Below are 225,387 nucleotides of genomic sequence, written 5' to 3'. Positions count from 1 at the left end.
TGATCTGGTCGTTTGGCGCAGGTCTCGTTTTATACGGGGCGCTCAGGCTGATATTCAGAAAGAGAATCAGCGCTCTTATAAGCCCGCTCGTCAAAAATGTGAATCTGGACTTGGTCGATGAAGTCGGCTACCGCGCTGTTTCCATCGGTTTTCCGGTATTCACACTCGGCGCGCTTGTGTTTGCGATGATTTGGGCGCAGCTTGCATGGACGCGTTTTTGGGGCTGGGACCCGAAGGAAGTATGGGCGCTGATCACCTTTTTATTTTACGCAGCGTATTTGCACTTGCGGCTGTCAAGAGGCTGGCATGGCGAAAAGTCCGCGTGGCTTGCCGTCATCGGCTTCGCCATTATTATGTTTAACTTAATTTTTGTGAATCTCGTGCTTGCCGGACTTCATTCGTACGCATAGATGCAAAAAGCCGATACAGTTCTCAAGCTGCCGCACAGTTTGTTAAAATGAAAGTAACAGAAGGAAAGCAGGGGGAAAACGATGGATCAAACAAATGAAACTAAAATATTAGTAGTAGATGATGAAGCCAGAATTCGACGCCTTTTAAGAATGTACCTTGAACGGGAAAACTATGTGATTGAAGAAGCGGAAAACGGAGACGAGGCCATTAAAATGGGGCTGGCATCAGATTATGATCTGGTGCTCTTGGATTTAATGATGCCGGGAACGGACGGAATAGAAGTATGCCGGCAGCTCAGAGAAAAAAAAGCGACCCCGATTATCATGCTGACGGCAAAAGGGGAAGAAGCCAACCGCGTCCAAGGGTTTGAAGCGGGTACGGACGATTATATCGTCAAGCCTTTCAGCCCGAGAGAAGTGGTGCTTCGGGTAAAGGCGCTTTTAAGAAGGGCTTCCCAAACATCTTATCTGACAGCCAATACCCCGACAAAAAATGTGCTCGTCTTCTCGCATCTATCCATTGATCATGATGCTCACAGGGTGACTGCGGACGGCACGGAGGTGAGCCTGACGCCGAAGGAATATGAACTGCTGTACTTCCTGGCGAAAACACCGGACAAAGTGTACGACAGGGAAAAGCTTTTAAAAGAAGTGTGGCAGTATGAATTTTTCGGAGACCTCAGAACGGTGGATACTCATGTCAAACGGCTCCGTGAAAAATTAAATAAAGTGTCCCCGGGAGCGGCGAAAAAAATCGTCACCGTCTGGGGAGTCGGATACAAATTTGAGGTAGGCGCTGAATGAAGTTTTGGAAAAGCGTAGTAGGAAAGCTTTGGTTTACCATTCTTTCACTCGTGTTAATTGTTTTATTTATTTTAACGGTGCTGCTTCTGGAATTTATAGAAAATTACCACGTTGAAGAAGCGGAAAAAGATTTAACGCAGCTTGCCGATAAAATCGCGGTCATAATAGAAAATCATGAAGACCAGCCGCTTGCCAGATCCATCACGTGGGAACTGGCGGACAATTTAACGAGCATCGCGATCATTCAGGATGATAAGCATGTCTGGTATTCGCCCAATGACGATAATCATTTATCCTCTATTACATTAGAGCAGATTAAACATGACCGGGATCTGCACAAGGCGCTGACAGACCGCAATAAAGTAAGCAAACGCGCGGTCCCCAAAAATGCCGGTTCGGATAACGAACGGCTGATCGTCGGAGTGCCCTATGAAAAAGACGGCAAAAAAGGCATGGTCTTTTTATCCCAATCGCTGCTTGCCGTCAAAGATACGACGAAACATACGACACGCTATATTTTTCTTGCGGCGGGCATTGCCATCGTCTTGACAACGTTTTTCGCATTCTTTTTATCCAGCAGGGTGACATATCCCCTTCGGAAAATGCGGGAAGGCGCCCAAGACTTGGCGAAAGGAAAGTTTGATACAAAAATTCCGATTCTGACCCAAGATGAAATCGGGGAACTGGCCATTGCCTTTAATCAGATGGGACGGCAGCTCAATTTCCATATTAACGCGCTGAATCAGGAAAAAGAACAGCTGTCCAATATTTTAAGCAGTATGGCAGACGGGGTCATCACCATTAATATCGACGGCACCATTTTGGTGACCAACCCGCCGGCCGAACGTTTTCTGCAGGCATGGTATTATGAGCAGAACATGAACATTAAAGAAGGAGACAACCTTCCCCCTGAAGCAAAAGAGCTGTTTCAAAATGCAGTGAACACGGAAAAAGAGCAAATGATTGAAATGACGCTTCAAGGAAGGTCATGGGTTTTATTGATGTCGCCTCTTTATGCGGAATCACACGTCCGCGGCGCCGTGGCCGTGCTCCGTGATATGACCGAAGAGCGCAGGCTGGATAAATTGCGTGAAGACTTCATTGCCAATGTCAGTCATGAGCTCAGAACCCCGATTTCTATGCTGCAGGGATACAGTGAAGCGATAGTGGACGACATTGCAAGCACCGAAGAGGAGAAAAAAGAAATCGCGCAGATCATTTATGATGAATCTCTTCGCATGGGCCGGCTCGTCAATGATTTACTGGATTTGGCCAGAATGGAATCCGGACATACGGGTCTGCGCTATGAAACGGTAAACCTGCATGAATTTCTGGAGAAGATCTCCCGCAAATTTTCCGGTGTAGCGAAGGAAAAAGGCGTTTCGCTCACAGAGGACATCTCGGTGTCTCAGCCGGAGTGTGTCTTTGACGAAGACAAAATGGAACAGGTGTTTACCAACCTTATAGATAATGCGCTGCGCCATACGGAGTCAGGCGGAAACGTTCATATCGCGGCTCATACCGTAAAAGACGGACTGAAAATCGATATCAAAGATTCCGGCTCGGGAATACCGGAAGAGGATCTGCCTTTTATTTTTGAACGTTTTTATAAAGCGGACAAAGCAAGAACAAGAGGCAGGGCGGGGACCGGACTCGGACTCGCCATCGTAAAAAATATCGTGGAAGCCCACGGCGGCTCAATTGCGGTTCACAGCAGCATCGACAAAGGGACGACGTTTACATTTTATATTCCGACAAAAGCGCAGGATGACGTCTGAAATTGACGAACAATCTTGTTCCATACGAAACACCCGCAGAACATGCGGGTGTTTTTTGTTTTTTTCTCCTTTAAAAATTTAAGAATATGTTAATATAAATTCCCTTCCAAATTCCAGTTTCTCGTAATATAGTTGTAATGTAACTTTTCAACGCATTTTTACGACAAAAAAGTGAACGGAGGGGTTTCCCATGGAAGAAACCTTTCAGATATTATACGATGCATACCATCAAGATTTATATCAATTTTTATTTTATATGGTAAAAGATAAGTCGCAGGCTGAAGATTTGACGCAGGAAGTGTATATCCGCGTCTTGAATTCCTATCATACATTTGAAGGAAGAAGCAGTGAAAAAACATGGCTGTTGTCCATCGCACGCCATGTGGCGATTGACTGGTTCCGCAAGCAGCAGACGATCAGACAGCGTATTATGGGTACGTTTGATTGGGATACACAAGATGTCAGAGATCAGCATTTGCTTCCGGACGAACTCGCCGTACAGCATGAAAATGTCCGGGAAATTTATACCGCGCTTGATCATTGCACCATTGATCAAAGAGCTGTTATTATCTTGAGATTTATTCAGGGATATTCCATTCAGGAAACAGCCGCCGCTCTCCGCTTCTCGGAAAGCAAAGTCAAAACGACCCAACACAGAGGGCTCAAAATACTTCGGAAACAGATGGAGCTTTTGAGGGAGGAGCTAATGGATGATGAAGTCATATTGGAACGAAGAAAGAGTAGAGGAGTTGTTAAGACAACTTCCGGCGGTTAGAGATCATCGTTCACCCGAGGCCATTTACCGGAATATTGAAACGGGTAAACCGTACAGGAAAAAACCGGCCCGAAGCTGGATCGGCCCCGCCGCAGCCGGCATCTGCGCATTGTGCATCGCTCTGATTATTTCTCCTCACCTGATGACAAACAAATCTGCCGGTGATCTTACAGCTGACAGCGGTCAAGCTGAAAAAGCCAGTCAGTCAGCTGCTGTCAAGCCGGATCAGAAGACGTTTGTCGTTTCTAACGAAAACAAAAACAATTACATTACTTTGGCGTTTGCCGATTCAGATACATCCGCCGTCATTCCGGTCAGTTTTGAAAAAAAGAAGCCTGACGAATCGGTTTCAGAGGCATTATCTGATGCAGAAAACTTAGAAGTGCCCGAATCTTTCCTCTCTGTGCCGAACCTTTTGGACGGTGTGCAGGTAACGGCGGATAAGAAGGATTTGCTTGTGCAGGTAAACGGACGTCTTTCTATCGAATCAGCTGCCGATTCTGATTTATTGAAAAAGATGCTGAAAGAGACTTTGACATGGAGTCCTTACGAGCGGATTAAATTGAAAAAGGTTCAAAACGGAGACGGACAGGATTTTTATAAATCTTACGGCATTTCCGCTGAGATGTCCGTACATAAACAGACAAACCGGGCGTATTTTTCTTACAGCGACAGTCTGGGACAAGAGTATCTCATCCCGTCTGAACAAACCTATTATTCAGTATATCAGGCTATTGACGGGATGAAGACAACAGACGGAGGCGCACAGACCGCGAGCATTATAGAAGCAGATGCGATTGCATCGGTATCGGAAAGGGAAGACGGCGAGCAGCTGCGGATCCAATTGTCCGAAAAACATAAAGTTGAAGATTCGCTGGAAGGCATTTTAATGATCGAAGGGCTTTTGTTAACCGCGAAGGAATTCGGTTATTCTGAGGTGCTGTTCACACATGCGCACGCAAAGAAAATCGGTAATTATGATGTGACAAAACCGATTGCTGTGCCTGCCGCGCCTAATCCGCTTCCGACCCATTAAACGTAAAAAAACCCAAAACATATGAATGTTTTGGGTTTTCTGTTGGTTACGGAAGGTCAATCAGTTTAACGGAAACAATATCCTGAACCGAAGTCAGCTCATTGACGACTTTATCATCTAAATGTTTATCAAAAGAAAGCATCATAATGGCTTCTCCGCCTTTTTCTTTACGGCCCACCTGCATGGTAGCGATATTGATATCGTTATCGCCGAGGATGCGTCCGACGCGTCCGATTACACCAGTCGTATCCTGGTGCTGGATATAAACGAGGTGGCCGGCAGGATTTAAGTCAATATTAAAGCCGTTCAGTTCAACGATTCGTTCACCGAAGTGAGGGATATACGTAGCCGTTAACGTAAATGTGCTCCGGTCTCCGGTTACTTTTACGCTGATGCAGTTATCATATCCTGATTCATTGGAGGAAATCTTCTCGCTGAAGCTGATACCGCGTTCTTTTGCTACACCGCCGGCGTTTACTTCATTAACCGTTGAGTCTACACGCGGTTTTAAGAAACCGGACAGCAGGCTTTTTGTAATAAATGATGTTTCAAGTTTGGCGATGGTGCCTTCATATTGAATCGCAACATCTTTGACGGGTTCCTTCATACATTGTGACACGAGACTTCCGATTTTATCGGCAATTTGGTGATAAGGCTGGATTTTTTTGAATTCATCTTTTGTCATCGCAGGCAGGTTGATCGCTGACATGACAGGCAGACCTTTTGCAAACTGCAGCACTTCTTCAGAAACCTGTGCCGCGACATTCAGCTGTGCTTCTTTCGTTGAAGCGCCTAAGTGAGGTGTGGCGATCACCAGCGGATGGTCGGGAAGCTTTGATTCAACTGGCGGTTCCACTTCAAACACGTCAAGGGCAGCGCCTGCGACATGGCCGCTTTCCAGCGCTTCCAAAAGCGCCGCTTCATCAATAATGCCGCCTCTTGCGCAGTTGATAAGACGGACGCCTTTTTTCGTTTTGGCAATGGTTTCTCTGTTAAGCAATCCTTTTGTTTCCTTTGTTAAAGGCGTGTGGACGGTAATGATATCCGCGCTTTCAAGCACTTCTTCGAATGTCCGGCTGTTTACGCCGATTTTGCCGGCTCTCTCTTCGGTTAAGAAAGGATCGAATACATGAACCGTCATACCGAACGCTCTGGCGCGCTGGGCAATCTCGCTTCCGATCCGGCCCAGACCGACAATGCCTAAAGTCTTTCCGTAGAGCTCCGCCCCGACAAAAGCCGTCCGGTTCCATTCTCTTGATTTTACTGAGATATTGGCTTGCGGGATGTGTCTCATTAATGAAGAAATCATCGCGAATGTATGCTCTGCCGTTGAAATGGTGTTTCCATTCGGCGCGTTTATCACGATAACTCCATGTTTTGTGGCCTCATCAATGTCGATGTTGTCTACGCCGACACCGGCTCTGCCGACGATTTTTAAAGAAGTCATCTTTTTAAACAATTCTTCGGTTACTTTTGTGGCACTGCGGACTAACAGGGCATCAAAGGTATGTAATTCATCTTCTGCATCCGCGACGTTTTTTTGAACAATTTCTATAAAGTCTGATTCCATCAGCGGCTTTAAGCCGTCATTGCTCATCTTATCTGAGACCAAAACTCGAAACATTGTTAGATTTCCTCCTAGTTTAGCTGACTAAATATCTGATAATTTATCATATTCTCAATAGAGTGTCAATGTGTATTGACGCAGTAAAGGAGAAAAGGAAACCGCTGAATCAGCTGAAATTGGGCTTCCCCAATATTTTATTTAAATTTGAGCAGTTCTCTATACAATTACAATTTGATCATATATAATGTGAATAAATTCATAAGATCAATCTTCGGGGCAGGGTGAAATTCCCTACCGGCGGTGATGAGCGTCACGCTCTAAGCCCGCGAGCTGCTTCGGCGGCAGGATCCGGTGAGATTCCGGAGCCGACAGTATAGTCTGGATGGGAGAAGATGGAGGTTCAGCAGACGTTTTGATGCTTATATCAAACGTTTCTTTGCCAAGCCTTAGTAAGCTCCCGCTTTTTAACAAAAGCGGTTTTTTTATTGGGGCGCAAAAGAACCTTTCCTCTTTTCGAGAGATTTGATCGAAAAGGAGAGAGCATTGTGAAAGTAAAAAAATTAGTTGTCATCAGTATGCTTAGCAGTATTGCGTTTGTGCTTATGCTGTTAAATTTCCCGTTTCCGGGGCTGCCGGATTACTTGAAAATTGATTTCAGTGACGTTCCTGCAATTATCGCCATTTTGGTTTACGGGCCTGCGGCGGGGATTGCGGTTGAAGCGATTAAAAATATTCTGCAGTATATCATTCAAGGAAGCATGGCCGGCGTGCCTGTCGGGCAGGCAGCCAATTTTATCGCGGGGACGCTGTTTATTCTGCCGACGGCGTTTATGTTTAAAAAGCTCAATTCTGCAAAAGGGCTTGCAGTGAGCCTGCTGGCCGGAACCGCGGCGATGACCGTGCTGATGAGTATTTTGAACTATATTCTTATCCTGCCCGCGTATACTTGGTTTTTACATTCACCGGCATTGTCAAACAGCCAGTTGAAAACGGCGGTTGTCGCAGGAATTCTGCCGTTTAACATTGTAAAAGGCATTATCATCACCATCGTCTTTACGTTCATCTTTACGAAGCTGAAACCTTGGATTGAACAAAAACGCAGCATCCAAACACAATAAAGGCTTAAAGCGTCCGCTCTGTGAAGAACAGCCGGACGCTTTTTTTGTTTGTGCTGATCTGCAAAAAAATAAGACTCCGGCCGATAACAGCCGGAGTCTTATTCAGGACGAAAAAGCTCCTCTCACGGGGAGGGCTTTTTTATTCGTATTTCAGCGGGTCGCCTTCGAACGGTTCATCCGCAACTTTGATTGAATCAGTAGGGCATCCTTCAAATGCGTCAATCATATCTTCTTCCAGAACTTCTGGAACTTCGACGACACCTTTATTTTCGTCAAGCGTAACGAACGCAATGCCTTCATCATCATAATCATAAATGTCTGGTGCCGCAGCTCCGCAGGCGCCGCATGCAATACACGTATCTTTATCTACAATTGTGTACTTTGCCATGAATAAAACCTCCCAGATTGTTCGTGTTGGAACAAATGGTTTACCTTATATATTTTTAAATATAACACCTATTCCTCTTACTTATTGTAATGATGTTAGTGTCAAATTTCAACAGAAAAATGATTGAGAATGCTTATCACATAAGGGATTCTCTTTAGCACTTCCCCCTAAAAGATGACTTTAAACGTCAAATTTATATGAAAATCTGTTAAAATAAAAAGAACCAAAAAACGAAACTTGTCACAAAAGAAATGTAGGTGTGTTTAGATTGGCGATAAACTACTTTGATACCGTGGTTCTCGACTGTCTGGACAAAATAGACGGCGAACGGACTCCGAGTGCTGTGTTTCATTTATTAAAAGGAAAAAAGTCGTCTCAAACCATTCAGGATGCCGGCTTATTTCAGATCGCTAAATATTTCGGCATGGCTTCACAGTGTGAACGCGGCGATATTGCGGCTTCTATGCATAGACTCACCGAGAACTCATACATCACAGCCGGAAAAGAAGAGGGAACGCGGAAAGTGACTGCGCGCGGCGTTCAAAGGCTTGAACGGGCGTTTGCTGAGCGGCCTTGGCCGAAGCACTGCCACGGCGCAAATTATCAAACGCCTGCCGTCATCCTGTGGAGGCGGCTTTCCCTGCTCATTCAAGTCCTGTCAAACAAAGAGCATCAATGCAGTCAATATATCCCGGTTACCAACGATGTGCAGACGCTGAGATGGGTCAAATGGTTCATGCGGAAAAACAGAGATGCTAAAGAGCTTTCCGTACAAATGCACGACGCGCTGTTTCAGCTTCTGCAAGGCGTAAGTGAACGGCAGGCGCTTATTTTTGTCTATTCTTTAACTTCATTCAACAGAATCGGCAAAACGAATAAGCAGCTCGCTCTCCAGCTGAACGAAGATGAATGGTATGTGTCCGTCCAGTTTTGGGGAGCGGTACATTATGTTATTCAATCGCTTCCGCAATGTGCATATCCCGCTCTGCGCGAGCTGTTGTCCGATCTGCAGGCGGAAAGCGCGCTGACACAGTCTGCCAGAAAAACCTTTGAGCTGTTGGAAAAAGGGTTTCCGATTGAACGGATCGCCGCGGTCAGAAATTTAAAAACCGCCACAATCGAAGATCATATCGTAGAAATATCATTGCATCAGCCTGCATTTTTTATAGAACAGTATCTTTCTGAAGAGGAACAGCGTATGATAACGGCATTTGCAAAACAGCATCAAACAAATAAAATTAAACGGATTCGCGAAGGAATGCAGATGCGCTTCAGCTATTTCCAGATCAGGCTGGCGCTGGCAAAGACGGTGAATCAGCATGACTGAGCTGCATAAAGCTTTATCCAGATATTTTGGTTTGCATTCCTTTAAAAAAGGGCAGGAAGAGATTATGACTAGCGTGCTCCAAAAAAAGGATACGATCGCCATGCTTCCGACCGGCGGGGGGAAATCATTATGCTATCAGCTCCCGGGTTACATGATGGACGGGCTGGTGCTGATTATTTCACCGCTTCTTTCATTAATGGAAGATCAGGTGCAGCAGCTGAAAGCAAAAGGAGAAAAGCGGGTTGCGGCATTAAACAGCATGCTGAATTCCGCAGAGCGGCATTTTATTCTCAGCAACATCAGCCGGTATAAATTTCTCTATATGTCTCCTGAAGCCCTTTCTTCACCTTATGTACTGAACCGTTTGAAAAACGTTCCGGTCAGTTTATTTGTTATTGATGAGGCTCATTGCATATCGGAATGGGGACATGATTTCAGGCCTGATTATTCGAAGCTCGGGCCTTTCAGACAGGCACTCGGAAAGCCGCCTGTATTGGCGCTGACTGCAACAGCGACAAAAGAAACGCTCAGAGACGTGACGGATGTGCTCGGACTTGAGCATGCGGTGCGTCATCTTTATTCAGTCAACCGGCCGAATATTCTCCTGGCGGCAGAACATTTGGCTGATAATGCCGAAAAAATAAACAGGCTCACGGAGCTTGCCGAAAAGCTTGAAGGCCCCGGTATCATATATTGTCCGACCAGAAAATGGGCGGAAGAGCTTGCGGCTGAGCTGAATGAAAAAACGGGAAAGCGGACGGATTATTATCACGGCGGAATGGATACAGGGGACAGAATCTTGATCCAGCAGCAATTTATCCATAACCAGCTTGATTGCATCTGCTGTACCAATGCGTTCGGCATGGGTGTGGATAAGTCAGATATCCGCTTTGTCATTCACTTTTATCCTCCCCAAACGGCTGAGGCCTTTATGCAGGAAATCGGCAGAGCGGGACGCGACGGCAGCCCGAGTGTCAGTATTTTGCTGAGGGCGCCCGGCGATACCGAGCTTCAGCAGCAGATTATTCAGACAGAAAGCCTGTCTGATTATGATCTGGAAGGCATTTTGGCCGTCATACGGGATGCCGGTACGGATGATGAGCGAAAGCTTCGGGACGTTCTGATCAATAAAGGCGTCCAGGAAACACAGGCGCGAACGGCCGTCCATCTGTATCTGCAAGGAAAAACCACAAAAGAGCAGCTGCAGGAAGAACTGACATACCGCGTGGAAAAGAAGCTGCGTAAAATGAACCGTTTTTCGGCGTTATTAGAGCGGAAAGAATGTATAAGAAAAGCGCTGCTGTCTTATTTTGATGAATCGTATGAGCCTGAAGGCCAAACCGGACAATGCTGCAGCAGCTGCGGACTTGATCTGGCTCCGTACGAGCAAAAAGGAGAACGGAAAAACATGGAACGGTTTGAAGATTGGAAGCTGGAATTAGGCCGGATTTTCGGTTCAGAGTCTGCGGGTGAGTTCAGCTGAGACGGCAAAGCGAATTGATCCAGCAGCTCTCAGACCGGGAGATTGTGATACAGCTGTATGCCACCCAATTGCTCATATTGGCGGTTTCAGCTGTTATCGGCTTTTTCTTTTTCACCGACATTCACGATTTTTTAAAGCTGTGGCATATACGTGACGATAATATCATATGGTACGGTGTAACTCTTGCCGTCCTTGTCATTTTTGCCGATCTGGCGGTGATGAAATGGTGTCCTTCGCATTTATATGATGACGGCGGCATTAATGTATTGCTTTTTAAGAACAGGCCGGTTCTGCACATTTTGTTTTTGACGCTTCTCATTTCGTTCAGCGAAGAGATTTTGTTCAGAGGCGTTCTGCAGACACATATCGGCTTATGGGCCGCCAGCTTCATTTTTACCGTGCTTCATTTCAGATACTTGGCGAAGTGGCTTCTGTTTATGATGGTTGCGGGCATCAGTCTTTTGCTGGGGCTTATCTATGAATGGACCGGCAATTTATTCGTTCCGGTTACAGCGCATTTTATTATTGATGCGGTATTTGCCTGTCAGATCCGTTTTCAATATGTTAGGAGGGGTTTGCATGACGGAAATGTCAAGAGTTGAAAGAAGAAAAGCTCAGCTGCGTGCCGAGCAGCAGGTTGCCGCGGCCGCGGATGAACAAATTGAATATCTTGAAGACAGCCTCCCGACAAGACAATCTGTAAAAGAGGAGCGTAAAAAAAAGGAAGAGCAGGTGAAGGAAAAAACCAAAACAAAAACGCCGCTGTTCACTTTTCTGACCGTCCTGTTCATTATCGTAACAATCGGTGTCTTTTTCGGTCTTCTTTATATGACGAACAGCAGCAGATTTGACCCGAAGGACTATGAAGATGTCTTCATAGACCACAGTGAAAGCGCGCCAGCCGTTATTCCGAAAGGCGCTCAGAAAGAAACGTCAGAAACCGCTCTTTTAGAACAACCGAAAAAAAAGTCTGACGACAAAGATAAGAAAGAAGCGGCTGCATCTGAAAAAACAAAAGAAAAACCAAGTGAAAAAACACCTGAAAAAACGGAAACGTCCTCAGAAAAACAAGTAAAGCCGACAGACACCGAATACGCGGAGACAAAACAGCAGTCTCCGCCGGCTGTCCGTGAAAAAGCGGCTCCGGCTGCCGCGAGTGATCAAGCCGGGACTGTCCCGAAAAAAATGCGGACCGTACAGCATACTGTACAGCCGAAAGAAACGCTTTACCGCATTTCAATGAAATATTATAAAAGCCGGGCGGGCGAAGAAAAAATCCGCAGCTACAACGGATTAAACGGAAACGACGTGTACACCGGCCAGGTTCTGAACATTCCGCTGTCTGATTAAAATAAATGCATGTTTTCACCGCGTTTTTCATATAGTGTAACAATGAAAACGGACAAGGTGTGAAGCGCATGGATTCTTTATGGAAGCAATTAGACCGATTTGCTGACGGACCGACGAAACAAATGCTTCAGGCGCTGGTGAAACGGAAATTAAAATACGAAAATTATGCCGCACAGTGCCGAAGATGGCAGTGGGCGTCCCTCGTTTGTTTTTCCCTGATGTGCATACTGCTGATGTTTAAAAGCTTTAACGCCCCCCAAGCCTCTCCGCAGCTGATCCTGCAGGAAATATTAGGCCATACGGTTTATTTGTGCTGGATTATGGCTTCCGCTTTTGCGTATTGCACTTCTTATTATTTTAAAAAAAAGGAAGAAAAAGCTGAGGGTGAATTTCATAAACTGAGATGTGAAATTATCCAAAAAAGCACGGATTTATGGCCCCAGCCTGAAAAATGGAGGGCGAGAGAATCTGTTTTTCACTTGATGAAACATCGGTATGATATCAATCTTTATTTTGAAAGCAAATAAAATGAGGCGTTTTCCGGAAAGGATAGAAACGTCTTTTTTTGTTTGTCCGTCTAATGTAAGACAATGACAGAATGGAGAGTGCGTTTATGAAGCTAACAGCGGGAATTCTCGGCTCATTGGCGGGAGCGGCTGCGGTTATGGCGGCCGTCATGTACAAAACGGCAAACGGCAGCCATCTGAAAACACATACATTTACGCTTGATAAAATGAAAGGGATGAAGCCGCTCACCATCTTCTTTATATCTGACGTGCACCGCCGTTTAATTGATGAAAAGCTTCTCCGCGAAGCGGCAGTTTATAAGCCGGATGCCGTTTTGCTCGGCGGTGATTTGGCGGAGGGCGGAGTTCCTTACGCCAGAATTGAAGAAAACATCAAACGTCTGACGGCTCTCGCGCCTGTCATTTATGTGTGGGGAAATAATGATTACGAGGTCAGCCAGCAAAAATTGCTCTCACTTTTACGGGGATACAAAGTGATTCCGCTGAGAAATGAATCGGTTCAGTTTGCTTATAAAGGGGAAAACGTTACGATCTGCGGGGTGGATGATATCAGGATGATGATGGATGATTACGAAGCTGCAATCAGATATACGGATGCTGATAAAGTAAACCTCCTGCTTTGCCATAATCCTGACATCCATGAGCAGATGAGGGAGTCTGACGGGATTGACGCTGTGTTCAGCGGCCATACGCATGGCGGCCAAATCCGTTTCGGCCGGTTCGGACCGTACGAATTGGGCGGGACGGGAACGGTAAAAAAAGCGCATTACCTGATCAGCAACGGCTACGGGACGACAAAAGTTCCGCTGAGGCTCGGGGCGAAGCCGGAGACGCATATGATTACGCTGTGCGGACCGGATGAGCCGTTTTCCTGAAACAAATCCGGCCGCGGTGATAAAAAACGGCATTCTGCTTGTCTTCCCGCTGTACACGGTGTAAACTGATAACAAATTAAGAACCTATGACTCATTTATTCATATACTGTGTTATATGATTTGTGTGCAAGAAGAGGCAGGAGGGAACATTATGCGGCTTGAGCGTCTGAACTATAATAAGATTAAAATCTTTTTAACCCTCGACGATCTGACTGATCGGGGACTGACAAAAGAAGACCTCTGGAAGGACTCGTTTAAAGTCCACCAGTTATTTAAAGATATGATGAATGAAGCAAATACAGAGCTCGGCTTTGAAGCGAATGGTCCGATCGCGGTGGAAGTATATTCTCTTCAGGCACAAGGTATGGTTGTGATTGTAACGAAAAATCATGACGCGGACGCAGAAGATGACGAATATGACGATGATTATATCGAGATGCAGGTCAAACTTGACGAAAGCCCGGATATTATTTATCAGTTCCATTCGTTTGAAGATATCATTCAGCTTGCCGGAAGCCTTCACCGAATCGGGATTACCGGCGGCACCGTCTACCACTATGAGAACCAATACTATGTAAGCCTTGAAGACCTCGGCTCCCGTTCCGCCGAAGGCGTCATCGCGGTGCTGGCTGAATACGGACACCCGGCGACAATTACGATTTACAGGCTCCATGAGTACGGAAAACTCATCATGGACGGCAATGCTGTGGAAACCATCCAGAAACATTTTTCATAAAAAAGATTTGAAACGGCAGCTGTTTTCAGCGGCCGTCTTTTTTTAAGCGAAATAATGGAAAAATCATTGTCTTTCTTCTATGCACGGAGATATTGAAGGTGTATACTAGTCACTGAAAGGGAGCATGAGAGAAACAGAAGATTTTAGGAGGTTAACTCAAATGGCAGCCGATCGATTCACCGGTCATAATGAAGAAGACAAACATGATGTATTAAAATCAACCCAAACCGTAATACATAAAGCTCTGGAAAAATTGGGGTATCCAGAAGAAGTGTATGAACTGCTGAAAGAGCCGCTCAGATTATTAACGGTTAAAATTCCTGTTCGGATGGATGACGGGTCTGTGAAAATATTTACAGGCTATCGTGCGCAGCACAATGATTCCGTAGGTCCGACAAAAGGCGGCATTCGTTTTCACCCGAATGTAACTGAAAAAGAGGTGAAAGCACTTTCCATCTGGATGAGTTTAAAATGCGGAATTATTGATCTTCCTTATGGCGGTGGTAAAGGCGGAATTGTTTGTGATCCGAGAAATATGTCATTCAGAGAGCTTGAAAGGCTGAGCAGGGGATATGTAAGAGCAATCAGTCAGATTGTCGGACCGACTAAAGACGTCCCGGCACCTGACGTATTTACAAACTCACAGATTATGGCTTGGATGATGGATGAATATTCAAGAATTGATGAATTTAACTCACCCGGCTTTATTACAGGAAAACCGCTTGTACTCGGCGGATCCCACGGCAGGGAATCAGCGACGGCAAAAGGCGTCACCATCTGCATAAAAGAAGCGGCTAAGAAAAAAGGTCTCGATATTCAGAACGCGCGTGTCGTCGTACAAGGTTTCGGAAATGCGGGCAGCTATCTGGCCAAGTTTATGCATGACGCCGGCGCGAAAGTTGTCGGAATTTCTGACGCGTACGGAGGCCTTTACGATCCGGACGGTCTTGATATTGATTATCTGCTTGACCGCAGAGACAGTTTCGGAACGGTGACGAAGCTTTTCAATGACACCATTACGAATCAGGAGCTGCTTGAGCTGGACTGTGATATACTTGTCCCGGCGGCGATCGAAAACCAAATTACAGAAGAAAACGCTGACCGCATCAAAGCGAAAATCGTGGTAGAAGCGGCAAACGGACCGACGACACTGGAAGGAACGAAAATCCTGACAGACAAAGGAACGCTGCTGGTTCCCGATGTTCTGGCGAGCGCCGGCGGTGTAACGGTTTCTTATTTCGAATGGGTTCAAAACAACCAGGGCTTCTACTGGAGTGAAGAAGAAGTCGAGGAAAAACTGGAAAATATGATGATAAAATCGTTTAATAATATTTATGAAATGTCCCAAAACCGCCGGATTGACATGAGGCTTGCGGCTTACATGGTCGGCGTGCGGAAAATGGCTGAGGCTTCGCGTTTCAGAGGCTGGATATAAACCAATCGTTTGCATAAACAAAAAAAATCTCCTATGATAATATAGGAGATTTTTTATATGAGTGGAAACTTATGATGGAAATGCCAATCGCAGGAGTTGAAGGACATGACAGAAGAAAAAGCAATTATAATAGGCGGAGGTCCTTGCGGATTATCGGCGGCTATACATCTGAAGCAAATTGGCGTGAACGCGCTTGTGATCGAAAAAGGGAATGTCGTAAACAGCATTTATAACTATCCGACCCACCAAACTTTTTTCAGTTCAAGTGAAAAATTGGAGATCGGCGATGTCGCCTTTATTACGGAAAACAGAAAACCGGTCCGAATACAGGCTCTCTCTTACTACAGAGAGGTTGTCAGAAGAAAAGAGCTGCGCGTAAACGCCTTTGAAACGGTGGAACGCGTAACGAAACAGGAAGACGGCCGTTTTCTTGTAGAAACGTCAAAAGACCGCTACCTCACTCCGTTTTGTATCATTGCGACAGGATATTATGATCATCCGAATTATATGAACATACCGGGTGAAGGGCTTCCTAAGGTATTTCATTACTTTAAAGAAGGCCATCCTTATTTTGATAAAGATGTTGCTGTGATCGGCGGGAAAAACTCAAGTGTGGACGCGGCTTTGGAACTCGTGAAGTCCGGTGCGCGCGTCACGGTGCTCTACAGAGGACATGAGTATTCCCCGAGCATCAAGCCGTGGATTCTGCCTGAGTTTGAGGCCCTTGTCAGAAACGGCACAATCCGGATGGAATTCGGCGCTTGTCTTGAAGAAGTGACGGAAGATGAAATCATTTTCCGCTCCGGCCGAAATGAGACGGTCCGGCTGAAAAACGATTTCGTATTTGCCATGACGGGGTACCATCCCGATCACGGTTTCCTCGAAAAAATCGGGGTGCAGATTGATGCTGAATCAGGCCGGCCGTTTTTCCGGGAAGAAACGATGGAAACAAATGTTGACGGTGTTTTTATCGCCGGAGTCATTGCGGCTGGAAATAACGCCAATGAAATTTTTATCGAGAACGGCCGTTTTCACGGCGGCTTGATCGCAAACGAAATATCAAAACGGCTGGGTGCAGAGAGCATATGATCATTCATATGCTCTTTTTTAAAAAATTGAAAGATGTAAAAATATGAACAACATGGTACCATAGATATAGGAATATAAAGGAAAGAGGTTGCCTGATGTTTGCAATCATCTCTGCAGGAATTGCTCCCGGCATTGCGCTGTTAAGCTATTTTTATTTAAAAGATCAGTATGACAATGAACCTGTACATATGGTGCTGAGGTCTTTTTTTCTCGGGGTTGTCCTTGTGTTTCCGACCATGTTTATCCAATATGTTCTTGAAAAAGAGCATGTGGGGGGAGGAAGCTTTTTCGTTTCGTTTTTGTCTTCGGGATTTTTGGAAGAATCGGTGAAATGGTTCGTTCTGATGATCAGTGTGTACCCGCATGCTCATTTTGATGAGCATTATGACGGAATCGTTTACGGGGCCAGTGTGTCTTTAGGCTTTGCCACACTTGAAAATATTCTGTATTTATTCGGCCACGGCGTTGAGCATGCTTTTATAAGAGCGCTTCTGCCGGTCTCCTGCCATGCGCTGATCGGAGTGATTATGGGATTTTATCTCGGAAAAGCCCGCTTTTCGCAGAAAAAAGCCCGTGTCAAATGGCTTGTGATTTCGCTGGCCGTGCCTTCATGTCTGCACGGTTCTTACGATTTTATTCTTACCGCCCTCAATCATTGGGTATATTATATGCTGCCGTTTATGCTGTTTTTATGGTGGTTCGGGCTGCGAAAGGCAAAAAAAGCACGCTCCGTCAATATGATCCAAGTGTGAAGAAACCGCGCATCGCGTGCGGTTTCTTTTTTTATGCCTTGATGAGGGATAAGAAGGAAACGGTGTATAAAAATATCCGCGTGACAGACAATACGGATACACTTTAAATTTTGCAGTAGGAGGCTTGAAGAGATGAAGTGCAAAGGAGCCTTTATGGCATGTCTCATTCTATTTTCTTTCGCCGCCGCTTTCTTCGATCATCATGAAACGGTTCATGCGTTTTCAAATCAAGTGATTCAAAGAGGCGCGACGGGTGATGATGTTATAGAATTGCAGGCCCGTCTTCAATATAACGGATTTTATAACGGGAAAATCGATGGTGTTTACGGCTGGACCACATACTGGGCCGTGAGAAATTTTCAGGAGAAATTCGGCATGAAGCCGGTTGACGGCCTAGTCGGGGCGAAAACCAAACAGGTGCTGATTTCAAAATCAAAATATTACCGTGAATATGTAATGGAGCAGATCCAAAAAGGGAATACGTTCACTCATTATGGCAACGTCCCATTGGAAAACCAAACAAAACCGAGAGCCGGAGCGCAGAAGCCGGCGGGAACGAATAAGCCTGCTCAAAAGCCGCAAAACAATACAGGCGGTCAGTCAAATCAAAAGCAAAATACGACAGCGGCCAATATGCCTGGCGGTTTCTCAAACAACGACATCAATCTTCTGGCGCAGGCTGTGTACGGGGAAGCGCGCGGTGAGCCGTTTGAAGGACAGGTTGCCATTGCCGCGGTTATTTTAAACCGTATTAAAAGCCCGTTATTTCCGAATACGGTGGCCGGCGTCATTTTCGAACCGCTCGCGTTTACCGCCGTTGCCGACGGCCAAATATACATGCAGCCGAATGAAAGAGCAAAAGAAGCGGTTCTTGATGCGATTAACGGATGGGACCCTTCTGAAAACGCGCTTTATTATTTCAATCCTGATACGGCGACAAGCAAATGGATTTGGGGACGTCCGCAGATTAAAAGAATCGGAAAGCACATTTTCTGTGAGTAAAAGTACGCAAAATGAGGTGTTAACATGATTAGAGGAATCATTATCGCTGTTCTCGGTGTCGCGATCGCCGCAACCGGATACTGGGGATATAAAGAGCATCAGGAAAAAGATGCGGTCCTTCTGCACGCGGAAAATAATTATCAGAGGGCTTTTCATGAACTGACGTACCATGTTGATCAGCTTCACGACAAAATCGGGACGACGCTTGCGATGAACAGTAAAAAATCTCTGTCTCCGGCGCTCATTGATGTATGGAGAATTACATCTGAAGCGCATAACAATGTGAGCCAGCTGCCCCTGACTCTCATGCCTTTTAATAAGACGGAGGAGTTTTTATCCAATATAGGAGATTTCAGCTATAAAACATCCGTCCGGGATTTAGACCAAAAACCGCTTGATAAGAAAGAATATACAACACTGAACAGCCTGTACAAACAGGCGGAGAACATTCAAAACCAGCTTCGCAGCGTTCAGCATCTCGTCATGAGCAAAAATTTACGGTGGATGGATGTTGAAATGGCGCTCGCCTCTGACAAAAAACAAAGCGATAATACGATCGTCGACAGCTTTAAAACAGTCGAAAAAAATGTAGGCGCTTTTTCTGAAGGCAGCATCAGCCCCACATTTACGGGAGCAAATACAGAACGAAAAGGTTTTACGCATCTGAAAGGAAAACAAATTACGGAAAAAGAAGCGGTAAAAATCGCACAACGGTTTGCGCCTGATCATAATTATTCCATTAAAGTGGTCAAAAGCGGCCGGAAGACGAATCGGGATGTATACAGTATCCGCATGAATGACGCGGATCACAAATCTTTTATCTATATGGATATTACCCAAAAAGGGGGACATCCTGTCTATTTGATTCAAAAACGGGCCGTGAAGAAACAAAAGATCAGCCTCAATGAAGCATCTAACCGGGCTGTCGCGTTTTTAAAGAAAAACGGATATGAAACAAAAGGCCTCGAAATTGATGAAAGCGCGCAATATAATAACATCGGCGTCTTTTCTTTTATTCCCGTGGAGAAAAACGTCCGCATTTATCCGGAAGCCATCCGAATGAAAGTGGCGCTGGATGATGGTGAAGTCGTCGGTTTTTCCGCGCGTGATTACCTGGCGGCGCACCGCACGAGAACGATTCCGGCTCCCGCTTTGTCAGCTGATGAAGCGAAAGCGAAGCTGAATAAAAATGTTGAAGTGCGGGAGACCCGGCAGGCGCTGATCACGAATGAACTCGGTCAGGAAGTGCTTTGCTACGAAATGCTCGGGACGATCGGGAAAGACACGTATCAAATGTTCATTAATGCGGATGACGGAAAAGAGGAAAAAATAGAAAAATTAAAAAGTGCAGAGCCTATATATAAAGACCTATAAAAATAAAGGAGGAAAGGACTAAAAGTCTTTTCCTTTTTTTCATTACATGCTTTAATAAAAGCATAAATAATGAAAGAGTGAAGGCCATGATAGCTGTCGGAGATTATATTTGGATTGAATACATAGAGAACAATGAGCCCAAAAAAGCGAGGAGTAAAGCAGTAAGCGTTGAAAACGGCGAACTCCACATCTCATATCCCGTCGATCTGGATTCGGGACGGACGGTCTTTTTGCATAAAGGATTGGAAATAACAGCGGAATTTATGGGGAATGGCCAAGTACCGTATCAATTTAAAAGCATAATTAAAGGAAAGAAAAAAGAACCCATCCCGATGATCGGATTGGACATCCCCCCTCAGGAGGAAATGAAGCGGATTCAAAGACGCCGATACGTCCGTGCAGACGCAGTATTGGATGTATCCGTCAAAATGGAAGCGAAAAAAACCGCTTTTCAAACGGTTTCCTCTAATATCAGCGCCGGCGGAATCGCTGTTGTGATGCCTGAGCATATTTCCGCGGAACCAGGTGAAAAGCTGTATGTCTCATTTTCTCTTCCCGGCAAGGAAAATGAGGCGGATATAACGGCCGAGGCTCTTACCCAGCGGATTTTTTATGATGAAAAGGCGGATAAACAAAAAATGACGCTTGAATTTACAGAAATCGGCCCCGCAGCGCAGCAGCTTTTACTCCAATATTGTATGCGCGCGCAGCTGCAGCAGAGAAGAAACAGTCTGTCGGAATAAACAGCAGCGCACTTTTCCATACTAATCCTAATGGAGGTGCGCGTGTATGAAAACGTTTGAACGTCTGCTGGTCAAATTGGTCTGCATTCAGCTTATAATTTTGGGCGCGGTGCAGTTTTTGCTTCATTATCAGCCTATTGAACCTTATATTTCGAAAGCTGTGAAATATGAGGGAGTTGATAAAATGGAGAAAAAAGAATGGATTGAAACGGTAAAGCGGTAAATCAGCTCAATTTTTTCGCCCCTTTTCCGGCAGTTCATGATACAATCCATAGAGGAGTAAAGAGCAAGGAGAGAGATTATGGACAAGAAATTATCAATTGCGATCGACGGGCCGGCCGCTGCCGGAAAAAGCACCGTTGCTAAAATAGTAGCTGAGAAAAAATCATATGTGTACATTGATACAGGGGCGATGTATCGTGCCATTACATATACGGCGCTCAAGCAGAATGCCGATTTAACCGATGAAGCCGCGCTTACAGAGCTTTTGAAGCGTACGGAAATTGAGCTTGTATCCGCTCCGGAAGGACAAATCGTTCTCGTAAACGGAGAAGATGTGACAGAAGAAATCCGAAAAGACGAAGTCAGCAACCAAGTATCCATCGCCGCCAAGCATAAAGGCGTCAGAGAAGAAATGGTCAAAAGACAGCAGCAGCTCGGACAAAAAGGCGGTGTCGTCATGGACGGCCGTGATATCGGTACTCACGTGCTGCCTGATGCCGAAGTGAAAATTTTTCTGCTCGCGTCCGTAGAGGAAAGAGCGAAGCGCCGATATGAAGAGAATAAGAAAAAAGGCTATGACGTGAATTACGAGACGCTCATTGAAGAAATTGCCAGACGCGACAAACTCGATTCAGAGAGGGAAGTTTCCCCGCTGCGCAAAGCGGAAGACGCGATTGAAATCGATACGACGTCACTCAGCATTGCCGAAGTCGCAGGAAAAATTCTGGAGATCGTCGAACAGAAATCACGTTAACTTCGGGCGGAGCGCTTTTTAATTTTTTTCAAAAGACAAGATGTTATTGCTTGACAAACCAGTCCTTTTATTAGAAGTTAATACTAATAAAACTTTTTATTGATCATTCAAAATCTTTTTTGGATGATTCTTTAATACATATTCGGCTGAAAAGCGGACATTCACATGTTCAGCTTTCAAACCGTATTAATTAAGCTGTGTAGGTTTGGACCAAGGAGGTTATTCAAATGACAGAGGAAATGAATCAAATTGATGTTCAAGTGCCAGAGGTTGGAGATGTAGTAAAAGGGATTGTGACAAAGGTAGAGGACAAGCATGTAGATGTCGAAATTGTCAATGTCAAACAGTCCGGAATCATTCCAATCAGTGAATTATCAAGTCTTCATGTAGAGAAAGCATCGGATGTCGTAAAAGTTGACGACGAGCTTGACCTGAAAGTAACAAAAGTGGAAGACGATGCTTTGATTTTATCTAAACGTGCCGTTGATGCTGACCGCGCTTGGGAAGACCTTGAAAAAAAATTCGACACAAAAGAAGTGTTTGAAGCTGAAGTGAAAGATGTGGTGAAAGGCGGTCTCGTCGTTGATATCGGCGTTCGCGGCTTCATTCCCGCATCACTTGTCGAAGCTCATTTCGTCGAGGATTTCACTGACTATAAAGGGAAAACCCTCTCTCTTATCGTCGTTGAACTCGACCGTGATAAAAACCGGGTGATTCTGTCACACCGGGCTGTAGTGGAAAAAGAACAGACAGCCAAAAAGCATGATTTTCTCCAAACGCTTGAAGTTGGAAGCGTGCTTGAAGGAAAAGTGCAGCGTCTGACTGATTTCGGCGCATTTGTCGACATCGGCGGAATTGACGGGCTTGTTCATATTTCGCAGCTGTCTCATTCACACGTCGAAAAACCGTCTGACGTGGTGGAAGAAGGTCAGGACGTAAAAGTGAAAGTGCTGTCCGTAGACCGCGATAACGAGCGTATTTCTTTATCTATTAAAGAAACGCTGCCGGGACCTTGGAGCCAGATCGGCGAAAAGGTAAAACAGGGAGATGTGCTTGAAGGAAAAGTGCAGCGCCTTGTAAGCTTCGGCGCCTTCGTTGAAATTCTTCCGGGCGTGGAAGGACTTGTGCACATTTCGCAAATTTCCAATAAACATATCGGAACCCCGCATGAAGTGCTTGAAGAAGGACAGACTGTTAAAGTGAAAGTGCTGGACGTGAACGAAAGCGAAGAGCGCATTTCCTTAAGCATGCGTGAGCTTGAAGAAGCGCCGAAAGCCGATCAGGAGGACTTCCGTCAATACCAGGCGAAAGAAGAGCCGAGCACCGGCTTCCAGCTTGGCGATTTAATCGGAGACAAGCTTAATAAATTAAAATAAATTGGTGATAAAACGTGACACGAGCAGAACGAAAAAGAGAACATATAAATCATGCGCTGTCTACCGGCCAAAACCGGGAAACGGGGCTTGATGATATTACGTTTGTTCATGTCAGCCTACCGAACCTAGCATTGGAAAAAGTGGATATATCAACGAAAATCGGCGGACTCACAAGCAGTTCGCCGATTTTTATCAATGCGATGACAGGCGGCGGCGGACAGCTTACATACGAAATTAACAGATCGCTGGCAAGAGCCGCGCGCAAAGCCGGCATGCCGCTGGCTGTCGGTTCGCAAATGTCGGCTTTAAAAGATCCCTCCGAACGGTATTCTTACGAGATCGTCAGAAAAGAGAATCCGGACGGGCTGATATTTGCCAATTTAGGCAGCGAGGCGGATGCCGAGCAGGCAAAAAGAGCAATTGATATGATTCAAGCGGATGCCCTCCAGATTCATTTAAATGTGATTCAGGAGATCGTCATGCCGGAGGGAGACAGAAGCTTTACCGGCGCTCTCGGCCGTATTGAGCGGATTGCGGCGGAAGCGGGAGTTCCCGTTTTTGTCAAAGAAGTCGGCTTCGGAATGAGCAGGGAGTCGGCACGGCAGTTATTTGATGCCGGTGCGGCAGCAGTTGATGCCGGCGGATACGGCGGTACAAATTTCTCTAAGATTGAAAATATGCGCAGAGAGAAGGCGCTTCAATTTTTTAATACGTGGGGAATTTCCACTGCCGCAAGCTTAGCGGAAATCCACTCGCTCTCCGCTGATCAATCAATTATCGCATCCGGCGGGCTGCAAAGTGCCTTGGATGTCGCCAAATCGATTGCCCTCGGCGCTTCTGGCGCGGGAATGGCCGGCACCTTCCTGAAAGCTCTCACCTCCAAAGGAGAAGAGGGGCTGTTTGACGAGATGACGGCGCTTTTACAAGAGCTGAAAATGATTATGACCGCCCTCGGGTGCCAATCGGTTGCCCAATTGCAAAAGGCGCCTTTGGTCATAAAAGGTGACACACATCACTGGCTTTCGGAACGGGGGATTGACACATCCCGTTTCAGCAGACGTTAAAAGGCATGCGAACCCGCATGCCTTTCTCTGTTTTTTACGATTTTCTTTTTCGGAATTCACCGTTTTGTTCAAGGCTCGTCGCTCCTTTATGGTGAATTGAATCATCGCGATCAGATTCCACCCGGCGGGAGGCTTTCAGTTTTTTCTCCTGTCTGTCTTTTCCCATTTTTATCCGCTCCTTTCAGGCATAATTGGTTTAAAAAATGCGTTCCCGCTCCATACTGGTCAGAGGAGGAGCGATTATGGAACCGTTTTATTATTACTGGTCAATGTGGTTTTTATGGATACTTGCGACTTTTATTTTTGCCAAAACAAAAAGCCGTTTTTACGTATCAGTCTTTATTTTGACTAATATGATGGCAAGCATACATCAGATAACGGCTTATTTTACGCTGAACGCGGCATATGTCATGTTTTTTGCTGCGGCATTTGTTTATGCGGGAAGCCTCGGCATGCATAAACGGCTCCGTCATATTGTGATTCATCTGACGGCGGCTGCGGCGTACGGCTTTATTTTTCTTTTTGCATTATATGACCCTGTTTGGTTTATCATAAAACCTGAATGGGCAGCGGTTATACTGCTTACCGTTATTACGCTTTCTGTTGAGGGGCGGTTCCCTGAGAGGCTTTGTCTTTTTGTTCTCGGCATGTGCCAGGGGGAGTTATTGTATGCTGCGGTCATCCGCAACATTGCGGGGGCAGCAGCCGTCGGTGATTATAAATGGCTATCAGGCTGTTCGGCGGGAGTGATTCTTCTCGTCGGGCTGACTACATATGAACAGCTTGCGGCGCGCATCAGCCAAAAAAGCAAAAAGCAGGGCAAAGGAGCGACAAAAATGTCTTGAAAACAGACGGAGACTGTTACATGAATGCGAAACATTTTGAAGAATACATTGTGATCTCAGTGAAAACTGATATAATAAATGAGTTAAGCCCTTCTGTTTGAAGGGTTCTTTTCATAGCGAAGATGATTATTAATAACCGGTTGAACAATTTTTTGTGAAAATGTAAGCGGCTGGATTGAAAGGAAGGGTACTATGGGTAAACCTGTCGTAGCCATTGTCGGAAGACCGAATGTGGGAAAATCCACAATCTTTAACCGGATTGCGGGTGAAAGAATTTCAATAGTAGAAGATACCCCCGGAGTGACGCGGGACCGGATATACAGTTCGGCGGAATGGCTGAATTATGATTTTAACCTGATTGATACGGGCGGAATTGATATCGGAGACGAGCCGTTTCTGACACAGATCCGCCAGCAGGCTGAAATCGCCATGGACGAGGCTGATGTGATCATCTTTATGGTGAACGGCCGCGAAGGTGTGACGTCTGCGGATGAAGAAGTGGCAAAAATACTGTACCGGACGAAAAAACCGGTCGTATTAGCCGTTAATAAATTAGATAATACCGAAATGAGAGCGAACATCTATGACTTTTATGCGCTCGGCTTTGGAGAACCGTATCCGATTTCGGGGACACACGGTTTAGGATTGGGAGATTTGCTCGATGCTTGTGCCGAGCATTTTAAAAACATTCCGGAGACGAAGTACAGTGATGATGTCGTTCAATTCTGCCTGATCGGCCGCCCGAATGTCGGAAAATCATCCCTTGTCAATGCGATGCTCGGCGAAGAGCGGGTTATCGTGAGCAACGTAGCCGGAACGACTAGAGATGCTGTGGATACGGCGTTCACTTACAATCAGCAGGAATTTGTAATCGTTGACACGGCGGGAATGAGAAAAAAGGGTAAAGTATATGAAACAACAGAAAAATACAGTGTGCTGCGGGCGTTAAAAGCCATTGACCGCTCAGACGTCGTCGGCGTTGTGCTGAATGCAGAAGAAGGCATCCTTGAGCAGGACAAGCGGATCGCCGGATATGCCCATGAAGCCGGGAAAGCCGTCGTCATTATCGTAAACAAATGGGATGCCGTTGATAAGGACGAGCGCACGATGAAAGAATTTGAACAGAATATTCGGGAGCATTTCCAATTTCTCGATTATGCGCCGATGCTGTTTATGTCGGCACTGACGACAAAGCGGATTCATACACTCATGCCTGCGATTATTAAAGCGAGTGAAAATCACTCTCTCCGCGTGCAGACAAATGTCTTAAATGATGTCATCATGGATGCGGTCGCCATGAATCCGACTCCGACGCACAACGGCTCCCGTCTGAAAATTTATTATGCGACTCAAGTCGCTGTTAAGCCGCCGAGCTTCGTTGTTTTTGTCAACGATCCGGAACTGATGCATTTTTCTTATGAACGCTTTTTAGAAAACCGAATCCGGGACGCTTTCGGATTTGAAGGTACGCCAATTAAAATATTTGCAAGAGCAAGAAAATAAAAAGGTGTGATACAGAGATGAAAAAAGTGGCAATGCTTGGAGCGGGAAGCTGGGGCACTGCACTTTCTTTAGTGCTGGCTGATAACGGACATCAAGTCATGATGTGGGGACACCGTGCCGAATTGATCGATCAAATCAACGAACTGCATGAAAACAAAGATTACCTGCCGGGTGTGGAGCTATCAAGTTCTATCATCGGGACAGCCGATTTAAGCGAGGCTTTAAAAGGAGCTGACTTCATCATTGTGGCAGTACCGACAAAAGCCATTCGGGAAGTGCTGAAAAAGGCTCTGCCGTACATCCCGAAACAATCGATTTTTGTTCATGTCAGCAAGGGAATTGAGCCGGATTCGCTTCTCCGCATTTCAGAATTAATGGAGGAGGAGCTGCCTGAGGAGTACAGAAAAGACATCGTCGTGCTTTCAGGGCCGAGCCACGCTGAGGAAGTCGGATTAAGACACCCGACGACTGTTACATCATCTTCAAAAAATATCAAGGCTGCAGAAGCGGTTCAGGATTTATTCATGAACCAGCATTTCCGCGTCTATACAAATCCCGATATGATCGGTGTTGAAATAGGGGGAGCGTTAAAAAATATCATCGCTCTTGCAGCGGGGATTACAGACGGATTGGGATACGGAGATAATGCAAAAGCGGCCTTAATCACCCGAGGTCTTGCTGAAATCGCCAGACTCGGCACAAAGATGGGCGGAAATCCGCTCACCTTTTCCGGCCTGACCGGCGTAGGCGATTTAATCGTGACGTGTACAAGCGTTCATTCCCGAAACTGGCGCGCCGGCAACCTGCTCGGCAAAGGATATAAGCTGGAAGCTGTCCTGGATAAGATGGGGATGGTTGTTGAAGGCGTGCGGACGACGAAAGCTGCGTATCAGCTGTCTCAAAAATATCAGGTGAAAATGCCGATCACAGAAGCGCTTCACCAAGTATTATTTAATGGGCAGAAGGTAGAAACTGCCGTAGAATCCTTAATGGCCAGAGTGAAAACCCATGAGATGGAAGACTTGGTCAACACATTCGAAAACCGGGTGAAGTGACAATAACATGCCGTCAGCATATTCTGAAGTGACGAAAGTACAAAACGCAGAACTCTCCGGCTGAAATCGCTTAAAACATTTGCTGATTTAGGCAGAAGAGGATGCAGACGTACGCATCTACGCATACTATAGCATCGAAGTCCAAGAGAGTGTATCTCAGACGTACAGGTGAATATAGTCAACTTGACTGAAGCAAAGTCCCCCTCTTTGCTTCAGTTTTTTTGTTTTTTCAATAGATGGAAAACCTGTTGATCTTTTCAACATTTGTATATTAAAATGAAATATAACGCTTACAATGATGGGACGGGGGGCACGAACTTGAGTGTGGCATTGATGAAAATGTGGTTTGCGCTTGGTGCTATGGGATTAATGTTTGTTGCGGTCGCCTCTATTTATGTCAGCAGGTACAAAGTGAAAAACAAACTGATAAAAGCAGCGGTTTCTTCACTCGCTTATGCCTGCATGGTCATCTCGGGATTGATCGTGTTAATGGTCGTTTTCAGCGGGCCTGTCAATGAATAAAGCCAAAAGGGGGCGCGGAATGCATAAGTTAAAAATGGCCGTCATAACGGCAATGGCGGTGCTTCTGCTGTCGGGCTGTCTGTACCCTGAAGCAAAAAAAACTGAAAATAAAGTATCTTACAAACATCAGCTTCAGCAGGTGCAAGCGGCAGTGGATGAATTTAAAAAGGCGAACGGCGGACTTCTGCCGATTCAGACAAAAGATATGAAAACACCGCTCTATCAAAAATATCCGATAGATTTTAAGCGGCTCGCGCCCAGATACATCGAGGAGCCGCCGGCCTCAGCTTATGAAAGCGGAGGAATGTACCAATACGTGCTTGTCGATGTGGAAAATAAGCCTACCGTCAAGCTGGTCGATCTCCAAATGGCGGAAGCAATCCGCGACATGAAGCTGCGTGTCAAAATGTATCAGGAAAAGCATACATATCCTCCCTATGAGGACGCTGTTTCAAAAGGCCTGTTCACTTTAAATAAAAAAAAGCTCGGCATGAAAGACTCTCCTTCAGTCAAAAGTCCGGTTTCAGGCACGTCTCTGCCGCTTTTAATCGGCGCTGACGGAGAAATCTATGCCGACTATCGCGTCGATCTCGCCCGCTGCCTGAAGAAAAACAAAAAGAAAATCAAACCGGGCGCGGAAATTCAGGATATTTTATGGAAAGAGACTCCTTTCGTCCCGGCCTTTTCAGTCACTTACACCGTAAATGAAAAACAGGAACCCGTTTTTTTAGAAAGTCAAACGAAACAGGAATGAACCTTTTTCCCGCGCATACAAATAGGGAGAAAGGTTTTTTTGATTTTGATAGAAAAGACTGCCTGAAAATTTTCTAAAGATGTCATATTGAAATAGGACAACGTCATACACATATAGTGTCCTGTATTTGATTGGAGAATGGTGAATGAAAAATGATAAGGATAGGAAGTCCGGGAGGGGATCACTTGGAAAAGGTCGATATTTTCAAGGATATCGCTGAACGAACAGGAGGCGATATATACTTAGGAGTCGTTGGCGCTGTCCGTACAGGGAAATCTACATTCATTAAAAAATTTATGGAGCTTGTGGTGCTCCCGAATATCAGCAATGAGGCCGACCGAGCGCGGGCGCAGGATGAGCTTCCGCAAAGCGCAGCAGGAAAAACGATAATGACCACAGAACCAAAATTTGTCCCGAATCAAGCCATGTCCGTTCATGTCGCGGAAGGACTTGATGTCAACATCCGTCTTGTGGATTGTGTGGGATATACGGTTCCCGGGGCGAAGGGATATGAGGATGAAAACGGTCCGAGAATGATCAATACACCTTGGTATGAAGAACCGATTCCCTTTCATGAGGCTGCGGAAATCGGTACGAGAAAAGTCATCCAGGAACACTCCACAATCGGGGTCGTCATTACGACAGACGGCTCAATCGGCGATATTGCGCGGGGCGATTACGTGGAAGCGGAAGAAAGAGTCATCGACGAGCTGAAGGAAGTCGGCAAACCGTTTATTATGGTCATCAACTCGGTAAAACCGTACCACCCGGAAACAGAAGCGCTCAGAGCTGAATTAAGCGCGAAATATGATATTCCCGTCCTCGCCATGAGTGTTGAAAGCATGCGGGAAACAGATGTGTTAAGCGTCCTCAGAGAAGCGCTTTACGAGTTCCCTGTGCTGGAAGTCAATGTCAACCTTCCGAGCTGGGTCATGGTGCTGAAAGAAAATCATTGGCTCAGAGAGAGCTACCAGGAATCAGTGAAAGAAACCGTAAAAGATATTAAACGCCTGCGCGATGTCGACCGGGTTGTCGGCCACTTCAGTGAATTTGAGTTTATTGAAAGCGCCGGATTGGCCGGAATCGAACTTGGCCAGGGTGTCGCAGAAATTGATTTGTATGCGCCGGATCATTTATATGACCAGATTTTAAAAGAAGTGGTCGGCGTTGAAATCCGCGGGAAAGACCACCTGCTTGAATTAATGCAGGACTTCGCCCACGCGAAAAAAGAATATGATCAGGTATCAGATGCGCTGAAAATGGTGAAACAGACCGGCTACGGCATTGCCGCCCCGGCCTTAACCGATATGAGCCTTGATGAACCGGAAATCATCAGGCAGGGATCAAGGTTCGGAGTAAGGCTGAAAGCGGTCGCTCCGTCCATTCATATGATCAAAGTGGATGTGGAAAGTGAATTCGCACCGATCATCGGGACAGAAAAACAAAGTGAAGAGCTTGTCCGCTACTTAATGCAGGACTTTGAAGATGATCCGCTTTCTATCTGGAATTCCGATATTTTCGGCAGATCATTGAGCTCTATCGTAAGAGAAGGAATCTCCGCAAAACTGTCACTCATGCCGGAAAATGCGAGATACAAACTGAAAGAAACGCTGGAGAGAATTATTAACGAAGGCTCAGGCGGCCTGATCGCCATTATTTTGTAAGCTGAAGGACCTCTTCCTGAAACGGGGGGTCTTTTTTTATTCTTTTTAGATACTGGAAATCAATCAAGGATTAGGAGGAAAAAAGCAAAAAAAGGAATATTTGTTCGGTAAAACACGTGAAAACCTTGACGAGCAAGGGATTGAGGCTTTAAAATGCTTGATATGGCTTTTTATATGTGTTACTCTACATACAGAAAATCTTCACTTTGTTGGACAAACATTCCTCAAAGTGTCTGTTTTCTTATGAAAAGCCGTTTACTTGTCTGTTCTTCCCTGCTTTGATTTTTTATCAGACAGGTTTAGAATCAGGCTGAACTGTGAAGAAATGATAATAAACTGCTGATTTGATACCCTTTTGGGAGGAGGTGAAAGGCATGAACAAGACAGAACTAATCAATGCGGTTGCTGAAGCAAGCGAATTGTCTAAAAAAGACGCTACAAAAGCAGTTGATTCTGTTTTTGATACGATTTTAGATGCACTTAAAAACGGTGATAAAATCCAACTGATCGGTTTCGGTAACTTTGAGGTGCGCGAGCGTTCTGCACGTAAAGGACGTAACCCGCAAACGGGTGAAGAAATCGAAATCCCTGCAAGCAAGGTACCTGCTTTCAAACCAGGTAAAGCTCTTAAAGACGCTGTTGCAGGAAAATAATTGTGAATATAGATCGTGTATGCATCTGATACATACACTTTGTTTCTTCACAGAAAAGCCCCTTGATAAAGGGGCTTTTCATATTTAAGCAGCCCCGGTCACCGGGCAGGACTTTCGTTTTGCTTTTGGCGCGGCAAATGTGCTAGAATCGAAATTAAATGTATTCAATGGTGGAGGACACAGACAATGAAAGAAGTTAATAAAGAACAGATTGAACAGGCGGTTCGCCAGATTTTAGAGGCGATTGGAGAAGATCCGGACCGGGAAGGGCTTTTAGATACGCCGAAACGCGTGGCAAAAATGTACGCGGAAGTATTCTCGGGATTAAATGAAGACCCGAAAGAACACTTTAAAACCGTTTTCGGAGAAGAGCATGAGGAGCTTGTTCTTGTAAAAGATATCGCGTTTCATTCCATGTGTGAACATCACCTTGTTCCTTTTTACGGAAAAGCGCATATTGCCTACATTCCGCGCGGCGGCAAAGTGACGGGCCTGAGTAAATTGGCGCGGGCGGTGGAAGCCGTCTCAAAACGCCCGCAGCTGCAGGAGCGCATTACTTCAACGATTGCAGAAAGCATCGTAGAGACCTTAGATCCCCACGGCGTCATGGTTGTCGTCGAAGCTGAGCATATGTGCATGACGATGAGGGGCGTAAGAAAGCCTGGCGCAAAAACAGTGACTTCCGCTGTAAGAGGTATTTTTAAAGATGACGCAGCGGCGCGTTCCGAAGTGTTAGAACATATTAAACGTGCGGATTAATAATGATAGAGGGTGCAGATATGAATTCAAAGCATTCAAGTGATTTTGTCGTCATTAAAGCGGTCGAGGACGGCGTGAACGTCATCGGTTTAACGAGAGGAACGGATACGAAATTTCACCATTCCGAAAAACTGGACAAAGGCGAAGTGATTATCGCTCAGTTTACTGAGCATACCTCTGCCATCAAAGTGAGAGGCAACGCCCTCATCCAGACCGCTTACGGAGAAATGAACAGCGAAAAAAAATAAGCCGGCTGTTTCCCGCTTTTGCCAATTGCCCGCAAACGGCGGGAGAATACAGCCAATTTCTTTTTTTTATGCTATAATGATACCTGCGTATAATAATGACGAGTAAATCTCATACATATTAGAATAAATGTGAATTTGGGGACAAGGGTGATATTTTTGCAAGACATCTACGGAACTTTAGCGAATCTAAATACGAAATTAAAACAAAAGCTGTCTCATCCTTATTTAGCGAAACATATTTCCGCGCCTAAAATCGATGAGGATAAGCTTCTTCTTTTTCACGCTTTGTTTGAAGAGGCGGACATTAAGAACAACGACAGAGAAAATTACATAGTAACTGCGATGCTTGTCCAAAGCGCCCTTGATACCCACGATGAAGTGACAACAGCCAGAGCGTTAAAGCGAGACGAAAATAAAAACCGGCAGCTCACCGTGCTTGCCGGCGACTATTTCAGCGGACTGTATTATTCGCTTTTATCTGAAATGAAGGATATCTATATGATTCGGACGCTCGCTACGGCAATTAAAGAAATCAATGAGCATAAAATCCGTCTGTACGATCGGTCTGTCAATGACTTGAATCAATTGATCGAAAGCATGGCGATTGTGGAAGCGGCCCTGTTTCACAGAGTGTCAGACCACTTTAATCTTCCGCGCTGGAAAGAGCTGGCGAGTGATTTTTTTGTATATAAGCGGCTGATGAACGGCAATGCTATATTTCTCGATGTCATCGGCAATATTGTAAAGTCAGGGAAATCAAAGGCTGACATAATGGAAGATAGCTTCCGAAAGGCAAAGCAAAGCATTGAAACGCTGCTGCCGCTCAATTCACCAATCCAAAACCTCATGCTGAACCGGCTCAAAGCGATCAGCCAGGACAAAACATATCATCAGAAAGTGGAAGAAGGGTAATCAACATGCAGGAGTCAAAAGAACAGCGCGTACACGGCGTGTTTGAAAAAATCTATAAAAATTATGACCAAATGAACTCTGTTATCAGTTTTCAGCAGCATAAAAAATGGCGCGATAAAACGATGCAGATCATGAATGTAAAAGAAGGCGCAAAAGCGCTTGATGTCTGCTGCGGAACGGCTGACTGGACGATTGCCCTCGCAGAAGCAGCCGGAAAAAGCGGCGAAATCAAAGGACTGGATTTCAGCAAAAATATGCTGAGCATCGGCGAGAAAAAAGTGAAAGAGGGCGGTTACAGCCAAATTGAGCTTTTGCACGGAAATGCGATGGAGCTTCCCTTCGCTGATGATTCTTTTGATTTTGTCACCATCGGCTTCGGGCTGCGGAACGTTCCCGACTATCTGACCGTGCTGAAAGAAATGCGGCGGGTCGTCAAACCGGGCGGGCAGGTCGTATGTCTGGAAACATCCCAGCCGGAAATGTTCGGATTCAGACAGGCATATTTTCTATATTTTAAATACATCATGCCTTTCTTCGGAAAAATGTTTGCGAAGAGCTATAAAGAATATTCTTGGCTTCAAGAATCGGCAAGAGAATTTCCCGGTATGAAAGAGCTTGCGCGTCTGTTTGAAGAAGCGGGCCTGACGAATGTCAAATACCATTCGTTTACCGGCGGAGTGGCCGCTACGCATATCGGTTGGAAATGATGAATATACAGATGTTTGGGTGAATGATATGAAATTTAAAATGGCCTATTCTTTTTTAAATGACGATATTGATGTGATCGAAAGGGAACTTGAGCAAACGGTGCGGTCAGACTATCCCTTGCTGAGTGAAGCCGGGCTCCATCTGCTCCAGGCGGGAGGCAAGCGGATCCGCCCTGTTTTCGTATTGCTTTCCGGCATGTTCGGCGACTATGACATTAATAAAATAAAATATGTTGCGGTGACGCTGGAAATGATTCATATGGCGTCCCTCGTGCATGACGACGTCATTGATGACGCCGAGCTGCGGAGGGGAAAACCGACCATCAAAGCCAAGTGGGACAACCGTATCGCCATGTATACCGGTGATTATATGCTTGCGGGCTCACTTGAGATGATGACGAGATTGGATGAGCCGAAAGCCCACCGGATCCTGTCCAAAACCATCGTAGAAGTATGCCTCGGAGAAATTGAACAGATCAGAGATAAATACAATATGGAACAAAACCTCAGAACCTATTTGCGCCGCATCAAACGGAAAACGGCTCTTCTCATTGCCGTCAGCTGCCAGCTCGGCGCCATCGCTTCGGGAGCTGATGAGAAGATTCACAAAGCATTATATTGGTTCGGCTATTACGTGGGCATGTCCTACCAGATTATTGACGACATTCTTGATTTCACTTCAACGGAAGAGGAACTGGGAAAGCCGGTCGGAGGGGATCTGCTGCAAGGAAATGTCACTCTGCCCGTTTTGTACGCGCTCCGTCAGCCTGAATTGAAAAATCAGCTGAAATTAATTAACAGTGAAACAACACAGGAGCAGCTCGCCCCCATTATTGAAAATATTAAACGCACAGACGCAATTGAAAAATCAATGGCCGTCAGTGACAGGTACTTAAAAAAAGCGTTTGAAAAACTGAATACACTGCCGAGAGGACGGGCGCGCTCATCATTGGCCGCCATCGCCAAATATATCGGCAAACGGAAATTTTAAATTCCTTTTACGAACAAGATGTGAACATTCTCCGCCCTGGATTGATTAATTGTCAGAAAGATGTTACGATTTCGGTGTGCAACTTGAAAGCCTATACATAATGATGGGGTGGAGAATCTTATGGAAAAAACTTTTATCATGGTAAAACCGGACGGCGTACAGCGCCAGCTGATCGGAGAGATTTTATCCAGATTTGAGCGTAAGGGCTTACAATTGGCAGGAGCCAAGCTAATGCAAGTTTCAGAACAGATGGCTGAAAACCATTATGCTGAACATAAAGGGAAGCCGTTTTTCGGCGAGCTTGTGGAATTCATTACATCAGGACCCGTATTTGCAATGGTATGGGAAGGGGAAAATGTAGTAGAGATCACAAGACAGCTGATCGGAAAAACGAACCCGAAAGATGCACTGCCGGGCACGATCCGCGGTGACTACGGCATGTTTGTCGGCAAAAATATCATTCACGGTTCAGACTCCTTAGAAAGCGCCGAGCGGGAAATTGACATTTTCTTCAAACAGGAAGAGCTTGTACCGTATCAAAAATTAATGGCCGACTGGGTGTACTAAGCCGTCAGCCTTTCTTTTTCTCTTGTTATGAAAAGGTTTACATATTTTAAAAAAGACAGAGGCTGCGCTGCCCTGTCTTTTCATTTCTCACAAATCAGCCTGCGGGCTGATTTTTTTATTGAAATCGTACAAATTAGAAAGAAAACAGGCTATACTAGGACAAAAGACAGCGAGATTGGGAGAGAAGCAATGGAGCCTTACGAAATTTTTATCACCAAGTGGAAACAAATAACCGGCGTTGATTTATCTTTATACAAAGAAGCACAGATGAAAAGACGGCTGACGTCCCTTTATGAAAAAAAGGGATTCAAAGATTTTCAGGAATTTGCCGCCGCTTTGGAGAAAGACAAGCTTTTATTAAATGAAACATTGGACAGGATGACGATCAATGTTTCTGAATTTTACCGAAATTATAAACGGTGGGAAGTTCTTGAAACCTCAATTCTTCCGTTAATAAAGCATAACAAACCGTTAAAAATATGGAGTGCGGCCTGTTCAACGGGGGAGGAACCCTATACTTTGGCTATGATTCTCAGTCAGCAGGCGGGTTTGGCCGGATTTGATATATTGGCGACAGATATTGATGAAAAGGCGCTTGGCAAAGCCAAGCGGGGCATCTATCAGGAACGCTCGCTGCAAGAGGTGCCGGCTTCCGTGAAAAGCCGTTATTTCACCAAGCAGGCTGACAACAGTTATCAAGTAAAACAAGAGATTCAAAAAAACATCCGGTTTAAGCGGCACAACCTGCTCGCCGACAGCTATGAACAGGATTTTGATCTGATCGTCTGCCGCAACGTCTTTATTTATTTTACTGAAAAAGCAAAAGAAGAGCTGTATGTAAAAATGGCGGGCAGCCTGAAAAAGAACGGAATTCTGTTTGTCGGAAGCACAGAGCAGATTTTCAGCCCGGAAAAATTCGGCCTTGAGAGCACTGATACATTTTTTTATCAAAAAAGATAGAAGACATTTAATGAAAACTTGTGGTATAGTTTTACTTAAAAGCGTTAATGCGATGAAGGGAGAAGAAAGAAATGAGATACTTAACAGCCGGAGAATCACACGGCCCGCAGCTGACGACAATTATAGAAGGTGTGCCTGCGGGGCTTTATATAACTGAAGAAGACATTAATTTTGAGCTTGCCAGACGTCAAAAAGGGCACGGCCGCGGACGCCGCATGCAGATTGAAACGGACAGAGCGAAGATCACAAGCGGCGTGCGGCATGCCCGGACACTCGGTTCACCCATCGCGCTCGTTGTAGAGAATAAAGATTGGACTCACTGGACAAAAATCATGGGCGCAGCACCGATTACAGAAGAAGAAGAAAGTGAAATGAAACGTCAGATTTCAAGACCGAGACCGGGACACGCAGATTTGAACGGGGCTATTAAGTATAATCACCGCGATATGAGAAATGTGTTAGAACGATCTTCCGCGCGTGAGACAACGGTTCGCGTGGCTGCCGGAGCCGTCGCTAAAAAGATTTTAGCGGAGCTTGGCATTAAAGTCGCCGGACACGTCCTGCAAATCGGCAGCGTAAAAGCAGAGAAAACCGATTACACATCCATTGAGGATCTCAAACGGGTAACGGAAGAATCACCGGTGAGATGCTACGATGAAGAAGCAGGCCGTCAAATGATGGCAGCCATTGATGAAGCGAAGGCAAACGGCGACTCGATCGGCGGAATCGTTGAAGTGATCGTCGAAGGTATGCCTGTCGGTGTCGGAAGTTATGTCCACTATGACCGTAAGCTGGACAGCAAGCTCGCTGCAGCCGTTCTGTCGATTAACGCGTTTAAAGGCGTAGAGTTCGGCATCGGTTTTGAAGCGGCCGGCAAAAACGGCAGTGAAGTTCATGATGAAATCGTATGGGATGAAGAGAAAGGCTATACACGCGCCACAAACAGGCTCGGAGGATTAGAAGGCGGTATGACGACGGGAATGCCGATTGTCGTCCGCGGCGTCATGAAACCGATCCCTACTTTGTATAAGCCGCTGAAAAGCGTCGACATTGAAACGAAAGAACCGTTTACAGCGAGCATTGAACGTTCAGACAGCTGCGCGGTTCCGGCAGCAAGCGTAGTGGCTGAAGCTGCAGTGGCCTGGGAAATCGCAAATGCCGTCGTAGAACAATTCGGGCTTGACCAGATCGACCGCATTAAAGAAAATGTTGAAAACATGAAAAAACTATCGAGGGAATTCTGATGAAAGAGCTTGAGGTTCGGACAGCTTCCTCCGCATATCCCGTGTATATCGGTGAAGGCATAAGGAAACAGGCCGCTGCTCTTTTGTCTTCACTGAACAGGCCGCTGACAAAGATCCTTCTCGTCATCGATGCTGAAGTTGACCGGCTTTACGGCGATGAGATGTTCCGGCTTTTAAACGAAACATGGCCCGTGAAAAAAGTAATCGTTCCAAGCGGAGAAGAAGCGAAGTCTCTAAAAGAGTATGAACGGATTCAAACGGAAGCGATCGCTTTCCATATGGACCGCTCTTCATGTATGATCGCCTTCGGAGGCGGCGTGACGGGTGATTTGGCCGGCTTTTGCGCAGCGACTTTTATGCGCGGAATTGATTTCATCCAAATGCCGACGACACTGCTTGCCCATGACAGCGCGGTCGGCGGCAAGGTGGCCGTCAACCATAAACTCGGAAAGAACTTAATCGGCGCGTTTTATCAGCCGAAAGCGGTGATTTACGATACGGAGCTTCTGAAAACCCTGCCGGAACAAGAGCTGAGATCGGGCATGGCTGAAGTGATCAAACACGCGTTTATCGCCGATCATGCTTTTTTAGAAAAACTTCTCACGTTTGACACGTTGCAAGGACTGACAAGCGCTGAGCTGAATGAAATGATTTATAAAGGAATTTCAATCAAATCGGCCGTCGTGCGTGAGGACGAAAAGGAAGAGGGCATAAGAGCTTTTCTGAATTTCGGCCATACGCTCGGCCATGCCGTTGAGGCGGAATACGGCTACGGCCGGATTACTCATGGAGATGCGGTCGCCCTCGGCATGCAGTTTGCCCTTTACGTGAGTGAACAGGTTGCGGGTTGCAAGATGAACAGGAAAGAACTCACACAATGGCTGATTGGGCTCGGCTACCCGGGAAGTATCAGACAAGATATTGAAACGCCGGTTCTCTCCGCCCGGATGATGAATGATAAAAAAACGCGCGGAGGCATGACACAGTTCATCGTGTTAAAGGAATTAGGCGAAGCGCGGGACTGCATGCTTTCAAAAGATGAGCTCGAAAATTTGCTGAACAAATGGCGAATGGAGGAAACAGCATGATGATACGCGGTATTCGCGGAGCAACAACGGTGGAACAAGACACCGAACAAGAAATTTTAGAAAAAACACAGCAGCTGCTTGAAAAAATCATTGAACAAAATGGATGCAAACCGGAAGACGTTGTACAGATCCTGTTATCCGCCACGCCTGATATCCATTCCGTATTTCCGGCAAAAGCGGTCCGCCGCCTTTCCGGGTGGCAGTACGTCCCGGTGACGTGCATGCAGGAAATGGATGTCACCGGCGCTCTGCAAAAGTGTATCCGTGTCCTGATGACGGTTCAGACGGATACGCCTCAGGATGAAATCAAGCATGTCTATCTAGAAAAAGCCGTTGTGTTAAGGCCGGATTTATCATTGACAAAAAATACTGACATGTAATACGATAAACAAAGCTTAGAAATACACAAGAGTGTGTATAGAGCTGGTAAGTAAGATATTGAACAGTTGAGTTTAGAATAGGGTAGCAGAGAATGAGTTTAGCTGAGCTGAGATAAACACGTTTTTATTCTGCCCAAAAGAAGCCTTTCTTTTGGGTTTATTTCTTATACGCAAGACTCCTCTCACTCTTCATCTCATTCTCCTTACCGTAAGGAGGAGAATCATGAATTTACAATCGGATGTTTCTTTATTTTTAAAGGACAGTCTGACACACCGCACCATTCCAATCGCAGAGACTTTTACGGTCGACACGATCACACCCATTCAGATGGTTGAAAAACTGGACAGAAACATTACGTATCTTTTAGAAAGCAAGGATGAGTCGTCAAGCTGGTCGAGATACTCTTTTATCGGCCTCGATCCTTTTATCACGATTAAAGAGAGTCATCACACATTCACTGCCGCTGATCCAAACGGGCATACGCTGTTTGAAGCCGGAGAATTAAAAGCCGTGCTTGATTGGATGAATGAAAGCTTCCGCATTAAAACACCCGAGCTTGATATCCCGTTTTCGGGAGGGGCCGTCGGTTATCTGAGCTATGACATGATCCCTTTGATTGAGCCTTCCGTGCCGAGCCACGCGAAAGAAACAGATTTCGAAAAATGCATGCTGTTTGTCTGCCGGAAAATCATCGCGTACGACCACGAAACGAAACAAGTGCATTTCATTCAATATGCGGCGCTTAACGGCCGGGAGACGGAGGAAGAAAAGCGGGCCGTTTTTAAAGAAAATTGCGCGGAGCTTCGTAAGCTTATCGGTATTTTGACAGAACCGAAAGATATGAAAGAGCCGTTTTTTTCTAAAGAAACATTTGAAACGCCAAGTTTTGCCGATGTGACATCCAATTATACGAAAGAAGAGTTTATGGCCGGCGTCGATAAACTGAAAGAATATATAAAAGCCGGAGACATTTTTCAAGGGGTGCTTTCGCAAAAGTTTGACATTCCGGTATCCAGACATTCATTTGAGCTGTACAGGGTGCTCCGCATCGTCAATCCTTCACCTTATATGTACTATATCAAACTGCCTGACAGAGACATTGTCGGAAGTTCGCCTGAACGTCTGATCCGCGTGGATGACAGACACCTGGAAATTCATCCGATTGCCGGAACGAGAAGAAGGGGCGCCGGAAAAGAAGAGGACGATCGCCTCAAAAAAGAGCTGATGAATGACGAAAAAGAGAAAGCTGAACATTATATGCTCGTCGATCTTGCGCGCAATGACATCGGCAGAGTTGCGGAGTACGGTTCCGTAGCCGTTCCGGAATTCACAAAGGTCGTTTCTTTTTCACATGTGATGCACATCATCTCTGTTGTAACCGGCCGTTTAAAACAGGGCGTCCATCCGGTTGATGCGCTGATGTCGGCATTCCCGGCAGGAACACTCTCGGGCGCTCCGAAAATCCGCGCGATGCAGCTTTTAAATGAATTAGAACCGACTTCCAGAGAAACCTACGGCGGATGTATCGCTTATATCGGATTTGACGGGTCAATTGATTCGTGTATCACCATCCGCACCATGAGTGTCAAAAACGGTACGGCGTCGGTGCAGGCGGGCGCGGGAATAGTCGCTGATTCCGTCCCGGAAGCCGAATATGAAGAGAGCTGTAACAAAGCGGGGGCGCTTTTAAAAACGATTCAAATCGCAGAAGACATCTTTTCTGGCGGGGAGGAGAAGACGGATGAACAAATTTCTGCAATCGTGCGTTAATGGCCGCACGCTGAAAACCGGAGAAGCCGAAAAGCTGATGGAGATGATGATGAACGGGGCCATGTCGCAGTCTGAGATCGGGGGGATTTTATCGGTATTAGCCCACCGGGGTGAAACGGCGGAGGAGCTTGCCGGATTTGTAAAAGTGATGCGGGCGCGGGCACAGACATCAGGTGGCTTGGCGGATGTCGTTGATACGTGCGGAACAGGCGGAGACGGGATTTCTACGTTTAACATATCCACGGCAGCGGCGATTACAGCTTCTGCCGCCGGAGCTAAAGTTGCCAAGCACGGAAATCGCTCCGTTTCGTCTAAAAGCGGCAGCGCGGATGTGCTGGAAAAGCTGGGGGTTTCCATTCAAGCCACTCCAGAAAGCGTCAAACGCAGCATTGAAATGAAACAAATGGGGTTTTTGTTTGCGCCGCTGTTTCATTCGTCAATGAAGCACGTCGCCGCCGCAAGAAAAGAGCTTGGCTTCCGAACCGTATTTAATCTGCTGGGCCCGCTCAGCAACCCGCTGCAGGTGAAGCGGCAGGTGATCGGCGTCTATTCATTTGATAAAGCGCGCCTGATGGCAAGCGCTTTGGAACAATTTGATGTCAGACACGTCATGCTTGTGTCGGCGCGTGACGGATTAGATGAACTGTCCATCACAGCACCGACCGATATCATTGAGCTGAAAAACGGTGAACGTCTGGAATATTCCGTTTCACCTGAACAATTCGGTTTTGCAGAAGGTTCATTGAAGGATATTCAAGTGAGTTCATCGGAAGAAAGCGCGCTTCTCATTCAGAATATTTTTGCAAATAGAGCTCCGTCATCCGCTCTGCATATTACCGCCTTAAATGCGGGTGCGGCCATTTATACGGCAGGTCTTGCAAACGATCTGAAAGAAGGAACGAAAACAGCCTTAGAAGCGATTCAAAACGGAGATGCCAAAAGGCAGCTCGAACGTCTGAAACAGAAAGAGGAAGAAATGTATGCTTGATCAAATCATTCTGCAGAAAAAAGAAGAAATCAAATCCATCGTGCTGCCGGAAACCTGTCAAATTGAACGGAGATCCTTTAAAGAAGCGCTCCTGAACCCGAACCGTTTTATCGGGCTGATTGCCGAAGTGAAAAAAGCTTCGCCGTCTAAAGGATTGATTAAAGAGCATTTTGTTCCGGAAACGATTGCGGCGGATTATGAAGCGGCTAAAGCCGACGCCCTTTCGGTTCTCACGGATACCCGTTTTTTTCAGGGGAGAAATCAATTTCTGACAGATGTTAAACAAACCGTGTCTCTTCCCGTGCTGAGAAAAGATTTTATTATTGATTCCCTTCAGGTGGAGGAATCGTTCAGGATCGGCGCCGATGCCATTTTGCTGATCGGGGAAGCGCTGGAACCTTCAAAGCTTCATGAGCTTTATCTGGAAGCCCGCGGGAAGGGCATGGACGTTCTCGTTGAAGTCCATGATGAAACTGTGCTTGAACGGATTTTACAAGTGTTTCAGCCGGACATTCTCGGCATAAACAACCGGGACTTAAAAACGTTCCGTACTTCTGTTTCGCAAACGGAAAAAATAGCGCAGCTTGTGCCGGACGGCTGCCTGCTGGTCAGCGAAAGCGGCATCGGTTCTTTGGCTGACCTGCAATTCGTCAACAAGCACGGGGCGCAGGCTGTATTGGTCGGAGAATCCTTAATGAGAGAGGATTCGCAGCAAAAGGCGATCCGCGGACTGTTCGGAGAGTGACGATATGAAAAAGCCTGAGTTAAAGTACTGCGGAATACGATCGAAGCGTGATTATGAACTTGCGGCAGCTTCAGAAGCGGATTATCTGGGATTTATTTTTGCCGCAAGCAAACGGAGAGTAACGCCGGATGAGGTCCGGAAATGGAAAGAGCAGGTCCGGACAGACAAGAAACATGTCGGAGTATTTGTAAATGAAACGATAGAAAACATCGCGCAAATCGCATCTGATCTGGCACTTGACGTCATCCAGCTTCACGGTGATGAATCGCCTGAGGATGCCCTTCGCCTCCGTCCGCTTGTGCGCTCGGAAATATGGAAAGCGCTCCATCACGGGGAAGGGACGCTCCGTCAGATGGCTCAATTTACACCTGCTGTCGACGGCTATGTCATTGATTCTTCAGTGACAGGAATGAGAGGCGGGACGGGAATCGCGTTTTCATGGGCCCGTGTCCCCTTGTACCGAAAGCAGGCTCAAAATGCAAGCAAGCGCTGTTTTATTGCGGGCGGTGTTAATCCTGAAACGATTACCGGCTTACTGAGATCACGTCCGTGCGGTATAGATCTTGCCAGCGGAATTGAAAAAAACGGACACAAGGATCAAACACTGATCCGGCTTTTAGAAGAAAGGATGAACCACTATGTATCCATATCCAAATGAAATCGGAAGATACGGCGAATTCGGCGGCAAATTTGTCCCTGAAACATTGATGCGGCCCCTTGAGGAAATCGAAACGGCTTTCACAGAATTAAAAAATGATCCTGTTTTTCATGCCGAATATAAAAAACTATTGTTTGATTACTCCGGAAGACCGACTGCATTAACGTTCGCAGACAGGGTGTCAGAGTATTTGGGAGGGGCGAAAATCTATCTGAAAAGAGAAGATTTAAACCATACCGGCTCTCATAAAATTAACAACGCGTTAGGCCAGATTCTGCTTGCTAAAAAGATGGGCAAAACGAAAATCATCGCCGAAACCGGTGCGGGACAGCACGGTGTGGCTGCCGCGACAGCCGCCGCAAAATTCGGTTTTAAATGTACGGTTTTTATGGGTGAAGAAGACGTTGCGCGCCAGTCGCTGAACGTATTCCGGATGAAACTGCTCGGCGCGGAAGTGGTGCCGGTCACAAGCGGCAACGGCACGCTGAAAGATGCGACGAATGAGGCAATCAGGTATTGGGTCCAGCATTGTGAAGATCATTTCTATCTTATCGGTTCTGTAGTGGGTCCGCACCCATATCCGTATATCGTTCGCGAATTTCAGAAAATCATCGGCGAGGAAGCGAAAGAACAGCTCCGCCGGGTTGAAGGAACGCTCCCGGACAAGGTTGTTGCATGTGTCGGCGGCGGAAGCAATGCGATGGGCATATTTCAGGCCTTTTTAGACGAAGACATTGAGCTGATCGGCGCCGAGGCGGCCGGAAAAGGGATTGATACGCCGCTGCATGCGGCAACGATCGCAAAAGGGACGCTCGGGGTGATTCACGGATCAATGACCTATTTAATACAAGATGAATACGGGCAGATTATCGAACCGTATTCCATTTCAGCAGGCCTTGATTACCCGGGGATCGGCCCTGAGCACGCCTATCTGCACAAAAGCGGCCGTGTAACGTACGAAAGCGTGACAGACGATGAAGCGATTGCCGCGTTACGTCTGCTTTCTGAAACAGAAGGTATTCTTCCGGCTATTGAATCTGCCCACGCCCTGGCAAAAGCGTTTGAAATGGCAAAGGACATGGATAAAGACAAAATCATTCTCGTCAGTTTGTCGGGAAGAGGAGATAAAGATGTTCATACGCTGATGAATGTTTTGGAAAACGGGGTGGAGACACATGTTTAATCTGCGAGATTCTGAAAAATTGTTTATCCCTTTTATCACAGCGGGCGATCCGCTTCCTGACATTTCTGTTGAACTGGCAATATCATTACAGAATGCAGGCGCTTCTGCCCTTGAAATCGGCGTTCCTTACACAGATCCGCTTGCGGACGGACCCGTCATACAACGGGCTTCAAAACGGGCTCTGGAAAACGGAATGAATATCGTAAAAGCCATTGAACTTGGCGGCAAAATGAAAAAAAACGGCGTTCATATTCCAATTATCCTCTTTACGTATTATAATCCTGTGTTACAATTAGAAAAAGAATACTTTTTCGCTTTACTGCGGGAAAACGACATAGACGGCCTGCTTGTACCCGACCTTCCATTAGAGGAAAGCGCCCTTTTGCAAATGACATGCAAAAAGGAGAACATCGCTTATATCTCGCTGGTTGCGCCGACAAGTGAAGACCGTTTGAAAATAATTACTGAACAGGCCTGCGGCTTTGTGTATTGTGTATCCTCTTTAGGAGTGACGGGCGTACGCAGCGAATTCGATCCGTCTGTATACTCTTTCATTCGTAAGGTGAAAGAATTCAGCTCTGTTCCGGTGGCGGTCGGTTTTGGCATTTCAAACCGCAAACAGGTTGACGGGATGAATGAAATATCTGACGGTGTCGTTGTCGGCAGCGCGCTTGTCAAAAAAGTTGAAGAGCTTAAAACAAAGCTTGTGAATCCCGGCACAAGAGCTGATGCGCTTCTTGAATTTGAAGAATACGCGAAGACGTTCGGACGACTGTACAGTGTAAAATGAGGTGACTGGATTTGCAGATTAAAGAACAGCTGCGGCAGCTGAAACCGTATCAGCCGGGCAAACCAATAGAAGAAGTGAAAATGGAATACGGGCTTGAAAAAGTAGTAAAACTCGCTTCTAACGAAAATCCGTTCGGCTGTTCACAGGCCGCAAAAGATGCGCTGCATCAGGAGATTGAGCAGCTTGCGCTGTATCCCGACGGTTACAGTGCCGCTTTGAGAACGCGGCTCAGTGAGCATCTGCAGGTCAGTGAATCTTCGATCATTTTCGGCAACGGCTCTGATGAGCTAGTGCAGATTATCTGCCGTTCTTTATTAAATGATCAGGCAAACACGATTACCGCCGCCCCGACTTTCCCGCAATACAGACACAATGCGGTGATTGAAGGCGCTGAGGTGCGCGAGGTGCCGCTCCGCAGTGACGGCGCTCATGATTTGGACCGGATGCTGGAAGCAATTGACGGCGAGACGAAAGTCATATGGGTATGCAACCCCAATAATCCGACGGGGACATATACTTCTGAGCAAGAGTTAATTGCCTTTTTAAACAGAGTTCCCGAGCATATACTCGTTGTACTTGATGAAGCGTACTACGAGTATGTTACGGCGGACGATTACCCTGAAAGCATTCCGCTTTTAAAGCAATATCCGAATGTCATGATCCTCCGCACCTTCTCTAAAGCGTACGGACTTGCTGCGCTGCGCGTCGGATACGGCATTGCGGACGAAGCGCTGATCCGCCAGATTGAACCGGCGAGAGAGCCGTTCAATACGAGCAGAATCGGTCAGGCTTCGGCACTGGCAGCGCTTGACGACCACACATTTATTCAGGAATGCGTCGAGAAAAATAAAGCGGGCCTTAAGCAGTATTATGATTTTGCGGAAACTCACGGATTAACTTGTTATCCTTCACAAACCAACTTTGTGCTCATTGATTTTAACCGTCCGGCGGATGAACTGTTCCAAGCCCTGTTGGAAAAAGGATATATCGTCCGTTCAGGACAGGCGCTCGGATTTCCGACAGCGTTAAGGATTACGGTCGGTACGAAAGAGCAGAATGAGGAAATTCTCACAATCTTAGCTGAAATATTATAAGAGGTGATCAAGCATCACCTCTTTGCTCTATTAAAATAGTTGAAAAAGGAAATGAGTGAAATGAAGGATACTATATTGCTTGCGGGGATCGGGCTGATCGGCGGATCGATCGCATTGGCCATCAAAAAGGAGCATCCGCATAAACGGATTATCGGTGTGGATATTTCGGAAGAACAGCTCACTGCCGCGCTGAAGCTCGGAATTATTGACGAGCGGGCCGGCTCATTGACGGAAGGGGCGCAGCAAGCGTCTGTTGTCATTATCGCCACGCCTGTCGCCCAAACGCTGAAAATGCTCGATATGCTGGCCGCATCAGACATCACCCATGAACTCCTGATTACGGATGTGGGCAGCACGAAACAGAAAGTCGTCAGCTACGCCGACAAAGTGCTTCCGGCTCATTATCAATTTGTCGGCGGCCATCCGATGGCGGGGTCTCATAAATCCGGGGCCGCTGCCGCCAAAGAATTTTTATTCGAAAATGCGTTTTACATTTTAACACCCGGAAAATCAACTTCTAAAGAGTCAGTAACGCATCTGAAGGAGCTTTTGAAAGCGGCAAACGCCCACTTTGTGGAGATGACTCCCGAGGAGCATGACGGCGTAACGAGCGTCATCAGCCATTTCCCTCATATCGTTGCTGCAAGCCTCGTCCATCAGGCTCATCATTCTGAAGAAAATTATCCGTTTTTGAAGCGTTTCGCAGCCGGCGGTTTTCGGGACATCACCAGAATCGCCTCAAGCAGTCCGGCGATGTGGAGAGACATACTTCTTCATAACAAAGATAAACTGCTTGACCGCTTCAAAGAATGGAAACGGGAGATTGACACGATCGAATCTTATGTAGAAAATGAAGATGCGGACAGCCTGTTCGGATATTTTAAAAAAGCGAAAGATTATCGCGACGGCCTGCCGCTCCGTCAAAAAGGAGCGATCCCGTCCTTTTATGACCTTTATGTCGATGTTCCCGATCATCCGGGGGTCATTTCGGAAATTACGGCGATACTGGCAGAAGAAAAAATCAGTATCACCAACATCCGCATTATCGAAACAAGAGAAGATATTAACGGAATTCTCAGAATCAGTTTCCAGACTGATGATGACCGGAAGCGCGCGGAAACCTGCATTCAATCCCGCGCCAAATATGACACATTTTACGCTGACTGAGGTGGAAAACATTGAAAAGAGAAAAAGTGACGTCTTTAAACGGTGAAATTCATATTCCGGGGGATAAATCCATCTCCCACCGTTCTGTTATGTTCGGAGCGCTTGCGGAAGGAACGACAACGGTAAAAAACTTTTTGCCCGGAGCCGATTGTCTGAGCACCATTGCCTGCTTCAGAAAAATGGGTGTCTCCATTGAACAAAACGGAAGTGATGTAACGATATACGGAAAGGGCATTGACGCACTTTGTGAGCCTGACAGCCTTCTTGATGTCGGAAATTCCGGCACGACCATCCGCCTGATGCTCGGCATTTTAGCCGGACGCCCATTTCACAGTACGGTAGCGGGTGACGAAAGTATTGCAAAGCGCCCGATGAAGAGGGTGACGGAGCCTTTAAAACAGATGGGAGCCGCGATTGACGGAAGAGCGGACGGAGGGTTTACGCCTTTATCCGTAAGAGGCGGACAATTGAAAGGCATAGATTACGTCTCCCCTGTTGCAAGCGCGCAGATCAAATCTGCCGTGCTGCTTGCCGGATTGCAGGCTGAAGGGACGACGACCGTCACTGAGCCTCATAAATCAAGAGACCATACGGAACGGATGCTGAACGCTTTTGGCGCCGAGCTTGCGGAAACGGAGACGAGCGCTTCCGTAACGGGCGGTCAGAAGCTTCGGGGAGCCGATATTTTCGTGCCCGGCGATATTTCTTCAGCGGCCTTTTTCCTCGCGGCAGGCGCTGTCGTTCCCGGAAGCCGGATTGTGCTGAAAAACGTCGGCCTGAACCCGACACGCACGGGAATGATTGATGTCTTAAAGCAAATGGGGGCTTCACTTGAAGTGATTCCTTCAGAAGCGGACAGTGCGGAGCCTTACGGAGACCTGGTTATTGAAACCTCAGCTCTGAAAGCGGCAGAAATCGGCGGAGAAATCATTCCCCGTTTAATTGACGAGATCCCGATTATCGCCCTTTTGGCAACGCAGGCTGAAGGCACAACTGTCATTAAAGACGCTGCGGAGCTGAAGGTGAAGGAAACGAACCGGATTGACACCGTCGTATCAGAGCTCCGGAAAATCGGCGCAGACATTGAACCGACTGAAGACGGCATGAAAATACACGGCAAAAAAACGCTTGCGGGCGGAGCCGATGTGTCAAGCCACGGCGACCACCGCATCGGCATGATGCTCGGTATCGCTTCATGCCTGACAGAAGAGCCGATCGACATCCGTGATACAGAGGCGATCCATGTCTCATATCCGACATTCTTTGAGCATTTAGATCAATTAGCCAAAAAAGCCTGAAGACGATTCTTCGGGCTTTTTTCTTCATGTGTCATAAAATCTTGGGCTTTGACATAGCTTGTCTTAAACAGAAAACTAAAAGAAAGGGGGAATGCGTTTTCGTTACAGAAACAGCCGGAACAAATTGCGCTGTTTGCGTATAAAGATGCCGTCCCCTTTTTTGCCGTTTTCCTCTTAACCATTTTCTGATAAACTATAATGCCGGGTGAAGCATCTTATTTGCGGGCAGGCCCTGTCTGAATTATGATAAGAATAACCCGAATAAAAACCCTTTTCATTTGGTTGATGAGGTATAGGAAAAGAAAGGACCGGTCTGATTTGAATACATTGATTCAAGAAGCCATAAAATTAGTTGAAGCAGGTGAAACCGAAAAGGGACTCAAAGCGCTTTCAAAAGCTGAAACAGAGCTTCATGACGAAGACAAAGCCATTGCAGCCCAGCTCTACTATGAATGGGGAAACGCCGAAAAAGCGTTAGCGCTGATCAGTGATCTGCATGACCTCTATCCGGGTGAGTCTGAGCTGACGAATTTTTACGCCGAATTGTTAATAGATATTGATGAAGAAGAAAAAGCTCTTGAGGTGCTGGAGACGATTTCTCCGGAAGACCCGTCTTACGCGGAAAGCCTCCTTTTAATGGCTGATCTGTATCAGATGCAGGGCTTATTTGAAGTAAGTGAGCAAAAGCTGTTACAGGCGAAAGCGATGTTACAAGATGAACCTGTTATTGATTTCGCTCTGGGGGAATTATACTTCACTCAGGGATCATATGCAAAAGCCGTTCCTTACTATGAAGAGACGGCAAAAGAACGGCACGAAATCGGCGGCGTAAACGTTCATCAGAGGCTGGCTGAGTCATTGAGCGCGGCGGGTGAATTTGAGGAAGCGATTTCATGGTATGAAAAAGCGGCGGCAGAACATACAGAACCGAATACGATTTTCGGGTACGGGTTCACAGCCTATCAGGCGGGAATGGTCAAAACAGCCATCAAGCAGCTGTCTGATTTAAAAGGGCTTGATCCTTCCTATTCATCGCTTTATATGCCGCTTGCAAAAAGCTACGAGGCAGAAGGCATGTATGAAGATGCATTAAAAACCGCTAAAGAAGGTATTACTTACGATGAATACAATAAAGAGCTTTTTCTCTATGCGGCGAAAATGGCGTTAAAGCTCGGCAGCGAAGAGGAAGGCAAAAAGCTTCTTCAGGAAGCGCTGGCGCTCGATCCGGGTTACGTGGAAGCGCTCCATACGCTTTTAGCCGTCTATCATAAAGAAGAAAGCTTTGAAGAGATTATTGATCTGATTCAGGAAGTCCGCGGCTACGGAGAAGAAGATCCGAAATACAATTGGTATTTGGCGGGGGCCTATACAGGCCTGGAGCAATACGCTGAAGCGAAAAAAAGCTTCGAAGCTGCGTATCTCCATTATCAGGATGATCGGGATTTCTTATATGAATACGCTCACTTCTTATTGGAAGAGGGTCTCCAGAAAGAAGCGCTGCCGCTTTTAAAACAAGTGCTTTCAATGGATGGAACAAACGAAGAGCTTGAAGAAACAATCTTACGGATAGAGGATGAATTTTTAAGATAAGCAGGATTTTGGACCATGCTTGCTGAATGTATAAGTGATGTCAGATTATACGATCGATAGAGGAGGGAATTACATGCAGACCCCTGTTTCTGTCAATGAAAAAAAGGATTTTATCCGTTGGTTTTTAAATCATTATCAGCTTAAACGCCGGGAGTGCGTCTGGATTTTAAATTATTTAATGAGTCATGATTCATTAATGGAAAAAGTCCATTTTGTAGAACAAGCCGAATTTTGCCCGAGAGGCATTATCATGTCTACTCATTGCGTTGATGAGGTGCCGTTTAGGTTTTACAAAGAAAATGTCATGACTACGGACGCGGAAAAATCTTTTCACGACATCCGGTTAAATAAACAGCAGGATTTATTTATCCAGCTGAATTTCCGTTCGGCCTACAGCTCACCGGAATATGCCGCTGTTCTTGAATCAAATCCGCATCTGCCGAAAGACCTGTTTGAAAATAAACAGGATCAGGGGATGGCTGAAAAAATATTAGAACATGCCATTTCCACTTTCCAGCGGGAAAAGCTGCTTAAAGATATCGACGAGGCGCTGGACCGCCACGACAAAGAAACATTTGAAAAGCTTTCCCGCCAATTGAATCAGCTCACATAAATGACAGCCTTGCAGAATATGCAAGGCTTGTTGCGTAAAGAGGAGGAACGAGACATGAGATGGAGGGCCGCTGATGCCGATGCCTATTTACAATCTGCGGATTACATTGATACCGCTGTCATTCCGTTAATTTCCATAACGTCTTCAGGAGGCTTAAAAGAGGCCGTTGAACAGGGGGAAAGCACCCAATTGCTTTCTGAAGAGCTTGAGCGCCAATTGAAGGGACGGGTATATTTATTCCCCTCTTATACATATGTTGATATAGACCAATCACAAATCGCCCTGCTTCAAAAACTCAAAGAAGAGGTGATGACCAACTTCAGGCACGCCTTGTTCCTGACGGCAGACGAAAAATGGAAGGATTCTGAAATAGGGTCTGATGTCATATACATACCTGCCGTTCCGTTTGAACATATGAAAGACTCTTTAAAGAGAAAAATTGCGGATGACAAGTGCGGAGAAATTTTGAACGTTTTGTTACAGAAGTGGAACAATTCTTAAAAACTCCAGGCATCCTGCAAAACACCCGTTTTGCCTCTGTTGACCTTGCTGAAAGATTCATATATTATGAGGGTGTCAAATCTCAGGATTATTTTCTATTTTAGTTAATTTTTGGTCAATCTTTAGGGGGGGAAGAGATGGGCGGAAAACAAGATATATCAAGAAGACAATTTTTAAACTATGCGCTCACCGGCGTGGGGGGATTTATGGCCGCCAGTGCGCTTATGCCTATGGTTCGTTTTGCGCTGGATCCGGTATTAAAACCGACGGGAGATCAAAAAATGGTGCAGGTTGTCAGTGTGGATGAGCTGACGAAGGAGCCGAAGCGGTTTGACTTTAAAATTCATCAAGTCGACGCCTGGTACGAATCGGAAGAATCCAGGTCAGCCTGGGTTTACAAGCATGGGGATGAAATTATAGCGCTTTCTCCGATCTGCAAGCATTTGGGCTGCACCGTAAACTGGAACAATGATCCTAAAAATCCGAACAAATTCTTTTGTCCCTGCCATTACGGGCTGTATGAAAAAGACGGCACGAACGTTCCGGGCACGCCGCCGCTCGCGCCTCTTGACCGTTATGAGCAAAAAGTAAAGGACGGCTTTTTGTATCTTGGAAAAGCAAAGCCTAGGGGGGAAGGGTGACATGCTGAATAAAATTTATGACTGGGTGGATGAACGTCTCGATATTACGCCGATGTGGCGGGATATCGCCGACCATGAAGTGCCGGAACATGTAAATCCCGCTCACCATTTCTCGGCTTTTGTCTATTGTTTCGGCGGTTTGACGTTTTTTGTAACCGTTATCCAAGTGCTCTCCGGGATGTTTTTAACGATGTATTATGTGCCGGATATAAAAAACGCGTGGGAATCTGTGTATTATTTGCAGAATGAAGTCGCTTTCGGGCAGATTGTAAGGGGTATGCACCATTGGGGCGCAAGTTTAGTCATCGTGATGATGTTTTTACATACGCTGCGGGTTTTCTTTCAGGGAGCTTATAAAAAGCCTCGGGAATTGAACTGGATCGTCGGTGTTCTGATCTTTTTTGTGATGCTCGGTCTCGGATTTACAGGGTATCTGCTTCCGTGGGATATGAAGGCGCTGTTTGCGACAAAGGTAGGTCTTCAGATTGCCGAGGCGACGCCATTGATCGGAGCGCAGGTGAAAACTCTTCTTGCCGGCCACCACGATATTGTCGGCGCTCAAACGCTGACGAGATTTTTTGCGATTCACGTATTTTTTCTCCCTGCCGCTTTGTTTGCGCTCATGGGCGCCCACTTTGTTATGATCCGCAAGCAGGGAATTTCAGGACCGCTTTAATACAAATCTGATATAAAAGGGAGGGGATGACATGCACCGGGGGAAAGGAATGAAGTTTGTAGGAGATTCAAGGATACCGGCTGAAAAAAAACCGAATATACCGAAAGACTATTCAGAGTATCCTGGAAAGACAGAGGCGTTTTGGCCGAACTTTCTGCTGAAAGAATGGATGGTCGGGGCCGTTTTCCTCGTCGGGTTTCTCGTTTTAACGATTGTGCACGAGCCGCCTTTGGAACGGGTGGCGGATCCTACGGATACAGGGTATATTCCGCTGCCGGATTGGTATTTTCTATTTTTATACCAGCTTTTAAAATATGAATATGCCGCAGGGAGCTACACCGTTATCGGAGCGATGATTATACCGGGGCTTGCCTTCGGGTCGCTGCTTTTGGCTCCGTTTCTCGACAGGGGGTCTGAAAGAAGGCCGTGGAAGCGTCCGGTTGCTGTCGGGATGATGCTTTTGGCGCTTTGCGCTACGGTCTTTTTAACGTGGCAGTCAGTCGCGACACATGACTGGGCAAAGGCGGAGGAGCAAGGGAAAATTAAAAAAGAAGCCGCCATTGATACTGAATCAGACGGTTATAAGGTATTTAAAGAACAAGGCTGTATTTCCTGTCACGGGGATAATCTTCAAGGGGGAGGCGCCGGTCCGTCCCTGGTCGATAACGGGCTGAGCCCGGAAGAAATTAAAAAAATCGCCGTCAAAGGGAAAGGGCAGATGCCAGCCGGTATTTTTAAAGGGAATGACAAACAGCTTGATCAGCTGGCGAAGTTCATTTCTGAAACGACAGCGAAATAACGTATTGTGAAGTAGACAACAGCAGGATATACTTTATGAAAAGAGCTGACCGGATGTCAGCTTTTTTTGCATGATACATACTTTTTACGGACTGAGAGTTGATGGTATGAGGTGGATTTCTTATCTTTTAGGGTTGCGCGGCATGCTTCTGCTTGTTCTTGCCGTTAATTTTATCGGTACGGTGTACGGCTATTATTGGTATGTGCCGCAGCTTGCGGACACGCCGTTCCGATTTCTGATATTTGTGCCTGACAGCCCGACGGCGACGTTTTTCTTCCTGTTTGTGCTTCTGGCATTTCTCATGAGAAGAAACGCGCCGCTGTTTGAAGCGCTGGCTCTTGTAACCCTTGTAAAATACGGGCTGTGGGCGGTCGGAATGAATGTCTTTGTGCTGGTCAAAATGGGGCAGATGCCTTGGGAAGGGTACATGCTGATTGCTTCACATTTTGCCATGGCCGTTCAAGGCGTTTTATACAGCCCGTATTTTCGGTTCCGGTTATGGCATCTTGCCGTTGCCGCTGTTTGGACGCTTCATAATGACGTCATTGATTATCTTTTCGGCATGATGCCCCGCTACTCAATGCTCAATGACTATATGCAAGAGATCGGCTATGCTACATTCTGGCTGAGCATATTTTCACTCGGCCTTGCATACTATTTGGTGATTTCTAAAAGACGGATAAAGCTTGACTTACACTGATAGAATCTTGGTCTAACCTTGTCCCGCTCCTCATATTCTGTAAAGAGAAGGAGTGGGAGGGACCTCTATGAAACGAAAGCTGACGATCTGTCTTTTACTTGCTCTTATGTGTTTCATCACAACTGCCAAAGCTGAAGATGAGGGCGGTCTCAAGGAACTGAACGACCTTTCGGATACCGTTTTCCAAATGACGCGGCATTCGCAGTATGATGAGGCTCTGCAAGTGCTTGGCTACTTTAAGAAAAAAATGACACACGTAAACTCACTGAGCGGCGCCGAAGTCAGGCAGGTGACTCTGGGTTTCAATGATTTAGTGCGCGTCCTGAAACAGGCAGACGCCTCAGATACCGAAAAAATCCGGGCAGCCGCCCAGTTCAGGTTGGTAATGGATGCGATGGAAGACCACTCCGATCCGCTGTGGGGTTCGCTTGAACGACCGATTATGGCGACATTCAGCGCCTTAAAAGAAGATGTCAGCGGAAACGGAAGTGGAAATTTCAATGAAAAGTGGAATGAATTTATATCATTATATGATTTAATTTATCCCAGCCTGACAATGGATGTGTCGGCCGGCCAGCTTGATACGGTGGCGAAACATATCGAGGTGATTGAGCAGGAAGGGTTTCAGCAGATGACAAAAGGAACAAAGCTTGAGCGTCTGACGCTCCTGCAGCAGGATTTAAAGCGGGTTTTTGACAAGGTGGAGCGGGATGACGCTGACCCTTCGCTGCTCTGGGTCATTCTGACAACAGGCGGTATCATTATTACTGCGCTGACATATGTCGGCTACCGAAAATACAGAGCGGAAAAAAAGAAAGAGAAAAAGCGTGAGTATCCTAAGTCTAAATAAACACAAATTGCTGTAAAGGAGCTAAGTCAGTGAAAAAACTCATCCAGCAATTGGCTTCAAAACACCTCCCGCAGCCGATCAGAGGCAGAAAAGGGGCGACTGACGAAGGACCGCGAAACCTCGCGCGTGACTTCCAGAATCCTGACATGCTCGTTCCGCCTTCAACGGATGCAGGAACGGTTCAAAACTTGAAATTCTCATTTTCTGATACGCATATGAGGCTTGAAGACGGCGGATGGTCCAGAGAGGTGACGGTCAGGGAACTGCCGGTATCCAAAAACATCGCGGCGGTGAACATGAGGCTGAAACCGGGAGCTGTGCGGGAGCTTCATTGGCATAAAGAAGCCGAATGGGGATATGTGATTAACGGAGGAGTACGTTTAACTGCGGTCGATCAAAATGGGCGGAATTTTATTGATAACGTAAGTGAAGGGGACCTGTGGTATTTTCCTTCCGGCATTCCTCATTCCATTCAAGGATTAGAGCAGGGAAGTGAGTTTTTGCTCGTCTTTGATGACGGCTCTTTTTCAGAAAACAGCACCTTTTCAGTAACGGACTGGTTTGCCCACACCCCGCGCAGCGTGCTGGAGGCGAACTTCGGTGTTCCGGGTTATGAGCTGGCTTACATTCACAAGAAAGAGCGTTATATGTTCCAGTTGGAACCGCCGCCCCCAATTGAGCGGGCAGCAGTCTCTTCCCCGGAAGGCCCCGTTTTAGAGCCGTTCAGCTACAAGCTTTCCCGGCAGGAGCCTCTTGTTACCAGCGGGGGAAGAGTAAAGATTGTCGATTCAAAAACGTTTAAGGTGTCAAAAACGATTGCTGCAGCTCTTGTGGAGGTCGAACCCGGAGGCATGAGAGAATTGCATTGGCACCCGAATACGGACGAGTGGCAGTATTACCTTTCAGGAGAAGCGAAAATGACGGTGTTTGCGGCGGAGGGAAGAGCGCGGACATTTAACTATCAAGCGGGTGACGTAGGATATGTTCCTGTTGCAATGGGACATTATGTTCAGAATACCGGTGACACCGTGCTTCGCTTTCTGGAAATCTTCAAAAGCGACCGTTTCGAAGACGTCTCCTTAAACCAATGGCTGGCACTGACGCCGCAGCGCTTCGTCGAGCAGACGCTCAATGTCAGTCCGGCATTCGCCCGCCGATTGAAAAAGAAAAAATCACCGGTTGTCAAATGGAAACACGAACAGTAAAGGCGGCTTTTGCCGCCTTTTTATTATCGTCTGATCGGATTTTTATTTTCATCAAGCGTAAATCCTTCGCCGAGCACATCATGGACGTCGCTTACTGCAACAAAGGCATGCGGGTCAACGGAAGTGATGACGCTTTTCAAAAGCACAATTTCGTTTTTCGGAACGACGCAGTAAAGAACGTCCCTGTCTTCTTTTGTATATGATCCCTGTCCTTTTAAAACGGTGACGCCGCGCTCCATCTCTTCAATGATTTTTTGCTGGATCAAATCGTTTTTCGAAGAAATAATCGTTGCCCCTTTTGCAGCATAGCCGCCTTCCTGTATAAAATCAATCAACCTCGCAGCGACAAAAACGGCTACAAGCGTGTACATCGCTTCCTTGTAAGAAAGATACGTAAACAAAGAAAGCAGAATGACACAGGCGTCAAAGGCAAACATCGTCCGGCCCATCGGGATTCCGAAAAATTTGTTGATCAGCCTGGCGATGATATCGACCCCGCCCGTCGTGCCGCCGTATTTAAAAATAATGCCGAGACCCGCGCCGATAAATACACCGGCGAACAAGGCGGCCAGCGCTAAATCATGCGACAGCGGCATATGAATTTCGTAGCGCTGAAAAACACTCAGAAAAACGGAAAGAGAGACGGTGCCGATCAGGGTATAGACAAACATCGTCCGGCCGAGCATACGCCAGCCGATGAAAAAGATAGGAATGTTTAATACCAGGTTGGAAATAGAAGGGCTGATGTGGAATAACGCATATAAAAGCAGCGTAATGCCGGTAAATCCGCCTTCCGCCAAATTGTTCTGCATATTAAAGTGAACCAGTCCGAATGAAAAAACAGCGGCGCCGATTAAAATAAAGCAAATGTTTTTGATTCTGATTTCTCCAAGCATTGCATCAAACCCCTTTTCCTTCCATAAGATTGCGTAAATATTATAGTGGATACAAAAGAAAACAGCAAACTGCCGTTTTTAACATTTGTCAAATGTACTTGAATTAGCTAACATGGAAGAGATGACAGGAGGTATTCGCACAGTGAGTGACAAAACGATGAAAGACTTACAAGCTGAGGTCGATGAATATATCGGCCAATTCAAAGAAGGCTATTTCAGCCCGCTTGCCATGATGGCCCGTCTCACGGAAGAACTGGGCGAACTTGCAAGAGAAGTCAACCATTATTATGGGGAAAAGCCGAAGAAAACGACGGAAAATGAGAAAAGCATGGAAGAGGAAATGGGCGATGTGCTGTTCGTTCTGATCTGCCTCGCCAACTCCCTTGATATTTCATTGGAGGAAGCTCATAACCGCGTCATGCATAAATTTAATACACGTGATAAAGACCGCTGGACTAGAAAAGAAGAAGGAAAGTAGGAGAAACCATGTCAAATGAAACCATTAAAGTCGTCATTGCCGGACCGAGAGGCAGAATGGGCCAGGAGGCCGTAAAACTTGCCGTCCGCACGCCTCATTTTGAGCTTGTCGGCGCCATTGACCATACATACGATCAGCAAACATTACGGGAAGTGATGTCAGCTGATTCAGACGCTCTTATTTATACGGATATCCGCGCATGTTTCCAAGAAACAAAACCGGATGTGCTGATCGATTTGACAACGCCTGAAATCGGCAAAAAACATACGAAAGCCGCTCTTGAACACGGCGTCCGCCCCGTTGTGGGAACGACCGGATTTTCTGAAGCGGATTTAGAGGAGCTTCAAGCCTTGACTGAAGAAAAAGGAATCGGCGCCATCATCGCTCCGAATTTTGCATTGGGCGCGGTGCTGATGATGAAGTTCTCACAAATGGCCGCCAACTATTTTGAAGATGTAGAAATCATTGAGCTTCATCATGATCAAAAGCTGGATGCCCCGAGCGGAACGGCGCTGAAAACAGCGGAAATGATTTCAAGCGTCCGTACAGAAAAGCAGCAGGGCCATCCTGATGAAAAAGAAATTCTGCCGGGCGCCCGCGGTGCTGAATTAAACGGCATCCGCCTTCACAGCGTGCGTCTGCCGGGCCTTATCGCCCACCAGGAAGTCATGTTCGGCATGGACGGCCAAACGCTGAAACTGCGCCATGACTCCTATAACCGGGCTTCCTTTATGTCAGGAGTGAAGCTGTCAGTGGAGCAAGTGATGAAAATCGACCAGCTTGTATACGGACTCGAAAATATTATCGACTGAATCGGCAAGGGGGAGAACATCAAATGAAAATTGCTTTGATTGCTCACGATAAAAAAAAGCAGGATATGGTTCAGTTTACGACCGCATATAAAGATATATTGAGCCATCATGAGTTATACGCGACGGGTACGACAGGCTTAAAAATCCAGGAAGCGACCGGATTGTCCGTTGAACGTTTTCAATCCGGCCCGCTCGGCGGAGATCAGCAAATCGGCGCATTGATTGCGGCAAATGCCCTCGATCTCGTCATTTTTCTGCGCGATCCGTTAACTGCGCAGCCTCACGAACCGGATGTCTCCGCGCTGATCCGGCTGTGTGACGTATACGCGATCCCGCTCGCCACAAATATGGGAACAGCGGAAATCCTCGTCCGGACGCTGGATGGCGGGGCATTTGATTTCCGCAATCTTGTGCGCGGAGGAGAGCCGAATGTCTGAACACGTTGATATCCTGGCGTTCGGCGCCCATAGTGATGATGTCGAGATCGGTATGGGCGGCACGATCGCAAAATTTACGGCTCAAGGAAAAACCGCGGTGATATGCGATTTGACCGAGGCCGAACTATCATCTAACGGAACGGTAGGGATAAGAAAAGAAGAAGCGGCAGAGGCGGCACGAATTCTCGGCGTAAAAGAGAGAATCCAGCTTACGCTTCCCGACCGCGGGCTTTTGAAAAGTGAGGACGGCATCCGCCGGATTGTCAGTGTCATCAGAGCCTGCCGGCCGAAAACCGTTTTCATGCCTTATCCGAAAGACCGCCATCCTGACCACGGCAATGCGGCGGCTTTGGTCGAAGAGGCGGTGTTCTCGGCGGGAATTCATAAATACAGAGATCATCAGGAACTGCCGGCTCATAAGGCTCAGCGCGTATACTATTATATGATCAACGGGTTTCACCGTCCGGACTTTGTAATCGACATAACGGAAACCATCGATCTGAAAAAAGAAAGCCTGCACGCCTATCAAAGCCAGTTTATTCCTACGGCGCAGTCAGTGAACACACCGCTGACCAACGGTTATATCGAAATGGTGGAAGCGCGGGAAAGACTGTATGGCAAAGAAGCCGGGACGGGGTATGCTGAAGGCTTCTTTTCAAAACAGCTTCCCGTTTTGAATGATGATGTTTTTGGGGGCGGACAATGAGACCATTAAAAATAGGGATTACATGCTACCCGAGTGTCGGAGGCTCGGGTATTATTGCGACGGAACTCGGCAAGCTGCTTGCGGAAAAAGGGCACCAGGTTCATTTCATCACATCAAGCATCCCGTTCAGATTAAATACATATCATCCGAATATTCATTTTCATGAGGTGGAAGTCAACCAATACGCGGTATTTAAACACCCGCCTTATGACCTTACGCTGGCGAGCAAAATCGCCGAGGTGGCCGCGAGGGAAAATCTTGATATCATTCACGCGCATTATGCGCTGCCGCATGCGGTATGCGCTTATCTAGCCAAACAGATGCTCAAGCGTGACATCGGGATCGTGACGACGCTTCACGGTACGGACATCACCGTTTTAGGATATGATCCGTCATTAAAAGATTTAATCCGTTTTGCCATCGAAGCGTCCGACAGAGTGACGGCGGTATCAACCGCGCTTGCCGGAGAAACATATGACTTAATCAAGCCGGATAAAAAAATTGAGACCATCTACAACTTTATTGATGAACGTGTTTATCTTAAGAAAAATACAGAGAGTATAAAAGAGAAACATGGTATTTTGCCGGATGAAAAGGTCGTCATCCATGTTTCGAACTTCAGAAAAGTAAAACGTGTTAAAGATGTCATCCGCGTTTTCCGTAATATCGCAGCCAACACAAAGGCGAAGCTCCTGCTTGTCGGTGACGGGCCGGAAAAGTGCGTCGCTTGGCAGCTTGTCGAAAAATACGGACTGCAGGATCAAGTGCTGCTCCTCGGAAATCAGGACAGGGTGGAAGAGCTGTATTCCATCAGCGATCTTAAGCTTCTTCTGTCTGAAAAAGAAAGTTTCGGACTCGTCCTCCTTGAGGCGATGGCCTGCGGCGTGCCGTGCATCGGAACAAATATCGGCGGCATCCCGGAAGTGATTAAAGATCAAGTAAGCGGTTTTCTGGTGGAAGTCGGCGATATTCAGGCGGCATCTGAAAAAGCGCTTGCCGTTTTAGAAGATAAACAGCTCAGCAAACGATTGACTGATCATGCGCTGAAAATGGTGGAGACCTCCTTTTCTTCGCAAAGAATCGTCAGTCAGTATGAACGGATTTATGACGAATTGGCAGGACCGGAGTGATCTTATGGAACAGGAATTTGTCAAAGCCCTCCCCATCCTTCATCATCTGATGAAGGCGGGCCATCAGGCGTACTTTGTCGGGGGAGCCGTCAGAGACAGCTATATGAAACGAAAAATAGGTGATGTGGACATCGCAACCAGCGCTTCGCCGAATGAGGTGGAGCGCCTCTTTAAGCGGACTGTCGATGTAGGAAAAGAGCACGGCACCGTCATCGTCCTGTGGGAAGATGAAACCTATGAAGTCACCACTTTTCGTGCCGAATCGGAATATAAGGACTACCGGCGCCCTGAAGCTGTGCGGTTCATTACTTCTTTATCAGAAGACTTAAAGCGGAGAGACTTAACGATTAACGCGATGGCGATGTCTGCCGAAGGAGAGCTGCTTGATTATTTCGGAGGCGCACATGATATCGGACAAAAGCTGATCCGTACGGTGGGTAACCCTGAAGACCGTTTTCGGGAAGACGCTCTGCGGATGATGAGAGCCGTCCGCTTTATGAGTCAGCTCGGCTTTCTGTTAGAAAAAGAAACAAGAGAGGCCGTCATAAAAGACAGGGAGCTTTTGGCACATGTATCAGTAGAACGAAAGACCGTCGAGTTTGAAAAGCTGATGCAGGGCGCTTTCTCACAAGAAGCGATTCAAACGATGGTGCAGACAGGTCTGATACAAGAGCTGCCCGGCCTTTCCGGTTATGAGCAGCAAATGCTTGAAGCAAGCGGCTTTCCGTTTTCTTCTTTAGATGCACGCGAAGAACGCTGGGCAGCGCTGTTATTGTTTCTCGGTCTTTGTCCGAAAAGCGCCGAGGCGTTTTTAAAACAATGGAAACTGCCGGGAAAGGTCATAAAAAAAGCGGTGCAGATCATAAGCGTTTATCCGGCGCAGCTGGAAGCAGAAGCGATGTACCGGGCGGGAGAGGCGCTGTTTTCAGCCGTTAAAATCGGGATGCTGAAACAGCATAAGACGATTGATGAACAAAAGCTGAAAGAGGTTCAGAGCCTGTATGAGCAGCTGCCGATCAAAAGCCTTCGAGACCTCGACATTTCAGGCGCTGATCTGATGGAGCTCAGAAACCGCCGCGCGGGTAAATGGGTGGCCGAAGAACTTCGCCGGATTGAAGAAGCGGTATTGGCAGGGAAGCTTCCTAACCGAAAACATGACATAAAGGAGTGGCTCGCATCATGGGATCAACATTAAGAACCCGATTAATTGATTTATTTTCTGAGGCGGGTGACGGCTTTATCTCCGGGCAGAAAATAAGTGACGCGCTCGGCTGCTCGAGAACCGCCGTTTGGAAACATATAGAGGAGCTCCGCAAAGAGGGCTATGAGGTTGAGGCGGTCAGACGAAAAGGGTACAGGCTCATTAAAAAACCGGGGAAACTCAGTGAATCCGAAATCCGTTTCGGGCTGAAAACAGAGGTTTTGGGCAAACAGCTTCATTACCGGGACGTCCTGCCGTCCACCCAAAAAACCGCTCATGAACTTGCCAATGACGGCGCGCCGGAAGGGACCCTCGTAGTCGCCGATAAACAAACGGCAGGCAGAGGGAGAATGGCCAGAGTATGGCATTCACAGGAGGGAAACGGGATTTGGATGAGCCTCATTCTGAGACCCGACGTTCCTTTGCAAAAAACGCCGCAGCTCACCCTGTTATCCGCCGTTGCGGTCGTACAGGCCATCGAGGCTTTTACAGGCGTACAGCCCGCCATTAAATGGCCGAATGATTTAATGATTCACGGCAAAAAAGCCGTCGGGATTTTAACTGAGCTGCAGGCGGAAGAGGACCGTGTCCGTTCGGTTATTCTCGGGATCGGCATCAACGTGAACCAGCAGGAAACCGATTTTCCCGGCGAGCTTCAGGACATTGCGACGAGCCTGAGCATGGAAGCCGGTGAAAAAATTGACAGAGCGGGTCTGATACAAGAGATTCTGCTGACTTTTGAAAAACGCTATCAGGATTACTTGAACCACGGCTTTACACCGATCAAGCTGCTATGGGAAAGCTATGCGGTCGGACTGGGGAACGAGCTCAGAGCGAGAACGCTGCAAGGAACGTTTTACGGGAAATCGCTCGGCATTGATAATGAGGGAGTTCTTCTTTTGGAAACGAGAGACGGTATAAAGAAGATCTATTCTGCCGATATTGAGCTCAATTAATCTTAGTTGGTACAAGCCTCGTGAATTTGGTATACTTCCTATGGGCAGTATCATAATGAACTGCACCTGATCAGCAGAACAGAGATTACGAAAAGTCTGCCTTGATCCAAAAAAGGACTGGGACAGAGGGATGACATTCGCCGAACGTTAAACAAGTGGGAATCCTTCTTATTTTACAGAAGGCTTTTTTGCTTGCGAAGAATTGGCGGCTCATCTCCTCACCGTTTAGAGGAGGAGAAACAGAATGAAAACAAAACTGGATTTCATGAAAATGAAGGAAAACGGAGAGCCGATCGTGATGCTGACCGCTTACGATTATCCGCAGGCAAAGCTTGCGGAACAGGCGGGAGTCGACATGATTTTAGTCGGGGATTCGCTCGGAATGGTCGTGCTCGGACTCGATTCAACCGTCGGCGTAACGGTCAGGGACATGATTCACCATACAAAAGCGGTAAAACGCGGTGCGAAAAATACGTTTATCGTAACTGACATGCCGTTTATGTCTTACCACCTTTCAAAAGAGGATACATTGAAAAACGCCGCGGCCATTATTCAGGAAAGCGGCGCGGACGCGTTAAAGCTGGAAGGCGGAGACGGCGTTTTCGAATCCATCCGCGCGCTGACTCTCGGCGGAATTCCCGTCGTCAGCCATTTAGGCCTCACACCGCAGTCTGTCGGCGTATTAGGCGGATATAAAGTGCAGGGAAAAGATGAGCAAAGCGCGAAAAAGCTCATTGAAGACAGTATCAAATGCGAGCAGGCGGGAGCGATGATGCTCGTGCTTGAATGTGTGCCTGCTGAACTGACTGCTAAAATAATAGAAGAAGTATCCATTCCCGTCATCGGAATCGGAGCCGGTTCAAAAGCGGACGGCCAAGTCCTTGTCTATCATGACGTCGTCGGCCACGGCGTGGACAGAACACCGAAGTTCGTGAAGCAATACGCCAACATCGACGGCACGATTGAGTCGGCCCTCAGCGATTATGTCCGTGATGTGAAAGAACGGGTTTTCCCGGAAGAAAAGCATTCCTTTCAGATAAACCAAACTGTGCTGCAAGGCTTATTATACGGAGGAAAGTAAGCGATGAAACAACTGACAGAAACTCAACAGCTGAAAGAATTAATTGCACAATACCGCTCAGAAGGCCGGACGATCGGATTCGTCCCGACAATGGGTTTTCTTCATGAAGGACACCTGACCCTGGTTGAAAAAGCAAACAAAGAAAACGATATTGTCGTGATGAGCATCTTTGTCAATCCGACTCAATTCGGACCGGGCGAGGATTACGAAGCATATCCGCGAGATTTAAAGCGCGATGCCCGGCTTGCAGAACAGGCGGGAGCAGATGTTTTGTTTACGCCGTCTCCGAGTGACATGTATAAGGGCGAGCAAAATGTTGCCGTGCAAGTGAAAAGGAGAACTGACGTGTTGTGCGGCGCCTCCCGCGTCGGCCATTTTGACGGAGTGGCCACTGTGCTGACGAAGTTTTTCAATCTCGTTAAACCGACCCGCGCCTACTTCGGCCTGAAAGATGCCCAGCAGGCAGCGGTTGTGGACGGATTGATTGAGGATTTCTTTATGGATATCGAATTGGTTGCAGTGGACACGGTCAGAGAAGAAGACGGACTTGCCAAAAGCTCTCGCAACGTCTATCTGACTGAGCAGGAACGCAAAGAAGCGCCGATGATCTATAAAGCATTGCAGCAAGGTGCCGAACTGGTCAGAGACGGTGAAAGAAATCCGGAAACCGTTATAAAAACCGTCACCGATATCATCGAAAACACAAGCGGCGTCATTAATTATGCCGAACTGTACGCTTATCCGGAGCTGACTCCGCTTAAAACATTAAACGGCAAGGTCATTCTGGCCTGCGCCGTCCAATTTTCTAAAGCCAGACTGATTGATAATATCATTATTGATATTGATGAATGGGAGAGATCATAATATGTACCGCACTATGATGGCCGGAAAACTGCACCGCGCTACCGTGACGGAAGCCAATTTAAACTATGTCGGCAGCATCACGATTGATGAAGATCTTTTAGATGCCGTCGGAATGCTCGCTAATGAAAAAGTTCAGATTGTGAATAATAACAACGGAGCGAGACTTGAAACGTATATTATTCCCGGTAAGCGGGGGAGCGGCGTCATCTGTTTAAACGGAGCTGCCGCCCGTCTCGTCCAAGAAGGAGATAAAGTCATTATTATTTCTTATCAAATGATGTCTGATCAGGAAGCAAAAAGCCATCAGCCGAAGGTGGCCGTTCTGGATGATCAGAATAAAATCGAGCAGATGCTGGGCCAGGAGCCGGCACACACGATTTTGTAAAAGAGCCCCCTTCATGGGGGTTTTCTTTTAAGATTTAGGGGCAAAAGCTGTTTTTCCGCTCCATTTCTCAACAAAACGTGTTACACTTTTCTCGTATGCAAGAATTGAGGTGTCCATTTTAATGAACAAACAACGGTTCGTTGTCATAGATGTCGAAACAACAGGAAATTCGCCGAAAAAGGGCGATAAAATCATTCAAATCGCAGCGGTTGTCATTGAAAATGGACAAATAACTGAGCGGTTTTCAAAATATATCAATCCGAATCAGGCCATCCCGCCGTTTATTGAACAGCTGACCGGAATTTCGTCCGGAATGGTTGAAAATGAACTGCCGTTTGAAGCGGTCGCAGAGGAGATTTTTCATCTGCTTGACGGCGCGTATTTTGTTGCCCACAATATTCATTTCGACCTCGGATTTGTCCGGCATGAACTGAGCGAAGCGGGCTATGAGCTGCCGGATTGTGAAGTGCTTGATACGGTTGAGCTTTCGCGTATTGTTTTCCCGGGGTTTGAAGGATATAAGCTCGGTGAGTTGTGCGCAGAGCTGAATATTGTTCATGACCGCCCTCACCGCGCAGACAGCGATGCGGAGGTTACGGGCCTGGTCTTTTTAGACATTTTACATAAACTGAAACATCTGCCTTTACCGACGTTAAAGCAGCTTAGAAGGCTTTCACAGCATTTTATCAGCGATTTGACGCTGCTTTTGGATTCTTTTATACATGAAAGCAGGCCGGCGGAAGAAAAGAGCTGCATTCCATACGCCTCTTTTTCAATTAAAGAGCCCGATCACATTCCGGTTTCCCGTCCGGTGAATGCAGCCATTGACCTTGAAAAGTGGAACGAAGAAAAAGAACAGATCTTGTCCGGCATCATCCCCCGCTATGAAAAGCGGAAAGGACAGCTTACGATGATGGATGAAGTGCTTGGCGCCTTCCGCAATCGGGAGCATGCGCTGATTGAAGCGGCGCCCGGCATCGGAAAAACGATCGGTTATCTCGTTCCGGCTGTTTTATTTGCCAAAGCGGAACAAACTCCCGTCATTATCAGCACGTACTCTACTCTTTTGCAGCAGCAGATCATGTCTAAAGATCTTCCGCTTTTGGAGCGTATGTTTCCTTGGCCGGTCAAAGCCGCTATTTTAAAAGGGAAATCACATTATCTGTGCCTGCCGAAGTTTGAACATATTCTGCATGAGGAAGATGACAACTATGATGCGGTTTTGACGAAAGCGCAGCTTCTCGTCTGGCTGACAGAGACTGAAACGGGCGACGCCGCTGAGCTGAATCTTCCATCAGGCGGCAGATTGCTGTGGGAGCGCATGGCTTACGATGAGAATTCTTTTATGAAAAAAGGGAAGGACTCGGCTGCCGGGTTTTATGAACGGGCTAAAGAAAAAGCGCAGGCCGCAGATCTGATTATCACAAACCATGCTTTGCTGTTTTCAGATCAAAGCAGTGAAACGAAAAAACTGCCTGCAAGCGGAACGGTCATCATTGATGAAGCGCATCATTTCGAACGCGCCGCCAGCGAGCACCTGGGGAAGAGAGCTTCATACATCGGACTGCACACAAAGCTCAGCCGAATCGGGACCTTAAAGGAACACGGACTGTTAAAGCGGATGAGAAAACTGTTTTATACGTATGAACTGCCGGCGGAAAGTTTTTTTGACGCCGATGAGTGGATGAAGCATATTCAATCGGAAAGCGACGCATTTTTCAGTTCAGTGCATTCTTTTGTCAAACGAAGAAAACCTAAAGACGATCTGAACCGTCTCGTCTATAGTCTCAATCATAAAAGCCAGGATAAAGGATTTCACATGATAACGGACGGAGCGGAGCGGCTTTGTGCGATGCTGGATCAGCTGCTTGACATGTTTTCCGTACAGGAGAAACTGTTACACCAAAAGCTTGATCAGATGAAAAGCGGAGCGGCTTTTTTAGCGGGCGAATATGTAAAGTGTATCAGGGGGCTGAAAGAATATCGCGATACGTTCAGCAGGCTGCTGTTTGAAAATGATGAGAAAGAAGCCGTTTGGGTTGAAATTGATGCGAAGGGCGCAAAAAATGCCGTCAGCATCTATGCGCAGCCTTTGGAGCCCGGTGAAATGCTGGCAGACCAGTTTTTCGCCCGCAAAAAAAGCGTTGTGCTCACATCAGCGACCTTAATGGTGGAGCAGTCTTTTCAATTTATGATTGAAAGGCTCGGACTTGCGGATTTTTATCCGCGCACCAAAAGCATCCCGTCTCCTTTTTCTTACGATGATCAGATGAACGTCATCATTCCGAAAGAGATGAAATCCGTTAAATATGACGGGGAGCGGGAAGTCATTGAGCATATTGCCAAGTATGCAGAAATCATGTCAAAGGGAAAACAGCCGAAGATCCTTGTCCTGTTTACCTCTCATGATATGCTGAAAAAAGTGTATCAGGAACTGAAACTCAGTATGGAGATCTCAGGCATTCAGCTTCTCGCCCAAGGTATTTCAGGCGGGAGTCCCGGTAAATTAATGAAAACCTTTAAAACGGCAAGCCGGGCGATTTTGCTCGGGACGAATCATTTCTGGGAAGGCGTTGATTTTCCGGGGGATGAATTGTCAACCGTCATGATCGCAAGACTTCCTTTCAGGGCGCCTGATAATCCGCTTCACGCCGCAAAATGCGAATTTGCCAAGAAGCAGGGGAAAAATCCGTTTCAGACGATTTCCCTGCCTGAGGCCGTGTTAACGTTCAGACAGGGGATCGGGCGCCTGCTCCGTACGGCGGGAGACAAGGGAACGATCGTTCTTTTAGATCAGCGTGTAAAGACGGCGGGATACGGACGGCTGTTTCTTGAAGCGCTCCCGACTTCATCCCTTTTGGAGCTGACGGATGCCGAACTCGGGGCTTATGTCAGCCAAACGGAATAAAAGCCGCATAAACGCGGCTTTCGTGGTGTGGGATGAGGAATTGTTTTTATAGTAAAAGCGGGTTCATGCCGCCTTGTGATTTTATTATGCCGCGGGCGCATCCCGTTATGACTAACAAAATTTGTTCGACCGATGGAGGGTATAAAAATGGAAAGCAAAATTGAAATTCTGTCAACGATTAATGTGGAGCATTCAGATGATTTATATAAAATCGTCGATACATTAAACCGGACTTTGAAACGGGACAACCTGATGTTCGGCCTTGCGCTCGACGAAGAAAATCAAAATGAAGCGGTCTTCACCATTTATCGCACATAGGTGAAAAAGATGAGAAAAAAAGCATTAATATTTACAGCCGTATTTGGTATTATTTTTTTAGCAGTTCTTTTATTTTCGGCCAGCATTTTTAAATCTGCAATGGCTCAAAAAGAAGAAGGCCACGAAACAGCTGCCGCAGCCGCTAAAGAAAAAACGAATCTGACAGACGCTGAGAAAGTGGAGACCTTTGTCGGCAAACAGAAATATTATGTTGTTACCGGAACGGATAAACATGGAAAAGATATGTATGTATGGGTTCCGGCCGACAAAAAAGCAAAAATTCTCTCAAAAAAAGCCAGTGACGGCATTTCAAGCGGCAAGGCTGCCAAGATCGTTCGGGACGAAGGGCTTGTTTCCAAGCTGAATGGCGTTCACCCGGCGAGAGAAAACAATGTTCCGTTATGGGAAGTGACCTATATCAACAAAAGCGGGCAGTATAGCTTTAGCTATGTGGACTTTACAAGCGGCAAGATTCTCAAAAACATCACACCGTGAGACGTATTAGGGGGAGTTCAAGTTGAAATTGGCAAAAAGAGTATCCGCATTAACACCGTCTGCAACACTTGCAATTACCGCAAAAGCGAAAGAGCTGAAAGCGGAAGGCCATGATGTCATCGGCCTCGGAGCAGGAGAACCGGATTTTAATACGCCTCAGCACATTATAGATGCCGCGGTGCGTTCCATGAATGAAGGCTATACGAAATATACGCCTTCAGGCGGTCTGCCGGCCTTGAAAGACAGTATCGCAAAAAAATTCAAAAACGATCAGGGGATTGAATATAAGCCGTCAGAAATCATTGTCTGCACTGGAGCGAAACACGCTCTGTATACATTATTTCAGGTCATTCTCGATGAAGGGGACGAAGTGATTATACCGACTCCTTACTGGGTCAGCTATCCTGAGCAGGTGAAACTGGCAGGGGGGCGTCCCGTCTATGCAGAAGGGCTGGAATCCAATCAGTTTAAAATTTCACCGGAGCAGCTGAAGCAGGCTATCACTGAGAAAACAAAAGCCCTCATTATCAATTCACCGAGCAACCCGACAGGTGTTATGTATACGAAGGAAGAGCTTGCGGAACTCGGAAAAGTGTGTCTGGAGCATGGCATTCTGATCGTTTCTGACGAGATTTATGAGAAGCTTACATACGGAGGAAAAAAACACGTCTCAATCGCACAGCTTTCAGATGAATTGAAAGAGCAGACGATCATCATTAACGGCGTTTCGAAATCTCACAGCATGACGGGCTGGAGGATCGGCTATGCGGCGGGTTCGGAGACGATTATTAAAGCGATGACGAGCCTTGCAAGCCACAGCACCTCAAATCCGACGTCCATCGCTCAATACGGCGCCATTGCGGCCTATAACGGGCCGGCTGAGCCGCTGGAAGAGATGAGACAGGCATTTGAGCACAGACTGAATACCATTTACGCTCAGATCAGTGAGATTCCCGGATTCACCTGTGTCAAACCTGAAGGAGCGTTTTACTTGTTCCCTAACGCCAAAGCGGCCGCAGAAAACTGCGGATTCAAAGATGTCGATGAATACGTCAAGGCGCTTCTGGAAGAAGAAAAAGTCGCCATCGTGCCGGGCTCGGGTTTCGGTTCACCGGACAACGTCCGCTTATCTTACGCAACGTCACTCGATCTTTTAGAAGAAGCGGTCAAGAGAATCCGCCGCTTTACGGAAAAACACAGCTGATTCTGAAAAAGCGGCTTTTAAAGCCGCTTTTCACTTACATTGACCCCGTTAGAGTAGAACGGGTATAATAAAGTGATGAAAAAAGAGATTCAGGCAGATTCCTGAATGTCTTTCTTGTTCTGGAGGGAAAGAGTTTGAAAACAACAATCAACCAAGTGTATAAACACACAGGCGAGGAAGTAACGATTGGAGCTTGGGTCGCTAATAAACGCTCAAGCGGTAAAATCGCATTTTTACAGCTGAGAGACGGTACCGGCTTCATTCAGGGAGTTGTCGTCAAAGCTGAAGTAGAAGAAGACATCTTCCAAATCGCGAAATCAGTGACGCAGGAAACGTCACTTTATGTAAAAGGAATTGTGAAAGAGGACGAGCGTTCACCGCTTGGCTATGAGCTTGCTGTTACATCCATTGAAGTCATTCACGAAGCGACTGATTATCCGATTACGCCTAAAGAGCACGGTACGGAATTCTTAATGGATCACAGACATTTATGGCTCCGTTCGAAACGCCAGCACGCGATTATGAAAATCCGTAACGAAATCATCCGTGCGACTTATGAATTTTTCAACAAAGAAGGCTTCGTGAAAGTTGATCCGCCGATTTTGACGGGAAGCGCTCCCGAAGGCACGACTGAGCTGTTCGCGACGAAATATTTTGATGAAGACGCCTTCTTGTCTCAAAGCGGCCAGCTGTATATGGAAGCAGCTGCAATGGCGCTCGGAAAAGTATTCTCTTTCGGACCGACGTTCAGAGCGGAAAAATCGAAAACGAAACGCCATCTCATCGAATTCTGGATGATTGAGCCTGAAATGGCATTTGTTGAATTTGAAGAAAACCTTGAAGTTCAGGAGAATTATGTTGCATACATCGTACAAAGTGTGCTGGAACATTGTAAGATCGAGCTGAACACATTAGGAAGAGACACATCGAAGCTTGAACAAATCAAAGCGCCATTCCCGCGCATTACGTACGATAAAGCGATTGAATTCCTGAAAGAAAAAGGCTTTGACGATATTGAGTGGGGAGATGACTTCGGTGCGCCGCATGAAACAGCGATCGCAGAAAGCTATGACAAACCGGTGTTTATCACCCATTACCCGACGTCATTAAAACCGTTCTATATGCAGCCTGCCAAAGATCGTGACGATGTCGTGTTATGTGCCGACTTAATCGCTCCGGAAGGCTACGGGGAAATCATCGGCGGTTCAGAACGTGTTCATGATATGGATTTATTGGAAGAAAGATTAAAAGAACACGGTCTGGATTCAGATGCTTACAAATGGTATGCTGAACTCAGACAATACGGTTCTGTTCCGCACTCCGGCTTCGGCCTCGGACTTGAGCGGACAGTGGCTTGGATCAGCGGAGCGCCTCACGTGCGTGAAACGATTCCGTTCCCGAGACTTCTGAACCGTCTGTATCCGTAATAGTTATGAAAAACGAAGTCTCCTGCAAGGGAGACTTTTTCTAAGTAAAGGGGAAAGCTCCCGGAGATAACCTTTTACAGTAAGAGGTGTAAGGATGAAAAAACAGCAATTTATAGATATGCAGGAACTCGGCATTTCAAGCATTCCCAACCTGCTGCTGACACATTACCGGCAGCTCGGGCTGAATGAAACCGAATTGATCCTGCTTTTGAAGATTAAAATGCATTTGGAAAAGGGCTCTTATTTTCCGACGCCGTTTGAACTTCAATCAGGCATGTCCATCTCTGCTGAAGAATGTACAAGCTGCCTGAGAATGTTTATTCAAAAAGGTTTTCTGTTTATTGAAGAATGTGAAGACCATAACGGCATAAAGTTCGAAAAATATTCTCTGCAGCCGTTATGGGCGAAGCTGTATGATTACATGCAGCATTCTCAAAATGAAACGCAGGAAAGAACGTCAGAAAGAGAACAAAAAAGCCTGTATACCATCTTTGAAGAAGAGTTCGGAAGACCGCTGTCGCCGCTTGAATGCGAGACGCTGGCCATATGGCAGGATCAGGATCAGCATGATGCGATTCTGATTAAACACGCCTTAAAAGAAGCCGTTTTATCGGGGAAACTCAGTTTTCGCTATATTGACCGGATTTTATTTGAATGGAAAAAGAATGGCTTCAAAACGGTTGAGCAGGCGAAGGCGCACAGCCAAAAATTCCGGCGTGTTCAAACGAAACAGAATGATCCGCAAAAAGAGTATACGAGGCAGGTGCCTTTTTACAATTGGCTGGAACAATAACATGAGAAGGGGAGAAACGTGTTAAATTTAAAGCAGATTGAATATTGTCTTGAAAAAATCGGCGATATGTTTCCGCACGCAGAATGTGAACTTGTCCATTCAAATCCTTTCGAATTGGTTGTGGCAGTCGCATTATCCGCGCAATGTACGGACGCTCTCGTCAACAGAGTGACAAAAACGCTATTTCAAAAATATAAACGGCCCGAAGATTATCTTGCCGTATCGCTGGAAGAACTCCAGCAGGATATTAAATCAATCGGTCTGTACCGTAATAAAGCCAAAAATATTCAAAAGCTGAGCAAAATGATCATCGAAGAGTACGGCGGAGAAGTGCCGAAAGACCGGGATGAGCTTGTGAAGCTGCCGGGTGTCGGACGGAAAACGGCAAATGTGGTCGTGTCTGTTGCTTTCGGCGTACCTGCGATCGCAGTAGACACTCATGTGGAGCGGGTCTCTAAACGGCTCGGCATCTGCCGCTGGAAGGACTCTGTTTTGGAAGTAGAGAAAACATTAATGAAAAAAGTGCCGAAAGAGGATTGGTCTGTTACGCATCACAGATTAATATTTTTCGGCCGGTATCACTGTAAAGCGCAATCTCCCCGCTGTGCGGAATGTCCTTTGCTTCCGCTATGCAGAGAAGGGCAGAAGCGTGACAAAAAAGGGCTGGTGAAACGGTGACGGCGATTGACATTCTGGCAGGCTATGAAACATACCTGCGCAGCCTTACGGACTTGGAAAGCCTCGAGATCAAAGCGGCGCTGCGCCGCCATCCGCTGTATATGGATTTCAGCGGTCAGCCAACAGTGCAGCCATGGAGGGAAAGGGGCGAATATGTCCCGTTTCTTTTTCAGATTTGGAATGAAACGAAAGAAACGCTGCTTCCCGTTTTTCAAACAAGAAAATCGAGATGTGATCAAAATGACATGCTGAAGGGAATAGCCTGTCTGATTGCCGCTTTTCATTGGACGGCAGGGGAGCGGGTCACATCACTCGACTGGACTGTGCTTGAAACAAAGCATTTTCCCGCGGAACCGATCAATTGGGCGGAGCGAATGGCGTTTATTTTAACAAAACCGACTCAATTTCACTCGTTTATTCAGCTGGATGAATTGATGACGGAGATGAAGAAACAATATCATAAATATGAAGCCATGAACAAATGTTAAAAACCTCCTTTTCCCATAAGGAGGTTTTTTTGTACGAAAAAATCCTTCACCTGTTTGGGGTGAAGGATTTCGTCCGCTAATGAGCGGGATTTGACTGGATGGTTGACGAATTGGACTGCCCGTTGATAGTTGAAGATGAGTCTTGGTTTTTATCCGTTTGACCGCTGTCAGGTTTATTTGAGCCGTCTGAACCGGAATCGGAATCATTATCAGAGCCGTTATCTTGCTGTCCGTTGTTATCGGTCCCGTTGCCGGGCTGATTCTGATTGTTGTTATCTGTTTGATCCTTATCGGATTGATCCTGATTTTTATCCGGGTCATCAGTTGGTGTTTGATCCGATCCGTCAGACGTATCTGTCTGATTGTCATCTGTGTTTGAATCATCAGTTTGCGTCTTGTCCTTATCTTTATCTTCATCAGTCTTCTGTTCATCGTCAGTCGCTTTATCTTTATCCGCATCGTCTTCTTCATCTTTCGGGACTTTGAAAGATGCTGATGCCGTATCGCTTTTTCCGTCATCGTTTTCCGCTGTCACCTGGAAGCTGTATGTGGAGCCTGGCGTGACATTTGAGACGACGGCTTCTTTTGCCGAACTGTTTTGAATGTCACTGTAGCTTCCGCCGTCAACGGATTGTTTGACATTGAATGTTGCATCACCGTCATAATCCCAGCTTAAGGTTAATGATTTTTTATCTTTGTCGTATTTCACTTGCAATCCTGTCGGTTTATCGGCTTTTTCTTTCGTGTACGTTTTAGAAACGGCAGTTGGCTGCGTTCCTTTCACGAAGTACTCCGTCACTTTTTTATCATCCGGCGTATTCGGTCCGGCTAAAGCGGCAGGATTCGAGCCTTTCTCAACTGTTTCTTTTACAACGCTGTCAGGCTGCTTGAAGCTTCCTTTACCGTCATCAACGTATGAGATCAGCTTTTGGAAAATCCGTTTTGCGACTTGCTGGTCTGCAGAAGACAGTGATTTCTTGCCTGCTTTGTTGCCAGACTCAACTCCGGTCCAAACCGCCGCTGTATATTGAGGGGTGTATCCGACAAACCATGAGTCTGGGACTCCGCCTGGAGCAATGTTATATTTTTGAATGTCCTCTTTAGTAAAGTTGGTCGTACCCGTTTTACCGGCGACTTCCACGTTCGCCACCTGAGCCAGTTTACCTGTTCCTGATTCGACAGCTGATTTGAGCATATCTGTAATCATAAACGCTGTGTAGTCGCTCATAGCACTTTTCGGTTTCGGTGTTAAATCAAGCTTAGTGCCGTCATTAAATTCAATCGATGTGACCGCGTGCGGTTCGTTGTACGTTCCGTTATTTCCGAACGCACTGTAGGCGCCTGCCATGGTCATAGTAGATACACCGCGGTTACCCTCACCAAATCCCCCGATAGAGTAGGGTTCATATACTTGATCTTTGTTTAATCCCAATCCTAAGTCGTTTGCGAAGTCGACGGCATGATCTTTTCCTGCTGCTTGGTATGCTTTTAAAGCAGGAATATTACGTGAGTCTGCGAGGGCCTCTCGCATTGATATCTGGCCTCTGTATTTATTGTCCCAATCATGAATCGGTGTGCCGTCAGAGTACGTATAAGCTGAGTCGTCAATCTGTTCATACGTCGACCATTTTTTATTTTCAATGACCGGTCCGTAATCAAGAATCGGTTTTATCGTCGAACCGGGCTGGGTTTTACCTTGTGTTGCATAATTGAATCCCCCGGTAGTTCTGTTCCGTCCTGCCCCGATGGCGCGGATTTCTCCGTTTGTCGTATCAAGGAGCGTGACGCCGCCCTGCATGCCTTCCGAAAAGCCGGCTGTGTCACCGTTCATCAATTGATCAAGATAATCTTGTGCTTTCGTATCAAGAGTCGTATAAATTTTCAGTCCGTCAGTTGAAATATCGACGTCTTTCTTTTCTTTTGTCTCAATTTCTTTCATAACTTCTTCGACAAAAGCGCTGTATTTATTTGTGTCCTTTTTATCGTATTCCTTTTGGCTGACGACGCCTTCATCTTTCATGGACACTTTCTTCGCTTTTTGGTATTCAGAGTTTGAAATGAATCCTTGTTTTTCCATTAAGCTGAGAACGATGTTTCGTCGTTTTTCGGAAGCCTTCGGGTTTTTAACCGGGTTATATCCGGTCGGGCTTTGCGGCATTCCGGCAAGCGTCGCAGCCTGTTCGACCGTAAGTTTGCTTAAGTCTTTTACGCCGAAGAATTCTTCAGCCGCTTTTCCGACGCCGTAGGCGCGCGGTGAGAAATAAATTCTGTTTAAATACATTTCTAAGATTTCATCTTTAGAATAATGGCGCTCCAGCTGCAGGGAAAGCCACACTTCCTGTGCTTTCCGTTTAATCGTTTTCTGATGGGTCAAAAGCGAGTTTTTCACAACCTGCTGGGTGATTGTGCTTCCTCCCTCTGAACCGAACCCATCCGTAAAGTTGGCGACCAAAGCGCCTCCGATACGAATCGGGTCTATACCGTGGTGCTTATAAAAACGGGCGTCTTCAGTTGCGATAAATGCTTCTTTCACAACATCGGGTATATCCTTAATCGGGACGTAGGTTCGTTTTTCACCGCCCACTTCCGCGATTTCTTTTCCGTTTTTATCGTAAATCGTTGAAGAGTAAGGCGTTTTCAGCTTGGCTTCGTCCAAAGACGGCGCGCCGGAAACCAAAACGGCAAATGCCGCCGCTCCGCCGACTATGCCAAGGACAAACAGAATAACCAAGGACAGCACAATCTTTTTGAATAAACCGCCTTTACGCTGTTTCTTGCCTTTTTTCGGTGAAGAGGGCTTAGTGCTTTTCGTCTGCCTTGCCTTACGGCGTTCTTCACGGCTCGTAAATTGATCTGACATAACATCTCAACCTTTCGTTTATCAACCTTTCGCTCAGTCTACTGTTCCTGCGAAAAATAAAGCTGTTCAATAATACTAATATAATCAATTCTCGGTGAGTATCCAAGGGAAATCGGAAAGGAAGCATCTTCTAATTCGTCTTTGCGAATTGATTTTCTGCCGTTCTTCTCCTTTCTCTCCCAAAAGACAAACAGCTTGTCGGCTTCGAGGAAATAAACCTTTCCGAAAGCGGATATAATAACAAAACAAATGCCGTCTTGCCTGACCACCTGCTTCATATGCTCAATCTGATGATCATGAAAATTCTGCAGGGGAAATGCCGTTTTGTTTTTTGTTTCTTTTGCCTCGAAATCGATGTAGCGTCCTTTATAAATGCCGTTGTAGTCAGTTGTTGAAGACTGTTTAAAATAAGCTTCCTTAATGACTGCGGCGCTTCTTTTCGGATAGTGGACGTTTACAATCTGGACGGGTGTCGGCTTTTTGTGAATGACAGCAATTTGGTTAGCCAGATAATACTTATTCGTTTCATTCAGGTCGTCTTCGAGGGTCATGCCGCGATTACTGTAGGAATGAGACCGTTTCTGGCTGTTTTGGGATGAAACCGTTTTGTTCGGCTGAAAAGTTTTTCCATTCGGGTACCGAATCACTTTTTCCATCCTCCTTATCAAACTAATAGTGACGGAAGTGAATGAACGTGCATAAACGACAGACCGTAACCGCCATTCTTCGCCTGATCGAAAAAGAGACGAAAATAAAAAATGCCGATAATATTTCCCGGACGAATGCCTATAAAGCATATTATGACCGCCATCCTGAGATCAAGTGGCCGCTTTTGGCATCCTTTGTGTCCCGCAATGCGGGCTGGTCGATGACTGATTTAAGAGGCGTCCTTTATCAGGAGGGCCTTGACAGCAGTCAGAAAAACTGGTTTTTCCTTTCGTATGAAAGGGCGAATTGGCTGATTTTTTCTGATGCCTATCCTCAGCTTCTGGTCTACCAGTGGTCAAAACAAATCGGCGAACCTCTTTTCCGTCATCTTCCTTATTTCCGCGTCTCGGCTTTTATGCAGGAAGAATGGTTCCGCTTTTGGCGTGACGGAGATACGGAACGGCTCATGTATGCTCTTATTATAAATGAACAAAACACTATCCAAGCACCTATTATACAAAATCCTTCGTTTAAAAAGAATGTTTTTGGCACGATTCCTTTTTATTTAAGTGATTGGTTTCACTTTAATACGGTGATATTCCCTTCATTTGACGGACATTTATACGGAATTTCCGTCAAACGGTTTTCAAAAACCGAAGAGAGAATTACGCTCGGAAAACAGCTGGCCCGCCTTCTGTTCAGCCCTGATCTTCACGCTTCTTTTTACCGTTTTCTTGATACCGTTCCTCATACCGGTTCACGCTTTGATATGGAGAAAATGATCGGCATCAAAAAAAGAACATCACCGATGCTTAGGACAACCTATCCCATTGTTGCCCACCCATTAGACGGCGAAAGGGCGGATTGGTTTCAAAAAAGGTTAAGAAAAGGGGCTTTCTTACAGGAGAAAATGCCGAAACAGCTTGAACTGACGGACTGGTACTTCCAGAAAAGACGGGAGCTCCATGCGATCTTCGCGGTTAAAGAGTGGCTGAAGAAATGAAAAAGCCCGAAACCGTTCGCTGGGGTTTCGGGCTGCTGATGTGTTACGTGGAAGGGCGGTTTGGGCCGCCTAATTTTTTATCAAGCGTATCAGTCGTTTTTGCTTCGGTTTTTTGCTGTTTACCTGCATTTTTCGGTCTCGTTTTCATACGGCACCTCCTCAACTGTATCGTTTGCATTAACGTGCCGGTTCATACAAAGTTTGCGGCACTTTTTTGTCGAAAGGCACGCCTTTTAGGATAATCTCTGTTTGTTTGCCGAACTGCTTCTAGTTTTGTCATGTGCAGAGGAGAGCGGTATGAAAACGAGAATTATATTTGAAAGAGACGCAAGTGATAAAAGGGAGGAACATGAATGTCTGTTTACACGAGCAAGGCTGATATTCTCCGTCTGCTTTCTGATATCGAAATCCGGATTTCTGCTGCTGAAAAAACGCTTACCCAAGCAGTCAGATCCTGTCAGGCGGAAGCTGAAGAAATCAGACAGGAGAAACTTTCCCGTCTTGAGGAAGAGGCGCGGGAGCTTCATGTTTGTATTGATGACCTGTTTTTGACTGACCGGCGTAAAAAGGATTTGCCGCGAGTCTGCCGGATAAGCTGATTTTGTGCAAAAACTTTGGTACCATATGTACTGAGGTGAGTCCGTTTGCAGACACAGTCGTTATTGGAGCTGACAGAACAAATGATAGAGGCAGTTCTGGAAGCCGAAAAAAGGTATCAGGATGGAAAAGAGTCAGGCCGTTCATATGATTTTTTTGAGACGATTAAACCCGATGTTGAAAAAAGAGACCGGCTTTGCGCGCTTTGGACAGAAGCAGCGCTTGCGTTTATTCAGGAAAACCGTCCGAAATACGTTCATCATGCACAAATTCAGGCCGTTACAGAAAATTTCGGGGAGCTGATGCTCCAATCATATGTTCATCATATTCATAAAAAAAGATACAGGGATTTAACTGAATCTGTTTTATATACGCTTCGTATATTAAGGGATGAGATTGAAAAAGAAGGCAGCTGAAAACGGCTGCCTTCTTTTATATAAAGGGGTCGGGTATGTTATTCATACGCCGGGTTTTCTGCTCCACTTGCTTCGAGAACCTTCATACTGTTTCGAAATTCGGTTGCGGTGAGATGGCCTTGAATATAGAGGAATTTTGCAAAGTCCATCAGTTTATCTGCACAATCTGTTTCATATTTTTTCACTTCAGCAAAACGCTTTCTTAAGTATGATACGTTCATAATGGTGCATCCCCTCTCATGTATGTTGAGATTATGTTAACATAACGATTCGACTTTTTTCTGTTTTTAAAAAATTAAGACTTTCGACAGCATTTGACAAAGATCAGAATCACCGAAAGCACATAACCAAGGCGGAATTCATACATATATAGCAGAAACTTAGTGAGAGACAAGGGGGAATGTCATATGCAATGGAGAGCGCAGCCATATCAAAATATGTACCAGCAGCCGGCGGGATATTTCTACCCGCAGCAGATACAGCCATTACAGCCGCCGTATCCGCAGCAGATACAGCCATTGCAGCAGCCGCCATATCATCAGCAAGGGCAGTACCCGCAGCAATTTTATCCGAATCAGGAATACGGTCATATACAGCAGCCGTTTGCTCCTGCTCCTCCTCAGGCAGGCATGCCCGGGGGCCAGCCGGGGTTTGTGAATCCTTACCCCGTTCCCAGACCGAATCAGCAGCAGTCTTCCCAATTCTCAGGCATACTCTCCCAGTTTAAAAAAACGAACGGACAGTTTGACTTCAATAAAATGATGGATACAACGGGGCAGATGGTAAGCGCCGTAAATCAGGTCGGATCGCTGGTGAAAGGCTTCACCAGTATCTTCAAATAAAAAGCATGAATGATATCCATCATTCATGCTTATTTTTTAGGGAAAAAGAGGGTAAGCGTCTGTTCATTCCAGGATGTTTCCATATCTTCTTCACTTACCTTATACGGGAGGACAACGGTTCTTGTCATGCTTGAAGACACATGGGATGATTGAGCCTGTTTATGATCGTAGCGGATTGTAACGTGAAGGTAGCACCCTTTCGTTTCCACCAGCATATCCCCGTCACGGAACGTCTCGGGAACGCCGATATCAACCGCGAGCCCCGTCGGCTCTTCTCTGACGTCAATCGTCACTTGCGCTTCAGTAAAAGCCGAATTGACAAGGTGCTGAAAACCCTGCATCAATTCTGCGAAGGGACCTGAGTGAAAAAATTGGTCCATCGCATGGCTGATGATGTCCTCATTACTTTGCGGATCAAGTTTATCGTTTTGGGATTGATCCATATGACCACCGCCTTTTTACAAACAGACTATGCGATGCTATGCCGTATGGTTAAGAATTGAAGGAAAAAAGAAAGTATGGTTAAATAGTGGAGAATAAACTGGTAACGGATTCACATTTAGGAAGGGGAGCACAACACATTGCTGAAAAAATTATTCGGATTGGGAGACAGCCGGAAAAAGCCGGCCGAGGAAGTGATTTTTTCTCCGGCTGACGGAGCGGTGATGGATTTGGCTTCAGTGCCGGATCCTGTATTTTCACAAAAAATGATGGGGGACGGGATCGCCGTCGAGCCTGCAAACGGAGAAATTGTTTCACCGGTTGAGGGAGAAGTGATTCAGCTGTTCCATACAAAACACGCTGTCGGCATCCGCACCCTTTCCGGAGCGGAACTTTTGATACATGTCGGTTTGGATACCGTCAATATGAACGGCGAAGGCTTTGAAGCGCATGTAAAAGAAGGAGACAAAGTGAAAACAGGCGATCTGCTTTTAACGTGCCGGCTGGATTTAATAAAAGAAAAAGCAAGCAGCACCGTCATCCCTATGGTGATTATGAATGGCGATGCCGCAGAACCTTTGCAATTTGCAGGCGCAAATGAAGCGAAAAAAGGACAAACAGAGCTTTTTACGATAAAAATGAAGTAGGCAGGGGCTGATTCCCTGCTTTTTTTCTTGTGCAGGATTTTCATCTAGCCAGGCAAACAAATATTCGGTAAACTGTACCTCATAAAGAGGTGTGAACGATGAAGAAAAAATCACTGAGCGAACTGATTCAGGAATTAAAAAATCATGAAAATATTGTACATTGGCACGAAGAGGAACCGCGGGAGGCGAAAACCATGCCGATGCCGGAGCAAGTAGATCCGAACATTCGGGCGGCTCTCGAAAAGAGGGGGATCGAGCGGCTTTTTACACATCAATACTCCGCTTTTCAGACGGTTCAAAACGGAGAAAGCATTGTGGCCGTCACACCGACGGCCTCCGGAAAAACACTGTGCTATAATCTTCCGGTTCTTCAGTCTATCGCGGAAGATGCCACAAGCCGCGCACTTTATTTATTTCCGACAAAGGCGCTCGCGCAGGATCAAAAAAGCGAGCTGAATGAAATCATAGACGAGACGGGCATGGATATTAAAAGCTTCACCTATGACGGAGATACGTCTCCGGCTATCAGGCAGAAAGTCAGAAAGGCCGGGCATATTGTGATCACAAATCCCGATATGCTTCATTCAGCCATTCTTCCCCATCATACAAAATGGGTGAGTCTGTTTGAAAACCTGAAATATATCGTCATTGATGAATTACATACGTACCGCGGTGTATTCGGCAGCCATGTGGCGAACGTCATCCGCCGTTTAATGAGAATCTGCGCTTTTTACGGAAGCAAGCCGTCATTTATCTGTACATCCGCCACAATCGCCAATCCGAGGGAGTTGGCGGAGCAGCTGACGGGAAAATCTGTGCGCCTGATTGACGACAACGGTGCCCCGGCAGGAAGAAAGCACTTTGCTTTTTACAATCCTCCGATTGTAAATAAACCGCTGCATATTCGAAAAAGCGCCACCGTGGAAGTGAACGAACTTGCCAAAACTTTTTTAAAAAATAAGATCCAGACGATTGTTTTTGCCAGAAGCCGTGTCCGGGTCGAAATTATTTTAAGCCACATTCAGGAGATCGTAAAAAAAGAAATCGGCGCGAAGTCTGTCAGAGGCTATCGCGGCGGATATCTACCGAAAGAAAGAAGAGAAATAGAGCGGGGGTTAAGAGACGGCAGCATTCTCGGTGTTGTCAGCACAAACGCGCTGGAGCTCGGCGTTGATATCGGCCAGCTTCAGGTCTGCGTGATGACGGGGTACCCGGGCAGTGTCGCGAGCGCATGGCAGCAGGCGGGCCGGGCCGGACGGCGGCAGGGAGAGGCGCTTATCGTGATGGTGGCGAACTCTGATCCGATTGACCAATATATTGTCCGCCATCCTGATTATTTCTTTAAACGCTCGCCTGAATCTGCAAGGATTAATGCCGATAATCTCATTATATTGGTCGACCACCTGAAATGCGCCGCATATGAGCTGCCTTTCAGAGCCGATGAAACATTCGGAGAAAATGATGCGAGGGACATTCTCGAGTATTTAGAGGAAGAAGGGGTGCTTCACGAAAACCGCGAACGCTATCACTGGGCGAGCGAATCTTTTCCCGCCTCCAATATCAGTCTCCGTTCGGCGTCACAGGAAAACGTGGTCATCGTTGACCGGTCAGAGACGGCTGATGTAAAAATCATCGGAGAAATGGACCGCTTCAGCGCGATGACGCTTCTTCATGATGAAGCGATTTATCTTCATGAAGGGGTGCAGTATCAGGTTGAAAAGCTTGATTGGGACCATAAAAAAGCGTACGTGCGAAAGGTCGATGTCGAATATTATACAGATGCCAATTTAGCGGTGCAGCTGAAAGTGCTGGACATTGACAGAACGGACAGCAGAAAGAAAACGGCCTTACATTTCGGCGACGTCACCGTGAACGCACTTCCGACAATATTTAAAAAAATTAAAATGACGACATTTGAAAATATAGGATCAGGACCGATTCATCTTCCTGAAGAAGAACTGCATACCAGTGCAGCCTGGCTTGAATTAAAAGAAACGGATTCGGAAATCGGCGAAAAAACGCTTGAACAGCTGCTTTTAGGCATTGCCCACGTCCTGCAGCATATCGTGCCTGTATACGTCATGTGCGATCGAAATGACGTGCATGTCGTGCCGCAAATCAAAGCCGCACATACGGGACTTCCGACAATCTTTCTGTATGATCATTATCCGGGCGGAATCGGACTTGCCGATGAAGTATATAAACGATTTGATGAAATCAATGAAGGGGCTGAGCGCCTGATCCGACAATGTCCATGTCAAGACGGGTGTCCTTCCTGCATCGGCTCCGAAATAGAAGGAATAGATGCAAAGAAAGCGATACTCCGGCTCTTGAATTACGTGTAAAAGAAAAGGGGGACGAAAGATGTCCTTGAAAAATAAATTAAAGCGGATGAAAAACCACTTGAATGTGCCGGAAGCTGAAAAAAAGCCGGCAGCTTCACAACTTTCGGTCCCGGATATTCAAGTCCCGTTTAGAGAAGAATGGGAGGCACTCGGAGTGAAGCCTTTCTTTTTTGAGGATGAATACTGTCTTATCCGCGAAACCGTCTATCCGCTTTCGCACCGCCACGGACGGTACAGCTTCAGTGAACTTGATGACGTCATGGCATTATGGAATAAAGGCGGTTTGACACATACTTTATCAGCAGAAGGATACGAAAAAAGCCAGCTGTTCTTCTTTGATACTGAAACGACCGGCCTCGGCGGCGGGGCAGGCAATATGATCTTTTTGCTCGGCCATGCAAGAGTGTATGAAGACCGTGTCGCGGTTAAACAGCATCTGCTCCCTAAACCGGGAAACGAGACGGCTCTTTACAAAAGCTTTTTAAGTGAGGTTGACATTACGTCCCTTGTTACGTATAACGGAAAAGCCTTTGACTGGCCGCAGGTAAAAACCAGGCATACATTGCTGCGGGACAGGCTTCCGAAACTTCCTGACTTCGGGCACTTTGATCTTCTGCACGGGGCGAGACGGCTTTGGAAACATAAATTAGAGCGTGTATCGCTTTCTGCGGTTGAAAATGAAGAGCTTGCTTATAAAAGGGACGAAGACACCCCTGGTTATTTGGCGCCGATGCTGTATTTTCAATTTTTAAAGGCGGAGGACCCGGCTCTTTTAAAGGGAGTGCTCTCGCATAATGAACAAGATGTGCTTTCCCTTATCGCTCTTTACATCCATATGTCAAAAAAGATTTTTGCATCTTCTGATCAGACGTCAGAACGTCAGGAAGCATACGCCATGGCGAAATGGTTTATCGCTCATAAAGAAACCGATCGCGCCGTTTTGCAGCTGGAAGCGCTGCAAGGCAAAGACTTTGAAGATTCGGATCGGGCCCTTTTTGACTTAGCGATGCTTTATAAAAAACAAAACCGCAGGCAAGACGCCGTGCCCCTTTGGGAGAAACTGACGGACTCTGATCTTCACACATGCAGACACCAATCAGCGGTTGAGCTGGCGATCTATTTTGAGCATTACGCAAAAGATTACAAAAAAGCTCTGCAGGCCGCGCAGCAGGCGGCAGAAGACGGGGAAATATCGGAAAAAGAAGCCGAGAAGCTCCATGTGAGAATTGCCCGGCTCAAGAGGAAATATTCCTCTTGAAATATTGCCCGGGAAAGCGCAAAAGCCGAGCTGTTTCGCCAAAAATATTTTTTTCTGAATCCGCATCGATTTTGTTGTAGAATGGTGCCGCATCTTGTAAAATAGCGTTAGTTATTTATAGGGGAGAGTTGGTATGTATAAAGGTGTTTTTTACTTGTTCTTTGTCGTGGTTTTTTTGATTGCGTTTGTATTTTCGAATTTTAAAGACAGTTTGCTGACACACTTTTAAATTGGGTGATTGAATTAGAACATGCACCCTCTTTTCTTCATAACCTAACAGTGTAATAAAAGTTAATGGAGAGGGGATTTAGCATGTTTCATCATCATTGTTGCAGACCAAACGTGATGCCGCCGATTGTCCATCCGACTCATTGCTGTGAACACCATTGCTTTTCTAACACGGTTGTGCCGCATATTCATCCGCAACATACAACTAACGTAAATCACCACAACTTTGAGCACGTTCATTACTATCCGCACACTTTTTCAAATGTTGACCCGACAACTCACCAGCATTTTCAGTGCGGAAGCCCTTGCTGCGATCATTAGTATTGAACGCTTAAGCAAGATCGGTTAGGATATCAGCAAATCAAAATGGGGCCCGATGGGGAGCCCCATTTTTTAAGCAGGTGATCAATTGAAAGTATTAGCCGTAACGGGGTACAAGCCGTTTGAGCTCGGGATTTTTAAACAGGATGACCGGGCGCTTGTTTATATAAAAAAGGCGATAGAAACCAGACTCAGAAGCTTTATTGACGAAGGCTTGGAATGGATTCTCATATCCGGACAGCTGGGGACTGAGCTTTGGGCGGCAGAAACGGCGTACGATCTCAGAGAAGAGTATCCGGAATTAAAGGTTGCCGTTATCACGCCTTTCTACGGCCAGGAGGAAAAGTGGAAGGAGCCGAATAAAGAAATGTATGAAGCGGTGCTTGCTCAGGCAGATTATGAGGAGAGCCTGACGCATCGGCCGTACGAAAGTCCGCTCCAATTCCGGCAGAAAAACGCGTTCTTTATTGAAAAGTCAGATGCGCTTTTGCTTTTATATGATCCGGAGGTGGAAGGATCGCCGAAATATATGCTGCAGCAGGCAGAAAAACGCCGTGAAACAGACGGATATCCGATTTATTCGATTACGATGGATGATCTCCGTGCCGCCGTTGAGGAAGAAGATTTCTTTACATAACACGTCAGAGAATATTTGACAACGGGACGTGTTTCTGAATAAAATATAACATGATGATTCACGATATGAGGTGAAAAAGATGCTTGCTGATAAAGTAAAGCTTTCTGCGAAAGACATTTTGGAAAAAGAATTTAAAACAGGCGTTAGAGGTTACAGACAAGAAGACGTTGACAAATTTTTAGATATGATTATTAAGGATTATGAAACCTTTCATCAAGAAATTGAAGAACTGCAGCAGGAAAATCTGCAGCTGAAAAAACAGCTTGAAGAAGCTAGCAAAAAACAGCCGGTGCAGTCCAATACGACCAACTTTGATATTCTGAAAAGGCTGTCCAACCTTGAGAAACATGTATTCGGCAGCAAACTTTATGACGAATAAGGCAGATGCACTTGTCAAATGAGACAAGTTGCTTTATAATGAACAAGTGTTCTTAACGTTCGGGTAATCGCTGCAGGTCTTTGAATCTGTAGAGGAAAGTCCATGCTCGCACGGTGCTGAGATGCCCGTAGTGTTCGTGCCTAGCGAAGAAATAAGCTAGGGCAGCCTTGATAGGCTGACGGCAGGAAAAAAGCCTACGTCTCCGGATATGGCTGAGTATCCTTGAAAGTGCCACAGTGACGAAGTCTCATCAGAAATGTTGAGAGTGGAACGCGGTAAACCCCTCGAGCGAGAAACCCAAATTTTGGTAGGGGAACCTTCTTGAAGGAACTGAACAGATAGAAGGACAGAATACTTTCTGTAGATAGATGATTGCCGCCTGAGTACGAGGTGATGAGCCGATTGCAGTACGACGGAACAAAACATGGCTTACAGAACGTTAAACATTATTGATATGACAAATTAGAGCTCTCCTTTAAAGGGGAGCTTTTATCTTGAATGAAACGAAAGCTTAAAAGAGACAGGGTGATACGATGAAGAAGTACACACTAATAGCGACGGCACCGATGGGAATTGAAGCGATCGTCGCCAAAGAAGTGCGTGATTTAGGTTATGAATGCAAAGTAGACAACGGAAAAGTCATTTTTGAAGGAGATGCGCTTGCGATCTGCCGCGCTAACTTATGGCTGCGGACGGCTGACCGCATCAAAGTACAGGTCGCCGAGTTTCAGGCAAAAACGTTTGATGAGCTGTTTGAAAAAACAAAAGCGATTGACTGGCGCGCGTACATTCCGGAAAACGCAAAGTTCCCCGTTATCGGAAAGTCCGTGAAATCAGTGCTTGCCAGTGTGCCTGACTGCCAGCGGATCGTCAAAAAGGCGATAGCGGAAAAGCTGAAACTTCAATCAGGAAAACAAAATGAATGGATTGAAGAAACGGGACCCGAGTATAAGGTGGAGATTTCCCTTTTAAAAGATAAAGCCGTACTTACACTGGATTCATCAGGAACAGGCCTTCACAAACGGGGATACAGGGTTGATCAGGGCGGAGCTCCGATTAAAGAGACGCTCGCTGCCGCGTTAATTCTGTTAACCAACTGGACGCCTGACCGTCCGTTCGTCGATCCGTTCTGCGGTTCCGGCACGATCGCCATCGAAGCCGCTTTAATCGGGCAAAACATTGCTCCGGGTTTTAACCGTGATTTTGCTTCAGAAGACTGGGAATGGATCGGAAAAGAACTGTGGGACAAGGCACGCCTTGAAGTGGAAGAAAAGGCGAACTATGATCAGCCGCTGCAGATCTTTGCCAGTGACGTGGATCACCGGATGGTAAACATCGCCAAAGAAAACGCAGAAGAAGCGGGACTTGGGGACCTGATCGAATGCAAGCAGATGCGAGTGCAGGATTTTACGACGAAACTCGAATTCGGTGTTATCGTCGGAAACCCTCCGTACGGCGAACGGCTCGGCGAAAAAAGGGAAGTAGAGCAGATGTATAAAGAAATGGGCCGGGCATTTGAATCTCTTGATACATGGTCTGTCTACATGTTAACGTCAAATGAACAATTTGAAGAGGTCTACGGAAGAAAAGCAACAAAAAAACGGAAGCTCTTTAACGGTTTTATCAAAACGGATTATTATCAGTACTGGGCTAAAGTGCGGCCGCAGCGGAAAAAGCCGCAACAAAGAGAAGACGCCTGAAACAGCGTCTTCTCCGGCATCTTTACGTTTTATTCTGCCATTACCAGCGGTGCGCTTTTGCGTTGCTCCGTAAAATAATGTTGGTCTGGGACATTTCGGTGTGGCCGTTCACCTGCGATTTAGAGCGTTTCGGCCGCGTCCAATTGTGATGAAACAATTCAGAATGCTGATCTAATCGATCTTTATAACTCATGTAACCATCACTCCCGGATAGAATAATTTTGTGAAGATGGATATTCGATCGAATATCTGTTGTAGTTTGTGCAGGTCAGGTGCGGATCATTCAGGATGGCATGTATAGAAAGTGAAGCATCGGCATAGAATGATGATTATTTCTATTTGAGAGGTGATCTTATTTTATGCTGAACAGCGAGCACTTCAGTAAAATACAAAAGGCGTTAGACGCAACTGCTTTCCGGCTGGAGGAAGCCGGAGCGGAGTTCGGTCCTTCCGCCATGACACACGCACAGGAAGAACTTGAAAATGCGGTAAAACATACACATTCAACAGACCATCCGTTCCTATGTACACATATCATTAACCGGAAATGATAATGACAAAAACTTGGCGAGGCCAAGTTTTTTTGTTGTATTGAAAAGGGTTAAATGATATTATAGATGGTCTGAATGCCGAATAGTTAGGGGTTGGAGTTGGGTGACAACATCACGTTTGCCTTTTGCTTTAACAAAAGAAAAGAATTTTTACGAAGAATTGAACAATTGGATTGGTGACGTGTTTTACGATATCCTTCCCGAGAAAGGCTTTGACCTTCGGGATGAGCAGGTATTTATGGCGTTTCAGCTTGAACGGGCTTTTAAAGAGAAAAAGGTCATGTTCGCTGAGGCAGGAGTCGGTACGGGAAAAACGCTGGTGTATCTGCTGTTTGCCATCAGCTATGCAAGATATACGGGTAAACCGGCCATTATCGCATGCGCCGATGAAACGTTAATAGAACAGCTTGTCAAAAAAGAAGGCGACATTTCCAAGCTGACAGAACATTTGGATCTGCAGATTGATACACGGCTGTCCAAATCCCATGAGCAGTATCTGTGTCTGAAAAAGCTGGAGAAAACGATGCAGCGTTCTGATGATGAAAAGTGGCTGGATCTTTATGAGTCGCTGCCTTCATTCGTACACGAATCACAAGCGATGCAGCGCTTTTATCCGTACGGCGACCGCAAACAGTACGCTGATTTGACAAATGAAGAGTGGGAAGGCGTCAGCTATGATTCCTTCCAAGATTGTTTAACATGTGATATGAGACATAGATGCGGTTTAACACTTTCAAGAGATCATTACAGAAAATCAACGGATCTGATTGTTTGCTCCCATGATTTCTACATGGAGCATGTATGGACGGAAGAATCACGCAAAAGGGAAGGGCAGCTGCCGCTTTTGCCGGATCACAGCGCCGTCGTGTTTGATGAAGGACATCTGCTGGAATTCGCCGCGCAAAAAGCGTTAACGTATCGTGTGAAGCAGTCGACGCTTGAGCTGTTTTTAGAGCGTCTGCTTCAAAATGACATCAGAGAGGAATTCGCCGAACTGATTGAAGATGCCCTTGCCGCAAACGATGAGTTTTTCTATGTGCTGTCAGAGGAATCGAAGGAAATCGCCGGCTCTCACCGATTGGACATCCAAAACGACCAGCGTGTTAAGCGTGCGGCTGACGAACTGTGCCGTCTGCTCGATAAAATCGGCGAGGCGCTCGTATTTGAATCGGAAATGTATACGATTGATAAGTACGAGCTGTCAGTCGTAGAAGAATACGTCGAACAAATGGCATATTCGCTGTCGCTGTATCAAAAGGATGCCATCAGCTGGCTTGAAACGCGGGATACAGACTCAACGTTTGTCGTTATGCCGAGAACTGTAGCCGAAGTTTTGGGAGAAAAGGTCTTTTCTAAAAAGATACCTTATATCTTCTCATCGGCCACTCTTTCTGAGGGCGGTTCATTTGATTATATCGCTGACAGTCTCGGAATCCGTGATCCTTTATCATTTACCGTTGAATCTCCGTACGATTACGAGGAGCAAATGTCTGTTGCGCTTCACGGTGACATGACGTCTGAGCAGAAAACAGCCGAAACGATTGAAACCATTAAGGAGAATGAAGGACGCACCCTCGTTCTTTTCCCTTCCTTTGAAGACATGAAGGAATTTAAAGAACAGGCTGCCGCGTGGGAGCTGCCGTATCCGATTTACTACGAAGGTGACGAAGAGATCAGCAGTCTGGTCGAAAAATTCCAGCGGGATGAAGAATCCGTGCTTTGTTCCGTCCACTTATGGGAAGGTCTTGACATTCCCGGTGACTCGCTCCGGAATGTGACCATTTGGGCATTGCCGTATCCGCCTCATGATCCTGTGTTTACCGCAAAGCGGAACGGAGCGAAAAAAGATCCGTTTGAGGAAGTTGATCTGCCGTACATGCTTTTGAGAGTCCGGCAGGGAATCGGCCGCCTCATCCGTTCTAATCAGGACAGCGGAACCATATCCATTTATGCGGGCGGAGAAAGTGAACGGGTCCTGACCGAAGTCAAAAAGGTCTTGCCTGTTACACCGAAAATCGTATAAAAACAAGAGCTGCAGGAATCTTATCCTGCGGCTTTTTTTAATCCGGGAAGTTGACTTTATGACGGCGTTCCATTAGCCTGTAATTGATAGTGAAAAGGGAGGGGAACGGATATGGATGTACATACATATGAAAAAGAGTTTTTTGATCTGTTAAAAAGAGTATCCCACTATGAAGAAGCTATTGCGCTCATGCATTGGGACTTAAGAACGGGAGCCCCGAAAAAAGGCTCTGATGACCGGGCGGAAAGCATCGGACAGCTGTCGGCTGACGTTTTTCAAATCCAGACATCCGACCGGATGAAAGAGCTGATCGACATCCTTCTCGCGCATGCAGAAGAGCTCTCTGAAGATACAGTGAAAGCGGCGGAACTTGCGAAAAAAGATTATGATCATAATAAAAAAATTCCTGAAGATGAGTATAAAGAATATGTCATTTTAACATCGAAAGCTGAAACGGCTTGGGAGGATGCAAAGGCGGCCTCTGATTTCTCTATGTTTGCTCCGTACCTAGAGAAGCTGATTGATTTTAATAAGCGGTTTATTTCTTACTGGGGCTATGAAGATCATCCATACAACGCATTGCTCGATATTTTCGAACCGGGTGTTACGGTAAAGGTGCTGGATCAGCTGTTTTCTGAATTGAAGGAAGCGATCATTCCGCTTATCAAAAAAGTGACGGAATCCGGCAATAAACCGGACACTTCCTTTATAACGAAAACGTTTCCGAAAGAACAACAAAGAGACCTCTCCTTGTATTTCTTAAAAGAGTTCGGGTATGATTTTGACGGAGGCCGCCTGGACGAGACGGTCCATCCGTTTGCGACGACAATCAACCGCGGCGATGTGCGGGTGACGACCAGATATGACGAAAACGATTTCCGCACGGCGATTTTCGGAACGATTCATGAATGCGGGCATGCGATCTACGAGCAGAATATTGACGAAGCGCTGAGCGGAACGAACTTATCTGACGGTGCATCCATGGGAATTCATGAATCCCAATCGTTATTTTATGAAAACTTTATCGCCAGAAATCAACATTTCTGGACCGCCTATTATGAAAAAATGGTTGAGGCTTCGCCTGATCAATTTCAAGATGTGAAAAGAGAGGACTTTGTACGCGCCGTAAATGAGGCGAAACCGACCTTTATCCGAATTGAAGCCGATGAGCTGACATATCCGCTTCATATTATTATCCGTTATGAAATTGAAAAAGCGATTTTCAGCAATGAAGTGACAGTGGAAGAACTGCCTGCATTGTGGAATCAAAAATATCATGATTATTTAGGCATTACGCCGCCATCTGACGCAAAAGGCATTTTGCAGGACGTACATTGGGCGGGCGGCGATTTCGGCTATTTCCCTTCCTATGCGCTCGGATATATGTATGCGGCACAGCTGAAGCATACCATGCTTGAGGATCTGCCTGAATTTGATCAATTAATAGAACGGGGCGACTTTGAGCCGATCAAACAATGGCTGACAGAAAAGGTTCATCAGCACGGAAGACGCAAAATGCCGCTTGACATCATAAAAGATGCAACGGGAGAAGAGCTGAACGTTCAATATCTCATTGAGTATCTCGTCGGCAAATATTCAAATTTATATTTATAAACGAAACGCCCGGTATACACCGGGTGTTTTTCTAAAAATTCTAAAAAGACGAATAATCGAAAACTAATTCTTTGTAAAAGTTCGGAAATATTCAAATTTCACTATGCAAAAGAAGTGTATCTTGTTATAATTTGATTAATATCATACGAACACTCATATAATCGCGTGGATATGGCACGCAAGTTTCTACCGGTCACCGTAAATGTCCGACTATGAGTGAGCAATGGAACGGCTTTATTCGGCCGTTACGTGTAGATCATTCGGCATTGCTTGCTCTTTTTTTGGAGAGCGGGCAATGCTTTTTTTATTTTTTATAAGCGGGGGTAATCATTGTGGAAGCATTAAAACGAAAAATAGCAGAAGACGGAATCGTTCTTTCTGATCAAGTGCTGAAAGTGGATTCTTTTTTAAACCATCAAATTGATCCGGTTCTCATGCAGCAGATCGGCCGGGAATTTGCGCGGCGTTTTGAAAAAGACGAGATAACCAAAATCGTCACAATTGAATCTTCGGGCATTGCCCCTGCGGTAATGGCCGGCCTTGAACTCGGCGTTCCCGTCATCTTTGCGAGAAAAAGGAAGTCTCTCACGTTAACGGATGATCTGCTGACGGCGTCCGTCTATTCTTTCACGAAAAAAACAGAAAGTCAGATTGCAATCTCCGGAAATCATCTCTCGAAAGAAGACCGCGTGTTAATCATTGACGACTTTTTAGCGAACGGACAGGCGGCAGAGGGGCTTTTGTCCATCGTAAAACAAGCAGGCGCAGCGGTTTGCGGGATCGGAATCGTCATTGAAAAGTCATTTCAGCCGGGAAGAGACGAGCTGGTAAAAAAAGGATTCCGGGTCGAATCACTGGCGAGAATTCAATCGCTTGAAGACGGAAAAGTGACATTTGTACAGGAGGTCCGTTCATGAAAAACGGCTATGCCAAAACACTTTCCCTCGGTATCCAGCATGTGCTTGCCATGTATGCCGGCGCCGTCGTCGTTCCTTTAATTGTAGGAGCGGCACTGGGACTGAACGCAGAACAGCTGACATATCTCGTATCAATTGACATTTTTATGTGCGGGGCGGCTACGCTGCTTCAAGTATGGAGGAATAAATGTTTCGGCATCGGCTTGCCTGTTGTGCTCGGCTGTACGTTCACCGCGGTAGCGCCGATTATTTCCATCGGTAAGGAGTACGGGATTCCAGCCATTTACGGAAGCATTTTGGCATCGGGTCTGCTTGTCATTCTGCTGTCGTTTTTCTTCGGCAAGCTCGTATCCTTTTTCCCGCCTGTCGTAACCGGATCTGTCGTGACGATTATCGGGATGACCTTAATGCCGGTCGCGATGAATCATATTGCCGGCGGGGAAGGCAGCAAGGATTTCGGTGATCCGGCTAACCTTGCCCTCGGATTTACGGTGCTCGTCATTATCGTGCTGCTTTATCGGTTTACAAAAGGATTTTTGAAATCCATTTCGATTTTAATCGGCATTGTCATCGGGACGGCCATCGCATATTTTATGGGAAAAGTGCAATTTGACAATGTGGCGAATGCTGACGCCATTCAAATGATTAAACCGTTTTACTTCGGGACGCCGACATTTCATGCGGCACCGATTATTACGATGTCCATCGTTGCCATTGTCAGCCTTGTTGAATCAACCGGCGTCTATTTCGCTCTCGGTGACCTGACAAACCGGCGCCTGTCTGAACGTGATTTAGCAAAAGGCTACCGCGCGGAAGGCCTGGCGGTATTCATCAGCGGCATTTTCAATGCTTTTCCGTATACGGCCTATTCCCAAAACGTCGGCCTCGTGCAGCTGACGGGGATTAAGAAAAACGCGGTCATCGGTGTCACGGGCGCACTTTTAATGCTCTTCGGCCTTTTTCCGAAAATCGCAGCCTTCACGACCATCATCCCGTCTTCAGTACTGGGAGGCGCGATGGTGGCCATGTTCGGCATGGTCATTTCCTACGGCATTAAAATGCTCAGTCAAATTGACTTTAAAAAGCAGGAAAACCTTCTGATCGTCGCGTGTTCGGTCGGATTGGGACTCGGTGTAACCGTCGTTCCCGATATGTTTAAGCACCTGCCGTCTTACTTAAATTTGCTGACCACAAACGGAATCGTCGCCGGAAGCTTTACCGCCGTCCTTTTGAATATTGTTTATAATATGATTCCTAAAACGAAAAAAACCCTTGATGTAACAAGGGTTCAAGAGGGTTAGTCATCCGTTTTTCTTAAAAAAATAACATTTTAATAACATTTCTTTATGAAATCCCGAGATCGAGGATGCTTCCGAAAGTTTGCTGAACTTTTTGCGAGGCATCCTCTTTCATTTTATTTGTAACGTGGGTATAGATTTTCATTGTTGTTTTCACATCATCGTGGCCGACTCTTTTCATTACGGTCGCAATATCGACACCTGCTTCAGCTAACATACTGATATGTGAGTGTCTGAATATATGAGGAGTCGCATGTTTTTTTATGGATGTTTTTTTTAGAATTCTTTCCATCCGATATATGATGCTTTTTGGCAGGTAAGGGTACCCGTTTGCTCTTGCGAAAATAAAGTTTTCATTATGGTACTCAGATAATTTTGTTTGTGATTGCAAATGCATCTTTTTCACTTTCGTTTTATATGCTTTCAGCATGGCTATAATTTGATCGTCTATAGCAATTGTTCGAATTGATCCAGGTGTTTTGGGCGGAGTTAATTCATACTCTCTCATGTTATTACTTTCTGAATAAATGGTTTTAGTTATCCGGAGTTCTTTTGTTTCGAAATTGATGTCAGACCATTTGAGGGCACATAACTCCCCGGATCGCATACCTGAAAAAGCAAGTAAATAAAATCGTTCCAGATCCATGTGTAGACCGTGATTTTTAACTGCTAAAAGAAATTCCTCGATCTCCGATTTTTCGAGGTATTTTTCAGCTATGTTGTTATTTTCAATTTCTTCAACGGTTATTCTTTTTTTAGGCACTATAGCATCTGCAATAGGATTGCTTTTAAGAAACTTTACTTTAACAGCATACTTAAATATCATGCCTGCTGTCGTATGTACTCCATTCATAGTGCTTCGTGAATACCCTTGTTCTGATAGTTTGTTAAGTATTTTTTGATACTGTCTCAAGGTTATTTTATTGATGATGGATTTGGCAATGTAGGCATTTAATATTTTTATCTCTTCTCGTCTGATTCGGACAGTGTTCTTTTTCTTCCCTGTTAACATATACTCTTCCAACCATTCGGCTGCGACTTGATCAAAAGTTATCTTTTTCACTCTTGATTCATCGATGCCATCTTCATTTAAAGCTGCAATTGCATCACGGACTCTTTGCTCGGCTTCTTTTTTTGTTTTGCCTCGCCGCGGAATTTGCTTTCGTTTGCCGGTGACTGGGTCACGAGGGCCTTCTCCAACTGCTAACCATTTTTTACCCTTGATTAATTCTTTGGTATACATTCTTTCACCTCTTAGATTAAGTATAGGAGTTGTTTTAAATACAAATGAAATTAATGAGTAGGGGGAGGAGAGTTAATGTATTCTGGAAAAGAACTTATGTTCTGGTGTTTTGTTTAAAGAAAAGCCCTAAAAGGGCTAATCAAAATTTAAAAACAGGACTTTTCTCAACGACTCGATTTTTACTGATGAGATTCCGTTCAAGTCCGGATCAGTTTCAGATGAGAATAAGATTGAAAACCCTTGAACCATAAGGGATTAGGAACATGGTGAAATTATCCTTTCGGATCGGGTTCATTTGTATTCCGGTTCAAGTTCCGATCTTATTAGTAAACAGAAATAACTTAATAAACAATAAAGAATAATTACTTTTCCTCTTTTTTGTTTTTGAAATTCTCTGCAATCATTTTTTCAATTCCATCAAGTCGCCTTAGAGCATCTGCAAGATATTTATCTTTTTCATCCTCCGTCATCAGTTCCTGTCCTTCGACATTATCAAAACGAACATCATTCTGCTTACGGAGTTCTTTAGCTTTATCTTGGTAGTACTCTTGACCTCTCAGCAAGTAATCTATGGAGACACAAAAAAAATCAGATATTTTAATAAGTGTTTCGTGATCTGGCTCTCTTTTTCCCTGCTCATATGAAGCATAGGTTGTTCTTGCAATTCCTAATTTATCCGCAACTTCTTGCTGTTTTAATCTTTTATCAACTCTAAGGTCTTTAAGTCGATTAGAAAAATTCAAATTTATCGCCTCCCACGTTTTGTGGAACTAACAATATTATAACTCCACAATAAGCGTAGTATATGCTATTACTCAAAATGAGTAATATTTTTAAAAAAAGTATTTACAGGACTCGTAATGAGTAGTATATTTAAAACAACGACACGTTATGAGTATTGGGGGTGTGAGAAATAGCTTCTAAAGTAAATCAAAGAAATTGGTTAAAGCATATACGTTTATCAAAGGGCCTGACACAGAAAGAAGTTGCAAATAAAGCTAATATTGCTCGAACAACGTACGCGTCTATAGAACAAGGTGAAAGAAATGCACGAGTTCCGACAGCAAAAGCTATCGCTAATGTTCTGGATTTTAAATGGACTCTTTTTTTTGATGATTCAGTACGCGTTTTGAGTAGTGATCAAAAATCAAACACAGCATAGGAGGTACCAAGTATGTTTACCATGCAATACGACGATAACTTCATTGATCAAATTGCAGCAAAAATTGCTGATAGGGCAACAGATATGTTGGTTGAGCGGCTAGGGGCGTTGAATGAGCTACCTCACATCTTAACCAGAGAAGAAGCGATGAAAGTACTCAGATGCGGTCAAACAAAAATGTCTGAACTCATGTCGCGACCTGATTTCCCGGTAAATGATGAGTTCGGCAAGAAAATTCCAACCCAGCTGCTATTTAAATGGATTGAAAGAAATACCCGTTGGGTGGAGGAAAATACCCAGTATTTCCGTAAGGGGGCAACCGCATGAATCAACTTGTTTTTATTGAAGGCGATCAAGTTGTAACCGATAGCCTGACTGTTGCTGAGGTATTCGGAAAGCGTCATGATCATGTTTTACGTGATATTAAAAACCTTGATTCTAGTAAAGAATTTAATCTCCACAATTTTGGGGAGGTTGAATATAAGGACAATAGGAATCGCACTTATAAAAAATATCTCATCAAGCGTGACGGTCTTACATTCTTAGTTTTTGGTTACACAGGTGCAAAGGCAGCGCTGTTTAAAGAAAAGTATATTTCGGAGTTTAACCGAATGGAAAATGAGCTTCAGAAACTAAAGCAGCCGTCTTATATGATTGATGATCCAGTCAGCCGAGCAAAGCGATGGATCACCGAACAGGAAGAACGACAACAGCTTGAACAAACATTGAGGATTCAGGAGCCGTTGGTCAGTTTTGCTGAATCGTGTATGGCGTCTGAAAAATCCCTGCTTGTCAGAGAGGTTGCAAAACTTGCATCAAAACAAGGCATTGTTATTGGTGAGAGGCAGTTGTTTCAGAAATTACGAGATTGGAAGATGATCTTTTCCAACAAAAATGAACCTTATCAAGTATATGTGAACCGCGGTTACTTTGAAGTAGCACAGGGAGTTCGAGAAGTAAGCGGAAAGTCAAAAACGTGGCTCACAATGAAGATTACACCAAAGGGACAAGCCTACATCATTAACAAGTTGAAAAAGCAACAGGCGAGTTAGTGTTTCCATTACTTAAATTTTATCAGTAAAAAACTGAATATATCAGGAGGCAAACATATGGAGAACAACCCATACAATTTGCGAAATTTACCGCAGATTATGCGTGGTGTCCGAAAATCGGCGGGCCTTGCACAGTATCAAATCGGTAATTTAATTGGGGGAAAGGATCAACGATATGTTTCTGATGTGGAAAATGGCTTTAGCAAACTCACTCCTGAACTATGCATTAAGTGGTTTGAAGTATGTGAAGCCTATGAACATATTGATCTCGTGCATTATCTTTTCCGTCTGCACCCAACAGCGGCTGCACCCATTGATCCTGCATTAAATGAAAGTGCAAGTGCCGCGGTAATCAATATGGTCCATCAGTTGGAAGAGGCCTTGGAAGCAACAAAACATCTAGCCCGTTGGCTGGCAAGTGACAGGCCGGGTAGGAGGGCAGGTGAACTGCCAATGGGTGATATTAAACAGATTTTCGATCTTATCCCGGCAAACAAGACACTCATTTATTCACTAGCCCGCGGACACGGTTTAAAGATACAAGAACTAGCTGATAGGTGGACAAGAAAAGCACTAGTTGATCAAGTAGCAATGGCAAAACATGAGGAGAGGCAGGCAATTACGATATGAACAACAATCAATTTCTTAAATCAGATTTAGAAGCTGCTAAACGGAAAGTGGATTCAGCAGAAGAATTGGCGATTATGCTAAGTGAGGCCCTGCGTGATGGTGATTACGAGGAAGCCATTAGCTTAGCCGGAAGCATAAAAGTTTTGACGGAGGATATTAACCGGTTAGCAAACAAAGGCCGTTTGTACGATGTAGCTATGAAAATGCAGCAGCGAGGTATTAATTTAACTGTAATAAGCAGGTGCTCGCAATGAACATTGAAAATCCAATGGTTTTGAACAACTGGCACGATAAAACGTCAGAACCTGAAATAAAAAAGGATTTTTTTGGGGACATCATAATGCCAACAGATGATTATGTAATCGACAGCGGCGAGGTAATTTTGAGGGATAATCTTGAACGGTACTTAAAGGAGCAGCTTGGTTTTGAATTTCAAACATCGCAATAAAAAAGCCCACTCGGCAAAGTGGACTTCGTAAGGCGTTTTGATTATTGATTGGAACCTAATTATATCAAAACGCCTCATAGAAAACAATGGAGGTTTTATAAATGGCAAAATCAATTACAGTGTCATTCAGCGACCGGGCGGACGACCAGGAACGTTTAAGTCAGGTTGGCGGTTCAATTACATTTGATAAGTATGGCCGTCCTGTTTTCAGTTTTCCGTCAATGGACGCATACCGAGAATGGCAGAGGCGCGGCACAAAAGCTTATTTGAGAGAGGTGGCAGCAAAATGAATGGATTGTCTCAGGTAGATTACTCAGATTATATGCCGGCACCTCAACAGGCAACCAACGTGACTACCGAAGCTATGGTCAGTCGTCAAGCTCAAGAGGTACAGGCTGCTATGGTCATTGCTAAGAAATTCCCGCGGGATGTATACGCGGCGTTCGATCGGATTAAGAAAGCATGTGAACGGAGGCTTTTGGCCGAGAACGCGGTGTATGAATATCCGCGAGGCGGCTCAAAAGTATCTGGTCCTTCTATACGTCTTGCTGAAGCGTTGGCGCAGAACTGGGGAAATATTGATTACGGGATTATGGAACTGGAACAGAAGGCAGGAGAATCGTCTGTCATGGCTTATGCCTGGGACCTCGAAACGAATACCCGTCAAACCAAGATTTTCACGGTTAAGCATGAACGGAAAGCGCGCGGTGCTATTACAAAGCTTGATGATCCAAGGGATATTTATGAAATGGTTGCCAATCAAGGCGCGCGGCGGTTGCGTGCCTGCATACTTGGAGTAATTCCAGGCGATATCGTAGATGCTGCGGTTGATATGTGTCAGCAAACATTAATCAGCGGCCATAAAGAACCTTTGGAGGATCGTCTCAGAAACGCTTTATCTCTTTTCAAAAAAGAGTTTGGCGTTACAAAAGAAATGATCCAGGAATACATCGGCAATTCGATCGATGCTTTCACTGAACAAGATTTCTTGAAAATTGGACGCATTTACACGTCCCTTCGTGATGGGATGGCAAAGAAAGAGGATTACTTCAATATCAAGGCCACAGGCGCGACTAAGTCAAAGGCTGAAGAAGAATTTAAAAAGCAAAAAGAGCAAGTTGGGAAGGCAGATGAAAAAAAGAAAAAGGCTGGTGATCCTGCTGATGAGGACGATTCCGGCGCTAAACAAGGAGAATTACTATTCTAACGAGATTGATAGATATTACATGTCAAATTCTCAATATAAGAGCTTTCTGCAATGCGAGGCGGCAACAATGGCCAAGATTAACGGTGAATGGGTGCCGCCGGGTTCAGAGGCTCTCCTCTTCGGTCAATATGTTCATGCCTGGCTTGAAGGGAAACAGGTATTTGATGAATTCAAGAGAAACACGCCATCACTTTTTACACAAAAAGGCCAGCTGTACAAGCAATATCAGTTAGCTGATCTGATGATTGAGGCGATTCAACAGGACGAACTCTGTATGTTCGTTCTGCAAGGAGCAAAGGAAGTTATCGTAACGGCTGAACTTTTCGGTGTTCCGTGGAAAGGCAAGCTGGACGTATACAACCCGGCCGGCAGCCGTTTTGCAGATCTGAAAACAACCCGTTCACTTCGAGAAAAGGTGTGGAATCCGGAAATAGGCTATTGCTCGTTTGTTGAAGCATACGGATACATCGGACAGATGGCGCTTTACGCAGAAATGGAAAAGCGTATGACTGGGCGTAACGAGTGGCTTGAGCCTCTTATCGTGGGGGTGTCTAAAGAGGATCCGCCGGATAAAGCAGTCATCAATATCGATAAGGGTCGAATGGAAGTAGAGCTTGAAGAGATTGAGCAGCGTATGGGTCGTATCCTGCAAGTGAAACACGGCGGCGAAAAGCCGGAGCGGTGTGAGAGATGCAAATATTGCCGTGCAACAAATCAGTTAAACAGTATCATTCATTTCTCGGAGCTGATCAGCTGATGGAAAAGGATTTAATTAAGGTTCCGATTCCGCATTGTTATTACTGGCTGGTTAAGACAGTAAGGCGTGAAATGAGGAAGGGCTTATATACACGGTATGTAACGGACTATCTGAAGACAAATGAACCGTCTTTAGAATTAACAGATATTGATTTTAAGGCTCTAACAGCAGTGTGTAAAAGGAAGTAGGTGAGCGATATGGATACGCAAGGATTAGGCTATGTCATTTTACCCCGCCTGCCATTTAAAGATTCACGGGATGAGACAATATACGATCATTTATTCAAACGGGCAGAGTATAGAGCGGATCAGGATTTAGAGCCCGGTCAGACAATCATTAAGCTTGTGGAATTAGCAAAGCGTTTTAATTGGTCATCCGATCAGATCAAATACTCGTTAGACAGAATGGTCAAGCAGGAGTATTTAAAACTGGACAGGCTGCCGCAAAAACGCGGCTTTATTGTTACAGTTTTGAATTACGCGGATTACATACAGCTTGGCAATTACAACAAGAAGAAGGATCTTGTCCAAGCGTCGGAAGAAAGAAAGGAAGTTGATGAAAAAGTGAAAAATGTCTTTGAATTATTCGAGAACAAAGTCGCCCGTACTATCGGACCAATTGAAGCTCAGCGAATTGGCTATATGGTTGAAGATTACGGCGAGGAGAAGGTCATGGAGGCTATGAAACAGGCTTTCAGGAACAAGGGCAACAAGGTTGGTTTAAATTACATTGAAGCAGTTCTATCAAATCCGTTTACGCAGAAGAGAAAGGAGAAAAAACAGCATGATAGCTCACAAAACACAAAGTACGGACATGGCAATGGCGGGCATTCTCAAAAAACTACGGGACAGGTCAGCCCAATTTTCAGCGGAACAGGCCGCCTCAGAAGAAAAGGTTGAATATGATTGTCCTGACTGCAAGGACAAAGGAATCATTGTTTATCGGATTCACCAAGATACTGAACGACAGCTGAGAAAAGAACAAAAAACAATGGAGAGTCTTAACGCTGATCAAATGGTGAGGGAAGAGGATTACCTAGCAGGAAAAGTGTGCTTGCCGGATAAGGCCCGGGAATGGAAAACCACATTTTCAAAGCAATGCGAGTGTGTAAAACGAAAAAAGATCGCGCGGCTTATGAAGGCCAGCGGCATTACGGAGGAATTTGAAATGCTCTTATTCGGTAATTTTATTACAGACGGCAAGCCTGCCATGATTAAAGACGCATATGAGTGCGCTATGGAATACTTTAAGGATTTTCAAAAAGTTAAAGGAGAACGTTCGAACAGCATCGCCCTCCTTGGGCAGCCTGGCAGCGGAAAAACGCACCTATTAACGGCAATCATGAACAACCTTATTAAGAAAAAATCTGTTTACTGCATGTATTTCCCTTACGTTGAAGGGATGGGGAATTTAAGAGATAACTTTGATCAACTAGAGTCCAAGCTTGATGCAATGAGAAAAGCGGACGTTCTATTCATCGACGATTTATTTAAACCAGTAAAGGGAGAACCGCGGGCCACAGATTGGCAGGTTGAGCAGATCCAGTCGGTCGTTAATTATCGCTACCTGAATCACAAACCCCTGCTGGTTTCATCAGAATTAGATACAGCAGCATTATTAGATATAGACGAAGCGCTCGGATCTCGGATACATCAGATGTGCCGTAATTATACGGTAACCATCAAGGGAGACCGAATGCAATTAAATCATAGGTTAGGAGAATGGGAATGAGCTTAAAAACGAACGTTCAAGGATCCGGAGGGATTTATATGTTCGGCCCCGCTGAACAGACAGGCGGACAGGATCTCACACCGGCGATTAGGGTCCTGGAGGAGAAAATAAGGCAAATGGAGCTGGTGAGAAGTGCTTAAAGCAGTTGCTGCGCTGCCAGTCATATTACTGACTGCACCTTACAAGGAAAAGCAGATCGAGCATTGGGAACAGATTGACGGGAGGTAAAAGGCTGTTGAGTTCTATTCAGTTTATTGTTTACGGAGAGCCGATCGCACAAGGACGGCCGCGAGGATCCATTCAAAACGGAAAGGTTAGAATGTACGATCCTGTAAAGTCAAAAAATTTTAAGCAGTATGTGGCACTGGTTGCGTCTCAGCATCGACCGAAGCAGGTTATTACTGGTCCTGTCGCAATGGAAGTCAGAGTTTTCAGACCGATGCCGAAAACTGTATCCGGATCCAAGAGAAAAAAGGAGAACGCTGAAAAAGGCCTTTTACGCCCTGTAACAAAGCCGGACGTCGATAACTATGTAAAAGGTGTCAAAGACGCTTTAAACCATTTGATATACAAGGATGATAGTCAGGTAGTCGATTTGAAAGTCAGCAAGTTTTACAGCGAAGAGCCGCGGGTGGAAGTCATTATAACGGAGATTGTGTCATGACACGCCGCTTTTTCTATGGACCCTAAATCAAATTATCAGGAGGTCAACAACATGCAAGAAAACAACAATAATCCTTACGTGCCAGGACCGGTGAAGGAATGGAAGATGACGCCGGAAGAACTAGCAGCATATGTCGAAAAACATCCAATCATATACCGAGAGGAACTAAAGCCGTCCCCAGCATTCACAATGAGCGGCTGGGAGAACCCCTACTAAGGGCATAAAAAAACACCGAAGCTTATGCCTCAGTGCTTATGATTCGAATTGGTACTTCTATCATAGCACAGGAGGAGTCTAGGTGTACAACCCCAAAGAAATTAAAAATCATGAAGGAAGTATTCAGCAAAGTATGGAGCCTGGGAAAATCCGTATCATCGTTTTAGATGGTACTGAAGGAACAGCGCATGTATTGGATGTCCCAGAGCACGGAAAGACCATCATCCAAACCTCAAAAGGCAGCTTTGCGCGAGTCGATCACGAAATAGGATTCAAGGTGAAATAAAACGAATGTAATTATTCAGCAAAGGGGTTTTTGAATTGATGCCATTACAAGTCAAATTACAACGTGTCGTCAAAGCAACGAAAGATGAAGCGATGACCGTCGAACAGGCAGCAGAATATTTGAAAGTTCCCAAACAATATATACCGGTCCTTGTAGCGCGTTCAGATGATTTAAAGATGATTGGTGATGAAACAATTATTGCAAAACGGGATAAAACTAATATTTGGCTGGTCGGGGCATGCGTGGGGCTTTTCTTCTTCGCTGTCTCTGTCCTGCCGGGAATGTTGGGATGAGGGGGAATACCATTGCCTGGACTGCGATTATAAAAACTTGATTTAAAAATCCGCGCAAAGCCTGCTGTCCGCACTGTGGTTGCGGCGTGACGCTAAAGTGAATAGAAGAGCATATTAGAATGCTCTTCTATTCGAAAATTAATAGACAAATACGTGTAACTGACCATATACTGAGCCGTTTTTGTAAATAGTTAAATATGCATTGGCACCAGCTTTTTTGCCCCGGACAAGTCCATTGGTATCTACTGTGAAAACAGCACTATTATCTGAATGATAAGCGAATCCTGATCCTAAATATTTTGCATCTAACTGTCTAGAACCCCCAGCTGGTACTTCAAAAGTTGCGTAATAGGATTTAATTGGACCAGGAGATATAGTTGTTTGTGCTTCATTTTTTTGAGGAGTTATCTCCTTAGCTGAAGCCATACCACTAATGGAAAAAGCTAATACAGGAATCGATAGTGCAGTCACAGCAGTCTTTTTGAAATTCATTTTAAACACTCCCTTTTGTTTTTTAATGCAATTGTATTATCACACTTAATACAAAAATATCCAAGGGATTTTCTGTTAATATTTTGTGAACTTAGTTTAAATATATAGTTCTGCCCATGCGCATAGACCCTCGACATGAAAGGGAACTTTGCTTTAATAGAGGCAATTATTTCTTTCACCGCGGAGTCGTTTTTTCAAGATGTGGGATAAGTATATAGGAAAGAGGGAGACAAATGATGTTAGTTATAATTCTAGTTGTAGCTCTATATTTAGTATCCATACCATTTGCGTGGTTAATGACAAAGTTAGGGCATCAAATAGTTCTTAAAAACATATCACCTAAGTTAACCGATGTGGTGTTGGTTTTTCTGCCATTTGCAAATATCACTGTAGGTCTGTTTTATGCAGGTGAAATTTTAAAATCTAAATCTAAAAGGAAAATAAATCCCAGAAAATTCTTTAAAATATAGAAGTAATATATGGTGTCTAGTATAATAATACCTAAAAAGGGGTTTGTTATGAGCTGGGCACAATTTTTTACTATAGCTTTAACTGCAATTTTATCTGCACTCTTCGCAAATTTCGCAACATATCTAAAAGAGAAGAAAATACGCAATGAAAATGCATCAGTAAAATACAAGGAAGAGGCATTAAGCAAAATTTATACACCTATATATAAAATAGTTACAAGAGAATTGTATACGCCAAAAGGATATGACGGTTTAAATCATGAACAAATTACTCAGATAAAAGGTTTTGTTGATAACTTCCCTGAATATTGCACAGAAGAATTAATACTTTTAGTAAATGATCTTTTTGATGATTCAACAAAATTAGATGGCATGGCTAAAATGGGATATTCTGAACCATCAAAAGTGGATGGGAATAACAGACTTTATAATTATGCAACAGAAAAATTTAATTCGATTAGAAAAGAATTAGGAATGATAACTAAATAAATGGTCCAAGACGGAAAGCCTGCGGACACTGATCATTGTACAGAGAAATCTGTGCATTGGTTAGTGTCCGTTTTTTGTTTGCAGAGGGATTACATGAAGCAGGAAGAGAAAGCCCGCTATGAAAGCGAGGAGCAATCTGAACGGCTTCCGGCGGCAGATAATTGCCCAAAAGACCAAACGAGACAGGACGGCGCATTTAAACGAGAATAAAGGGAGGACTCAGAATGCAGGATTTAATCATTGAATATAAAAGAGCATTAAGAGAAACAAGAAAAATGTATCAGCACTATAAAGATACAGCTGAAGTCAATCTGACGGCTGAACAGATCAACGACAAAAAGATTATCAGTAGCATGATCAGTGACATCCAGTACACTCTTGAATGGCTGCAGAACGGAAGACAGCCCGGCGCACGCCGAGGTGCTGATAGAAGAGACACCTACCAAAGAACGATTCTTGCTGATCCGCGTATAATTGATGCGTTGCCGGAAGAGTATGCAATCGTTCAGGAAGCTGAATGGGAGGTAAGCGATTGGGATAAAGAAAGAATCACTGACGCCCTTTCCGTGCTCACAGAAAGAGAAAAAGACATATTCATGATGCATGCTGTGCAAAACATGTCATTCGAAGAGATAGCGCAGTTATTGGGGATTAAAAAAGGAACTGTGCAGAAGAACATTGAACGTTCCCGTCTGAAAATGAAAAATAGAGCAGATCACAGCCTATTCTGTTTAGCGTGAATAGGCTCTTTTTTTATTGGAGAAATAAAGAAAAAATCCCATCAAATAAATTGACGCAAGTAAAGTATTAGGGTATAATTAAAGTATAGAAAGGAGGGAAAGAAAGTGGCTGAAATCGCATTGGTACTGGGGATTATCCTCACAACTCTCACAGTTGTTGAAAAAGTCCTCATCATCAGGGAAAAGCTTAAAACAAAAAAGCCCAAAATCAAAAAACGCCGTCGACCAAGAAAGCGCAGATGATTTTGAGCCGAGGGAGAAGGTAGCGCTTCTCCCTTGCTCCTAGTATAACAAAAATAAAAAATAAAGACATTATTTGAAAGCCAGCCACTTTCAAAAAAAATGAAAAGTGTACAGTCTACTACCGATATTGTTGTTCTCCTTGCCCTGGCGTATATGTTGTTCTTCCGTCAGGATGTGGCAGCGGGGCCATTAAAAACGGCTCTCGACATTAGTCTGATCATTTTATTTGTTGTTTCAATCATTGAAAAAGCATTTTCCCTTTACTTGAAATATCTCGAGAAAAAAGGATGATTCAAAAATGTACAAGCCTAAAGAGCGTGATGAAATTAAGAAATTCTTGAATGAAGAGATACTCAATACAAGTGAAGCTCTTGAGATATTGGGGTTCACCCGTCAGTATCTGAACCAGTTAGTAAAGGCCGGCGAATTGGAGCCAGTGAAAGAAATGCCTCGGGACAGGCTTTTTCTCAAAGAGGATATTTTGGATTTTCAAAAGAATAGACGGAAATGAGCATCCGAAAAATAGGGTGCTTTTTTTATGCAACAATATTTATTGGAAAAAAATCAATATTTTTCATATAATTATATTGACGATGGTAAATATAAGTGTTATAATTAAAGTATCGAAAGGAGGTGTTAACGAGCATGGAAATCGTTGAATTCATCCTTAGGGATACAGCTTGGTTAGTCGGAATTCTCGTTGGGATTACGACACTGATCAAGAACATCAAAGACCTAAAGGGTGATAAAAACAAAAAACGACGTTCTCCCGCCAAGAAGAAACGTCGCAAATAACCCATGAGGGGAATTACTTCCCCTCCTTGTATTATAACATCTTAATGGGTCTTAAACAAAACCATTAAAATTCCATGCTCGGAGATAATGAAAAAAATATTAGACTCAACAACACTGTTATTTTTCGTCTTATTCTGCTTACAATTCGCTCGAATGGATTATAACAACCTTACTGTACTGGACATAATATCAATAGTGCTGGCAGTTATCTGGCTTACGCTGACAATTATAAACGTAGTTATGAAATGGAGGAATTCAAAGGATGGATAAGTTTGTATTTAGTGATGTCGAAGAATTGAGAGAGTTCCTTGATAAAGAAGTCATAACCACCTCAGAAGCGGTCGAAATCATCGGATGCAGTCGACAAAACCTTAAACAGCTAGTTGATCATGGAACGCTGAAGCCAATCAAAACAACGAATAGAGATCGTCTTTTCTTAAGAAAAGATATTGCGGCTTATAAAAAGAAACGTTAATTCCATCTATAATAAAATGATGTTTTTCGTCTTACAGTTGCCACCTATTTATGAAGAAAACTTATTATAGACTTTACCTTGCTTCCTAATAATTATAAAATTACAACATCCATTGTTTTATTAACACCTGTTTTAGATTAAAATGATATTGCTCAGAAAATTTTTTTGACTCTCTGTGAGGTGAGTAATATGGACTTGAAAAAATGGTTCGCAAACAACAAATGGATATATTTGACCGTATTATATATAATCGCAATGATCTTCCAATTCTCAATTAATAAATGGCGTTTTATTATAACTCCTGCTGGGATTGGTCTTATTATAGCTCTTTTAACTACTATATTAACCAATTCAAAGGCAGTTAAAAAATTTCTGCGCAAGATCAAATACTTTATTGGTTTCTCTATGTTTAAGTGGGAAGCACAAGCAGACTTTACAATAAAACGTGATAACATTAATTCTACATTAGAAGCAGAAGAAGAGAAAATCTTAAAAATCCTGCTATTATCACTTAAAAATAACAAAGAAAACCATAATAAAAAAGATGTGCGTATATCTTATAGTAAGCATAGAAATATGATATTAACCATTAAGGACTATGTCGTCGACATGGAATTTTCTCTAACAGACTTAGCTGGTATTGATGATGACGGTGATGAAGTAATAGCACTAAAAATAAAGACAATTGCCTCCTTGCGTTATAAGGACAGCAATAAAGCTATTGAAGGTATACTGTTAGAGTTTTATTATCAACTCTGTAAAAAATATGAACCATCGTATGAAAAGTACACATTTACGATAGAGCCAGAAAAAGCAGGTAAAGATTACATGAAAAAGATTTTTATTAACGAATACGATCCTGATGAAATCACGGCTTTTGAAATTAGAAACAATAATACACGCTATAATGAATTTGTCACACAAAAAAGTATAAATTTTGTAACAAAAAGGAGAGATGAACTAAAGAATTTGGTAAAAAGTGCGATATTAAGATTGTCTTAACCAAAAATGGAGGGTTGCAATCTTGGCACAGTCTATCAAAATGCACAAATTACAAACGACACCGGAAAGTTATCCTGTGGAGTCAGAAGAAGTAAACACAGGTATTAGTGCTGTATCATTTAAAACGAAGGTTGAACACATTGGACAAAGTGAATATGATGGTAATTTAAAAAAATTAAAAATCACTCATGAGGTTGGGGGAGTTTTTCAAGGGAAGGGCATTCTTGAGGATGGTTCTATCCATGATATTATAGCTACTGCCTCATCTGAAGAGTTTCCTTGTTTTGTTAAAGAAGAAAGGTACTTATATACTTCAGGTACCAGAAGAGAAGTTTCATCACAAGCATTAAGGAGACTAAGAAGATTTAGGAAACATGATAATCAACTTATTGCTGAAAACATAAAACTAAACTTGTTAGACTTTAAAAGCTACCTAGAGGATTCAGAGGAAGGCAATATAAAGGGTGGCTGGTTTAGAGGCATGGCGGTTAGAAATGTTGAGGTGGCATACCTAGGCGGTGGAGCTGTTACTGAGAGTGATGATTGGGATCGTTATGAAACGAGTGGTGGAGAAATCTCGGCTCTTCGAATAGACCTGCCTTTAGGAGATTTAGAAGATGAGCCTACCAAGGTCTTATTAACTCGTGACGGTAACTGTGTCGTATATAAAAATGTGGGTGAGTTTGGATTGTTAAATATTGCAATGCCTCTCTTTAATGCAGTTGAACAATTTATTGAATAAGAAATCAATAAACTTAAGCATCCTTCGGGGTGCTTTTTATATTCCCTGTAAACTGATCCCGGTAAATCTCAAGGAGACAATTGGCGGCTAACGGCTTGAGTACGGTGTCGGTTTAGAGGGAATGTAAGGAGGTTGCATGCATGGGATTCATAACACAGTATGGAGAGTACAAAGAAAAAGAGACGCAGACATGGAAGGGCGTAGATATGGTGGGACGGAATGAAGGGGTATTGAGGGAATCAATGTATATGAACTTCAATTCTTTTTGGCATTCACACCGAAACAAAGGAATAAGGATGTAAGTTCATGCCGCCCAAGCCCCTAAAGGAATGTGCCGCCCGTGGTTGCCGTGCCCTTACTCGGGATAGGTACTGTGAAGAACACAAGACACAACAACAAGAAGAAACAAAACATTACAACAAACATTCAAGAAACAAAACAATAACAAGTTTTTATAAATCAACTGAATGGAAACGAACAAGACAACTTGCTTTGATACGAGACAATTATCTCTGTCAGCATTGTTTGAAAGCACACTGCTTCACTCCGGCTGACATGGTGCATCATATAGTGGAAGTAAAGCAAGATTGGTCGAAACGATTGGATATAAAGAACCTTGAAAGCTTGTGTAATGCCTGTCATAACAAGGCTCACGGCAGTAAGGGCAAGTGACCCTCCCCCCCTAACAAATCTCTGAAAGGGAAACGAACGGAGAACGGCGATCCCCCTTCTGTAAACAAACACCGCTTTTCAAAGTTCCGGAAACAGCAGAAAGCCCCCTCGGCAAATCAACCGAGAGGGCTTGGTACGACTGGTTTTGTGTTTGATTCCATCGTATCACGATTGGTGAAAAAAACAAGAAAAAAACGTACTTTTTTGAAACGAAATGAGGTGAAAACATGCCGAGACCTGCTAAATCTGCAACACTTCAATTAATTCAAGGCAATCCTAACAAAAAGAATACGGATGAGCTGGCTGCCCGTGCTGAGCACGAAAAAAAGATAAAAATGCGCTCCGACAACATTAAAGCGCCGCCTTGGTTAAATAAAGTGGCGAAAAAAGAATTTAAAAGGGTTGCTGCTTTGTTATCTGAGGTGGAAATTATTACTGAAGCAGATATCAGCATGTTGGCCGCCTATTGTAATGCATACTCTCAGTATATTTCCATTTCAGAAATCATTGAAAAAGATGGGATCATGGTGCATACCGAGGGACAGGATGAGGATGGAAATCCTATTCAGTTGATTGGTGAAGAGCATCCGTTATTGAAGCGGCAAAAGAATTACTATGATCAAATGAAATCAGCTGCGAATGATTTCGGCCTTACGCCATCTGCACGGGCAAAACTCGCTATTACCCGCACACAGGAGGAACGAGAAAAGACGGCTGCGGAAAAGGAGTTTGGTAATGTATGAAGACAATAAAACAATTTCTTATTGATTACTCACGCGACGTTATATCGGGTGAGATTGTCGCATGTGAAAAACACGTATGGGCTTGTCAGCGCTTTTTGAATGATATCAGCCGGGAAGGTACCAGAGAGTTTCCGTACGTCTTTGATGATGAGAAAGCGCGTCGATTTCTTTACTGGATGACACAATTCAAGCATACGAAAGGGCCGTTGCAAGGTGAAAATATTGTGCCGGAGCCTATTCAAATATTTATTTTCGGCAATGTGTACGGTTGGGTGCATAAGGATAACGGCTATCGACGATTTAAAAAAGTGTATTGGCAGGTTGGCCGTAAAAACACAAAAACACAAAGCCTGGCATGTGTTGGATCCTATGAGGCAATGGCTAACGACGAATACATGTCCGAGGTTTACATAGGTGCAACAAAAACGGAACAGGCGAAAATCTGTTGGAACGAAATTAAAGCACAGATTATGCAAAGTGACCTTTTGAATAAGCCGGAGAAGAAATACCGAATTGCTTACGGTAAGATTGAACATCCCAAAACACAGTCAAAAATAGAGGCGCTTTCGAAAGATGCAGGTAAAACGGGGGACGGGTTCAACCCGCAATGCGGCATCATCGATGAATATCACGCCCATAAAACTTCAGAGATTTACGATGTACTCGCTTCTGGTATGGCTGCTCGTGCTCAACCGTTAATGATGATTATTACGACAGCAGGGTTTGAGCTAAATAATCCCGCCTATCGTGTGGAATACGATTACGTTTCACGTATACTGGATCCCAATAAAGTTGAGCAAAATGAAAAGTATTTTGTGATGATTAATGAATTAGATAAAGACGATGACATTAAAGATGAGCGCAATTGGATAAAAGCAAACCCTATTGTGGCAGCTAACGAACACGGGCTGAATTATTTGCGTGGAGAATTGGAAGTAGCGCTTGCTGTGCCGGAGAAGATGAGAAATTTCATGACAAAGAATATGAACATTTGGGTTAATATGCGCGAGAATGGTTATATGGATATGCAAGCTTGGGCGGATTGCGGTTCGGATGAATTTCCTGAGCTGAAGAACCGAGAATGTTATGTCGGCATTGACTTGTCAAAAACGATTGATTTAACCGCCGCATCTTTCATCTTCCCGTTAGATGACGGCAGCTTTGCTGTCGATAGTCATGGATTTATGCCGGAGGATACATTCCATGAGCGGATGAACACGGATAAGGTCCCTTATGATGTATGGGAGAAAAAGAACTGGTTAACAACAACAGATGGTGCTGTCGTCGATTACGATTATATCAGAGCGTATATTAAGAAAATGGAGAAGGAACATGGCTGGCGCATCAAGGAAATTGGATACGATCCATATAACGCTACTCAGTTCGCTCAGCAAATGGAGGCAGACGGATATGTAATGGTTGAAATCCGCCAAGGGGTGGCAACTCTCTCAGAGCCGACCAAAGACTTCAGAGCAAAGGTCAAGTCCAAAAAAATCATACACCCGAAAAATGAACTTCTAACTTGGGCAATGGGGAACGCTGTAACAAAAGTTGATGCTCAAGAGAACATCATGCTGGATAAATCAAAATCAACCCAACGGATTGACCCGGCCGCCGCGCTTGTGAATGCGTATGTACGGGCTTCTCAAATCAATAATGAGGTTGATTTAAACGCATATATCAAGTCAGCTTCATTTTCTTTCTAAAGGTGGTGTAGAAGTGAAGAAAATACTGACAGCCATGATGCTTTTTTTAAATGATTTTCTTTTTATCATAGGTGCTGCTTTTATATTGGCAGCTGCATATCGTTTGCACACAGACATCGGTCTTGTTTTGACAGGTGTCTTTTTTATATTTTATGCACTGCTGCTCAGTAAGAAAAGGAGGTGATTAATTGTTTTTGGAAGGGCTGTTTTCTAAGAGATCAAATGATGAAGAGCCTTGGGGCCTCGCAAATCCTCCTGATTGGATTATAGATATGTTCGGCGGCTCAAAAACAGCTAGCGGTGAACGTGTCAGTGAATCAACGGCACTCATCCATCCAGATGTTTTTTCGTGCGTTAATGTTCTGTCTGATGACATTGCAAAGCTTGCCGTCCATACATTCAAAAAAAAGCAAGGAAATATTATAAGCAGTATGGATCATCCTGTTGCCCAATTGCTTTATCTAAAGCCGAATCAATACATGACGGCTTTTACTTGGAAAAAGCTCATGATGACTCATGCTTGTACGTGGGGGAATGCCTATTCTTATATAAAAACAGATCGGAATGGCTTTATTACAGCTCTATTGCCATTAAACCCAGCCAATACGCAAGCCTATGTAAACCCAAAGACAGGTATGCTGTGGTATGAAACGGTCATTAATTCAAAAAGTGTTGAATTGTATGCAGATGAGATCCTGCATTTCAAGGGTATGACAGAAGACGGGATCAACGGTAAGAGTCCTATCGGAGTTATAAGGGAGCATATTGGCGCGCAATCGGCTGCCACAAAATTTAATGCGAAATTATATAAAAATGATGCGACACCACGGGGAATCTTAAAAGTTCCGACTTTAATAGACGAAGATGCAAAACAGCGGGCGAGAGATGAATGGGAAAAGGTAAATGCCGGGCGGAACATTGCAATTATAGATGCCGGTCTTTCTTATGAATCAATATCTATGCCATTGCAAGAAGCTCAGTTTGTGGAGTCTATGAAATTTAATAAGGCACAAATCGCATCTATTTTTAAAGTTCCATTGCATAAAATCAATGAGCTGGACCGGGCAACATTCAATAATATTGAACACCAATCGATTGAATACGTAAAAAACACGCTGCAGCCGTGGCTGGTTTCTTTTGAACAGGAAATTATTACGAAACTCTTTACTGATGAAGAGATTAAAGATGGGTTCTATATCAAATTCAATGTAAACAGCGAGCTGCGCGGTGATGCGAAATCTAGGGCGGAGTATTATGAAATTATGGAACGGATCAGTGCATTAAATATAAACGAAATTCGTGCTTTTGAAGAGAAAAACGCAATTGAACACGGTGATAGGCACCTTGTATCGCTTAACTATACATTCCTTGATTCATTGGAGGAGTATCAAATGAACAAATCAGGTTCCGTTAAGGGAGGTGAGGACATACATGAGCAAGGAAGTTCGCCACCTAACAACGAAGATTGAGTTGCGTTCTGCTGGTGAAGGAGAAGAGAAAAGAGATTTTATTGAGGGTTACGCCTTAAAATTCGAAAAATGGTCTGAGCGTTTAGGTGGATGGTTTAAAGAAATCATCAGCCGGGATGCATTAGCTTCCACGGACCTTTCAAACGTAGTAGCGCTTTTTAATCACCGCCAGGATTATCCGTTAGCGAGAAACACCGTTTCTGGCGATGCTGGGCGGCTTGAATTAGAGACAGATGATATTGGTCTGAAATTCCGTTTTACCCCCACAGATACGACGTATGCTAAAGATTTAATGGAGAATATCAGAAGCGGAGTCATTAATCAGTGTTCCTTCGCCTTTTCACTGAATTATAACAAGAATGAGCCGGATGAATGGCGCCATAATGATGAAGAAGATGTATATGAACGTCGAATCAATAACATCGAGCGTATTTTTGACATTTCACTTGTTACAACGCCTGCTTATAACGATACAGAGGCTGTGATCGGTGAACGCAGTTTAGAAAAAGTTGAACAGATTAAAGAAATGCGCGATGCGCCAATAGAAAAACTAAAAATGGAATTGGAACTTTTAGACCTAACGTTATAGGTCTATTTTTTATGTTCAAATCTAAGGAGGATACCCGAATGCCAGTAGCAATGACAAAAAAGGAACGTGAATTAAGACAAAAATTCACACAAAAGAAACAAGAGGCTTCAAATCTTTTGGAGGATGGAAAGCCTGAAGAAGCTCGCAGCATGCTTGAAGAAGCAAAAGAGCTGCAGAGTCAAATTGAATTAATGACAGAGGGCCGCAGTTTAGAACTTCCGGAGATTGGCGAGGAACGAAACTTTGCTGCAGAAATCAAAAGTGAACCGAAGAAAGAGACGGAAGATCGTAATATCTTAACAGCGACGAAAGAATACCGGGAAGCGTGGTTGAAGGTGCTAACCGGCCGCAGCCATGATCTTGAAACAGAAGAACGAAACATGATGGAACGCGTTTTGAAAGAAAACCGTTCATTATCTGCAGGCAGTGATAAAGACGGCGGCTATACAGTGCCGGATGATATTTCAAAAGAAATTTTGAAATCTATCCAGGAACTAAACTCTGTTCGTAATCTGATCCGTGTTGTTCCGAAAACTGCGCCATCCGGAAATTATACGGTTCGTAAAGGCGTTGCCGGAAAACTTTATAACACAGCGGAGAAAGAACAGATTAAAGAACTAAAGAATATGGAATTTGATCAAATTTGGTATAACGTCAAGAAATTCGCCGGAATCATGCCTGTTTCCAGTGAGTTGTTAAATGATTCATTTGTAAATTTTGTTCAAGAGATCGTGGACTGGCTGTCTGAATCAGCCGTTGTAACAGAGAATGATGAAATCTTTTATGGAGACGGCGGAGAGAAAAACGTTGAAGGTATCATTAGCAGCGGCAAATTCAAGTCTATTAAAGCACCGTCACTCATTACGATTAAGTTTTTAAGAAAAGTGAAAAACCAAATTAAGCGCGGTTATCGACGTAACGCTGTTTGGGTGATGAATACTGAAGCGTTTGAAACCCTAGCAAATATCGAAGACAAAAACGGCCGCGGCATTTTAGCGGAGGATCCAAGAAATGAGGATAATTTCTTGCTATTTGGGCGTCCGGTTGAAATCTATGATGAAGTCCTGACGGATGATAAAACACAGAAAACACACATTCTTTTCGGCGACTTTAAACGCGGCTATTTCATGTTTGATCGTCAAAAATTTGAAATCAAATCTACAGATGTTGGCGGAGATGCCTTTCTTACAGATCAGACATATTTCCGCGGTATTGAGCGGTTCGACGGAAAAGTAGTGGATCCAGAAGCTGCAATCATTGTAACTGATCTTGTTGTTGGTGAGGATGCAAAAGTGGAAACACCTGAACAATCTGCTGATCTTGGAAACTAATACTGAAAGGATTGATTAAAAGATGGCAAAACTAAACAACATTCTAAACGAAAGTAACGGTGTGCTAACGTCAGCAAGAGACAACGGGGAAGGAGCGCCTATTACGGATATTTCTGTTGCTGACAATAGCGAAGAAAACCCACTCTTTGTAAAGGGGCTTAAAGGGGATCCGGGTGAACAAGGACCGCAGGGGGAACCTGGTCCTGCTGGTCCGAAAGGTGAAACAGGCGAGCAAGGTCCTAAAGGCGAAAAAGGTGATCCAGCAGTTATTGATGAGGGCAGCATTGTACATGAAATGCTGGCCGAAAAATCAGTTCGCAGCAAAAATGTTGGGACTGGTAGTATCATGTTGGAGCACCTGAACAGTGAAGTAAAGGCTGTACTTGATGGAATGCAAAAACAAATTGATGAACTGAAATCCACCACTCCTGCAGAATGAAAGGCAGGTGATGCCAGATGACAGAAGCTGAAAAAATAGAATTAGAAAAAGCGAAAAAATTCCTCCGGGTTGATGGTGACCTGGAGGACGATTTAATTCTCGCGTTCATTGCCTCCGCAAAAGAATACATCACTTCGGCAACGGGCCTTGCTTTTCCCAATCAATCAGCCCGGGCCGCCATGTGCGTAAATGCTTTTGTGGCACATTGGTATGAGAACAGGGAAATAGCCGGCACAACATCTAATTTAGACGGTGTGCTGACCTCGTTAATCAATCAGCTGAAATATACATTGCCAGGGAGGGCGTCAGATGCTGAATGATATGCGTTACCGCATTCAATTTCAAAAAAAGAAGCCCGGCGGCCGTCTGCCTGTGGAAGGTAATGATAGCTGGGAAACAGTTATTGAATGCTGGGCAAAGGCGGAGGGCTTAAAGGGCCGGGAATATTATGCTGCAGCGGCCATACAAAAAGAAAAAACAGTTCAATTTACAATCCGGCACCGGGAAGATATCAATGAACATATGCGAATCGTCTTTCAGGGCGATTTATATGAAATTGAGGCTATCTTGCCGAATTATTCGCGGCGGCATTTCATTACGATTAAAGCGAATGTGGTGAGCCGATGAACTTTGAATTGGAATTGAAAGGGTTTAGAGAGCTTGAATCTACTTTCGCTGATCTGGCCCGTAAGGATGAAAAGATTCATAAAGCAGCAGTGAAAGCCGGAGGGGCTGTTTTGGCTGCGGAAATTAATGAGGAAGCTCCACGCTCTGCCATTGGCGGAAGTCATCCGCACATTGACGATGATATTATAGTCGGCAGCCGTATCAGGCGGGACGAAGACGGAGAGATATACGCAGTTGTAGGTCCTACAAAAGATACAAAATTCCGTGTTCACTTGCCGGAATTCGGCACGCTCCATCAGGCTGCCAATCCATTTATTCACCGGAGTATGGTAAAGGCGAATGGCAAGATGCTTGATGCAATGGAAAAAGTCATAAAGGCAGGCTTTAAACTGTGAATTTAGTAGAAAGATCTTCACAACTAAAAAATAAAGTATTTGAAGCGCTGGAAAAAGATCCGGCGCTTTTGATGCTGACTGGCCCTGAAAACATCTATGAACTAGCTGTGCCAGAAGGTTTGGAAAGCCAACCTCCTTACATTGTGGTTCAAGAATTAGAGTACAGAACGACTGAATGGGCAGACGGGCATCCAATTAAAGATAGCACTTTGTATCAAATTGATGTGTATCACAACCAGTCTTGTGATCCAATTATGGCGGCTATATTGGATGTTATGGGGAAACTGGATTTTCAAACGACAGTTCTTATCAATGAATTTTTACAATCAGAGCGCCTCATTCGAAAAGGTTATCGGTTTGAGGCAAACATTTTATTATAATCGGAGGTTTTAAGATGCCTGAATACAGCTCAATGGTGGGATTAGAAGGCGTTCAATACGCACCATTAAAAAAAGAAAACGGCTTGTGGGTTGCCAGCAAGATTGTCGACTATCCACATGCAATAAATGCAAAGATGGCAACTGATTCATCTACAGAAAAGCAATATGCTGATAACAAGGTAGTTGACCTTGCTGTTTCAACTGGTTCAACGAAATTAGACTTAGAGATGAGAGATGTTCCGCCAGAACACCTTGTCAATTTGTTTGGGATAGAGGAAACCACAGACGGACTGTATTTATTTAAAAAGAATGTTACTCCGCCTTGGATTGCTATGACTTTCTTTGGTGTGAAAGCTAATGGAAAAAGACGATATGTCGGCTTAGTCCAAGGTCGGTTTACGCTGCCTGATGACGACTGGAATACAAAAAAAGAAAAAGTGGACTTTCAAACTTCTAAGTTGTCAGCTGAATTTCTTGAAAGAGACCAAGATGATGTATATAAAGTGATCGCGGATGAAGATGCTCCTAATTTCGATTTAGATAAGTTTTATGAAAAAGTGTATGGCAGTGCCTATACATCATCCACTGCCGATCAAAAAACAAGTACAGATCTAGGTGCTTAACTTAGGGATTAGGGAAGCTTAAGAGCTTCCCTTTGTATTCGTATGAAAAGGAGGAGTCAACATGGCTCAAAAACATATTTCTATTAAACTATGGTTCGAAGATGAAAAGAAATTCAAAACTTTTATTGCACCCCGGACCAATACAAAAACACTTCTTGAAGCATTACGATTAAATGCAGAAGCGGAAAAAACAGCGGATAATTTGGAGAAAAGCATCAAAATCCTCGAAAAACAGCTGCAATTTATTGTTGGGATATTCCGCAATCAATTTACTTATGATCAATTATTTGAGGGGCTGGAATCTTTTGAAGTTGCGAAAGAAGTGAGCCGCATTCTCTCGGAAGTTGCCGGCTATAAAGAAATTGAGGCTGCTGATCAGGATTTTTTGCCGGAACAGACGGAGAAGAATACACCTACGAGCGCGGAATTGAGCAAATAAATGAAATTTACGCTACTCTCCTGCAACAAGGGTGGAGTATGAACGCAATTGACGAGATGGACATATATCACTATTTAGAGATATTGACCGAAACCAATAAACCAGAAGAAGTGAAATTTGAAGATGTCTTCTTTTAGACGGGCTTATAGCCTGTCTTTTTTGTTGAATCTTTGCCAGGAAAGCGGGGTGGATACATATGGCTCAACCTATAGGAAATATGGTCGTTAAGGTCGGCCTTGATGATACAGGATTTAACCGAGGAATTGAGGGCTTAAAAAGGCAGATGCGCCTGGCAAATTCAGAAATGAAGGCAGCCGGAAGCATTTATAAAAATGTCGGCAACCAATCAAAGCTCTTGCAATCACAGATGGAGGGCTTAAGCAATAAGTATAAGATTCAAGGCAGATTAGTCCAAGAACACCGTCAACGGTATGAAGAACTGGTCAGACAGAAAGGAAAAGACAACCGGGAGACACAGATTCAGGCGCGGCGTTTGAATGATGCTATTGCGGTTCATGAGAATCTCGGCAAAGAGCTGAATAAAGTCGGCAAAGAGTTTCAGACCATGTCAGACAGCAGCAGTCGAGCCGCAGGCGTTTTTTCTGTTTTTAAAAAGGATTCAAAGGATGTATCAGAAGAACTGAATGCTGTTTATAAATCCGCAACAGCCACGGGAAAGGCGTTAGCGGGAATTGGTGCCGCCGGAGCGCTTGGGATCGGTGCAACCGTTAAGGCCGCAGCAAGCTTCGAGAAAGATATGAGCCGTGTCGCCGCATTGGCGAATGCAACGGACGATCAATTGGCATCATTAACAGAAACAGCTAGACATCTCGGCGCTGTTACGCAATATACGGATGGGCAAGTAGCCGAAGGCATGCAGTATTTAGCGATGGCCGGCTATAAGACGAACCAAATTATCGGTGCTATGCCCGGCTTGCTTGCGACGGCTGCCGCCGGCCAAACCGACCTTGGCGTTACGGCTGATATCGTTTCTGACATCTTAACTGAATTTCATATTAAGGCAGAGGACACAAACCGTGTTGCTGATGCAATGACGTATACGTTCACGAACTCTAATGCCACTTTGCAAGAGATTGGCCAAACGATGAAATACGCGGCTCCGGCTGCTAAAACAGCAGGTGTCAGCATGGAAGAGTTGGCTGCAGCAACCGGTATTATGGCAAACAGCGGAATTAAAGCAGACATGGCCGGAACAGCCCTTCGAGCAACGCTGACACGTTTGGCGGCTCCGCCTAAGCCGGCGGCTTCCGCAATTGAGGAATTAGGTCTGAAAGTGACGGACTCTACTGGCAAGATGCGCCCGCTGGCCGACATCATGGGACAGATCACAGAAAAGACAAAAAATTATACTGAAACAGAACAAATCCGAATCGCCAAGCAGCTTGCCGGACAGAATGCTCTATCAGGTTTTATCACACTCATGCATGCAGGGAAAGATAAACTGCAAGAATTTACAGCGGAAATAGAAAACAGCGGCGGCATTGCTGAAAAAGTGGCTGACACGCAGATGGACAACCTAGCCGGATCTGTAGAATATCTGAAATCTGCAGCAAATAACGCGGTCATCACCATAGGAAATCAGTTTATACCAATTATCAGGGCTACTACTGACGGACTGACATCATTAGTGACATGGTTTGATTCTTTACCACACTCTGTGGCGAGCACCATCGCTATTACAGGTGGAGCAGTTACGGTATTTTCTCTTTTGGGCGGGGCTTTTCTGTTGGTACTTGGAGCTTTACCGAGGATCGCCGCAGGCTGGAATATGCTCCGCACGGCTGGAGGATATTTAACCGGTAACGTCAATCGGGCATCTGCAAGTCTCGGCGTTTATACGACTGAAGCTGTTGCGGCAGGTGCTGCATCCCGAACAGCGGCAGCTGGTATTGCGACAACCTCCACTGCGGCAACGGTAGCAGCCACCCGAATGGAAAGGCTCAACCAAACAAACGCCGTGGCAGCGACGCGAGTGGGCCGGCTGGAGCAATCGACAAATAGAAGCTCGAAAGCGATGCGCGGACTTGGCGGCGCTTCCCGTGTGGCCGGTACTGGTCTAACTCTTTTCGGCGGTCCAATCGGAACAATTGCCGGACTCGTTCTTACTTTTGCTCCTGAGCTGTTAAAGTTCGGCGCCGGAATTATCAAAACCGGATTAAATGCCGTAAAAGGGGCCGGCGGATTTATGAAGCTTGCAAAAAGCGGTTTCGGCCTGTTTAACATACTTAAAAAAGGCACTGCTGTTGTCGGTCTTTTACGTGGCGGACTTGGATTGTTAGGCGGACCAGTCGGCGCGTTAATTACGGGTGTGACTCTTTTAGCTGATGCCGGATTTAAGTATTACGACAATTTAAAGAAACGAGTGCTCCCGGCAACAATTGATTTTGGAGACGGTGTATCAAAATCCACAGCAAAAGCCGTCAACGCCTATGAAGACATGAACATTGAGGTTACAGCCAAGCTGAACACCCTGAAAGCGACCAATGCTACCATCACGACTGATATTGCAGATGACATGTCAAAGCGCTTTAAAGACATGGGAGATTCTTTGAAAAACGGATACAAAACCAGCGCGACCAATGCAACTAAAGTGCTGAAAGAATTTTATGCTTCTAATAACGGAATGTCTGATAAAGAAGAAAATAAAATCATTGGCAAAATTGATGCTTATAACGAGAAAAAACAAAAGAAGATCCAAAAGTATGTTGATCGAGTAGATGAAATTTATAAGACTGCCGCCCGCGAAAATCGAAAAACCACGGAAAAAGAGAATAAAGAAATAGCAAAAATCCAAATTGCAATGCTCTCTGAAATGGAGACTGCGCTCTCACGAAGCAAGGCTGAGCAGATAAAGATATCTAAAAAGTTAAAAGAAGAGACGTCTAATCTTTCTGCTAAACAAGCGGCTGCTGTTATAAAAGACAGTAACAAGGCAAAAGAGAAAACAATTAAAGCAGCTAAGAAACAACGTGATGCCGTTATTGATGCCGCGGATGAGCAACGTTATGTAAAAGGGTCAATTTCTCAAGAAGAACACGATAAAACCGTTGAAAACGCAAGGAGTCAGGCTAAAAAGACAATTAAAGAAGCAAAAGAAACTCATAAAGGTGTCGTAGAAGAGGCAAAAAAACAAGCTGCTGGGCATATTAGCGAAGTTAATACAGAAACTGGAGAGGTACTCGGTGTATGGGACCTATTTAAAGTAGACTTGGCTGAGAGAGTTAATGCTGTTACTGGCTGGATCAATAATATTTTAGAATTTATGCACATGGATACTATCCCAGAGTGGAAGCCTGCTGGATACGATAACCGTCAGCCTTCCTCTATGCAAATCGCACCGGGGGTAGCCTATGCCAAGGGAACAGACTTCCACCCAGGCGGCCGGGCATTAGTCGGCGAAGAAGGATGGGAGCTTGCTCACACGCCCGGCATCGGCACTTACATTGTCGGAATGGGCGGCCCGCAAGTGTGGGATCTTCCGCGCGGCACGTCTGTTCTTCCGCACGCTCAGTCGAAAGAAGCAGCTGCCACAGGACTTCCCGGTTATGCAAATGGGGTCGGAAACTTCTTCAAGAATGCGTTTGAGGGGTCGAAAAAGCTGGTGAAAGGCGCTGTCTCTGTCGGCAAGAATGTCATTGGCAAAACGAAGGACGTCGCTTCTGACGTTATGGATATGATTATCAAAGGGCCGCAAAAGATAATCAGCAGCATTTTCAAAGGAATGATCCCGTTTAAAACAGGAACCGGAATAGACGGGTTAGGGACTGGTATTCTCAAAACGCTAAAAAGCGGTGCCCTTCAATTCTTAAAAGGGGTCTTGCCGGATGTGGGATTTTTTACGGCAGATGCCTATAAAGGAACAACTGGATCTGCCCAGGTCCAAAAATGGGTATCGGAAGCGGTCGGCATTGCTGGTGTCCCGTTTTCATGGGTTCCCGGCTTAATCACGATTGCCATGAAAGAGTCAGGAGGAAATCCGAATGCCATTAACCTTACAGATTCCAATGCAAGAGCAGGAAACCCGTCAAGGGGGTTAATGCAGACCATTCCGAGTACGTTTTCCTCTAACGCATTTCCGGGTCATAACAACATACTTAATCCGGTGGACAACATTCTGGCGGCCATTAATTACATCAAAGGGCGATATGGAGATATATCAAATCATCCCGGCTTGAAATCAATGGCGCGCGGCGGCCCGTATGTGGGATATGCAAAGGGCGGTACTTCTCCGGGGCGCGGCGGCTCCAAGCTCGCCGTCCTCAACGAACGAGGGTACGATGAAACTACCATTACGAAAGATCCAGCATACCGCGAAAGGAATATCGGATTGTGGGCGCGGGTTGGGCGTGAGCTTGGCGTACTGCCTTCACTGCAAGAAGGGATGATCTCAAAGGCTTTGCTATTACTCCAAAAAGCATCCGCAGCACAGCCTGAAAATGATAGAAGCGTCAATATCGATATGACTCGGGTCGTGGAGAATCAAGAAAGGCAAATCAGCATGATGGGGCAGCAGATTGACGCTCTCCAGCAGAACATTCAGCTACTGCAACAGCTGGTCTTAAAAGATAACAACACTTATATTGACGGGGCCCGAGTAGACCAAACGAGCGCTGACCGATATAGAAGAAAACAATATAGAAATGGGGGTAAGCCTGCTTGGTAAAACTATTTTTGGATTTTGATAACGGATTGGGGGAGCAGAGCCTTGACAGCTTGCTCCCTCAATTTGAAGTATTGAGTTTTTTGGCGGAAGCGCCGGCTATCAATCGGGAAACAATTACGATCCCGCGGCGTCATGGTGTTATCTCAGCACAGCATCCACGTGATGTGACCTATTCATCAAGAAAAGTCACTGTAGAAGTATATATGAATTCAAAAATTCACAACAATTTCTATATACTTAGACATCAGCTCTATGCTTTATTGGTGAAGCCATTTGCCTATTATATTTCTACTGACTTATGGCCGAATCGTCGTTTCCTTGTTATGTGTGATGGAAACTTCAGCATTGCCAAAGAAAAGGAGAAAACACATGCTGTTTTTTCGGTCGAGTTTACCAATATTACCGGGATGGCAGAATCTAAACATTCAACCAAAACAGCGCAGACTCAGTCAGGAGAGAACTGGAACATTGGTATGAACCTGCAATCAGATGACAACCTGGCCTATTATTTTAAGAATCAGAAACGTTTCTCTGTCTTTAATTCCGGAGATGTCCAAATCAATCCACTAGATCACGCGTATAACGTCCTATTGAACGCCGAAGGGAAGAATGTAACGCTAATCAATCATACCAATGGCGAGAAATTAACGATTGAACAGGAGTTGGAGAAGTCACAGCAGGTATCATTTTTAAAGCAGTACGCGCTGCTCAATAATAAACCAATAAAAACATCTGGACGTCTGCCGAATCTCGAAATTGGATGGAATGAGTTTGAAATTCAAAATGCCGATGATTTTGTCATAGAATTTGATACACGGTTTTACTACTTGTAAGGCAGGCGGTATATATGGCGAATACAGATTTTATTAAAGAGATTGCCGGCGACGCCCAGCAAATATATAAAAAGCACCGTATTCTCGCATCACTGATCATTGCGCAAGGATGCTTAGAAAGCGCTTGGGGCACAAGTGAATTGGCGACAAAAGGGCATAATCTTTTCGGTATGAAGGGCGAATACAACGGCCAATATGTCATTATGCAGACATGGGAAGTTATCAACGGAGAAAATGTACAAGTTCCGGCTAAATTCAGGAAATACCCTTCATGGAAAGAATCTATACAAGACCTGGCGAACCTGTACTTAAATGGCCTTAGCTGGGACAAAAACCATTATAAAGCTGTCGTCGGGGAAACAGACTATCAGAAAGCAACTGCGGCTCTCGTCAAATCCGGGTATGCTACCGACCCAAATTACGCAACAAAATTGAACAGCCTCATTTTCACCTATAAATTAACGAAATATGATACAACCGAGGGAGTACCAGACGAACCGAGTAATCCGAGTACACCAGATCCTGAGCCAGACATACCAAGTAAAGAATATGATGGTAAAGACATTACGCTGAATCAAAAATTGCCGAAAGACGTTTATTTCCCTCAACTGCATGTTTCCAGTCAAGACGGAAATCAAGTGGTCGAAGTCATTGGTGCCGATCCGGATCTGCTAGATGACACCACCGGAAAAAAAGATATTGAGTTTACGATCACTCGAACTGCTGATAATGGCATTGAATATGATTTGCTTATAAATGACAATATCCTTTATCTGGACGAAAAAAAATTCAACCATCAAAAATACTTTATTACGATGGTTGAGGTTGATCAGGAAAAAACACTCAGCAAGAAAGTTTCTGCAAGCCATGTTTTCGTCGCCGTTTTGAATAACCATTATGTAGAAGAGACGATCAGCGGTACACTGACTGTACGAAAAATGCTTGATTTCACATTGAAGGGAACGAAATTCTCTTATATTTTCAAAGACAAGGAAAGTGAATTTAAAAGTGTAGAGCAGGAGAATTTTGGTGACAAGTTCGCGAATGAGCTGATAAGCGAAATTGTGGAAGACTACGGCTTAGAGCTTGATGTGGATAATTACAAGATTTACGTTTATAAAAAGATGGGAAAGCGTATCAATCACACTCTCGACTCTCGTTACAATATGCCCGGCATTAAAATTAAAACATCGACAGACGGCTGCTCTACCCGAGCACGGGGATACGGAGCAATAAAGGAAAACAGCAGCACCGACAGCAAAAAAACGGAGTACGTCTTTGAGCCGGTCCTTTACAAGCACCCTGACGAAAATAAGTTCCTGCTTGATGGCATGCCGCGGTGGGCTGAGCCACTGCGCGACGAGCGTTATAAAAAAGAGTCCAGCATGATGGAGGCGCTTAAAAAATACGTGAATCCTTACCCGAAAATGGAAATCGAGGTGGATTATGAATACATCTATGAGCCGAAGCTTCTTGAAATACAAGATGATTTTTGGAAAGGAGACACTCTTCATGTGTTGGCTGATACAGTTTATGGCGTAACCTATGAAGACGATGTCCGGCTGCTTTCCATTCAATATAAGCCCTTAAATCCATATGCAAAACCAACATTGAACTTTGCTAATTTCCGTAAAGATATTCAGGATATCCGGATGGAGCAAGAAAAGCGATTAAAAGATCAAAAGCGTTATGTACAAAAACTGAGAATGATGATTTAGAAGCGCTCTTTGTAAGAGTGTTTTTTATTTTGTCTTGAAAGGAGAGTGACACATTGGGATTCAAGTTAATCAAGGATTATGACACCACTAGAAACGCAAGGTATATTGCTGAACAAAGAGCAGATGCTGAGACCGTTGAAAATGGATTGAATAGTCTTGAAAACGAGATAAACAGCCATAAAAAGAGCAATAAAGCCCACTCGTCGGAGCAAATTGACCATGGCGGCTTTTCTTTACGCTCATATATCGATGGTCTATATAACCGGATACGCAACCTGATTTTAAATGCTGATGGAACAAATGTAAAAGAAGTTGTGGATGCGCGGGTTGATGCTGAAGGAAATATAACTCCATTGCTCAAGGAGCGGCTGGATAAAGAGTATAACAAGCTTCTCCAAAAGATTAAACGAACCGTCAATGTAGATGACTTCGGTGCTGATCCAACCGGAGAAACCGATAGTTCAGAAGCGTTTAAAAGGGCAATTGGTACTGGTAAGGTTCGCCTCATGCTATCAGCCGGCACATATGTTGTTAAAGGAGTCAAACTTCCATCTTGGACATATATGATTGGTCAAGGTATGGGTGTCACTACACTTAAGCTCCATGAAGATACACCGGCCAGCGAGTGGGTTGTTACAAATGCTGATCATACGTTAGGCAACCGGAATATTGTTGTTGAAGGTATGTCTCTTGATTGGAATCCGGAACGTCAAGGCGGTGTAGGAGCGACTGGCGGGATACATTCAAGCTGCTTGACATTTGCGCAAGTCAAGTTCGGTATCATCCGTGAAGTTGAGGGTATTAATCCGGGGTTGCATTGCTTCGATATAACTGCACCGACATACGATATAACTGCTAAAAATTATACCGCAACTGGCAGTAAGTATATTTGGATTGACCGCTGTGTTGGCTCTGGTTATGGTGACGATGGCATTACCACACACTACAGCGAATACGTTTTCATTACACATAATGTTATGACAAATCCTACCGGGAAGGCACATCGTAAAGGCGGGGCCAATTCAAACGGTATTGAAGTAGATGATGGTTCTAAGCATATCTGGGTGATTGATAACTATACTGAAGGTAACGTCCGCGGGGTAGAAGTTAAGGCCCATGCAGAATGGCCGGCACCTTGTAACGTCCATATTCGAGGTCATGAATCCTTTCGGGACGTCCGATCATTTGATTTGCGACACATTGGGCATCATTTAGCGACGGATCCGTGGAGTGAGACTGCACGTGATGTGACGTTAGTAGACTGCACGTCAAGAGAACCAAGGTTCAATTCGCTTTATGAAGGACTAGCTCCAAAGGCGCTAGTTGTTTCGGCATATCAGAGAGTGAAAATCATTGGTTTTACAGCGATTGGGGATCCGACATACGACTACAAAGGAGATTCAGTTATTGCATTTCAATATAAAAGTCGAAAGATAAACGTTACCAATCTTCAAGTAACTGGATTTAAAACTGCTGAATATGACATTCGGATTGTTGGCGGCGATCAACGAACAGATGATGTCTTCATTTCCGATTTTGTAAGCCATGAATCAGCACCTAACGGGATCGGAATAGGAGGCGGCGTATACAATGTAAATTTAGTTAATGGTTTACTGCACGGCTCGAATGGTATAGCTGGCATTACATCGCCGAATACTCAAACGAACATCCTTGCAGTAAGGGCTTATGGCTATAGAAACGCGGCAGTATTAGGTGACCAAAAGCACTCTGTCGTTCCTAATAACGTTAAAGGCGGTTTCCGCGCAGCAACATCTTCCGGGCATCCACTTACGAATTACAGTGCTATCATTGCAAATACCGGATCAACAATTGCAAAGGGTGAACGAAATCTGATTGCTGGTAACGCAGGTGGAGCATCTACAGAAGGATCACGAAATGGTGTAATGTTTTCGTACGATTCGCATACGACCGGAGACGGAGCTTCTTCGGGTGTTATGTTTTCAAAGGCTACAAAGAATAGTAAATCTTATTCCCTTGCGATGGGGCACGGTGATGGCAGCGCATCAGAAGCGAATAAAAAGATTGAACTTAATGCTAAAAATGGGACTGTTCGAGCTACAGGCGCTATTGAAAGTGTGTCTAATTTAAAGGACTTAGCGGAGTATTTTGAATCTGCCGACGGCTCAAAGATTGAGGCATCTTATCTTGTTGCGTTAGAAGGCGATAAGATTCGTAAAGCTCATGTAGGGGACAATATTCTTGGCGTTGTTTCAAAGACAGCCGGCGTTGTGCTCGGTGGAGCATCGTTTTATTGGAATGATCGTTATCTCCGCGATGAATTTGGCGGACTGGTTTATCGTGAGGTGAATGATGGAAATGAAATTCTTAAGATACCTGTTGAAAATCCGAATTATAAGCCTGAAGCCGAATACAAACCAAGAGAGGAAAGGGACGAGTGGCATGTAATCGGTTTGATCGGTCAAGTCTTCGTTAGGATCGACGAAACGGTAACAGTCGGCGATAGTGTTTCTGCCATCCATGGTGTTGCGACAAAGGCGGAAAGCGCCGGATACGGAACTGTTATGAAAATCAAAATTCCGTTCGATGTGAAAAAAGGTTACGGGGTAGCGCAGATGCTAGTTACGCCGCAGCATTAAGGGAGGAATCAAAGATGTATAAAACGGGGAGCGTGTCATTCGATATTAATGCCGGACGGTCAAACGGTCGAACCACTAACATACAATTTATGACGCAAGATACGGGCAGCGCCAAGCTGTCCTTTTCTTTTGTGAAGGATGGCGTACCGTTGCCTTTGTCAGCATTGGATGCAAAAATCGTTCTGCTATATGCTGACGGATCATTTTATAAAAAGAGTCTTACACTTATAGATAAAGTCAATGGTACAGCTGAATACATTTTGTCTGATGAGGAACTGAAGCATTACGGAACTGTTAAGGCTGAAATCAAACTATATTATACAAACGGACAATCCCTGGTAACTTCATTTTTCACCTTTTCTATCGCTAAAACGTTAGAAGATCAGAACATCATTCCGACAGCTGACTACTACATTGACGACTTTGAAACGCTGAGAGACGGGGTAAACCAAACCGTTAAAGAAATCAGTCAAACCGTTGGGGAATTACGGGAGAAATTTGCCGATCTCGAAGCTGTTGAAACGAAAAAGGGCTCGCAAGAAAAGGCTGACGCTGTTCAGGCGAATCTTGATAAGCACTCAAAGGATAAAAGTAACCCACATGGAGTAACAAAAGCGCAGATAGGGCTATCTGCCGTAACAAATGACGTACAAGCAAAGAAAGAGGATTTTGACAAACACACCTCTGACACTTCAAACCCGCACAAGGTTACTGCGGCACAAGTTGGACTTGATAAAGTCGATAATATCAAACAGGCTGATTACTATGCTTTTCGACAACACGATAACAACGGAGAAAGACATACATCAAAATTTGAAAAGGATAAATGGAATGCAGGACAGCTCTTTAAATTAACGGAAGATAATGGGCTAGCGAAGTATCTAAGCGGTGCTGATTTCAATACGGTAACGGATACAGGCTTATACTATATGAGCAGTGTCACGACAGCATTAAATGCGCCCGTGAATAATAACGGGTATCTATTCGTCCACAACTACGGAACGTATGCATATCAGGAATATACGTCCTATAGCAGCAGCGACTCAACGTCGTCAGGCCGCCGAAAGTTTATGCGTAATAAAATCTCAGGCTCGGATTCTTGGACGTCATGGCGTGAGTTTGAGTCAGTGGAAGGGGCGCAGTCAAAAGTCGATGTTCATGCCGATAAAACGGATATTCACGTAACAAAAACTGAAAAAGACAAGTGGAATGGCGGCCAGATGACGAAGTTGACAAAGGATGACGGAAAACGAACACAATTAGTAAATGAGACAGACGTTCTAGCGTTAAGTTCAGGTTATTATTATGCGAATGGCACATCAGTCAAAAACAATCCTGTTGTAAATGATAGTTCTTGGTTCAACTATGATGTTATCGAAGGCGATTCCGGAAGAAAGTCCATCATAGCTTGGCGTAGCCATGATAACACTTTGTGGCATACCACGGTTCATACTAACGGTGTTTTTAAAGGATGGAAACGGCTCATTACAAATAATGATTTTGAAAATCCTGTGTGGCAAAATATTACGCTGAAAAACGGTGCTACCGTGGGGACACGCACGCCAATATATGCAAAATCGGGTTCTTTGTTGTTATTACGAGGTCACGTAAGGGTAGATGCAGAAATTATTTTTGGGTCAATACCAGTTGAGTACACGCCGATAGGAGGGGCTGTCGTTTCGGTTGCTCTAAGCGGAACAGGGGGAACGGCAAATTTGATTGTATACGATGATGGTGACTTAAAGATTAAATATCCAACGCCACTTGATTCAAATAGATTAGATGGTTTTTATATAGATGTATCTGTGCCGCTACAAACAGGAGGAACTGCAACATGATTCAAGCATACAAGTATGGAGAAGATTTTATTTTTATCGGACCTTCTATTATTAGCGAAGTAGATGAGCAAGGAAATTATATTATTCCTGAAAATTGCACGCTAATTCAACCACCTTCATTTTTTAAGCCGAAATTCGATCCTAGCAAGCAAGTATGGGTAGAAGCGGCAACACGAGAAGAAAAGGATGCCATATTAGAGCAGGCAAAAAGTGTACGAGAACCAACAGCTGTTGATATTCTCAAACAACAAAATGCCGCCATCATGGAGCAGCTGGCAGAAGCTCAAAGCGCAGCCGAGGAACAGTCAAAAATATTGGCTGACTTGCTTCTTATGTTAGCAGAGGGAGGAAAAGCATAGTGGATTGGTTTTCAAATATAAAGACTATTTATGGCTGGGGCCGAAACTATTATACGAATGCTAATGTCGCCCGTTTTGTTGAATTGAACAGAATTACTGAAGAGCAATATAAACAAATCACTGGTTTAACCTATCCCGCTACAGAACAGCCAATCAGTGTGGATGTGGGCGGGACAGGGAGCTAATAAACACCCGCAGAGGTGTTTTTATTTTGCCTCAAGGGAGGTGATCAACAAATGGAGGGAATACAAGTGTGGATGAACTTTGAAAGCTTACAGATCGCAAGAACATATCTTTTCGGGGAGGTGAAATACCTTGACTTACTTCTCATCCTCAGTATTCTGGATGTCGTGACAGGAATTATTAAAGCATGGAAGCTCAAGAAGCTTCGCAGCCGTAACGCATGGTTCGGGTACGTCCGTAAGATGCTCAGCTTTTTAGTTGTAATTGTGGCTAATGTTATTGATACAATCACAAATTTGAACGGTGTTCTGACTTTCGGGACCGTTCTTTTTTATATCGCAAACGAAGGACTGTCCATTACGGAGAATTTGGCGCAGATCGGCGTTAAAATCCCGGCCGTCATCACTGACCGGCTACACGTAATTGAAAGCGACAACGATCAGACAAAAGAAAAAGACGATCAGGCGGCTGGTTAATCCGGCTGCTTTTTTGTATTCAAAAACAGAATAGGAGAGATTTTTATGTCAGCATACAGAAACCAATATATTGATATTAACAAATGGACGCGGCCGGGAATCAAAAACAACGGCGTGAAGAAACTGGTGGTGCATTACACGGCAAACCCCGGCGCGCCTGCTGCCAATCATTATAGATACTTTGGTCAAACGCTCCCCGTACAGAACAGAAATCTGTCTGAGAAAAAACAGACGTTTGCATCGGCACATATCTTTGTCGATCGTACAGAGGCTATTTGCATCATTCCGTTGAATGAGGTGGCCTATCATGCGAATGACGTTCAGCAATTCGTTAACGGGCAGCCTTACCGGGGTGTCGCGGCGTTGAAACCGAATGCAAATTTCTTATCTATCGGCGTGGAGCTTTGCATTGAAAAGAACGGCACTTTCCATCCGGATACCATCGCTCGTGCAGAACAAGTTTGTGCCGAGCTGTGCAAAATGTATAAACTCGATCCAATCAATGACATTGTTCGACATTACGATATCACACATAAAATCTGCCCGGCGCCGTGGGTAAGCAACTCTCAAGGGTTTGCCGATTTTAAGACCCGTGTTAAAAAGCGAATGGCCGGCGTGGTTGTAACGGTGCCAGTTGTATCAAATCCAGATGTTACCCATACAGATAAAGGAAGATTCATCAAAAACACGGTGGTTTCAAGTGATGGCCTTGTTTTACGTACACAACGGAGCGCTTCTTCTTCCATGGTGCTTAACCTGCCGAATGGCACGGTTGTAAAATATCAGCTTGGATCAACTGTCAACGGATGGGGATATGTTGAATACACCAATTCAAAAGGCCAGACATTCCACGGATATGTGAATGTCTCCTATATTAAGAGTGATAATGAGCTGAAAAGCGGCGGCAAAAAGAAGGTAAAAGCCTCAAAGCCTAAAACCACTCAAAAATCAAAATTCAGCTTGCCTGCGGGTAATTTTAAAGTCACAAACCCGTTAACCCGAGGGGAGTCTGTAAAACAGATCCAGACTGCGTTAGCGGCTCTTCATTATTATCCAGATAAAAACGCAAAAAACTTTGGTATTGATGGTGCGTATGGACCGAAGACGGCGAATGCAGTGAAAAGATTTCAGGTGATGAATAGTTTAACTCCTGACGGAATTTATGGGCCGAAAACCAGAGTTAAGATTGAATCATTATTAAAATAACTAAAGCCCTCTTTATACAAGGAGGGTTTTCCTGTAATTATTCTCTTTTTATATGACTATTTCATTAAAATTTCATTTATAGTAATATAATCTAGTGAAAAAATATGAAAAGGGGATAAAATATGTCTCTCGTTAGTCCGGTTTTTTTATTTAATTCCTTAAATACAAAAAGAGGCGGTATGACCAAAGCAACAATACATAGAGCGAATACACTCGTTTCAGAGTATAAAGAAACTCAATTTCTAACCATTCTTTTTCAAAAGAATCATAGAAGTATCATTCAAAATCTTTATAATACCAATGAACTGGATGAAAGAGTGAAGGTTTATAATTTATTCAATGATCTAGATCCTTTTAAGAACAGTAAAGAAGATCATCGTATAAAAGGGAATCCGAATAAAGAAGAAGAAGGCTTCATCGTTTTTAAAGCAAACAATGCTTTTCGTTACTTCAAAGATGGTCTGTATGTAAAGTACAAAAAGTTCGATAACAATGGACGGCTTGCATATATTGATTACATGAATGAAGCTAGACACAGGCTTCGCAGAGAAGAATATAACGAGGATGGTTATTTAGTACGTGAACGCCAAATGGATTTGTTCAGCAACAAACCAAAGTTAGATCGTTATTTCGGAAAGGATGGGAAATGTTATCTCACAACATGGTTAAAGCCTAAAGATGAAGAGATATTCCGCTGCAATCTTTTCTATCCCGAGCCTTTAGAATTTAAGAACCTAGAAGACCTGGCGGCATATTGGATAGCTAATCGAACAAAAGAGATTGAATCACCAATCATCATGTCTGACAACCCTAAAAATTTCAGTTTATTATTGGATAAAAGATTATCTGATGTGAGAAAAGTTGTTGTGTTGCACACTAATCATTACGATTTAAATGAGAAGGGTGAATTTGAATTAAGTCAACAATATAATGCTTTATTCAAGAACCCTGATAAATTTGATCAGATTGTGTTTTTGACTGAGGAACAAAAAAATGACTTTTCAAACGAGTTTGGAGAGCGATTGAATTATCGCGTTATTCCACATGGAATAAGTAAACCTGACACTGAGAAGGATAATTCTAAGGTTAATCCGCACCTAGCGGTAACTTTGTCCCGCTATCATAAAGAAAAGGGTCTAGAGGAAGCTATAAAGGCATTCAAAAAAGTAGTTGATGTTATTCCAGATGCGAAATACGAAATTTATGGCACGGGTGAGCATGAAACATACTTTCAAGAACTAATTGAAAAATTAAACTTAACGAAAAATATTGAATTAAAAGGATTTACAGACAACAAAATTGAGGTTTATCAAAAAGCAGCTTGTTCAATCCTCACTTCAAAATCTGAAGGATTTGGACTAACCATTCTTGAAAGCTTAGCCGCAGGTACACCGGTAACATCATATGATATTAAATACGGCCCTAAAGATATGATACAGAACGAGAAAAATGGTTATCTAGTTAAAACCCAAAATGAATTGGCAGACAGGGTAATAAAAATCATGTCTGAAGAAAAGACAAGAAAACGTTTGTCTAAGAGCACGAAGTCTATATTTAAAGGGTTTGGCCAGAAAGTTTACCAGAAAGCATGGTTTGCCTTGTTGAATGAATAAAAAAACAGCTCCTTCTATCAGATGAAGGGGCTGTTTGTTGTATGAGACTCTTTAAGGTTGATCATTGAAAACACATATCTTTAGTTTATTTTATTGCAAAGGTGGTTGGTATGCTTGATCGGCAATAATGAAGTGACTTCCAGATCTTACGTATGAATTTTTTGCGAGGACGGCATTGTCATTTAAGTAGGGAATTTTCCAAAATATGATCAGTTGGTCAACACTTTTTATTTTGTCGCCTATTCGAGCAGCTAGATCTTCGCTATACGTCTGCGTTATTTTTTTTGCTCTTTCGGGAGTATTTTTCAGATTGAATGACAAATGAACTAATGCGATGTATTGCTTTTCTTTATTTTTACTCATATCTTGATTCAATTCAATTTTATCGATAGAGACGTTTTTTAAATTGTTTTCAACTAAATCATTGATTTGATCTTCTTCTGTTTCATTTTCTATAACAGTAGTCGTATCCTCATCTTCATTCTGTTCATCTTCTCGCTTACTAATTAAGCCTGTTTCAGATATAAAATTTAATTCATCATCGTCAAATTCCAGAGTAACTGTTGATCCACTTTCTAACCCATCTTTCCCTGAATAAACGTATTCTTTAGAACCTGCATATAAATTGCTTTCTGATCTAGCTTTCCCGCCAACTATTTTCTTAACTTCCTCATAAGTCATGCCTTCTTTAATTTTATGAAATGTTTGTGGAGTTATAGCTGCTTCATGTTCATCTCCAAATTTAAAAATGAATCTGTTTGCAAGAGACATTAGAAGCAGGATTGACAAACATCCAATCGTAAGTTGAATTCCAAATTTTCTAGTAGACTTTAAAACAAGCAGACACAACCCCATGAATATTCCAACTATCATTAGGGCTGCAAATAGTGAATAAAATAAAGACATAACTTCCTCCTAGATTTAAACGATGATTCCATTTTAAAGGAATAGAGGGTGTTTATCCATAGTTTATTTAAGCGAAGAAATAACGAATTGAAAAAAATGAAACAGAGGGAATTATTTCATAAAATCTATAGACAATTGTTTATGGATTGTGTATAATAAATATATAAGGAGGTGAGGAAATGCTAGACAACATGATAAAAATCCTTCAAATTATCTTCTACGTTGTATCTATCGGATGGATTGCCCAACAATCAAACGATAACGAGAAGAAAAATAAGAAGGATTAAATAGTTAGGGAAGCGAGTTAGCGGCTCGCTTCTCAATATTATTATAATCAGTCTAGCATAAAAAATGAAGAAAAATCAAAAATTCATCTTTTCGTTAATCCTTTTGAGTGTTGCAGCAATTGGTGTGCGTTCGTTTTGGACAAACTCATTTATGACGTCTGTAATGGCTATTGTAGTGGCATTAACAGTGTATGCTATCCTAAAAGACATTATAAGGAGAAGATAACATGGAATATCATTTAAACAACCGTCAGGAGGTCGAGGACTTCATTCGACGTGAAGTCCTCACCACCAAAGAAGCAGCAGAGTTGCTGGGAGTGAACCGTCAGCGAATAAGCCAGCTTATAAGCAGTGGCAAGCTCAATCCGATTAAAAAGCTGAGCGGCATCAGTTTGTTTCTTCGGACTGATTTAGAGGAGAAGAAAAAAGAACTGGAAGCTGGTCGGAAGAAGTACCGCCCGTATGACGAATAAGAAACAAATATTTCTAAATTTCAGCAAATAAGGTATACTTATTTTGGGAGGGGGGAAATTTTGGAATACCTTATTTACTGTGACGAGTCTACTAAAAGAGGAAAGCTTTGCAGTAATTTTTACGGCGGGGCTTTAGTTAAATCAATACACTTAGAAGATGTTACTAATAGATTGAATAAATATAAAAGCGAAGCAAATATAACTGGTGAAGTAAAATGGACCAAAGTTACTGCTCCATACTTAGAAAAATATATTGGTTTAATGGATATCTTTTTTGATTTATTACAAGAAAACAAGTTGAAAATGAGAGTTATGTTTCAACAGAATTTAGTAAGTGACGATATAACTAGACACTTTACTAAAGAAGAACATGAAGAGTCTTATTTTAAGCTTTACTATCAATTTATAAAACACGCTTTTGGTTTGAAATATTCTAATTTAACTAATGAAAAAATCAATTTACGTTTATATTTTGATCAATTCCCGGATAAGAAAACAAAAGTTGATAAATTTAAAAACTTTATATATGACTTAAGATTATCTGACGATTTTATAAATGCAAATCTCTCGATACGGTATGATGATATTGTTGAAGTTTCTTCGCACGATCATGTTATATTGCAATGTGCTGATATAGTGACAGGAGCAATGTTTTTTAGGTTAAATAAACTTCATTTAGAAAAAAATGAAGAAACAGGTAAACGTGGGAAAAGAACAATTGCTAAAGAGAAGCTTTATAAGCATATTCATAAACGAATATGTGAAATCAGATCAAATTTTAACGTGGGTGTTAGTACAAGTAATGACGGTGATATAATAAATAAATGGAATTATCCATACTCCCACTGGAAGTTTACTCCTTCACAAGTTGTGAAAAAAACCTTGCATTCTTAGTCTGACTTATGTATAATTGGGTTACAAATTACAAATATTGTGTATTAGCCCTGTCGATCCGAAGGCTTGCGTCCCTACGTGAGCTACTGACGTAGGTGAGATGGGGCTTTTCTTTCTACATTGTACTCTGAGCTCAGCGTCACCCCTGAGCGTAGATAAGGAGCCGAGTTCAACTCTCGGGATTACTATTAGGTTGATTGTCTGGACAGTTATTATAGGGTTAGGATTGATCAATTTGAGTATTACACAGGGGGCGATAGATATGAATAATCTGGGTATTATAACAGTATTCGCAAGCAGTATTCAAGCTTACCTAATAAGTAATATAGCGGGCACTCCTTTGAGCTGAGAGTATGATTAGTGAATTCTCCCATCTGGGAGTTTTTTTATTTCTATAAAGTCCTTACCTGCCTAAGATTACTTCACTTTGATGCAATTACACCTTTATTTAGACTTTAACAGTGTACGAATGCCGCCGTCATTCCCTGTTTTTCTTCAAAGCATATCACGTTATAAATTAATCGTATAATTTCCGTTCGAAATTGCCATTTGGTTTATATATCATTTGAAAATTATAAGGATGTACATTCGAGTGTGGAAAGAATATTATTAAAAAAATAACACAAAAATAACAAAAATCACATTCAAGGATGAAAATGCGTGAAATCGTTTCTGCTTAAGAAGTGCTCAAAAGCGTGAATCTAAAGGGAAATAACACATTATGAAAGTGTGCGGTAAGTGAACAACTTATTTATAATATGATTCCTAAAACGAAAAAAACCCTTGATGTGACAAGGGTTCAAGAGGGTTAGTTAACCGTTTTCTTTAAAATAACACCTTATTTTATCCAGATCGAGGATGCTTCCGAAAGTTTGCTGAACTTTTTGTGAGGCATTCTCTTTTTTTATTAGTTTCATTGTTTGAAAAGAAATAAATTGAGTGATGCGGCATCCGCCTTATTTCGCCGAAAAACCGTCTCGAACTATATGTACGTGAACATATGACTGAATGTAAGAAAAAAAGAAAAATGGGGAATCATATCGTAAACAATATCATTGCTCGCACTGTGATGACACGAAACTTGGTTGAGACATGGAATGAAATGCCCGATGCCGAAGTGCAACTGCAGAATGGGCGCTGAGGGGGAGTGTCTTGTGCACCGATCCTTACAAAAGAGAGTAAAAGAAGGGAAAGCCCCTTCTTCTAATTAATCCATCCTTCAAAAGTTGCGCGATAGAACCCTTCGATTATTTCTACTTTCTTAAGGTAATAAGTAACACCATTTTTAACAGTTGTATTTGGGATATCCCATCTATGAAGGTAATCCATTGTAAAAGAATCTTTGGTCGCTTGTGTCGAAATTTTTGTTTGAGTTAAGTCGCTATTTGTATTGCCAGGGCTGGATGCAAAAGCAGGGGAAGCGGAAACGAGTAAAGCGAGAGACAAGGCAGAACCAGTTAAAACTTTTTTCAATTTCATTTTAAACACTCCTTTGTTTTTAATACAATTGTATTATTAAATAAAATACAATAATAACCAAGAGGTTTTTTGTTAATATTTTGTGAGCGCAGCGTGAATTTTGTTAGGGGAGTGGATGGCAAAAGGGGCAATCCTTTCATCCGCTGTTGCGGCTTATTTCAGGATACTGATATGTATATAGAGAAAAAGAGTTGATTATTGCTGGCCTCTGGTGAGCTGCAGCCTTTGAGTGAGTGTTTGCTTTAGCTATTCCAGCGCTGTTCCAACGGGAAAGGTGAAACAATTGTACAAAAGTAAAAACTTTATTTAAAATGTTATAAATACTAATTTTCAATATAGGAGGTTATCTGGTGGCAGAAAAGAAAAAAGCTTTAATCATTGTGGATGTACAAAAAGCTTTCGATGATAAAAAATGGGGAGAACGAAATAACGTAAAAGCGGAAGAAAACATTAGTAAAATACTGAAATTATGGAGAGAAAAAGGATGGACAGTCATATACATACAACATATTTCTGATAAACCTGGTTCTTTATTTTATCCAAAAAATGAGGGGGTTGCTATAAAGGAAATCGTTAAACCTATGGATAAAGAGGTCATTATAACCAAGAAAGTAAACAGCAGCTTTATCGGGACTAATCTAGAAGAGATTTTAAAATCAAATGATATAACAACTGTCGTAATAACTGGTTTGACTACGCCCCATTGTGTTTCAACAACTACAAGAATGAGCGGTAATTTAGGGTTTGATACCTACCTCATTTCAGATGCAACAGCAGCCTTCGGAATGAAAGACCAAAATGATACATATTATGATGCCGAGACTATTCACAATATATCTCTGGCTACATTGCATGACGAATTTGCCACAATATTAACGACTGATCAATTAATCAATGATTTTATAAAAACAAACTGATTAACATTATGGCTAAGGCCGACGGTGGGTATAGGCGGCTGAAAAGCATATTCAGGCGCATACAAGGACCTCGTCTGAAAAAAGGCATCTGCTTCAGATGCTTTTTTGTTTCTTATAAAACGGGCTGGTAAAAAATGATCGGCGCGGTTAACGGTCTGATTCGGCTTCGGTTTTGAATAACAAAAGGTTTTACTAATCAGCGAATTATTCAAGATTTTTTGGCTTGTGCTGAGTCTGGTGTCTTTTGATTTCCTCGAATAGATTGGCTTGATCATCTTTTTGTGGCTGAGGCTCTTTGTTAAGACATTTTGGGTCGATCACATTTTTAAGATCTTTGATGGTTAAAGGCTTACAGTCATCTTTTAATTCGTAGGCTAATTGTCCATTAGCTTCTAAAGTGGCATAATTAATTGAAATGCCAAGAAGCCTTAAACGCATTTCGAGTTGATCTGCTGTCAGTCTCAGCTTCTTTAAGTTTTGTATATTAGTTGGCCGTCTTCTATATCGAATTTAGATTTTCCGGTTAAAAAAAATCAATCCAGTTTACTTTTACTTGAAACCATTCCATCAAAATTAAAGCACTAAAAGGATAGACGCAGCGATTAATGTTTTCAATAAACTGGTTTCTAAAATGGGATGAACGATAATCGTACCGATTGAAATCATCACCATTGTCTGTGCGATGGTCATTTGTGCATTGGATTTTCTCCCTGAAATTCTCAGTAAAATCATTCCGAATGCAATTATAATTAATTCTTCCCAAGCAAATCTCATGTTATCACCCTGGATTGTGTTTTATCAAAAATGAAAGAGCAAGTAAGAGGTTTCTTAACGTTAGCTGGGGAACTCAGGCGTCGATAAAACGTTCTGGATTGATAGAGTTGAGACTCGGCTTTTGGATAGACACGCGGGAGAGAATTTTAGTTTATGTGTTTTTGCGTCTAAAAGCAGAAACATTACAACTAATAATGATCATCGGATGTAATAAAATTACGCACCTAGGTGCTATATGCTGGATCAATTATAAAATGGAGTGAAACTAAAAAAAGGGGCAAAGCCCCCTTATATTAGCAGCTTTTTAGTTGTTACTTGAGACAATCATTCCGCCGTCATGAAAAATCAGCTTTTGTAGACGGCTGTCCAAGTGCCATCAGCACCATGGAAGGTTATGTTGTCTAAATAATAGGTGATTCCATTCCGGTAAATTGAAGTAGGATAATCAGGGCCATAACCATTAAGTATGAACGTCGCCAAAGCAGATACTTCCTTCGTTTTGCTTTCTGCAGAAGGTGTATCAGCAGGACCTGCGGCAAAAGCAGGGGCGGCAGAACAGAGTAAAGCGAGAGATAGGGCTGAGCCGGCTAAAGCTTTTTTCATTTTCATTGCAAACACTCCTTTTCTTTTTTTAATACAATTGTATTATTACATATTATGTTAAACATGTACATGCCTATCTTTGTTAATTTTTTGTGAACAAACAGATAATCTATTTAAACGCAGAGATGTAATAAGTATGATGATGAAGCAATTATCATCTATAAAAATAAGATCAGGAAGCAGATGATTTTCTCGAAAATCATCTGCTCTTGCGAAATGAGGAGTTACATGACATTTACGGAACGGGCGGTAGCCATTATCAAACAGATTCCTGAAGGAAAAGTGATGACGTATGGTCAAATTGCCGGTCTTGCGGGAAGTCCGCGGGGAGCGAGGCAGGTTGTGAGGATTCTTCACTCCATGAGTAAAAAGCATCGTCTTCCTTGGCACAGGGTCATCAATGCAAAGGGTGAAATCGGATTAAGAGATGAAGAGATGTTTTCTGTACAGAAGCTGTCTCTTGAAGCTGAGGGCGTAGCGGTCACGTCAGACGGACGGATCGATCTCAATTTATACGTCCATGATCCGAATATGTAAAAAACCTGCCGTATATATCGGCAGGTTTTTCAGTTATATGCTGCAAGCCGGCCAGAAAGGTTTTGCCGGATATAAGGCCATTCCTCCCGAAGGATGGAGTAGTAGGCGGTATCTCTGAGGCCGCCGTCGACAGCCGGAATATGCGCGCGGCGGATCCCTTCAAATTGGGCACCGATCCGCAAAATCGCAGTTCGTGAGCGCTGGTTGCGAACATCGGTTTTCAGCGTCACCCTGACAGCTTGCCACGCGTCAAACGCATGGGTCAGCAACAGAAGTTTACATTCCGTATTGACACCGGTCCGCTGTACGGCAGAGGCATACCATGTGCTGCCGATCTCACACACTTCCGGGGCTGCGTCCGCCGGCCGCGTAAACACTTCCGCATCCATAAACCGCGTGCTTCCGACGATTCGCTCTGTTTCAAGACTCCATACTGCAAATGGCAATGCAAGTCCTTTTTCATAATCGGAAAGCGCACGTTCAATATAACGCTTTGTTTCTTCGATTCCGTCAGGAACATGGGTGTAAGCGTAAGTCGCCCTATTTTCTGAAGCATCTTCACAAAGTGCCTGAGTGTGATCAATCGTCATCGGCTCTAACTGAACGAGTGACCCTTTAAGAATGACGGGCTTCAGCATTCTTATCACAACCTTTTTTTATGAATGGATCAAGTATAGTCGAACGGTTTATCATTCAAAAGGGCCAATTTTAAATTAAAATGGCATGTCAGTGAAATCCTCGATTCAATCTTATGCATACATTCAGGAAAAAAGCGGAAACCTTTATGTGAAGAGGTGATGGGCATGGCATATGTGTTATCGGTCGGAACGAGCATTCCGGAATATCATGTCTCGCAAGAAACGGCGGCGGATTTTGCGAGAGGGATGTTTGCCGATTCATTTAAGGATATTGACCGGCTGTTAAAAGCCTTTCAAAACGGCGAAATTGAATCAAGGCAGTTTGTCCGGCCGATTGAATGGTATAAAACGGCGCGGGGTTTTTCAGAAAAGAACCGGCTGTATACGGAAGAAACCGTTAAGCACAGTGCGGATGCGGCGCTTGATTGTTTAACAAACCCGGATTGTTTAACAAATCCCTTTCCTTATGAAAAAGTGGATGCGATCTTTTTTATTTCCAGCACCGGGCTTTCGACACCCAGCATTGAAGCGAAAGTGATGAATCAGCTGCCGTTTTCTGCGAAAACAAAACGGATACCGATCTGGGGCTTAGGATGCGCGGGCGGAGCGGCCGGCCTGTCCAGGGCGTACGAATACTGCCGCGCATATCCTGAAGCATACGTGCTTGTCATCGCGGCTGAACTCTGCAGCTTAACGTTTCAGCCGAACGACAAGTCAAAAAGCAACTTAATCGGAACTTCCCTGTTTGCGGACGGCATTGCCGCAGTACTAGTCGGAGGAGAAAAGGCGAACCGAAACGGCGTCAAACAGCCGCTTCTTCCGCGGATATTCGCCACTCAATCGGTGATGATGCCGGATGCGGAAGATGTGATGGGCTGGGAATTCACCGACAGCGGTTTTCAAGTCATTTTTTCAAGAGATATTCCCACCCTGGTTTCACAGTGGCTGAAGGACAATGTTGATGAATTTTTAATAGAATATGGTGTCGGTCCTCACGACATTAAAACCTTTCTTGCCCATCCAGGCGGGAAAAAGATCATTGACGCCTATTTAACGAGTCTTTCAATGGACATCGGTCAGCTGGAGGCATCTCGGAAGGTGCTGCAAAAACATGGGAACATGTCTTCCGCAACTATTTTTCATGTGATAAAAGAACAGTTGCTCCGCGGCCGGCAGAAAGAAAACGAAAAAGGGCTGATCGGCGCTCTCGGGCCGGGATTTTCGTCTGAGCTTTTGCTGTTCAGCTGGGAAAAGGGGGCTTCTTAATGTTTTGGCTGTTTATCATGCTGCTTGCGGCCCAGCGGATTGCGGAGATGATCGTGGCCCGGCGCAATGAGCAGAAGGTGAAAAAGCAAGGCGCAGTCGAATACGGAGAAGGACATTATCCCTTTCTCGTCCTGATGCACGTGCTCTTTTTTGTCTCTCTTACAGCTGAGGTGGCGGCGTTTCAAAAAACGCTTTCTCCAAGGTGGGCCGCCATTATATGTATTATTTTATTTGTACAGGGGATCAGGTATTGGGCTCTATTATCATTAGGGCGGTATTGGAATACGAAAATTCTTGTCGTGCCGGATGCGGAGCTTGTCAGAAAGGGGCCGTACAGGTGGATGAAGCACCCGAACTACGCGGTCGTCATCTTAGAATTTATTTTTCTGCCGCTGTTATACGGAGCGTATTGGACACTGTTTCTCTTTTCGATTCTCAATGCCTGCATGCTCACTGTGAGGATTCGCGCCGAAGAGAAAGCGCTAGAAGAAAACACCGCAAAATAGAGATTGAAAATCATTCTCACTCATGATAAGATGTAAATATGAAAATGATTCTCATTCAAGGTGGTGCCGAAAATGACAATGTTATTTTTATTTGCAGCCGTTTGTACATACAGTGTTTTGATTGGTTTCGTATTGAAAAAAGTTTCGAATAAATCGATGTCTTCTTAAACATCTGCGGTTTTTAATGCCGCGGGTGTTTTTTCTTTATCAGCTGCCGATATCGGCGGCTTTTTTACGTTTCCTGAAGAAAAGTGGGCCATTCTTGTGTAAAATGGGGGAGAGGTTTTTTTCAGAGCTTTCTAAAAATGAAAACGTCATTTGATGCGACAGACACAAAGGGGTAAAGACACATGACAGAAGAAGAACGCCATAACAGGGAGATTTTCAGCAGAACGGGTGCCTTATACGTACAATTTTTGGATCACCAGGATGAAAAACGGGCCGATCAGCTCGCGGCCATTATGAAAAAAGCGGCTGATGAAGAGGTTTATATCGCGTTTACCGGGCATTATTCGGCCGGAAAGTCCTCTTTATTAAACACATTGCTCGGTGAAGACATACTGCCGACAAGCCCGATTCCCACAAGCGCCAACCTCGTTGTCATCCGGCACGGTGAAGATAAAGTCGTGCTTCATACGACGGACGGGGCTTATGCAGAAATTAAAGGAAGTTACGATAAAAAACAAGTGCAGCAATTCTGTAAAGACGGTGAGCAAATTGAAACGGTGGAAGTCTATGCCGGCTTTAAGGAGTCAGAGCCTTATGCGGCCTACATTGACACACCGGGAATTGATTCGACGGACGAAGCGCATTTTTTATCTGCCGCTTCGGTTCTCCATCAGGCTGACGCTTTATTTTACGTCGTTCATTATAATCACGTTCATTCAGAAGAAAATATGCTGTTTCTCAGCTCCATCAAAGACCGTATTCCGAATTTGTTTCTGATCGTCAACCAAATTGACAGGCATGATGAAACTGAAACGAAGTTTGAAGAGTACCGCAGGCAGGTGGAAGATATGCTTGAAGGCGCGGGAATACCGAAAGAATCGCTTTTCTTTACGTCTGTCACTGAGCCTGACCATCCTTTAAACGGCATGGAACAGCTGAAAAAACATCTGCAGAAGCTGAAACAGCAGGCAAAAACAAATTTATGGTCCTTAACGGAGAGAAAAGTCGCACACTTAGTCAAAGAGCATACAGAGATGCTCGTAAAAGATGATAAAAACGGAAGCGGAGAGCAGTTTGACAAACAAGAAGCACTTGTCCGTTCTGTTGAAGATGAGCTTAATAAAGCCGTTCAACAGGCTGAAACAGCAGAGAAAGACATCAGAAAAGACGTGCAGAACATATTGCAAAACGCTAATTTGACACCCTTTGAGATGAGGGAGCTTGCATCTGCTTATATTGAATCACAGCAGCCCTCATTTAAAACCGGATTATTCTTTTCAAAAGCGAAAACGGCTCAGGAGAAAGAGAGAAGGCATGCTGAATTCTTTGCCGATATTAAAAAAAGAACGGAAGGGGAAGCGGATTGGCACATTATCGACACATTTACGAAAGCGGCCAAGCGGTATGAAGCGGATTCGGACGAACTGATCAAGAAAATCCAGGCGTACCGCACACCGCTTTCTGATGATATCACCGCTCAGGCCCTTAAGCAGGGGGCGGCCTTTTCATCTGAATACGTATTAACTTATACGAAAGACCTCGCTGAGATGATCAGAAGGGAAGCCAAAAGACAGACAGCGGAACTCATTGAGGAGCTGACCGCTTATGTTCAGGCAAAAAACGGACCGCTCATTGAGAACTTGAAAAACCGGCTCGAAAAAGAAAAGAAGATAAGGGATGAGCTCGCGCAATCGGCAAAAGAAGAACGCAATGCCTTGGAAAAAGCAGCCCGGGTCCGCGCTTTGTGGGAAGAAGAATTGACCTGTGATACGGGAAGCGGCGACTGGTATACGCGAAAAAAACGCCTTGCAAAAGCGCCCGTCCAAAAAGAGAAACCAAAAGAGACTGTACAGTATGAAGTAAACAAGCCAGAAAAAAATGCGATGAAGGAACTTCCTATAAAAGAGCAGACTGATCGTTTCTATGAGCTTGCCGGGATTCTTGAATCCTCGAGCATATTAGGAAAACAGGCAGAAGCCTTTCGAAGCAGGATTGAGCGGCTTGAAAATCGCCAGTTTACCTTGGCGTTATTCGGCGGATTCAGTTCCGGTAAATCATCATTTGCAAATGCGCTTGTCGGTGAATACGTGCTTCCGTCATCACCGACGCCCACAACGGCTACGATCAACAAAATAACGAAACCGCAAGCCGGCAAACCGCATAAATCTGCGGAGATCGTTTTTAAGACGGAGGAGGATCTGGACGCTGAAATGCTTCAGCTGACTGAGCTGAAAGACGCTGATGTAAAGGGGCGTTCACTGAAAGAGAGATGGAATTATGCCATTAAAAAGGGGAAAGTTCCGGATGAACTTATCCCGGTGATTCAGACGATGCTGCAGGCGTTTGATACGTACGAAGAACAGATCCGTCAAAGGCTGACACTGACGGTGCCGGTTGAAGATTTAAAACCGTATGCAGCCGAAGAAAAAACGGCCTGCTGCGTAAAAGAAGTCACCGTGTATTATGATTCGCCTCTCACGCAAAAAGGCATCACAATTGTTGATACGCCGGGAGCAAGCAGTATAAACAAGCGCCATACGGAACTTGCCTTTCAATATATAAAAGATGCTGACGCGTTCTTTTATATGACGTACTATCAGCATTCTTTTTCAAAAGGAGACAGGTCTTTTCTGAAGAAACTCGGCCTCGTCAAAGAATCATTCGGCATGGATAAAATGTTTTTTGTCATTAACGCCGCCGATCTGGCCAAAACCGAAAGCGAGCTGGAAACCGTCAAAGACTATGTCCGCTCAGAACTCTCAAAAGAGGGAATTAACCGGCCGAAATTATATCATGTCTCAAGTAAAGAAGAGCTTGCGGGTAAAAAAGCAGCTTTTTATAACAGGTTCTCTGATGTAAGAACCGGACTTGAGCACTTTATTGAGGAAGATGTAATGAGGGCCAGCTGCGCCCAGCTGAAAACAGAGGCGGACAAATTGTGCGATATGGTGGAACAGCTTCACGAATCTCTTCACCAGTCGGCAGAAGAAAAAGAGAAAAAGAAACAGCGTCTGGAGTCTTCCTATGAAAAAGCTCTCGCTGACATTTCAAAGCGCCGTACGTCTGAGGTCATCATTCGAAAAGTGATGAAAGATACGGAAGAACAGCTCTATCACATTAAACATCGCCTGACGTTTTATGCGAATGATATGCTGAAAACCGCCTTCCATCCGGGCCTTCAAAACGGCGATTGGAAACAAAATATAGCAGCGGCGCTGAATGAAGCGCTCAAAGAATTCCGTTTTGAATATATTCAAGAGCTGAAAACGCTCGATATCCGGATGACCGGTTTTATTGAGCGCCATATGACTGAGGAATGGATGGAAAACTGTCAGAAGAAGCTTATGGAAGACGGAGATTTCTCCATTTATGTGAGCGCCGAAAACGAATTTGCCGTTCAGCTGAAAGAAGTCGCTCCGGTCATTGACGTCTCGGCATTCACACATCACATAAAAGAAGTTAAATCGCCGAAGCAGTTTTTTGAACAGAACGGAAAAGCAGCGTTTGTAGAAGGGCTCAGGCTCAGCCTGCAAAAAGTGACGGAAAAGTGGCTTGAGCAGGAGAAAGAAAGCCTTTCAGAGCGATATACTGAGCAGGTGCGCCGTCTGCAAAAAGACATGGCGGATAAAAGCCTGTCCCAGATCCGCGAGCAGCGGGACACTTATTTACAAGGTCTTGCGGAAAATACAAGTGCAAGGGAAATTGAACACCTTTACGAAGCCGAAAAAGCATGGAAAAAGAAAGATGAAATGCTGAAAATTTAAAAATCCGGTTGGCGGGCAGATAACAGTCGTGGTAGACTAAAATGAAAAAAGCGAGATGAAACCTTTTATGTCAGAAGTCCATAAAGCAATTTCAGCACATTCCGCAAAACAGCATCAGCACGTCAAAACATTTGTACAGCTTGACTACCAGCGTGAACAGGCCATTGAAGAAGCCATTGTAAAATGCAGACAGAATGAACCGTTCACGACAGATGCCATCAATGGCATTACCGCAAAAATGAACCAGCTGGCGAAAAAGGGCATCGTGCCGCAAAGACGATTCGTAAGTGAAGAGATGGTGAAAGAATTCGTCAGCAGACAGTAATGGATGAACCTGCCGCGTGTGTCATCAGCGCTTGCTGTACATACTATCCGTATCTTCTCTAAGGGGGGATATGACAATGGGCAGAACAAAACTGGGAAACAGAAATGCTCAGCAGAATAACAATGCCAAAAAGAAAAACGGTTTCGGACAGAAATTTGATTCTTATGCCGGCCGTGAAGCTGAAAAGCTGATGGCAAGCAATAAAAGACACGGTGAGTAACGTGACGGCAGCATCTTCCAAATGGGGGGATGCTGTTTTTTTACCGCCTTCTTTGGTAAAATAGGAACATTGAATAAAAAAAGGAGTTTCGATATATGAATAACAAATTACTGCTCGTGGACGGCATGGCGCTTTTGTTCCGCTCGTTTTTCGCGACGGCCGTTCATCGCAATTTTATGATAAATGAAAACGGAATCCCGACAAACGGCGTCAACGGTTTTTTAAAGCATCTCATTACGGCGGTTGATACGTTTCAGCCCACACATGTCGTCTGCTGCTGGGATATGGGAAGCAAAACGTACCGCAATGATTTGTTTCAAGATTATAAGGCCAACAGAAGCGAACCGCCGCTTGAGCTGATTCCGCAATTTGATTTAGCGAAAGAAGCAGCGCGAGAGCTCGGTTTTTTAAACATCGGCATAAAAGGCTATGAGGCGGATGACTGTATCGGTACGCTTTCTGCCCTATTTTCCGGAGAAGCGGAAATTACGATTGTAACGGGTGATAAAGATCTGCTTCAATTGCTGAATCATCAAGTTCAAGTAGCGCTGCTGCAAAAGGGTATCGGCAATTATAAGGTATATACAGATGAGATATTCAGAGAAGAAACGGGGGTTCCGCCAAAAGCGCTGATTGACATTAAGGCGCTGATGGGAGACACGAGCGATAACTATCCCGGCGTTAAAGGGATCGGGGAAAAAACGGCGTACAAGCTGATCCGTGAATACGAAAACATAGAACGGTTATTAGAAAGCCTCGCTCTCTTGCCGAAGGGCCAGCAAACGAAAATTCAGCAAAGCTTGAAAGAATTGGAGCTGTCAAGGCAGCTTGCTGAAATACATTGCGAGGTGCCGTTAGTCTGTACGCTTGAAGAAGCGATTTTTTCATTGAAGATGGAAGAAGCATCCTTAATGCTCAGACGCCATCAGATAAAAGGAATTGAAAGAATGCTCGAAAAGCTGAACGCCAGAGAGATCAGCTGATCCCTCTAGCGTTTTGTATTGCTTTTTTTTGCGTTGTTTTCAAGGGCTGATTTCGGGTCTTTATGCGCATTTCCTTCCATATTTCCCTGAGGATTCACGCCCCCGGTCAGCCGGCCTTTATTTTCTTTTCTCATAGCTGTTCACCTCATTTGTAGGATGAACAGTGAAACGCAATTTCATTCCGGTTATTTATTCAGCCGGACCGCTTTTTTTGCGAGCTGATCGGCTGTTTGGTTTTGTCTGCCGGGAATCCACTTAATGAAAAACAATGGAAATCCGGCCTTTAAGCGGATGATTTCATCCACAAACGGCTGGAAAGCCTTGTTTTTAACCGCTTCAAGTTCCGCGGCCCGCTCCACGATATCTGAATCCGTCCGGAATGACACGGACTCAAATCCGCGGGCGGCACACAGCTTCATTCCTTCAATTAAAGCGAGAAATTCAGCTTCCTGATTTGAATGGTCGCCGATCGGAATTGAGAAAGATTCTGTTTTCCCGTCATGTTTAATAAAAATACCGATACCGGAGGGGCCCGGGTTTCCGGCGCTTGCACCGTCCACGTAAATTTCAGCAGGCATCATCCGTCACTCTCCCTTCGGTGTCATTCGTTTTGCCGCATACGCATAAGGGACAGAAATGAGTGATACCGCAAATTTAATCAGGTAAGTCGAAATAAAGATGCTGAACCATACGCCCGCGGAATAAACGCCGATAAAGGCCACGGCAGTGAAGATAAATGTATCCAGCAGCTGGCTGAGCGCCGTGCTTCCGCTGTTTCTGAGCCAGAGAAGCCTGTCTGAAGGAAAGATTCTCCGAATGGCTGAATATACATAAACATCTATCGTTTGGCTGAAAATAAAAGCCAAGAGGCTTCCGAGTGCAACACGCGGCAGAAAACCGAAAATCGTCTCAAGGGCAGGCTGCGCGATATCTGACGCAGCCGGTTTATATAAAAGAGCCCCCTGCATGGCGCATGTCAAAGCGAGCAAAGTGGAAAAGCCGAGCCAGACGGCTTTGCGCGCTTCCCGGGGACCGTATTTTTCGTTCAGCACATCCGTTGCAAAGAAAACGGTGCCGTACATGATATTTCCCAGTGTCGCCGTAAGCCCGAACAGCTCAACTGTTTTGACAACCTGCAAGTTGGCGCACACCGTGGCAAAACCGATCCATACGAATAGGCCCGTTTTGCCAAATCCTTTATAAAACAGAAGAACAATGATAAAATGAATGACCGCAAATAAGATCCATAACACATCGTTAAACAAAACCTGCTGACTTCCTTTCAATTTAAGAATGGTTTGATTATAGCACACGCCCGTCAACTAATGAATGGTAAGGTGATTTCAATGAATCTTAAGCCGTATATCGAAATAGAAGCAAAAGGAACAGGCCCTGTCGCGTTTTTTTCCGAAGATTGGCTGACCGTTCCGAAAGCGCGCATGCTTGCAAGAGAAGTCAGCCGCTTTCCTTATATAAAAGACATTTATTTTGAGGATGAAAAAGGCGCGAGCTGGACGCTTAAAGAATTAGAAAAGCTTACTGAAGAACTTGCGTACGAACCTGACGACATTACAGTGTATTTCGACGGCGGCTTTGACAAAACAAGCGGACGCGCCGGACTCGGAATTGTCGTGTATTATTCTCTCGGCGGCAAGCGGCATCGCATACGGAAAAACAAAAGCTTAACGCTTCAGACGAACAATGAGGCGGAATATGCCGCTTTGTACGAAGCGCTTAAGGAAGTGCAGGAACTTGGCGCAAGCAGAAATTCAATCACGATAAGAGGGGATTCCCTCGTCGTTTTGCATCAGCTTGACGGCAGCTGGCCGTGTTATGATGAAACGCAAAACGAATGGCTGGATAAAATTGAAGCGCTGCTCGAATCCTTAAAGCTGACACCGACATATGAAGCCGTAAACCGAAAGGAAAATCAAGAAGCGGATGACCTTGCCAGAAAAATTCTCTCGGACCGGCAGATTGAAAGCCGCATAACATTAGAAGGTAACGGAGATGACTGATATTGGATAAAAAAAGCATTTATAAAGAATTGACAGAGCTTCAGGATGAATATTGCAAAGACTGTTTCGTAAAAAAGCATTTCCGCAAAGAGTTTGGAAAAACGCACGCTCATTCTTTCTGCATCAACCAATGCACGGTGGGGGAGAAGCTGAAAGCCTACGGCAAGGTGCTGACAAATCAATAAAAAATAAAACCGCAGCTTCTGCGGTTTTATTTTTCGAATTCATCAAGCTGATGCTGGCAATCGTCGAGAAGCATTCGCTGCTTTTGCAGAAAATCCTGGTCGAGAGCTTGCAGTTCACTGGATTGTGACATCGTTCTGGCATCCTGAATCGCCTGGTAAGCAGATTCCACCAAAGTTGAATTTTGGCCCCGGGTAGCCGCTCCCGTTGTTTTCTGGGCCGTTTCCACCGCTAATTCAAGCTGGCGTTTATCCGTCAGTCCGTTTGGAAAAAATTCAGAGTCCATTAAAAAACACCTCCGCAAATAGTTTGGAGATTTTTTTTAGAAATATGTACGGAAAATAGAAAAAAATATAGAAAATAAGCCGATATAACTATTGAACCTGATTAATTAGGGCTTATTTACTATTATTCAGGGTATCTTGGGAGAGAAGGGAAAAACCAGCCGTGAATGATAATGATTTAAAAACAATCCTTCAGCAGACATTTAAAGAAATATACGGTGATTTGGGAAGTTTAGCGGAAATGGCGAAAAAAGGAATGCCGTCAATGGAGAAGCAAATTGAAGAAATCGAGCAGCGCTGTAAGCAGAATCTTGTCGCAATTGAGATTCAGACGGCAATCAAATAGGAGAGGCATACGCCTCTCCTCTATTTGTCATCTGATCAACATGTATTGAGTTTAGAGTTTTACAACATTAGAAGCTTGAGGTCCACGATTACCTTCGACAATTTCAAAAGAAACTTCTTGTCCTTCTTCTAATGATTTGTATCCTTCTCCTTCGATAGCAGTGAAGTGAACAAATACGTCGTCTCCGCCTTCAACTTCGATGAAGCCGAATCCTTTTTCGTTATTGAACCATTTTACTTTACCGTTTTGCATATTGCTTAATTCCTCCTAGTACTGTAGCACCTTCGTGCTAAAAAAAATTTTGTCATCATCCAACCGTACGTATGTAAACGTTGTTAAATGATGGTTCAACTATACACCATATGGGAGCGGGCGTCAAGCGGCCGCTCCCTATTTTTTATCTTTATTTTTCCAGTAACAAAGCTTAACCGGAAAAAAACAAAAAGCACACGAATCGTTCGTGTGCTTTTCTTTTACGATAATGCCATATCCGCCTTCCCGGCCATCATTTCAGATTCTTTTATAATGTCCTGCAAAATGACTTCAGAAGAGTTGGGGAGGTGAAGGCTTTTAATATTGCTCTTCATCCGGTTCAGCTTCTCCTCATCCGCAAGAAGGGAGGTGACAGACTCTAAAATTTCTTCGTGGCGGTTGACCACGACAGCCGCACCGCGATCTTCAAAGAAAATGGCGTTTTCCTTTTCCTGTCCGGGAACCGGTTTGTACAAAATAACGGGTACGCCGATCGCCGTCGCTTCCGTCAGTGTGATGCCGCCTGGTTTTGTGATCATGCAGTCCGTAATACGGAACAGCTCGTCAATTCTTTCTACATAACCCAGCACTTTCAGCCGGTCGGCATTGTCACCTTCCAAGCTGCTGAGGGATTCTTTCAGCGAGCTGTTTTTGCCGCATACCACCACAACCTGCACCTGATCGTCATGAACGAGATTTTCGCACAGTTCTTTTACGTTTTTCAGCACACCATGCGCTCCCGCCATAATAAGAAGAACTTTTTTGTCGGGAGAGAGATTGTATTTTTTATAAATCGGCTCTTTCGGCATCGATTCCTCGAATTGAGGCCTGATGGGAATGCCTGTGATCTTTACGTTGTTCGGGTGAGTGCCGATTTCAATCAGTTTTTCCTTTACGTAATCTGTGGCGACATAATATTTATCAACATTTTCATGAACCCAGATTTTGTGAAGGCAGAAATCGGTCATAACGTTGAACGTCGGGATCACTTTTCCGGTTCTCCGTCTGTATTCCGGTACGACAATCATCGGAAATGTATTGATAATAATGTCCGGCTTATGCTCTTCGACGAGCTGGCCTAAACGTTTATTTCCCATTTTAAAATAAATATTGAATTTGCGTTTATTATAGATTTTGTCAACTCCGTAATAAAACAAACGATAAAACTGTTTCCCGATTGAGAAGCTTTTTAAATAAAGGTATTGAGTAACCTCTGAAACAATCGGATTTGACTCTTGATACAAATTGGAAACCGTCACATCTAAGCCGAGACGCAGACATTGTTCGTAGAGCGTTTTGGCCACTTGAACATGCCCGTTTCCGTAATTTGCAGTCAAAATTAATACTTTTTTATTGGTATTCAAGTAAATTCACCTCAATGTAATCAACAACAAGCAAGCTTCATGCATCGTAAGGAGTTATTGTCTATAGATAAACATAACACAAGTGCATCATTTTATAATAAGCGCGGCAACATATTTAAACTAAATTTAATTGATATGTTCCATTATTTTAAAGTTTTGTTATACGCATACTGAATCAAAAGTATTTTATCATATTTTTGTCACCGTATCACTTAAAACAAAAATTAATCCCATTCATACGGAGTTTCCTGATATACGTAATAATTCAGCCAATTCATAAACAATAACGTTGCATGAGCTTTCCAGCGGTTAACAGGTTCTTTCCCGCCGGGCGCAAAATAGTGCTTAGGAGCTTCTACGTTTGAAAGATTTCTCTCTATGTCTCTCTTATACTCCTGAAGCAGCGTATCGGTATCATATTCCGGATGACCCGTTAAGAAAATCTGTTTTTCGTCTTTTGAAACGATTAAACAGACCCCCGCTTCCTCTGAAACGCTGAGCACATCCAGATCCGAAGCCGATTGCAGCTGCTCCGTATTAATATCTGTATGCCGTGAGTGTGGCACATAGTATAGCTCGTCAAATCCTCTTACCAATCTCTCATGTTTTTTAAGAACGGTATGCTCAAACACACCGAAGATTTTTTTCGGCAGCTCCACTTTCTCAATGCCGTAATGATAGTATAAACCGGCTTGAGCGCCCCAGCAGATATGGAGTGTTGAAGTGACGTTCTTTTTGCTCCATTCCATGATTTCCTTCAATTCTTCCCAGTAAGAAACATCTTCAAACGGCAGGTGCTCAATCGGAGCCCCGGTAATAATCATTCCGTCAAACCGTTTGTGGCGGATGCTGGAAAAATCCGTATAAAATTCATCCAGATGCTGCCTTGCCGTATTTTTTGGAGTATGTGTGCTCGGAATTAAGAACGTAAAGTGAACTTGTAAAGGTGAATTCCCAAGCATCCTGAGGAGCTGGGTTTCCGTTTGGATTTTTTTCGGCATCAGATTTAAAATCACGATCTTCTGCGGCCGGATATCCTGATGAAAAGCCCGGCTTTCATCCATTACAAAGATGTGTTCACTTTCAAGCACCTGCTTAGCGGGCAGGTGATTTGGTATATTAATAGGCAACATGCCACCTCCGTTATTCCCCGTTAATTTTCTTCATTATAGAAATTTTTAAGCCATTTTTCAATCCATCCCGGCGTAATAAACCGTATTTAACGCATAATGACAGGGATAAAAGCGGCAAATGGGTATAAATTCGGAGCGGCTCTTTTATTATGACGGGTAAAGAGCCGTTTGGTTCCTCGAAAAAAACGTTTTCCGTTAAGTGGAAGGAAAAAGCGGTTACCGTTTGTTTTGCAGTGTAAAACAGGTAAAATAAATGAAGAATGTAAAAAGGAGGGCCGCAGATGACAATTTACGATATAAACGTACGGACCATAACAGGCGAAGACATGACGCTATCGGCTTACAGAGGCAAGGTGATCATCATTGTGAATACAGCAAGCAAATGCGGGTTCACATCCCAGCTCAAGCAGCTTCAGGAGCTCTATGATACATATCGGGAGGAAGGTCTTGAAATATTGGGATTTCCCTGCAACCAATTCATGAACCAAGAACCTGGAAATGAAGCGGAAATTCAAGAGTTCTGTGTGAAAAACTACGGAGTCACATTCCCGATGTTTGCGAAAGTTGATGTCAATGGGGCAGACGCTCATCCTCTCTTCAAATATCTGACGGAACAGGCGAAGGGGATGCTCGGCACAAAAGCGGTCAAATGGAATTTCACTAAGTTTATCGTGGACCGAAACGGTGAAGTCAACGGGCGTTTTTCACCGAACGTCAACCCAAAAGAGCTTGAAGATACGGTGCAGAGGCTTTTGGCCCGATAAGAGGTGATACGGTGAACGAAAAAGAGCAGCTGGAAAGCGTCAGGAATTGGGTCAGAGAAAAGCTTATCAATGAACGTACGGGCCATGACTGGCTTCATATTTCCCGGGTCGCAACACTTTCTGTTTATATGGCAAAAGAAGAAGGCGCCGACTTATTTATCACTGAGACGGCCGCGCTGGTTCATGATCTGATTGACGCCAAGCTCGAAAAAAGCGAAAGGCTGACGGCAGGCGAAGTGACAGAACGGCTGGCTGCTTTCAACATTGCGGCTGGCTCCATTGAGGAGATCGCGGATATCATCACGAGAATGTCATTCAGACACAGGGAACTGCTGATAAAGCGGCCGCTTTCATTGGAGGGGAAAGTTGTTCAGGATGCAGACATGCTTGATGCGATCGGCGCAGCGGGCATCGGCAGGGCTTTTATGTTTGCCGGCGCGAAGGGTCACCCGATGTACGGAACTCAAACAAGTGTACTGGCCCATATAGAGGATAAATTAATCAAGCTTAAAGGCTTAATGAATACAAAAGCGGGGGCCGGTTTAGCAGAGGAGCGGCATCAATTTCTTTTGCAGTTCGCCGCCCGTATCCAAAAAGAGGCCGGCATCGGCAAAAGCTAAGCGGCGCAATAGAACGCTTGTGCCGACTATGTTAGAATAAGTGTCAGATTGCGCATAGGAGGACCAATATGAAGATTAAATCAATAGAACCGACGCCGAGTCCGAACACGATGAAAGTGATTTTGACTGAAGAGCTTCCGGCGGGGAAAAGCAACAATTACAAGCCCGATCAGGCAGATGATGCTCCGGCCGTCGTACGTGATATTTTAAACATTGAAGGAGTAAAGGGTGTTTATCACGTTGCCGATTTCCTGGCTGTGGAGAGAAACGCCCGTTTTGACTGGAAGGACATTCTGCCTCAGGTCCGTTCCGCTTTCGGAATGGAACATACGGAGCAGTCTGAGAGCCGTTCTGAACAGGAATCGTTCGGTGAAGTGAAGGTTTTCGTACAAATGTTCAGCGGAATCCCGATGCAGGTCAAATTGACGGACGGCGAACGTGAAGAGCGCTTCGGCCTTCCGGAACGTTTCCAAGAAGCCATCTTAAAGCTGCGTTCCGAAGCTTCAAATGTTGTATTTGAGCGGGCTTGGAAAGAACAAGGCGTGCGCTTCGGGGATTTTACCGAAATCGGACACGATGTCACAGAAGAGCTTCAGGCCGCCTACAGTGATGAGCGGCTCAAACGCCTGACAGAAGCAGCCGTACAGCAAAAGGGTGAGGCCAAACCGGCAGTGCAGCGGAAAGCTTATAAAGTGACTTTGGAAATGCTCGATGATGAAGACTGGAAACAGCGCTATGCCCATCTTGAGCAAATGGATCCGGATGAAGACGATTTACCAGTATTGGAAAAGGCGCTGCATGATCCGAAGACTTCGATCAGAAGACAAGCCGTCGTTTATTTGGGAATGATCGAAAAGCCGTCTGTGCTTCCGCTGTTATACAAAGCGCTTGAAGACAAAACGGTGACGGTCAGAAGGACGGCGGGTGACTGTCTGTCGGATCTCGGCGATGCGAGCGCCATCCCGGCTATGATGAAATCGCTCAGTGACTCAAGCAAGCTCGTGCGCTGGCGCGCGGCCATGTTTTTATATGAAGTCGGCGATGAAAGCGCGCTGGAAGATTTAAAAGCGGCGGAAGACGATCCGGAATTCGAAGTCAGCCTGCAAGTCAAAATGGCGATTGAACGGATTGAGCACGGAGAAGAGGCGAAAGGTTCAGTCTGGAAACAGATGACTGAAAGCAGAAAAAAAGAACAGTTATAACAAAAAGGTGCGCCATGCACCTTTTTTATTTGAATTCACTTTTTATAAAAATTATTTAGAATATTGTTGAAAAATGATTCAAAACTCTATATAGTAAGTACAATATTAATTGTTGGAGGGTTTTTATCGAAATACAGAAAGAATAGAAAAGCGAGACAGGGCAAAGACGCTGTAAACAGGTAATTTGCAGAACGCGCCCTAGAATAAACTGAAAATTTTAAAAATATCGCACAGTCTAAAAACAGTAGGGGGATCACCATGGCAGAATTACGCAGCAACATGATCACACAGGGAATTGACAGAGCGCCGCACCGCAGCCTTCTTCGCGCTGCCGGCGTAAAAGAAGAAGACTTCGGCAAGCCGTTTATCGCGGTCTGTAATTCATACATCGATATCGTTCCCGGGCATGTTCACCTGCAGGAATTTGGAAAAATCGTAAAAGAAGCAATCAGGGAAGCGGGCGGTGTGCCTTTTGAATTTAACACGATCGGAGTAGATGACGGAATCGCGATGGGGCATATCGGCATGAGATATTCACTGCCGAGCCGTGAAATCATTGCCGATTCAGTTGAAACGGTCGTCTCGGCGCACTGGTTTGACGGAATGGTCTGCATTCCGAACTGCGACAAAATTACGCCGGGAATGCTGATGGCGGCTATGCGGATTAATATTCCGACCATTTTTGTCAGCGGGGGGCCGATGGCAGCCGGCCGCACAAGCGACGGCCGCAAAATTTCGCTTTCTTCAGTATTTGAAGGCGTCGGCGCATATCAAGCCGGGAAAATCGGTGAAAGCGACCTGCAGGAGCTGGAACAGTTCGGCTGCCCGACGTGCGGATCTTGTTCAGGCATGTTTACGGCAAACTCCATGAACTGTCTGTCTGAAGCGCTCGGTCTGGCGCTTCCGGGAAACGGAACAATTCTGGCAACTTCACCGGAGAGAAGAGAGTTTGTGAGAAAATCAGCGGCCCAATTGATGGAGACCATTAAAAAAGACATTAAGCCGCGCGATATTGTCACCGAAAAAGCGATTGACAACGCCTTTGCGTTAGACATGGCTCTCGGCGGCTCAACCAACACAGTGCTACATACGCTTGCGCTTGCCAATGAAGCTGGGGTCGAGTACTCTTTAGAACGCATTAACGAAGTGGCTGAACGGGTGCCTCACTTATCGAAATTGGCGCCGGCCTCGGACGTCTTCATTGAAGATCTGCACGAAGCGGGCGGAGTCTCGGCGGCCCTTAATGAATTGGCGAAAAAAGAAGGGGCGCTTCATCTTGACGCGCTGACTGTAACAGGCCGCACACTCGGAGAAACAATTGCGGGTCATGAAGTAAAGGATTATGACGTGATTCATCCGCTTGACAATCCGTTTACCGAAAAAGGCGGTTTGGCGGTCCTGTTTGGGAATCTGGCTCCGGACGGCGCCATTATCAAAACAGGCGGCGTACAGGACGGGATTACAAGACATGAAGGCCCCGCTGTCGTCTTTGATTCCCAGGATGCCGCGCTTGAAGGCATTATAAACCGCAAAGTAAAAGAAGGAGATGTTGTCATTATCCGTTATGAAGGGCCAAAGGGCGGACCGGGCATGCCGGAGATGCTTGCTCCGACGTCTCAGATTGTCGGAATGGGGCTTGGCCCGAAAGTGGCGCTTATTACAGACGGCCGTTTTTCAGGAGCGTCCCGGGGTCTTTCAATCGGGCACGTATCACCTGAAGCGGCTGAAGGCGGCCCGCTCGCATTCGTAGAAAACGGCGACCATGTCATCGTTGACATAGAAAAACGGATTTTGGACGTACAAGTGCCTGAAGAAGAATGGGAAAAACGCAAGGCCGAATGGAAAGGCTTCGAGCCGAAAGTAAAAACAGGATATCTGGCCCGGTATTCCAAACTCGTAACAAGCGCCAATACAGGCGGAATCATGAAAATATAAAACAGAGGCCTGAACAATTGAATTCCGGCCCCCTCTATAGTATCCTTGACTTCATATAAGGATTTTAGAGGGGGCTTTTTTATGTCAATGGCTTATGAAGAATATATGCGCCAGCTGGTCGTGCCGATGCGCCGTGAGCTGACGGATGCGGGTTTTCAGGAATTAACGACTGCTGAAGAAGTAGAAAGCTTTATGGAACAGGCAGAGGGCACGACATTGGTCGTTGTCAACTCCGTGTGCGGCTGTGCAGCCGGTCTCGCCCGTCCGGCTGCGACTCAGGCTGTTTTACAGCATGAAAAAGCGCCTGATCATACGGTTACCGTATTTGCCGGTCAAGATAAAGACGCAACTGCAAAAATGCGTGAATATTTTACGGGGCAGGAACCTTCCTCGCCATCAATGGCGCTGTTAAAAGGGAAAGAGGTCGTTCATTTTATTCCCCGCCACGAAATCGAAGGGCATGACATGGAGGAAATTATGAAAAATCTGACGGATGCCTTCGATGCGCACTGCTGAAATGCCCAAATTCCGGGCATTTTCTTTTTGGAGAAAAAGATGATCACAACGAGTTACAGACCAAGCGAATACACGATACACACAGCGCAGTCACTCAGTGTCAGGCTGGGTGACACTTACTGCAGCCGCAATAAACAGCCCATTGAAAAAATGCTGGAACGAGCCGCTAGCGATCTTTTAGTCATCGGAAAGGAACGGTTCGAACTTTACACGAAGCAAGGGGAGAAGTTCTTTTTTCACCCGAATACAGCGATGTTCCGCGCAAAGCGGTTTTTGAGAGGGGAAGCCGAGCCGTTGTTAAAAGCAGCCGGATTACGCGAGGGGGATTCCTTTTTAGATTGTACGCTCGGCCTGGCATCCGATGCGATTTTGGCAAGCCTGGCAGTCGGAAAAAGCGGACAAGTCATCGGCCTGGAGAAAAACAAGCTTGTCTCATTGCTTGTAGAAACAGGACTTCAAACGTGGGAAACCGGAATGGAGCAGCTCCAAACCGCCATGAAACGCATTCAGGTTAAACATGCCGGCTGCGCCGATTATTTGCGGGAGCTTCCTGATTCATCGGTAGATGTCATTTATTTTGACCCGATGTTTCACGAACCTGTTGAAACGTCAGACGGCATTGCACCGCTCCGCGCGCTGGCAGAAGAGGGTTTTAACGAAGAGTGCATCACGCAAGCCGTCCGGGCGGCGAAAAAATGCGTAGTGCTTAAAGACCATTGGAAAAGCCCGCGGTTTGAACGATACGGCTTCAAGGTGCTGAAAAGAAAGACGGCGCTTTTCCACTTCGGTGTCATCCATGTAAGCTCATGATATCATGGGCTTCTTTTTCGTTAATCAGTGATTTCCATAACGACAAAATAAAGCAGCGTGAGAAGTGATACAGTCGCAAATAAAGCGTTAATCATCTCATCCCCTCCTTTTTCTCCTTCTTATTGTAAGCGGTTTATCCGCTCGGTCACAGTTACCAATTTCCCATATTGCATGATAATACGGTGCCGGACATGACGCCGCGCTTTAATCTATGCTAAAATAAAGGAAAAGAGGACAATAAAACAGAGGGGAACAATCTATCATGAAATTGTGGATGAAAAAGACCCTTGTGGTTCTGTTTACCATTGTAACGTTCGGACTCGTGTCTCCTCCGGCTGCTTTGATGACAGACAAGCCTTCAGGACAGTCGAGCAGTCTTGAGCAGAATGATTACACCGCTTTTTATGATGAACATGCCCTGACGGGAGAAGCGAAGGCAGGGCGGGAGCCTGAATTACTGTTTCAATCGTATCAGCAGCAGCTTCTCGGTGATGCTGAAAATCAATCATTTTTAAAATTCGGCAGCAAAATCTCTCCGGTCATTGAAGATGATTACAGAAGTGAAATTCTGCCGAAAATCGAAGATGTCATCACAGGACATTTAGCCAAGTTTCAAGATGATGAAGCGTATCAGGATGTGGTTATTTCCAGTAAACCGTCGGCCGGAAAAACTGAAAAAATTTTTCATGTGTATAACAGGCTGACAGGTGAAGATCTTTTAAGGTTCCACGTCCGCCGGGATCATCCTCCGCAAGACGGCTACTGGTTTAATTTTCATTACCATACCGCTGAAGACGGATTTCAATCACATCATGAGCTCGGCAGCATTTACTGGGACCGCAATACGCCGCCTGACTGGATGAGCGTGTAATAGCGAGAAGAAATAAAAAAATCATTTCTGAGAAATTTTGCAGAAATGATTTTTTATTGTGTTACACTACTAAAAGACTACTTTAAAAGGATGAAAAAAATGAAACAATATAAAGATTTGTGCCGTCATGTGTTAGAAAACGGAGAAAAAAAAGGAGACCGTACGGGAACGGGTACGATCAGCACGTTCGGCTACCAAATGCGGTTTAACCTTCAGGAAGGTTTCCCGATGCTTACGACGAAAAAGCTCCATTTTAAATCCATCGCGCATGAGCTGCTTTGGTTCTTAAAAGGAGATACAAATGTCCGCTACCTTCAGGAAAACGGAGTCCGCATCTGGAACGAATGGGCGGATGAAAACGGAGAACTCGGACCGGTTTACGGCTCTCAATGGCGTTCGTGGCGCGGAGCAGACGGCGAGACCATTGATCAAATCTCCCGGCTGATTCATGACATCAAGACAAACCCGAATTCCAGACGTTTAATCGTCAGCGCCTGGAATGTCGGCGAAATTGATCATATGGCGCTTCCGCCCTGCCACTGCCTGTTTCAGTTTTATGTCGCGGACGGAAAACTGTCGTGTCAGCTTTATCAGCGCTCAGCGGATGTCTTTCTCGGCGTGCCGTTTAATATTGCGTCTTATGCGCTTTTAACAATGATGATCGCGCATGTGACGGGACTTGAACCGGGTGAGTTTGTTCATACATTCGGAGACGTCCACATTTACCAAAACCATGTGGAGCAGGTGAATTTGCAGCTGACAAGGGATGTCCGACCGCTGCCGAAACTGCGGTTTGCGCGAAATGTTGATTCTATTTTTGATTTTACGTTTGAAGACTTTATCATTGAGGATTATGACCCGCATCCGCACATAAAAGGAGCTGTCAGCGTATGATTTCGTTTATTTTTGCGATGGATGAAAACCGGCTGATCGGAAAAGATAACGATCTGCCTTGGCACCTTCCCGATGATCTCGCATATTTCAAAAAAGTGACGACGGGTCATACCATTGTAATGGGGCGGAAAACGTTTGAATCAATCGGACGCCCGCTTCCGAACCGGCGGAACATCGTTGTAACCTCACGGGACGAATCTTCATTCCCGGGCTGTATTACCGCCGACTCGGCTGAGGAAGTGCTCAAGCTGATCCCGGCGGATGAAGAATGCTTTGTAATCGGCGGCGCCCAGCTGTACAGTGCGCTCTTTCCCTATGCGGACAGACTCTACATGACAAAAATTCACCATATCTTTGAAGGAGACCGTTTTTTTCCGGAATTTAATGAAGCTGAATGGGAATTGACCTCCCGCAAACAGGGAGTAAAAGATGAAAAAAACCCTTACGATTATGAGTACCTTGTATACGAGAAAAAGAATTAAGCAGGGGGACAAGAATTGATTCGTTACGGCTGCCTTGTGATGTACGTTGTATTTATGTTCATGAAAAATATTCAGGAATATATCAATCAAAAAGAGCTTGACCCGCGGCTCTCTTTTCAAAAACAGATGAGGCTGGTGTATGAGCGGCCGAAAGCCTTTATGAGAGGCTGCATTGACGTGTCGGGATCGGCAATCGGCATTCATCATGATCAGCCGATACCGGACGGCCCCGTATTGTATGTGCACCCCAGATTGCGCCCGGCTGATCTTCTGCTGCTTGCGGGACATCTTGAAGAGCCGGCTGGTTTTATCGCTGGCGAGAAAGCTTTCCGGATGCCGTTTCTCGGAAATTGGCTGCGTCTGATGGGTGTCATTTGTGGCGGAGACAGCCGGGATGCAGTGCTTCAGGAGGCGGAAGTCCGGCTGCAAAAAGGGCAAAGTCTGATTCTGTCCGAAGACGGCAAAATCAATCCGGAGGAACTGGCCCTTCGTTTCGATCTCCCGATTGTGCCCGTCAGCACTTCGGGAACAGACCGGCTGCTGCGGGGCAGGTTATTGAAACGGCTGAAACCGGCTGACATTGAATTACATATAAAGCCCGCTTATTATCCGGCCGGTCAGAAACGGCTCCGTGCATAAAAAAAGCACAGTCTCTATACGAGAGGCTGTGCTTTTTTATTTCAGATAAAGGGAACTTTGACGCAATAAAACAAAATACAGAAAAACATCGAGGCGCTGCCGCCTAAAACAAAACTGTGCCAAATGGCGTGATGATACGGAACTTTTCTCCAAATATAAAATATTGTGCCGGCGGAATACAATAAGCCGCCGAAAAGAAGAAGGCCGAAACCGGGACCTGACAGCGAAGCGTACAGCGGTTTAATGGCGATGATGATCAGCCAGCCCATCATTAAATAGACAAGCGTTGAAAAAATGATAAACCGCTTCACAAAAAAGATTTTAAACACGATGCCTCCGATGGCAAGCGACCAAACAATAATTAAAAGGGTCAGACCGAGCGCCCCTTTAAGGGGTCCTAATAAAAATGGCGTATATGTTCCGGCTATTAATACGTATATCGCGGAATGATCCACAATTTCAAGAATGTCTTTCGTTTTTTTATGCTGGATGCTGTGCAAAAGAGTCGAGCTGAGATACAGCAGGAGCATTGAAGCGCCGAATATGGAAAAGCTGACGATGTCTGTCGGCGAGCCGTATTTCACCGCAAAGATAATGAGAAAAATAAGCGCCGGAATCGACAGCAATACACCGATTCCGTGTGTGACGGCATTTGCGATTTCTTCTTTTATTGTAAACAATCAAATGTCCTCCTTTTTAAAGGATTTGTTTTTGCAGTGACTGCAAAAAGGTCAACCCTTCTAATGTGATTTTTGTTCCTGCGCGTCCCCGGCCTTTTGTCACATAGTTCATCTTTTCTAAGTAATCAAGCCTGTTTCTGACTTGCTGGGGCGTTAATGTCATTGTGCTGTTTTCGCTTAATTCGGATATGCTCCGTCTGCTGGCGGGTTCGCCTTTTGTATTTAAGTCTTTAATTGCTTCCAAAATAAACAAAAACTCTTCTTTCTCCATCAATGTCAGCCGTTTTTCTTTTTTCTTAGCGGTTTTCGCTTTCTGGCTGTTTTTGATATACGGCGGGACATGCTCGGGATAAATCGTGCTGCCGGATGCTGCCGCGGCCATATAGTGCGCCGCATTTTCAAGTTCTCTGATGTTGCCGTTAAAGGTGTGCCGCTCAAACAGCGGATAAACGGACGGATCGATATGAACATGCTGCCCCGAGGCTGTCAGCATATGCTGCAGAAGAAGCGGTATATCGCTTTTTCGTTCAGATAAAGCAGGGAGCGGAAGGCATAACACGTGAAGCCTGTAAAATAAATCTATGCTGAACGTGTTTTCCGCGCCGGTATCGCCAAGATTCGCCGTGCTGCTTGCAATGATGCGGGCGGAAAGCCCGGCGTCCAGCTCGGAAAGAAGGCGGGCCTGTACCGAGAGCGGCATGTCTCCGATTTCATATAAGAATAATGTTCCGCGGCGGGCCCTGTTTAATGCGCCTTCAGCGCCGAACAGTTCATATTCGAGCCGCTCTTCGCTTTGACTGCAGTGAACGGTAATAAATAGTTCGCTGTTTCTGCGGGATTTATGATGGATCGCTCTGGCCATTTGTTTTTTTCCGGTTCCGACTTCACCCGTTATGAAGACCGGCAAATCAGATAAGGCAAATTGCGAGGCCAATCGTTTCGCTTCTGAAAAGGTGTGATGTTCGCCGGCTAGCTGATAAAAAGGATCAGTTTGTTCAATTACACTCATAAATTGGCTCCTTTTGGTTCTAATTGGTTTAAGTATAACACGTTTATGCGATCGAAAATATCTTTTTCTCTTGTATCGGTTCATTTATTTTTATTTACAAAATTAAAATAATTATCTTATTGTTTGAATATTCATGTTATAATGGCATATTAAATAGGGATTTAAATAAGAAAGGACTCTGTAAATGAAACCGTTGCTTAAAGAAGACTCTCTCATCCAGGTAAAAGACATTTTAAAAGCGCACCAAAACGTAAAGGACGTTGTGATACATACGCCTTTGCAGAGGAATGACAGACTTTCTGAGAGGTATGGCTGCAATATCTATTTGAAAAGAGAAGACCTGCAGGTGGTCAGATCATTTAAGCTCAGAGGGGCTTATAATAAAATGAGGCAGCTCTCAAAAGAGCAGACTGAAAACGGAATTGTATGCGCAAGTGCGGGAAACCATGCGCAGGGGGTTGCGTTTTCATGCAAACACCTCGGCATTCACGGCAAGATTTTTATGCCGTCAACCACACCGAGACAGAAAGTATCCCAAGTGGAACTGTTCGGAAAAGAATTTGTTGAAATCATATTGACGGGTGACACTTTCGATGATGCGTATAAGAGTTCTGCGGAATGCTGTGAAAAAGAAAACCGCACGTTTATTCATCCGTTTGACGATCCCGATGTCATGGCCGGACAGGGAACGGCTGCCATCGAAATTTTAAATGACATTGACGTCGAACCGCATTTTCTTTTTGCAAGCGTAGGGGGAGGAGGACTCCTGTCCGGGCTCGGCACGTACATGAAAAACATCTCGCCGGATACAAAAATCATAGCGGTAGAGCCGAAGGGCGCAGCCTCCTATTTTGAATCGAAAAAAGCCGGACAAGTGGTTGAACTTGAGAAAATTGATAAATTTGTCGATGGGGCGGCCGTAAAAAAAATCGGCGCTGAAACCTTTCAAACGCTCGAAACCGTCGTCGATGACGTTTTGCTTGTCCCGGAAGGAAAAGTGTGCAGTACGATTCTTGAATTATATAATCAATGCGCCATCGTGGCTGAACCGGCGGGTGCATTGTCCGTGTCAGCACTTGATCTGTACAAAGAAGAGATTAAAGGGAAAAACGTCATCTGCATGGTCAGCGGAGGGAACAATGACATCGGCAGAATGCAGGAGATGAAGGAGCGCTCCATGATTTACGAGGGGCTGCAGCATTATTTTATCGTTAATTTCCCGCAAAGGGCGGGAGCGCTTCGCGAATACCTTGATGAGGTGCTCGGTCCTGATGATGACATCACCCGGTTTGAATACACGAAAAAAAATAACAAAAGCAGCGGCCCCGCATTGGTCGGCATTGAGCTTAAGCATCGGGAAGATTACGGCGCGCTCATTGCCCGGATGAATCAAAAAGGATTTCATTACGTAGAGGTGAATAAAGATCAGGATCTGTTCCACCTGTTAATCTGACTTTTTTTAGAACGGCCGCGCAAAATGACAGACACGCTTTCTCAGATTGTATATAATAAAAAGAAAACAATCGAAAAAGAAGGATTGATATCTTGTTACTCAAAAGCCTAGAGTTCAAACGACAGGACGGGATTCAGGTAAAAGTGACAGAAATACCGGTTATCACGGAAGGTGAACAATATTTTTTTCAAATTCATCAGCACCTTGAGCTTTATTTGAGAGAAGTTTTTGCTTCACAAAGTGTGGGAACAGTGTATTCATTCCGACAATATGTCAAGCGCCGTATGAAGTGGAAAGATTATGAGGCCGTTTTCAGCCAAGAGATTTTAAAACATAACGCATAACGGTGCACATTCCTTAGCGCCTTCCTTTTGATAAGGGAGGGTGCGGGAATTTTTTTATGATGAATGCTGTAAGCGTTTTATCTATGGGGGGAATGGAAATGAAAAAAATGAAAAGCTTCGCTGCCGTCTTTTGTTTGCTGCTCTTGTGCGCCTGCGGGGGGAAAACGATAAAAGACCCGCTGAACTATCAGATTGAGCCGTTTTCATATCAGAATCAAGACGGGAAAACAGTGTCACTGAAAAGCCTGAAGGGGCATGTCTGGATTGCCGATTTTATGTTTACAAACTGTAATACAGTCTGTCCGCCGATGACGGCCCACATGACCGAACTGCAAAAAAAACTGAAGGCTGAGAATCTGGACGTGCGGATTGTGTCATTCAGTGTAGATCCTGAAAATGATACGCCGAAACAGCTGAAAGCCTTTGCTTCCAAATATCCGCTTTCGCTTCGCAACTGGGATTTTCTGACCGGTTACAGCCAAAAGGACATTGAAGATTTTGCGATGAACAGCTTTAAAGTAATCGTCAAAAAGCCGGAGGGAGAGGACCAGGTCATACATCAAACTTCTTTTTATTTAGTCGGACCTGACGGCAAGGTGCTTAAAGATTATGACGGCGTGCAGAAGGTTCCGTATGATGATATCCTGTCAGATGTCAAAGCGGCTGAGGAGCTCAAGTAAACTGGCAGATTAGACATTTTCAAAACTGAAAAAACATGTTACACTTTCCACTAGTAGACGGGGAAGGAGCAACCAGATTGAAGCTGCGAATGTTCTCATTGATCGCCGGACTGGCTTTGCTTTTATCAGCTTGTTCTGTCCAGCGCACCGGTTCTGACGCTGAAGAACCGAAAACGAAAGATCATATTGTCATAGCTGCGGTCGGTGATTCATTGACTGAAGGAGTAGGAGATCCTGACGGTTCAGGATACGTCGGCAAGACAGCGGAGTCTCTTAAGAAAAAGGGACATGTGAAAACGGTAGATATTAAAAATTATGCGGTGCAGGGCGACAAAACGTCAGACCTGCTGAAAAAGCTTGATAATAAAAAAGTGCAGAAATCATTAAGGAGCGCCGACTATATCTTTTTTACCATCGGCGGCAATGACTTAATGAAGGTGCTCCGCCAGAATATGATGCAGCTGACGGTTCAGCCGTTCCAAAAGGAAGAGAAACCTTTTGAAAAACGGTTCAAGACGATCATTTCAAAAATCCGCAAATATAATGAAAACGCAGAGCTGGTGTATGTCAGCATGTATAATCCATTCACGTTTACGCTGCCTGAATTAAAAGAAATTAATGGGGTTGTGACGGATTGGAACAAGATCGCCGCAAAAGAGCTGGAAAAAGATCCTCACGCCGCTGCGGTGAATGTTGAAGACTTGTTCAGTCAAAAAAGCGGCAGCAGACGGATTTCAAAGGATGATGATTTTCATCCGAACGCAAAAGGGTATGCACTCATCGCCGACCGATTATACGGCATCATAGAAAAACAAGGGTTACCAGCAGAATAGGGTGAAATGATGAAAAAATGGAAATCGCTGTTTTTTGTTCTTCTCGCACTCAATGTGATTGCCGCCGCGGTAATTGTGACATTATTGGTTATGCCGGGAGAACAGACGAAAATACAAGATCAGACAAAAAGTGAGTACGGCTTTCATATTACAAGCTCGAAAGAATCTCTTGCCAGGTTTGTGAATTCGTACTTAAAAGAGAAGGCATCGAATCAGCTTGACTACAAAGTGGACATCAATAACGATGTGCACGTGGCAGGTAAAATCAAAGCATTCTCAACCTCCATTAACGCGGTCGTCACATTTGAACCGTCCGTACAGGAGAACGGAGATGTGGTTTTGAAAGTGACGAAGTTTTCATTAGGTGAATTAAGCCTGCCAATCAGCTTTGTGCTGAATTATATGGACAGCTTTTATGAACTCCCGTCATTTGTGCACGTTCATTCCGGGGATAAAAGCATCGAGATCCGTCTGTCAGAAATGCCTTTAGACAACGGCATGTATGTAAAAGCGGATAAAATCAATCTCGACACGGATGAAATTGAATTTTCCTATTATCATCCGAAACAATAAGTTTTCATAAAAAAACACAGATCCTTTCAGGGATTTGTGTTTTTTCGTGTCAGCGTTTTTTGTCTAGCTTGCTGAACAGTTTGATTAACGTTGCAAGCTCTTCATCAGAGTAGCAGTCAAACCGTTTAAAAAAGTATTCTGTTTTTTTCTGGTTGAAATGATCGACAATTTTCTCCCCGGCTTCCGTAATATGGATTCTGATAATTCGCCTGTCCTCTTTAGAACGGATGCGGGTGATCCATTCCTTTTCTACTAAAGCATCGGTCACTGCGGTAATGTGGCTTGCGGAGACCTCAAGAATGGGGGCAAATTCCGTTACTTTTTTAGGCCCTTGTTCACTGAGAATCCGCAAAATGGTGAATTCGTTCCTGGACAGCTCTTTATCTAGAATTTCATTAACTTCATTTCTGATTTGTTTAAACACTTTTCGAAGCAAAGCTTCCATATCATACATCATTTGTGTCCTTACTTTCAAATCATGAACCTCCAATATGTAGTCAGCGTGGCATTCGTTCAGCTTCCCCTGAAAGCAGAATTATTTTTATTCTGTTTATACATGCTATAATATAATAATACCACGTATGAACAAAGGAGGGCACCCGTATGTCAGAAAAAAAAGAAATCGCCACATTTGCAGGCGGCTGTTTTTGGTGCATGGTGAAGCCGTTTGACGAACAGCCCGGGATTGAAAAGGTGGTGTCCGGCTATACAGGAGGTCATACTGAGAATCCGACTTACGAAGAAGTGTGCAGTGAAACGACCGGACACAGAGAAGCCGTTCAAATCACATTTCAACCTGACATTTATCCGTATGAAAAGCTTGTCGAGCTGTTTTGGCAGCAGATCGACCCGACTGATGCAGGCGGCCAGTTTGCAGACCGCGGAAGTTCATATCGGGCGGCGATATATTACCATAATGATGAACAAAAACAAATCGCTGAAGCCTCAAAAAAACAGCTTGAAGAAAGCGGCATATTTAAAAAGCCGATCGTCACAGACATTTTAAAGGCTGAGCCTTTTTATGAAGCGGAAGGCTATCATCAGCACTTTTATAAGAAAAACCCTGATCACTACGGGCGCTACCGTGTAGGTTCCGGACGTCAAGGCTTTCTGGATGAGCATTGGAGGGACAGATAAGATGGCTTTTAATAAAGAAGAAAAAATCAAATCATTAAACCGCATGCAATATGAAGTCACGCAAAATAACGGAACGGAGCCGCCGTTTCAAAATGAATTCTGGGATCACAAAGAAGAGGGGCTGTATGTTGATATCGTATCAGGAAAGCCCTTGTTTACATCTCTGGATAAATTCGATTCTCATTGCGGCTGGCCCAGTTTTACAAAACCGATTGAGGAAGAAGAGGTTGACGAAAAACTGGACACAAGCCACGGGATGATCCGGACGGAAGTGAGAAGCAAAACAGCGGACTCCCACTTAGGCCACGTATTTAATGACGGCCCGGGGCCAAGCGGTCTCCGTTATTGCATCAACTCTGCGGCACTCCGGTTTATTCCGAAAGACAAGCTGAAGGAAGAGGGCTATGAAGCCTGCCTGCATTTATTTGAAAAATAGAGCTCAGCAATGAGGCCTGCCTATCAGACAGGCCTTTTTTCTATGTTTTTTTTTCTTCATGTAATCGTTCAATAATCTTTACGATTGTTTCTTTTGTGATGAGCGGCGCCTGATCCGATTGATATCTGGGGAGATTGACCTTCCGAAATTCCGGATGTTTGGCGGGATCCGGCAATATCGCGTAAAGATTGCCCCATTCATATAAAGATTCCGTCTCATGAGGAGAGGTCAGTTCTTCATGAAGCTTCTCACCGGGGCGTTTTCCCACTTCAACAGCGGCTGGCTGCGGCAGTCCGTGCCGGAACGCATATTCTTCAAACCCGTGAAGCAGTTCTTCAAGCCTCAGGGACTCCATTTTAAAAATAAACGTTTCTCCGCCCTTTGTAATCGCCGCAGATTGCAGGGTGAGCGTTGCGGCGTCATCGATCGACATAAAAAACCTCGTCATGTTTTTATCCGTAATGGTGAGCGGACCGCCTGCCATCAACTGCTCAAATAAAATAGGAATAACGGAACCGCGTGAACCGAGCACATTGCCGAAGCGGACCGAACAAAACACCGTACCGCGGTTTTGAACATGATGATTCGCCTGATGAAACAGCTTCTCGGACAACAGCTTCGTAGCTCCCATTGTGTTTACCGGGGAAACGGCTTTATCGGTTTTTTGAGATATTTACTGTATTGTGAGGGACTACCAGTGACGGTGAGATCGAAAGCGAAAAATTAAACCTCAGGATAGGGGTGATTTCAAACTGAGCCGGAATTGGCCCTTTTCTTTTTTGTGTCATCGTAACGATAACTTCTTTGAAGACCATTCTTAATAGCGAGTTCTTTTTTTCTGTGCTTGTTTCAATGTGATATTGATCAATTATCTTATTTATGTTGTTTCTGACTGTATTACTGTCTATTTCTGATTGCGCTTCTTGAGTTCCATTGAGTTCATGCTTGGCAATCTGGAGTTCTTTAAATTCTTCATCTAAAACAGCTTTTCTTTTCAAAAAAAGTTCATCAGTGTAAATGCCGCTTTCATATTTCTCGAAGATAAAATTCTCTTTGTTTTTTAACTCTTGTTCTTTTTGTGAAAGATGTTCAGACATTTGCTTCTTTGTTTTCACATTACTATTTACGTCTTCGTATTTAGAAATCATATAAATGATATTTTTTGTTAAAGTCTTATTATCTAAGTTGCTTAAAGAAGAGAGGTAATCCAGAATGGCATTTTCAACATCGTTATATCTCACATAAGTGCATTTATTCTTTTTGCAAGTGAGTGATTTAACGTGATACACACTTTCCGTGCCGTTTTTGTTTTCTCGCGTTCGCCTAGTTTCGTATTTAGATAATGGTTCACCGCACTTAGAACAAGTGCATACGCCTGCCAATTCACTTAATTCCAATGCGTTTTTATTAGGCAGCAGGGGAACTTTGTTTGCAATTTTCTCTTGTGATTGTTGAAATTGTTCTTGATCTATTATAGGGGCGTGTGCATCCGATACTACAATTTGTTCCTTTTCAGGTCTAATTGTTCGTTTACCGTCTTTTGTTTTTTCCCTAACCTTATATTTAACAGTTCCGATATACGCTTCGTTTTGCAGAATTGCTTTAATTGTGTATTGATTCCAGCGCTTTTTTCCTGATGGAGTCGGTATTTGTAATTTTGTTAAGTGAGAAGCAATCGCTGTATAACTATAATCTTTTCCATTCAACCCATTTAAAAAGATGTTAAAGATGAATTGAACGACTTTTGCTTTTTCTTCGACTGGGACTAGTTTGGATGTTTTTTTGTTTAACCGGTATCCATAAGGCGCTAGTCCTGAAATCCATTTCCCTTGTGCCGCATATGTGTATTTAGCGCCTGTCATACGCTCTCTGGTCATTTCAAATTCTTCTCTGGCCATAAACAATTCAAAACGAATCTGACGCATGTCTGCAGGATTTCGAGGGTCATAAACTTTATATGGTGTAATGATAATCAATCGCTTACTTTGAAGAAGGTTAACAATTTGTCCCGCATCACTGTAGCTCCCGCGGCTGAGTCTTGTTATTTCTTTAACAGCAATTGCCTGGTACTTGCCTTCCTCGAGGTCTTTAAGACATTCTTTAAAAACAGGGCGACCCTCAATGCTTTCTCCAGATCCGATTTCCATTTTTAATTCATAGGGGATTTCAATCGACTTCAGTATTTTATTCATGAGTTCATTTTGTTCTGTTAGCGTATCTTCGCCTGTTCTTTTTTCCCGCTCCATATCCTGACGAGAGCGTCTGAGATAACCCAAAATATTTGTAATGTTGTAAGAATGAACGATGTTTTTTAACTCCAAAAAATCAGCACCTCCTCTTTATTGTATTTACTGTAAAAACAGAAGTATTCGTACAATATTCTGTCTGACATTGAATACGAGAATAACCTAAATTCTGAAGATGAAACTTTTCTCGTCCAGTTGTCAGGTGCATTTTGTAATTATGAAAATGATAAAGCGAAAGAAATGAATAAACAACTATTCATTAACCGATACGGTGAAGAGCTTGGAATTAGCTCCATTAAAGGAGATAATCGATCAGAATATGAAGAAATTATTCGTACTTATGAAAAGAATAATTACAAGCAGAAAGAAATTAATATAGATGAGCTGCTGCAGGCATTATTTGAGACAGAGATGATGTTATCTTTAAAAGAAAAGTTTTGATAAAATCCTAATTGATGTATCATAGGGGTTTAATCAGCCACTATAGGCCACAGAGTCCCTCACACGCTCTGTGGTTTTTTGTTTAGATTGAATGTACCAAATAAAAAAGAAGCCTCAGAGGACTTCAAACTGGCTCTACGGATAGGATAGTAATTAAAACAGCAAATAACACTTACATTTTGTTCACCACAAGTGCTGCTTCAATTATGAATAAAATTGTTACTGATTAACAAATTCGTATCCTCAGTAATTATTCTGAGGAGTATGGGGGTGTTTTTATTGACTAACTTTGTCCATAAGACTATCAGTGGTTTGAAAAGTCTTTTAGATGAAAAAGGGGCTATTAAATTGTTTTGTTCTGAGGGATGTATTGTAGAGAGCCTTGTGACTTTTTCTCCAAACAAAGCGTCTCTTAGTGAAATCCAAAACTTTCAGTCGAATCATAAATTCACTCTTCCTGATGATTACCTGAAGTTTAGTTCTCAGCATAATGGTGCGAAAATTTTCGAAATTCTTTCAGAGGGTGAGAATATTGGAGGAGGACTTCATCTATTTAGCCTTGAAGAAATAGAAGAAGAACTAAAATACGAGCTTTTGTTTGAAGGTATCAATGGAATACCTGTTGGCTACCTGTTGGAAGAATGTCATTTAATGATCGACAAGGATAGAGTGAATCAAGGTGATCCTAATTATCTATTTATATTTGAAAGTGGTTCAGAATATAATCCATTAAATTTAAACTTTGAAATATTTTTAGACCGATATATTATGTCGAACGGGGATGCTTTTGGGACTGGAAATACTATACAGCTGAAAATTATTACAGGACGAGATAAAACTGTGTATGACAGTCGGAACGGACTGTCTTTTTCTGTTAATCAAATGATAAAGCTATGGTAAAATTTAGACAGAAAGAAGCAGAAAGGAGACGTAAATGAAAGTATTTGAAGCATCCTCGTTCATTTCAGCAGCGGAAAAGCGGGCAAAAGAATATGATCAGGTTAGAGAACAATTTATCAATCTCAGGAAAGCTTTTCAGGGAATGGCTGATTTAGATGACAGCGAGTTTTCAGGTAAAGGTGCTGATAACATCAAAGCATTCTTCCAAGATCACGCTGGTGTTACAGACAGCTGGCTTGATCTGATCGATATGAAGATTGCTTTTCTTAACAGTATCTCAGGAAAAGTAACTGATGCGGGACTAGCCGATTCGTTTGTGGAAGAATCGTTTTTAGAACATGAGTTGATTCATGCGAAGAATAAATCAAAAGCCATCATGCAAGAGCAGCGGAATGAAATGAGGGATATTCTTAATGAGATAAGCGATATTGTTCATCTTGATGTTTTCTCGACAGGGGACGTCGATCAAAAGCTGGACTCAGCAGACAAGAAACGGGACAATACCATACACAAGCTCGGAAAGCTCGATCACGATCTAACGAAAGAATACGCAGAAACCGAAGCAAACGAACAGTTCATCCAAGCCGACTTCCAGCAGCTCCAAAATGCCACGGGCAAAGGGAAAAACGCAACACCACTTCACTATAACGCTAAGGCGTACAGAGAAAGTGACATACATAAGAAAAAAAGCGAGATTACAAGACATTCGGATGCTTATTTGACGATTAAAAAGGAAGAAGCGAAAGAGCGGGAAATCAAGGATCTGAAGAAAAAGCTCGCTGATGGAGTAACTGATCCTGATGAATACTTGGAGATTGCGAGGAAGATCGGGTACGCGAACCTTGAACTTTCCCAACAGCAATATGTGATCCAGCTTGAACAAGCAAAACAGCTGGAAGAAGCCGGAGAAGTGACTTGGGATATTTTAAAAGGAGCCGGCGTCGGCCTTTATGGTGTCGGGAAAGACACGGTAACCGGTTTATGGCAGCTGATCAGTAAGCCTGATGAAGTTGTTGAAGGTATCATAGGGGCAGTTGCCCATCCAATTAACACGTATAATGCCATTTCAACAGCTATTGAGGAATCGTATCAAAAAGATATGGTGAACGGGGATGCTTACTCCAGATCAAGATGGGTGACATATGCGGTCGGTTCAGTGGCTGTGGCTGTCGTCGGAACAAAAGGCGCAGGAGCCGTTAACAAAGCTGATGCGGCGGGGAAGGTCATAAACAAGGCAGGACAGGCAGGTCAGAAAATTAAGGACATTAAGATTTCAGATTTGCTTCCTTATAACACTAAGTATGATCTTGCTCTGGCTGATAACGTACCATACAATGTGGTTAACAGCCAAAACCTTAAAAATGGACTTTTGTCCAGTGCAAAGAAATTGGATGAAAGCAGAAAGCCATTTACTGGTCAGAAAGTAAATGTCCCTTGGTTAAATAAAGAGAAGTATGAGGCCTATGAAATAGACGGCAAGGTAAAAGTTAAAGGAGAGCCTAGAGATGTAAGCCGTAGAGTATACACAATAAAAGATATTGACCTTAATCAAAAAAATCGTAAAGGCTTTACGAATCTTCAACTGATGAAAAATGGTAATGCTCCGTTTGCTAAAGATGGCACGCAAATAAATTTACATCACTTAATTCAAGAAGAGCCTGGTACTATGCTGGAGATACCTGAAAGCTGGCATAATAAGTACAGTGATGTTTTGCATGGATTAAAAGGGAATGGACAGAGTTTTAGAAATGATCCTGTGCTTGATAAACAATATAAAAGTTTCAGAAGAAGGTATTGGAGATGGAGAGCTCAGCAATTTGAGAATCAAGAATAAGAGGTGAAAGTTTAATGGATTATTCGAAAATAAAAACTTTCTTTGATGAAAATAAAGAAAATTCAATTCTCACGGGGGGAGTCACTGAAGATCAGATTAGAGAAATAGAAGAGGAGCTCAATGTAACTCTTCCAGACAGCTATAAATGGTTTTTAACTGAGTATGGTTCAGGGGGAGCATACGGAACAATGATTCTCGGATATGACTCTCACGGCGCTGAAGTTGTCGAGCAGACCAATGAATATAAAAAATATTATAACCTTTCCGATGGTCTTGTAGTGATCGAATATGTAGATGAATTTTCTTATTGTCTTGACACTAACAAGATGATAGATGGAGAATGCCCAGTCATTCTTTGGGATAACCAAGAGGGATATGGTAAACAAGTTGCTAGGACATTCCAAGAGTTTTTAATAGAAGAGCTTGAAGAATCGAAAGACGACTGGATCGATGATGAGGACTGGGACGATTAAAACTAAAAAGAATGTCTATATCTGTTTTTCCATAGCATATGAAGGAGTATTAAAATGAGCTTCACTAAGATCAAACAAAAGTTGAAAGAGTTTACGATTAATGCTGGCACAGATCCTAGCATTAATACAAACGAGCAGCTCAAAGAAATTGAAAGAAATATAGGTAATCAATTGCCTTCCGACTATAAGGATTTTTTGAAGGGATATGGAGGCTGTTATTTAGAAAGTAAAAAAACAACAGATGAGATTGAGTATGACGTTTGCTACAAACCTATAGAGAAAGATCCTTGGATGGGTCAGGAAGATGATACACAATTAATAGAGAGCTTCTATGGTTTAGCTAACGATCATAACAGTCTCCAAGAAGCAATCAATACTTATTCTGATCGCTTTCCTAGGAACATTATTCCTATAGCAAGCTCGGCAGGTGGGAATGAAATATCCATGGATATCGATAATGAAAAGATATTGTTTTGGGATCATGAATTAAGTCACCCCGATAAAGACTTTTTCCTTATTGCCAACTCTTTTGAAGAGTTTATTCTAAGTTTAGTAGATGAACCAATTGAAACTGATGATAATGACAGTGATGTGGAAATTGAGGTTTTAGACAATGACTTTGCAAAATTGTAAGGACAATTAGCTTTTATTGTTAGGAAAAGTATTGCAAAGTTAAGCTCTCAGAAAGAGAGCTTTTTTATTTTCGATAGAAACTAATTATAAAAAGGGAGAGAGGTTATGGATTCGTACCAAGTAAAGAAATTAAAACCCGAAGAATACCATAAGTGTAATAATATTTGGGACATGGAAAAGAAAAAGAAAATGGCTAAGGTGTTTTATGACGAATTAGTAAGCGGAAACAGAATTACTTTTATTTACTCAGTGAATGACGAGTTTATAGGAGAAGGATCGTTAGTTTTTCAAAACAATGACCCAGATTATACCATTCCGGATAAACGCATTTATCTATCTCGTATGATTGTTAAAGAAGGATATTGAAATTGCGGGATAGGCGGTATTATTGTTGATTATTTGATTGATTATGCTAAACAACTTGGATTTGAGGAAATAACACTCGGTGTAGATACAGATAACTTAAACGCAAGACATCTATATGAAAAGAAGGGCTTTACAACCGTATTATTTCTTGGTGAAGATGAATATGTAAAACTCCTTAAAGTATTAAAATAAAATTCCCGAGAATTATGGTGAATGTGTGGGAGGTTACTTTCACAAACGATGATAGACGGTAACTTAAGCTAATCTAATTAGATCGTTATTAAGATACGGATTAGCATTTATCCTCTCAAAACCAACCCGTAATGAACTAGGATACTGTTGGCTGAGGAATTATTTTTCCATGTATTGTATTTTATGGTATTCTTGAAATGAAAGGAGGAGAAAATGAAAAAGAAATTAATTGGGGTCTTGATCATTGTTTGTTTTTCTGTGTTCATGTATGGCGCAGTTACACATTCTTTTAAAAATCAAAAATCCACTGAGGAAGTATTAGAAAGTGCATGGGATGAATTTGGCTTATTTAGCCTTGGAATTGGAGAAACAGACCCAGTCATATCAATTGGTATGGATAAAACAAAAAATGAAGAAGAATTACGACGCTATCTAAACGATAACTTATCTAAGGAAGTTAAAGAAGAATATAAAGTTGAGATCATTAAAAAGGATATTAAGGTTTTAGAAAGACAACATGAGAAGTATTTGGAAAGTAATAAAGCGCATTGATACATTAAAGATGCTTATCGGCTCCAAATACAATAATGATTTTATCCAATAAACAAAAGTTTTGCAAACCATTCCAATGGTTTCATTTAATCTGTTATAATCAATCTGTAAAATACAGACTGGTTATAGTGTATTTCTTTAACAAGAAATGCATAAAATAAAAAGAGCATGGTGTTGGTCGCACCCCATCAAAGGGCTTGCTCAGATGTTATGTTATTCATGATAGACCTAACCCTTCAGGTTTTCAGGCTCAAGGGAGGTCTATTTTTTATTTATATACGTCAACAGGGCGATTATAAACGACCCAAATGCAAGCATTCACATTAATGCCTGAAATGTTGACATAAGCATCACCCCCTTTCTATAGGGGGTGAGCAAGACTCCAAGACTCCAAGATTCCCTTAAGTGAGCATACTTAATGTACAGGAATCATTTATATGTCGTTAAAAACCCATTCAGTTACCTATGCGAAAAGAACCATGTTAGAATCAGGTTCTTTTTTGAATTTGAGTTAAATAATCGGCTGGAATTACCGATAAATAACATGTGAAATAATACCAAGGAGGTTAAGGGATTGAAAAAAGTACTTAGTTTAGTAACAATTACACTTCTTGCTGTTACAACGATGTTTTCCATTAGCACATCGAAAGCAAAAGCAATTGAAGCAACACCGCTTTACAGTCTTCAGATTCTTTCCGTCACATCGGATGGAAACGACTTTGTATGGGAGCCTGTTACAAGCAGCAAGCCAAATGCAACAAATGTTTTGAAAGGTGACAAGCTGCATATTAAAGTTCGCTTTATGGGCTATACAAATTCGACCGTCATTAAAGCAAAGGATGGGAGAAATTTGTTATACAAAGGTGAAGCGAACATATACAAATATGACCCTATACTTGGACAAAACAAAGTTGTGATAGGATGGGACAAATACATTGAAATTCCAATGAACGAACTTCCTTCAAATGAGATTCAAGTTGAAGGTCTTGGGAAAAACATGAAAATCATTTATAGCAACGTTGTAAAATTCGAGAGAGGATGAATGTTATGGAAGGTCTAAATAACTCTTACAATATCACGAAAGATCCGAAATTTTTAGCGTTTTGCAGTTTAGCGACAGAAGGTGCAGGAATTAGTTCGAATACGCAATGTTCAATTGGTTTTAATGAATTCAAAGAAGCGCTGGAGAATGGCAAAGTAGTTGATAATAAAAACCTTAAAAGCAGTTCAGAGTTAAATCACCAGTTTGATTACTGGAAGTCCAGAATAACTGGGGGACGAGCTGTAACTGAAACTGATAATCAAGTGTTAGATATCATCAAACAAGCATACAATCTTGGAATGGTTACGAAAGATAATATGCTTTTGAGAAATCAAGCCATTAACGCGTATAAAACATCTATTTAATTTAAAATTAAAGCCCCTTATTCAGGAAGGGGCTTTTGCTTTGCAACTTATTCTTTATGTTTAATCTAAAACCATAAAGTCCTGCACTTTTGTTTCTTCTTCAGGCAAATCAAATTCATTAAGTTTCTTTTTAGTACGGATATCAAAAATCCCCATATAGCCACCAATCCCTTTTTTGTTTTCCTCTTGTGAAATTACATAAAGTTTTTGATCTTTAAACTTTGCATTCATATACGGAAATTTTAAATCGAATTTTTCAAAAGAAAAATCTTTATCGTACTCAAGTAAGCAGGCGTATACGGATTTATTAATTTATGTAACGTAAAATTTACCGCTTTTTTTGTCGTAATACACAGCGTCCGCTTGTTCGAGATCATCAGGATATTTTATGAATTTTGATTTCCATGATCCTTTTTCGATTACAGTTAGTTCATGTTCTGAGCTAGCTACAACATATTTTTCAGAGTGATCAAATACATCTCCATAGGAAGCTAATCCAATCGTTTTAATAATCCCTTCTGTGTTTCTATCAATGACGTACATAGACATTCCTTGAATGACGTAAATATACCTATTATCGCTTCCTCCCATGGTTACGAGGATAGGCAAAGTCAGGCTATATTTTTTATTGAACTTTTTATCATTTACTTTCAGTTCATTTCCATTGGTATCGACATTATAGGCTTTTACAGAAATATCTTCTCCTTGATACCAAAAAGCAAATGGATTGGATAATTTATGTTCTTTAATAGTGTTGTTTTTTAATGTGTAATAATATGGTTCATGTTCAGCTAACAAGACGATATCGTCTGAAGAGGGGGTTTTTTTCTGGATATATGGTATATCCGGTACCTTAAAGTATCGTTTATTGAATTTTTCTCCTTGTGATGTGGATATGAGTACGCTTTTCTTGATGAGTGGATTTGAATAGATAAAAAAGATTTTATCCTCGGTTGGATTTATTTTAGAAGTACTTACAGAGTGTTCACCTTTATTTATAAAGAATGCATTGATCAACAATATAACTATTGCACCAATTAGAACTCCTGAAATCCCATATAAAACATAAGACTTTTTCATATAACGCTCCTTATCTTTTATATAAAAAAAACACACTTGCAGAATAAATCTGCAAAGTAAATGATTAGGAGCAGACAGTTTTTGATGAGCGGTCAATATCCAGATGTGACAAGTGCTTCTCCATTACTGTTTAGGTCTGTTCCTTTTGTGTTTTTGTATGATTGCCACACAAGTTTAGAGGAGCAATACTATTTATTTGTGCTTTTTTTGGTTGCAGCTATGAATAAGGCTTACCTGTTTTACTATGAAGGACAGCATTGCATAGAGCTTTACAGGTGAACACAGATCATAAAAAAACACCCCCTATGCGGGAGTGCCAAAACATTTATGCGGTTTGCCCTCGGCGTTCCGCTGAGAAGTCATTATGGTGATCAAGCGCGATATGGATACTGGCTGTGTGGCCTCTTCGGGCTTCTTTAAAAACTTTGTGGCCGTCAAGAAGATAATGTCCAACAAGCCCAAGTAAAATAACTAAAAAGATAAAAGCCGATGCAAATTTAAATTTCATAAAGACAATCCCCTCTCTGAATTTGTTTTCGGGCATAAAGCACTTTCTCATAAAAGGCTGTAGCTACTTTATGGTCTTCATTTACATTATAATACATTGCTGCATCAGTCGCTAGGTCTTCCACATCTGAAAGCATAGCTTTTGATTCTAAGTAATCTAAGATTTTAAAAAGTCGTTCTTTGTCATTCTCAACGAATAAACCCATAAGAAAATCAAACATTTTTCCTAATACGTCATCGTTCAACTCCTTTGAAAGCATAAGACCTTGTTCACAAACCTGTTTTCCATCAACCGTGTTGAATAATTTAAAGTGCGTTTTTGCCAACATTAGAAGTATGTCAAGCAGTCGGCTAGAATTGTGAAGAGAATTACTTTGATAAATTGAGACGCCTTCTTTAAAATACTCCAATGCCTTCTCCATATGTCCTGTTGTAAATGAGCATAAACCGAGATTGTACAAAGAAGAACCTATTAACCGCGGCATATCAATTTCTTGTGCTTGTTTTAATGCATTCATGAAATGCGGTATTGCTTTTTCTGGATACTCCATGTCTAAATAATTCAGACCGATGACGAATGAACATTGGATTACTCTTATTGAGTATGTCTCGTGTGCTTTGTAGGTTTCTATTGCTTGAACAATATGATGCATAGACATGTGGGTTTGCTTCATGTGATAGTACACTTCAGCAACTTTGTAGTGAAATTCAGCTCGCTCTATTTCATCGGGGACAATAGATATCTTCTTTTCAGCTCGGTTGTAAAAACTTATTGCTTTAAGATATTCGTATTGTTCAAATTCATACATCCCATGAAAAAAGTTAAAATAATATTCAAGAATTCCTTTTAGATCGCTTTGTTTACTTTCGATCTCTTCTGATAAGTCTGAAATTTTAGGTCGTTCTTCATTCATGGTTTTTGGTTCAAGATAATCAAGCATTAATTGATGTCGAAAACACATGAGCGAATAGTACAACAATAAATCTTGATCTTCTTCCATATGCTCTATTTCTTGTTCAACTTCACCCTTTAGAATTTCTGCATCTGCAACACTGAATAATCTTATGTATTTGTACCATTCATTGATTTTTAAGCCAACCTTTGAAGAAGAGATCAATTGCTCCAAAAAAATCACCCTCCTAGTATTTCGACTGATTATGTAATATTTTATCATAATGTAATATATTAGGAAGAGTGTTTTTTCTTAATTTCTCAATTTGGTGTGGAATGCGATAGAAGCCCCCTCGTTCGAGAAGGGGATATGATCAATTTCCTGTTGCTTTCAGTGAGGCAAGCCACTCATCTAATGTTCCGGAGAAGCCTTGTTGAACGGCTAATTCATATGCTGATTTTCCATCTTTACCGGCAGCGCTAGTTGCTTCAGTACTGCCTTTTTCACCTTTTTTTTAATGAAGCTAACCATTCAAAAGTAATGAATATTCAAGGCGGGAGTAAGGGAAATTAACAAAAAAATGTGAGGGAATTTAGATGAAACGATTTATTTTGGTTATACCTTTATTGGCTGCTGTTATTGTCTCTCCAACTCAAATGAAAGCAAGTCCAATGCCTTGTAGTGCAGTACTCGAACCGGTGAATCAAAAATTGAAAAATGCGAAGGGTGCGGCACTAATCTATAAAGTGCAGTTATACCCGCCAAGTGCTGCGAGAACGAATATGAGTATTCTTGCTGTCCACCTTCCTCAGCCATCTTCTTATGGAAGCTACGACGGTTATGAAGGATTTGCCTCCAAAACAGGGGAGATCAGTTGGCGTTTTAAACTATATCCGACTCCCGAGAAAGAGAGCCCTAATTGGGCTGGAAGGATTGATTTCATATCGGCTGAAATGATAAATGTTAAAGTGCAAGTACGCCTTTCAAATTCTAAGACGCAAAAGTTGGGGCCGAGTGTATTAACAAACAATATTCAATCTTGCTATTAGAAATGTAGAGCTCTTATCAAAGAAAGAAATGCGACTGGATCTTTTGAAAAAATTCTGGTGAAAAATGAAGAAGAGTCCATTAAGGCGGAGTCCAATGAATGATGAGGAATTAAGAATCATTCTGAAATCAATTCATCATTGACAGAACAGAGCCGGCAAAAGTCGATATTGCGTTTGATTTTGTACAAGAAAGACGGCATAAAAAGAAATGGTTAGCTAAAAAAAGGCAAAGAGTCAACGCTCTTTACCATCAGGTGTTTTCCTTAAGCGGTCTGCAATATGCTTAATTAAACTCAGCGCAGCAGTCACTAATCCAATAACTAAAGCAATCTCAAGTAAGAGGATAATTCCAAAATTTAAACCGCGACTTTCAAAGTAATCACCAGTAAAAGAGAGCAATTGATAAATCCCAAGCATCAGCACAATAAAGGAAGCGCCTATAATCGCCAGAGACTTTTTAGAGAACTCCTTAGTATGGTTAAAATTATAAACCAATAAGAACAAAAATAGACAAGCCATGGCGATCTTATGAGTCAATGAATCACTTGCTGAAAACCCTTGCACAAGTAAGGAGATAATTAATCCGGTCATTCCGATTATTTTGTTCAATATATCACCTGCTTTGTATAAGTATGACTTAGATGTCAGCTTACCAATTAAAGGTGAAATTCTCAACATAATGCAGTTTAAAGTTAACTTAAAATGTGATTATTTTAAGAAAGAGGTTGAAATATACTCGATTGTCAAAAAGGGGAGCAAGTAAGGTCTTTGAGAATGGAGAAATGGGAATTATATTGTGGACGACAAATCGAGGTTCTGTAGGTGTTGAATGGGACTCTGGTGAATATGGTGAATACAATGATAAAGTCGATGAGCTATTTGTTAGCAGATTAATATGTTTTCCGAAAGTTAGACGAAAGCAGTTCATTAAAGGAAGGGTTAGACAATGATTAAAATAACGCTATTCCAAGATGAATATTGCAATGGTGAATGGGTTGAAATTGATAGGCTATTAAATATATTTATAAGAACAGAGTCAATTAATATTGAAGTTATTGATATCAAATACAATTCACTAAATACTGTGCGAACTCAAATACACTCTGCGTATATATAGAGAAAGGACTTAAGATCACTAGGACCGAAGATGAAATCGTGATTTTAAACGTAGTAAGAGGAAGAAATGAAAACCTATGTAGCAACCAAGGAAACTGAGTACTTTACCAATGAATCCATTGAAGAGGTGCTTTATGCTGGTACAATAAAGAAGCTGCGTTTAGCAAAATTGATGGCACTTCAGGCAATAGACTAATTTTAGATGTTTGTTTTGATGGCTTGAGGATTAAATCTTTTATCAAAATTCATAATGGTGTTGGCGAGTAGCTTTTGATAAATTGGCCAGCGCAAAGAAAGAGGTTGAAGACTACAATGCCAAACTAATTGAGGCAGGCACAATCTCTTTGAAATGTTGGAGAGAGCTGGACAAGTCTAGATAAAAGATAGTTTTTATTCAAATACTCAAGGCAGAGCCTATCGCACCTACAATGCCAACAAAATCAACTAGTGTTGTTACGTTGCTCATAAAGTCAAAAGAATTGTTTATTAGAAACATAAAATCAGCCCCTGTGAAAAAATTTAACACTAAGATAAAAAATAATAAGAAGAAGGATTTTATCACTGGCTTGTTTTTTGTGTAGGAGCAGCCTTGAATATTCGATTGTATTACTAATATATCAAAATTTCTACAATTAATCCAATTCTCTCTTACGATAGTTTTTAACGAATACAAAAAAGCCCCACGAATGGAGCTGCTAGATTACGTATTATTGAACATAGCCAGAAAAGTCGCTCGGAGCAGAGAAAGATAGATAGTAAAGCGCATTGGCATCTAGATTTTTTATTGTTCCTGTAGCTGTACCGTTAGCATTTACAGTTAGTGTTTCAGTAGCAAAAATCCAGTCGGAATCATTCCAAACTTTCACAGTTAGTTTAGTTCCAATATTATTTGTAATTGAATAGCTTATCGAAGATTTGCCTTGAAAATAACTGTTTGAATATAACGTATTGCCAGTTGCTTGTCCAGCGAATGTCAATTTGTTTTTCGTAAGATTTACAACGCTATTTGAATTAGGAGGGTTAAGACCAAAAGCTTTAAATTCACTTTCGACAGAGTTAGTAAGCTTAGTTGAAAACCTAGAATTGTCGGTCTCAGCAGATGCGGCAGTGGTAATGCTCAGAGAAAGAATGGCCACCATGGTGCAAACAATAAAACTAAACAACTTTTTCAAATTAAACACTCCTTTATTTGTAAGTTAAAGTAAATAATAACATTTAATTTCAGGAGGTCAATGGGTTTATTCAAACTGGAATGAATCTGTCACAAAATATGAAGAGCATTTTGGTGAATTACAGCTAAACGATTTGGATAACTTATTGTATTATGTACTGAATTTTCAGTCTGTTTTGCTAAGCATTAAGGAGTTATGTAATAGAGAGATTATACTCTCCAAGATTCAAAGGAAGGTATGCGGAGTTTACCATGTAGTCTTAAATCTATAATCACTTTCAGCCAGCTATAAGAATGTTTATTAATCCCATATGGAGAGTTAGCTTTATTAATACGACGATTCCTTCAAGATGCTTTTCATTGGCAGATTAAAGTAAGCTAATCCGTTTCCCTGCAGACCTTCAATAACAAATACATTGTTATGGTCAAGGTTAATGTCTAAAAGCATGCTTTTCCGTTCAGTGAGCGGGTTATTAGCAATTGAATGCCAATTAATATAAATTATATCGACTACACAGTAAACGATATTATAGGCAGATTTTTTAGACATAAAGCGTCCCATTACAGTCTCAAAGTCAGGAAGCAAAAACAACAGTACCATTGAGCATATCAAGATTCGAGATTCGAGATTTCTCAACTTGCTTGTTACTTTATTGTTGTAAACGAGTATAAAGCTGGAAGGTTCAGTGTAGCTTTAGGAGCCGAATTGCTTAGAGAAAGCACTGTATGAAGAGGGATTTTAATTAAATAAAGCAGACATTAAGCCTGCTTTATCTTTTTGAACATTATTCCTTTTTTATATGAATTAATGTTCTCACCAAATGCCCGTCCTTAAGATTTTAAATTCTGGGCACGGTCAGACTTTTTAGGGAAAATACATTCTAACAAAAGAAAAAATAAAGTTAATCCTAATGATAATTTAAAATTGTCGCTGTTCCCAATGGAACATAAGATACCCACTATATAAATAAATAAAAACCTAAACAACGAGGCAAATATAAACTTGAAGAAGTTATCCCCAATGAGATGCCTTCCAACAGCCACAAAAATATTATCAAAAGTAAAAGAATAAACAACCATACACACACTTGTTATAACAATCTGTTTAAATTCTATTTCTAATTCAAAGAATTTTACAAGCACATTTGCTGATCCTGTTGCAAATAAGATTATCACCATTATGATTGCAGTAGGAATGAGTGATAAAACCAAAGCTCCTATTACTGTAGATAATAAAAATTTTTCATTTGTGTTTTTTTCTGCAGCTTCTTTCTTTTCTCCTCTGTACATAAAAATAAAAAAGACGATGAGAGATAAAAGATAAATTGATAACGTCATAACAAGCAGATTCATGGTGATCTCTCCTTACCTAATTAAAACAAAAGAGTGAAGGTTGTAAGCCTCACTCTCTTGTTTTTAATGTATAGTTATACCAAAAAGAACACAACAACCTTCGCAATTAACTGTGCATCAGCTAATGGAATTCCGGCTTTCACTAAGGCCACAGTAACAGCTGTTTCTCCGAAATTTGTAAGTTCATCTATAACGTCCGCCGCTTTGTGTCCCCACTTAGAACAAGCATCACCAGCTTTTTGTGCCCATTTATATGGGATCTTTTTAATAAGGTTTCCTAAAGCGGGGCCACCAACCCTAAGTGCTTTTACTAATATTTGTTTAGCGAAAGGAATGCCCTGTGTATGTACTTCAGAATTTGAAGCTAAAGGAGCCTGTACGCTATTTTGAACTACAGGTGCTTTTTTACTTTCTGCTGCACTTGCATAGCCAGGAGAAACAACTGATATAGCCAGCACAGCCAACGTGAACACCATGATAAATGAAATAAGTTTTTTCTTCATTTCTTCACCATCCTTAAATAACCATTAGTTTAATATATTTACAAATATAATGTATATTTGTAATAAAATCAATATATTACCTAAAAAATTTCAGTTATAAAAGAAGGAACAAGAATTTTAAAAACATACTTTTGTTATTATACGAGACACAATTTTCTTAAAAAAGAACCGAAAGTCTCATTGGGGATGCCCATTTTATGCCGTGGAGAAGATTCAATAAAACTGTAGGTTTAACAAAAACAAATATTTTCAGGAGTGTAATATCATAAAACACTCAGAGGGGGAATTAGGTTTAAGAAACACCATTGGCAAGATTGGAATTGTTGGAATTTTACTGGAGTGGTTTGCTTTATGATTTTGGGGCAGGAGTTAAGGCGAAAAGAGATAACTCAGACTTGGAATGATACTGAATGCAACGTCTACGATCAACTTTGACAAATACTCAACTGCTGCTGTCGTTTAAACATTAGGATTTGCTTTTAATTTGCCTACAGGGGGCTGGTCATCTGATTAGCCGGATTAGCTAATAATGATCATTCTAGGTGAATATAAAATTGTTTACTTTTAGGATAAGCAGGAATGTAAAATGGCAGGGACGGCTCTTATGACAAAACACCTTGTAACGATTTATGAAGATAAGGATCAAAAGAAAAAATCGGGAGTGACAGCTTTATCATCACAGACAAAGGCGGCCCAAAAGTTGCTGCAATGTGATAAAAAATAACCCTGCCTTAGGCGGGGGATTATTACATGCTGTTTATTATGCTGTAAACAAACGCAACAATAAATAATGGATAAGAGATAACAGCAATTAGTTTTGAAGATTTGCTCTTTTTTTCAAATGTGTATATTAGTGCAAATCCTAAAAAGAATATTGAGACAAACCAAGAAGAATAGGACGGGTACAATGCAATAAGTAAGACAATAAGAGTGGATAATGCAAAAGAAGAGTCAAGTGTTATTTTCTGATCGTTTTTCAAATAAACCGCCTCCTTACACGTATTCCACATTAGCTCGCTTAAAGAAGGTGTTGTGGTTGATCAGCCAATTGAATATTTCATGATGCAACTGTGCGGTTCTATGATGGTGAAGACCTCGCCGTGTTCCATATTGTTAAAATCCTTAAAATGAGGCGTTCTAGTCTGTCATTTCCTAAAACAGTGTTTTACTCTTGTCACAAATATGCAAGAAGGGCGGTTTGAACTTGTATAGAGTATGTATAATGCTGTTAATTTTGTTAAGTATAACATTAGGGTGTCAAAACCCAAAGCAAACATTTTATGGAGGCTGAGCAAACCATGGTCGGCTATGTCATTTTAAAAGGAGAGAATCAAGCAATTTTCATACATAATGAAAAAGCTAATGTTAAAGACTATGAAAATCTTAGTGAAAAAGAGATTATTAAAAAGTATAGATCGGATATAGTTTTACTGGGACTTAGTCAACTTAACAATAAAGATGACTTGAGCAAAGGACAAAAAATTCGTATTTGGTATAAAAGATTCAATGAATCTTCACCGCCAAAAACAAATATCTCAAAGTTTGAAAGTATTTAGTATTTATTCTTTGATTCCCAGAAAACCGCTGCAAAACTGAAGCGGCATATTGAACCGAAATAATGTCTTCAAACCTCACGTCATTCTTCATTCGCGGTGGCTTATTCCTGCCCCGGGATTTATTTGACAATTGTTGACTCAGGTGCAGAGAAGGCATATGTCAAGAACACATTTTGAATTACTGGGCACCTTGAATAAAGCCAGCATTCCCATATTCATATGCGAAGAGATCGGTACTGAACGCTGGATCATACATTTGAACAAGCTTGCGAGGCTTTGATAAAGAAAGAACAGTCAAGAGACGAACCATTACATACATATAATACTCCTGTGAAAGCGGGGGTGTAGTTTTGGAACCTTACCAACGTTATGAGGAATTAAAGAAAAAAACAATAAAGGTTGTCCATAAAGATAATTACAGTATCCGCTATATAGATCAGGATGAAGCGAGTAATGACTTAGATGAATTTTATAAACAATTTGCTCAGCATTTATTGGAGGCTGCTTTGGAAAGGAGTGCAGAGTAAGCTTCTTTTTTTGATTTGTTTGTGGTAAGTATCTTAATAAACGGCTTTATCAGTACTGATATTAATCACATGCGTCACTTCTTGCAGCAAAGCGGCTTCTGCGACATTTTGTCCGCCGATAAGGTTGGTTTGAATGGCTTCAAAGGGATTATCCTCACATGTCGGAACCTGCTTCAGCGCAGCTGTGTGAAAGACAATATCAACACCTTTCATCACTTGGTTGACTCTTCTGTAGTCACGAACATCGCCGAGCACAAACGACAGTCTTTGTTCATCCGCGTATTTTTGCTTCATCACATATTGTTTACTGTCATCTTTGCTGAACACAATGACTTCTTTAGGGGTTAAGAGCAAAAGGCGTTTTACTATTTGGCTTCCGATTGATCCTGTTCCGCCTGTGACGAGAACAGTTTTATCGTGAAAAAACGGTTGTAGCTCTACTGCTTGCTGTTTAGGCATGGCTTATCCTCCAACTCTCGTTTCTCTACCATGCATCATATGTTGAACAATTTCAGCGAGTTAATGAAAGAAACCAATAAATCAAAAATTAGAGAAAAACATTAATCTGATGCGCTTTCATATCGCGTTACCCGATTAATAGAATAGAAATTACAAATAAAACATTGTACTAAATATTCATTTTAAATATTTGCTCCCGTCAATTTTTTCTCGTCATAAATCCTCACATGAGGACAATCTTCACAAAAACTTAACACTGAACTTCCTGTATGTATTTTACAATTAAAGTGCACGTTCATAAAAGGAGGATGGAAAATGAATCATTCAAAAACACTTTTGTTAACCGCGGCAGCCGGATTGATGCTCACATGCGGTGCGGTTTCTTCCCAGGCCAAACATAAGCTGTCTGATCCTTATCATTTTACCGTGAATGCGGCGGCGGAAACGGAGCCGGTTGATACAGCCGGTGATGCAGCTGATGATCCTGCGATTTGGTTGGACCCCAAGAATCCTCAGAACAGCAAATTGATCACAACCAATAAAAAATCAGGCTTAGTCGTGTACAGCCTAGAGGGAAAGATGCTTCATTCCTATCATACCGGGAAGCTGAACAATGTTGATATCCGTTATGATTTTCCGTTGAACGGAAAAAAAGTCGATATTGCGGCGGCATCCAATCGGTCTGAAGGAAAGAATACCATTGAGATTTACGCCATTGACGGGAAAAACGGCACATTACAAAGCATTACGGATCCAGACCGCCCGATTGCATCAGCAATTGATGAAGTATACGGTTTCAGCTTGTACCACAGTCAAAAAACAGGAAAATATTACGCGATGGTGACAGGAAAAGAAGGCGAATTTGAACAATACGAATTAAATGCGGATAAAAATGGATACATATCCGGCAAAAAGGTAAGGGCGTTTAAAATGAATTCTCAGACAGAAGGGATGGCAGCAGACGATGAATACGGCAGTCTTTATATCGCAGAAGAAGATGAGGCCATCTGGAAGTTCAGCGCTGAGCCGGACGGCGGCAGTAACGGAACGGTTATCGATCGTGCCGATGGCAGGCATTTAACCCCTGATATTGAAGGACTGACGATTTACTACGCTGCTGACGGGAAAGGTTATCTGCTTGCCTCAAGCCAGGGTAACAGCAGCTATGCGATTTATGAAAGACAGGGACAGAACAAATATGTTGCGGACTTTCAGATAACAGACGGGCCTGAAACAGACGGCACAAGCGATACAGACGGAATTGACGTTCTGGGTTTCGGGCTGGGGCCTGAGTATCCGTTCGGCCTTTTTGTCGCACAGGACGGAGAGAATATAGATCACGGCCAAAAGGCCAATCAAAATTTTAAAATGGTGCCATGGGAAAGAATCGCTGATAAAATCGGCTTTCATCCGCAGGTCAATAAACAGGTTGACCCGAGAAAAATGACCGACAGAAGCGGAAAATAAACATGAAAAAAGCAGCTTATCCAAGCTGCTTTTTGATGTGAAGAGCGTTTCATGAGAAAGTCTTGGTACGGATAGCCGTAAGCACAGCCGGCAGCCGGTCATACGTGTACGCCGGTACTGTCTCTTGATAATTAAGCGCCGCGATTTGTTTACGTTCACCCGGGTTTGTCATATAAAAATGGATCTTATCCGCAAAATCCGCAAACCCGCTGTAAGAAACAAATGATGAAAACGGGGGCGCGGGAGAAAGGTCTGTCAGCTGAAAGGCCTGACAAGCCGCAATGTCTAAGCTTCTCGTATTTAAACTGGTATTTTCGATGCCGCGTCCGTTCTGATTGAGCGCAAACCGATAAGAACGGTGAGGGTTTAAGACCACCTCTGCGCTGTTGTAATATAATGCGGCAAGTTCGGGTTCAATCCATTCATCCATTACGAGCACATTTTGCTGTCTGGCGATTTTTTTAGGCAGATGTCTGCGCCATCCCTTCCCGATAATACGAAGCGTATACGGAAGCTTCGCCGCTGCTTTCACCAGTTCAACGCGGTTCGGATACGGGTATCCGATCAGAAGCAGATTTGTGTGAAGAGAGGCTTCAGCAGGTTGTTTTTTAAAAAGCCGCTGATTAACGGGGATCGGGACATAATATACGTGCTGTAAGCCCATTTGCCGGTAAGCATCAAGCGCGTTTTGTTCTATCGTTAAAACGGCATCCGCAAGCGGCGCGATTGTCATACTCACATCGAAATAAAAAGGATCCTCCGTCATCCATAGATAAACGGGAATCTGTTCTGTCTTCAGCCATTGAAGCCATTCAGACGGAATACGGTCTCCCGTCATCATCAGACTGATGTCTGGTTTGAATGCCCGTATACTGCGGATGGTATCTTCCTCAAACTCAGAAACAGAAAAAAAGCGGACGGAAGACTGTAAAAAGCCTTCCTCGATCCAGCGGTCAAAATACGTGTATATGCCTTTATATCCTGAACGGATATATAAAACGTTCATATGCTGTTACGAAGTGAACGTGACACTTTCAACTTTGTCGACGTCAAGCAATGTTGTAGCAGAGCCTGTCGGTGTAACGGAATTTTCCTGCGTAACAAAAACGATTCCGTGAATTTCGTCAAAGGCAACAAATTGAACCGGGCCGATCATGTCTCCTGAATCCATCACAATGCTGATGACAGTGCCGGGCTGAATTCTTGCAAAAATCCATCTCGCCGCTAATGAAATACCGCTTCCCAATACAGATTGTGCGCTGAGACTGTCTTTCGCCGCTGCTTCATCCACTTTTGCATCAATTGCCGATTCCAATAAATCTTTTACTTTGTTTTCCACATTATCTCCTCCATCTGTGCCGCCAGATAAAGCGCTGTTGTCAAATACAGGGGCTAAAAGAGTTTTTAATAACTTCTTTTTAAGCTCCAAACGATCCTCGCTCATGCGGACATACACCTCCTTTACAATTTCAACCTCACGTTTATTCATATTCCTGATTGAAAAGATTGGTATAAGTCGAATGCCGTTTTGCTTGCATTTTTTTCAATAATTAATCAAACAGCTGAATTTTCGAATCAGGCTTTGTTTGCCTATGCGGATTGTAAGAGTATGACATACGTTGTATAGATTAAAAAATGAAGGAGAGGAATATTTTGGATTCAGGAGAAACTGTAAAACACGGGGGTTTTGAGGAGGAATTTCAGCTCGTACTGCTTCTTCTTCTTTTGTTATCTCATCAGCCGTCCGGAGATCATTCAGATTTGCGGCGTCAGCTTGTAATGGCAAAAGAGCTTGGGGTTCCTGTATCGCGCGTCAATCTGATTAACGGCAGCACACTGCAGAACGTAATTGTCAAAGAAGTGCTGTCAGATTTGGCCGTTTTTCAAAATCCGCTCAATAATACGAGATCAAACGTCGCGATTTCAAGCATCGTCAGCTGGGGGGCTTTTTAATAACGATATCAGGCTCTGTCTTTTTCGGAGCCGTTTTTTACGTTTTACAGAAGGGGTGATGGGATGGAAAAGAAGGTCTCAATTATCTTAACGAGTTACAACAAACCGGATCTTGTAAAACAGGCGATTGAAAGTGTTTTGCATCAGACCTACAGCAATTGGGAGCTGTTTGTGATGGATGATCATTCAAATGAAGAAACCTCGGCCGCCATCAGTACGTATATAAAAGATCATCGCATATATTATGACAACAGTTTTATCAATCCGGCCGAACGGCTGAAGTCGACCCGGTATGCCGTTTTGATTAATGATGCGCTTTCACGGGCCGAAGGCGAATACATCACTTATTTGACAGACGACACCGTATTTCATCCGAATAGGCTCAGCCGCATGGCGGAAGCGCTTAATCAATGCAGCGAGTTTGATGCCGTCTATTCCAGCCAGAAGGTGATACATGTAAACGGGCGCGGAACAGAACAATTCCACTTCTATCGTTTTGCTGAAGAGGTGCTTGATCAGGCCGCTTTTCTCGTTGATCACTGTTCAGTGATGCACCGGAGATCATTGCTTGAGCGTGTGAAAGAGAAGTTCGGCAGCTTTTGGGACGAAGATGTTATGCATTGGAATCACGGAGACTCTGTTTTTTGGAGCAGGCTCAACACATTTACATCATTTCTGCCGATAAAAGAAGTGTTGGATACGACCTATAAAACACCCCACTCATTTCAGAACACGTATCAATCGCTTCCGTCTGTCCTGATCGACGGATCCTTTGTAAAGGGGACGGATCAGAAAGTATATCAGCTTGACCGAAATAAAAGGAAGCCTGTAAACGAGCGCTGGCATACGTTATACGAAGGCCGGACCGTCGTCATTCCGGATCCGTTTTTATTTCAATATGAGGAAGAGGACTCCGCAAGTATTCCGAATTTTCAGCTCGTCAGGGATCAGTTTCATGTTTATTTTATAGAAGACGGGGAGAAAAGGCTGGTTGATCATAGCGCATTTCGCTTTTACCGATTTAAACGGCATGGCATCCCGGCTTTAGAACGGGCCGAAATACAATCGCTTCCGGACGGTCCGCCGATCAGCCGGTGGACATCGGACTGTGTTCAACATTTGCCCGGGAGGATGCTGTTTCGCATTGAACGGAAATTTTATGTTTATTTGAGAGGGGTTCTCCATCCGATCAGTCATGACGTAGCGAAACGCTTTTTTGCGAATCAGAAGGCGATACCCATTTCCTTTCAGCAAATTAAACAATTACCAATTGGAATGCCGTTCTATCCGGTGTACGATGAAATTATAAGAAATCTCAATATAACAAAAGGTTGAGAGATGCAGTCGGATGTGCAAGGAAAAGGAGAGCTTTTATGACCGATCAATTTGATAAAACCGAGAAGCAGTATATAGAGCTTACTTCCGGCATTCAGAGGTTCGAGCATTTCAGTGTATATACGGACCCTTTTTTGCCGCAGATTTTTTCGCATAACTTTGTTCAGCTGCACCGTACATTTCCGTTAGACAAACTGCTGCCGTTTCTTTCGTCCGTTCCGGGCATGCTTCAAGCCAATTATATTCATGTGAAAGCGTCTCCGGAGCACGCATTTCCGCTTCTTCTGAAACAAACTCTGGTAAAGCAGGGCTGCGTAGTGGAAGATGAGCTGTTTTTTGCAAGGAAACTGGAAAATGGGGACCTGCAGGCCGGACACCCGCTCACTGCTTGGGGGACGGAAAAGAGCCTCGCCGATGGGTCGTCTATTATGAACATCTATGATGCCCTTTACATTGGCGAGGCGGCGGCCGAACAAAAGCTTGAGCGGAAATATCCTTTGTATAAGGAGGGAACGGTTATGCTTGTCGTGTGCTACAGCGACGCCTCGCAAACGATTCCGATCGGCTGCGGAGAGCTTTTCATCAACAAAGCAGATAAAACCGCAAAAATAGAAGAAGTCGCAATTCTGGATCAATTCCAACGAAAAGGCTACGGATCGATATTGATGAATGAGCTGATGGCGGCGGCAAAGCTGAACGGCATGGAAACCGTATACCTTGTGACGTCCGGGATGGACGGTGTAAACCGCTTTTATGAAAAACTCGGCTTCAAAAGATTTCGGCGCGTGCATACAATTTTTCATTATTTTCTTACATAGTTGGGCATTCGCATAAACCAATTGGGAGTTGGCCCGCATACAATGCCGTATATCGTAAGAAGAAAGGATGATTTGCGTATGTACGGATACGGATATGGCTACGGTTGCGGCAGTTTTGGCTATGGTTACGGGCACGGCGGCTGCGGAGGCGGAACCAGCACTTTTGTGCTGATCGTGGTATTGTTTATTTTATTAATCATCGTCGGTGCGGCTTTTATTTGTTAGACTGAAAAAATCCTATAATGAAAATCAGCCTGCAGAGAACATCACTTTCTGCAGGCTTTTTGTTATTTCCATGCTGAAAAATCAGCTTGAAAAACATTTTAATACATATTACCTTTCTGGAGAAGGGGGAAAATGTGAACATAACGATTGAAGAATTACCCGAATCCAGAATTGCTTATTTCCGAAAAGTCGGAGAGTATGGCGGAAAGCAAAACAAAGAACTGATGGAGTCATTTAAAAACTGGGCGCAATTGAATGGCCTGCTTGATCATTCTGTCATTTTAGGAATTCCGCAAGATCATCCGAATCGTACTCCTAAAGAGAAATGCCGCTATGATGTTTGTCTTGTTATCAATCAAGACCATGTGCCTGAACCAGCCCGGATCGGTACATTTTCCGGAGGGAAGTACGCCGTTTTCTTGCTTGATCATACAAAAGAGGCAGTCAGCGGATTTTGGAACACTGTTTTTTCTGAGATCGGAAAAAATAATTTATCAATCAGAGAACAGCCTATTATCGAAAGGTATACTTTACAAAAGGTGAATCATCATTTGTGTGAAATATTGATTCCCATACAGTAAAGAAGACGGGAATTTTCCGCCTGCTGCTTATACAGATTCAGATCAAAAATGATGTGATGAGCAGATAAATAGCAGAACCGAAGAAAGAAAAAATCAACAATAGGAATAGAATTTCCAGAACGCTCTTCAGGCTGTCGGGACATCTCCGGCAGCCTGTTTTACAGAAAGGTATTTTCTTCAAAAAACTTTCTGAAGGATAAGAATGCGGTTATTCATCTGTTCATACAATGAAGCAAATGGGTTTTCGAGGTGGAAAGATATGGGGAGCTATTTAATCAAACCGGAGCTTGACGCAAATTATCCGTCAGTCAGTCATGGTAAGGGATCATATGTGTATGATCAGGAGGGGAACAAGTATCTGGACGGAGCATCGGGGGCGGTCACTTGCAATATCGGCCACGGCACGGAGGATATTATACAAGCTTTAAAAGAGCAGCTTGACTCCGTTTCGTTTGTGTATCGCTCGCAATTCACCAGTACTCCGGCAGAAGAACTGGCTTTATTTCTGGCCGATCATCTGCCGGGCGGACTGAATTGGTCATTTTTTGTAAACAGCGGCTCAGAGGCAGTCGAAACAGCGATGAAAATGGCCGTTCAATATTGGCAGGAAAAAGGGCAATACCAAAAATCCGTCTTTCTATCAAGATGGGGAAGTTACCACGGCATTACTTTGGGAGCGCTTTCATTATCAGGGTTCTATGAACGGAGATACCGCTTCACCCAGCTGCTTGAACGGTTTCCGGCCGTTTCAGCGCCTAATATGTATCGTTCAGAGCTGCAGGGAGAGGAATTTGTGAAAGCTGCGGCGGCTGAACTGGAAACGGCTGTTCAGCGGATCGGTTCCTCATTTATCGCGGGATTTGTCGCAGAGCCGATTGTCGGAGCAGCCGGGGCGGCCATCACTCCGCCGGCAGGTTATTATGAAGCGCTTGAGGTTGTCTGCCGCCGGCACGGTATTTTGTTTATTGCGGATGAAGTCATGACGGGGCTCGGGAGAACAGGGCGGATGCTTGCTTCTGAGCATTGGGGGATTGCCCCTGATATCGCGGTGCTCGGAAAAGGGTTGGGCGCCGGTTACGCTCCGATTGCGGCAGCTGTTGCGTCTGATGACATCGTTGAAACGATCAAGCGGGGCTCCGGGGTCATTATGAGCGGACATACGTACAGTGCCAACCCATACTGTGCCAGGGCGGCGCTTGAAGTGCTTCGCTATGTCAAGAAACACGAGCTGCTTCGGCAGTCAGAGGAAAAAGGCGTAATGCTGAAGCGGAAATTAGAAGAAATCAAAGACCGCAGCGGGGTGATCGGGGATGTCCGCGGTAAAGGCCTCCTGATCGGGGTTGAATTCGTTAAGGATAAAACGACGAAGGACGTTTTTTCGAAAAAACAGGCCTTCACCGAAAAAATCATTAAAGCGGCAAAAAAACGGGGCCTGCTTATTTACCCAGCAAAGCCCGGTATTGACAGCGGAGAAGGAGACGCCGTCATCATCGCCCCGCCGTTCACGATTTCATATGCGGAGCTGGATGAGCTGTCAGATCTATTTTCCCAGTCCGCAGAAGAAGCTGAAAAAATGATGAAGAAGGATTGAGCTGATATGTCTATTTTTCATAAAAAAATCGATATTCATGAAGCAATTGCCGATGTCAAGGACGAATCTGTCATCATGTTCGGCGGTTTTGGGGGAGTGGGTTCACCTCCGTCATTAATCGAAGCGATTTTGGAAAGCGGCGTTAAAGAATTGACCGTCATCTGCAATGATGCCGGATTTCCGGAAATAGGTATCGGTCCGCTTATCGTTCATAAGCGGGTAAAAAGGCTGATCGCTTCCCATATCGGCTCAAATCCTGTCGCGGGCAGACAAATGACTGACGGAGCGCTTGAGGTGGAATTTTCGCCGCAAGGGACGCTTGCTGAACGGATTCGCGCAGGCGGAGCGGGGCTAGGCGGTATTTTAACTGATATCGGCATTGATAACGCAACCGTTTGTGAAAACAAAGAAACCGTAACGATTGACGGAAAGTCCTATTTAGTTGAAAAAGCGCTGACAGCTGATTTCGCTTTTGTGTCGGCACATATTGCTGATGAATTCGGAAATCTGACGTTTGACAAAACGGCGCGCAACATGAACCCTCTGATGGCTGCTGCGGCCGAAAGAACATTTGCTGAGGCGGCAGAAATTGTGCCTGCCGGCGAACTTGACAGCGAGCATATTGTAACGCCGGGCGTTTTCGTGGAGGGTGTCGTGCAAAGTGAAGGAGTGAAGTGGAGATGGGCTTGGGAATAGCGGAAAGAGAGAGTATCGCGAGGCGGGCCGCCAGTGAAATTACCTCAGGTATGATTGTCAACCTGGGGATCGGCATTCCTTCTTTAGTGCCGAACTTTCTGCCGGCCGGCATGGAGGTAATGCTGCAGGCGGAAAACGGCGTCCTCGGGATCGGCGGTAGTCCGGAGCGCGGAGAGGAGGATGAGCTTTTATGCAATGCGGCCGGATTTCCTGTCAGTACAGTTAAGGGTGCTTCCTATTTTGATTCAGCTCTGTCTTTTGCCATGATCAGAAAAGGGCTGATAGATATTACCATTTTAGGCGCGCTCCAAGTCAGCAGGACAGGTGATCTCGCCAATTGGCTCGTGCCGGGGAAAAAGGTGCCCGGAATGGGCGGGGCGATGGAGCTTGCCCAAGGCGCGAAAAAAGTGGTTGTCGTCATGAGCCACACCGATCAGAAAGGCCGGCCGAAGCTGGTCGAAAGCTGTTCATTGCCGCTTACAGCAGCAGGCTGTGCAGATCTCATCATTACAGAGAAAGCCGTCATCAGCATAGATGATGGGGCTTTTGTTCTTGAGGAACTGCTGAATGGCACGACCATAGACGATGTCATTCAAACAACGGATGCCGAAATCAGATTGGGAGAATGTTTTCTTAAAAGGGGGTCTGTCCATGGATCAATTAGAAAAGAAAGTCACTGAGTGGGCGGAAGAAAACACAGCAAAAGCGGTAAGCCTGCTGAAACGGCTGATCGGGGAAAAAAGCACGTTCGGCCATGAATTTAACGCACAGGCAGTCGTTTTAGAAAAACTGAGACAGTTTGACATGGATATTGATGTCTGGGAGCCGAGTGTCAAACAATTGAAAGAGCATCCTTATTTTGTATCGGAACGCGAAGACTTCCATGAAAGCCCGAATATCACAGCCGTAAAGAAAGGGGCCGGGGGCGGAAGATCACTGATACTGAACGGACATATTGATGTTGTCCCGGAAGGAAATCCCGCCGCATGGACGTATGAACCGTTTACAGCTGTTGAAAAGGACGGCAAAGTTTACGGACGCGGTTCAACGGATATGAAAGGCGGCAATACAGCCCTCTTGTTTGCGTTAGAAGCGCTTGAAGCCTGCGGGATTACGTTAAAAGGAGATGTTCTGTTTCAAAGTGTCGTAGATGAAGAGTGCGGCGGCGCGGGAACACTTGCGGCTGTTATGAAGGGCTACAAGGCTGACGGGGCGCTTATTCCCGAACCGACTAATTTAAAGCTGTTTGTTAAGCAGCAAGGGTCCATGTGGTTCCGCATTACGGTAAGAGGATTGTCCGCACACGGCGGCACCCGCTATGAAGGGGTGAGCGCCATTGAAAAAAGCCTGCATGTCATCACAGCCCTTAAAGAGCTTGAACACGTCCGTAACGCCCGTATCAAAGACCCGCTTTATCGGGACGTTCCGATTCCGGTTCCCATTAATATCGGCACCGTCCAAGGGGGAACGTGGCCATCATCGGTAGCTGACCGTGTGGTGATAGAAGGCAGGTGCGGAATAGCGCCGGATGAAACGCCCGAAGCAGTAAAAGAAGAGCTGGCAAGCTGGCTGAAAGATTTGGAGTACCGGGATGAATGGTTTAAACACCACCCCGCGGAAATAGAATGGTTTGGGGCTCAGTGGCTTCCGAATGATCTCCCGGATGAGCATCCGCTGATTTCCGCTCTGGAATCTTCTTTTGAGAAAATGAAAGGGGCAAAACCGGTTCGTGAAGCGTCCCCGTGGGGAACGGACGGAGGGCTTTTGCAGCATGCGGGACAGACGCCGGTCATCGTCTTCGGTCCGGGAGAAGTCAAGGCGGCGCATCAGGCGAATGAATACATTGAAGTCCGGGCGTTAATCGATGCCGTCAAAATCATTTCTCTTTTTATCATGGAATGGTGCGGGGTGGCAGATGGGGGTGACAGCGCTGATAAAGGAACTGAGGGCTGAAAGCGGAGCGGCCGAGATTGATGCAGACCGTTTCAACGAGCGGATCAGGGTCATTCGTTATGACGGACAGCCCGAGGCGCTTATACCGGCCGTTTTGGCAGAAGCAAAGGAAGAGGGAGCCCAAAAGGTGATTTTCTTTGCCAAGCGCGGCGATGAGCCGGAATTTGTCAAGCATCTTTTTATTATTGAGGGTGCCATAGACGGGTATTACAACGGGCATAAGGCTGTTGTGATGGTGCGCTATTTATCAGAGGAACGGAGACGGTCAGATTCATATGTATCAGAAGATTCGGCTGTTGACCGTTTATATGAGACACCGCGGCGGGGAATGACTCAGACAGAAAGCGCGCTGATGTTCAGAAAAGCGGACGAAGATGATGCGGACTGTTTAACGCACTTATATAAACATGTTTTTCTTACCTATCCGACTCCTGTCTTTAATCCCCTTTATATTAAAAAAACAATGAAAGAAAACACCATCTATTATGCCGCATTCGATCAGGATCGTCTCATTGGGGCGGCAAGCGCAGATATCAATCCGGTATTGGGGCACGCTGAAATGACCGATTGCGCGGTTCTGTCAGATTACAGGGGGAACTCCGTAACGGCACACTTGTTTAAAGCGTTGGAGCAGGAACTCGCTGGCCGGGGAATCATTCATCTTTTTTCCTTGGCCCGTGCAGCGTCTTACGGGATGAACGCCGTTTTGTATCATGCGGGATACGGCTACAGAGGCAGGCTTGTGAACAACTGCCGCATTTCAGAAGGGCTCGAAAATATGAATATATGGTGCAAAACTTTACGTTTGGCCATTCATAAGGAGGAATTCGTTTGACAAACAAATGGTTTCAGCCGAAGCGTCACTGGAAGGAGATTGAATTGTGGAAAGATGTGCCGGAAGAAAAGTGGAATGATTGGCTGTGGCAGCTCACCCATACTGTAAGAACCGTCGATGACCTGAAAAAAGTCATTCATTTGACCGAAGAGGAAGAAGAAGGCGTCAGGATGTCTGTAAAAACCATTCCCCTGAACATTACGCCTTATTATGCTTCTTTAATGGATCCCGATAACCCGAGATGTCCGATCCGCATGCAGTCCGTGCCGCTGTCAGAAGAAATGCACAAAACGAAATATGACCTTGAAGATCCGCTGTTTGAAGATGAAGATTCACCGGTTCCCGGTCTTACGCACCGCTATCCCGACCGCGTTCTTTTTCTGGTGACAAATCAATGCTCGATGTATTGCCGATACTGCACCAGAAGGCGTTTTTCCGGACAGATCGGAATGGGGGTGCCGAAAAAACAGCTCGATGCGGCAATCGCTTACATCCGGGAAACGCCGGAAATCCGTGACTGCCTGATTTCCGGCGGAGACGGGCTTTTAATCAACGATCAGATTCTGGAATATATTTTGAAAAACCTGCGTGACATTCCCCACCTTGAAATTATCAGGATCGGAACGAGAGCGCCCGTCGTATTTCCGCAGCGGATAACGGATAACCTTTGTCAGATTTTGAAAAAATATCATCCGGTCTGGCTGAACACTCATTTTAATACGAGCATCGAACTGACGGAAGAATCGGTTGCGGCGTGTGAAAAGCTCGTTAACGCAGGTGTTCCGGTCGGTAACCAGGCCGTTATTTTAGCAGGCATTAACGATTCGGTGCCGATTATGAAAAAACTCATGCATGATTTAGTGAAAATCCGCGTGCGTCCGTACTATATTTATCAATGTGATTTGTCAGAGGGAATCGGCCATTTCAGAGCGCCTGTGTCAAAAGGATTGGAAATCATTGAAGGACTGAGAGGCCACACAACAGGCTTTGCCGTGCCGACCTTTGTCGTCGACGCCCCGGGCGGAGGCGGTAAAATCGCCCTCCAGCCGAACTACTTGCTCTCCCAAAGTCCGGAGAAAGTTGTGATCAGAAACTTCGAAGGGGTGATTACATCTTATCCCGAGCCGGAAAACTATATCCCGAATCAAGCTGACGACTATTTTGAATCTGTTTTTCCGGGAACAATGGCCAAACGCGAGCCTGTCGGACTGAGCGCCATTTTCGCGGACAAAGAGGTTTCGTTCACACCGGAAAATGTATCGAGGATCGACAGGAGGAAAACGTTTACATCAAACCCTGATCATGAAACGCTGAAAGACCGCAGGGAAAAGAGAGATGAATTGAAAGAAAAGAAATTTATTGCACAGCAAAAGAAAGAGCAAAAAGCAGGATCGGAAGTCGGAGGTGAATCGCCGTGAAGCCATGCGAGTGGTGCGGCAATCAGAAGGCGTCAGCTTGTCAGGCTGCTGTGTACTGGGAGCTTCCTGACGGTACGAGAGCCATAGAAATTACAGAAACACCCGCATTCGCCTGTTCCTCCTGCGGCATGACGTATCAGGAGGAAGCGGTCATAGCGGAAATCGAAAATCAGCTTTTTTTAGTCGATGCAAAAAAATTACCGGAAACACTCACATATCAAGAGCTGATGGGGACAGAACGGATCTTGAAACGGAATTATTTTGACTTCTCCTAGTCTTCTTTTGTTGTAATTTCACACTTGAATTGTATAATAGTACAACAAAAGACAGTCATCAGGAGGGGAAACCCATGAAATCCTTTTATCACTATTTGATGAAATACAGGCATCCCAAACCGCAGGACGCAATCAGCCGGTTTGCGAATCAGGCATACGAAGATCACGGCTTTCCGAAAACGTCAAGCGATTATCACGAGCTCAGTTCTTATTTAGAACTGAGCGCCGACTATTTAGAAACGATGGCGACATTTGATGAAGCTTGGGAAAAATATGAGACCGAGGTGCATCACGCCTGACGAAAAACCGCACATTGTGCGGTTTTTTTCTGTTGAAATCAATCGCTTATGAGGTGCCGTATGATCAAATCCCGCAATGCCTTTCGTTTTGATCAGGCGTAAACAAATCTTCCTGACGGCACGGATCATAAGGCAGCAGAATGTATAGCTGCAGAGTTCACCGGATCAGACCTGCTGCCGGCGGGGTCCCGTGTAAGGAGCCTCTTTTCACGGAGAAATAGTCAAACATTTAAATGAAGTGAGAGGAATCAAATGATCTATGGTGAGGCACTGACGTTTGGACGGAAAGGGAATTTTTTGTGACAAGGTTGAAGCGGATTGAAGTTGTGGCTTCATTGAAAGCCGAAACGAGTTTGGTTCTTCATGATAAACAAGCCATTACGAATATGCAGCCGGAATTGGATCTCCATACACCTTCGATGATGTGTTTCACGGCAAATCTTGAACATCACGGCGGTGATATTGTCAACATGCCTTCGGGCCGGGTATTTACCTTTGCGTCATGGAGAAATAAACAAAAACTCATTCAAAAACAGGCGCTTTTTGTCTCGTCATTGTTACTGCTCATTCGATCGAGAGCGCAATGCCATCAGACGCTTCTGTTACGGTAAGTGAAAAAACGCACAAGCATGTTGGGGTTTTTGACATTTTGAACAGGTGCAGAAATAGATATTTCCTGTGGTTTTCATGCCCATGCGAAATTATGGCGGCCGGCATACGATAGCGTATGACAGTCCGCGGCAAGGGGGAGACAGCATGAAGCCAGATAAACCGAAATTTCAAGTGGGAGACATCGTGGTCGTCGTGATGTACGGAACCGTCGGCACCATTACGAAGGTTCATCAAATTGATAAACATTATCTTTATGAAGTCAATCATAATGAAGTGCTTTATTTTGAATCGTCCATCCAGCTTTATAAAGATTATGAGGGCGTGATCGTCGATATGGAAAAATTAGATATTGAATATGAATTTCTGATCGGCGACGTCGTATATGTAAAGGACTACGGAAAGGAATTATTCCGAGTTATCGGTCACAGAACTGAAATATGGAGATATTTAGAGGATGGCTGGGAGGATATTATTTATGAGCTGACTCGGCTGAAAGACGGAGAGTGGCTTGAAACGGAGGAAGAGGATCTCACGCTGGTTCTGAGAAAATATGAAATGGATCAGTTTGTGCATCAGCTGCTGTTTGTCCACTATGTTGGGGAAGCATCTCATGAGATCGGCGAGGATACCGTCGCGTCTGCTCTTCTTCAGTTTGAAGGCGATGCTGATGATCCCGATGCCCTGCATGTGCTGGCGGTATCGATTGTAGATGAGCTGCTTGATATTTATAACGATTATAAGATTCTTTATCATTTGTTCGGTGACGAAGAATATAAAGATATGATGAATTTTGTGCTGGAAAGCCTGCGGGAGCATTTCAGCTAGCCGGCAAAAAAACGGACGGTGACATATAAAAACCAGGGCAGACAGCCGGCAAAGATGACAAACGACATTCCTTTCAGCACTTTTTCCAATACGATATCAAATCCATCTCCGTCCAATAAAGCCATCATTTTCGTCATTATCTTTTCTCCCTCCGGGGCTTGTTTTTTTAAAAGTATATGAGCGGACAAAACGTTTAGAACTTTCGGGTATAATTTGAACGGTTTTTTCATAAAACATAAAAAAGGAGGCGGTGTTTGCATGAAAGAAATAGATCTTGTGATTGACACAGAAGAAATAGCTGATTATTTTTACAGTCAGCTTGCTATGCGCGGGTACATACCGAGTGAAGAGGAAATCTTCGAAATAGCCGACATCACCTTTGATTATTTATTAGAAAAATGTATGATAGACGAAGAGCTTGATGAAGACTGAAACTGCGGAACCGAAGTGAAAAAGCTTCGGTTTTTTCAATCAGCTCGGGAGAATGAAACATGGGGGGAAAACGTTGTACAAGCCAGCAAGTCTTTTCACATTGTTTATTCTGCTCGCAGCAGCGATCCGGATAGAAGCCGTCCGGGCTTTTGATGAGCGTGTGATAGAAGCGGCTGTCAGGATCAGGTCTGTCTGGCTGAATGAATTGATGTTATGGATAACGGAGCTCGGCACGACCGCGGTGCTTTTGCCGCTTCTTCTTTTGACAGGCGCAGCTCTGTATATGTACAAAAAAACGCCGGATGTTGTTTTTTTGCCGCTTCTCTTTCTCATTGAACGGATTGTAAACATAAAAATAAAAGAATTGATTGAAAGAGCCAGACCCGCTTTTGAACCGCTCGTCCATGAAACCTCATACAGTTTTCCGAGCGGCCACTCCATGAATTCGGCAGTGATGTATCCCGTCATCGCTTACTTTTTGATCAAGCATGTTCCGTTTTTCACGAAAAGAAAGAGGGCCCTCACCGTCTTTACCGGAGTTCTCGTCATTCTGATCGGATTCAGCAGAATTTATTTGGGCGCGCATTTTCCGACGGATGTCCTTGCCGGATTCAGTCTCGGACTTTGCCTCGTTTCGCTTTTTGCGCTCTTTGACGAAAAGTATCATCCGTTTCGACAAAAATAGAGACAGGAAAAATGAGAAAAAACGCTAATACTATTAAGAAATAAGAGGGAGGGATCTTGATGCTGTTATCGCTGCCCGTGTTTAAAAAAAAGACTTGTGCCTATGATGTGACGATTTTTCAAACACCCCGCTACGGCGAGAAAAAGGGATACAGGGTCGTCTATCGGACAGAGCTGGCCGCTGACAATCATCAAGACGCACTGGAAAGGGCATTTTCTGTTTTTAATGTGCCTGATACGGTCCCAAACGACTATCAAGCCAGATTCATAGCGACCGGAGACGTCATACTCATAGACGAAGGAAGAAAAGGAAAGACCTATTACAGGCTTAACCCTGCGGGATGGAGTAAAATTAACCGGCTGCTCGTCCAGCCGAGGTAAGACGGAGCCGGCTGAAGATTCAGCCGGCTTCCGTATTGTCTGGGAAAGACAGTGTTAAGGCTTCCGTTTAGCGGCGGAATGCTCTTTTCCATGCGCTTCATCAGCTGCAATGACGTCTGAAACGGGCACGTGATTGTTCTTTTTCTGGCCGGTCACCCGGTTGCGCTGTTTTTTGCCCATTATGTTCACTCCTTTTTCTTTAGGCTTGTCATCCCGCATATTCTGCCCAAGATTGCCCTGATCAATGCTGATGATTGTCTCTTACCGTTATTCAGTGTACAATGGGTGGGAGTTTGAATAGGCAGGAGGAAAAGGAAATGAGTGTACATATAAACGCAGAAAAAGGCCAAATTGCGGATACAGTGCTTTTGCCGGGAGATCCGCTCCGAGCGAAATTTATTGCGGAAACGTATCTTGAAAATGTGGAATGCTATAATGAAGTCAGAGGAATGTACGGATTTACGGGTACATATAACGGCAAAAAAGTATCAGTCCAAGGCACCGGCATGGGTGTTCCGTCTATCTCTATTTATGTGAATGAACTGATTCAAAGCTATGATGTTCAAAACTTAATCAGAGTCGGCTCATGCGGAGCCATCCGTAATGACGTGAAAGTGCGTGACGTGATTTTGGCTATGACGTCTTCAACGGATTCACAGATGAACCGTGTCGCCTTCGGCAGTGTAGATTATGCTCCTTGCGCAGACTTCGAACTGCTTCATAAAGCGTACCAGGAAGCGCAAAAAAACAATCTTCCCGTAGCGGTCGGAAGCGTATTCACCGCCGATCAGTTTTACAATGAAGACTCCCAGATCGAAAAGCTTGCCAGATACGGCGTCCTCGGCGTAGAGATGGAAACGACTGCTTTATATACGCTTGCCGCTAAATACGGCAAAAAAGCGCTGTCTATCCTGACTGTAAGCGATCACGTATTAACGGGAGAAGAAACAACGGCAGAAGAGCGTCAAACGACTTTTCATGATATGATTAAACTGGCGCTGCATACTGTATCGTAAACTTGAGATGAGGGTTATGCTGATTAAAGCAGCCCTCTTCTTTATGCATCGCCCTGATTCAAAAAAAGAAAGGTAAGGGTAAAATGAAGAAATCCACTAAATGGTTCTCGCTCGCTGCCGCTCTCAGCGTAACCGCAATCGTGGGCACCGGCTGCAGCATTTCAGGCGGCGACAGCCATAAGGACACAAAAACAGCAGCTGAAACAAAACAATCAGATGACACATCAAGCAAAAAAACAACGAAGACAGAAAACAGTGATTTTGTATTAGAGAGCAAATATTTTAATGATATTAAAGAAGTGAACGGGCTTGAGACCATTCAAAACCCGACAAATACACTTGCGCTCGTAAATAAGACATATACGCTGCCGGGAGATTATAAACCGAATGATCTCGTAATCCCGAAAGTCGAATTTTCTTTTACTGAGAAAATCGAGAAACGATATATCCGCAAACCGGCCGCCGATGCTTTGGCGGAACTATTCAGCGCCGGGAAAAAAGAAGGTTATGACCTGGTTGCCGTTTCAGGATACCGTTCTTATGACAGACAGAAAGTTATTTTCGATAATGAAGTCAGTCTGAAAGGTGAAAAAAAGGCGAAAGAAGCCGTCGCATATCCGGGGCAAAGCGAACACCAGACGGGGCTTGCCATGGACATTTCCAGCAAAAGCAACGGATATGAGCTGAATGAGGCGTTCGGAAACACGGCGGACGGCAAATGGGTGAAAGACCATGCGTATGAATACGGCTTTATCATCCGCTATCCTAAAGGCAAAGAAAATGTTACAAAGTATGAGTATGAACCATGGCATTTACGCTATGTAGGCAAAAAAGCGGCAAAAGCCATCCATGACCATCAATTAACGCTTGAAGAATATTTTAATGAAGTAAAGAAAGTGTAATGAGAAGAAGCCCGCTTGAAAAATAGAAAGCGGGCTTTCTTTATTACCAGAAGAGCAGACCTCCAAGCGCAAATCCGGTAATGAAACCAAGGCCGATACCGTAGGCTGCTCCCCAGCCTCCCCAGCCTCCTCCCCAATAACCGAATCCGTACCCTCTGTGACGGCCGCCGACAGGGGCGATATACACTTTGCTGTTAGTCACCCGTACGATTCTTCCGACGTGGACTCTGCCGTTTCGTTCTGTAATTCTTGCTACTTTTCCTTGGTGCTGCCGGCAAAGATGATAATAGTTTTGCATCTTTTCTCCTCCTATCCAACCTATCTTTCTATGTCAGCTTATGATAGAGTGCGGTAAAAAGGTTGGACGAAAACAGGAGGACAATTGCCGTTTTACTTGTAAGCGACAAAAGCGCAGTGTCCCATATATTCACGGTACGTCTGCATAAGCTCGTAATGAGCCGTCAGCGTATCGTAGTGAACCGGCTGAATAACGGGCGATAAATCCATTTCTGTAGTCGGCTCCTGCGCATTGTTTTCATAGACAGCGGGAATGAAATCCGCTTTCTGAAAGCCTTGCTGAAGCAATCTCTGTTTCCATGCGGTTTCATCCTGCAATACGGTAAAACCGTAGAAGTCTTTTATCTGCGTGATGGCGTTTTCCGGCATGGGCTTTTGTAAAGCAGCTTCAATGCCGATCAGCATGCCCCCGGGTTTAAGGACCCGCAGGATTTCAGACAGCGATGAATCAAGATTTGAAAAGGTGAGAACTGATTCGGAAAGAACGGCGGAAAATTGATTTTCAGCAAACGGCAGCCGCTCAAGCTCCGCTAAATAGCCCGGAATGGTTAAGCCTTCAGCGGCAAATCGTTTTGCTGCTTTTTCAAGCATAAGAGGATCCTTATCCACACAGGTGACGGGATACAGCAGGTGGCCGAGATAAGCGGCCGTCTGTCCCGTTCCGCAGCCGGCGTCAAGAATCGGTTCGCCAGGAGGAGGAGCCGCTTTTGTGAGAACGGCTTTGGAAAAAGCGAGCCCGCCCGGGTGAGCCCCTCCGACTCCGAATAAGGACAGCATTTCTAAATATTTGCTCAAAGGCCGAATCCTCCTTTTTTCCTCAGCATATGTTAAGAGAAAAGCATAGGTTTGGGTAAACGGGAAAGAAGGGCGCCTCACGTTTGAAGTTGACGAATGAGCGTTCGTCTATGATAATAATGTAAGAATAAAAAGGTGGTGTTTTCTTGAAGCGGCAATTTAAACTGTTTTTTATTATATTGATCACTGCGGTCGCAGCCTCAGCGCTTACGCTGTTTATCACGGGCAATACGACCATTTTCGGACAAGGCTCGGCTGCTTTGACGAACAGCAAATTTGAGAAATTCAATAAAGCCTATGAGCAGATTAAAAGTGATTACTATCAAAAAACAGATGACAGCAAATTAGTAGACGGAGCGATAAAAGGCATGATCAGTTCCCTGGATGATCCGTATTCTTCTTATATGGATCCTCAGGAAGGAAAGTCGTTTGAAGAAACAATTTCCGCTTCTTTTGAAGGCATCGGCGCACAAGTGGAAGAAAAGGACGGCAGCATCCTGATCGTATCGCCGATTAAAGGGTCACCCGCGGCAAAAGCGGGGGTTAAACCGAATGACCAGATCTTGAAGGTCAACGGTAAAAGCGTTAAAGGCCTTAATGTAAACGAAGCCGTCGCATTAATCCGCGGCAAAAAGGGTACAAACGTCAAGCTTGTGCTGCACAGAGCGGGTGTCGGCGATCTGAACCTGTCGATCAAACGTGACACCATCCCGGTTGAAACGGTGTATTCTGAAATGAAAAAAGGAGACATCGGCGAAATCCAAATCACATCCTTCTCCGAATCGACGGCAAAAGAGCTGAATTCAGCCATTGACAGCCTCGAAAAACAAGGAGCGAAAGGATACATTCTCGATTTAAGGGGCAACCCGGGCGGCCTGATGGATGAAGCCATCAAAATGAGCAATATGTTTATCGATAAAGGGAAAAATATCATGCAGGTCGAATACAAAGACGGCACGAAAGAAGTCATGAAAGCGACGAAAGAGCGCAAAGTGACAAAACCGACAGTCGTCCTCGTCAATGACGGCACCGCGAGCGCCGCGGAAATTATGTCGGCTGCGCTGCATGAATCATCCGGAATTCCGCTGATCGGCGAGAAAACGTTCGGAAAAGGAACCGTGCAGACGGCAAAAGATTACAGCGACGGTTCTACCGTTAAACTGACAATCGCAAAATGGCTGACAGCGGACGGAGAGTGGATCCATAAAAAAGGCATCAAACCGCAATATCAGGTTAAGCTTCCTGAATATGCGAACCTGCCGTATTTAGATGCGAAAAAAACATACAAATACGGGGATTCCGGAACGACCGTCACCAATGCGCAAAAAATGCTGAAAGCGCTGGGGTACAGCGTGAATGTAAACGGCACGTATAATAAAGCATTTGAACAAGCAGTCAAACAATTCCAAGCAAAAGAGAAGCTGAAACAAACAGGTATTTTAACGGGAGACACAACGGCAAAACTAATGACGGATCTGCAAAAACAGCTTGCGGACAACGATACACAAATGAAACAAGCCGTTGAAACATTAAATAAGAATATGAAATAGTAAAAAACACCCGATGCGTCGCTCGCGCATGGGGTGTTTTTTATTTGCGAAAAGCCCGTCTTATGTCGTTTCCTGTTCAAAAAGGTGGCTGTTCGCCTGAATGAAAAACTGTGATTGCTCATAGTGATAGGTGACTTTTGAGAAATCAAACGGCTGGCCGTTGGTTAAATGAAAAATCGTTTCAACGCAAAGCTTAGGCGCTCCTGTAAACAGACCTAAGTACTCCGCTTCTTCCTCATTTAACATCCCCGCGTACAGATATAAATCTGAAAAACCGCGCTTTAACCCGAGACCGTCTCTAATATAATCAAATATTGATTCTGCCACGATCTCTTTATTCAAATACGTAATAATGGATTTGTTGTAAAATGACTCTTCGATACACAATGTCAGCCCGTCAATATATCGGATTCGCTTGACATAATACACGTCGCCGTCAGGCGGCATATTCAGATTTTGGGCAGCCTCAGGCGTGGGTTTTCTCACTTCCAGCGCTAATAATTTGGAAGTGACATTAAAATCTTCAAGTGATTCTTTAAATCCCTGATTAGAAAGCAGACTGATATACCCTTTTCTTTTATTCCGTCTGACAAAAATGCCGCTTCCCCTCACTTGAAACACAATCCCCTTTTTTTCTAATAAATCTAAGGACTTGGTGATCGTGCTTTTGCTCACGTTAAACCGGGTCATTAAGGTTTGCAGCACAGGCAGTTTATCCCCTTGCTGCAGCTGATGTTCTTCTATGTATTTTTCAATATCTATCGCGATTTGCTGGTATTTTAACATATCCATTCCTCATTCATTTATTGTCCCGCTTCTTTCAGAATTATAGCATAATCGTTTTTAAAAGCCATTTCGTAAATTAACTATAATTGTTTATGTATTGATAAATTATACCGGTACAATTATAATGTAAACGTATAATATGAAAATGAAGGCAGGAATTCTTCTACACCTGCGAAGCGGTGCTTGAAGCTGCTGCAGTGCATTTATTCGGTATGCAAGCGGCAGTCAAATAAAGGAGGATATAAACGATGGGGACATTGCCAAAAGATTTTTTATGGGGAGGCGCTCTGGCCGCCCACCAATTTGAAGGGGGATGGAATAAAGGCGGCAAGGGGCCGAGTGTAGTGGACGTCATGACGGCAGGCGCGCATGGTGTGCCCCGGAAAATAACAGATACAATTGAAGAGCGGGAATTTTATCCGAATCATGAAGCGATCGATTTTTATCATCGTTATAAAGAGGACATCGCATTATTCAGCGAGCTGGGCCTGAAATGTTTAAGAACGTCCATCGGCTGGAGCAGAATTTTTCCTAAAGGTGATGAAGCGGAGCCCAATGAGGAAGGATTGGCTTTTTACGACCGGGTGTTTGATGAATTGCTGAAACATGGGATTGAACCGGTAATCACGCTGTCACATTTTGAGATGCCGCTGCATTTGGCGAGGGAATACGGCGGTTTCAGAAACAGAAAAACAGTCGGATTTTTTGTGAAATTCGCTGAAGTGTGTTTTGAACGCTATAAACATAAGGTGAAATATTGGATGACGTTTAATGAAATCAATAATAAGATGGATGTGAATAATCCGATCTTTTTATGGACGAACTCGGGCGTCGCCGTTAAAGAAAACGAAAACGCAAAAGAAGTCATGTATCAGGCCGGCCATCACGAACTGCTGGCAAGCGCATTGGCTGTTTCGAAGGGAAGAGAAATCAATCCTGAGTTCAGGATCGGCGCGATGGTATCACATGTCCCGATTTACCCGTACTCATCTCACCCCGATGATGTGATGCTGGCTGAAGAAACGATGAGACAGCGCTTTTTCTTCCCGGACGTCCAGGTTCGCGGATATTATCCAAGCTATGCGTTAAAAGAATTTGAAAGAGAAGGCTATCAGATACACTTTGAAGACGGTGATGAAGAGATTTTGAAAAATGGCCGAGTGGACTACCTCGGATTCAGCTATTACATGTCCACTACCGTAAAAAGTGACGTGATAAACGATAATACCGGGGATGTCGTAAACGGAGGATTGCCAAACGGCGTGGAAAATCCTTATATTACAGCGAGTGATTGGGGCTGGGCGATTGACCCGACCGGTTTACGGTACACATTAAACCGCTTATACGACCGCTACCAGATTCCATTATTTATCGTGGAAAACGGATTCGGCGCCATTGACACATTAGAAGAGGACGGTTCAATTCATGACGCTTCAAGAATTGAATATTTATCGTCACATATAAAAGCTTTGGAAAAAGCAGTCACATATGATGGCGTGGATGTAATGGGCTATACACCATGGGGAATTATTGATATTGTGTCATTTACAACCGGAGAAATGAAAAAACGCTACGGCATGATTTATGTTGATCGGGATAATGAAGGCAACGGTTCAATGAAGCGGCTTAAGAAAGACTCATTTGAATGGTATAAAAAAGTGATTGAAACAAACGGCGCATATGTATCCTAAAGGTGTAAAAAGGGAAGGCTTCACCGTTGTGTGAAGCCGGCTTTTTATCAGTAATTATGAAAGCGCATTCATTAAAACGGGAAGGAGGTGACTGTCCGGCTTTTCATTTAGAATCGCTTATAAAAATAAGGAAAGGGATGGTGGTTCATGTTTTTTAAAAAAAGTCTGCACATGACCCTGGTTTTTCTTGTGTTTTTCTTTTTCATATCAAGCAGCACGGAAGCCGAAGTGTATGCGGCTGATCGGAAGGCTTCAGACAAAAACAAAGTAAGGGTGTGGTTCAGTTCTGAAAAAGATCCGGCTTCCCGTACGTGGTATGACGGGCCGCTGGAAGTGAAATACGCCTTAGACGAACAAACACCGCTTACATGGACAAAAAAGAAGGCTTCTGACTCCGCCGCCGTGTATATTGATCCGTCGCGCCGCTATCAAAGTGTGTTGGGCGTAGGATCGTCCCTGGAAGAATCCACAATCCATAATTTATCAAAAATGACACCCGCAAAAAGAAAAGAAGTGCTGAAAAAACTGGTTGATCCCAAAGATGGTATCGGCATGGACGTTATGCGCATAACGATCGGGACATCTGATTTTACGGCACAGGAATTTTATACGTATGACGATATGCCTGAAGGCCAAACAGATCCTAAGCTCCGTCATTTCTCGATCCAAAAGGATATTGATTTACACATTACAGCAACCATCAAGGAAGCGCTGGCGATAAATCCGGAACTGAAAATCATTGCCTCACCGTGGAGCCCGCCGGCTTGGATGAAAACGAATGAAAACCTCAAGCGGGGAAAGCTGAAAGATAAATATATCGGCGCACTGGCCGTTTACTTCCGCAAATTTATTGAGGCGTACGAAAAGCAGGGAATTCCGATTTATGCGATGACCCTTCAAAATGAACCTTTGCTGGAAATCGACTATCCGAGCATGTACATGCCGCCGTCTCAGCAGCGCAAACTGGCGATAGCCGTGAAAAAAGAATTGAAAAAACACATAATTGACACGAAAATTTGGATTTATGATCACAATGCGAGCGGGGCGTGGAACTATATTCCGCCGATTTTAGATGATAAAAAAGGAAACCGGGCGGCAGACGGCATCGCTTTTCACGATTATGACGGTGACCTTTCCGTCATGTCGGAAATCGGAAAGAGATATCCTGATCAATCTATTCACTTAACGGAGCGGTCTGTCTGGGGGACGGCAGGGGCGGATCGGATCGCACAGTATTTCCGCAACGGCGCGTCGAGCTACAATGCGTGGGTGACGATGCTCGACAGTCAAATCAAGACGCATCATTGGATAGGCACCCCGGACCCGACGCTGTTTATTCAGGATGCTAAAAACCCTGACCGCTATTGGAATATCCCGATCTTTCATATGACAGGCAACTTTTCAAAATTTATCGAGCGCGGAGCCAAACGGATAGAAAGTAATTACGGCTCCAAAAACACAGTCTCGAATGTATCGTTCCTTAATCCTGATCAATCCATTGTGACAGTCGTAATCAACCAGACATCTTCAGAACAAAAATTCCATGTCGTTTCAGAAAATCGGCAGTTTGAAGCCGTCATCCCGGCTAAAACCGTCGCCACCTACAAATGGCAGCACAAAAAGTAAAAAACCGGCACATCGATGTGCCGGCTTTTTTCTGTTAAGCGCCTTTTTGGTTCAGTTTATCAGAGGGCGCTTTATTGAATAAACCGTCTTTGACGGCGTTTGAAGACGCTTTTTTTACAAAAAACGGGTTAAGGATAATAACGGCTGCCATGTTAGCGGTCAAACCCCAAAACCCTTCATATATACCGTGGGCGGATTGGGTGATATTTACCGTGAATGTCACGATAAGACCGACGAGAAGACCGGTAATTGTCGCTTCTTTCGTTTGATTCTTCCAAAACAGACTGACGGCGATAGCCGGAAAGATCTGAACCATGCCGGAAACACCGAGAAGCTGAAGGGTAACGAGCGCAGTCGGGAACAGCATACCGAATAAAAGCGCGAGCCCGATGACGACAAATACCATTGAACGGGTGATCATCGTCAGCTTGCTTGGTGACACATTCGGGTGAATCAAATCCCGATATAAGTTATTCGCAAATAAGTTTGATGCTCCGATGGCCATGATGGAGCAGGGAATCAATGACGCAAGGGCGATCGTGGAGTAAGCAAATCCCTGTGCGACTCCGCCGTAAGACGTTTGAATCAGCTTCAATAAAGCGAGCCGCGGATTGGTATCTTCCGGAAGGACAAGAAACGCGATAAAGCCGAGAAAAATAACAAGAATCAAAACAATATTATAAAGCGGCAGAAACATGCTGTTTTTGCGGACGGCATCCGCGCTTTTTGCCGTAAATACGCCGGTTGCCGCATGCGCCCACATAAAGAGCGCCAGCGCAGATACGATGGAAGCTGTGATAAACCAAGGAATTCCTTTCGGCCCCGAGTCCGGTATCGTCAGCATATGCGGCGCTTTTTCAGCCAAAGTGTGAATCATCGGCGTCCAGCCGTGAAAATGGATCAGCGGGAGTGAGACGACCATAAACAGCATAATCACCCACACCAGAATGTCTTTAATAATCGCCGTAAACGTCGGCCCTTTAATTCCGCTGAAAAAAGTATACAGCGCTACAAGAATAAAAGAGATGATGACGACCATATTGACATTAATGACACCCGTTCCGGCCACCTGAAGCGTATCTTGAATCCCGCTCAGCTGGAGACAAATATAAGGAATGAGCATAAGAACGCCGACAATGGCGACAAGACTGGCCAAAAGTTTACTGTCAAAACGCTCACGGGCATAATCGGCAAGCGTCGTTAATTTGTGAATTTTTGCCACTTTCCACAACTTCGGCAGAAAGAAATAAGCGATAAAATACGCCAAAACAGAATACGGGATTGCAAAAAAAGCAACGCTTCCCCCTGTGTAGGCTGTGCTTGTTAAGCCTAAAAACGTATAAGCCGTATAGAGATCCGCGCCGACTAAAAACCAGACGAGGAGCCCCCCGAACCGTCTGCCGCCGACAGACCATTCCTCAACAGAAGTACGTGATGATTTGTCTCTTCCGGCTATAAAGCCGATACAGACAACGGTTAAAACGATGACGGCTGTAATGATCAATGCTGTTATATTTGCGGGCATCAGTCCAGTCCTCCTTGTTTCTTCTGCAGCCTATAAATAAGAAACGAACATAATGGAGTGACTGCGATCCATAAAAGCAGCCAGAAATGAAAAAAAGGCAGCCCGATAATGATCGGATGAACCCGATTAGCGACTGACAGCAGGGCCAGCTGGCTGAAAGGGATTAAGATGAGAACGAAAATTAGTGCTTTTCTGACCATTTACTTTCCTCCTGAAACTTGATAATGCTCCTTATCATAGCAGGTGTCAGATAAGATCACAAGATATTTTTCAGAAAAAAAAGAATTCTATTACTTTTTTAACTGAAACACTTTAGTTGCATCTTCATTCATATTAAATTAGAATAGTTAATATCTCGAAATCAAGATATTTAGGAGTGAATACATTGAATACACAAGGATTGCACCATGTTACCGCATTTGCAAAAGATCCTGCTGAAAATCTTCGGTTTTATACTGAAGTGCTGGGTTTGCGGCTCGTTAAAAAAACCGTTAATTTTGACGACCCGGCCACTTATCACTTTTATTTCGGCAACCAAAACGGAGAGCCGGGCACGATCATTACATTTTTTCCTTTTCAGGGAAGCCGCCCGGGAACCGTGGGAAAAGGGCAGGCCGGAAGAATTTATTTCTCCGTGCCGAAAGGAGCACTCGCGTTTTGGAAGCGCCGGCTTGAAGAAAACGGCTTGTCTGTAAAAGAACAGATCATGCTGTCTGAACAAGTCCTTCTCTTTAATGATACAGAAGACCTGCCGCTTGCCATAATGGAAGATGAAAGAAGCGGACAGAGTGAATGGACTCCTTCGGGCATTACTGAAAAAGAAGCGATCACAGGCATGAGAGGTGTTCTTCTGTACTCGTACCGTCCTGAAGCAACCATTCAATTTCTCATAGAACGCTTCGGTTATTCAAAGACAGGAGAAGAAAATCAAATTGTCAGGCTGCAATCGGAGGCAAGGATCGGACATATTATAGATGTTGACCTTGCGCCGAAAGAAGCAGGTGCCGGCGGTTACGGGACAGTTCATCATGTCGCTTTCCGCACGAGCGAAAAAGAGCAGGCGGAGTGGAAGGATATTCTTGCTGATTCTCATCTTGCTTCATCTGACATTCTTGACAGGTCTTATTTTACTTCAATCTATTTCAGAGAAAGCGGCGGCATTTTATTTGAAATGGCAACCGACGAACCGGGCTTTATGACGGATGAATCCTTTGAAAATCTCGGAACAGAGCTGAAGCTTCCGGAATGGCTGGAAGAACATCGCAGTCAGATTACAGCTGTTCTGCCCAAAATGGAGAAAGGAGAATGATGATGAAACATGTGTTTGAACAGGGAACGTCAGAAAATGTTCTGCTGCTTTTGCACGGAACGGGAGGAAATGAACATGATCTTCTGTCGCTCGGACGTTTTATCGATCCGAACGCAAGTCTGCTGGGGGTCAGAGGATCAGTGTCGGAAAACGGCATGCCCCGTTTTTTTAAGCGGCTGAAAGAAGGGGTATTTGACGAGAAAGATTTAATTGAACGGACGGAAGAATTAAAGAATTTTATTGATGAAGCGGCGCAAATGTACGGGTTCAGCAGAGAAAACGTGATTGCTGCCGGCTATTCAAACGGCGCCAATATTGCAGCAAGTCTTTTGTTTCATTATAAAGATGTACTGAAAGGAGCGGTTCTGCATCATCCGATGGTGCCGATACGCGGAGTGAAGCTGCCTGATATGGAAGGGCTGCCTGTGTTTATCGGTGCGGGAAAACGCGATCCCCTATGTACAAAAGAAGAATCGGAGGAGCTTAATCAGTATCTGACAGATGCTCATGCATCCGTTGCTCTTGAATGGCAGGAGGGCGGTCATCAGCTCACACAGCAGGAAGCCGAGCAGGCACGAGCCTGGTACAGTGAGCGATTCCTATAAAAAACCCTTAGTCTGCTTAAGCGGACTAAGGGTTTCTTTCATCTTACAGCCAAGTTGACACTTTAGATACAGGCAGCCGGTTGCTTTTATGCGCCGGCTTAACGGCTTTACCGATTGAAATCAGCATGACGGGCACGAAACGCTCGCTCACGTCGAATTCTTTAACGAATTGCTCTTTATTGAATCCGCCGATCGCGCAAGTGTCGTAGCCTTTTGCTTTAGCGGCAAGCATCAGCTGCATCGCTGCTAAAGAAGCGTTTAAAAATGCTGAATCGCGGGCAAACTGATCATTTTGGTATGCACCGTTAATCTGGCCTAAAAGCGTTTGTTTAATCTCTTCTGTGATATTGCCTTGCTCAGCCAGTTCAGCATAAACGTCTTCACCATTTTCATTTGCTTTTAAGTCGCCTAATACGGCAATAACTGCTGATGAATCAATAATCTGTTTTTGATTAAAAGCAACCGGAAGCAGGGCAGCTTTTGCTTCATCACTGTGAAAAACTTGAAAATGCCAATGCTGAAGGTTCCAGGCGGAAGGCGCTTGCGTTGTGATTTCAAGGAGTTCTGTCAATTCCTCTTTTGTAATGACCGCGTCTTTATCGTATTCTTTAACAGATGCGCGTTCCTTTAAAACGCCTAATACGGATGTCATCATGTTTCCTCCTTCGGATAAACGTGTTATCATAATAGAAAAGTTAGAAGCTTACTAAATGTAACTTGAAAACTAATTTTAATGGATCACAAAAAACTTGTCAATTCATAGATGAAGGGATGAATTCACGTGGGATATACAATGTGTCCTAAAATGGAATCCGCTTTTTCTCTTTTGGGAAAACGCTGGAACGGCCTCATTATCCATGTACTGATGGACGGGCCGAAACGATTTAAAGATATGACCGAAACGATACCGACAATCAGTCAAAAAATGCTCGCGGAGCGGCTCAAAGAGCTGGAACAAAATGAAATCGTCGAGCGTCAGGTGCTGCCAGAAACACCTGTCAAAGTCATTTATAAACTGACTGATAAAGGCATGGCACTGCAAGCCGTTTTTCAGGAAATGCAAAAATGGGCAGACAGTTTTTGCGAGCCCGGGGGATCTGCCAACGACACATGTGATGAATAATAAAGGCTGCCCAAGGCAGCCTTTTCTTAATGATAATGTTTAATCGTCATAAAAACCATTAATATCAAAATTGTTCAGATTGAGGTTCAAGCCTTTTAATTGCTTTAATAAAGCATCGAATGTAAGGAAATGATCATTTTTACATTCCGCCGGAACATCATCTGGAGAAAATAGTTCCATTCCTCCCTCAATCCACTGTTTCCGGTATAACTGAAATGCCGCTTCAATTAAATGATCAGGCGTTACAATAAACCCTAAGCTTACGTCATGGTCCTCACTGTAGCCGAATTCAAACCCGCAGCAAGGGCAGATATCAAATGTTTTTTGATATTCGCCGTTATAAACGGGACTTGTCTCTAATCCTTTAAATCCGCATATCAAACAAGGATACAACTCACTAACCAACGTACATCCCTCTTTTATTCAGTTTGAAATCATCCAAAAAACAAGCAGGGAGGCCTTTTACAGTTTCCCGGTTAAAAACTGAGCCTCACCGAGCCCGAAGCTCCAATCGGCGTTCCCGTTTTCTGTAATGGAAATCATGACGTCCTCGGGTGATATGCCGCATTCTGTTTTAAGCTGCTCAGCCATCAGTTGATATAACGTTTCTTTCTGATGTTCGGTGCGCGCTTTGCTGACAATGCTGATGATGACAAGATCTTTGCTTCTTTTGAAACCGAGCCCGGTATCTTCAATGATAAGCTCATGAGGCCGATGCTGGTGAACGATCTGATAACGGTCCGTTACTGGGACGTCAAAAGCTTTAACCATGGCGTAATGGGCGGTATCCAGTAACTTTTTTAATGCTGCGTCATCCCGGCCTTCAATAACGTCAAAACGAAGTAATGGCATATTTTATTCCCCCTGATGGTTTTATAATATCGTAACTTGTAAAAAAAGTATAACAGTTAATCAAAATATAATCAAATTATAACCAAAATGTTTACATATTAATGCAATATTAAAGAGAGGCACATGTTGTTACAATCGCCCAATCAATTTCCTCATTTTATGAATACGCTTAAGAATAGGCAGACATAAAGGAGGAAAAACATGTACCCTCGTCATGCATTGTATCGCGGGAATTTCGGTCCTGCCGGATTTCCGGCGAGAAGTCCTTTTTTGTTCGGCGCTCCTTTATTCGGCGGATTTTTAGGCGGTCTTCTCGGAGGCGTGATTGCCACAGGTTTTACAAGACCCCGCTATCCGTACGGGTTTGCCGGTTACGGATACGGAGGCGTCCCATACGGCGGTTTCGGGCCGGGAGCCGGCGGTTATCCGCCATTTTATTAAAGAAAAAACGGCCTGCATCGCGCGGGCCGTTTTTTATCTTAAAATCTCCACTTCCGATAGATTGTAGTCTTCCTGTTTTGAAAACATAACTTCAATCATCCCGTCTTTATAGACTGCTTTTGTTCCTTTCCGTTTGACGAGACTCGGAAGTACGATTTCTTTTTTTCCTTCTCCCAGGCTGCTGTTCTCTACAACGAGGCTGTGTGACGTATGCTTAATCCTGATACGGTCGAGTTCCTCTTGTTCGGCGGGAATTTTCGCAAAAACATGATCGGATGTTTCAAACAGGTCAATTTCCGGCTTGGGCGGTTCCGCTTCGACCGGATCGGTCTTTTTGGACATCGGGTCGCGAAAAGGGAACTGTCCGGCATAACCGGCGCCGAATACGCTTTCCATCACTCGGTTGACATATGTCTCGACATCTTTCGGATCAGCATTTTTAAACGTTTCTTTAGAGAACTGATTTTGGAAGGGAAAATATCTGTTCCAATCAAACACGGCATCTCACCCTTTCTTAACGGACAACATAGTATATGCCCGCCGGAAGCTTCCCGTGATATAATATAATCTGTTTACAGAAAGGAAGGGGAAGGCCGTGCAAGGGAATAACGTAAGAAAAGGAATCATTTATACCGCTTGTTCTTTCGTCATGTGGGGGCTGTTTCCGGTCTATTGGAAACTTCTTGAACAAATACCCGCATTGGACATTTTAGCTCACCGGATTTTATGGTCATTTGTTTTCATGTGTGTGCTTTTAACTGTGCTTAAGAAGTGGAAAACCGGATGGCGTGAACTGCGTCTTTTGAAATCGGAAGGGGGCCTGCTGGCGCTTTTTTTCGCTTCCGTTTTAATTTCCGTTAATTGGTTTGTGTACATATGGGCCGTCAATCACGGCTTTTTGCTTGAAGCAAGTCTCGGGTACTACATTAATCCGCTCGTTTCCGTTCTTTTGGGCATCCTATTCTTAAAAGAAAAGCTTAACAAGATGCAAACAGCAGCCGTTTCTATTGCCGGGGCGGCCGTGCTCATATCTGCGTTTCAATATGGCGCGGTTCCTTATATCGCATTGCTGCTTGCATTCAGCTTCGGTCTGTACGGCTTATGTAAAAAAAGAACCCGCATGTCCAGCACGATCGGACTGACGCTGGAGACGCTTTTGATTACCCCGGCTGCACTTATTTATTTAGGATATACAGCTGACGGGAGCACTTTTGGGTCCTTGGGGGCAGGAACATGGGCGCTCCTATTTTTCGCAGGCGTATTTACGGCCCTGCCGCTGTTATTGTTTGCAGAGGGGGCAAAGCGTCTGCCGCTGTATCAAGTCGGCATTTTGCAATATATAGCGCCGACCATCACCCTTATGCTTGGCGTATTTGTGTATCATGAACCGTTTTCCGGGCAAAAAGCGTTTACCTTCATTTGTATATGGGCAGCATTGCTTTTGTTTACCTTTTCACAGATAAAATGGAAGCGGCCGATAAAAAGCCGCTAAGCCTTTCGCTTTCCAGCGATAGCTTAAATTATGTATAATCATTACGAGTATGTAAAGGAGCTGTACAATGGGCACTGATAAAGACATAGCAAAAGCCTATCAGGCACTGTGGAATAACCGCACTCTCCCGGCTTCAACCCTTGAAGAAGCGGAAAAGGCGATTGATCTTGAACTGCTTGATCAAAGAACACATCCGAGGCTCCGGAAGTCACCCGAGGAAAAGTTTGCTCTGGCGGTGCAGCGAATTGTAGATTCCCGGCTGCGGCCGATTGAGAAATATGAATTGGTTGAACTACATACGAAGCGTTTGCAATTTTTAAAAGAAGAAAGAGGGGAGTAGCTATGAAAGCGATCATAAAAGAAGATGTGCAAACTTCTTTAGAGCGATATGCCGATCGTCCTGTATATATCCATTTGGAAACAACGACCGGTTCTTATTCAGCGCATCTGAATGAGAAAAATATGACGGTTGTAGCCTATATACGCAATGCAAAAGTGACGTACCATCAGGCGAAAATCAAAGGAAACGGCCCGTACCGCGTCGGTTTGAAAACAGAAGAGGGCTGGATTTACGCAGAAGGTTTGACTGAGTATACAGTAGATGAAGAAGACCGTTTGTTAATGGCGGGGCATCTGCCGGGCGGAAAATTGGCGATTTCGCTTCAAATCAGCGAAAAGCCGTTTACAGTTTAAAGAAAAGGGTGAAAATCATGAAAGAACATGTACTCGTCATCCTGCCTCACCCTGATGATGAATCATACGGAGTGGCAGGACTGATTGCTTTACACAGACAAAAAGATATTCCCGTTACGTATGCATGCGCAACGCTTGGCGAAATGGGCCGGAACATGGGAGATCCCTTTTTCGCGAACCGTGAAACACTGCCGCTGTTAAGAAAGCAAGAGCTGATTGACGCATGCAAAGCAATGGACATTACTGACCTGAGAATGCTCGGGCTTCGTGATAAAACACTTGAATTTGAAGATGACGAGTGGCTCGCGGATATGATGGAAGAGATTATCGACGATGTAAAACCGAGTCTGATTGTCACATTCTATCCGGAGCACGGCGTCCATCCGGATCATGATGCATGCGGCGAAGCGGTCATCAGAGCGCTTTACAGAAAGAAAAAAGAGGACCGCCCGCGCACGCTTTGCATGGCAATCACCCGCAACAGGGAGGAAGCCGTCGGCAAGCCTGATGTCATTCTTGATATTAAAGAGGTTGCCGATATTAAAATGAATGCCTTAAAAGCGCACCGCACCCAAACGGAAGGCATGCTGAGAGAGCTGGAAGAAAAATTAAAAAATAACGAGCCGGTTCTTCAGACATGGTTTGAAGAAGAAGTGTATTGGACATATCCGTGGAAAGACTGATAAAAAAAGGGATAAGGCTGAAATGCCTTATCCCTTTTTTTGTGTCAGGTCGGAAGCGATCGCTTCCGCAAGCGAAGACCGTATTGATAAATTTGAAAAACTCAGTCCGAGCTGCACCGCGGTTTGGGCGATTTCAGGACGGATTCCGGATAACGTCGCTTTCACGCCGAGCATTCCGAGTGATTCAATTAAGGTGAAAAGCTGTTGAGCAACCATCGTATCAATCATGGCTACGCCTGATAAATCAATGTACAGCTGCGTGATGCGCTTCTCTGAACACTGGTGCAGCGTATTCTCCAAAATCATTTTGGCTCTTGCCGTGTCAATATCCCCGATCAGCGGCAGCAGTCCGACATTGTCAAAAAGCACAATTACCGGCGAGCTCAGCTCTGTAATCAATTCTTTTTGCGCTTCAAGCTGAATGTTTGTGTTTTTATACATTTCCTCTATGAAAATATGAATGACCACATCAAACGATTTAATCAGCGTATGGAATATATCTTCGGCATCTTCTTCTGTCACGGTGTCTGAATGAAGTCTGGTAAACTGCTTTACATGGCCGACATACAAATCACGAACTCTGATAAACTCGCGAATGATGTAATGGATGGGAGTTTTTAAATGTTCTTTATCCCGTGCGGCTTCAAACGCCCACTTTTCCAATGCCGCTGTATATACTTCCTTCTCTTCAGAAAAAATCCGATTGAGTTGATAATTAAACGCCAGATTTTGTTTTTTCAGATTTGTGAGAACAGCCGGGTCAGTAGAAGCATAAACAGAATCAGGATCCGTATCATGAAGGGTATCAAACCATGTCTGACTGATGTCCTCCGCCCGTTCGGTTAAATAATCGTACAGCAGTTTATGTTTTGGCATTGCTGCTCCTCCTTTATAAAATTATCATTTTTTTCACATAACGCTTTTGCAGCTTCATCAGTCTGAAGAATAAACCGACAGCTCCTGCGGCAAGTCCTGCAATTAACCCGATCCAGTAGCCGTATGCCCCGAGGCTCGTGTAAGTGCCGACTGCGTAACCGAGCGGAAGCCCGATAATCCAATACGAAACAAAAGCCGCACCGAGTGTATAGTTGACATCCTTATATCCTCTCAGGGCGCCTTGTATCGGAGCTGCTACGGCATCAGAAAGCTGGAAAAACAGCGCATAGATTAAAAAGTGCTGCGTCAACATGAGCACCTCCGGATCTGATGTATACATTCCGGCGATTTGCGGCCTGAACAGTAAAATGAAAGCCGCCGTGCATAAAGAAAAACAAAGGGCCATCACAATGCCGATATAGCTGTATGACCGGGCATCCCTGTAACGCTTTGCGCCTGCTTCAAAGCCGACTAAAATCGTCATGGCCATGGATACGCTGAGCGGCAGCATATACAAGAGAGAAGCAAAATTCATTGCCGCCTGGTGGGATGCAATCGTCACCGTCCGGAAATGGCTCATTAGAAGTGTGACAGCCGCAAAAATGCTCGTTTCAAAAAATACCGCAAAACCGATAGGCAAACCGATTTTCAAAAGTTTTCTGCATTCAGACGGAGAAAAACGGTACAGTTTCTGAAATACAGAGTACCCGGCAAACGGCTCAAATCTGAAGACGATAAAAAAGCTGACGGCGCAAATACACCAGTAAGTCAGGGCGGAAGCGAGCCCCGCACCGACTCCGCCCAATGCCGGCATGTTGAATTTCCCGAAAATAAATACATAATTTAAAACAAAATTAATAGGCAATGAGCAAAGCGTAATAAGCATCGTGACTCGCGTTTTGCCGAGTGCGTCAATGAACGAGCGCAAAACGGCGTACACAAACAAAGGAAAAATACCGAGGGATAAAAAGCCTAAAAAGTGTTTGGCGATCGTCCGGACACGAGGTTCCAGGCCCAAATGTCCCAAGATCATATCAACGGTGAAAAAGCCGACCAGGATAACCGCCGCACTGAGAATGGCCGCTACATAAACGGCCTGGATGACGGAAAACGGCACTTCCTT

The 225,387-nt window shown here is 44.0% G+C and carries 268 protein-coding genes, 1 other RNA gene, 11 pseudogenes and 2 riboswitches (2 of these 282 cut by a window edge); of the genes and pseudogenes, 223 read left to right on the top strand and 57 right to left on the bottom strand.

The features are described 5' to 3' along the window. The 5 genes from ccsB to HAP68_RS10995 form a co-directional block, all read left to right on the top strand. Positions 1-410: the end of a c-type cytochrome biogenesis protein CcsB gene (ccsB, locus tag HAP68_RS11015; protein ID WP_024085542.1), read on the top strand. It extends 766 nt beyond the left edge of the window; the window shows 410 of its 1,176 coding nt (coding positions 767-1,176); the start codon falls outside the window, past its left edge; it ends in the stop codon at positions 408-410. Between the two features lie 81 nt (positions 411-491). Continuing rightward, on the top strand, positions 492-1,214 hold the full coding sequence (gene resD / locus HAP68_RS11010) for a DNA-binding response regulator ResD (protein ID WP_003153397.1): 723 nt from the start codon (positions 492-494) through the stop codon (positions 1,212-1,214). Next, entirely contained in the window at positions 1,211-2,992 is a 1,782-nt protein-coding gene (locus tag HAP68_RS11005; protein ID WP_003153398.1) for an ATP-binding protein, read from the top strand. Before resD ends, HAP68_RS11005 begins: the two co-directional genes overlap by 4 nt. A gap of 190 nt (positions 2,993-3,182) precedes the next feature. Next, positions 3,183-3,767, top strand: a complete 585-nt coding sequence (gene sigX / locus HAP68_RS11000; RefSeq protein WP_003153399.1) for an RNA polymerase sigma factor SigX — start codon at positions 3,183-3,185, stop codon at positions 3,765-3,767. After that, complete coding sequence (locus HAP68_RS10995; protein WP_014305327.1) at positions 3,703-4,803, top strand: hypothetical protein; 1,101 nt, start codon at positions 3,703-3,705, stop codon at positions 4,801-4,803. Before sigX ends, HAP68_RS10995 begins: the two co-directional genes overlap by 65 nt. A gap of 46 nt (positions 4,804-4,849) precedes the next feature. On the opposite strand, the gene serA is transcribed toward HAP68_RS10995, so the two are convergent. Further along, on the bottom strand, positions 4,850-6,427 hold the full coding sequence (gene serA, locus HAP68_RS10990; RefSeq protein WP_003153401.1) for a phosphoglycerate dehydrogenase: 1,578 nt from the start codon (positions 6,425-6,427) through the stop codon (positions 4,850-4,852). Positions 6,428-6,633: 206 nt separating this feature from the next. Next, a riboswitch (FMN riboswitch) is annotated at positions 6,634-6,768 on the top strand. A gap of 147 nt (positions 6,769-6,915) precedes the next feature. Between serA and HAP68_RS10985 the strand changes: the two genes are divergently transcribed. Beyond that, the gene (locus HAP68_RS10985; RefSeq protein ID WP_003153402.1) at positions 6,916-7,488 is read left to right on the top strand and encodes an ECF transporter S component; all 573 of its coding nucleotides are present in this window, start codon (positions 6,916-6,918) and stop codon (positions 7,486-7,488) included. A 139-nt stretch (positions 7,489-7,627) separates the two neighbouring features. Here HAP68_RS10985 and HAP68_RS10980 read toward each other — a convergent pair whose 3' ends face one another. Then, positions 7,628-7,876, bottom strand: coding sequence for a ferredoxin (locus HAP68_RS10980; RefSeq protein WP_003153403.1), 249 nt, complete (start codon positions 7,874-7,876; stop codon positions 7,628-7,630). Positions 7,877-8,144: 268 nt separating this feature from the next. Here HAP68_RS10980 and HAP68_RS10975 point away from each other — a divergent pair, with 268 nt between their 5' ends. The 17 genes from HAP68_RS10975 to fni all read left to right on the top strand — a co-directional run bounded on the left by HAP68_RS10975 (position 8,145) and on the right by fni (position 23,985). Beyond that, entirely contained in the window at positions 8,145-9,203 is a 1,059-nt protein-coding gene (locus tag HAP68_RS10975; protein WP_014305325.1) for a YpbB family protein, read from the top strand. Continuing rightward, entirely contained in the window at positions 9,196-10,686 is a 1,491-nt protein-coding gene (locus tag HAP68_RS10970; RefSeq protein WP_014305324.1) for a RecQ family ATP-dependent DNA helicase, read from the top strand. The genes HAP68_RS10975 and HAP68_RS10970 overlap by 8 nt, the downstream gene beginning before the upstream one ends. 14 nt (positions 10,687-10,700) lie before the next feature. Then, positions 10,701-11,288: a CPBP family intramembrane glutamic endopeptidase gene (locus HAP68_RS10965; RefSeq protein WP_014305323.1), complete on the top strand. Its 588-nt coding sequence runs from the start codon at positions 10,701-10,703 to the stop codon at positions 11,286-11,288. After that, the gene (locus HAP68_RS10960; RefSeq protein ID WP_003153409.1) at positions 11,266-12,036 is read left to right on the top strand and encodes a LysM peptidoglycan-binding domain-containing protein; all 771 of its coding nucleotides are present in this window, start codon (positions 11,266-11,268) and stop codon (positions 12,034-12,036) included. Before HAP68_RS10965 ends, HAP68_RS10960 begins: the two co-directional genes overlap by 23 nt. 68 nt (positions 12,037-12,104) lie before the next feature. After that, on the top strand, positions 12,105-12,563 hold the full coding sequence (locus tag HAP68_RS10955; protein ID WP_007409443.1) for a YpbF family protein: 459 nt from the start codon (positions 12,105-12,107) through the stop codon (positions 12,561-12,563). Positions 12,564-12,649: 86 nt separating this feature from the next. Then, positions 12,650-13,438 (top strand): metallophosphoesterase, encoded by a 789-nt coding sequence (locus tag HAP68_RS10950; RefSeq protein ID WP_024085540.1) that lies wholly within the window; start codon positions 12,650-12,652, stop codon positions 13,436-13,438. 151 nt (positions 13,439-13,589) lie between these two features. Further along, on the top strand, positions 13,590-14,174 hold the full coding sequence (locus tag HAP68_RS10945; RefSeq protein ID WP_003153412.1) for a genetic competence negative regulator: 585 nt from the start codon (positions 13,590-13,592) through the stop codon (positions 14,172-14,174). Between the two features lie 160 nt (positions 14,175-14,334). Beyond that, complete coding sequence (gene gudB / locus HAP68_RS10940) at positions 14,335-15,609, top strand: NAD-specific glutamate dehydrogenase (RefSeq protein ID WP_003153413.1); 1,275 nt, start codon at positions 14,335-14,337, stop codon at positions 15,607-15,609. Positions 15,610-15,714: 105 nt separating this feature from the next. After that, the gene (locus HAP68_RS10935) at positions 15,715-16,698 is read left to right on the top strand and encodes a YpdA family putative bacillithiol disulfide reductase (protein WP_024085539.1); all 984 of its coding nucleotides are present in this window, start codon (positions 15,715-15,717) and stop codon (positions 16,696-16,698) included. 95 nt (positions 16,699-16,793) lie between these two features. Further along, entirely contained in the window at positions 16,794-17,450 is a 657-nt protein-coding gene (prsW, locus tag HAP68_RS10930; protein ID WP_003153415.1) for a glutamic-type intramembrane protease PrsW, read from the top strand. A gap of 132 nt (positions 17,451-17,582) precedes the next feature. After that, complete coding sequence (gene sleB, locus HAP68_RS10925; protein WP_015388061.1) at positions 17,583-18,452, top strand: spore cortex-lytic enzyme; 870 nt, start codon at positions 17,583-17,585, stop codon at positions 18,450-18,452. 24 nt (positions 18,453-18,476) lie between these two features. Beyond that, on the top strand, positions 18,477-19,826 hold the full coding sequence (ypeB, locus tag HAP68_RS10920) for a germination protein YpeB (protein ID WP_024085538.1): 1,350 nt from the start codon (positions 18,477-18,479) through the stop codon (positions 19,824-19,826). Positions 19,827-19,912: 86 nt separating this feature from the next. Further along, positions 19,913-20,569: a flagellar brake protein gene (locus tag HAP68_RS10915; RefSeq protein ID WP_015388063.1), complete on the top strand. Its 657-nt coding sequence runs from the start codon at positions 19,913-19,915 to the stop codon at positions 20,567-20,569. 46 nt (positions 20,570-20,615) lie between these two features. Further along, positions 20,616-20,792, top strand: coding sequence for a YpfB family protein (locus HAP68_RS10910; RefSeq protein ID WP_003153420.1), 177 nt, complete (start codon positions 20,616-20,618; stop codon positions 20,790-20,792). 78 nt (positions 20,793-20,870) lie between these two features. Beyond that, the gene (gene cmk, locus HAP68_RS10905) at positions 20,871-21,545 is read left to right on the top strand and encodes a (d)CMP kinase (protein WP_014305316.1); all 675 of its coding nucleotides are present in this window, start codon (positions 20,871-20,873) and stop codon (positions 21,543-21,545) included. Positions 21,546-21,772: 227 nt separating this feature from the next. Next, a complete protein-coding gene (gene rpsA, locus HAP68_RS10900; RefSeq protein WP_003153426.1) occupies positions 21,773-22,921 on the top strand; it encodes a 30S ribosomal protein S1 in 1,149 nt (382 codons plus the stop codon). Positions 22,922-22,935: 14 nt separating this feature from the next. Then, the gene (gene fni / locus HAP68_RS10895; protein WP_015388064.1) at positions 22,936-23,985 is read left to right on the top strand and encodes a type 2 isopentenyl-diphosphate Delta-isomerase; all 1,050 of its coding nucleotides are present in this window, start codon (positions 22,936-22,938) and stop codon (positions 23,983-23,985) included. Between the two features lie 34 nt (positions 23,986-24,019). Here fni and HAP68_RS10890 read toward each other — a convergent pair whose 3' ends face one another. Beyond that, a complete protein-coding gene (locus HAP68_RS10890) occupies positions 24,020-24,151 on the bottom strand; it encodes a YpzI family protein (protein ID WP_003153429.1) in 132 nt (43 codons plus the stop codon). A gap of 76 nt (positions 24,152-24,227) precedes the next feature. Here HAP68_RS10890 and HAP68_RS10885 point away from each other — a divergent pair, with 76 nt between their 5' ends. The 35 genes from HAP68_RS10885 to HAP68_RS10715 all read left to right on the top strand — a co-directional run bounded on the left by HAP68_RS10885 (position 24,228) and on the right by HAP68_RS10715 (position 56,106). Beyond that, on the top strand, positions 24,228-24,830 hold the full coding sequence (locus tag HAP68_RS10885; RefSeq protein WP_003153431.1) for a YphA family membrane protein: 603 nt from the start codon (positions 24,228-24,230) through the stop codon (positions 24,828-24,830). Positions 24,831-25,022: 192 nt separating this feature from the next. Next, the gene (gene der / locus HAP68_RS10880; RefSeq protein WP_024085536.1) at positions 25,023-26,333 is read left to right on the top strand and encodes a ribosome biogenesis GTPase Der; all 1,311 of its coding nucleotides are present in this window, start codon (positions 25,023-25,025) and stop codon (positions 26,331-26,333) included. 17 nt (positions 26,334-26,350) lie between these two features. Then, positions 26,351-27,388, top strand: coding sequence for an NAD(P)H-dependent glycerol-3-phosphate dehydrogenase (locus HAP68_RS10875; protein ID WP_003153434.1), 1,038 nt, complete (start codon positions 26,351-26,353; stop codon positions 27,386-27,388). 318 nt (positions 27,389-27,706) lie between these two features. Continuing rightward, positions 27,707-27,910, top strand: a complete 204-nt coding sequence (locus tag HAP68_RS10870; RefSeq protein WP_003153435.1) for a DUF2768 domain-containing protein — start codon at positions 27,707-27,709, stop codon at positions 27,908-27,910. A gap of 19 nt (positions 27,911-27,929) precedes the next feature. Further along, positions 27,930-28,664, top strand: a complete 735-nt coding sequence (locus HAP68_RS10865) for a hypothetical protein (protein WP_015388066.1) — start codon at positions 27,930-27,932, stop codon at positions 28,662-28,664. Between the two features lie 185 nt (positions 28,665-28,849). Beyond that, complete coding sequence (spoIVA, locus tag HAP68_RS10860; protein WP_003153438.1) at positions 28,850-30,328, top strand: stage IV sporulation protein A; 1,479 nt, start codon at positions 28,850-28,852, stop codon at positions 30,326-30,328. Positions 30,329-30,702: 374 nt separating this feature from the next. Beyond that, entirely contained in the window at positions 30,703-30,981 is a 279-nt protein-coding gene (hbs, locus tag HAP68_RS10855; RefSeq protein ID WP_003153447.1) for a non-specific DNA-binding protein Hbs, read from the top strand. A gap of 186 nt (positions 30,982-31,167) precedes the next feature. Beyond that, positions 31,168-31,740 carry a GTP cyclohydrolase I FolE gene (gene folE, locus HAP68_RS10850; RefSeq protein WP_014305313.1) on the top strand — a complete coding sequence of 191 codons (573 nt, stop codon included), beginning with the start codon at positions 31,168-31,170 and terminating at the stop codon, positions 31,738-31,740. A 20-nt stretch (positions 31,741-31,760) separates the two neighbouring features. After that, positions 31,761-31,988: a trp RNA-binding attenuation protein MtrB gene (gene mtrB / locus HAP68_RS10845; RefSeq protein ID WP_003153449.1), complete on the top strand. Its 228-nt coding sequence runs from the start codon at positions 31,761-31,763 to the stop codon at positions 31,986-31,988. Positions 31,989-32,144: 156 nt separating this feature from the next. Continuing rightward, complete coding sequence (hepS, locus tag HAP68_RS10840) at positions 32,145-32,900, top strand: heptaprenyl diphosphate synthase component 1 (protein WP_007409455.1); 756 nt, start codon at positions 32,145-32,147, stop codon at positions 32,898-32,900. Between the two features lie 5 nt (positions 32,901-32,905). Then, the gene (gene menG, locus HAP68_RS10835) at positions 32,906-33,607 is read left to right on the top strand and encodes a demethylmenaquinone methyltransferase (RefSeq protein ID WP_003153453.1); all 702 of its coding nucleotides are present in this window, start codon (positions 32,906-32,908) and stop codon (positions 33,605-33,607) included. Positions 33,608-33,635: 28 nt separating this feature from the next. Continuing rightward, positions 33,636-34,598 carry a heptaprenyl diphosphate synthase component II gene (gene hepT / locus HAP68_RS10830; RefSeq protein WP_003153454.1) on the top strand — a complete coding sequence of 321 codons (963 nt, stop codon included), beginning with the start codon at positions 33,636-33,638 and terminating at the stop codon, positions 34,596-34,598. A 120-nt stretch (positions 34,599-34,718) separates the two neighbouring features. Beyond that, positions 34,719-35,165 (top strand): nucleoside-diphosphate kinase, encoded by a 447-nt coding sequence (ndk, locus tag HAP68_RS10825; protein ID WP_003153455.1) that lies wholly within the window; start codon positions 34,719-34,721, stop codon positions 35,163-35,165. Between the two features lie 189 nt (positions 35,166-35,354). Then, entirely contained in the window at positions 35,355-36,125 is a 771-nt protein-coding gene (locus tag HAP68_RS10820; RefSeq protein WP_015388067.1) for a protein-glutamate O-methyltransferase, read from the top strand. Positions 36,126-36,196: 71 nt separating this feature from the next. Continuing rightward, positions 36,197-37,369, top strand: a complete 1,173-nt coding sequence (gene aroC, locus HAP68_RS10815; protein WP_003153459.1) for a chorismate synthase — start codon at positions 36,197-36,199, stop codon at positions 37,367-37,369. After that, the gene (gene aroB, locus HAP68_RS10810; protein WP_014305310.1) at positions 37,369-38,457 is read left to right on the top strand and encodes a 3-dehydroquinate synthase; all 1,089 of its coding nucleotides are present in this window, start codon (positions 37,369-37,371) and stop codon (positions 38,455-38,457) included. Before aroC ends, aroB begins: the two co-directional genes overlap by 1 nt. After that, entirely contained in the window at positions 38,454-38,837 is a 384-nt protein-coding gene (aroH, locus tag HAP68_RS10805) for a chorismate mutase (RefSeq protein ID WP_003153463.1), read from the top strand. The genes aroB and aroH overlap by 4 nt, the downstream gene beginning before the upstream one ends. A gap of 223 nt (positions 38,838-39,060) precedes the next feature. Then, a complete protein-coding gene (gene trpE, locus HAP68_RS10800) occupies positions 39,061-40,608 on the top strand; it encodes an anthranilate synthase component I (RefSeq protein ID WP_014305309.1) in 1,548 nt (515 codons plus the stop codon). Further along, a complete protein-coding gene (gene trpD / locus HAP68_RS10795; protein WP_024085535.1) occupies positions 40,580-41,596 on the top strand; it encodes an anthranilate phosphoribosyltransferase in 1,017 nt (338 codons plus the stop codon). The genes trpE and trpD overlap by 29 nt, the downstream gene beginning before the upstream one ends. Continuing rightward, a complete protein-coding gene (gene trpC / locus HAP68_RS10790; protein ID WP_003153467.1) occupies positions 41,589-42,341 on the top strand; it encodes an indole-3-glycerol phosphate synthase TrpC in 753 nt (250 codons plus the stop codon). Before trpD ends, trpC begins: the two co-directional genes overlap by 8 nt. A 4-nt stretch (positions 42,342-42,345) precedes the next feature. Further along, positions 42,346-42,999, top strand: coding sequence for a phosphoribosylanthranilate isomerase (locus tag HAP68_RS10785; protein WP_014305306.1), 654 nt, complete (start codon positions 42,346-42,348; stop codon positions 42,997-42,999). Next, positions 42,980-44,182 carry a tryptophan synthase subunit beta gene (trpB, locus tag HAP68_RS10780; protein ID WP_014305305.1) on the top strand — a complete coding sequence of 401 codons (1,203 nt, stop codon included), beginning with the start codon at positions 42,980-42,982 and terminating at the stop codon, positions 44,180-44,182. Before HAP68_RS10785 ends, trpB begins: the two co-directional genes overlap by 20 nt. Then, positions 44,175-44,972: a tryptophan synthase subunit alpha gene (gene trpA, locus HAP68_RS10775; RefSeq protein ID WP_007612229.1), complete on the top strand. Its 798-nt coding sequence runs from the start codon at positions 44,175-44,177 to the stop codon at positions 44,970-44,972. The genes trpB and trpA overlap by 8 nt, the downstream gene beginning before the upstream one ends. 11 nt (positions 44,973-44,983) lie before the next feature. Then, positions 44,984-46,066, top strand: a complete 1,083-nt coding sequence (hisC, locus tag HAP68_RS10770) for a histidinol-phosphate transaminase (RefSeq protein WP_003153476.1) — start codon at positions 44,984-44,986, stop codon at positions 46,064-46,066. 51 nt (positions 46,067-46,117) lie between these two features. Continuing rightward, positions 46,118-47,233 carry a prephenate dehydrogenase gene (locus HAP68_RS10765; protein ID WP_024085534.1) on the top strand — a complete coding sequence of 372 codons (1,116 nt, stop codon included), beginning with the start codon at positions 46,118-46,120 and terminating at the stop codon, positions 47,231-47,233. A gap of 11 nt (positions 47,234-47,244) precedes the next feature. After that, on the top strand, positions 47,245-48,531 hold the full coding sequence (gene aroA / locus HAP68_RS10760; protein WP_003153479.1) for a 3-phosphoshikimate 1-carboxyvinyltransferase: 1,287 nt from the start codon (positions 47,245-47,247) through the stop codon (positions 48,529-48,531). 318 nt (positions 48,532-48,849) lie between these two features. Further along, complete coding sequence (locus tag HAP68_RS10755) at positions 48,850-50,121, top strand: tetratricopeptide repeat protein (RefSeq protein WP_003153480.1); 1,272 nt, start codon at positions 48,850-48,852, stop codon at positions 50,119-50,121. A gap of 73 nt (positions 50,122-50,194) precedes the next feature. Beyond that, positions 50,195-50,734, top strand: a complete 540-nt coding sequence (locus tag HAP68_RS10750; RefSeq protein ID WP_003153482.1) for a ReoY family proteolytic degradation factor — start codon at positions 50,195-50,197, stop codon at positions 50,732-50,734. Positions 50,735-50,788: 54 nt separating this feature from the next. Beyond that, positions 50,789-51,235 (top strand): YpiF family protein, encoded by a 447-nt coding sequence (locus HAP68_RS10745; RefSeq protein ID WP_003153483.1) that lies wholly within the window; start codon positions 50,789-50,791, stop codon positions 51,233-51,235. Positions 51,236-51,372: 137 nt separating this feature from the next. Beyond that, positions 51,373-51,876, top strand: coding sequence for a Rieske (2Fe-2S) protein (locus HAP68_RS10740; protein ID WP_003153484.1), 504 nt, complete (start codon positions 51,373-51,375; stop codon positions 51,874-51,876). Between the two features lies 1 nt (position 51,877). Then, entirely contained in the window at positions 51,878-52,552 is a 675-nt protein-coding gene (qcrB, locus tag HAP68_RS10735) for a menaquinol-cytochrome c reductase cytochrome b subunit (protein WP_003153485.1), read from the top strand. A gap of 31 nt (positions 52,553-52,583) precedes the next feature. Then, the gene (locus HAP68_RS10730) at positions 52,584-53,351 is read left to right on the top strand and encodes a menaquinol-cytochrome c reductase cytochrome b/c subunit (protein ID WP_003153486.1); all 768 of its coding nucleotides are present in this window, start codon (positions 52,584-52,586) and stop codon (positions 53,349-53,351) included. Positions 53,352-53,457: 106 nt separating this feature from the next. Further along, entirely contained in the window at positions 53,458-54,051 is a 594-nt protein-coding gene (gene lhaT / locus HAP68_RS10725; RefSeq protein ID WP_024085533.1) for a lipoprotein heptaprenylglyceryl N-acetyltransferase LhaT, read from the top strand. Positions 54,052-54,118: 67 nt separating this feature from the next. Next, entirely contained in the window at positions 54,119-54,901 is a 783-nt protein-coding gene (gene ypjB / locus HAP68_RS10720) for a sporulation protein YpjB (protein ID WP_014305298.1), read from the top strand. A gap of 29 nt (positions 54,902-54,930) precedes the next feature. Continuing rightward, positions 54,931-56,106, top strand: coding sequence for an oxalate decarboxylase family bicupin (locus HAP68_RS10715; protein ID WP_015388073.1), 1,176 nt, complete (start codon positions 54,931-54,933; stop codon positions 56,104-56,106). Positions 56,107-56,129: 23 nt separating this feature from the next. Here the strand turns inward: HAP68_RS10715 and HAP68_RS10710 are convergent, their stop codons facing one another. After that, a complete protein-coding gene (locus tag HAP68_RS10710; RefSeq protein ID WP_003153493.1) occupies positions 56,130-57,002 on the bottom strand; it encodes a YitT family protein in 873 nt (290 codons plus the stop codon). 142 nt (positions 57,003-57,144) lie between these two features. Here HAP68_RS10710 and HAP68_RS10705 point away from each other — a divergent pair, with 142 nt between their 5' ends. From HAP68_RS10705 to HAP68_RS10620, 18 genes are all read left to right on the top strand, one after another. Continuing rightward, positions 57,145-57,480 carry a nucleotide pyrophosphohydrolase gene (locus HAP68_RS10705; protein ID WP_003153495.1) on the top strand — a complete coding sequence of 112 codons (336 nt, stop codon included), beginning with the start codon at positions 57,145-57,147 and terminating at the stop codon, positions 57,478-57,480. Positions 57,481-57,488: 8 nt separating this feature from the next. Further along, entirely contained in the window at positions 57,489-58,292 is an 804-nt protein-coding gene (dapB, locus tag HAP68_RS10700) for a 4-hydroxy-tetrahydrodipicolinate reductase (RefSeq protein WP_003153497.1), read from the top strand. A gap of 23 nt (positions 58,293-58,315) precedes the next feature. After that, positions 58,316-58,729: a methylglyoxal synthase gene (gene mgsA / locus HAP68_RS10695; RefSeq protein ID WP_003153499.1), complete on the top strand. Its 414-nt coding sequence runs from the start codon at positions 58,316-58,318 to the stop codon at positions 58,727-58,729. Then, positions 58,722-59,435 carry a bacillithiol biosynthesis deacetylase BshB1 gene (gene bshB1 / locus HAP68_RS10690; RefSeq protein ID WP_003153501.1) on the top strand — a complete coding sequence of 238 codons (714 nt, stop codon included), beginning with the start codon at positions 58,722-58,724 and terminating at the stop codon, positions 59,433-59,435. The genes mgsA and bshB1 overlap by 8 nt, the downstream gene beginning before the upstream one ends. Further along, positions 59,432-60,565 carry an N-acetyl-alpha-D-glucosaminyl L-malate synthase BshA gene (gene bshA / locus HAP68_RS10685; RefSeq protein WP_014305295.1) on the top strand — a complete coding sequence of 378 codons (1,134 nt, stop codon included), beginning with the start codon at positions 59,432-59,434 and terminating at the stop codon, positions 60,563-60,565. Before bshB1 ends, bshA begins: the two co-directional genes overlap by 4 nt. A gap of 4 nt (positions 60,566-60,569) precedes the next feature. Continuing rightward, complete coding sequence (locus HAP68_RS10680) at positions 60,570-61,760, top strand: CCA tRNA nucleotidyltransferase (protein WP_003153504.1); 1,191 nt, start codon at positions 60,570-60,572, stop codon at positions 61,758-61,760. After that, positions 61,745-62,722, top strand: coding sequence for a bifunctional biotin--[acetyl-CoA-carboxylase] synthetase/biotin operon repressor (locus HAP68_RS10675; protein ID WP_024085532.1), 978 nt, complete (start codon positions 61,745-61,747; stop codon positions 62,720-62,722). Before HAP68_RS10680 ends, HAP68_RS10675 begins: the two co-directional genes overlap by 16 nt. Before the next feature lie 244 nt (positions 62,723-62,966). Further along, positions 62,967-63,803 (top strand): 3-methyl-2-oxobutanoate hydroxymethyltransferase, encoded by an 837-nt coding sequence (panB, locus tag HAP68_RS10670; RefSeq protein ID WP_024085531.1) that lies wholly within the window; start codon positions 62,967-62,969, stop codon positions 63,801-63,803. Between the two features lie 3 nt (positions 63,804-63,806). Then, entirely contained in the window at positions 63,807-64,667 is an 861-nt protein-coding gene (gene panC / locus HAP68_RS10665; protein ID WP_024085530.1) for a pantoate--beta-alanine ligase, read from the top strand. A gap of 1 nt (position 64,668) precedes the next feature. Beyond that, positions 64,669-65,052: an aspartate 1-decarboxylase gene (panD, locus tag HAP68_RS10660; protein ID WP_003153510.1), complete on the top strand. Its 384-nt coding sequence runs from the start codon at positions 64,669-64,671 to the stop codon at positions 65,050-65,052. Positions 65,053-65,173: 121 nt separating this feature from the next. Further along, complete coding sequence (dinG, locus tag HAP68_RS10655) at positions 65,174-67,960, top strand: ATP-dependent DNA helicase DinG (RefSeq protein WP_014305292.1); 2,787 nt, start codon at positions 65,174-65,176, stop codon at positions 67,958-67,960. Between the two features lie 147 nt (positions 67,961-68,107). Further along, entirely contained in the window at positions 68,108-68,278 is a 171-nt protein-coding gene (locus HAP68_RS10650; RefSeq protein ID WP_003153512.1) for a YpmA family protein, read from the top strand. Positions 68,279-68,287: 9 nt separating this feature from the next. Beyond that, a complete protein-coding gene (gene tseB, locus HAP68_RS10645) occupies positions 68,288-68,773 on the top strand; it encodes a cell wall elongation/penicillin-binding protein regulator TseB (protein ID WP_014305291.1) in 486 nt (161 codons plus the stop codon). Positions 68,774-68,795: 22 nt separating this feature from the next. Then, positions 68,796-69,977, top strand: a complete 1,182-nt coding sequence (locus HAP68_RS10640) for a pyridoxal phosphate-dependent aminotransferase (RefSeq protein ID WP_024085528.1) — start codon at positions 68,796-68,798, stop codon at positions 69,975-69,977. 134 nt (positions 69,978-70,111) lie between these two features. Further along, positions 70,112-71,404 carry an asparagine--tRNA ligase gene (gene asnS, locus HAP68_RS10635; protein WP_003153515.1) on the top strand — a complete coding sequence of 431 codons (1,293 nt, stop codon included), beginning with the start codon at positions 70,112-70,114 and terminating at the stop codon, positions 71,402-71,404. Between the two features lie 94 nt (positions 71,405-71,498). Beyond that, complete coding sequence (gene dnaD / locus HAP68_RS10630) at positions 71,499-72,197, top strand: DNA replication protein DnaD (protein ID WP_003153516.1); 699 nt, start codon at positions 71,499-71,501, stop codon at positions 72,195-72,197. 18 nt (positions 72,198-72,215) lie between these two features. Then, positions 72,216-72,875 carry an endonuclease III gene (gene nth / locus HAP68_RS10625; RefSeq protein WP_003153517.1) on the top strand — a complete coding sequence of 220 codons (660 nt, stop codon included), beginning with the start codon at positions 72,216-72,218 and terminating at the stop codon, positions 72,873-72,875. Continuing rightward, complete coding sequence (locus HAP68_RS10620) at positions 72,872-73,363, top strand: YpoC family protein (protein WP_014305289.1); 492 nt, start codon at positions 72,872-72,874, stop codon at positions 73,361-73,363. Before nth ends, HAP68_RS10620 begins: the two co-directional genes overlap by 4 nt. Before the next feature lie 76 nt (positions 73,364-73,439). Here the strand turns inward: HAP68_RS10620 and HAP68_RS10615 are convergent, their stop codons facing one another. Beyond that, on the bottom strand, positions 73,440-76,223 hold the full coding sequence (locus HAP68_RS10615) for a PBP1A family penicillin-binding protein (RefSeq protein ID WP_014305288.1): 2,784 nt from the start codon (positions 76,221-76,223) through the stop codon (positions 73,440-73,442). Positions 76,224-76,261: 38 nt separating this feature from the next. Continuing rightward, positions 76,262-76,870, bottom strand: a complete 609-nt coding sequence (gene recU, locus HAP68_RS10610; RefSeq protein WP_003153521.1) for a Holliday junction resolvase RecU — start codon at positions 76,868-76,870, stop codon at positions 76,262-76,264. 41 nt (positions 76,871-76,911) lie between these two features. Between recU and HAP68_RS10605 the strand changes: the two genes are divergently transcribed. After that, on the top strand, positions 76,912-77,874 hold the full coding sequence (locus HAP68_RS10605; RefSeq protein WP_041482374.1) for a DUF2515 domain-containing protein: 963 nt from the start codon (positions 76,912-76,914) through the stop codon (positions 77,872-77,874). A 43-nt stretch (positions 77,875-77,917) separates the two neighbouring features. On the opposite strand, the gene sspM is transcribed toward HAP68_RS10605, so the two are convergent. Continuing rightward, positions 77,918-78,022 carry an acid-soluble spore protein SspM gene (gene sspM / locus HAP68_RS10600; RefSeq protein ID WP_003153525.1) on the bottom strand — a complete coding sequence of 35 codons (105 nt, stop codon included), beginning with the start codon at positions 78,020-78,022 and terminating at the stop codon, positions 77,918-77,920. A gap of 205 nt (positions 78,023-78,227) precedes the next feature. Between sspM and HAP68_RS10595 the strand changes: the two genes are divergently transcribed. Beyond that, entirely contained in the window at positions 78,228-78,473 is a 246-nt protein-coding gene (locus HAP68_RS10595) for a DUF5446 family protein (protein ID WP_014305286.1), read from the top strand. A 45-nt stretch (positions 78,474-78,518) separates the two neighbouring features. Next, positions 78,519-78,887, top strand: coding sequence for a YppE family protein (locus HAP68_RS10590; protein WP_003153529.1), 369 nt, complete (start codon positions 78,519-78,521; stop codon positions 78,885-78,887). 38 nt (positions 78,888-78,925) lie between these two features. On the opposite strand, the gene HAP68_RS10585 is transcribed toward HAP68_RS10590, so the two are convergent. After that, a complete protein-coding gene (locus HAP68_RS10585) occupies positions 78,926-79,108 on the bottom strand; it encodes a YppF family protein (RefSeq protein ID WP_003153532.1) in 183 nt (60 codons plus the stop codon). Positions 79,109-79,294: 186 nt separating this feature from the next. Between HAP68_RS10585 and HAP68_RS10580 the strand changes: the two genes are divergently transcribed. Next, entirely contained in the window at positions 79,295-79,729 is a 435-nt protein-coding gene (locus tag HAP68_RS10580) for a YppG family protein (protein ID WP_003153534.1), read from the top strand. A gap of 29 nt (positions 79,730-79,758) precedes the next feature. Here the strand turns inward: HAP68_RS10580 and HAP68_RS10575 are convergent, their stop codons facing one another. Further along, positions 79,759-80,172 (bottom strand): alpha-crystallin domain-containing protein, encoded by a 414-nt coding sequence (locus HAP68_RS10575; RefSeq protein ID WP_003153535.1) that lies wholly within the window; start codon positions 80,170-80,172, stop codon positions 79,759-79,761. A 138-nt stretch (positions 80,173-80,310) separates the two neighbouring features. Here HAP68_RS10575 and HAP68_RS10570 point away from each other — a divergent pair, with 138 nt between their 5' ends. The 9 genes and pseudogenes from HAP68_RS10570 (at position 80,311) to HAP68_RS10530 (ending at position 87,685) form a co-directional block, all read left to right on the top strand. Next, on the top strand, positions 80,311-80,817 hold the full coding sequence (locus HAP68_RS10570) for a PTS sugar transporter subunit IIA (protein WP_003153536.1): 507 nt from the start codon (positions 80,311-80,313) through the stop codon (positions 80,815-80,817). A gap of 98 nt (positions 80,818-80,915) precedes the next feature. Then, positions 80,916-83,162 (top strand): DEAD/DEAH box helicase, encoded by a 2,247-nt coding sequence (locus HAP68_RS10565; protein WP_046341369.1) that lies wholly within the window; start codon positions 80,916-80,918, stop codon positions 83,160-83,162. Positions 83,163-83,181: 19 nt separating this feature from the next. After that, positions 83,182-84,420, top strand: coding sequence for a ribonuclease H-like domain-containing protein (locus HAP68_RS10560; protein ID WP_024085526.1), 1,239 nt, complete (start codon positions 83,182-83,184; stop codon positions 84,418-84,420). 121 nt (positions 84,421-84,541) lie between these two features. Further along, positions 84,542-84,649: pseudogene (locus HAP68_RS10555) on the top strand (hypothetical protein); the annotation flags it as partial. A gap of 83 nt (positions 84,650-84,732) precedes the next feature. Next, the gene (gene cotD / locus HAP68_RS10550) at positions 84,733-84,969 is read left to right on the top strand and encodes a spore coat protein CotD (RefSeq protein WP_003153539.1); all 237 of its coding nucleotides are present in this window, start codon (positions 84,733-84,735) and stop codon (positions 84,967-84,969) included. Between the two features lie 88 nt (positions 84,970-85,057). Beyond that, positions 85,058-85,606 carry an SLOG family protein gene (locus HAP68_RS10545; protein WP_014305282.1) on the top strand — a complete coding sequence of 183 codons (549 nt, stop codon included), beginning with the start codon at positions 85,058-85,060 and terminating at the stop codon, positions 85,604-85,606. A gap of 79 nt (positions 85,607-85,685) precedes the next feature. Continuing rightward, positions 85,686-85,985 carry a cell division regulator GpsB gene (gpsB, locus tag HAP68_RS10540; RefSeq protein ID WP_003153541.1) on the top strand — a complete coding sequence of 100 codons (300 nt, stop codon included), beginning with the start codon at positions 85,686-85,688 and terminating at the stop codon, positions 85,983-85,985. Positions 85,986-86,040: 55 nt separating this feature from the next. Beyond that, an RNA gene (rnpB, locus tag HAP68_RS10535) (RNase P RNA component class B) lies at positions 86,041-86,422 on the top strand. A 96-nt stretch (positions 86,423-86,518) separates the two neighbouring features. Beyond that, complete coding sequence (locus HAP68_RS10530; protein ID WP_024085525.1) at positions 86,519-87,685, top strand: THUMP domain-containing class I SAM-dependent RNA methyltransferase; 1,167 nt, start codon at positions 86,519-86,521, stop codon at positions 87,683-87,685. A 40-nt stretch (positions 87,686-87,725) separates the two neighbouring features. Here the strand turns inward: HAP68_RS10530 and HAP68_RS10525 are convergent, their stop codons facing one another. Further along, positions 87,726-87,878, bottom strand: coding sequence for a YpzG family protein (locus tag HAP68_RS10525; RefSeq protein WP_003153548.1), 153 nt, complete (start codon positions 87,876-87,878; stop codon positions 87,726-87,728). 166 nt (positions 87,879-88,044) lie between these two features. Here HAP68_RS10525 and HAP68_RS10520 point away from each other — a divergent pair, with 166 nt between their 5' ends. The 5 genes from HAP68_RS10520 to pbuX all read left to right on the top strand — a co-directional run bounded on the left by HAP68_RS10520 (position 88,045) and on the right by pbuX (position 94,091). Then, positions 88,045-88,236: a hypothetical protein gene (locus tag HAP68_RS10520; protein WP_003153550.1), complete on the top strand. Its 192-nt coding sequence runs from the start codon at positions 88,045-88,047 to the stop codon at positions 88,234-88,236. A gap of 103 nt (positions 88,237-88,339) precedes the next feature. Next, positions 88,340-90,259 (top strand): ATP-dependent DNA helicase, encoded by a 1,920-nt coding sequence (locus HAP68_RS10515; RefSeq protein ID WP_024085524.1) that lies wholly within the window; start codon positions 88,340-88,342, stop codon positions 90,257-90,259. A gap of 111 nt (positions 90,260-90,370) precedes the next feature. Beyond that, positions 90,371-91,873 carry a carboxypeptidase M32 gene (locus HAP68_RS10510; protein ID WP_003153552.1) on the top strand — a complete coding sequence of 501 codons (1,503 nt, stop codon included), beginning with the start codon at positions 90,371-90,373 and terminating at the stop codon, positions 91,871-91,873. A 133-nt stretch (positions 91,874-92,006) separates the two neighbouring features. After that, positions 92,007-92,106: riboswitch (purine riboswitch) on the top strand. A gap of 99 nt (positions 92,107-92,205) precedes the next feature. Next, the gene (xpt, locus tag HAP68_RS10505) at positions 92,206-92,790 is read left to right on the top strand and encodes a xanthine phosphoribosyltransferase (RefSeq protein ID WP_024085523.1); all 585 of its coding nucleotides are present in this window, start codon (positions 92,206-92,208) and stop codon (positions 92,788-92,790) included. Then, positions 92,787-94,091 carry a xanthine permease PbuX gene (pbuX, locus tag HAP68_RS10500; RefSeq protein ID WP_024085522.1) on the top strand — a complete coding sequence of 435 codons (1,305 nt, stop codon included), beginning with the start codon at positions 92,787-92,789 and terminating at the stop codon, positions 94,089-94,091. The genes xpt and pbuX overlap by 4 nt, the downstream gene beginning before the upstream one ends. Before the next feature lie 43 nt (positions 94,092-94,134). Here the strand turns inward: pbuX and HAP68_RS10495 are convergent, their stop codons facing one another. Then, a complete protein-coding gene (locus HAP68_RS10495; RefSeq protein ID WP_038458937.1) occupies positions 94,135-95,331 on the bottom strand; it encodes a tyrosine-type recombinase/integrase in 1,197 nt (398 codons plus the stop codon). Positions 95,332-95,693: 362 nt separating this feature from the next. Beyond that, positions 95,694-96,074 carry a helix-turn-helix domain-containing protein gene (locus HAP68_RS10490; protein WP_043021753.1) on the bottom strand — a complete coding sequence of 127 codons (381 nt, stop codon included), beginning with the start codon at positions 96,072-96,074 and terminating at the stop codon, positions 95,694-95,696. 170 nt (positions 96,075-96,244) lie between these two features. Between HAP68_RS10490 and HAP68_RS10485 the strand changes: the two genes are divergently transcribed. From HAP68_RS10485 to HAP68_RS10415, 16 genes are all read left to right on the top strand, one after another. After that, positions 96,245-96,493 (top strand): helix-turn-helix transcriptional regulator, encoded by a 249-nt coding sequence (locus tag HAP68_RS10485; protein WP_076983071.1) that lies wholly within the window; start codon positions 96,245-96,247, stop codon positions 96,491-96,493. A 12-nt stretch (positions 96,494-96,505) separates the two neighbouring features. Next, on the top strand, positions 96,506-96,820 hold the full coding sequence (locus HAP68_RS10480; RefSeq protein WP_032863594.1) for a hypothetical protein: 315 nt from the start codon (positions 96,506-96,508) through the stop codon (positions 96,818-96,820). Next, complete coding sequence (locus HAP68_RS10475) at positions 96,817-97,545, top strand: phage regulatory protein/antirepressor Ant (protein ID WP_046341368.1); 729 nt, start codon at positions 96,817-96,819, stop codon at positions 97,543-97,545. Before HAP68_RS10480 ends, HAP68_RS10475 begins: the two co-directional genes overlap by 4 nt. 57 nt (positions 97,546-97,602) lie before the next feature. Further along, on the top strand, positions 97,603-98,175 hold the full coding sequence (locus HAP68_RS10470; protein WP_014418218.1) for a helix-turn-helix domain-containing protein: 573 nt from the start codon (positions 97,603-97,605) through the stop codon (positions 98,173-98,175). After that, complete coding sequence (locus HAP68_RS10465; RefSeq protein ID WP_014418217.1) at positions 98,172-98,429, top strand: YqaH family protein; 258 nt, start codon at positions 98,172-98,174, stop codon at positions 98,427-98,429. Before HAP68_RS10470 ends, HAP68_RS10465 begins: the two co-directional genes overlap by 4 nt. Then, complete coding sequence (locus tag HAP68_RS10460) at positions 98,426-98,623, top strand: YqaI family protein (protein WP_046341367.1); 198 nt, start codon at positions 98,426-98,428, stop codon at positions 98,621-98,623. The genes HAP68_RS10465 and HAP68_RS10460 overlap by 4 nt, the downstream gene beginning before the upstream one ends. A 101-nt stretch (positions 98,624-98,724) precedes the next feature. Further along, positions 98,725-98,913: a hypothetical protein gene (locus HAP68_RS10455; RefSeq protein ID WP_038458929.1), complete on the top strand. Its 189-nt coding sequence runs from the start codon at positions 98,725-98,727 to the stop codon at positions 98,911-98,913. After that, positions 98,910-99,830, top strand: a complete 921-nt coding sequence (locus HAP68_RS10450; RefSeq protein WP_025852621.1) for a hypothetical protein — start codon at positions 98,910-98,912, stop codon at positions 99,828-99,830. Before HAP68_RS10455 ends, HAP68_RS10450 begins: the two co-directional genes overlap by 4 nt. Then, on the top strand, positions 99,754-100,587 hold the full coding sequence (locus tag HAP68_RS10445; protein ID WP_371877451.1) for a PD-(D/E)XK nuclease-like domain-containing protein: 834 nt from the start codon (positions 99,754-99,756) through the stop codon (positions 100,585-100,587). The genes HAP68_RS10450 and HAP68_RS10445 overlap by 77 nt, the downstream gene beginning before the upstream one ends. A gap of 197 nt (positions 100,588-100,784) precedes the next feature. Beyond that, positions 100,785-101,486 (top strand): DnaD domain protein, encoded by a 702-nt coding sequence (locus HAP68_RS10440; protein WP_046341364.1) that lies wholly within the window; start codon positions 100,785-100,787, stop codon positions 101,484-101,486. Continuing rightward, entirely contained in the window at positions 101,407-102,318 is a 912-nt protein-coding gene (locus HAP68_RS10435) for an ATP-binding protein (protein WP_079891877.1), read from the top strand. The genes HAP68_RS10440 and HAP68_RS10435 overlap by 80 nt, the downstream gene beginning before the upstream one ends. After that, the gene (locus tag HAP68_RS19565) at positions 102,315-102,458 is read left to right on the top strand and encodes a hypothetical protein (protein ID WP_192840832.1); all 144 of its coding nucleotides are present in this window, start codon (positions 102,315-102,317) and stop codon (positions 102,456-102,458) included. The genes HAP68_RS10435 and HAP68_RS19565 overlap by 4 nt, the downstream gene beginning before the upstream one ends. A gap of 95 nt (positions 102,459-102,553) precedes the next feature. Further along, on the top strand, positions 102,554-102,982 hold the full coding sequence (locus HAP68_RS10430) for a RusA family crossover junction endodeoxyribonuclease (RefSeq protein WP_046341362.1): 429 nt from the start codon (positions 102,554-102,556) through the stop codon (positions 102,980-102,982). A gap of 51 nt (positions 102,983-103,033) precedes the next feature. After that, complete coding sequence (locus HAP68_RS10425) at positions 103,034-103,198, top strand: hypothetical protein (protein ID WP_162918043.1); 165 nt, start codon at positions 103,034-103,036, stop codon at positions 103,196-103,198. An 82-nt stretch (positions 103,199-103,280) separates the two neighbouring features. Next, positions 103,281-103,484 carry an XtrA/YqaO family protein gene (locus tag HAP68_RS10420; RefSeq protein ID WP_025852610.1) on the top strand — a complete coding sequence of 68 codons (204 nt, stop codon included), beginning with the start codon at positions 103,281-103,283 and terminating at the stop codon, positions 103,482-103,484. Positions 103,485-103,519: 35 nt separating this feature from the next. Next, positions 103,520-103,777, top strand: a complete 258-nt coding sequence (locus tag HAP68_RS10415) for a hypothetical protein (RefSeq protein WP_046341360.1) — start codon at positions 103,520-103,522, stop codon at positions 103,775-103,777. 138 nt (positions 103,778-103,915) lie between these two features. On the opposite strand, the gene HAP68_RS10410 is transcribed toward HAP68_RS10415, so the two are convergent. Continuing rightward, the gene (locus HAP68_RS10410; RefSeq protein WP_046341359.1) at positions 103,916-104,269 is read right to left on the bottom strand and encodes a hypothetical protein; all 354 of its coding nucleotides are present in this window, start codon (positions 104,267-104,269) and stop codon (positions 103,916-103,918) included. A gap of 236 nt (positions 104,270-104,505) precedes the next feature. Here HAP68_RS10410 and HAP68_RS10405 point away from each other — a divergent pair, with 236 nt between their 5' ends. From HAP68_RS10405 to HAP68_RS10240, 34 genes are all read left to right on the top strand, one after another. Then, a complete protein-coding gene (locus HAP68_RS10405; protein WP_131242019.1) occupies positions 104,506-104,739 on the top strand; it encodes a hypothetical protein in 234 nt (77 codons plus the stop codon). Between the two features lie 48 nt (positions 104,740-104,787). After that, on the top strand, positions 104,788-105,228 hold the full coding sequence (locus HAP68_RS10400) for a hypothetical protein (protein WP_046341357.1): 441 nt from the start codon (positions 104,788-104,790) through the stop codon (positions 105,226-105,228). A 224-nt stretch (positions 105,229-105,452) separates the two neighbouring features. Continuing rightward, on the top strand, positions 105,453-105,968 hold the full coding sequence (locus HAP68_RS10395) for a sigma-70 family RNA polymerase sigma factor (protein WP_046341355.1): 516 nt from the start codon (positions 105,453-105,455) through the stop codon (positions 105,966-105,968). Between the two features lie 105 nt (positions 105,969-106,073). After that, positions 106,074-106,211, top strand: a complete 138-nt coding sequence (locus HAP68_RS10390) for a hypothetical protein (RefSeq protein WP_014304494.1) — start codon at positions 106,074-106,076, stop codon at positions 106,209-106,211. Between the two features lie 298 nt (positions 106,212-106,509). After that, positions 106,510-106,722, top strand: a complete 213-nt coding sequence (locus HAP68_RS10385; RefSeq protein ID WP_046341354.1) for a helix-turn-helix domain-containing protein — start codon at positions 106,510-106,512, stop codon at positions 106,720-106,722. Between the two features lie 134 nt (positions 106,723-106,856). Then, complete coding sequence (locus HAP68_RS10380; protein ID WP_162839616.1) at positions 106,857-107,006, top strand: hypothetical protein; 150 nt, start codon at positions 106,857-106,859, stop codon at positions 107,004-107,006. Positions 107,007-107,268: 262 nt separating this feature from the next. After that, on the top strand, positions 107,269-107,481 hold the full coding sequence (locus HAP68_RS10375) for a helix-turn-helix domain-containing protein (RefSeq protein WP_032863616.1): 213 nt from the start codon (positions 107,269-107,271) through the stop codon (positions 107,479-107,481). Between the two features lie 189 nt (positions 107,482-107,670). Further along, complete coding sequence (locus tag HAP68_RS10370; protein WP_032863619.1) at positions 107,671-108,483, top strand: hypothetical protein; 813 nt, start codon at positions 107,671-107,673, stop codon at positions 108,481-108,483. 22 nt (positions 108,484-108,505) lie between these two features. Beyond that, positions 108,506-109,225, top strand: coding sequence for a hypothetical protein (locus HAP68_RS10365; RefSeq protein ID WP_032863621.1), 720 nt, complete (start codon positions 108,506-108,508; stop codon positions 109,223-109,225). A 140-nt stretch (positions 109,226-109,365) separates the two neighbouring features. Continuing rightward, positions 109,366-109,527: a hypothetical protein gene (locus HAP68_RS10360; RefSeq protein WP_154018702.1), complete on the top strand. Its 162-nt coding sequence runs from the start codon at positions 109,366-109,368 to the stop codon at positions 109,525-109,527. Between the two features lie 4 nt (positions 109,528-109,531). Beyond that, complete coding sequence (locus tag HAP68_RS10355; protein ID WP_046341353.1) at positions 109,532-109,897, top strand: HNH endonuclease; 366 nt, start codon at positions 109,532-109,534, stop codon at positions 109,895-109,897. 227 nt (positions 109,898-110,124) lie between these two features. Further along, complete coding sequence (locus HAP68_RS10350) at positions 110,125-110,640, top strand: phage terminase small subunit P27 family (protein ID WP_046341352.1); 516 nt, start codon at positions 110,125-110,127, stop codon at positions 110,638-110,640. Further along, on the top strand, positions 110,637-112,346 hold the full coding sequence (locus tag HAP68_RS10345) for a terminase large subunit (RefSeq protein WP_046341351.1): 1,710 nt from the start codon (positions 110,637-110,639) through the stop codon (positions 112,344-112,346). The genes HAP68_RS10350 and HAP68_RS10345 overlap by 4 nt, the downstream gene beginning before the upstream one ends. A 13-nt stretch (positions 112,347-112,359) precedes the next feature. Then, positions 112,360-112,530 (top strand): hypothetical protein, encoded by a 171-nt coding sequence (locus HAP68_RS10340; protein ID WP_014418199.1) that lies wholly within the window; start codon positions 112,360-112,362, stop codon positions 112,528-112,530. A 4-nt stretch (positions 112,531-112,534) separates the two neighbouring features. Beyond that, positions 112,535-113,815, top strand: a complete 1,281-nt coding sequence (locus tag HAP68_RS10335) for a phage portal protein (RefSeq protein ID WP_046341350.1) — start codon at positions 112,535-112,537, stop codon at positions 113,813-113,815. After that, a complete protein-coding gene (locus tag HAP68_RS10330) occupies positions 113,778-114,404 on the top strand; it encodes an HK97 family phage prohead protease (protein ID WP_046341349.1) in 627 nt (208 codons plus the stop codon). Before HAP68_RS10335 ends, HAP68_RS10330 begins: the two co-directional genes overlap by 38 nt. A 38-nt stretch (positions 114,405-114,442) precedes the next feature. Next, positions 114,443-115,735, top strand: coding sequence for a phage major capsid protein (locus HAP68_RS10325; protein WP_038458896.1), 1,293 nt, complete (start codon positions 114,443-114,445; stop codon positions 115,733-115,735). Between the two features lie 22 nt (positions 115,736-115,757). Continuing rightward, on the top strand, positions 115,758-116,174 hold the full coding sequence (locus tag HAP68_RS10320; RefSeq protein ID WP_046341348.1) for a collagen-like triple helix repeat-containing protein: 417 nt from the start codon (positions 115,758-115,760) through the stop codon (positions 116,172-116,174). Between the two features lie 17 nt (positions 116,175-116,191). Further along, the gene (locus HAP68_RS10315) at positions 116,192-116,494 is read left to right on the top strand and encodes a head-tail connector protein (RefSeq protein WP_014418194.1); all 303 of its coding nucleotides are present in this window, start codon (positions 116,192-116,194) and stop codon (positions 116,492-116,494) included. Continuing rightward, positions 116,484-116,801: a phage head closure protein gene (locus HAP68_RS10310; RefSeq protein ID WP_046341347.1), complete on the top strand. Its 318-nt coding sequence runs from the start codon at positions 116,484-116,486 to the stop codon at positions 116,799-116,801. The genes HAP68_RS10315 and HAP68_RS10310 overlap by 11 nt, the downstream gene beginning before the upstream one ends. Continuing rightward, positions 116,798-117,196 (top strand): HK97-gp10 family putative phage morphogenesis protein, encoded by a 399-nt coding sequence (locus HAP68_RS10305; protein ID WP_046341346.1) that lies wholly within the window; start codon positions 116,798-116,800, stop codon positions 117,194-117,196. The genes HAP68_RS10310 and HAP68_RS10305 overlap by 4 nt, the downstream gene beginning before the upstream one ends. Continuing rightward, a complete protein-coding gene (gp17, locus tag HAP68_RS10300; protein ID WP_014418191.1) occupies positions 117,193-117,576 on the top strand; it encodes a tail completion protein gp17 in 384 nt (127 codons plus the stop codon). Before HAP68_RS10305 ends, gp17 begins: the two co-directional genes overlap by 4 nt. 14 nt (positions 117,577-117,590) lie before the next feature. Next, complete coding sequence (locus HAP68_RS10295; RefSeq protein ID WP_014418190.1) at positions 117,591-118,199, top strand: major tail protein; 609 nt, start codon at positions 117,591-117,593, stop codon at positions 118,197-118,199. Between the two features lie 61 nt (positions 118,200-118,260). Then, the gene (gene gpG / locus HAP68_RS10290) at positions 118,261-118,638 is read left to right on the top strand and encodes a phage tail assembly chaperone G (protein ID WP_046341343.1); all 378 of its coding nucleotides are present in this window, start codon (positions 118,261-118,263) and stop codon (positions 118,636-118,638) included. A gap of 196 nt (positions 118,639-118,834) precedes the next feature. Then, on the top strand, positions 118,835-123,322 hold the full coding sequence (locus HAP68_RS10285; protein ID WP_046341341.1) for a phage tail tape measure protein: 4,488 nt from the start codon (positions 118,835-118,837) through the stop codon (positions 123,320-123,322). Then, positions 123,316-124,155: a phage tail family protein gene (locus HAP68_RS10280; RefSeq protein ID WP_046341339.1), complete on the top strand. Its 840-nt coding sequence runs from the start codon at positions 123,316-123,318 to the stop codon at positions 124,153-124,155. Before HAP68_RS10285 ends, HAP68_RS10280 begins: the two co-directional genes overlap by 7 nt. 14 nt (positions 124,156-124,169) lie before the next feature. After that, entirely contained in the window at positions 124,170-125,873 is a 1,704-nt protein-coding gene (locus HAP68_RS10275) for a phage tail spike protein (RefSeq protein WP_046341338.1), read from the top strand. Positions 125,874-125,926: 53 nt separating this feature from the next. After that, positions 125,927-128,491, top strand: a complete 2,565-nt coding sequence (locus HAP68_RS10270; RefSeq protein ID WP_046341337.1) for a peptidase G2 autoproteolytic cleavage domain-containing protein — start codon at positions 125,927-125,929, stop codon at positions 128,489-128,491. 14 nt (positions 128,492-128,505) lie between these two features. Continuing rightward, entirely contained in the window at positions 128,506-130,329 is a 1,824-nt protein-coding gene (locus HAP68_RS10265) for a BppU family phage baseplate upper protein (RefSeq protein WP_046341336.1), read from the top strand. Continuing rightward, positions 130,326-130,688, top strand: a complete 363-nt coding sequence (locus HAP68_RS10260; RefSeq protein WP_046341335.1) for a hypothetical protein — start codon at positions 130,326-130,328, stop codon at positions 130,686-130,688. The genes HAP68_RS10265 and HAP68_RS10260 overlap by 4 nt, the downstream gene beginning before the upstream one ends. Then, a complete protein-coding gene (locus tag HAP68_RS10255) occupies positions 130,685-130,873 on the top strand; it encodes an XkdX family protein (RefSeq protein WP_046341334.1) in 189 nt (62 codons plus the stop codon). The genes HAP68_RS10260 and HAP68_RS10255 overlap by 4 nt, the downstream gene beginning before the upstream one ends. Positions 130,874-130,924: 51 nt before the next feature. Further along, complete coding sequence (locus HAP68_RS10250; RefSeq protein WP_046341333.1) at positions 130,925-131,347, top strand: phage holin family protein; 423 nt, start codon at positions 130,925-130,927, stop codon at positions 131,345-131,347. Positions 131,348-131,392: 45 nt separating this feature from the next. Next, positions 131,393-132,553, top strand: a complete 1,161-nt coding sequence (locus tag HAP68_RS10245) for an N-acetylmuramoyl-L-alanine amidase (RefSeq protein ID WP_046341332.1) — start codon at positions 131,393-131,395, stop codon at positions 132,551-132,553. Positions 132,554-132,675: 122 nt separating this feature from the next. Then, complete coding sequence (locus HAP68_RS10240) at positions 132,676-134,166, top strand: glycosyltransferase (protein WP_046341331.1); 1,491 nt, start codon at positions 132,676-132,678, stop codon at positions 134,164-134,166. Positions 134,167-134,256: 90 nt separating this feature from the next. Here HAP68_RS10240 and HAP68_RS10235 read toward each other — a convergent pair whose 3' ends face one another. Next, entirely contained in the window at positions 134,257-135,072 is an 816-nt protein-coding gene (locus HAP68_RS10235; protein WP_046341330.1) for a hypothetical protein, read from the bottom strand. Between the two features lie 514 nt (positions 135,073-135,586). On the opposite strand from HAP68_RS10235, the gene HAP68_RS10230 reads away from it, so the two are divergent. Next, entirely contained in the window at positions 135,587-135,832 is a 246-nt protein-coding gene (locus tag HAP68_RS10230; RefSeq protein WP_046341328.1) for a helix-turn-helix domain-containing protein, read from the top strand. Between the two features lie 60 nt (positions 135,833-135,892). Continuing rightward, on the top strand, positions 135,893-136,726 hold the full coding sequence (locus HAP68_RS10225; RefSeq protein ID WP_032859146.1) for a DUF3800 domain-containing protein: 834 nt from the start codon (positions 135,893-135,895) through the stop codon (positions 136,724-136,726). Positions 136,727-137,929: 1,203 nt separating this feature from the next. Here HAP68_RS10225 and HAP68_RS10220 read toward each other — a convergent pair. Beyond that, on the bottom strand, positions 137,930-138,205 hold the full coding sequence (locus HAP68_RS10220) for a hypothetical protein (RefSeq protein WP_003153555.1): 276 nt from the start codon (positions 138,203-138,205) through the stop codon (positions 137,930-137,932). A gap of 350 nt (positions 138,206-138,555) precedes the next feature. Between HAP68_RS10220 and HAP68_RS10215 the strand changes: the two genes are divergently transcribed. Further along, positions 138,556-139,122, top strand: coding sequence for a cysteine hydrolase family protein (locus HAP68_RS10215; protein ID WP_003153556.1), 567 nt, complete (start codon positions 138,556-138,558; stop codon positions 139,120-139,122). A gap of 204 nt (positions 139,123-139,326) precedes the next feature. Here HAP68_RS10215 and HAP68_RS10210 read toward each other — a convergent pair. Beyond that, positions 139,327-139,896, bottom strand: a pseudogene (locus HAP68_RS10210) (DUF421 domain-containing protein). A 345-nt stretch (positions 139,897-140,241) separates the two neighbouring features. Continuing rightward, positions 140,242-140,505, bottom strand: a complete 264-nt coding sequence (locus HAP68_RS10205; RefSeq protein ID WP_003153557.1) for a hypothetical protein — start codon at positions 140,503-140,505, stop codon at positions 140,242-140,244. Positions 140,506-140,727: 222 nt separating this feature from the next. Between HAP68_RS10205 and HAP68_RS10200 the strand changes: the two genes are divergently transcribed. After that, positions 140,728-141,036 carry an MGMT family protein gene (locus HAP68_RS10200; RefSeq protein ID WP_014305272.1) on the top strand — a complete coding sequence of 103 codons (309 nt, stop codon included), beginning with the start codon at positions 140,728-140,730 and terminating at the stop codon, positions 141,034-141,036. Positions 141,037-141,065: 29 nt separating this feature from the next. On the opposite strand, the gene HAP68_RS10195 is transcribed toward HAP68_RS10200, so the two are convergent. Next, positions 141,066-141,674: a GNAT family N-acetyltransferase gene (locus HAP68_RS10195; protein ID WP_024085521.1), complete on the bottom strand. Its 609-nt coding sequence runs from the start codon at positions 141,672-141,674 to the stop codon at positions 141,066-141,068. A 165-nt stretch (positions 141,675-141,839) separates the two neighbouring features. Between HAP68_RS10195 and HAP68_RS10190 the strand changes: the two genes are divergently transcribed. From HAP68_RS10190 to HAP68_RS10160, 7 genes are all read left to right on the top strand, one after another. Beyond that, positions 141,840-142,940 (top strand): type III polyketide synthase, encoded by a 1,101-nt coding sequence (locus HAP68_RS10190; RefSeq protein WP_024085520.1) that lies wholly within the window; start codon positions 141,840-141,842, stop codon positions 142,938-142,940. Further along, entirely contained in the window at positions 142,940-143,446 is a 507-nt protein-coding gene (locus tag HAP68_RS10185) for an isoprenylcysteine carboxyl methyltransferase family protein (protein WP_003153565.1), read from the top strand. Before HAP68_RS10190 ends, HAP68_RS10185 begins: the two co-directional genes overlap by 1 nt. Before the next feature lie 72 nt (positions 143,447-143,518). Continuing rightward, positions 143,519-143,614, top strand: a complete 96-nt coding sequence (gene fbpC, locus HAP68_RS10180; RefSeq protein ID WP_025284905.1) for a Fur-regulated basic protein FbpC — start codon at positions 143,519-143,521, stop codon at positions 143,612-143,614. A 182-nt stretch (positions 143,615-143,796) separates the two neighbouring features. After that, a complete protein-coding gene (dynA, locus tag HAP68_RS10175) occupies positions 143,797-147,378 on the top strand; it encodes a dynamin GTPase (protein ID WP_024085519.1) in 3,582 nt (1,193 codons plus the stop codon). A 67-nt stretch (positions 147,379-147,445) separates the two neighbouring features. Next, positions 147,446-147,703, top strand: a complete 258-nt coding sequence (locus tag HAP68_RS10170) for a YpbS family protein (RefSeq protein WP_003153568.1) — start codon at positions 147,446-147,448, stop codon at positions 147,701-147,703. 76 nt (positions 147,704-147,779) lie between these two features. Then, a complete protein-coding gene (locus HAP68_RS10165; protein ID WP_003153570.1) occupies positions 147,780-147,923 on the top strand; it encodes a hypothetical protein in 144 nt (47 codons plus the stop codon). A 95-nt stretch (positions 147,924-148,018) separates the two neighbouring features. Then, a complete protein-coding gene (locus HAP68_RS10160) occupies positions 148,019-148,906 on the top strand; it encodes a 5'-3' exonuclease (RefSeq protein ID WP_003153572.1) in 888 nt (295 codons plus the stop codon). Positions 148,907-148,911: 5 nt separating this feature from the next. On the opposite strand, the gene sspL is transcribed toward HAP68_RS10160, so the two are convergent. Genes sspL through HAP68_RS10145 form a run of 3 tightly spaced genes read right to left on the bottom strand, consistent with a single transcriptional unit; the run spans position 148,912 to position 150,171 of the window. Further along, positions 148,912-149,040, bottom strand: coding sequence for a small, acid-soluble spore protein L (gene sspL / locus HAP68_RS10155; RefSeq protein ID WP_003153575.1), 129 nt, complete (start codon positions 149,038-149,040; stop codon positions 148,912-148,914). Positions 149,041-149,091: 51 nt separating this feature from the next. Further along, positions 149,092-149,484, bottom strand: coding sequence for a reverse transcriptase-like protein (locus HAP68_RS10150; RefSeq protein ID WP_003153577.1), 393 nt, complete (start codon positions 149,482-149,484; stop codon positions 149,092-149,094). 6 nt (positions 149,485-149,490) lie between these two features. Then, positions 149,491-150,171, bottom strand: coding sequence for a queuosine precursor transporter (locus HAP68_RS10145; protein WP_003153578.1), 681 nt, complete (start codon positions 150,169-150,171; stop codon positions 149,491-149,493). An 81-nt stretch (positions 150,172-150,252) separates the two neighbouring features. Between HAP68_RS10145 and HAP68_RS10140 the strand changes: the two genes are divergently transcribed. Both HAP68_RS10140 and HAP68_RS10135 read left to right on the top strand, forming a co-directional pair. Then, entirely contained in the window at positions 150,253-150,924 is a 672-nt protein-coding gene (locus HAP68_RS10140; RefSeq protein ID WP_024085518.1) for a ribonuclease H family protein, read from the top strand. A 2-nt stretch (positions 150,925-150,926) separates the two neighbouring features. Continuing rightward, a complete protein-coding gene (locus tag HAP68_RS10135; protein ID WP_003153581.1) occupies positions 150,927-151,109 on the top strand; it encodes a zinc-finger domain-containing protein in 183 nt (60 codons plus the stop codon). 26 nt (positions 151,110-151,135) lie between these two features. Here HAP68_RS10135 and HAP68_RS10130 read toward each other — a convergent pair whose 3' ends face one another. After that, positions 151,136-151,393, bottom strand: coding sequence for a DUF2564 family protein (locus tag HAP68_RS10130; protein WP_007409519.1), 258 nt, complete (start codon positions 151,391-151,393; stop codon positions 151,136-151,138). 161 nt (positions 151,394-151,554) lie between these two features. Here HAP68_RS10130 and HAP68_RS10125 point away from each other — a divergent pair, with 161 nt between their 5' ends. Then, positions 151,555-151,737 (top strand): hypothetical protein, encoded by a 183-nt coding sequence (locus HAP68_RS10125; protein WP_003153585.1) that lies wholly within the window; start codon positions 151,555-151,557, stop codon positions 151,735-151,737. Positions 151,738-151,788: 51 nt separating this feature from the next. On the opposite strand, the gene cspD is transcribed toward HAP68_RS10125, so the two are convergent. From cspD to metA, 4 genes and pseudogenes are all read right to left on the bottom strand, one after another. Continuing rightward, entirely contained in the window at positions 151,789-151,989 is a 201-nt protein-coding gene (gene cspD, locus HAP68_RS10120; RefSeq protein WP_003153604.1) for a cold-shock protein CspD, read from the bottom strand. A 15-nt stretch (positions 151,990-152,004) separates the two neighbouring features. Continuing rightward, positions 152,005-152,116 (bottom strand): annotated as a pseudogene (locus HAP68_RS10115) (hypothetical protein); the annotation flags it as partial. Positions 152,117-152,210: 94 nt separating this feature from the next. Then, complete coding sequence (locus tag HAP68_RS10110) at positions 152,211-153,353, bottom strand: diglucosyl diacylglycerol synthase (RefSeq protein WP_003153606.1); 1,143 nt, start codon at positions 153,351-153,353, stop codon at positions 152,211-152,213. 224 nt (positions 153,354-153,577) lie between these two features. After that, a complete protein-coding gene (metA, locus tag HAP68_RS10105; protein WP_024085517.1) occupies positions 153,578-154,483 on the bottom strand; it encodes a homoserine O-acetyltransferase MetA in 906 nt (301 codons plus the stop codon). A gap of 284 nt (positions 154,484-154,767) precedes the next feature. On the opposite strand from metA, the gene HAP68_RS10100 reads away from it, so the two are divergent. The 10 genes from HAP68_RS10100 (at position 154,768) to HAP68_RS10055 (ending at position 163,219) form a co-directional block, all read left to right on the top strand. Then, positions 154,768-155,250, top strand: coding sequence for a glutathione peroxidase (locus HAP68_RS10100; RefSeq protein ID WP_024085516.1), 483 nt, complete (start codon positions 154,768-154,770; stop codon positions 155,248-155,250). 11 nt (positions 155,251-155,261) lie between these two features. Continuing rightward, positions 155,262-155,870 (top strand): HD domain-containing protein, encoded by a 609-nt coding sequence (locus tag HAP68_RS10095; RefSeq protein ID WP_003153612.1) that lies wholly within the window; start codon positions 155,262-155,264, stop codon positions 155,868-155,870. 68 nt (positions 155,871-155,938) lie between these two features. Further along, complete coding sequence (locus HAP68_RS10090) at positions 155,939-157,072, top strand: conserved virulence factor C family protein (RefSeq protein WP_024085515.1); 1,134 nt, start codon at positions 155,939-155,941, stop codon at positions 157,070-157,072. Positions 157,073-157,330: 258 nt separating this feature from the next. Further along, complete coding sequence (ilvD, locus tag HAP68_RS10085) at positions 157,331-159,007, top strand: dihydroxy-acid dehydratase (protein ID WP_007409524.1); 1,677 nt, start codon at positions 157,331-157,333, stop codon at positions 159,005-159,007. Positions 159,008-159,088: 81 nt separating this feature from the next. After that, a complete protein-coding gene (locus tag HAP68_RS10080; protein WP_024085514.1) occupies positions 159,089-159,523 on the top strand; it encodes a BrxA/BrxB family bacilliredoxin in 435 nt (144 codons plus the stop codon). Positions 159,524-159,562: 39 nt separating this feature from the next. Further along, a complete protein-coding gene (locus HAP68_RS10075; protein ID WP_014305261.1) occupies positions 159,563-160,333 on the top strand; it encodes a class I SAM-dependent methyltransferase in 771 nt (256 codons plus the stop codon). Between the two features lie 262 nt (positions 160,334-160,595). Beyond that, positions 160,596-161,204, top strand: coding sequence for a YpjP family protein (locus HAP68_RS10070; protein ID WP_003153621.1), 609 nt, complete (start codon positions 160,596-160,598; stop codon positions 161,202-161,204). A gap of 99 nt (positions 161,205-161,303) precedes the next feature. Continuing rightward, complete coding sequence (locus HAP68_RS10065) at positions 161,304-162,098, top strand: thymidylate synthase (RefSeq protein WP_003153622.1); 795 nt, start codon at positions 161,304-161,306, stop codon at positions 162,096-162,098. Further along, positions 162,095-162,580, top strand: coding sequence for a dihydrofolate reductase (locus tag HAP68_RS10060; RefSeq protein WP_003153623.1), 486 nt, complete (start codon positions 162,095-162,097; stop codon positions 162,578-162,580). The genes HAP68_RS10065 and HAP68_RS10060 overlap by 4 nt, the downstream gene beginning before the upstream one ends. 15 nt (positions 162,581-162,595) lie before the next feature. Continuing rightward, positions 162,596-163,219 (top strand): lysophospholipid acyltransferase family protein, encoded by a 624-nt coding sequence (locus tag HAP68_RS10055; RefSeq protein WP_014305260.1) that lies wholly within the window; start codon positions 162,596-162,598, stop codon positions 163,217-163,219. Between the two features lie 41 nt (positions 163,220-163,260). Here HAP68_RS10055 and trhA read toward each other — a convergent pair whose 3' ends face one another. Beyond that, complete coding sequence (gene trhA, locus HAP68_RS10050) at positions 163,261-163,899, bottom strand: PAQR family membrane homeostasis protein TrhA (RefSeq protein ID WP_003153625.1); 639 nt, start codon at positions 163,897-163,899, stop codon at positions 163,261-163,263. A gap of 16 nt (positions 163,900-163,915) precedes the next feature. Further along, on the bottom strand, positions 163,916-164,908 hold the full coding sequence (locus HAP68_RS10045; RefSeq protein ID WP_003153626.1) for a sigma 54-interacting transcriptional regulator: 993 nt from the start codon (positions 164,906-164,908) through the stop codon (positions 163,916-163,918). 184 nt (positions 164,909-165,092) lie between these two features. Between HAP68_RS10045 and ilvA the strand changes: the two genes are divergently transcribed. From ilvA to HAP68_RS10020, 5 genes are all read left to right on the top strand, one after another. After that, on the top strand, positions 165,093-166,361 hold the full coding sequence (gene ilvA, locus HAP68_RS10040; protein WP_003153629.1) for a threonine ammonia-lyase IlvA: 1,269 nt from the start codon (positions 165,093-165,095) through the stop codon (positions 166,359-166,361). 92 nt (positions 166,362-166,453) lie between these two features. Beyond that, the gene (locus tag HAP68_RS10035; protein ID WP_024085513.1) at positions 166,454-166,705 is read left to right on the top strand and encodes a DUF2535 family protein; all 252 of its coding nucleotides are present in this window, start codon (positions 166,454-166,456) and stop codon (positions 166,703-166,705) included. Between the two features lie 98 nt (positions 166,706-166,803). Continuing rightward, positions 166,804-167,385: an SCO family protein gene (locus tag HAP68_RS10030; RefSeq protein ID WP_024085512.1), complete on the top strand. Its 582-nt coding sequence runs from the start codon at positions 166,804-166,806 to the stop codon at positions 167,383-167,385. Positions 167,386-167,462: 77 nt separating this feature from the next. Next, positions 167,463-168,218 carry an SGNH/GDSL hydrolase family protein gene (locus HAP68_RS10025; protein ID WP_014305255.1) on the top strand — a complete coding sequence of 252 codons (756 nt, stop codon included), beginning with the start codon at positions 167,463-167,465 and terminating at the stop codon, positions 168,216-168,218. A gap of 9 nt (positions 168,219-168,227) precedes the next feature. After that, positions 168,228-168,791 (top strand): YpmS family protein, encoded by a 564-nt coding sequence (locus tag HAP68_RS10020; RefSeq protein WP_024085511.1) that lies wholly within the window; start codon positions 168,228-168,230, stop codon positions 168,789-168,791. A 49-nt stretch (positions 168,792-168,840) separates the two neighbouring features. Here the strand turns inward: HAP68_RS10020 and HAP68_RS10015 are convergent, their stop codons facing one another. Further along, positions 168,841-169,266, bottom strand: coding sequence for a MarR family transcriptional regulator (locus tag HAP68_RS10015; protein WP_003153639.1), 426 nt, complete (start codon positions 169,264-169,266; stop codon positions 168,841-168,843). 128 nt (positions 169,267-169,394) lie between these two features. Here HAP68_RS10015 and msrA point away from each other — a divergent pair, with 128 nt between their 5' ends. Both msrA and msrB read left to right on the top strand, forming a co-directional pair. Further along, the gene (gene msrA, locus HAP68_RS10010) at positions 169,395-169,928 is read left to right on the top strand and encodes a peptide-methionine (S)-S-oxide reductase MsrA (protein WP_003153641.1); all 534 of its coding nucleotides are present in this window, start codon (positions 169,395-169,397) and stop codon (positions 169,926-169,928) included. A 1-nt stretch (position 169,929) separates the two neighbouring features. Then, positions 169,930-170,364 carry a peptide-methionine (R)-S-oxide reductase MsrB gene (gene msrB, locus HAP68_RS10005; protein ID WP_007409536.1) on the top strand — a complete coding sequence of 145 codons (435 nt, stop codon included), beginning with the start codon at positions 169,930-169,932 and terminating at the stop codon, positions 170,362-170,364. Positions 170,365-170,404: 40 nt separating this feature from the next. Here the strand turns inward: msrB and HAP68_RS10000 are convergent. Next, a pseudogene (locus HAP68_RS10000) lies at positions 170,405-171,037 on the bottom strand (polysaccharide biosynthesis protein); the annotation flags it as partial. Beyond that, a pseudogene (locus tag HAP68_RS09995) lies at positions 171,001-172,685 on the bottom strand (recombinase family protein). The pseudogenes HAP68_RS10000 and HAP68_RS09995, both read right to left, overlap by 37 nt. Before the next feature lie 165 nt (positions 172,686-172,850). On the opposite strand from HAP68_RS09995, the gene HAP68_RS09990 reads away from it, so the two are divergent. The 9 genes and pseudogenes from HAP68_RS09990 (at position 172,851) to HAP68_RS09960 (ending at position 178,001) form a co-directional block, all read left to right on the top strand. Beyond that, positions 172,851-173,051, top strand: a complete 201-nt coding sequence (locus HAP68_RS09990) for a hypothetical protein (RefSeq protein ID WP_223203775.1) — start codon at positions 172,851-172,853, stop codon at positions 173,049-173,051. A 119-nt stretch (positions 173,052-173,170) separates the two neighbouring features. Beyond that, positions 173,171-173,281, top strand: a pseudogene (locus HAP68_RS19560) (SunI/YnzG family protein); the annotation flags it as partial. Positions 173,282-173,330: 49 nt separating this feature from the next. Then, positions 173,331-173,887 (top strand): annotated as a pseudogene (locus HAP68_RS09985) (SMI1/KNR4 family protein). Between the two features lie 98 nt (positions 173,888-173,985). Continuing rightward, complete coding sequence (locus HAP68_RS09980) at positions 173,986-175,785, top strand: T7SS effector LXG polymorphic toxin (RefSeq protein ID WP_024085509.1); 1,800 nt, start codon at positions 173,986-173,988, stop codon at positions 175,783-175,785. A 14-nt stretch (positions 175,786-175,799) separates the two neighbouring features. Further along, positions 175,800-176,258, top strand: coding sequence for an SMI1/KNR4 family protein (locus HAP68_RS09975; protein WP_024085508.1), 459 nt, complete (start codon positions 175,800-175,802; stop codon positions 176,256-176,258). A 54-nt stretch (positions 176,259-176,312) separates the two neighbouring features. Next, complete coding sequence (locus tag HAP68_RS09970; RefSeq protein WP_024085507.1) at positions 176,313-176,891, top strand: SMI1/KNR4 family protein; 579 nt, start codon at positions 176,313-176,315, stop codon at positions 176,889-176,891. 105 nt (positions 176,892-176,996) lie between these two features. After that, entirely contained in the window at positions 176,997-177,257 is a 261-nt protein-coding gene (locus tag HAP68_RS19555) for a GNAT family N-acetyltransferase (protein ID WP_223151887.1), read from the top strand. Between the two features lie 9 nt (positions 177,258-177,266). Then, positions 177,267-177,449 carry a GNAT family N-acetyltransferase gene (locus HAP68_RS19550; RefSeq protein WP_223203798.1) on the top strand — a complete coding sequence of 61 codons (183 nt, stop codon included), beginning with the start codon at positions 177,267-177,269 and terminating at the stop codon, positions 177,447-177,449. A gap of 213 nt (positions 177,450-177,662) precedes the next feature. Further along, complete coding sequence (locus HAP68_RS09960) at positions 177,663-178,001, top strand: YolC/YozM family protein (RefSeq protein ID WP_014305242.1); 339 nt, start codon at positions 177,663-177,665, stop codon at positions 177,999-178,001. A gap of 250 nt (positions 178,002-178,251) precedes the next feature. Here HAP68_RS09960 and HAP68_RS19800 read toward each other — a convergent pair. Further along, a pseudogene (locus tag HAP68_RS19800) lies at positions 178,252-178,319 on the bottom strand (putative holin-like toxin). Positions 178,320-178,575: 256 nt separating this feature from the next. On the opposite strand from HAP68_RS19800, the gene HAP68_RS09950 reads away from it, so the two are divergent. Both HAP68_RS09950 and HAP68_RS09945 read left to right on the top strand, forming a co-directional pair. Further along, positions 178,576-179,043, top strand: coding sequence for a DUF4879 domain-containing protein (locus HAP68_RS09950; protein ID WP_024085506.1), 468 nt, complete (start codon positions 178,576-178,578; stop codon positions 179,041-179,043). Between the two features lie 5 nt (positions 179,044-179,048). Next, positions 179,049-179,408, top strand: coding sequence for a hypothetical protein (locus HAP68_RS09945; protein ID WP_014305240.1), 360 nt, complete (start codon positions 179,049-179,051; stop codon positions 179,406-179,408). A 60-nt stretch (positions 179,409-179,468) separates the two neighbouring features. Here HAP68_RS09945 and HAP68_RS09940 read toward each other — a convergent pair. From HAP68_RS09940 to HAP68_RS09930, 3 genes and pseudogenes are all read right to left on the bottom strand, one after another. Next, positions 179,469-180,488 (bottom strand): annotated as a pseudogene (locus HAP68_RS09940) (hypothetical protein). A gap of 325 nt (positions 180,489-180,813) precedes the next feature. Continuing rightward, a complete protein-coding gene (locus HAP68_RS09935; RefSeq protein ID WP_003153655.1) occupies positions 180,814-180,996 on the bottom strand; it encodes a hypothetical protein in 183 nt (60 codons plus the stop codon). Continuing rightward, complete coding sequence (locus HAP68_RS09930; protein ID WP_003153656.1) at positions 180,986-182,122, bottom strand: Rap family tetratricopeptide repeat protein; 1,137 nt, start codon at positions 182,120-182,122, stop codon at positions 180,986-180,988. Before HAP68_RS09930 ends, HAP68_RS09935 begins: the two co-directional genes overlap by 11 nt. A 362-nt stretch (positions 182,123-182,484) precedes the next feature. Here HAP68_RS09930 and HAP68_RS09925 point away from each other — a divergent pair, with 362 nt between their 5' ends. Continuing rightward, complete coding sequence (locus HAP68_RS09925; RefSeq protein ID WP_024085505.1) at positions 182,485-182,937, top strand: YoqH family protein; 453 nt, start codon at positions 182,485-182,487, stop codon at positions 182,935-182,937. Positions 182,938-183,171: 234 nt separating this feature from the next. Here HAP68_RS09925 and HAP68_RS09920 read toward each other — a convergent pair whose 3' ends face one another. Further along, on the bottom strand, positions 183,172-183,546 hold the full coding sequence (locus HAP68_RS09920) for a YoqO family protein (protein WP_024085504.1): 375 nt from the start codon (positions 183,544-183,546) through the stop codon (positions 183,172-183,174). 574 nt (positions 183,547-184,120) lie between these two features. Between HAP68_RS09920 and HAP68_RS19640 the strand changes: the two genes are divergently transcribed. Beyond that, entirely contained in the window at positions 184,121-184,249 is a 129-nt protein-coding gene (locus HAP68_RS19640) for a hypothetical protein (protein ID WP_024085501.1), read from the top strand. 511 nt (positions 184,250-184,760) lie between these two features. Here HAP68_RS19640 and HAP68_RS09915 read toward each other — a convergent pair. From HAP68_RS09915 to HAP68_RS19415, 5 genes and pseudogenes are all read right to left on the bottom strand, one after another. Continuing rightward, a complete protein-coding gene (locus tag HAP68_RS09915; protein WP_024085500.1) occupies positions 184,761-185,225 on the bottom strand; it encodes a hypothetical protein in 465 nt (154 codons plus the stop codon). Between the two features lie 269 nt (positions 185,226-185,494). Further along, positions 185,495-185,807: pseudogene (locus HAP68_RS19545) on the bottom strand (ATP-dependent DNA ligase); the annotation flags it as partial. Positions 185,808-186,055: 248 nt separating this feature from the next. Beyond that, entirely contained in the window at positions 186,056-186,577 is a 522-nt protein-coding gene (locus HAP68_RS09910; protein ID WP_024085499.1) for a hypothetical protein, read from the bottom strand. Between the two features lie 74 nt (positions 186,578-186,651). Then, positions 186,652-187,080, bottom strand: a complete 429-nt coding sequence (locus tag HAP68_RS09905; protein ID WP_024085498.1) for a hypothetical protein — start codon at positions 187,078-187,080, stop codon at positions 186,652-186,654. A 746-nt stretch (positions 187,081-187,826) separates the two neighbouring features. Beyond that, positions 187,827-188,060 carry a hypothetical protein gene (locus HAP68_RS19415; protein ID WP_024085496.1) on the bottom strand — a complete coding sequence of 78 codons (234 nt, stop codon included), beginning with the start codon at positions 188,058-188,060 and terminating at the stop codon, positions 187,827-187,829. 318 nt (positions 188,061-188,378) lie between these two features. Between HAP68_RS19415 and HAP68_RS09900 the strand changes: the two genes are divergently transcribed. The 3 genes and pseudogenes from HAP68_RS09900 to sprB all read left to right on the top strand — a co-directional run bounded on the left by HAP68_RS09900 (position 188,379) and on the right by sprB (position 189,163). Beyond that, the gene (locus HAP68_RS09900; RefSeq protein ID WP_231104036.1) at positions 188,379-188,636 is read left to right on the top strand and encodes a DUF3221 domain-containing protein; all 258 of its coding nucleotides are present in this window, start codon (positions 188,379-188,381) and stop codon (positions 188,634-188,636) included. A gap of 190 nt (positions 188,637-188,826) precedes the next feature. After that, a pseudogene (locus HAP68_RS09895) lies at positions 188,827-188,984 on the top strand (hypothetical protein); the annotation flags it as partial. 2 nt (positions 188,985-188,986) lie between these two features. Then, on the top strand, positions 188,987-189,163 hold the full coding sequence (gene sprB, locus HAP68_RS09890) for a recombination directionality factor SprB (protein ID WP_007612049.1): 177 nt from the start codon (positions 188,987-188,989) through the stop codon (positions 189,161-189,163). 33 nt (positions 189,164-189,196) lie between these two features. On the opposite strand, the gene HAP68_RS09885 is transcribed toward sprB, so the two are convergent. Next, positions 189,197-189,622: an SDR family NAD(P)-dependent oxidoreductase gene (locus HAP68_RS09885; protein WP_003153663.1), complete on the bottom strand. Its 426-nt coding sequence runs from the start codon at positions 189,620-189,622 to the stop codon at positions 189,197-189,199. Between the two features lie 315 nt (positions 189,623-189,937). Between HAP68_RS09885 and phyC the strand changes: the two genes are divergently transcribed. Further along, positions 189,938-191,089 carry a 3-phytase gene (phyC, locus tag HAP68_RS09880; protein ID WP_024085493.1) on the top strand — a complete coding sequence of 384 codons (1,152 nt, stop codon included), beginning with the start codon at positions 189,938-189,940 and terminating at the stop codon, positions 191,087-191,089. A 49-nt stretch (positions 191,090-191,138) separates the two neighbouring features. Here the strand turns inward: phyC and HAP68_RS09875 are convergent, their stop codons facing one another. Both HAP68_RS09875 and HAP68_RS09870 read right to left on the bottom strand, forming a co-directional pair. Next, positions 191,139-192,095: a CgeB family protein gene (locus HAP68_RS09875; protein WP_024085492.1), complete on the bottom strand. Its 957-nt coding sequence runs from the start codon at positions 192,093-192,095 to the stop codon at positions 191,139-191,141. A gap of 6 nt (positions 192,096-192,101) precedes the next feature. After that, positions 192,102-192,533 (bottom strand): hypothetical protein, encoded by a 432-nt coding sequence (locus tag HAP68_RS09870; protein ID WP_024085491.1) that lies wholly within the window; start codon positions 192,531-192,533, stop codon positions 192,102-192,104. A 209-nt stretch (positions 192,534-192,742) separates the two neighbouring features. Here HAP68_RS09870 and cgeC point away from each other — a divergent pair, with 209 nt between their 5' ends. The 15 genes from cgeC (at position 192,743) to HAP68_RS09795 (ending at position 204,505) form a co-directional block, all read left to right on the top strand. Next, entirely contained in the window at positions 192,743-193,042 is a 300-nt protein-coding gene (gene cgeC / locus HAP68_RS09865; RefSeq protein WP_003153667.1) for a spore maturation protein CgeC, read from the top strand. Positions 193,043-193,105: 63 nt separating this feature from the next. Beyond that, positions 193,106-194,377 carry a glycosyltransferase family 2 protein gene (locus HAP68_RS09860; protein WP_024085490.1) on the top strand — a complete coding sequence of 424 codons (1,272 nt, stop codon included), beginning with the start codon at positions 193,106-193,108 and terminating at the stop codon, positions 194,375-194,377. Between the two features lie 38 nt (positions 194,378-194,415). Beyond that, positions 194,416-195,195: a GNAT family N-acetyltransferase gene (locus HAP68_RS09855; RefSeq protein WP_014305227.1), complete on the top strand. Its 780-nt coding sequence runs from the start codon at positions 194,416-194,418 to the stop codon at positions 195,193-195,195. A gap of 78 nt (positions 195,196-195,273) precedes the next feature. Further along, a complete protein-coding gene (locus HAP68_RS09850; protein WP_014418145.1) occupies positions 195,274-195,420 on the top strand; it encodes a YjcZ family sporulation protein in 147 nt (48 codons plus the stop codon). Positions 195,421-195,554: 134 nt separating this feature from the next. Continuing rightward, entirely contained in the window at positions 195,555-196,001 is a 447-nt protein-coding gene (locus HAP68_RS09845) for an AraC family transcriptional regulator (RefSeq protein ID WP_024085488.1), read from the top strand. A 259-nt stretch (positions 196,002-196,260) separates the two neighbouring features. Further along, positions 196,261-197,592, top strand: coding sequence for an aspartate aminotransferase family protein (locus tag HAP68_RS09840; protein ID WP_024085487.1), 1,332 nt, complete (start codon positions 196,261-196,263; stop codon positions 197,590-197,592). Between the two features lie 6 nt (positions 197,593-197,598). Then, positions 197,599-198,288: a CoA transferase subunit A gene (locus HAP68_RS09835; protein ID WP_003153673.1), complete on the top strand. Its 690-nt coding sequence runs from the start codon at positions 197,599-197,601 to the stop codon at positions 198,286-198,288. Further along, complete coding sequence (locus tag HAP68_RS09830; RefSeq protein WP_007612023.1) at positions 198,273-198,968, top strand: 3-oxoacid CoA-transferase subunit B; 696 nt, start codon at positions 198,273-198,275, stop codon at positions 198,966-198,968. The genes HAP68_RS09835 and HAP68_RS09830 overlap by 16 nt, the downstream gene beginning before the upstream one ends. Next, positions 198,940-200,241: a peptidase gene (locus tag HAP68_RS09825; protein ID WP_014305223.1), complete on the top strand. Its 1,302-nt coding sequence runs from the start codon at positions 198,940-198,942 to the stop codon at positions 200,239-200,241. Before HAP68_RS09830 ends, HAP68_RS09825 begins: the two co-directional genes overlap by 29 nt. After that, complete coding sequence (gene ablB / locus HAP68_RS09820; RefSeq protein ID WP_041482371.1) at positions 200,204-201,076, top strand: putative beta-lysine N-acetyltransferase; 873 nt, start codon at positions 200,204-200,206, stop codon at positions 201,074-201,076. Before HAP68_RS09825 ends, ablB begins: the two co-directional genes overlap by 38 nt. After that, positions 201,073-202,494 carry a lysine 2,3-aminomutase gene (kamA, locus tag HAP68_RS09815; protein WP_003153679.1) on the top strand — a complete coding sequence of 474 codons (1,422 nt, stop codon included), beginning with the start codon at positions 201,073-201,075 and terminating at the stop codon, positions 202,492-202,494. Before ablB ends, kamA begins: the two co-directional genes overlap by 4 nt. Further along, complete coding sequence (locus tag HAP68_RS09810) at positions 202,491-202,769, top strand: YokU family protein (protein WP_014305221.1); 279 nt, start codon at positions 202,491-202,493, stop codon at positions 202,767-202,769. Before kamA ends, HAP68_RS09810 begins: the two co-directional genes overlap by 4 nt. Positions 202,770-202,843: 74 nt before the next feature. Continuing rightward, entirely contained in the window at positions 202,844-203,068 is a 225-nt protein-coding gene (locus tag HAP68_RS09805; protein ID WP_003153684.1) for a YozE family protein, read from the top strand. Between the two features lie 299 nt (positions 203,069-203,367). Continuing rightward, the gene (locus tag HAP68_RS09800; RefSeq protein WP_046341313.1) at positions 203,368-203,679 is read left to right on the top strand and encodes a VOC family protein; all 312 of its coding nucleotides are present in this window, start codon (positions 203,368-203,370) and stop codon (positions 203,677-203,679) included. 145 nt (positions 203,680-203,824) lie between these two features. Beyond that, positions 203,825-204,505 (top strand): hypothetical protein, encoded by a 681-nt coding sequence (locus HAP68_RS09795; RefSeq protein WP_003153690.1) that lies wholly within the window; start codon positions 203,825-203,827, stop codon positions 204,503-204,505. On the opposite strand, the gene HAP68_RS09790 is transcribed toward HAP68_RS09795, so the two are convergent. Beyond that, positions 204,502-204,645 (bottom strand): hypothetical protein, encoded by a 144-nt coding sequence (locus HAP68_RS09790; protein WP_012117771.1) that lies wholly within the window; start codon positions 204,643-204,645, stop codon positions 204,502-204,504. The two genes, HAP68_RS09795 and HAP68_RS09790, sit on opposite strands and share 4 nt — an antisense overlap. A gap of 118 nt (positions 204,646-204,763) precedes the next feature. On the opposite strand from HAP68_RS09790, the gene HAP68_RS09785 reads away from it, so the two are divergent. From HAP68_RS09785 to HAP68_RS09775, 3 genes are all read left to right on the top strand, one after another. Continuing rightward, positions 204,764-204,937: a YozD family protein gene (locus HAP68_RS09785; RefSeq protein ID WP_003153696.1), complete on the top strand. Its 174-nt coding sequence runs from the start codon at positions 204,764-204,766 to the stop codon at positions 204,935-204,937. 73 nt (positions 204,938-205,010) lie between these two features. Further along, positions 205,011-205,622: a phosphatase PAP2 family protein gene (locus HAP68_RS09780; RefSeq protein WP_024085485.1), complete on the top strand. Its 612-nt coding sequence runs from the start codon at positions 205,011-205,013 to the stop codon at positions 205,620-205,622. A gap of 59 nt (positions 205,623-205,681) precedes the next feature. After that, positions 205,682-206,002 carry a YodL domain-containing protein gene (locus HAP68_RS09775; protein WP_003153700.1) on the top strand — a complete coding sequence of 107 codons (321 nt, stop codon included), beginning with the start codon at positions 205,682-205,684 and terminating at the stop codon, positions 206,000-206,002. A gap of 54 nt (positions 206,003-206,056) precedes the next feature. Here the strand turns inward: HAP68_RS09775 and HAP68_RS09770 are convergent, their stop codons facing one another. After that, positions 206,057-206,182 (bottom strand): hypothetical protein, encoded by a 126-nt coding sequence (locus HAP68_RS09770; protein ID WP_003153701.1) that lies wholly within the window; start codon positions 206,180-206,182, stop codon positions 206,057-206,059. 137 nt (positions 206,183-206,319) lie between these two features. Here HAP68_RS09770 and deoD point away from each other — a divergent pair, with 137 nt between their 5' ends. Further along, a complete protein-coding gene (gene deoD, locus HAP68_RS09765; RefSeq protein WP_003153702.1) occupies positions 206,320-207,018 on the top strand; it encodes a purine-nucleoside phosphorylase in 699 nt (232 codons plus the stop codon). An 83-nt stretch (positions 207,019-207,101) separates the two neighbouring features. After that, positions 207,102-207,920, top strand: a complete 819-nt coding sequence (locus HAP68_RS09760; RefSeq protein WP_003153703.1) for a M15 family metallopeptidase — start codon at positions 207,102-207,104, stop codon at positions 207,918-207,920. A 43-nt stretch (positions 207,921-207,963) separates the two neighbouring features. Here the strand turns inward: HAP68_RS09760 and HAP68_RS09755 are convergent, their stop codons facing one another. Both HAP68_RS09755 and HAP68_RS09750 read right to left on the bottom strand, forming a co-directional pair. Further along, positions 207,964-208,218, bottom strand: coding sequence for a hypothetical protein (locus tag HAP68_RS09755; protein ID WP_015388097.1), 255 nt, complete (start codon positions 208,216-208,218; stop codon positions 207,964-207,966). Between the two features lie 92 nt (positions 208,219-208,310). Next, the gene (locus HAP68_RS09750) at positions 208,311-209,012 is read right to left on the bottom strand and encodes a class I SAM-dependent methyltransferase (RefSeq protein ID WP_007407947.1); all 702 of its coding nucleotides are present in this window, start codon (positions 209,010-209,012) and stop codon (positions 208,311-208,313) included. Positions 209,013-209,158: 146 nt separating this feature from the next. Between HAP68_RS09750 and ctpA the strand changes: the two genes are divergently transcribed. Further along, positions 209,159-210,562 (top strand): carboxy-terminal processing protease CtpA, encoded by a 1,404-nt coding sequence (gene ctpA, locus HAP68_RS09745; protein WP_024085484.1) that lies wholly within the window; start codon positions 209,159-209,161, stop codon positions 210,560-210,562. 60 nt (positions 210,563-210,622) lie between these two features. On the opposite strand, the gene HAP68_RS09740 is transcribed toward ctpA, so the two are convergent. Next, positions 210,623-211,348: a GntR family transcriptional regulator gene (locus tag HAP68_RS09740; RefSeq protein WP_003153707.1), complete on the bottom strand. Its 726-nt coding sequence runs from the start codon at positions 211,346-211,348 to the stop codon at positions 210,623-210,625. 248 nt (positions 211,349-211,596) lie between these two features. Here HAP68_RS09740 and bglA point away from each other — a divergent pair, with 248 nt between their 5' ends. Together bglA and HAP68_RS09730 are read left to right on the top strand one after the other, a co-directional pair. After that, the gene (gene bglA, locus HAP68_RS09735) at positions 211,597-213,039 is read left to right on the top strand and encodes a 6-phospho-beta-glucosidase BglA (protein ID WP_003153708.1); all 1,443 of its coding nucleotides are present in this window, start codon (positions 211,597-211,599) and stop codon (positions 213,037-213,039) included. A 147-nt stretch (positions 213,040-213,186) separates the two neighbouring features. Further along, positions 213,187-214,665, top strand: coding sequence for a glycoside hydrolase family 30 protein (locus HAP68_RS09730; RefSeq protein WP_024085483.1), 1,479 nt, complete (start codon positions 213,187-213,189; stop codon positions 214,663-214,665). A gap of 34 nt (positions 214,666-214,699) precedes the next feature. On the opposite strand, the gene HAP68_RS09725 is transcribed toward HAP68_RS09730, so the two are convergent. Together HAP68_RS09725 and HAP68_RS09720 are read right to left on the bottom strand one after the other, a co-directional pair. After that, the gene (locus HAP68_RS09725; protein WP_014305212.1) at positions 214,700-216,190 is read right to left on the bottom strand and encodes a sodium:solute symporter family protein; all 1,491 of its coding nucleotides are present in this window, start codon (positions 216,188-216,190) and stop codon (positions 214,700-214,702) included. Beyond that, on the bottom strand, positions 216,190-216,390 hold the full coding sequence (locus tag HAP68_RS09720; RefSeq protein WP_003153716.1) for a DUF3311 domain-containing protein: 201 nt from the start codon (positions 216,388-216,390) through the stop codon (positions 216,190-216,192). Before HAP68_RS09720 ends, HAP68_RS09725 begins: the two co-directional genes overlap by 1 nt. A gap of 185 nt (positions 216,391-216,575) precedes the next feature. Between HAP68_RS09720 and HAP68_RS09715 the strand changes: the two genes are divergently transcribed. Both HAP68_RS09715 and HAP68_RS09710 read left to right on the top strand, forming a co-directional pair. Then, positions 216,576-217,499, top strand: coding sequence for a ring-cleaving dioxygenase (locus HAP68_RS09715; protein ID WP_003153719.1), 924 nt, complete (start codon positions 216,576-216,578; stop codon positions 217,497-217,499). Positions 217,500-217,501: 2 nt separating this feature from the next. Further along, positions 217,502-218,104: an alpha/beta hydrolase gene (locus HAP68_RS09710; protein WP_024085482.1), complete on the top strand. Its 603-nt coding sequence runs from the start codon at positions 217,502-217,504 to the stop codon at positions 218,102-218,104. Between the two features lie 43 nt (positions 218,105-218,147). Here the strand turns inward: HAP68_RS09710 and HAP68_RS09705 are convergent, their stop codons facing one another. Beyond that, the gene (locus tag HAP68_RS09705) at positions 218,148-218,756 is read right to left on the bottom strand and encodes a nitroreductase family protein (protein WP_024085481.1); all 609 of its coding nucleotides are present in this window, start codon (positions 218,754-218,756) and stop codon (positions 218,148-218,150) included. A gap of 129 nt (positions 218,757-218,885) precedes the next feature. Here HAP68_RS09705 and yodB point away from each other — a divergent pair, with 129 nt between their 5' ends. After that, positions 218,886-219,227 carry a transcriptional regulator YodB gene (gene yodB, locus HAP68_RS09700; RefSeq protein WP_003153729.1) on the top strand — a complete coding sequence of 114 codons (342 nt, stop codon included), beginning with the start codon at positions 218,886-218,888 and terminating at the stop codon, positions 219,225-219,227. Between the two features lie 39 nt (positions 219,228-219,266). On the opposite strand, the gene HAP68_RS09695 is transcribed toward yodB, so the two are convergent. Both HAP68_RS09695 and HAP68_RS09690 read right to left on the bottom strand, forming a co-directional pair. After that, positions 219,267-219,632, bottom strand: a complete 366-nt coding sequence (locus HAP68_RS09695) for a hypothetical protein (protein WP_024085480.1) — start codon at positions 219,630-219,632, stop codon at positions 219,267-219,269. Positions 219,633-219,689: 57 nt separating this feature from the next. Continuing rightward, positions 219,690-220,079, bottom strand: a complete 390-nt coding sequence (locus HAP68_RS09690; RefSeq protein ID WP_015388106.1) for a tautomerase family protein — start codon at positions 220,077-220,079, stop codon at positions 219,690-219,692. A 201-nt stretch (positions 220,080-220,280) separates the two neighbouring features. On the opposite strand from HAP68_RS09690, the gene HAP68_RS09685 reads away from it, so the two are divergent. Further along, positions 220,281-220,520, top strand: coding sequence for a hypothetical protein (locus HAP68_RS09685; protein WP_003153736.1), 240 nt, complete (start codon positions 220,281-220,283; stop codon positions 220,518-220,520). Positions 220,521-220,553: 33 nt separating this feature from the next. On the opposite strand, the gene HAP68_RS09680 is transcribed toward HAP68_RS09685, so the two are convergent. Further along, positions 220,554-221,018, bottom strand: coding sequence for a hypothetical protein (locus HAP68_RS09680; RefSeq protein WP_014305207.1), 465 nt, complete (start codon positions 221,016-221,018; stop codon positions 220,554-220,556). Between the two features lie 97 nt (positions 221,019-221,115). Here HAP68_RS09680 and rarD point away from each other — a divergent pair, with 97 nt between their 5' ends. The 4 genes from rarD to bshB2 all read left to right on the top strand — a co-directional run bounded on the left by rarD (position 221,116) and on the right by bshB2 (position 223,388). Further along, on the top strand, positions 221,116-222,012 hold the full coding sequence (rarD, locus tag HAP68_RS09675; protein ID WP_003153740.1) for an EamA family transporter RarD: 897 nt from the start codon (positions 221,116-221,118) through the stop codon (positions 222,010-222,012). A gap of 67 nt (positions 222,013-222,079) precedes the next feature. Next, positions 222,080-222,352, top strand: coding sequence for a hypothetical protein (locus HAP68_RS09670; RefSeq protein ID WP_041482370.1), 273 nt, complete (start codon positions 222,080-222,082; stop codon positions 222,350-222,352). Positions 222,353-222,354: 2 nt separating this feature from the next. Beyond that, a complete protein-coding gene (locus HAP68_RS09665) occupies positions 222,355-222,705 on the top strand; it encodes a YojF family protein (protein WP_003153743.1) in 351 nt (116 codons plus the stop codon). Between the two features lie 17 nt (positions 222,706-222,722). Next, entirely contained in the window at positions 222,723-223,388 is a 666-nt protein-coding gene (gene bshB2 / locus HAP68_RS09660) for a bacillithiol biosynthesis deacetylase BshB2 (protein WP_003153744.1), read from the top strand. 27 nt (positions 223,389-223,415) lie between these two features. Here the strand turns inward: bshB2 and HAP68_RS09655 are convergent, their stop codons facing one another. Both HAP68_RS09655 and HAP68_RS09650 read right to left on the bottom strand, forming a co-directional pair. Then, entirely contained in the window at positions 223,416-224,264 is an 849-nt protein-coding gene (locus tag HAP68_RS09655; protein WP_003153745.1) for an STAS domain-containing protein, read from the bottom strand. Positions 224,265-224,277: 13 nt separating this feature from the next. Continuing rightward, positions 224,278-225,387, bottom strand: partial view of an MATE family efflux transporter gene (locus tag HAP68_RS09650; protein ID WP_024085479.1) — the 3' portion only. Its footprint extends 252 nt past the window's final position; only the last 1,110 of its 1,362 coding nucleotides appear in the window; its start codon lies beyond the right edge, outside the window — the gene reads right to left on this strand; it ends in the stop codon at positions 224,278-224,280.

It is taken from the genome of Bacillus sp. Bvel1 (genome assembly GCF_014872755.1).
Taxonomy (GTDB): Bacteria; Bacillota; Bacilli; order Bacillales; family Bacillaceae; genus Bacillus; species Bacillus velezensis.
This window is presented reverse-complemented; position numbering and strand designations above follow the sequence as displayed.

What these genes read in the sequence shown, in the direction of transcription:
- HAP68_RS10355 (WP_046341353.1), top strand. Translation starts at nt 109,532, where the DNA reads ATGCCGCCCAAGCCCCTAAAGGAATGTGCCGCCCGTGGTTGCCGTGCC.
- HAP68_RS09670 (WP_041482370.1), top strand. Translation starts at nt 222,080, where the DNA reads ATGGGCACTGATAAAGACATAGCAAAAGCCTATCAGGCACTGTGGAAT.
- HAP68_RS10450 (WP_025852621.1), top strand. Translation starts at nt 98,910, where the DNA reads ATGAATGGATTGTCTCAGGTAGATTACTCAGATTATATGCCGGCACCT.
- HAP68_RS10745 (WP_003153483.1), top strand. Translation starts at nt 50,789, where the DNA reads ATGAGATGGAGGGCCGCTGATGCCGATGCCTATTTACAATCTGCGGAT.
- HAP68_RS09785 (WP_003153696.1), top strand. Translation starts at nt 204,764, where the DNA reads ATGAAAGAAATAGATCTTGTGATTGACACAGAAGAAATAGCTGATTAT.
- HAP68_RS09925 (WP_024085505.1), top strand. Translation starts at nt 182,485, where the DNA reads ATGAAACGATTTATTTTGGTTATACCTTTATTGGCTGCTGTTATTGTC.
- HAP68_RS10330 (WP_046341349.1), top strand. Translation starts at nt 113,778, where the DNA reads ATGAGCAAGGAAGTTCGCCACCTAACAACGAAGATTGAGTTGCGTTCT.
- HAP68_RS09730 (WP_024085483.1), top strand. Translation starts at nt 213,187, where the DNA reads ATGTTTTTTAAAAAAAGTCTGCACATGACCCTGGTTTTTCTTGTGTTT.
- HAP68_RS09690 (WP_015388106.1), bottom strand. Translation starts at nt 220,079, where the DNA reads ATGCCATTACTTCGTTTTGACGTTATTGAAGGCCGGGATGACGCAGCA.
- HAP68_RS10740 (WP_003153484.1), top strand. Translation starts at nt 51,373, where the DNA reads ATGGGCGGAAAACAAGATATATCAAGAAGACAATTTTTAAACTATGCG.
- HAP68_RS09990 (WP_223203775.1), top strand. Translation starts at nt 172,851, where the DNA reads ATGAATAAACAACTATTCATTAACCGATACGGTGAAGAGCTTGGAATT.
- HAP68_RS09960 (WP_014305242.1), top strand. Translation starts at nt 177,663, where the DNA reads ATGAAAAAGAAATTAATTGGGGTCTTGATCATTGTTTGTTTTTCTGTG.
- HAP68_RS10945 (WP_003153412.1), top strand. Translation starts at nt 13,590, where the DNA reads ATGCGGCTTGAGCGTCTGAACTATAATAAGATTAAAATCTTTTTAACC.
- sigX (WP_003153399.1), top strand. Translation starts at nt 3,183, where the DNA reads ATGGAAGAAACCTTTCAGATATTATACGATGCATACCATCAAGATTTA.
- tseB (WP_014305291.1), top strand. Translation starts at nt 68,288, where the DNA reads ATGAGAAAAAAAGCATTAATATTTACAGCCGTATTTGGTATTATTTTT.
- HAP68_RS10385 (WP_046341354.1), top strand. Translation starts at nt 106,510, where the DNA reads ATGTACAAGCCTAAAGAGCGTGATGAAATTAAGAAATTCTTGAATGAA.
- HAP68_RS10185 (WP_003153565.1), top strand. Translation starts at nt 142,940, where the DNA reads ATGTTTTGGCTGTTTATCATGCTGCTTGCGGCCCAGCGGATTGCGGAG.
- dynA (WP_024085519.1), top strand. Translation starts at nt 143,797, where the DNA reads ATGACAGAAGAAGAACGCCATAACAGGGAGATTTTCAGCAGAACGGGT.
- HAP68_RS10995 (WP_014305327.1), top strand. Translation starts at nt 3,703, where the DNA reads ATGATGAAGTCATATTGGAACGAAGAAAGAGTAGAGGAGTTGTTAAGA.
- HAP68_RS10960 (WP_003153409.1), top strand. Translation starts at nt 11,266, where the DNA reads ATGACGGAAATGTCAAGAGTTGAAAGAAGAAAAGCTCAGCTGCGTGCC.
- HAP68_RS10865 (WP_015388066.1), top strand. Translation starts at nt 27,930, where the DNA reads ATGCATAAGTTAAAAATGGCCGTCATAACGGCAATGGCGGTGCTTCTG.
- HAP68_RS10065 (WP_003153622.1), top strand. Translation starts at nt 161,304, where the DNA reads ATGAAACAATATAAAGATTTGTGCCGTCATGTGTTAGAAAACGGAGAA.
- HAP68_RS10525 (WP_003153548.1), bottom strand. Translation starts at nt 87,878, where the DNA reads ATGAGTTATAAAGATCGATTAGATCAGCATTCTGAATTGTTTCATCAC.
- trpB (WP_014305305.1), top strand. Translation starts at nt 42,980, where the DNA reads ATGTATCCATATCCAAATGAAATCGGAAGATACGGCGAATTCGGCGGC.
- aroB (WP_014305310.1), top strand. Translation starts at nt 37,369, where the DNA reads ATGAAAGAGCTTGAGGTTCGGACAGCTTCCTCCGCATATCCCGTGTAT.
- HAP68_RS10260 (WP_046341335.1), top strand. Translation starts at nt 130,326, where the DNA reads ATGATTCAAGCATACAAGTATGGAGAAGATTTTATTTTTATCGGACCT.
- HAP68_RS09655 (WP_003153745.1), bottom strand. Translation starts at nt 224,264, where the DNA reads ATGCCAAAACATAAACTGCTGTACGATTATTTAACCGAACGGGCGGAG.
- HAP68_RS10265 (WP_046341336.1), top strand. Translation starts at nt 128,506, where the DNA reads ATGTATAAAACGGGGAGCGTGTCATTCGATATTAATGCCGGACGGTCA.
- HAP68_RS09705 (WP_024085481.1), bottom strand. Translation starts at nt 218,756, where the DNA reads ATGACATCCGTATTAGGCGTTTTAAAGGAACGCGCATCTGTTAAAGAA.
- HAP68_RS10195 (WP_024085521.1), bottom strand. Translation starts at nt 141,674, where the DNA reads ATGCTGAAGCCCGTCATTCTTAAAGGGTCACTCGTTCAGTTAGAGCCG.
- pbuX (WP_024085522.1), top strand. Translation starts at nt 92,787, where the DNA reads ATGAAAAACGGCTATGCCAAAACACTTTCCCTCGGTATCCAGCATGTG.
- HAP68_RS10235 (WP_046341330.1), bottom strand. Translation starts at nt 135,072, where the DNA reads ATGTCTTTATTTTATTCACTATTTGCAGCCCTAATGATAGTTGGAATA.
- bshB1 (WP_003153501.1), top strand. Translation starts at nt 58,722, where the DNA reads ATGTCTGAACACGTTGATATCCTGGCGTTCGGCGCCCATAGTGATGAT.
- HAP68_RS09825 (WP_014305223.1), top strand. Translation starts at nt 198,940, where the DNA reads ATGGATCAATTAGAAAAGAAAGTCACTGAGTGGGCGGAAGAAAACACA.
- HAP68_RS10150 (WP_003153577.1), bottom strand. Translation starts at nt 149,484, where the DNA reads ATGCCTGCTGAAATTTACGTGGACGGTGCAAGCGCCGGAAACCCGGGC.
- HAP68_RS10220 (WP_003153555.1), bottom strand. Translation starts at nt 138,205, where the DNA reads ATGAAATTGAAAAAAGTTTTAACTGGTTCTGCCTTGTCTCTCGCTTTA.
- HAP68_RS10205 (WP_003153557.1), bottom strand. Translation starts at nt 140,505, where the DNA reads ATGAAAATGAAAAAAGCTTTAGCCGGCTCAGCCCTATCTCTCGCTTTA.
- HAP68_RS10480 (WP_032863594.1), top strand. Translation starts at nt 96,506, where the DNA reads ATGTTTACCATGCAATACGACGATAACTTCATTGATCAAATTGCAGCA.
- HAP68_RS10980 (WP_003153403.1), bottom strand. Translation starts at nt 7,876, where the DNA reads ATGGCAAAGTACACAATTGTAGATAAAGATACGTGTATTGCATGCGGC.
- bshB2 (WP_003153744.1), top strand. Translation starts at nt 222,723, where the DNA reads ATGAAAGAACATGTACTCGTCATCCTGCCTCACCCTGATGATGAATCA.
- hepT (WP_003153454.1), top strand. Translation starts at nt 33,636, where the DNA reads ATGAAATTTAAAATGGCCTATTCTTTTTTAAATGACGATATTGATGTG.
- dinG (WP_014305292.1), top strand. Translation starts at nt 65,174, where the DNA reads ATGAACAAACAACGGTTCGTTGTCATAGATGTCGAAACAACAGGAAAT.
- HAP68_RS09945 (WP_014305240.1), top strand. Translation starts at nt 179,049, where the DNA reads ATGGAAGGTCTAAATAACTCTTACAATATCACGAAAGATCCGAAATTT.
- HAP68_RS10200 (WP_014305272.1), top strand. Translation starts at nt 140,728, where the DNA reads ATGACATTTACGGAACGGGCGGTAGCCATTATCAAACAGATTCCTGAA.
- HAP68_RS10750 (WP_003153482.1), top strand. Translation starts at nt 50,195, where the DNA reads ATGCAGACCCCTGTTTCTGTCAATGAAAAAAAGGATTTTATCCGTTGG.
- trpC (WP_003153467.1), top strand. Translation starts at nt 41,589, where the DNA reads ATGCTTGATCAAATCATTCTGCAGAAAAAAGAAGAAATCAAATCCATC.
- HAP68_RS09665 (WP_003153743.1), top strand. Translation starts at nt 222,355, where the DNA reads ATGAAAGCGATCATAAAAGAAGATGTGCAAACTTCTTTAGAGCGATAT.
- HAP68_RS10470 (WP_014418218.1), top strand. Translation starts at nt 97,603, where the DNA reads ATGGAGAACAACCCATACAATTTGCGAAATTTACCGCAGATTATGCGT.
- panB (WP_024085531.1), top strand. Translation starts at nt 62,967, where the DNA reads ATGAAAACAAAACTGGATTTCATGAAAATGAAGGAAAACGGAGAGCCG.
- HAP68_RS10370 (WP_032863619.1), top strand. Translation starts at nt 107,671, where the DNA reads ATGGACTTGAAAAAATGGTTCGCAAACAACAAATGGATATATTTGACC.
- HAP68_RS10170 (WP_003153568.1), top strand. Translation starts at nt 147,446, where the DNA reads ATGTCAGAAGTCCATAAAGCAATTTCAGCACATTCCGCAAAACAGCAT.
- HAP68_RS10400 (WP_046341357.1), top strand. Translation starts at nt 104,788, where the DNA reads ATGAGCTGGGCACAATTTTTTACTATAGCTTTAACTGCAATTTTATCT.
- HAP68_RS10585 (WP_003153532.1), bottom strand. Translation starts at nt 79,108, where the DNA reads ATGAACGTATCATACTTAAGAAAGCGTTTTGCTGAAGTGAAAAAATAT.
- HAP68_RS10820 (WP_015388067.1), top strand. Translation starts at nt 35,355, where the DNA reads ATGGAGCCTTACGAAATTTTTATCACCAAGTGGAAACAAATAACCGGC.
- trpE (WP_014305309.1), top strand. Translation starts at nt 39,061, where the DNA reads ATGAATTTACAATCGGATGTTTCTTTATTTTTAAAGGACAGTCTGACA.
- serA (WP_003153401.1), bottom strand. Translation starts at nt 6,427, where the DNA reads ATGTTTCGAGTTTTGGTCTCAGATAAGATGAGCAATGACGGCTTAAAG.
- HAP68_RS10935 (WP_024085539.1), top strand. Translation starts at nt 15,715, where the DNA reads ATGACAGAAGAAAAAGCAATTATAATAGGCGGAGGTCCTTGCGGATTA.
- HAP68_RS10970 (WP_014305324.1), top strand. Translation starts at nt 9,196, where the DNA reads ATGACTGAGCTGCATAAAGCTTTATCCAGATATTTTGGTTTGCATTCC.
- HAP68_RS10080 (WP_024085514.1), top strand. Translation starts at nt 159,089, where the DNA reads ATGTCAATGGCTTATGAAGAATATATGCGCCAGCTGGTCGTGCCGATG.
- ypeB (WP_024085538.1), top strand. Translation starts at nt 18,477, where the DNA reads ATGATTAGAGGAATCATTATCGCTGTTCTCGGTGTCGCGATCGCCGCA.
- trpA (WP_007612229.1), top strand. Translation starts at nt 44,175, where the DNA reads ATGTTTAATCTGCGAGATTCTGAAAAATTGTTTATCCCTTTTATCACA.
- gudB (WP_003153413.1), top strand. Translation starts at nt 14,335, where the DNA reads ATGGCAGCCGATCGATTCACCGGTCATAATGAAGAAGACAAACATGAT.
- HAP68_RS09850 (WP_014418145.1), top strand. Translation starts at nt 195,274, where the DNA reads ATGTACGGATACGGATATGGCTACGGTTGCGGCAGTTTTGGCTATGGT.
- dapB (WP_003153497.1), top strand. Translation starts at nt 57,489, where the DNA reads ATGTCAAATGAAACCATTAAAGTCGTCATTGCCGGACCGAGAGGCAGA.
- trpD (WP_024085535.1), top strand. Translation starts at nt 40,580, where the DNA reads ATGAACAAATTTCTGCAATCGTGCGTTAATGGCCGCACGCTGAAAACC.
- dnaD (WP_003153516.1), top strand. Translation starts at nt 71,499, where the DNA reads ATGAAAAAACAGCAATTTATAGATATGCAGGAACTCGGCATTTCAAGC.
- HAP68_RS10315 (WP_014418194.1), top strand. Translation starts at nt 116,192, where the DNA reads ATGACAGAAGCTGAAAAAATAGAATTAGAAAAAGCGAAAAAATTCCTC.
- HAP68_RS10295 (WP_014418190.1), top strand. Translation starts at nt 117,591, where the DNA reads ATGCCTGAATACAGCTCAATGGTGGGATTAGAAGGCGTTCAATACGCA.
- folE (WP_014305313.1), top strand. Translation starts at nt 31,168, where the DNA reads ATGAAAGAAGTTAATAAAGAACAGATTGAACAGGCGGTTCGCCAGATT.
- HAP68_RS19555 (WP_223151887.1), top strand. Translation starts at nt 176,997, where the DNA reads ATGGATTCGTACCAAGTAAAGAAATTAAAACCCGAAGAATACCATAAG.
- ilvD (WP_007409524.1), top strand. Translation starts at nt 157,331, where the DNA reads ATGGCAGAATTACGCAGCAACATGATCACACAGGGAATTGACAGAGCG.
- HAP68_RS10285 (WP_046341341.1), top strand. Translation starts at nt 118,835, where the DNA reads ATGGCTCAACCTATAGGAAATATGGTCGTTAAGGTCGGCCTTGATGAT.
- HAP68_RS19565 (WP_192840832.1), top strand. Translation starts at nt 102,315, where the DNA reads ATGAGCTTAAAAACGAACGTTCAAGGATCCGGAGGGATTTATATGTTC.
- HAP68_RS10230 (WP_046341328.1), top strand. Translation starts at nt 135,587, where the DNA reads ATGGAATATCATTTAAACAACCGTCAGGAGGTCGAGGACTTCATTCGA.
- HAP68_RS10560 (WP_024085526.1), top strand. Translation starts at nt 83,182, where the DNA reads ATGTCCTTGAAAAATAAATTAAAGCGGATGAAAAACCACTTGAATGTG.
- HAP68_RS10305 (WP_046341346.1), top strand. Translation starts at nt 116,798, where the DNA reads ATGAACTTTGAATTGGAATTGAAAGGGTTTAGAGAGCTTGAATCTACT.
- HAP68_RS10595 (WP_014305286.1), top strand. Translation starts at nt 78,228, where the DNA reads ATGTCTGTTTACACGAGCAAGGCTGATATTCTCCGTCTGCTTTCTGAT.
- HAP68_RS10325 (WP_038458896.1), top strand. Translation starts at nt 114,443, where the DNA reads ATGCCAGTAGCAATGACAAAAAAGGAACGTGAATTAAGACAAAAATTC.
- HAP68_RS10395 (WP_046341355.1), top strand. Translation starts at nt 105,453, where the DNA reads ATGCAGGATTTAATCATTGAATATAAAAGAGCATTAAGAGAAACAAGA.
- HAP68_RS09795 (WP_003153690.1), top strand. Translation starts at nt 203,825, where the DNA reads ATGAAGCCAGATAAACCGAAATTTCAAGTGGGAGACATCGTGGTCGTC.
- HAP68_RS10650 (WP_003153512.1), top strand. Translation starts at nt 68,108, where the DNA reads ATGGAAAGCAAAATTGAAATTCTGTCAACGATTAATGTGGAGCATTCA.
- gpsB (WP_003153541.1), top strand. Translation starts at nt 85,686, where the DNA reads ATGCTTGCTGATAAAGTAAAGCTTTCTGCGAAAGACATTTTGGAAAAA.
- HAP68_RS09775 (WP_003153700.1), top strand. Translation starts at nt 205,682, where the DNA reads ATGCTGTTATCGCTGCCCGTGTTTAAAAAAAAGACTTGTGCCTATGAT.
- HAP68_RS10605 (WP_041482374.1), top strand. Translation starts at nt 76,912, where the DNA reads ATGAACGTGCATAAACGACAGACCGTAACCGCCATTCTTCGCCTGATC.
- bshA (WP_014305295.1), top strand. Translation starts at nt 59,432, where the DNA reads ATGAGACCATTAAAAATAGGGATTACATGCTACCCGAGTGTCGGAGGC.
- aroH (WP_003153463.1), top strand. Translation starts at nt 38,454, where the DNA reads ATGATGATACGCGGTATTCGCGGAGCAACAACGGTGGAACAAGACACC.
- HAP68_RS10520 (WP_003153550.1), top strand. Translation starts at nt 88,045, where the DNA reads ATGCTGAACAGCGAGCACTTCAGTAAAATACAAAAGGCGTTAGACGCA.
- sleB (WP_015388061.1), top strand. Translation starts at nt 17,583, where the DNA reads ATGAAGTGCAAAGGAGCCTTTATGGCATGTCTCATTCTATTTTCTTTC.
- HAP68_RS10100 (WP_024085516.1), top strand. Translation starts at nt 154,768, where the DNA reads ATGACAATTTACGATATAAACGTACGGACCATAACAGGCGAAGACATG.
- HAP68_RS09835 (WP_003153673.1), top strand. Translation starts at nt 197,599, where the DNA reads ATGTCTATTTTTCATAAAAAAATCGATATTCATGAAGCAATTGCCGAT.
- HAP68_RS09725 (WP_014305212.1), bottom strand. Translation starts at nt 216,190, where the DNA reads ATGCCCGCAAATATAACAGCATTGATCATTACAGCCGTCATCGTTTTA.
- HAP68_RS10615 (WP_014305288.1), bottom strand. Translation starts at nt 76,223, where the DNA reads ATGTCAGATCAATTTACGAGCCGTGAAGAACGCCGTAAGGCAAGGCAG.
- HAP68_RS10020 (WP_024085511.1), top strand. Translation starts at nt 168,228, where the DNA reads ATGAAAAAATGGAAATCGCTGTTTTTTGTTCTTCTCGCACTCAATGTG.
- sspL (WP_003153575.1), bottom strand. Translation starts at nt 149,040, where the DNA reads ATGAGAAAAGAAAATAAAGGCCGGCTGACCGGGGGCGTGAATCCTCAG.
- HAP68_RS19640 (WP_024085501.1), top strand. Translation starts at nt 184,121, where the DNA reads ATGAAAACCTATGTAGCAACCAAGGAAACTGAGTACTTTACCAATGAA.
- HAP68_RS09885 (WP_003153663.1), bottom strand. Translation starts at nt 189,622, where the DNA reads ATGCCTAAACAGCAAGCAGTAGAGCTACAACCGTTTTTTCACGATAAA.
- HAP68_RS09685 (WP_003153736.1), top strand. Translation starts at nt 220,281, where the DNA reads ATGTACCCTCGTCATGCATTGTATCGCGGGAATTTCGGTCCTGCCGGA.
- HAP68_RS10075 (WP_014305261.1), top strand. Translation starts at nt 159,563, where the DNA reads ATGATCACAACGAGTTACAGACCAAGCGAATACACGATACACACAGCG.
- HAP68_RS10765 (WP_024085534.1), top strand. Translation starts at nt 46,118, where the DNA reads ATGAGTGAAATGAAGGATACTATATTGCTTGCGGGGATCGGGCTGATC.
- ablB (WP_041482371.1), top strand. Translation starts at nt 200,204, where the DNA reads ATGGGGGTGACAGCGCTGATAAAGGAACTGAGGGCTGAAAGCGGAGCG.
- fbpC (WP_025284905.1), top strand. Translation starts at nt 143,519, where the DNA reads ATGACAATGTTATTTTTATTTGCAGCCGTTTGTACATACAGTGTTTTG.
- qcrB (WP_003153485.1), top strand. Translation starts at nt 51,878, where the DNA reads ATGCTGAATAAAATTTATGACTGGGTGGATGAACGTCTCGATATTACG.
- HAP68_RS10875 (WP_003153434.1), top strand. Translation starts at nt 26,351, where the DNA reads ATGAAAAAAGTGGCAATGCTTGGAGCGGGAAGCTGGGGCACTGCACTT.
- HAP68_RS10410 (WP_046341359.1), bottom strand. Translation starts at nt 104,269, where the DNA reads ATGAATTTCAAAAAGACTGCTGTGACTGCACTATCGATTCCTGTATTA.
- HAP68_RS10495 (WP_038458937.1), bottom strand. Translation starts at nt 95,331, where the DNA reads ATGTATACCAAAGAATTAATCAAGGGTAAAAAATGGTTAGCAGTTGGA.
- HAP68_RS09970 (WP_024085507.1), top strand. Translation starts at nt 176,313, where the DNA reads ATGAGCTTCACTAAGATCAAACAAAAGTTGAAAGAGTTTACGATTAAT.
- HAP68_RS10060 (WP_003153623.1), top strand. Translation starts at nt 162,095, where the DNA reads ATGATTTCGTTTATTTTTGCGATGGATGAAAACCGGCTGATCGGAAAA.
- HAP68_RS09870 (WP_024085491.1), bottom strand. Translation starts at nt 192,533, where the DNA reads ATGAGCGAGGATCGTTTGGAGCTTAAAAAGAAGTTATTAAAAACTCTT.
- HAP68_RS09975 (WP_024085508.1), top strand. Translation starts at nt 175,800, where the DNA reads ATGGATTATTCGAAAATAAAAACTTTCTTTGATGAAAATAAAGAAAAT.
- HAP68_RS09855 (WP_014305227.1), top strand. Translation starts at nt 194,416, where the DNA reads ATGACCGATCAATTTGATAAAACCGAGAAGCAGTATATAGAGCTTACT.
- HAP68_RS10140 (WP_024085518.1), top strand. Translation starts at nt 150,253, where the DNA reads ATGAATCTTAAGCCGTATATCGAAATAGAAGCAAAAGGAACAGGCCCT.
- HAP68_RS09905 (WP_024085498.1), bottom strand. Translation starts at nt 187,080, where the DNA reads ATGAAGAAAAAACTTATTTCATTTATCATGGTGTTCACGTTGGCTGTG.
- HAP68_RS11005 (WP_003153398.1), top strand. Translation starts at nt 1,211, where the DNA reads ATGAAGTTTTGGAAAAGCGTAGTAGGAAAGCTTTGGTTTACCATTCTT.
- menG (WP_003153453.1), top strand. Translation starts at nt 32,906, where the DNA reads ATGCAGGAGTCAAAAGAACAGCGCGTACACGGCGTGTTTGAAAAAATC.
- HAP68_RS10890 (WP_003153429.1), bottom strand. Translation starts at nt 24,151, where the DNA reads ATGGGAAAAGACAGACAGGAGAAAAAACTGAAAGCCTCCCGCCGGGTG.
- HAP68_RS10425 (WP_162918043.1), top strand. Translation starts at nt 103,034, where the DNA reads ATGCAAGAAAACAACAATAATCCTTACGTGCCAGGACCGGTGAAGGAA.
- HAP68_RS09805 (WP_003153684.1), top strand. Translation starts at nt 202,844, where the DNA reads ATGAAATCCTTTTATCACTATTTGATGAAATACAGGCATCCCAAACCG.
- HAP68_RS10250 (WP_046341333.1), top strand. Translation starts at nt 130,925, where the DNA reads ATGGAGGGAATACAAGTGTGGATGAACTTTGAAAGCTTACAGATCGCA.
- HAP68_RS09760 (WP_003153703.1), top strand. Translation starts at nt 207,102, where the DNA reads ATGAAGAAATCCACTAAATGGTTCTCGCTCGCTGCCGCTCTCAGCGTA.
- HAP68_RS10070 (WP_003153621.1), top strand. Translation starts at nt 160,596, where the DNA reads ATGAAATTGTGGATGAAAAAGACCCTTGTGGTTCTGTTTACCATTGTA.
- HAP68_RS10360 (WP_154018702.1), top strand. Translation starts at nt 109,366, where the DNA reads ATGGGATTCATAACACAGTATGGAGAGTACAAAGAAAAAGAGACGCAG.
- HAP68_RS10445 (WP_371877451.1), top strand. Translation starts at nt 99,754, where the DNA reads ATGAAAAAAAGAAAAAGGCTGGTGATCCTGCTGATGAGGACGATTCCG.
- aroC (WP_003153459.1), top strand. Translation starts at nt 36,197, where the DNA reads ATGAGATACTTAACAGCCGGAGAATCACACGGCCCGCAGCTGACGACA.
- HAP68_RS10045 (WP_003153626.1), bottom strand. Translation starts at nt 164,908, where the DNA reads ATGAGTGTAATTGAACAAACTGATCCTTTTTATCAGCTAGCCGGCGAA.
- sspM (WP_003153525.1), bottom strand. Translation starts at nt 78,022, where the DNA reads ATGAAAACGAGACCGAAAAATGCAGGTAAACAGCAAAAAACCGAAGCA.
- HAP68_RS10275 (WP_046341338.1), top strand. Translation starts at nt 124,170, where the DNA reads ATGGCGAATACAGATTTTATTAAAGAGATTGCCGGCGACGCCCAGCAA.
- HAP68_RS09840 (WP_024085487.1), top strand. Translation starts at nt 196,261, where the DNA reads ATGGGGAGCTATTTAATCAAACCGGAGCTTGACGCAAATTATCCGTCA.
- hbs (WP_003153447.1), top strand. Translation starts at nt 30,703, where the DNA reads ATGAACAAGACAGAACTAATCAATGCGGTTGCTGAAGCAAGCGAATTG.
- HAP68_RS10320 (WP_046341348.1), top strand. Translation starts at nt 115,758, where the DNA reads ATGGCAAAACTAAACAACATTCTAAACGAAAGTAACGGTGTGCTAACG.
- HAP68_RS10030 (WP_024085512.1), top strand. Translation starts at nt 166,804, where the DNA reads ATGAAAAAAATGAAAAGCTTCGCTGCCGTCTTTTGTTTGCTGCTCTTG.
- panC (WP_024085530.1), top strand. Translation starts at nt 63,807, where the DNA reads ATGAAACAACTGACAGAAACTCAACAGCTGAAAGAATTAATTGCACAA.
- ypjB (WP_014305298.1), top strand. Translation starts at nt 54,119, where the DNA reads ATGAAACGAAAGCTGACGATCTGTCTTTTACTTGCTCTTATGTGTTTC.
- mgsA (WP_003153499.1), top strand. Translation starts at nt 58,316, where the DNA reads ATGAAAATTGCTTTGATTGCTCACGATAAAAAAAAGCAGGATATGGTT.
- HAP68_RS10310 (WP_046341347.1), top strand. Translation starts at nt 116,484, where the DNA reads ATGCTGAATGATATGCGTTACCGCATTCAATTTCAAAAAAAGAAGCCC.
- resD (WP_003153397.1), top strand. Translation starts at nt 492, where the DNA reads ATGGATCAAACAAATGAAACTAAAATATTAGTAGTAGATGATGAAGCC.
- ilvA (WP_003153629.1), top strand. Translation starts at nt 165,093, where the DNA reads ATGAAACCGTTGCTTAAAGAAGACTCTCTCATCCAGGTAAAAGACATT.
- HAP68_RS10190 (WP_024085520.1), top strand. Translation starts at nt 141,840, where the DNA reads ATGGCATATGTGTTATCGGTCGGAACGAGCATTCCGGAATATCATGTC.
- HAP68_RS09860 (WP_024085490.1), top strand. Translation starts at nt 193,106, where the DNA reads ATGGAAAAGAAGGTCTCAATTATCTTAACGAGTTACAACAAACCGGAT.
- cspD (WP_003153604.1), bottom strand. Translation starts at nt 151,989, where the DNA reads ATGCAAAACGGTAAAGTAAAATGGTTCAATAACGAAAAAGGATTCGGC.
- HAP68_RS10440 (WP_046341364.1), top strand. Translation starts at nt 100,785, where the DNA reads ATGGATACGCAAGGATTAGGCTATGTCATTTTACCCCGCCTGCCATTT.
- gpG (WP_046341343.1), top strand. Translation starts at nt 118,261, where the DNA reads ATGGCTCAAAAACATATTTCTATTAAACTATGGTTCGAAGATGAAAAG.
- HAP68_RS10680 (WP_003153504.1), top strand. Translation starts at nt 60,570, where the DNA reads ATGGAACAGGAATTTGTCAAAGCCCTCCCCATCCTTCATCATCTGATG.
- HAP68_RS10475 (WP_046341368.1), top strand. Translation starts at nt 96,817, where the DNA reads ATGAATCAACTTGTTTTTATTGAAGGCGATCAAGTTGTAACCGATAGC.
- HAP68_RS10530 (WP_024085525.1), top strand. Translation starts at nt 86,519, where the DNA reads ATGAAGAAGTACACACTAATAGCGACGGCACCGATGGGAATTGAAGCG.
- HAP68_RS09900 (WP_231104036.1), top strand. Translation starts at nt 188,379, where the DNA reads ATGGTCGGCTATGTCATTTTAAAAGGAGAGAATCAAGCAATTTTCATA.
- HAP68_RS10160 (WP_003153572.1), top strand. Translation starts at nt 148,019, where the DNA reads ATGAATAACAAATTACTGCTCGTGGACGGCATGGCGCTTTTGTTCCGC.
- HAP68_RS09910 (WP_024085499.1), bottom strand. Translation starts at nt 186,577, where the DNA reads ATGAATCTGCTTGTTATGACGTTATCAATTTATCTTTTATCTCTCATC.
- HAP68_RS10955 (WP_007409443.1), top strand. Translation starts at nt 12,105, where the DNA reads ATGGATTCTTTATGGAAGCAATTAGACCGATTTGCTGACGGACCGACG.
- HAP68_RS10130 (WP_007409519.1), bottom strand. Translation starts at nt 151,393, where the DNA reads ATGGACTCTGAATTTTTTCCAAACGGACTGACGGATAAACGCCAGCTT.
- HAP68_RS10785 (WP_014305306.1), top strand. Translation starts at nt 42,346, where the DNA reads ATGAAAAAGCCTGAGTTAAAGTACTGCGGAATACGATCGAAGCGTGAT.
- msrB (WP_007409536.1), top strand. Translation starts at nt 169,930, where the DNA reads ATGGCTTTTAATAAAGAAGAAAAAATCAAATCATTAAACCGCATGCAA.
- der (WP_024085536.1), top strand. Translation starts at nt 25,023, where the DNA reads ATGGGTAAACCTGTCGTAGCCATTGTCGGAAGACCGAATGTGGGAAAA.
- HAP68_RS10575 (WP_003153535.1), bottom strand. Translation starts at nt 80,172, where the DNA reads ATGGATCAATCCCAAAACGATAAACTTGATCCGCAAAGTAATGAGGAC.
- HAP68_RS09755 (WP_015388097.1), bottom strand. Translation starts at nt 208,218, where the DNA reads ATGCAAAACTATTATCATCTTTGCCGGCAGCACCAAGGAAAAGTAGCA.
- HAP68_RS10455 (WP_038458929.1), top strand. Translation starts at nt 98,725, where the DNA reads ATGGCAAAATCAATTACAGTGTCATTCAGCGACCGGGCGGACGACCAG.
- HAP68_RS10885 (WP_003153431.1), top strand. Translation starts at nt 24,228, where the DNA reads ATGGAACCGTTTTATTATTACTGGTCAATGTGGTTTTTATGGATACTT.
- HAP68_RS10710 (WP_003153493.1), bottom strand. Translation starts at nt 57,002, where the DNA reads ATGCTTGGAGAAATCAGAATCAAAAACATTTGCTTTATTTTAATCGGC.
- HAP68_RS10165 (WP_003153570.1), top strand. Translation starts at nt 147,780, where the DNA reads ATGGGCAGAACAAAACTGGGAAACAGAAATGCTCAGCAGAATAACAAT.
- HAP68_RS10380 (WP_162839616.1), top strand. Translation starts at nt 106,857, where the DNA reads ATGGAAATCGTTGAATTCATCCTTAGGGATACAGCTTGGTTAGTCGGA.
- lhaT (WP_024085533.1), top strand. Translation starts at nt 53,458, where the DNA reads ATGAGGTGGATTTCTTATCTTTTAGGGTTGCGCGGCATGCTTCTGCTT.
- mtrB (WP_003153449.1), top strand. Translation starts at nt 31,761, where the DNA reads ATGAATTCAAAGCATTCAAGTGATTTTGTCGTCATTAAAGCGGTCGAG.
- HAP68_RS10240 (WP_046341331.1), top strand. Translation starts at nt 132,676, where the DNA reads ATGTCTCTCGTTAGTCCGGTTTTTTTATTTAATTCCTTAAATACAAAA.
- HAP68_RS09980 (WP_024085509.1), top strand. Translation starts at nt 173,986, where the DNA reads ATGAAAGTATTTGAAGCATCCTCGTTCATTTCAGCAGCGGAAAAGCGG.
- HAP68_RS09740 (WP_003153707.1), bottom strand. Translation starts at nt 211,348, where the DNA reads ATGTTAAAATACCAGCAAATCGCGATAGATATTGAAAAATACATAGAA.
- HAP68_RS10090 (WP_024085515.1), top strand. Translation starts at nt 155,939, where the DNA reads ATGAAGATTAAATCAATAGAACCGACGCCGAGTCCGAACACGATGAAA.
- HAP68_RS10675 (WP_024085532.1), top strand. Translation starts at nt 61,745, where the DNA reads ATGGGATCAACATTAAGAACCCGATTAATTGATTTATTTTCTGAGGCG.
- HAP68_RS10405 (WP_131242019.1), top strand. Translation starts at nt 104,506, where the DNA reads ATGTTAGTTATAATTCTAGTTGTAGCTCTATATTTAGTATCCATACCA.
- HAP68_RS09875 (WP_024085492.1), bottom strand. Translation starts at nt 192,095, where the DNA reads ATGAACGTTTTATATATCCGTTCAGGATATAAAGGCATATACACGTAT.
- HAP68_RS09830 (WP_007612023.1), top strand. Translation starts at nt 198,273, where the DNA reads ATGGGCTTGGGAATAGCGGAAAGAGAGAGTATCGCGAGGCGGGCCGCC.
- HAP68_RS10465 (WP_014418217.1), top strand. Translation starts at nt 98,172, where the DNA reads ATGAACAACAATCAATTTCTTAAATCAGATTTAGAAGCTGCTAAACGG.
- deoD (WP_003153702.1), top strand. Translation starts at nt 206,320, where the DNA reads ATGAGTGTACATATAAACGCAGAAAAAGGCCAAATTGCGGATACAGTG.
- HAP68_RS09710 (WP_024085482.1), top strand. Translation starts at nt 217,502, where the DNA reads ATGAAACATGTGTTTGAACAGGGAACGTCAGAAAATGTTCTGCTGCTT.
- HAP68_RS09935 (WP_003153655.1), bottom strand. Translation starts at nt 180,996, where the DNA reads ATGAAATTTAAATTTGCATCGGCTTTTATCTTTTTAGTTATTTTACTT.
- phyC (WP_024085493.1), top strand. Translation starts at nt 189,938, where the DNA reads ATGAATCATTCAAAAACACTTTTGTTAACCGCGGCAGCCGGATTGATG.
- HAP68_RS10245 (WP_046341332.1), top strand. Translation starts at nt 131,393, where the DNA reads ATGTCAGCATACAGAAACCAATATATTGATATTAACAAATGGACGCGG.
- prsW (WP_003153415.1), top strand. Translation starts at nt 16,794, where the DNA reads ATGTTTGCAATCATCTCTGCAGGAATTGCTCCCGGCATTGCGCTGTTA.
- HAP68_RS10345 (WP_046341351.1), top strand. Translation starts at nt 110,637, where the DNA reads ATGAAGACAATAAAACAATTTCTTATTGATTACTCACGCGACGTTATA.
- HAP68_RS10510 (WP_003153552.1), top strand. Translation starts at nt 90,371, where the DNA reads ATGGATGTACATACATATGAAAAAGAGTTTTTTGATCTGTTAAAAAGA.
- HAP68_RS10460 (WP_046341367.1), top strand. Translation starts at nt 98,426, where the DNA reads ATGAACATTGAAAATCCAATGGTTTTGAACAACTGGCACGATAAAACG.
- msrA (WP_003153641.1), top strand. Translation starts at nt 169,395, where the DNA reads ATGTCAGAAAAAAAAGAAATCGCCACATTTGCAGGCGGCTGTTTTTGG.
- HAP68_RS09770 (WP_003153701.1), bottom strand. Translation starts at nt 206,182, where the DNA reads ATGGGCAAAAAACAGCGCAACCGGGTGACCGGCCAGAAAAAGAACAAT.
- HAP68_RS10730 (WP_003153486.1), top strand. Translation starts at nt 52,584, where the DNA reads ATGCACCGGGGGAAAGGAATGAAGTTTGTAGGAGATTCAAGGATACCG.
- HAP68_RS10350 (WP_046341352.1), top strand. Translation starts at nt 110,125, where the DNA reads ATGCCGAGACCTGCTAAATCTGCAACACTTCAATTAATTCAAGGCAAT.
- HAP68_RS10950 (WP_024085540.1), top strand. Translation starts at nt 12,650, where the DNA reads ATGAAGCTAACAGCGGGAATTCTCGGCTCATTGGCGGGAGCGGCTGCG.
- rpsA (WP_003153426.1), top strand. Translation starts at nt 21,773, where the DNA reads ATGACAGAGGAAATGAATCAAATTGATGTTCAAGTGCCAGAGGTTGGA.
- HAP68_RS10915 (WP_015388063.1), top strand. Translation starts at nt 19,913, where the DNA reads ATGATAGCTGTCGGAGATTATATTTGGATTGAATACATAGAGAACAAT.
- HAP68_RS10910 (WP_003153420.1), top strand. Translation starts at nt 20,616, where the DNA reads ATGAAAACGTTTGAACGTCTGCTGGTCAAATTGGTCTGCATTCAGCTT.
- HAP68_RS10580 (WP_003153534.1), top strand. Translation starts at nt 79,295, where the DNA reads ATGCAATGGAGAGCGCAGCCATATCAAAATATGTACCAGCAGCCGGCG.
- HAP68_RS10375 (WP_032863616.1), top strand. Translation starts at nt 107,269, where the DNA reads ATGGATAAGTTTGTATTTAGTGATGTCGAAGAATTGAGAGAGTTCCTT.
- cmk (WP_014305316.1), top strand. Translation starts at nt 20,871, where the DNA reads ATGGACAAGAAATTATCAATTGCGATCGACGGGCCGGCCGCTGCCGGA.
- ndk (WP_003153455.1), top strand. Translation starts at nt 34,719, where the DNA reads ATGGAAAAAACTTTTATCATGGTAAAACCGGACGGCGTACAGCGCCAG.
- bglA (WP_003153708.1), top strand. Translation starts at nt 211,597, where the DNA reads ATGGGGACATTGCCAAAAGATTTTTTATGGGGAGGCGCTCTGGCCGCC.
- cotD (WP_003153539.1), top strand. Translation starts at nt 84,733, where the DNA reads ATGTTTCATCATCATTGTTGCAGACCAAACGTGATGCCGCCGATTGTC.
- HAP68_RS10565 (WP_046341369.1), top strand. Translation starts at nt 80,916, where the DNA reads ATGAAGAAAAAATCACTGAGCGAACTGATTCAGGAATTAAAAAATCAT.
- panD (WP_003153510.1), top strand. Translation starts at nt 64,669, where the DNA reads ATGTACCGCACTATGATGGCCGGAAAACTGCACCGCGCTACCGTGACG.
- HAP68_RS09720 (WP_003153716.1), bottom strand. Translation starts at nt 216,390, where the DNA reads ATGGTCAGAAAAGCACTAATTTTCGTTCTCATCTTAATCCCTTTCAGC.
- HAP68_RS10435 (WP_079891877.1), top strand. Translation starts at nt 101,407, where the DNA reads ATGGCGGGCATTCTCAAAAAACTACGGGACAGGTCAGCCCAATTTTCA.